The following is a 230686-nucleotide window of genomic DNA, read 5'->3' as shown; positions in this document are numbered from 1 at the left end:
AATTTTACATTTAATTAATTAAATTTCATAGACTATTAGAGTAAAATATGAATTTGAAGGCGAGAAAAGCCGATCTACCTTTCACCTAAGTAAAAAAAGCGCCCTATAAACAAGGCGCTTCACTCAAACCTAATGACTAATAGTAGCAGTTGGGTATAATGTTGTTCCTCCAATTGAAACCTTTATTTCATTTGTTAATGGAACATTTTGTTCATCAATAATGGTTCTCCACCACTCCCATGCAAGACCTGTACATTCTCTTGCTACAATTTTTATATTTTTTGAATTTGGTGGAAGAGGGATTACTGTAGAGTAATGAGCTGTTTTGTCTTTGCCACTACCTTCCCATGTTTTATGTGTTAGTACTTCTTTCCCATTTTGATCAAATGTAAATTCATCCCAAGATACATCAAATTGAGCAACGTAAGCACCGTAATGATCGAGTGTCATTTTAGCACTTGAATATTCTGTAGTTGTCGTCTCGATATAATCTGTATTGTTATGAACAGCAGCAGTTGCATTATCTTTTAAGAACGTGCTTGTATATGAAATTGGGTATGCTGGATTTTTAAAGCTTAATTCAGCATTATCTTTAATAATATTTCGGATTTCATTGAAATCTTTTGTAACAACCTTGTTATGCTCTTTCGCATCTCCGCCTAATACTACAGCAGTAAAGGTACTTTCTTCAAAAATATCTTTGTACTGTCCACTCGTTTCGACGCTGTTATTCTTAAGTAGAGCTTTAAATGCAGCTTGTACATCTTTACTCTTAGATGTTGTTTCTAATTTTACATAAACCGTTCTACCATAAGCTACATTTGAAACCATAACAGGTGGAGCCGAATTACTTACTCCTTTACGAGTTAACTCATCAAAAGTAACACTATTATCAAAGAGATCAGATGGATTATTAGGTAGTTCAGCACTTACAGTATAAAATATTTGTTTATATGCCGCCACCATCACTTTCTTTTCTCCATTTGCAACTGCATTAAAGTCAATATTTAGACTGTTATCAAGATATTTAGCATTAACATTAAGAGCACTTGCGATTTGTGATTTACTATAAACCATAGATTCTGTATACTGCATTCTTGCAGGTAACGTATGTGTTGTGGAATACTTTTCATTCCAAGTAGATACTAAATCATCTACTGCTCCAGCCACATTACCATATGTCGGATTTTGGACAGTGATTGTATTTTCTTTTCTCATGCCAGGTAAGTCTATACTAATATTCAAAGGCTTTCTCTTAGCCACTAATAAACTCGGTTGATTGTCTGCAAATGCTTTATTGGCAAGTTGTACAGCTCCTGGATACGTACGATTCACTACAGAATCAATAATCGAAATATCGACTGGTGACGTTGTAAGTGATTTTTTCTCGCGTTCCACTACTACAAATTTACCGTTTGAATTGATACTCTCTTTCGGAACAAAACTCTCTACTTTATCACCATTTACTGCTAAAATATCTCTACTATCATACTTTAGATTTGCTATACCAGTATTAATATCACTAGCATTTTTTATTGCACCAGTTGCATTACCGGCTTGTGTTTCTGCAAAAGAAATAGACGAATAATGAATGGTACATAGACTAACTAATAAACATGCAAGGAACTTTCTTCTTTTAGTGTTTTTCTTAATATCCAGAAAAATCACCCCGTTCTTTTTTAGTAAGATATAATAATGATGGATACATGATAGCTAACGAATAACCTTACATAAACGCTTTTAAAAGTTCTTGAACTAAAGGAATTACTCCACCTAAAAATTTTAAAACTGCCATTGCGATTTCCATATTACTTCCTCCTCTTTGCTGTATAAAGATGTGTTGAATATTTATGCTTTCATTATAATAAGCTTTTACATTTGCATCAATTCATTTTTATATGCAATATTTCATATTTGAGAAAAGCAACTTTTTCTGTCAAGTTGATGATGGTACTACTCTTCTTGAACATATTTCTATCCCTTTAAAAATATCAGAATTTTCTATTTTTGAAAGGTTATGAACGAAACAACCTCGAATAATTGTAATACATATACATAAGGAGGTTGATCTATTTTGTTTCGTTCTTTTACTAATGGTTGCGTCGCCTTAGTGCAACGTTTCTTGCCAGAACCGTTTATATTATCATGTTTATTAACTGTTTTTGTTATTTTCTTCGGCATGTTTGCAACGCATCAAACACCTGTGGAAATGATTAATCACTGGGGTAATGGCATTTGGGGACTTCTCGCCTTTTCTATGCAAATGGCACTTGTACTCGTGACAGGATCTGCTTTAGCAAACGCTCCTCTTATTAAAAAAGGATTAATGAAAGCGGCAAGACTACCAAAAACAAATGGACAAGGTATTATTGCCATTTCAATCGTAAGTTTACTAGGGGCATACATAAACTGGGGATTTGGTATTGTTGTATCTGTTTTATACGCAAAAGAAGTGGCAAGACAATTAGAAGGATTGGATTATAGACTAGCAATCGCTTCTTCTTACTCTGGATTTCTCATTTGGCATGCGGGGCTTTCTGCTTCTATCCCTCTTACGTTAGCAACAGGCGGAGAAACGTTAATGAAAACGACAGCTGGAAGTATTAAAGAAGCGATTCCAATCACTGAAACGTTATTCTCACCATATGCTCTCGTTCCAGTTATTATCTTTTTAGTTACGATGCCTCTCATTAATAAGGCGATGCATCCAGATGCAAAACATACAATAACAGTAGATCCTAGCGTATTCCATGAAGAAGCTGCCGCTCAAGAGGCAGGAAAAAATACGTTCGCGGAAAAAATGGAAAATAGCATTATTATTACACTTTGCGTTGGATTGTTAGGTCTCATTTATACTTTCAACTACTTTTATACGAAAGGCTTTAACCTTACACTCGATATCGTTATTTTTATGTTATTAATTGCTGGACTCATTTTCCACCGTACTCCAATTCAATATATTCGCGCTTTTTCAGATTCCACGAAAAGTGCTTCTGGTATTTTACTTCAATTTCCGTTTTACGCAGGAATTATGGGGATGATGATCGGAGCAAATAGTGAAGGCCTTTCACTTGGAGGAGCTATTTCGAATTTCTTTATTAGCATTTCAAACGAAACAACTTTCCCGCTCTTTACTTTTTTAAGTGCGGGCATCGTTAATATTTTCGTTCCATCTGGTGGCGGTCAATGGGCTGTGCAAGCACCCATTATGATTCCAGCTGGCGCTGAACTTGGTGTACCTGCTGCAAAAACAGCAATGGCCATTGCGTGGGGCGATGCTTGGACAAATTTAATTCAACCTTTCTGGGCATTACCAGCATTAGCGATAGCTGGTTTAGGTGCTCGTGATATTATGGGATTTTGCGTTGTGAACTTACTATATGCAGGATTTATCATAAGTCTATGTTTCTTATTTATTTAAACGAAAAGCTAGTTTTATACTAGCTTTTTTACATAATAAATCATTTATTTCCCACGCAATTTATCACGGTCTTCCACTCTATCTCCGTAAGATATAATGCCTCAAATGCAAAAAAATCTCCACATACTTTTTCAATTAGATGTTGATTATTTTTAAGGAAATTCCACTGCAGCGCTTTAGGAAGAAAATACGTTTCATATTCTTTACTTCCTCTTACTACCTCATCCACTTCTCTTTCACAAATCCCTCTTATTAAATAATCATTTCTTAATTGAATCTGTATTTGTTGAAACGTTTCACTACATTTCTTCAATTGAATTAAGCAATTAATATATGTACGAAAAAGTTCATTATCATACTGACAACAATTTATAATACGTTCCATTTCATTCATAACGTACGAGCCTTTTCTTCTATTTGTAATAACCACTTTTCCCGCTTCTCTCGTTTACTCGTTTTCACAGATTGAAAAACAGATCGTTTTATATCGCGAATGCCGCAAAAACGTAAAACACCTCTCTTCATTATAATCCAATCGGCTGATCGATATAGTAGTGCGACGTACCATAACGGTGAGTCTAACGTATTAATTACCCATGCCTTCTTACCTTTTAGTAACCCTTTCGGCAGGGCACCTTCATATTTATAAGCAAAACCAGCAACGAAAATGCGATCAATAAATCCTTTTAAAATAGCTGGCATCCCCCACCACCATATTGGATAAATGAAGAGAAGAGTATCCGCTTCTTCTACTAATGCTCTGTACCGAGCTGTTTCTTCTTCATTTACTAAATCACGCCTTTTCTTCTCTTCATTAAATACAAGGACGGGATTAAATTGTTCTTTATATAAATCAAGTACCGTAACCGAATGGTTTGTTTCTTGTAATCCTTTTTGTACATGCTTTAAAATCGCCGCGTTAAAACTGGAAGGACTAGGATGAGCGTATACAATTAGTACATTCAATACATAACAACTCCCTCTATAAGTTAAAGTTTCCCCTTCTTTAACATCTTCTCTACAATTTGTATGTTTTTTGAGCTTTGTAACAAGCGATGTAGTATCGTTAATAACTCTTCCTTTTCTAACTCTTTTAGTTTCTCTTTCACCGTACTCTCACCAGCACCTTGAATATCATAAACAACTGCCGCCATATGTTTACAATAATTTTCATAGGGACACTCGCAGCTACTTTTTGCAAAATCTTCAAGATCAATAATCACTTCATAGTCTCCTGCATTTCCAGTAACGAAAGCAAATATTTTCTTGTCTTGTATTTCAACATCTTCTACATGTCCTTCTTCATAATATTCATACCCTTGATCCATAATGTACTTAGGAATCCATTTTGTTATATCATGTAACAAATAGGCGTACATAACAACACCTCTTCCTTTAATTCCCTTTTGACTTCCAAACCTGTGCATGTTATTCTAATAACTGTCAAATAGCAAGTCTATATGACAAAACGACTGACACCTATTCGGCGAAGGTGTCTCTTTTCATTTGCAGCCGATATGAATTGCCTCTTTCAGGCACATTCAATCTTTGACACTACACACTCAACACCATTCCCTGTATCAGGCTGCTTAAGCAGTCTTTTACTCTACATACTTCAAAAAAAGAGAGCTTAGCTCCCTTTTCTCGCTTTATAAAATACCCCTTTTTCAGTATAGAGATATTCATCAGCTAATGTAATTTTCCCATCCAGTTTTAGTTCATCTAATAGTCTTGATAAATAAAATTGATGTAACATCTTTTTCGTGAATTTTCCTTCATGATGCGAAACGATATGTTCTTGAATATCTAACAATGATATTGGCTTATCTTGCTCTATCATATATTCATAAACTGTACTACGCAGTTTTACGTATTTTTCGAGTGTCACAGTAGCTCGCAACCCCTTTCTTCATAATAGAAATTTTCGTAATCGGTTTTTTTGCAATAAAAAAACCTCTCCGATAAGAAGAAGTTACGTATATATCTTCGTCTTATCTCCCAGAACAAATTTGTTCTGCTGGAATTAGCACCTGCATCGCGGTTGCTGGGTTTCATCGGGCCAGTCCCTCCACCTCTCTGGATAAGAAAATATTCACTTAATTCTTACTATACGTAATTTCATTTCAATTGTCAAACAAATATAACAAATTATATTTTCTTCTTTACTGTTCATACTATACATATATGAATATGCAAGGAGGATTATAAAATGCATCAAAATGCCCGCGGATATGTCCAAGACTCTTTTCAATCATTACAAGAAGCAAAACAATGTTTAGAAGCAGCATTACAGACTGTTGAAAAAGATTTTAATCGTGCTCGTATTGAACAATCTCTTTATGCAATCGAACAAGCTATTCAACGCTGCGATTACACCGTTCACATTTTAGAACAAGATTGAAAAAACTTCCCATCATAAGGTGGGAAGTTTTTTCAAATGGCATACTTCATAATTATTGCCGTTATGATTAAAAAATATACAGAATTCACAATTTCTAAAATCCCTACTTTTATAATAGAAATTTTTTTGCCATACAATATAATGGCTCGAATGACACTTGGTATAAAAATAAGGGAGCACCACGGATTAATTGCAAATACAATGATCATTAATAGAATATGATAACCCCAAGATATAAAGCGATACTTCGGATTATTTTTCTCACGTATCATCGTTTTCACATAAAACGTACTTCCTAAAAAATATAAAAATGAAATAAGCGCGATAAATAATGCTGTTTTATCTATAAGTTTCATTGAAAAATAATAACTAACTAAACCACCAATACAGAAAACAATAATCGCACTAATGTCATTTAGTAATGCTCTTTCATTTTTTTGACGAGCGTAATACATATTTACTATAAAGAATGGAATCATGACTGCTACAAATAAAAGAATGCGCCATTCATATAATAGAGAAATCATCCCAAATACAAAAGCGATGATAAAATACACAATTGCTGCATGTAAATATTCTTTTTTTCGTTTTTGCTTTATGTACATAAGGAATGGATACGTAGCTAAATAGATAAAGAACCAAGCTATAAACAATGGAATATGATATATAGTAGGTTTCCCAAGTATGACACTTAATAGAAATGGTATAACAAGCATCGCCCATGCACCATGTTGCTTCGGAATAACTAACTTCATTAACTATACACCTCCCTTTTGAAAATAATTCTCACCTACTATTATACAAATAATTTTATATAGTAACGGATATATATTGGACTATTTTTTGACAATAAAAAATGCTCCTTACAATCTGTAAGAAGCATGAAAGAGGCAAACGAATATGTAAGTCGCGACCCTACCTTATATGAGTATGCTTTTCTATACCATGTTATGCTCATCTAATATGCCATATTTCTTTTTAAATCTTGTAAGAATCGTAATCCAAGATGTACTAAATAATAGTAAGAAAACGACATTAGAAATTGCATGGCTCAAATCGAAATAAAAACTTGCGATATAATACGAAATGACTGTTTCCCACGTTGCCTCTCGTATAAAACCGAGAAGTCCCCAGAAATTCATAATCCAGCCAAATAAAAATCCAACAAACAACCCGTATAGAAGTCTTCCCCATAGCTTTGTCATTAAAAATGTATTACGTAATAATCCAGCTATAAAACCAATCATCCCCCATGAAAACATTTGCCACGGCGTCCACGGACCTTGTCCTAAAAAGATGTTAGATACGATAGCCGCTGTTGCCCCGATCATAAAGCCAGTTTCACTTCCGAACACGATTGCAGAAACGATAATAACAAAAGAAGTTGGTTGTACACTCGGTAAAATAGAAAATGGTACGCGGCTCACTGCTGCAATTGCTGCTAATACGGCAACGAGAACAATTTCACGTGAAACAAACGCCTTCCTTTCAAAACGGATATAGAACGGTAACATAATAACAACTAATAAAAACAAACTACTCAACATGTAATAACCATCCATGATAAGTGTCGTAAAGAGTAATGTGCCTATTATTACTGCAAAAATACATATTATGAATGCAACATATCGTTTTGACACGCTTCGTACACATCCTCCCACGTTAATGCATATGGCAGTTCTTTTCGAATGAATCGGTTAATAGATGTTGTATAAAAGAAGTTACCACTAAAAAATTCTTTCGGTGCGTCATTCATAATGACTGCTCCATCAAATAACATCATACATTGATCCACGTATTTCGCTGCAAATTCAATATCATGGGTTGCCATTACAATTGTTGTACCCTCTTTTTGCAGCTTCCTAAATAGCTCTCCTACTCTTTCTTTCTTCCACGGATCTAATCCTTTTGTCGGTTCATCCAGTAATAATAAAGTCGGCTTTGATAATAACGTTGTACATAATGCAAGTAGTTGCTGCTCTCCTCCGCTACAATCATGCGGATGGCGTTCTTTAAGCGAATACAACCAAAACTGTTTTAGCGTATCTTCTGCTATTTCTTTTCCTTGTTCTCCGTATAATTCACGTGCACGTTCATACACCTCATCCCACACTGTATCAAATGTAAAATGATAATATGGATGCTGCGATACATACCCAATACTTTTAAATCGTTCTTTCGAATCAATTTTATGTATCACTTTCCCATTCCACTTTACTTTCCCTCTTCTCGCTTTTTGCAATCCAGCTAAAAGCGTTAACAGTGTAGACTTCCCTGTCCCATTCTTTCCAACGAGAGCTACCCATTTTCCTTTTTCAATCGATACAGTTAAATCTCGTAAAATAAGCGGACTATTTTTTTCATATTGAAATGAAATATGCTCTGCACTTAAAATGACTTCTTGCTTTTCACCTTGTACTATTGGCTTATTTACATATGATATCGCTGAAAAATCATTCATTTTCATTTGTGCTTCTCGCACTGTAAACGGAATATCTTTCGCATTCCACTCTAAAAACAATCTTGGAATTTGCGGAATAAATGGACGGAACTTTTCTACTTCCCACATGTTCGCTACAACTGTTTTCGGACTACCGTCATACACGATTCTGCCGTTATTCATACAAATAACGCGCGTTGCAAGTGGTATTACTTCATCTAAACGATGTTCACTTAAAACGATCGTAATTCCAAGTTCTTCATTAATACGCTTTAACAATCCTAAAAACTCTTTTGCGGCAATTGGATCTAATTGTGCTGTCGGTTCATCTAATAATAATAACTTTGGCTGCATAACTAATACCGCAGCTAAATTAACAAGTTGCTTTTGTCCGCCAGATAACGTATGAACAGATTGGTGCAATAAATCTTGAAATCCTAAGAAGCTAATAAGCTCTGCTATTCGTTTTTGAATAATATGTGATGGTAACCCAATATTTTCTAAAGAAAATGCTAATTCTTGAATAACTGTATCCATTACGAGTTGATTTTCTGGATTTTGAAATACCATACCAATTTCTTGAGCAGATAACAAATCAGGTACATTTTCTAATAAAGTACCATCATAATATGTATCCCCAGTACGCTTACCAATTGGAAGTAATTCTTTTTTAAAATGTTTTAATAAAGTCGTCTTCCCGGATCCTGATCCGCCGGCAAGTGCAATAAACTCTCCTTTTTGAACAGAAAGAGAAATATGCTGTAACGCTTTTTCGTTTTCATCAGCATATACAAATGATAAATTGTTTATTTCTGCATGCGCCACCATATCCATTCCCTTCCTTCCATTATAATTGGTAAACTAATAAACATCGTAAATACGATAAACATCATCCCATCGTATTGCTGAAATAAAATAGATTCGACTTTCGGATAAATGATTAACTTTCCTCCGCCATACGTACTACATATGATAGCAATTATAAATAGAATACTTAAATAACTGAGCGTATACCAATCTCGTCTTTCCATTCTATAGCGAATATATGTCGTACGTTTCGTTACACCAAATCCACGAGCTTGCATAGAATCTGCCGTTTGCAGTGCATCTTCTAATGAACAAATTAATAATACTTGCAATAATTGCATACCATTTTTTACGCGTTCCACAATGGAACCTGCATCTACTTGTACACCTTTTGTCTTTTGGACGAGTGTTATTTTCTGTAATCGTCTCATAAACAAAGGAACAAATCTCACTGTAATCATCGTTAACAATGCTACTTTCGGTGAAATTCTAGAAAATAAATATAAAAATTTATGACTTGAAATAATATCATTATACGAAGCAAACGTAAACATAATCGCAACTAATAATAACCCCATTACTAGCCCAAACATAATTGCCTCAAGTTTAATACGGCTATCACCTACCCAAAATAATGTCGTTCGGCCTCTATGCGTGAATAACGAATTAAATAAAATGACCATAACAAAGAAAACGATTGTACTCGGTAACATCTTTCTTACCTTTTCGCTATTCCCTTGCATCACATTTAAAATAACAATTAATAGTATTGCCCCAATTAAAAAAAGAGGATGAAGACACATCATACATAGTATCATCACCCCAATATAATAGAAAAAATTCACAAAAGGATGTAAAGAAGAAAAACTTATTTTCATAGTCCTTTACCGAATGCCTTTCTTAATTTAGTATACATACACCCATTCGATTGTATCTCCTGGCTTCACTGTAACTACACCAGCACTACGGTTTGGAAACGATCCGTTTACACGATATTTCCATCCGCTTTTATCATTTACATCCATTTCATATAAATCATTAATACCTTTTACATAAATATCACCTTTAGATCCACTCGCATCCACATCTAAACCTGTACGCTGCAATACTTTATAAACTGTATCGCCTTCTTGTACATCAACCTTTTTTGCTCCTAATAAATATCCTTCATTACCTTTTACTGAGATCGTAACTTGTTTTACTTGCGGTTTAGGTACTGGATCTGATTTTGGTGGTTCAGGAGTTGGTACTGGCGGAGTCGGTATCGTTTTCTCCTCTTTATTCGGATCAAGCTTCTGTTCCTGCTTCGGTGTTTCTTTCGGCTGATTCACAACCTTCGCTTCTTCTTTTACTTCTTGTGCTTTCGGTTGCTGTTGTTTTTCTTCTTGTGCTTTTTGCTGTTCTGGTTGCTTATTTACAGCTGGTTGTTCTTTCGGTTGTTCCTGTTGTTTCTCTTCTTTCTTTACTTCTGGCTGTGCCTGCGGCTTTTCTTCTTTCGGCTTCTCTTCTACTTTTTGTTCTTGTTTCTCTTTCTGTTCGTCTTGCTTATTTTGATCTTGCTCGGCTTGTTTTTCCTCCGGCTTTTCTTCCGGTTTCGCTTCATCTTTTTTCTCTTCTTGTTTTGCTACTTCTTCTTGCTTCGGTTCTACTTTCTTCTCAGGCTTTACAGCTGCCTCTTCACATCCGGCAAGTAGCCCAAGTGAAAGCAGTAAAGAAATAAACCATTTCATCTTACTCATGTTGTCTCTCACCTTTCATAATAAAATTAGGAGCAAATGATTGCTCCTAATTTTTGTTAAGCTGCTTTACGTCTCCATAATACATATGCAGAAGCAATACATAATACACCCATACCTACTTCTGTCGCTGCACTATGAGAAGATGCTCCTGTTTTCGGTAATGTGCTACCGTTTCCGGATTTTTTATTTTTAGCCGGTTCGTTATCCACAACAACTTTTAAAGTGTCATCTTTTGTTTCTTGTTGCACTTGTTTTTGTTCTTCTGGTTGTTCAGTAACTTCTTTTTCCACTACAACATTTTCCGAATCTACATTTGGTTTTGGATTAATTTCAGTAACAGATTCAGTTGACCAGTCATAAATCGATTTTCCAAGGTCTTTAAACTGAAGTAAAGCTAATAACGCTTGCTCTGTTGCCATTCCGCTACCGTTTTGATCGCCTGGTAACCATTTAAATTCACCATTTGGAAGTTGATATGACAATAGATTTTGCATCGCCTTATGTAGACGGTTTTGATCTACATCTTTCACAAGTGATAATCCAATAATTGCTTGCGCAACACTATTAGAATTTTCTTGTCCATCAGCAGAAAAACCACCATTTTCTAGTTGTTCATTATATAAGTATGCGACAGCCTTTTGCACAGCTGGTTTCACATCTTCACGGTCTTGATAAGGAGCTAATGCTGATAAAACCATACCTGTTACATCAACGCTACTCGCACTGTCTTTACTGCTTGCACTATCATAAGTCCAGCCGCCATCCGTATGCTGCGCGTTTAAAAGCGCATCTACTAAAGCAACTCGATTCCATTTTGAATCTACTGGAACTTCATATTTCTTCGTATCAAATGCAAGTAAAGCAAATGTATAACCTGTAACAGAATTCACTTTATCTGATTCGTACAATTTTTGAACTAAATTATGTTCGCCTACCTTTGTTGGGTCTGCATTCATGGCATTCATCATAATAATCGTTCTAGCTAAATCTGTCGCTGAAAAACGATTAACGCGCTTTTCTACCTTTTCAGTTACAGCCTTAACATAATTTAATTTCGCCTCGATTGGTATATCCTTTCCAGAACTAGAAAGACCTAACGCTACCCAATCACTTTCAATTCCATCTTGTAACATCTTTTCAGATGTCTTAGAAATCGCGTCATTTACTTGTACTGCTGGAACTTGAATGTTCTCTTGCTTTGGTTGTTCTGGTGTTTTTGTTCCATCTGGATTTTCCTGTTTTGAATCATCCGTCTTTGGCTCTTCTGGTTTCTCTTGTTTTGGATCATCCGTTTTTGGTTCTTCTGGTTTCTCTTGCTTTGGATCATCCGTTTTTGGTTCTTCTGGTTTTTCTTGTTTTGGATCATCTGTCTTTGGTTCTTCTGGTTTTTCTTGTTTTGGATCATCTGTTTTTGGTTCTTCTGCCGTTTTACAAGTACCAAATTTATCTAATGTTTGTTGTAATGTTTCCTGGCTCATATTGCTCCAGTCTGCCACAAAACGAAAGACAACAACATCTCCAGCATTTAATTTATAACTATCCGCTCCAACTTCTGCAGATTTATCATTTACATCATACAGCCAGCCGCTTGTAGCTCCAGCCATTAAGCCGTCAATGCCTTTTACATACGTTCCAAACGACATCGTTTCAGCTTCTACTTTGTCCCCCATGACTTTTTGTAGCAAGCTTAAAGCTGTTTCCCCATCTTTAATTTGCTCTTCTTTTGGACATAACATAATGCCCTTTTGTGATTCACCAATAATTGCAAGTTTTGCTGTATTTCCTTCAGCAAACGTAATATGTACTGTATTCGCAAAAGAAACAAATACAAGTGTAACTGCCATTAACGACGTAAGCAGCCATTTTTTTAACATTGCCATCCCAAAATTTCCTCCCTTACTACTATTCACACAAAAAAAGGCCCTTCAAGGGCGTGCAATTGACACTCTTTTTTTGTAAGTGTCGAACAAACTGTGCAACACCTCCTACCCGCATCATTCGCGGCTATATTTGTATAGGAAAAATAATTTTGTTCATGAACGTATCATTGTGATAACATTCACTTTTCTAGGCACAACTTACTTCCATTTAAGTTATCGTAAAACGATAAACCTATACATTCTGTTAATTTTAAATTTCTGTATTATTTTACTATTGACAAAGAATTTTGTCCATGCTTTATCGGATTTATTTTCTAAGAATAGTAACTTACTAACCTTTAACGATGCAAACTCTTTTCACTAATAATGACGCCATCTTCATCCACATACACATATTCATCCGGCTTCCATTCTACTTGTCCAAATTGCAATGAAATATTTCGTTCTCCTTTTCCTTCTTTAACACTTCTATTCGGCATTGTTCCTAACGCTAAAATACCTATATTTATATTCTTTAGTTCACTAGAATCACGAACATATCCATTCACAATAATTCCTGCCAGCTTTCTTTCCTCCGCAATAGCTGCCAAATTATCACCAAGTAACGCACAATTCGTAGAGGCTCCCCCGTCAACAACTAATACCGTTCCTTCCGGCAATGTTTGTAATCCTTCCTTCACTAGTACATTATCATCCTTCACTTTCACCGTTGCAATTTTCCCGTGGAATTGTTCTTTCTTTCCAAAAGACCGAAAAGGTTGGCGACATATTTGCAATTCATTTTCAAACTCATCACATAGATCCGTAGTTTTCCACATCTTTTTCCCTCTTTTCCTTTTATTTTCTATTTAACATATTCTTGGATTATTTTCGTTTCCCTGTCTAACGTTGCAATAATTTGTATGTGCGGAAAAAGGACAGAAAAACTATTGCCTTAAGAAGCCACCTTTATTATAATCTATTTCACAGATAAATTTCAGAATATTAAAAATTAACCAAGTGAAAAAGGAGGGATTTTATGCAACTACAAACTGAAGTAAAAAAACAGCCTAGTAAACGAAAGTTTAAAATGCCTGACGCGTACGTACTACTATTTTTTATTGCTCTGCTTTGTGCAATAGCTACGTATTTCGTTCCTGCTGGAGAATTTAAAAGAGTTACAAACGGGACTGTTACAACGACAATACCAGGAAGTTACCATTCTGTTCCGCAATCACCGGTAGGGTTTGTTTCTTTTTTTACCGCTATTGAAAAAGGAATGACACTTGCTGCTCCTATCATCTTCTTAATTTTATTTACAGGCGGTGCTATTGCGATTCTTGAAAAAACCGGTGCTCTTGACGGTTTAATCTATCATGTTATTAACAAATTTCGTAACCAGCAATTACTTTTTATATGCATTGTCGCCGCACTCTTTTCTATTCTCGGAACGACTGGTATTATCGTTAACTCGGTTATCGGCTTTATCCCCATCGGCATCATCGTTGCACGCACATTAAAATGGGACGCTATCGTCGGCGTAGCAATTATTTATTTGGGCACTTATGCTGGTTTTAATGCTACTATATTATCTCCTTCACCTTTAGGCATTTCACAAAAAATCGCGGAACTCCCAATGTTTTCAGGAATTGGTTTACGCACAGCAATTTATATCTCTTTTTTACTTGCTACCATTCTATATATTAATTGGTATATAAAACGCTTAAAGAAATCGAATAAAGGAAGCATTCTCGGCGACAACTGGTTTCCAAGTAATGCTCTTTCAAGCGGAAAAGAGGCGCAAAAAACAGAAGTTCCTTGGACAATACGTCATAAATTAATTTTACTCGTTTCAGCTTTATCATTAATTGCATTTTTAATCGGCGCTTTTCGTCTACATTGGACAGACGCAGAAATGACTGCTACTTTTATTTTCATAGCAATTACAGCCGGAATAATAGGTGGAATGAAAGCAAACGATATCGCTTCTACTTTTCTAGCAGGCTGCCAAAATCTCATATACGGTGCTTTGATCGTCGGAATGGCTCGTTGTATTTCAGTCATTTTGGAGCAAGGGAAATTACTTGATACAATCGTTAACCAACTCGCACAGTCTCTCGAAGGACAAAGCCCAGTATTTGGCGTTATCGGTATGTATGTAAGTAGTGCCGCATTACATTTCCTCATTTCATCCGGGACAGGTGAATCTGTGATTTTCATTCCGATATTAGCTCCATTAGCTGATTTCATGCACATTACACGCCAAGTTACAGTACAAGCTGTTATGCTCGGCGAAGGTGTAGTGAACTGCCTCAATCCAACTTCTGGTGTTTTAATGGGAGTACTCGCGGCGAGCGGTATTTCTTACGGAAAATGGATTCGATTTATGGCTCCACTTGCATTCATTTGGTTTATTATTGGACTTATTTTTCTTATTGTTGGGGTGAATATTGAGTGGGGACCGTATTAAAACTATGAAACTTTCTCCCTATTATTTCACCGTTATCTTATAATAATGAAAAAAAGGATTGATTATAGTAATCAATCCTTTTCACTTGCATCTCTCAAAGCTAAATCTCTGCAGCTAATAAATTGTACTCATTGTCAAAAGAAGCATGGATTCTATGGCCACCAAATACATCTCCATCATTGTATTCGCAATATATATCATTTTCTCTCATTACAATGTCCATAAGAGTAATAGATTGCTCAAATGTTTCTTTCGTCATATCATATTCTCCTGCATCTACAGCATCCCAATCTAAGTGTTCATCATTCTCATCATATTCAGGCCAAAAATCATTTTTATACTCTATTAATTCCTTCGCTATAGCGATCTTAGCTTTTTTATCAAATTCTTCTAAACATACATAAAGCTTTTCTGCTCTTTTCATCATTTCATGTACATGTACAAGCCCTTTTCCAATATCCAATCCCCAATGTACTTTCCCTTCGTTTTGTTCATATGTATGAAAAGTTTCATTAAAGATAAACATTCCAATTAATTCACTTTTTATTGATTTTTCCATGATTTCATTTCCTTTCTGTGTGTAAAAAAGAAACTTTAATTGGCTCGATGAGCATGGGATCGAACCCCTAATACTTTATTTTAATACTGATTCTTTTCATGAAATAAAACTCGATTATCAGTCTAAACCATTTTTATCCTTCAGATAGTCTCTTTTATTCTAATTTCTTCATTTCTTTTAGCCGTTCTAAATCCTTTTCTGAAGCCTTTTCTATTTTATACAGTTCATAGCTACCCTTTATCTCATTTATCACTACAAATTCAATTTCATTCCGAACATAGCTTTTCGTTTTTCCTTTTTTATAACCAATAACATTATCTAATATAGTTTTCCCACTGTCTTTTTTATATAAATTATAGCTAACAGGTGGACGACCAATTACATACTTATTATCAGAAAACCCGACTATATCATCCCTTCCTAATCCTCCCGAAACACTCCAGACAAAAATAATCTGAAATATAGAATAAACAATAATACCGCATAAAAAAAAAAATAGAATTGATTTTAAAAATAACTTTACAAGTATCCTTCCCAAAAACATTTCCTCCCATTTCACCTTGGGATAGCAAGAACAATACGTGAATTTTGTATGCTAAGGCACCGAAGTTTTTATATTGTTGAACCAAGAATCGAAATATATTTTACTATGATAATTCCTCCAAAGTTGTAGAATCCTTTTTGCAAACCTAAATATAATTAGACAAAAAAGATAAAATTCCTTCTTTTATTAAATTGATTGGCATATGATGATCTCTCTGCCCGTCACCCCCAATTTTGAGGTATCCTCAAATTGGATTATAACCCTGACTTTTTAGAGACATAAATAGTCAAGATATGAACTCACTTTTGGTTTCCGATAATTTTTTTGTATTATTTTTTATGAAATGAACGAATAAAGCAATTAAAGGAAAAGCTACTCCAATGAGTAAAGTTACTTCACTATTAAATTTATAGTACGTATAACTTCCAATCCATGAACCAAAGGCTCCTCCCAAAAAGAAAATAGTCATATATAATCCATTCAGTCTATTTCTTATCTCCGGATTCAAACTAAAGATAACTTTTTGACCTAATAATAAATTTCCCGCTACACCAATATCGACGCAAATGCCTGAGATAAGTATTAATATCATACTAAATAGTGAATGATCTTGAACAAAAAATAATAGTATGACAGATAATAGTACGAGCATCATTGATACATTAGTCATTGTAAAAATATGACCTTTATCTGCTATTTTACCAATAGTAGGAGTTAATAACGCTCCAGCTATTGCAACAAATCCAAACAATGCAATTTCATTGTTTGAGAAATGTAATGGCTCTGCTCTTAATAAAATGGGCATAACTGTCCAATACAGGCTAAATGTTGCGAATAAGCATGCGTGATAAAAAGCTCTTTGTTGTAGCGGAGAAGTATGTATAAGTAGTTTTACCATAGAAGCTATTAAATATGGATATCGCATGTTACTAGTCGATATCACTTCATAGTTAGGTAAAAATTTTATAATTAACAGTAAGACAACAACTAAGACTATTAATGAAGCAAGGAATACCATTCTCCAGCCAAACCAGTCAGCTATTCCGATAGATAATGGGCGAGCAATCATAATCCCAATCAATAAACCACTCATTACTTTACCCACATATTTACCCGTCTCTTCAATAGGTACAATCCGCATTGTTAGCGGAACTAACATTTGAGCTGCACAGGCTCCAATGCCAATTATAGTTGTTAATAGTAAAAAAATATTTCCATTTGTCGAAATTAGCGTACCCATTAACGAAAGAATAGTAAGCCCGATAAGAATCCCTATTATTTTCTTACTTTTAAATAAATCTGCCATTGGTACGATAAAAAACAATCCCAGCCCATACCCAATTTGCGTCAAAGTAGTGAGCAATCCAGATAAATCAGAGGAGATATTTAAGTCCTTTGCAATGAATTGTACAATTGGTTGTGCATAATAAATATTTGCAGCAAGTGAACCACAACTAATCGCCAAAATAAATATTAGAAAATTTGTCTTGTTATTCAACTTTACCATTCCTTTCTTTTTTGGAACGTTCATTCCGAAATTATTAAAAAAAGAAAGACTATAGGTCTGCAATAGTCTTATCTACTAGACGATAGGCTAATTTTTTTTCCTTTTTATATTTGGACATTATATTCAAGCTATGGTTTAAACTTAATAAAGAATATGCAACTAATTCAGTATCAGCCTCTTGTGAAATTTCCCCTTTCCTTTTTCCTTCTTCGATAACTTGCTTAAATACTTTTTCAAGTTCATTAAAATCATTTATGAGTATTTCTTCTATGGCAGGATCAATTTTTCCAATAAGCAGTGAGGAGTTTGTTATAATACAACCTTTTGGAATTTCATCTGAATAACATTTTTCAATATGTTGATAAAAAAAGGATGTAAGTGATGCTTTCGCGTTTATACCACTAAAAAGCAAATTTCTCTTTTGAGATCCATAGTTTTTATAATGTTCCAAAACTAGTTTAAATAGTGCATCCTTATCTCCAAAACTATCGTAGAGAGTAGAGCGACTTATGCCCATCGTTTCAATAAGATCTGATATATATGTAGCATCATAACCTTTCTCCCAGAATAAATGCATCGCTTTATTTAAAGCTTGTTCTTTGTTAAAACTAATCTTTCTCCCCATTTAATAACACCCCCTATCATATACTTTAATATATTCTTTTCGGAACGATAAGTCCACAAAAACTTTTCTAAACCTAGCCTTCAGTTAAAGGGCGCTTTAATAGTGAAAACCAAAGGGCAGGAAGTTGACGTTGGTAATTTTATATACTGTTAAATAGCTCCTATTTAGATGAAACAGGCGATATTATTATTTACGGATACCATCATAGGTGCACTACTGGATAATACCTTTCCATATTTACCCATAAGCTTAGGAACAGGATACTTACTTAAAAATTTTTTGGGTAAAGAAGAGTAAATATGAAATGAATAAAACAGTCGTTAACGATAGAATCTTAATGTACAGAAAGATGGTATTATCGGTTAATACATTTTTGGTACTTTGAAACTAATAGTATAGAAAAACTTATACCTATTATTAACCCACACCAATCAGACCTTTACAGGAAGTTACTCTCCCTTCCGCACTTATCATATTCATCTAATTTTGATGCAGGATAAAATGCGTATTCATCCAATTCACAATTATTTCTTCCAGCTCTGGATGAAGTGCCTTTCCCGCCCCTTCTTCATAATTCTTTTTAAACTCTAAAGCCTTGAAATCCCCCTCAAAACTTTTCAAACTATGATCCATATCTTTTATTACATGTACTTCAGAATCCCCCTTCACATAATCACCGATTCGCTTCGCTCTTTCAGGGTCAGCCTGAATATCTTTATCACCAGCAATAGCTAATACTGGACATGTTACTTGTTGTAAATCTTTATAAATATCATGCTGAAAATGCTCTCTAAACCATTTTGCATTCATCGGTTTAAAACCAACTTTAATCGTATCTTTTTCTGTGTTCATCATTTTCTCTTTTATTTTTTCCATCTGCTTTTCTCCACGTTTCTCCACATTGAGAAGACGCATTAGTTTTCCTTTTATTCCTTTCTGCTCTTTTAATTCTTTATAAGCAATTTCTCTTTGTCTTTTCGCAGCTTCTTCTAATGATTCCGCAGCTCCTGTAAGAAGGATGAGCCCATTAACTGGTGTTCTTGCATTTACTACTGTTGCTAACATACAACCCTCACTATGACCAGCTAAAATGATATTTTCCGGATCAACAAATGGTTGTTCTTTTAAATACGTAATCGTAGACTCTATATCACTAACTAAATCCCACATTCCAGTCTTCAGAAATTCTCCGTCACTCTTTCCTACTCCGCGCTTATCAAAGCGGAGCGTCACTACCCCAAGTCTCGCCATTACATGCGCTAAATCTTTATATATGTTCGCCTCAAGCTTTAGCGGTACGATCGTTCCATCACGGTCAATTTCTCCAGATCCCGCGATAATGATAACAGCCGCATACTTCCCTTCAGCTTTGGGCCTTGTAATCGTACCTTGCAAAGTAAACTCACTCTTTATCGCTACTTCATATTCATCAAAAGTCATCATTTTGTCACCCCTATTCTTTTATATCCAATTTAAATTTCAAACTCGTTATTATATTTTTATACTCTCTTACATCTTTCATTGGAGAAAAAACTGGATTCTCTGCAATACTTTGTAACATGCTTCGCTTTATAATCTCTTCATTTCTAACTGTTTTAGCGCCGAGCGGAAACTCTGCAAACCATTCATCAATCGCATCAAAATAGGAATCCCCATGTAAATGTAGACTATTTACTGTAAAGCTCGCCGCACAAACCGCTGCATATTTCCGTAACATTTTTAAGGCGCTTTCAAAATTGCCTTGCATACAATATACTTGCGCAGCAGCATAGTATACTTTTAAAGTCATATTGGGATGTAATGTTTCTATTTCATATATATCTATTAACATAAAAGCTCTATTTAAAATTACCTCTACTTTTTCAACACTTGAGGCATTTACTACTACATAATTCGGTATTGTCGCAACGAGTTGTATTAAATGTTGATACATACTAATTTGCATTACTTCATTCGCCTTTTCAGTATTTCCAAGCATTTGATACGCCTGTGCGATTAGATCTTCCTCTGGAACGTTAGGACGTATCGTTTCGCCAAGCAATTGCAATACTTCATTCGGTTTATTGAGTATAAGATAGCAAGTTGCCTGAAACGATACCGCCTCTTTCACAAGAGAAACATCATCACTTTCTTCCTGAACCCTGCTAAAGAGATTCATTGCTTCTTCTAAAATTTCAATTCTTCTATCTGTGTCCTCCGTTAACATGTGATGATTAATAAAAAGTATTCCTATTTGAATTAATAATGGAAAACAAGAATAATATTTTTTTATGATTTTCCTACACTCCATCATTACTTCATCAAATGGTTTTTCACTAAAAGCTTCCGCTAATCTATGATATAAATTTTTAATATCTTCCTGTTCCATTTGCGGTTTATAACTGATTAGTTCATCTATACTTATGTTAAAGTACGATGCTAGCAGTGGTAAAAATGTAATGTCTGGATAACTCTGCCCCGTCTCCCATTTGGAAACAGACGCCTTCGTAATACCGATATACGCCGCTAACTCTTCCTGCGTAATTCCCTTTTCTTTTCTCTTATCCGCAATTACTTTATGAATGTTTATCTCCTTCACATCATCACCTCATACTTTTATTATATGCTTTTATTTCACACAAAATATGGATTTGAAGTCGACTTTCGTTAACAAAATCAACTGTTAGGAAACATTTCTCTAAAATCAAAGGCAGGAACATATTTGATATGTTCCTGCCTTTTTATTGTGGGGTACCGATACATAGCCATCTAGCTAAGATTTTGAAGTGCTTCAAAATCAAACATTTCATCTCACCATAGTTTTCTATGGGAATCCATTGAACAGCTTATTTACATAAAATTTGTTATTGGAAGTAAATGTTTCTGAGAATCTATAAAGTTCTAGCGCTTATTTTCAATCAGTTTTTCCAGTTCCTTTAAATACATTTCCATTCTCTGTTTTAGAACATCCTTATTACCCATTTGCTGTTCAACCTTATAACTTAAATCCTCTTGTTTTAACAGCATATAATGTTCATGAATTTCTAATAAGATCCACAACAGATATTCATCAATTAGTCTTTTATATAGAGAGTGGTCATTGCCTGTATACGCTTTAATAAAACCCTCTGCTATTCTGTTTAATACGTCTACATTGTTATCGTATTCTCTATCTATATATCTTGGAGCGTTGGAATAAGAAGGGAGAAGAAGTTTATAACAAAAGTAAAAATAACCAGCATACTTTACATCAAAATCTAATCTAGGATATGGATCAATAACGGAAACATTATCCTGGTGGAATACTATATTCTCAGGGGTAACATCTTGATTAACTAAAGATATCTTTTGTATCCTTTTTCTTCGGATAGAAATGATATTCTCTATTTTTAATTCAACCTTTTTCCGATTGAATGTTAACTCTGAGTTACTTAGCTTTTCTAACGCTTTAAGATAAAAATCATTATCTTGCTCCCATTTTTCTTGAATATCTATTGCTTCCTTACCCTCTATATTGTTTTCGTTCCATACTAAATTTCCATACCCCTTCAGCATAGGATCTTTATCGTGCATCTCTTTATAAAATTTTCCCAACAATTGTCCTAAATATAATGATTTGTTATAGTCTAAGTTATGTAACGGTAGACTACTTCCCATAAAGCTTTCTACATTAAATATTATTTCTTCATCAATAAAGTATTTAAATTCAGTGGGACATATTCTCCAAATACATTTGTTGGCTTGGTTATAATATGTTTTGGTTGATTCATATTCTGTAAGAAGGTGTTGTCGGGTGTAAGTTTGAAGCTGATTATATGCTTTCTTTTTTTTAATTCTTATAACAAAATCTTGATTTGAAAATGTTTTTATTCTATAAACTTCATGCCATGCACCTTCTCCAACATGTATCAATTCTTTCAAATCATTTATCAGTAATTGTTTTAAAATATAATCAATTTCTTTGTTAGTTAACTTTTGCATACGGTATTTTCACCTCCGGATATATTTCCAAATAATTCAATTTTATCACAACTTCAATTTTTTCGTATGTATATCTTATACACTAATAGTTAACATAACGTCCTATTATCAGTAGCATGGAAAAAGGAGAACCCTGCTCTCACAAGGGAACCTTCTTTTTTAGTTCTATGAATCTATACATATTCTATACATTCCAATTCTGGTATCGTTTTATGGTTCTTGTTTGTTACTCGATTAGCCAAAAAACTGTATAAAATCTTGCATACTCTTATGCTTGGGGTTTTTCAAAAATACTAGCATCACCAATATATGCTTTCTTATGGGTATTTCTTGAACCCTCATTAAAACACTCTCCAGTCCTTTAGCTATCTTTAAGAGTAACTCTTGTTTATTTAAGGTCCTCACACCGAGCCTTTGTCCTCCTCCTAAAGCCAAACAAATGATTCATATTACAGTCTGTTTCAAACTGAATATTCAATCTTTACTCATTTTAATATAGACATGTAAATAAAAAAGGATAATCCGCCCTCATAATGGACTAACTATCCTATAAATCTTTATCTAAATCTAATAAAACTAAAACTTCTTTCCCTATGTATATTTATTTCGTTACCTCACCAAACTGTGCTCTCGTTACTTTCGCTAAGTCATCCACTTTCAGCTCAATTTGTATACCTATTTTCCCGCCGCTTACAATCATCGTTTCAAGCGATTGAGCACTCTCATCAATACATGTAGAAAATAACTTCTTCATTCCGATTGGTGAACAGCCGCCGCGAATGTATCCTGACACTTTTGTAATATCTTTTACAGGAATCATTTCAATCTTCTTTTCACTTACTGCTTTTGCGGCAGCTTTTAAATTTAGTTCCTCATCTACCGGGATGATAAACACATGATAATTTTTACTATTCCCTTGAGCGATTAACGTTTTATATACTTCTCTCACTTCTCGTCCAATTTTCTCAGCTACTGATACGCCATCAATTTTTCCATCGTCCGGATTATATGACATCATCGAATATTCAATTTTCTCTTTATCTAATATTCGCATCGCATTTGTTTTATCTTTTTTCATAGTGATCTCCTTAAACGGTTATTTCATATTATTAAGTTTTATTATACACCCTTTTCCATTTCTCCTACATAACTTCACGTATATTTCAAAACTAAAAATATTGATAATTCAAAAATCATTTGATATAATTTGGAAAAACTTATGTTAAGGAGAGATTTGTAATGCAAAATTTTAATATTTCTTTCCAACTTCATCATCATACGTAACGCCGTGTATCCGAAGAAAAATTTTTCTTCGTGGGTACAGGGCTTTTCCTGTTGACCCACGAAGCGTTCATAAAGCTATGTGGGTATTTTTATACCTGCATAGCTTTTTTTAATTTAAAAAGGAGTGATTATGATGGAAATGAGAAATGTAAAAGGAACGAAAGACTATTTACCAGAGGAGCAAGTACTGCGAAATAAAATTAAAAGAGCGTGTGAGGATACGTTTGAACGTTATGGCTGTAAACCGTTAGAGACACCAACGTTAAATATGTATGAGCTTATGTCATACAAGTACGGCGGTGGTGATGAAATATTAAAAGAAATATATACACTTCAGGATCAAGGAAAACGTGACCTTGCCTTACGCTACGATTTAACCATTCCATTCGCAAAAGTTGTGGCAATGAATCCGAACATCCGCCTTCCTTTTAAACGGTATGAAATTGGGAAAGTATTTCGAGATGGTCCTATTAAACAAGGGAGATTTCGTGAGTTTATACAATGCGACGTTGATATAGTCGGTGTTGAGTCTGTCATGGCAGAAGCTGAACTTATGAGTATGGCGTTTGAGCTGTTCCAAACGTTAAACTTAGAAGTAACAATCCAATATAATAACCGCAAATTGTTAAATGGTATTCTTCAGGCCATTAACATCCCTACTGAATTAACAAGTGACGTCATTTTATCATTAGATAAAATCGAAAAGATTGGGATTGATGGCGTACGAAAAGATGTATTAGAGCGCGGAATTTCTGAAGAAATGGCTGATACGATATGTAATACCGTATTATCTTGTCTACAGCTTTCAATTGCTGACTTTAAAGAAGCTTTCAATAATCCACTCGTTGCAGATGGGGTAAACGAATTACAACAATTACAGCAATATTTAATCGCTCTTGGAATAAATGAGAATACGATATTTAATCCATTTTTAGCACGAGGACTGACAATGTACACAGGTACTGTATATGAAATCTTTTTAAAAGATGGCTCGATTACATCTAGCATCGGTAGCGGTGGTCGTTACGATAATATTATTGGAGCATTCCGTGGTGATGATATGAGCTATCCAACAGTCGGTATTTCATTCGGCTTAGACGTTATTTATACAGCACTATCACAGAAAGAAACGATATCATCTACAGCGGATGTATTTATCATCCCGCTCGGGACAGAATTGCAATGCTTACAAATCGCCCAGCAATTACGTTCTACCACTTCCTTAAAAATCGAACTCGAACTAGCGGGACGCAAATTAAAACGTGCCCTGAATTATGCCAATAAAGAAAATATCCCTTATGTGCTTATTATTGGGGAAGAAGAAATATGTACAGAAACCGTTATGCTACGGAATATGAAGGAAGGTAGTGAAGTGAAGGTTCCCCTTTCTTCTTTAAGTAATTATTTATAATACAAACCTCCCTCGTTTGGGTGGTTTTTCTATTTTATAGATATCCCACAATTAGTTAACATAAAAAAATTACATTCTACTAAATTCTACAAATATATAATATCCAATTACCTGTTATATTTGTTAATATATAGATGTAAATCATTTTAGGAGGAATAACTTTGAACGTTTTCATAAAAGTACTAAAGTGGACTACAGGTATCTCCCACCTTATACTAATTCCTTGTTATTATTTAACTCCAGGATTAGTTGACTTGTATGGGATACCACCGCTTACAGTGATTACTTTACATATCATTACAATACTTTTAGCTAAAAAGGAAGACATGAATACGTATCCACATTATATAGGTATTATCGTTACTCTAGTTGCCTTCTTTCCTTATATAGACATCGTTCTACATATGATAGCAGCCATTTTCCTTTTATTAGATGCAGCTTCTACGAATACAAAAAAAGTGTATGATTCATAGCTGGATAAAATGAAACTTCAATTCATAGAGTTTGGAAATAAGTCGACAAATAGGCAAATCACTCTCACACACTAACGTTATTGCTAACACCCAAAAAGGATTTACTTTTTAAGTAAATCTTTTTTAATTTCAAATTACCCTCCTTACTCCAGACCAATAAAAGAATATTCTGTTTATTTTTTATAAATTTCTAAACATTTATAAAACATTCGGATTATCATACATTTTAGTTATGTAAAAAACTAAGTTTAAAGGAGAGGAATTTATGCTTAAAAAATTAATAGTAGGTGCAGTCGTAGCCATCTCATCATTAACTGTAGGATTGGGGTCAGTATCAGCTAGTACCGAAAAGGATTATTCGATTACCTCTTTTGAATATGTAACTGTAGATGAAAAGACAGTAGATTCGTTTAACAAATTGGGTGCTCCATCTAAGGAAGACATAAAAATAACTTTAGTTCTACCGAAACAAAACCAAAATGGAGACTGGTTATCTTATGGTTTTTCGAGCAAAGAAAGTTTAGAGTCTTTTATTGAAAAAGATAAACAAAGGTTGAATCATACAATCACTCCCCTTGGGGTTGAAGGAAGCGGCCCTGGTAGTACAGACTTCTATAAACGTACAAATCAAGGTAGCGAGTATTTTTCTCTAAGTAGCGGTTATAAAAACTTGTCTCCTAGTTGGCAAAATCAAATTTCTTCCGTAAGTACAGCATCCCCTACTGCTAGCTATTCAACAACGCTATGGGAACGTACTTCAACTGAAGGATATGGAAAAGGTGTTGTTTTTAAACATGCTGATTGGTATGGTAAAACTGCAAACTTGGCTGCCATTCCAACTTCAGCAGTTGAAGTTAAAAAGTAAAAATACAGAAATAAAAGGTGTCTTCACGTATGGAAGCCACCTTTTATTTCTACAACTCTTAACTATTATTTTTCATATTCCTACTCTCCAAAACTTTCTCCATATTATGAGTCGCCCACTCCATCATTAATAGAATCATTGGACGCAGTGATTCACCAAGCTCCGTTAACGAATATTCTACTTTCGGGGGTACTTCACGGTACACTTCACGATGTATGATGCCATCTGCTTCGAGTTCCCTCAGCTGCAATGTTAACATTCTTTGTGTGATATTTGGTTTTAACCTTTTTAATTCATTAAACCGTTTTGTACCATCTAATAAATGATACAAAATAACCCCTTTCCATTTCCCTCCAATGACCTCGACCATCGCTTCCACTGGACAAGAATATTTATTTAAAAATGGGTAATTTATATTATTTTCGTTTGAACAATCCATAATAAATCCCTTCCCTTAACATTAGTATCTTTTTTGATACTATACCACATAAATGTGCGTACTTGTTTCTATGTTACTTTAAAAATATAATTTGGTTACAAAATACATTAATGAAAAGAGGCATTTTTATGACAAATACAAATCAAATTACAAAAGAAAAAATTATGGAGGCTTTTCATTTCAGACATGCATGTAAAGCGTTCGATCCTATGCAAAAAATCTCAGAAGAAGATTTTAAATTTATTTTAGAAACAGGAAGATTATCTCCTTCTTCTTTCGGATATGAACCTTGGAAATTTGTTGTCGTACAAAATAAAGAAGTAAGAGAAAAACTACGACCATATTCATGGGGCGCTGGTGGGCAACTTGCAACAGCTAGCCACTTTGTCATTGTTCTTTCAAGAAATATTAAAGATATGCATTATGATGCAGAGTATATTAAACATATGATGAACGATATTATTGAATTACCTGAAGACGCGCAAAAAATTAGATATGAATTCTTTAAAAAGTTCCAGGAAACAGATTTTAACTTATTACAATCCGACCGTGCTGTATTTGATTGGGCATCAAAGCAAACTTATATTGCTTTAGGTAATATGATGACGAGTGCAGCTCAAATTGGCATTGATTCTTGTCCAATAGAAGGATTTGATAAAGAGAAAGTAGATTCTTTACTTCGTCAAGAAGGCATTATTAAAGAAAATAATTTTGAAGTATCTGTAATGGTTGCGTTCGGTTATCGTAAAGAAGAGCCAAAGCGTGATAAAACAAGACAGACTATGGATGCAATTGTTGAATGGATTTATTAAGATAACACGCGCTCCTTATAGCTGTATACCCATACGAAAGAAGTAGAATTTCATTTTTCTTATGTATGAAATTAGTTTTTCATGGAAAGATATATTAGTATGTATGCAGTTTAAACACTCTATTTATTAGAGTTGGACAGGAGGAGAATGAATATGTCTGATATTGAAGTTGGCGAAGTGTTTACTCTTAGTGATGAGAATAACGAAGAGCAAGAAGTAGAAGTGCTCGGAGCGATGGATGTCGAAGGTGCAGAATATATTGCAGTTGCCTTTGTTGAAGATATCCAAACAGAAACCGAGGAAGACATTGATATTTTCTTTTTAAAAGTAGAAGAAGATAGTGAATTCTCATACATTGAGAATGACGAGGAATTTGAAAAAGTATCTGCTGCGTTTGAAAAGATTTTGGATGAGCAAGAGCAAGAATAGAATGAAACACACGAGGACGGATACATATCCGCCCTCTTTTTATTTTTCACTCATCCAAAGATTTATGCAGCAATTCCAGTACATCTTTCATCACAAAAGGACCGTCTTTTTTTACATGCTCAGCAAATTCAGAAACGAGACGTAGTGTACTCACACTTTCAACCGGATGCTCTCCTGAAGCACTTTCAGCAGAAAGCATAACAGCATTCGTTCCATCCAGTACAGCTTGAAACACATCAGTTACCTCAGCCCTTGTTGGAATCGAATGATCTACCATAGATTGAAGCATTTGTGTCGCTGTAATAACATATGTATTCGTTCGATTACATTCCTGAATCATCATTTTCTGCAAGAGCGGAATAAATTGATACGGCAACTCTACTCCTAAATCGCCCCTTGCAATCATAATTCCGTCTGCTTCTTTACATATATCTTGAAAATTCTCGATTGCTTCCATCGTTTCTATTTTTGCAATTAAATTAGGTGACGTTTCTTTATACTGTTGTATAAAATCTCGTATTTCTTTTATATGACTAGGTTTTCTTACGAAAGAACACGCAATAAAATCAACATCCTCTTCTAAAAGAAACTGAATATCTTTTTTATCTTTCTCTGTAATAGCTGGTAAACTAACGATTGCCCCTGGTAAGTTCACTCCTTTATGTGATGAGATATTACCACCTGTTTTGACCTTTGTTTCTATTTTATCCGTACTTACCTTCTCAACAATTAACTCAACTTCGCCATCATTCATTAAAATTCTACTTCCAACTTTCACATCATTCGCGATTCCTTCATAATCAACACTTGCTTCCGTACTACTCCCTGTAACTGGTTGCGTACGTAACATAAAAGAATTTCCCGCCTGAAGTGTAATTTGTTCTCCTTTTATTTCACCTAACCTTATTTTAGGACCTTGTACATCGCCTAAAATTTTAATAGAAGCGTCTAACGATTTGACTAAACGAATGATATCTTTATGACTTTCATGCGTACCATGTGATAAATTTAGACGAACAATTTTCATACCATTGTTTATTAACTTCGCTAACGTTTCTTTATTATTACTTGCTGGCCCAATTGTACAAACTCGATCGATTGTCATATTTCCACCATCCTTTTTCATTAGGATTCCCATAAACTTTAATTACACTCTCAACGTAAAAAAAGCCTACTCACACAAGTAGGCTTTTGAAACTACGAAAGTTTTGTTAATAATTGGTTTAAATCTTTTTTCGTTTTCGTCGTTAATGACTTCATTTTAGTAATATCTATCTTTTCTTTCTCCGCTCCTACAATTAATGGATACATACTTTGTCCAATTGTTTTATATTCAGCTGGGTGTGATGTTTCTAACTCTTTCTCAATTACATCCCACTTCGCATTAATTTGTTTTCCAAGTTTATTTACTGTTTCTAATTTCGGATTAGCAGCTAATTGCTTATCTAAGCTATCAACTAATGCAGCAACTTCTTTCACACTCGTTTTCACAGCTACACTTTTCTTAGGATCTTTCGTTGTTTTTCCGTCTGAGTTTGTACTTGTACTTTGATCTGTTGTTTTTCCGCTAGTCGTTTGATCATTTGTTTTTCCCGTCGTCTCTTTTTCTTTTGTTTTTACATTCTCGTTTTGAGTTGACGTTTTACCGTTACTTTCTGTTCCTGATGATTCTTTCGTGTTTTTTGCATCTTTATCTGTTTTTTCGTTGGAAGAAGTATTTGTTTCTTTGTCAGTATCTTTCGTTGTTTTTGACGTTTCATCTGTACTTGTCGTTTTTACTTCTCCTTCATTTTGCGCAGTTACTTGCTCCTTCTTATCTGTCTCTTTATCTGCTGACGGACTACAAGCTGCCATAGTAAGCATTGTACCAATTGTTATCGATGCGATAGCGACCTTTTTCATTTTCATATAAATCCCCCTATGTTTACTTTATTTATCCTCCCCTTTACGATTCGATTTCCCCTTAAAAAATCCTTTTCATACGAATTACCATCTTTCCGACAGTAATCTTCATAATAATACGTACAAAAACTGATAAATCAATTTGAATATTCGAGTTTCTTCTACTTCATTTTTCTTCTCTGTAGTAAAAGAAAAAGAGTATATTGTCACATGAAGAATTACGATCTTCATATGACGATATACTCTTCTATCAAATTTTTATCTTTCTTGACATTTTATTTATACAAAAAAATAAAATTTTCTTTCGTTTTTTTGTTTCTCAACAATTGTTAACATAATATATTTATGAGTAACCACCATTCGAATGAATAACTTGCCCAGTAATCCATTTCGCTTCTTCACTTACTAAAAAAGATATTAAGCGCGCAGCATCCACCGGCTCTCCTACTTTACCTTGCGGGAACTTCCATACTAAATGATGCTTCAGCTCCTCTGTAATCCATCCTGTATTCGTCGGTCCTGGATCAACAGCATTTACTGTAATCCCCTTCTCCATCGCAACTGGTGCTACTGATTTTGTAAATGCTTCAATTGCTCCTTTCGTTGCTGCGTATGCTAGTTCATCAGGCATCGGCCCTAGTGACTGTCCTGAAGTAAGGTTAATAATACTTCCACTCGCCTTGCTTGCATACTGTTTTATAAATAATGAACTTAATAACATAGTAGCCCGAACATTAACCGTATAATGTTTATCTAACTGTTCTACATTTAATTCCTCAATTCTCGTATGAGTAGCATACGCTGCATTATTAATTAAAATAGATGGATCACCTAACCGTTCTGATACCATATAAAACAAACGATTGGGCGAATACGACTGCGATAAGTTGATTTCTGCCATTTCACATCGAACACCGTAACTTTCAATCTCCTCTTTCAACAAAAAGGGCTCTTTCTCATGCATTCCCCACGGCATCGTTTTATCATACTGAGACCAATACGTGAAAAAAATGTCTATTCCTTTTTGAGCAAGTACCTTGCATACAACTGCACCAATTCCATTCAGACGAGTGGCCCCTGTTACAATTGCTATTTTCTTCACCTTTTCTCCTCCACCTATGGATAAATCCTCTGCACGAATACAGAGGATCTATCTTTTTATTCAATATTTGACAATATACGTTCTGCACCTAATTTTAAAATTTTAATAAAGATATAATTTACAATCGTAAACATTACAAATAAAACGATAAACATAACCCACAGTCCGACATGAAGGAAGAAGTATAATAGACTTACTCCCGCTACAATAACTAAAGCTATTAAAATATTAGCTAAAAAATTCCACAAAGTTGTATAGCGGCTCTTAAATAATTTCTGCTCTGTATCCCAATGTATATCTGCAGTTTGTGCATCCCAGCGTGTGCCGATTAAATTAATTAACAATAAACCATTCGCACTTAATAAGAACCAAAGAACCATAAATACTGGAGAAATTCCCGCTACAACTGCCATCGTAATACCGAACACTGCTAAAATAATTACATTAATTAACCAAGCAGTGATCGCTTTCGCAAAAAAGATATCCGAAGCTTTTACTGGTAAATAACGATTCACAAACCAAGAGCTTCCATCACGTGAGAATGAAGTTGTTGCGATGACGTTACTTCCCATTAAAAATAGAGAGGCACAAAGGCCAACACCAATTGCAAGCCCTGCTGATTTTGGGTTATCAATATATCCCGTAATCCATTTTAAATTCCCATCTTGCACGAATAAAACGAAGAACAACATAATTGGCATAACGAAAGTTTGTACGATACAATTTAAGAAAAATTGTGGTGTACGGAATAACGTTTTAAATTCTTTTTTCACATATGCTTTCAAATGTGAACTTTGTACCGTAGATTTCTGTAAGCCTTCTGCTGAAATGACTTCTTTTTTTGCTGTACTCGTTGAAAGTCCAATAACCCCTTTTAAATATGTACGCTCTGCAATGTAATAAAACAACACAAAAAATACAAATGAAATAACTGCAAAGATTATTACGTATAAAGGACCCTTCCAATTTGCATTTTCTACTAATGCTACTGCTCCAAAATATGTAGTTGGAAAATAGTTTGTCATTTGTACTAAAAGAGAAGACTGGTTGTTTGCAAGGTAATCCGCAATTGCATCTTCAGAAAACGAACTTTTATTTTTCCACTGCAAAAATACGTTAATTCCTACAATAAATAGTATACTTACGATTCCAATAAATATATTTCCTCGGTCTTTATTTTTCGCTATATTTGTATACCTCATAATAACTGTCATCAGTAACGAAGCTAGTACTAACGGCACAATTGGGAAGAGTAAGTAAATGAAAATTATATATATGTAATATGTAATAAATGCGCCACTTTTTAAACCGTACGTAATAAAGATCGGTAATAAAATAAATGAACTCATTACGTATTGTGTAATTAATACCGTTAAAAATTTGGCTGAAATAATTTGCGCTGGTTTTAATGGTAATGGTAATAACATTTCAATGTCATTGCTGTAGTAAAATACAGTTAAAATGTTCGTAATACTCATTAAAAATACCCATATACTCGCAATCGCAAGTCCCATTGCGATAATCATTCCTGGATCTTGCCCTAAATGTATCATTCCCTCATACATTGCATGCGTGATAGAACCAAACAGTAAAAAGCCGACAAATAAAATAGCTGCAAATGAAAATACATACGCCCATCGCTTCTTCTTATCTGTTATAAAATCTGCATAATTTAATTTCAATAATACTTTCGTTAACGTCCAAATTTTACTCATTGCCCGTCATCTCCAAGAACATTTTTTCAAGTGATTCATTGGATTTAAAATGATCTCTCATTTCATCTAAATTCCCTTTGAACTGCAAATTCCCCTTATTAATAATCGCGACGCGGTCACATAATTTTTCTGCCACTTCTAATACGTGTGTAGAGAAGAATACAATCTTTCCTTTATCCGCATGTTCTCTCATCATTTCTTTTAAAATATATGCAGATTTCGGATCCAGCCCCGTTAACGGTTCATCTAAAATCCATACATCTGGCTCATGCACGAGCACACCAATAATAACAATCTTTTGTCTCATACCGTGCGAGTAACTTTGTATTTGATCCGATAACGCATTGTAAAGATCAAATTTCTTCGCTAAGGACTCAATTCGTTCTTGGCGTACTTCTTTCGGCACTTCATACATATCTGCCATAAAGTTTAAATATTCAATTCCCTTTAATCGTAAAAACATATCTGGACTATCTGGGACATAACCAAACGTCCTTTTCGCTTCCATCGGATTTTTCATAATATCTATACCATTAATCGTAATCGTCCCTTTGTCCACCCCATGGATACCAGTAATCATCTTAATTGTCGTTGATTTACCGGCACCATTCGGTCCTAAAAATCCAAAGATTTCTCCGCTAGGCACAGATAAACTTAAATCTTTTACTGCATAGGTAGAACCATTATAACTTTTTGACACATTCGTAATTTCAATCATTCCATCCAATCCTTTCCTTAATTACCAAATAACTATATTAACATTATAGCATACTTATATTTTTAGATTTTTGTATTTTTCAGTTTTTAACCTTTAAAATAAATATACAGACCTAATCCAACGATTAAAACGACAGCTAGTATAATATAAATCATCGTAAGTCTTCTAATATTCCCCTTTGTCGCTTTACTATAATTTGCATCACCCTTTCGCCCAATTAACACCGTCGCGACTACAGTAATGACTACAAGTAATACAACGATCATGATCCAATTTAGCATACCTTCCTCCCCCTCCTTACAATCATTTTACAATATTATCCTCTTTATTTCGCAGCATATTTCCTCTCTTTACTATTATTATGAAGCAAACTGGAAAACTATTATTACCATTCCTATCCATATGTGATATATTTATAACATAATGTGATTTATTTCTAACATGATTAGGAGGAACTATCGTGAAAACAACTTGGATAAAATATTTAGGATTTCTTGGTTTCTTCGGTTTTCTTGGCTTTTTTTATGAAAAAGGATTGTTTACTATGTTTTGTTTCTTCTCCTTTTTCACCTCATATAGAACGGTTCAACACGATGAACTGTTTGAACAAATCGTTAATAAATCGTGCCGCAATGCCTTTATCGTTACGTTACTAACTACCGCTATCATTATGTTCATTGAAATGTTATTTCCAAACCCGGTGCTACAAGAAATTGATATCGCTCTTATTTTCGGCACACTTATTCTTACGTTCGGATTCTCTATGTTCTTTTACGACAAACCAGTTGATGAAATGGAAGATGCACCATGGCGTTCGTAACGAAAATAAAAGAATACCGCACCAAATTGAACATGACGCAAGAAGATTTAGCGAAACAAGTTAGTGTACGTCGTGAAACAATTAGCCATCTCGAAAAAGGTAAATACAATCCTTCCTTGCAGCTTGCTCACGATATTGCGAGGGCACTTCATAGTACGATTGATGAGGTTTTTATTTTTGAGGATGAATAAAAAATACCGGCATTCTTTTCACAAAGAATACCGGTATTTTTCATTTATACAACGATCACCCATACAAAACCGCATGAAATACGCCTAACAGTAAGTATTGATCCTTTATATAATTTTCATCATATACATTCATCTCAATGTAATACATATCTTCCTCAAGACGAATATTCCAGTCTGCGATTACATAGCCTTTTCGTAATAACTTTCCCATCCCAAAAGTAGTTTTATGAACAACATATTCTTCTTTCTTATATGTAAAGGTAAATAAGAAATTTGCATCCAATAACTTTCCGTCACATACAAGGATTTCATGCTCTGCATCATGATTATCTTTGTACGTTACTAAAATCCTTCTTTGACGCTGCCTACTTACATCCTTTGCAATGACGCGAATGTTGTCCTTACTATCCTTTATTTCATAAATGATATTACTACCGACTTTCGGAATGAAATCTAGCACTCTCATCAACGTATTTTTGTAGTAGCCCCGTACTACACCTACTTGTTTACTTTCATTATAAACCTCTATTGATGTCGTATCCGCTTTACTATCACACAATCGCTTGTAAGAGAGCTGCATCATTCGCTCTCCTCTTAAGTACTGATCAAATGTCACAGGATATTCTACCATGCGCAGTTCTTTATTTAACTCATATAAATAGCGTTGAACACTCTCCACTACTGCTGTAGTAGAAATACATTCCTGAACCTCAAATTGTTGCCAACTGGAAGAAACTCTCCACTGATTGTCCTCTTCATAGGAGAAACTAAGAATGATTTCTTCACGGTCAGGCGTTTCATAATTCATATGTACATTCTGCCCATGTTGCACTTGCTCCATCCACTGTCCTAAATAAATGCCAAGCTCTGCAACCTTCATGCATGACTTTTGAAAAAGTACGCTGTCACCAGCATAAATCGTTACTTCTCCTTCGATAAAGCCCTTGGAATAGGCATCATACCGTGGTTCATCCTTTTGCGGGATATTCTTGTCTAACTCAAATGAAAACTTTAACATTCTTTATTCACCTCTAGTTGTTACACAGCTCTTTCCTAAATTGACCGGAGCAATTCAAAATATATCAACGATTTTTCAAATATATCTACCGTAACTTAAAATATATCAACGATTTTTTCGATATATCAACGATTCGACAAAGAATATCGACTTATCAACAAATATCGACACGATTAAAATGATACTACCTTTTCTTCCGCCACTTCTACAAGTTCTAAAATTTGCAGCAGGCTCTCCACTTCATAAGTCGGCTTAACACTTGCCTTATTCTCTTTCAAACTCGGATTATACCAGCAAGTATCAATGCCGTAATCTTCTCCGCCTCTCATATCAGAAGTGAGCGAATCTCCAACCATTAGTACACTTGATTTATCCGTAATCCCAAACTTTTCAAACGCATAATCAAAAATCTCACGTGCTGGTTTTTGATGGCCAACCTCTTCAGAAATAATAATATGATCAAAGAAGTTACGTAAAGGCGAATTTCCGATTCTTGATTGTTGTACCTTCGTATATCCATTCGTAATAATACCTAGCTTGCAATCTTGTAGCTTCTCACATAATTGCACTGCACCTTCTATAAGATGTACTTCTTTCCCTAAGTTTTTAAGATATACATCACTAAATTGCTGCGCATCTACTTCTATATTATGCAGTGCAAACAATTGTCTAAATCGATCTACCGCTAATTCACTTAGCGTAATCATTTTATTTTCTAAATCTCTCCATAACCCATTACTAATCTCTTTATAACTTGCAAGATAATCAGTATACCCTGTAGGCATACCGAACTGTACAAACGCATTATGTAATGCGTGTTTTTCCGTTTCAGGGAAATCTAATAATGTATCGTCTACGTCGAATAATATAACTTTGTATTTCATGATGTTCTCCTTAATTCCTATTTTAAAAGCTTCGTTCTCATTGCTTATAAGTTTTTATATATTTCGTGATGAAGCGCTTTAACCCGCTCTTTATAGAATACACCTTTATCTTTTATTTTCAAATGTGCTATAAATAAGTTTGCTAGCATGACAGCTGTATCTAGTCTATAAAATAAACTAACGATATGATGAGTAACATTAAAGATACTATCATTCTTATATCCATCTTTAAATTCATCCCAACTAATCTCATTAGTTTCAGCTATTCTCATTAGCTCCAGCAATGGATGACCAATTAAAGCGTTATCCCAATCAACTATTGCTTTAACTTCTCCATTATACCCGATTAAATTAGCTGGTCGAATATCCATATGTAGTAAACACTTTTCATTATCCGTTGTACTAAGAATATGTTCAATTGTTTTTGTATCTGGAAGTTTAATTCCACAGTTTGTGATTGTATTAAACCCTTCTACCCGTTTCACAATTCTTTCTGCTATATACTTACTAATCGGCTCTTTAATATTTTGTTCGTAATGCAAACCATCAATTGGCATGCTATGAAGCTTGCTCACTAACTCTCCTATTTTGTGCGCAGAAATTGGCATATGATCAGTATACACACAATCCGAAATTAAAAAATCAAGTTCGGCAGAAAGGTGCAATCCGTGTATCTTTGGCACCGAAATACCTTTTGAATGACAATACTTAGAAAGCTCTGCTTCCTTTTTCAATGAAATTCGACTATTAAATAAATCTTCATTTATATTTTCTACTTCTCTTTCCCACGGCACTCGAAATGCCAAAGACCCCTTTTCTGAATCTCCTCGAAAAACAATATTTTGCACTCCCGTTCCAATCACCTTTAAATCCTGAACAGCTAATTCCTTATAATCTTGACTTAGTATTGTTGCTAGCTTTTCTCTTAACCCCTCTGCTTTTCCACGTGTATGAATCATTTTATCCCCCGATTCGTAAGTTCTTTTCATCCATTTTCTCCTCGGTGCACAACATCCTCATTAACAGAATTATAGCAACAATAGTAAAAGGAGGCTAATCCAATCAGCCTCCCTCCTCTTTATTTATCTTCTAACAATAAAACTTTCATTTCTTCTAACGACTCTTTCGTAAAGCCAAGTGCTTTTTCAGCATACGCTTCAACTGAACCATATTGCTTTTTCACTTCATCAATCGCAGCTTGTAAATACTCAGCACGCGCTTCGAACATCGCACCTAATATCGCTCTACTCTCATCGTTTTGTAGTTTTGCACCTAAAAAGGCCATCATTTTCTCGTTTAACTTTTCACGGAAACCGTTACTTAGTAAATAATCTTCCATTACCGTTTTCTCTGGTACACCTAGTAAAAGTAATAATAATGCTGATCCAAATCCAGTACGGTCTTTTCCAGCTGTACAATGGTTTACTAACGGTAAGTTTTCCGGGTTTTGCGCTAAGTTTAAGAAGCTCACGAATGCTTCATTACCACTTACGAAATCTTGATTCATTTTCACAAGATATTCGCCTGGTTTCCCTAACATAGAAAGGTCACCGACTTGGAAAAACTCATTTATGTTCAAGTCTTTTGCTAAGTCTTGCATAACTGGTAAGCACACTTGACGAGCTCCTGTAATCTCAGGGTTTGGCTTATGCTTCACTTCAAAGTCTGTACGGTAATCGCAAATTAACTTTAAGCCAGACTTTTGTAAATAGTCGATATCCCACTCTGTTAATCCTGCTAATTCTTCAGAACGGTACAACTTGCCCCATTTTACTTTACGGCCTTCAAGCGTTTCATATCCTCCCATATCACGGAAGTTAAACGCTCCTTGTAATGGCAATCTACGCTCAGCTACTGTCACTGCTTGTCCATTACTACCTACTAATCTAAAATATGGACGCTCATTGTCGCTCGGGTTTTCAATTGTATATGATGATTCTCCATTTACCGTTGCAAGTAATTCTCCAGTTTCTTCAATATGATCTGGTGAAGTACTCCAATAAATACGAACTTCTTCTATATTATTTTCCCATTTTATTTGTAACGTATTATCTTCATTTCTTTCTACAGTTGCTTGTAACCAATGTCTTTGCTGCCCCATTCTTTCACCAACGCTTTCTTCGTATAGTCTAATCCTTCTCTATTTTATTATAGGAATATCTACTTTGTCGTTCTCATTTTTCTTTTTATCTTACAAACAGGTAAAAAGTTCTTTTACTTGTTCATAAGTTGTACACGGATTGCCTCGAAATGAGTTCAAGAAAGTACATCATTCATCCTCCTAAAACTTCCTCACATACCGCTCAGTACAACTAAGCAGCTGACATCCGTTCTTTTCAAAAACATCCTTCATCCACTCATTTTGTACATTTGCCTCACCAATATAATAAGAAGCACCTATTTCCTTTAAGACAAACATTGCACCTGTAAAGAATGCTGCTTCATACCCTTTATTTCGTATATTCGGAGCGACTGCGAAATACATGAGTTTCCCTTCTTCTAACGTACCTCTCTCAATATGCGGAATTACAATTCCGATCGGCTCTTCATCAATACTGGCTGTTAAACAATGTTCTTTCCACTGCTCACCAATTTCTTGTAGCATCATATTTACAAATTGATCATAAGTGACTTGTTCTTCGGTCATCTCACTCCAAAGAGAATAAAAAGCATCTTCTCCTACTTCTTCAATCAACTTAAAATCAATATCACTTTCTACATCTTCTACTTCGTATATATCCTTAAATACGATCATGTTTTCCGTAACATATTCAAAAGAATACGTTTCGAAACATTTCTTATACACATCATAATTTGGGCTTTTCGAAGAAATCTCAAAATGTACGTTTTCAATTCCCTCTTTTTCAGCCTCAGCAACGCAATATTGCATGATTCCCTTTAATTGCTCTTCTGTAAAAACTTCTGCATTATTTTCTTTTATCATGATTGAAGAAGCATTTCTTCTTATTTTAAAATGTTTTTCTAACTGTTCTATCGTCGTCATATTCTTCCCTCATCTATGTCATACTCGAATTTCTACTTGTTCTCCTTGCATGAGCAGGATTGTCCTTGAATATATAGAATACTAGAAAACATCGCATCTTTAAAGTGCGGAGGAGGTTCTCCATTGGATATTACAGCATTGCAACAACAGTTAGAGCTTATACAACAAAATGACTATACGCAACTACAACATATAGATATTAATGAATTAACTTTGAACATGCTTCAGTTTATCGGAACGACTGATAGTTACGTTCGTTATCAACTTATCTATAAATGTTTTGTGCATTTTATTCATCATGAATTTCTTATGGATGATCAGCTGAAATTGCTTTTACATACTTGTTTAAGTGATGAGTATTTATATTGTGACATTTACACTCCGCATACAGATGGAGTTTTCACCCGTTCATACACTGTTTCGTTAATTGCGTTAATACTCCAATTCGCTAACTCGCACTACTTTTTTACTGAGGAGGATATCGAAGAAATAAAAAACAAACTCATTACATATACAAACTTAGAAACAGATTTTCGGGGCTATATTGAAAATAAAGGATGGGCTCATTGTCTTGCTCACGTATCTGATGCCTTTACGGAAATTGTTCATAATACGTATACAACTTTTGAATGGTACGAGGAGTTAATTCATTGCTTATTAAATAAAATCTTTATTCCATCTGACCTTTTTCATAATAACGAAGATGAACGAATTGTTACGCCATTACTAGCGATGTTGTATCATGACTTTCCGCAAGACGAGTTAATTTCTATTATTCATAAAAAAATAAAAAGGCTTCCTCAAATTAGAAAACGCCTTTCGTTAAATGAGTATTGTATTTTATGTGCCAACATTAAAACCTTTTTACGCACTTTATTTTTCAGAACGAAAGATGATCATAACTTAGCCTTTACAGCACGGAAAACAGAAAGAATGTTAAAAGAACTTCCTAATTATTACTAGATATAAGGAGAACAACTATGGGTTATATTGAAGATATGAGAAATTTAGTAGGAAACCAGCCACTGATTTTAATAGGATCACACGCTATTATATTAAATGAGAAAAATCAAATATTAATGCAGCTCCGTACAGATTTTAACCGCTGGGGTATTATTGGCGGCGCCTTAGAATATAACGAAACACTAGAAGACGCTTTAAAACGAGAAGTATATGAAGAAACGGGACTTATTATCAAAAATCCAGAACTATTCCGTACATACTCAGGACCAGATTTCTTTCAAATCTATCCAAATGGCGATCAAGTACACGGTGTACTCGTTGTTTATATTTGCCGCGAATTCCATGGTGAGCTTGTATGCGACCATACGGAATCGAAAGAACTACGCTTCTTTCCACTTGATGAGTTACCTAGTAACCTTCCTCCTGTTATTGAAAGAATTATTCAGGAGTTTCAGCAATCCAATTTATACGTGAAATAGAACGGCCCTTCCATTCATTTTATATAGTAATATAAAAACCTCATTTCTCGTCATTACAACGTGAAATGAGGTTTTTATCGTTCACTGTAACTCCCTATTTCCCCAAAATGATATTAACGTTCTCTTTCTACAACTTTATATCCCTTTATAAAAAGTATAGTTATATAAGAAACGATAAATGAAAGAATCGTATACATGCCCACCCAAAAGAAAAATACTGGATCGTGCACTGTAACATTTAACATAAGAAAAATAAGAAATGTTACCATTGGCATCACGTAAAATGTACCTACTTTATATGTCACAGCTATTGAAAAAATACAAATAAGCAATGGATATATACAGAAAATCAAAATTGACTCACTCAATGTTATGTCCCCCTTTCTGCAGAAATAATAGGTTTCTTGTAAACATTTTGGGGAACAACAAAGTTTTATATTTTCATTCGTTTTTAGTAAACAAAATGTTAGATTGTTATCTCAATCTGATTTCCTTCAGGATCACTTACTACACTTTCATAGTAACCATCCCCTGTAGTTCGTGGGCCGTTTACCACAGGGTACCCTGCTTCTCTTAATGTATTTGTTAATTCGTTCACTTTTTCTTTACTACCTACAGAAAAAGCAATATGCGCATATCCTATTGTTTGTGTTTGTGTATTATCATCTATTCCTACCTGCTTCATAAGTTCTAGACGCGCACCGCCTTCAAAAGTTATGAAATAAGATTCAAACTGCTTTTTCGGATTATGATATAAGCTATTTTCTTCGCCATTAAAGTACTGTTTATAAAAATCACGCATTCCTTCTAAATCATTCACCCAAATTGCTACATGTTCAATTTTCATAATCGACACCTTTTCTTTTATGTTATTCAACTAACAATTGAATGCTTCATTGCCAGTACATTTAATTTTCTTTATTCGTTCTCGTAATCATAAGATCAAGTCCTAGACTTTTTAATCCATATAAATAATCTTCTTTCCAATTACTCACTGTTATTTTCGGAATATGTTCCGCCGGAATGTACTGCGGACAAGTTTTTACAATTTGATCTATAACAAATTGATTCACTTCATCATCACAGAAGATAAAGGCATGAGGGTTAATAATAGCTATACATGTAGCGATTAAACGAGTAATAGCATCTATATTATATTCCTCTGGATTATTTGAATCTTCACTTCTCAAAGCTTGTAAGAAATTTTTATTATCATATTGCGGAACGAAAGATACCTCTCCTGAGAAAAATGTACTTCCTCGTACTACATCTCCATTTATCATAATACCTGCACCTGGACCATTTTGACCGGAATACAAATATACAAGAGAGGAATTATCATAGTTTCCGGTGTTTTTATAATAACCAAGCACTGCAGCATTCATATCGTTTTCTATTACTACTGGTATAGAAAAGAGATTCTCCAAATGACTTTTCAAATTAAAATTTTGGAACTTTTCATATCCAGGAATATAAAAAATGCGACCATTATCAACCGAACCAGGCACACCAATTGATATAGAGCTTATTTTCGGGAATGTAGCGATAAGACTTTCAATATGTTTAGATAATACATTTACGCCCGTATCAATTAATACACTTGAAGTACTTCCTTGTTCTTTTACTTCCCCTAAACAGTTGAAAATTGTATAGTTTGTCTCATTTTTTTCTAAAAATATTGCTAAACCTAACATATATTCTGGATTATATTCATATCGTTTCGCTCTTCTTCCACCACTTGAATCATCTAAACCAGCTAAAGTGACTTCACCATCTTGTTTCATTTTTTCTATAAATTTACTTATCGTTGGAAAACTGATTTCTAATGTATTACTAAGCTCAACTTTCGTTGCACTACCTCGCTCTAAAATAACTTTACGAATGCCGCGAAGGATTGTCTCTTTAATCGATTTTTGAGTAACAAACTGTTCACTCAAATCGCTCACCACCTTAATCAACATACTTATTAAACACTTTTAATAAGTTGCGTTGACAATATATCATACATCGTTTTCTAAAGCAATAGAGATGATATATTTCTACTAGCGGCACTCCGTATTTAACTCGATGTATTCTCTCTCGTAACAGACGATACAATTCCAGACAAGATAACAAATAATAAAACTGCTAGCAAAGCATTACGTATTCCGAATGCTTCTCCAAGTATCCCTAAAAATGGTGGTCCGACTAAAAACGCTGTAAAACCGATTATAGAAACTGTCGCAACATTAGAAGTCGCATTTTCGCCGCTATCTCCAGCAGCAGAAAGACCAATTGGGAAACCTAGTGCGGCACCAATCCCCCATAGTACTACACCAAGCGCTAGAAAATATGAGTTACTCCCAAATATGACAATTGTCATTCCTATAATAGCCATCATAATAGTAGCACGTACGACAGCGACACGACCGAATCGATCTAGAAAATAACTGCTGCACATTCGAGCCAATGTCATTGCCAATACAAAAATAGTGTACATAATAGAACCTGTCACTACACTTTGCTGATGTCCGTCTACCATCACGATAGGTAGCCAATCATTCGCACTTCCTTCTGCAAATGCCATTCCAAGCACAAAAAGACCAAGTAAAAGCACCTTTTTTTCCATACGTAAAGGAGTATGCTTCGCTCGCTTTTTGTTCCGTGATTTCTCCTTCTTTCCTGTTCCATGCGGAAGAAAGCGATACAACATACATACAAGTAATACAAACACGACCGAAATCGCAAGGAATTGATACAAAATTGGGATATGAAGAGAGATGGCGGCAGAACCACTGAGAGCGCCTACTAAAGTTCCTACACTAAAAAAGCCATGAAATTTCGGAAGAAGAGTTGTTCCTAGTTTCTGCTCAATAGAAGAACCCTCTACATTCAATGCAACTTCTGCTAATCCATATCCTACTCCAAATACTAGTAAGCTACCAAAAGCCCCCATACTAGAAACAAAATAAATAGTAATACCTAAACAAAGTAATCCAACGATCATAAAAAACATACTACCTATAATAACGTCTCTAGCTCCCTTACCGTCAATAAAGTGACTTGCACTCAGTAAACCAATTATTGAACCGACAGATAATCCGAACAAAATCCAGCCCATTTCTGCATTTGACACCGCTAAAATATCTCGCGCCGCTGCCGTTCTAGAAATCCATGTAGCAAACGCGACACCTGGCAAAGCAAATAAGAGGAATAGAGCATTTCGAGAGGCAAGTAGCGTCTTTGTATCATTCTCTGTAAAATCTTTCTTCATATGAAACACCTTTCAAATTGTCTATACGATAATTTATACTCTAATGAAAACACTTTTTATTCTTCTATCGTTTTAATAACTTTAGCTGGATTACCACCAACTACTACATTATTAGGTACATCTTTTGTCACAACTGCCCCTGAAGCAATTACAGCGTTATCTCCAATTGAAACACCAGGGTTAATAATAGCTCCCCCGCCAACCCAAACATTGTTACCAATCTTTACAGGCTTCCCATACTCTTTACCAGAATTCCGCTCTACCGGATGTAAAGGATGCGTAGCAGTATAAATGTGAACACCAGGTGCAAACATACAATGATCACCGATTCGAACTTCACAAACGTCTAAAATCACACAATTGAAATTTGCAAAAAAGCTCTTTCCAACATGGATATTGTATCCATAATCACAACGAAAATCAGGATTAATTTGGGCTTTCCCATCAGCTGAAGAACCTAAAAGCTGATTTAATAACGTAAAACGTCTCTCATCTCCTGTCTCCACCGCCTCGTTATAAAGGCGTGTTAAACGTTTTGCCTCCACCCTATCAGCTACTAATTCTTCGTCATCCGCAATATACATTTCTCCCGCTAACATCTTTTCTTTTTCCGTTTTCATACAATCATCTCCTTTGTTATCGAATGAACCGCACTTATTAAATGCCTTTAATAAGTTACTTTAATTATACTTATTAAATAAGTTTAATAAGTATCCCTATAGTAGCACACTTTTTAATATATGCAACTAATAAGTTTCAAAAAGAAATGCGAACTCCTTACTTCACCTAATGATATTACTCGGTGGCATCTAACTAAAATAATGCACTATACATTTATGAATGAGCACACCAATATGAAAATCAACTTTTAATAAAAAGAGAGATTGACCCAAAAGTAGCTGAATAGCAACTTGGGTTAACCTCTTTTATTTATTATCCTTATTTAACTCTTCTACAATGTCCCTTTTTCCTATTCTATTAGCAAAAGGTATAAAAATAATAAAGACTATTCCAAACATCCCCGCTATTACCCTTAAGATAAGTTTGAAATCAAAAAATAAAGGTGTACGATCTATTATACTTACCATATAGGTTAATAATGCTCCTATAACAGCCCCTAGTACGATTCCAATAAGTACATATAAATTAACTTGCGTCAAAATAATTTGTACAACCCCTTTTTTCTTAACTGTTATTGCTCGTAAAATAGCAAACTCTTTTCTTTTAGATTGAATATTATTTATAAGTGTATTACATACCCCTAATGTCACACTAAACAAAATCACTACAATAACAACGATGAAAATGGACCACCTTTGCTGAAACATTAAATTAGATTGTTTTAATGATTGATTATAACTACTTATTTTTAATTGTGGATATTGATCTTTCACTTTCTTTAATTGCTTCAACGTCTCTCTCTCATTATTTGAACTAATAAATGCACGCTCAAAAACTGTATAATCTTGTTTATATGTTACATTACTCCAATCCATGAGTACCGAAGGCGAATTTGGTAGTTCGTTAACAATTAATCCAACTTCTACCTTACCAATCGGTCTAACTTTTTGTTCCTGTTCTGAAAATAGACCCAATTGAATGATATCGCCTACATGAAGTTTATATCGCCCCGCTAACTCTTCTGTAACAATTATACTATTCTCGAAGTTTGCAGGTAGTTTTGGCAGTAATCCTTGCTTTTCCATTTCCTTTACATCACCTAAATTATAGTCAAAAGTAATATATTTTTCACCTTGCTTTAATTCTGCGAGTGAGTTCGTACTAATCGTACTAGCTCCTTTTACACTACTTATTTCTTTAAATATATTTTGTGTATGAGGTGAGGAAATGGTTGAATCATTATTCAAACGATTTTCCACAACAATATGTGTTGGAAATTCTCGTTGTAAATATCTTTCATTATTTTTTTGCATCGTTTTAAATATAGTGGATCCGAAGACAACTATCACCATCATTGTACTTATCATTAAGATAACAAATGTATTTTTTCTTACTTGCGGAATTACATTTTTAATAGCAACAAATGTATTCCTTCCAAATATTTTTTTCATTATAGGTAGACATGCTATTAATATCGAAGAGAGATAAGTCGGAAATAAAATATATACTCCTAAAACGAGAAATATAGCTCCTATTAATATCACTATTGCCTGCGTATCTCCCTTATTTGCTACAAACCCACCTAAAACAGTTAAAAATAAGCTACTCATTAAAAGGAATTTCCCCATAATACTGCGTATTTTTTTATTAGAAAAATCGGATTCTTCATTCTCCCGCATAAGCTTTACTGGCAATATTTTCGAACTTCTGTATGACGGATATAACATAAACAGTTCAATAAAAAAGATACTAAAAATCACTGTTACAATTGCTATTTTATAGTCAAAATTCATTGAATTAATTTGAAAAGCAAATAAATGCTCTAGGCAACTTTGTAAAAAACGGTTACTTATTACAGCTAGTAACAAACCTGATATTCCACCAAAGAAATTGATTACACTACATTGAATAAATATAACTTTAAACATTTGTTTCGTTGTTGCTCCCATTGATCGCATAATAGCAAATTGACTTTTATATTTATATAAAAACACTTCAAAATTAGACACCAACAATAACGCAGTAACAATAAGTATTAATGTAGATAAAACGATTATAAAAATATGTAATGATGCTAAATTACTTTTTAAAAACTCGTCTTCCTCCGCAATATCGATTCTTAATTCTTTGTCTATTTTATGAATTTCACTAGACAATGCTAGTACATCTGCATTCTCTTTTGCTTTTATTAACAAATAAGTAGCTTCATTGTGTTTACCCGTTTTTTCATATATGTGCTGTTTCACCGCACCTTCAGATAAAATAAGTATATCTGGAGCTGAACCTCCAGCTTCTATATCAGGCAACACTTCTTTTACTACATATGATTTATTTTCGATTTCAATCTTTTCCCCAACTTTTACTTGTAAAGTTTCTGCTAATCCATCATTTAATGTTACTTCCTCATTTGATATATTTTTAGAAAAATGATATCGACTTTTAGATAATGAATCGTTTTGAACACCTACTGTATAAATAGCTGTATTCAATTTATTTACTTGCAAATGATTTACTAATACTTTTGACATGTATTCAACATTTTCTTGTTCCTTAATATTTTGCAGTAAAGATTTATCCATCAACTTATTTTGATCAGGGTTATATCCGACAGATAAATCCATATCTCCGTATACATTTTTCACTTCATTTATAACAGACTGTTTCGCATGACTCGAAAATACAATCATCGTAACAATTAGAGAAACAGCCAACATAACGCTAACTATAGAGGAAATAGCAGTGAATTTATTCGTCTTAAAAAAGCGTAAACTTAATCCTCGTACTGATTTTATCATTTTGATTTCTCCATTAATTTTTTAAATTTATCTAAAATAATATTCATATCATTTACTCCATGAGAACACGTATAATCATCAACAACTTCTCCATTATGAAAGAAGAGAACCCGATCTGCGTACGTAGCAATGTGGGGATCATGAGTAACAAGAATCATACTTTGATTAAATTTTTGTTTCATATCGACTAGTACTCGTAAAATATCATTAGACGTATTGAAATCTAAATTCCCAGTAGGTTCATCTGCAAGAACAATTGGAGGAGATGTTATTAACGCCCTACCAATTGCAACACGTTGTTGTTGTCCCCCAGAAAGCTGAACTGGTCGATGATTTCTCCAATTTACTAAACCAAGAACATCTAATATTTTATTTGTTTTTTCTCGTATCTCCTCTTCTGAATTAGCTGATAATATGAGGGGTAACGCAATATTTTCTTCTACAGATAAATCCTTTAATAAATGAAATGACTGGAATATAAATCCTATGTTATCCCTTCTATACTCTGTCGCATACGGTTCAATGAACATATTTTCAGGCACTTCACCATTTACATAGATAACCCCCTCATCAGGCTTATCTAGAGCACCAAGAATGTTTAATAATGTACTCTTTCCAGATCCACTCGTTCCCATTATGGCAAGGAGTTCTCCTTTATTTAACTCCAAAGATACATTTTGTAACGCCCTAACATTTGTATCTACACTCTCATATGTTTTACTTAAATCTTGAACTGCTAACACAACTTCACTCATCATTATTCACCTCAACATGATTAAGTTTTATTCCCTCCACCAAATTAACCTGAATTAAAATTTTTTCTTTTAAATTACTAGGTGGTACAATTTCTGTTCCTATTTGGAATAACAATACTTTTAACTCGAGAGCTGTAATCATTTCTATCCCTCCTCACTCTATATTGGTAACAAATTGAAATTTCGTTCGGTTTTTTGTAAAAAAACAAGGGAACGCTCAGCGTCCCCTCTCAAATCCAATCCGTTTTTTAATTCCCACCAAATTTGCCTTCGCGATTTCTCTTGCCCGTTCAGCACCTTTTTCCAAGGCTTCATATAATAAATTCGGTTCATTCATATACATTGCATATTTCTCACGAGGTCCAGCTAACTCACGATCTACAACGCGAAACAACTCTTTTTTCACATCGCCCCAGCCAATGCCAGTTTCATATTTTTCACGCATTGACTGCATTTCATCTTCCGTTGCAAATTCTTTATAAATTGTAAATAACATTTCTAGTTCTTTCGGTTCATTTGGAAGTGAAGAATCGGTTTTGATTTTAAATATTAATTTCCTTAGTTTTTCTTGCTCTGCAAATAATGGGATCACATTCCCATAACTTTTACTCATCTTTCTTCCATCAAGCCCTGGTAATATTGCGCCCTCTTCTTGTATGACATACTCCGGAAGTGTAAATGTCGTGCCAAAAGTATGATTAAAATACGTCGCAATATCACGCGCAATTTCAATATGCTGAATTTGGTCTTTTCCGACTGGCACATGCGTAGCCTGAAATAGCAATATGTCAGCTGCCATTAAGATCGGATACGTATATAATCCCATATTCACTCCTGCATCGACCTCTAAACCCCCTTCTTTATTTTGCTCCACCTTCGCTTTATACGCATGAGCACGGTTCATAAGCCCTTTCGGAGTTAGGCAAGCTAATATCCAAGCTAATTCTAGAATCTCCGGCACTTCTGTTTGTCGGTAAAATATAACATCTTCTTCAAGTCCAAGCGATAACCAAGTAGCAGCTACCTCTTTCGTATAACTACTAAACTGACCCGGATCATGCACAGCATTTAACGCGTGATAATCTGCTATAAAATACAATGCTTTTCCTTCATTCCTCTTTGACATTTGCAACGCAGGTTTAATAGCGCCAATATAATTTCCTAAATGCGGATAACCTGTCGGCTTAATTCCTGTTAACATTATTTTTTCGCTCAACCTAACTCCTCCTTTCTCAAAATAAAAAGAGCCCCTCATCCTTAAAAAAGGACGAGAGGCTCCCGCGGTACCACCTTAATTAGCTATCATGAATAGCTCACTTCAACTTCTTAACGTGAAGCAACCGTCTTTACCTACTCATTTCAGTTAGAAGCTCCAGAGCCCATTCCATATTCATCCCTTACTGATTTCCACCACATATCAGCTCTCTGAAAAGTTTTGAATATGTACTCTTCTCTTTCATCGCTTTTCGTTATTTTTTACAGTTTATCACATTTCACTTCCAAACAAACCCGAATTTTCTATTTTATTTAGCAGGAATTTCCACTTCAATTGTCTAATACTATATAGATTTGCAGAAATACTCGAAACAACTTTGGAGGTTTTTTCATGGTAAAATATATATCCATTTTAGGTTCAACAGGATCCATCGGCACATCGGCATTAGATGTCGTTTCAGCTCATCCCGAACATTTTAAAATCGTCGGTTTAACCGCAAATTATAATATCGAGCTTCTTGAACAACAAATCAAAACGTTTCAACCTCGCATTGTAAGCGTCGCGACAAAAGAATTAGCAGACACGCTTCGTACGCGTATTTCAACCAACACAAAAATCACATACGGAACAGATGGCTTAATTGCAGTAGCTACTCACCCTAATTCAAATCTTGTATTAAGTTCCGTCGTTGGTGTTTCAGGATTACTCCCAACAATTGAAGCATTAAAAGCGAAGAAAGATATTGCCATCGCTAATAAAGAAACGTTAGTTGCAGCTGGTCATATTGTAACTGAACTGGCCAAACAAAACGGATGTCGTTTAATTCCAGTCGATAGCGAACATTCAGCTATTTTCCAATGTTTAAACGGAGAAAATAATAAAGAAATTGACAAATTAATCGTTACAGCTTCTGGCGGTGCATTCCGTGATAAAACACGTGAAGAAATGAAAACTCTACAAGCGAAAGATGCTTTAAAGCACCCAAACTGGTTAATGGGGGCAAAACTAACGATTGATTCTGCCACATTAATGAATAAAGGATTTGAAGTAATGGAAGCGAGATGGTTATTTGATATTCCTTATGAAAAAATTGATGTAATGATTCATAAAGAAAGCATTATTCATTCTTTAGTAGAGTTTATCGATGGATCAGTTATAGCACAGCTCGGTGCTCCTGATATGAGAATGCCAATTCAATATGCGTTTCACTACCCTACTCGACTACCTTCTTCCTATGAAAAATTAAATTTATTAAAAATAGGTAGTTTACATTTTGAAAAACCAGATTTAGAGAAGTTTCCTTGTCTACAATACGCATATGAATGTGGCAAAATTGGTGGTACTACTCCTGCTGTATTAAACGCAGCAAATGAAATTGCGAATGCACTATTCTTAAAAAATGAAATTGCCTTTTTCGATATTGAAAAAACAATTTACAAAACAGTTGAAGCCCATCATAACGTAAAAGATCCTTCACTAGATGCTATATTAGAAGCGGATCAATGGGCACGCCAATATGCAAATCAATTGTTAATAAAAAAGAGCTAAAACAGATAATACTGTTTTAGCTCTTTTTCCTACGTATTCAACTTAACAAATCGATAACCGTGCGTAACTAACACTTTTAAGATCGCATACCCTGGAATTGCTAAAATAATGCCCATAATTCCAAATAAATTTCCGGCAGTTAAAATAATAAAAATGATAGTAATCGGGTGAATATCTAGCTTTTTCCCCATGACTTGCGGAGAAATAAATTTACCTTCTGCTAATTGTACGACCATCATTACGATAATTACCTTTAAAACCATCCCTGGCGAATCAATAAACGCAATAATTAAAGCTGGTGTAATTGCAATAATTGGTCCTACGTACGGAACGATATTTACAATCATCGCTAAAATAGCGAGTAGTACCGCATATTTAATACCGATAATAAGGTAACCAATTAATAGCATAATACCGATAAATAGGCTAACGATAATTTGTCCTCTAATATACGAACTAATCGCATAATGCATATCATCTAGTATTCTCATTGCTGCTGGTTGTCTTTGTTCTGAAATAAACTTTAAGAAATGATTCGGTAATTGCTCACCATCTTTTAAAAGATAGAACAATATAAACGGAACCATTACAAACGTTAAAACGACCTCTGTCACAGTGCTTAAAAATCCAGTTACATTACCAGTTACTGATGATAACGACTTCGTAAAATCAACTGTGTAGTCTTTTACCATACTCGCTACATCAATATTTAAATTCTCCTGAATTTTCCCTAGTAAATTACTTTCTCCGAATCTACGTGCTGCTCGTTCAATTTCATGACCGAAATACGGTAAGTTATCTATTAATGCATCAATTTGATCTTTAATAATTGGAATAACCGTTAAAACTAAAAACACAAATAACCCAATTACGATTAAGTATATCGAGGCTATCGATACGATTCTTGAAACACCTTTCTTTTCTAAAAGTGAAACGAATGGATGCAAAATGTAAAATAGTACGCCCGCTAATAATACCGGGAAGAAAATTGTTTTTAAAAAGACGATAAATGGCGTAAAAACAAATGATATTTTTGTTAGTAACAAAATATTAATGAACAATAGTGCAAACCCAAGTAACACTGCTAAATAATTGTGTTCTCTAAAAAACTTTTTCAGCTTATCTCTTTTTCTTATATTTATTTTCTCCAACGAAACCACCTCTTCGAATGATGAAAAGCCCTTATTCAGGGCTTTTCATCATAATCTATATATCTATTTCTTTGCAGCTTTCACTACAAATGATACAATAAAAATTAACACGATTGCTCCTAATAATGCTGGCACGACATGAATCCCACCAAATGATGGCCCAAAGGATCCAAATAACTTACCACCTAACGAAGCACCTAATAAACCTGCAATTATATTACCGAACATACCACCTGGGAAATTTTTACCCGTTATAGAACTAGCAATTGCACCTATAATAGCACCAACTATTAATGTGATAATCCATCCCATCTTTAGTCCTCCATTTCTATTATAGTGTAATTCTTTTTCATACTAAATTATTATGTAGCTATTATAATTATTATATCCAAAAAAGAAAAATGTTGTCAAATCTATGAAAAGAAAGTCTAAAAGGAGGTTTTACCCTGTGATTCAAAAATTAGTAACAACTTCTCACAGAACCGCTACTTCTATTTTAAACATTCAAATACCCGCTTATGAAATCGAGGCAAAATATATAAATAGTACAGCTATCCCTCGACTTTATGATACTATAGCCGATATTCAATCATGTGATGAAATTTTCTACGGCTATTTTTATGAAGATACACTTGCCGGGTTTATTTCTTTTAAGATTGATAAAGAGGAAGTTGATATTCATCGTTTAGTAGTGTCCCCCGATCATTTTCATAAAGGAATTGCGACGAAGCTATTACAATATATATTTGACATGTTCTCCTCTTCCAAAACATATATTGTACAAACAGGGAAAGAAAATACACCTGCTTTGTCTTTATATAAAAAACATGGCTTTATCGAAGTACAAAATATCGTATTGCCTGATGGTGTGATTTTAACCTCACTAAAAAAGACAGAAAACAATAAATAGTTTGACTAACCTGATTATTTATGTTATCTTTTACTCTATAAAACCTTTTGCTGAGTCCAAATTTTGGAGCGGGGGAACCACTTTTGTAGCTATGCTACTTGGGGCGAATCTTTTTTAAGTAGGGAACTCTCACTTCCCGAGTCCGACAGCTAACCTCGTAAGCGTAATGGGAGAGGAAGGTGCTTTTTGCCTATGCTACACATTTTGCCTCCTTAGTTATAAATATGGGATCGATACCAAATAGTCACCTATATTTATAGAAAAGGGGATATGTATTATGTTACGTTTATCTGATCACGCAATCAAAATGATGGAGCAAAGACTCCGACTCGAGCAACATCGCACATATCAAGCAAATAAAATTGTAGATAACTTACATCACAAATACTTCTTTCAACATATTTTTCAACCGAAGAGATAAGTACTAACCTTTAATAAAATACAGCGTACGCTTTTTTCAGTGTACGCTGTATTTTTCATTTTCTTGCCTTAATAATAAAAGTAGTCGGCACCATCCTAGCTTTATGTAAAGAATAATATTTCGTAGACGGCTCAGCTAGTTCTTCATCAAACGAGCTCGATGGTTCAGGCTCTTCAATCCTCTCAATTGTAAAACCAACTCTATTTAACTCATTTATGTATGTACTCATTTTTCGTTTATATAATGTCGCTTGTACATCTTCCCCTTTAAATGTTTCAAACATAATAGGAGTTTCTTCATGATAAGACGAGCTGAAAGCAATCTCCTCTGTTCCATACATTAAGTTTGAATATACGGGATGCTCCCAGCTAAAAATAAAGCTTCCTCCTGGCTTTACATAAGAATAAATTAATTCCAACGTTTTTCTTAAATCTGAAGTCCAACCTAATGCATAGATGGAGTATACTATGTCAAAATACCCTTTCGGAATATCCCTTTCCTCTTCCATTGCTCCACATATTAACTTTGGATTCCACGACTGTAACGTTTCATGTGCCGTTTCAATTTGTGTGCTCGAAAGATCAAGTCCCCACAATTCTTCTGCACCATGTTCCGCCATATATTGCAACGAATGCCCACTTCCACATCCAATATCAAGAACCTTTTTACCTTTAATTGAATCAAACAAATGAATCTCATCTTCAGACGCTGTATACGGGCCATATTTCGGTAAACAGTCCACTTGAAAGAAATAAGGTGCAACTGTATCCCAACACTTTTTATTTAAAGCTAACATTTGTGTACCTTTCATATTCTACATTCCCCCATCCATTTTCTTCCCCTACTATTAATTACACATTATAACCCGTTCTTCCTTTTCTCTTCGCTCGGTAATTTTTCACTTTTGCAATTGTACCGCACGCTCTTCCTCCTTCTTCTCCAGCATACATACCGCACCATCTTTTGCTCCCATTTCGCGAATGGTCGTAAAATACCCAGCGACAATCTGGACATGCTTTTAACCTTCCCCACAAATTTTCTTGAATTGCCGTTAACACAATGCTTAATACTTTTGTATACATATTTTCTTCCCGCATTGGTTCATATGTAATACCTTTCATATCTTCCCTTACGTTTACTTGAAATGGATATTTCTCCAACCATTTTTGCAACGATCCTTCTCCTTCAATTGTCATCCGAATATCTTCTCGAAAACTTTTTAATTCTTCTATCGTATGAAATAGAAGCTCTTCATGAAAAGATTCTTTCATAAATTTCTTTATATCCCCTTCTGTTTGCAGCAAATCAATTGGCTCTCTCGTATCGTTTGGTATTCTCCATGTATTTAAAAACTCTCGAATATACTCTAATTCATTTGGTGCATTTTGATTCAATTTCATCCACCTTCTTCTTAAAATTTACTTTTTTCTGACTTTATGTATAATTATAATATAAAATAGTTAACCATCAAATAATTTTACTGGTTACAATATTAGGAGGATTTCTATGGAAAGTTTCTCAACACCGATACGTTTCATGCTTATTTCTTCATTTTTTATGTCTTTTGGTTATTTTGCGGTATACGCATTTTTAGCTATTTATCTATTAACCTTTCTTCATTTTTCTGCTGTCCAAGTAGGAACAGTGTTGACGGTTATGACAATTACATCACGAATTATCCCATTATTCTCAGGGTTAATTGCTGACAAAATAGGCTATATCATTATGATGATAGCCGGATTATTTTTAAGAGGAATCGGATTTATCGCTTTGGGAATATGTTCTGATTTCTATACAATTTCCATTTCTTCTGCACTTATTGGCTTCGGAACTGCATTTTACGAACCTGCTGCTCGCGCTATATTTGGCTCACAACCAGCTCATACAAGAAAAAATTTATTTACATATTTAAACCTTAGCTTTAATTGTGGTGCAATAATGGGACCAATTGCAGGAGGGTTCTTACTCTTACTCGATCCAATCTATGCCTTCTCTCTAACAGGATCACTTATGCTGTTATTCGCTTTTATCTTTTACTTACTTAAAGATCACTTCCAAGTCACTACTGAAAACACGTCTATTACATTAGGAATACAGGCCATCTTACAAAACAAGTCTTTCCTTCTGTTTTCATTTATCATGATTTTCTTCTATATTATGTTTACACAGCTTACCGTCGCACTTCCACTTCATATGAAAAACATTAGTAATAGCAATCAACTTGCTACATTAGTCATTACGATAAATGCAATAACAGGCGTCATATTTATGGTGTTATTTCGAAAACTCTTTCTCAAATACAACACCCTTTCCTTTATTAAATACGGTGTTTTATTAATGAGTATTTCCTTTTTACTCATTCCTTTATTTCAACACCCATATTGGCTATTTATTTGTGTAATTTTCTTTACAATCGGTGAAACACTCGTATTACCTAACGTTGACATCGCCACTGCAAATTACAGTAATGAATCATATACAGCTACTTACTTCGGATTTTATCAACTATCACTCGCATTTGGTTTTATCATCGGTAACTATATCGGTACATGGTTTACATCAAATTTAAACGAAATGTATACACCATGGCTTATTTTTGGCGGAATAGGGCTTACTGGTTTTATTTCACTACATATTTTGAATATAAGAAAAGTGGCCTCTAAAGAGGATAGATATATACCTATGTAATACAAGCGACCTATAACGAAAAAGATTCGACCATCATATTTGACAGTCGAATCTTTTTATTGTCCATATTCAAGATGATTATGCCTTTTACAACCAAATAAATAGCACCCCCCTATATAATCCGTTTCAAATTCTAAGTCTAGAACATATCCAGATTTAATACGTCCTATCATTGTTTTATAGTAATTATTCTCTTTTGTATATTCCTCAATTAACTCTTTCTTATCGTTCTCTGTCCAATTTTCTTCTACTTCTGCATTCTCGACATCTTCTATTTCTGCTGTTTTTGCTTCGATAGATTCCCGTATAACTTCATGTATACGCGAGGAATTATTCACTTTATATAGAGCATAAACAAATCTACCAATCCAATTGGGGCTTTTCCAGCATTCTTTGTATCCCTTTTCGAACCATTCAATTGCTTCTTTATAACAATTCAACTCAACATATAAATCTGCTACCATCATTTCTCCTAAAAAATTATCAGATTCCCTGTTAAAAGCATCTAACTTCTCTTTCGCTTCTTTCGTTCGCCCTAAATCAATTAAACATTTTACATAGCTATACATGATATAATCCGAATCCCCTGCAACTCGCAAGAAAAATTCCGAAGCTTCTTCCAGCTCTCCAAGATTATAATGAGCTACAGCTACATTGTGATATGCTTCATCGGATGGTTGAATCGAAATAGATTTTTGGAGTGCTTCTTTCGCTTCTTCCCACTTTTTTTGTTTCATGTAAATATCCCTTAAGATGTTATAAGGAAAGTATGAAGAAGGATTCAACTTAACAACTTCTCCTATTAATTCAAGAGCTTTCTCATCATTCTCTTCCTCGTAAAAGTACATCCAAGCAAGATTATTGAGAGATTGTACGTCTCTAGATTCATGTACTGCTCGGTGAAACAGTTCCATTGCTTCCTCATATTTATTTTGTTCAAACATTTCAATTGCCTTCTCATTAATGTTCAACTAACTACCTCCGAAGTGAATGAATTCATCTATTTCCCATTATTATAATAAAATGTAAAAATGGTAATTTCCATAAAAAATTCTTTCTCCTGTCTACATTTCGATTAAAAATACACGAATTTACAACAATCAGTAAATTTTTTCAGTCTCCGGTAAATTGGATATACAGCCTACTTCAATTTACATATTATGGTACAATAAAACCAGTACTAACTAAATATTTTCGCTCCACACTAGTAATCTAGCAATACCAACATCAAAAATCACATGGAATTGAGGGATGTTATGAAACAGAAATTGGCTGTTCTTCTATTCACCGGAATCATATTATCAGGATGTTCAACTATAGCAGAAAATTCTTTAGAAACTGGAAACGGTAGTATGGAATTATTAACACCAACGATTACAACAAAAGATAATGAATTAGAAATTAAGACTGAAGGTATTGATGAAAATAAAGTGACTTTTATTTATGTTGCGAATAAAAAAAGATTGGAACAAAAGCTAAAGAATGGTGAATCCTACAAGCTTAACATTAAAGATATTGAACACGCTCATAGGACGAACTACAAACCAAAAGTTCAACTTTTACAAACGAAAGATGATAATGATGATGGAGAAATAGTCACCTTCAAACAAGTTAGATATACGGTTAAAAACTAATTTTAAAGTTGTTTCATTATAAATGTAACGAACGAAAATATACTTTTAACAGTGGATAAATGTAAGGGGTGTTAACATGAAAAAACGATGGATTTCTTGGTGGATGGGTAACCTATTTTGGATTATCGTTTTTGGAATATGGGCAGCTATTATTTGGCTACGAGATGTTGATGGTGCTGGTGTCATTCAAACACCCGAAATTAAATCAATATCACTTATCGTTATATTAATCGCGTTTATCATACCGGTATTTTTTCAAGTTATATGGCTAATCATTAATTTGAGGATGAGTAAAAAAAATAACTTTACGACTTAGTTTTTTTAATTAACTAATAAACACTATTTATAAAAAAGAGAGAAATCTACTTAAAAATAGATTTCTCTCTTTTCTTTACGATACATGATGATCTTTTTTCTTCATTAACGCTCTCTTCTTCATCGCCTTCGTTAAATATCCACCTTTAAATGAGCGGATTTCATAAGACGACATAAAGGCTTTCGGTGCAATTTCATTAATAATTTCTAACAGTTCTTTTTCTCTAGAACGTTTTGCAACGATATCTAATCGATAACGTATAGAATTAATACCTTCGCCTTCAAATACGGTAACGCCAAATCCAGAGTGGCGTAATTCATCTACTAATTCATTACAACGGTCTAGTAAACTAACTTGATACGTAATATAACCAATTGCTAATTTATTCTCTATATAACCGCCTAATAACAGTCCCGCACTAAAGCCAATGACATAGGCAACGATGTTCATCCAATTTGATAAATCTTGAAACACAATACCTAAACTGACAATGTAAATAGCTCCTTCTAACAATCCAACAGCAGCAGCGGATCTTGTTTGATTCTTTACAAGCAAAATCGTACGAATTGTTAAAATGGGAACGTAAATAATTTGAAGCACAAAAATTAGTAGCGCTTGTAACATTGATATCCACCTCTTTCAAAAAGTCTTTTGTCATGATAACATACATAACCTTAAGAAATCGATGGGTTTTTAAATTTTTTTTTATTATTTTTCATGCTATTGAAAAACGTAAAAAAGAAGCGTATTATATTTGTCGTTAATTTAATTACTTGTATCATATCGCTAAACTAAAAAAGGAACCCCATTAGGTCCCTTTCATCATAGCTCTATGTTTTTCGAAGCATGTTCCCTTTTCTTCTCTTCTTCTTTCACTAACTGCATATTTGCATAAGCTAAATTTGCAATCATTAAAAAGTGTCCACCTAAAATACCTGTACCAAATGCCCACATTTCCATTTCATGCTCAATTTCATACATGATGATAGCTCCTAAAATGGCAGCTGCAAATCGGTTTAAAACTCCTAATCCTGGAGCCTTTTCCTTCATTACAATACTTTTCCCAAGTTTCTCCACTCTACGAGCTAATAACCAAAGGCAATATGCACTTACAGCTAATCCGATTCCAAACCCTGTTACTTGTTTTCCAAACGGAGTAATCGTCCACATAAGTAGTAAACCACTAAAGATCACATACAATTGTAATCGATATACACGTAAGGCTGCTTGAATCAAAATATCCGCTCCTAATTTCTCATTTTTTATACTTTAGAAGAAAAGCAGCAACTTACACAGTTGCTGCTTTTTCTTCTTCTTGTTCCTCTTCCATCTTACGAATTTCAACACGTTTAATTTGGTAAGCGTCTTTTTCTAACACTTTAAATTCATAACCTTCCGCCTCAACGTGTTGTCCTTCTTCGATTTCATGATTTTGCATCATAATCCATCCACCGATTGTATCCACATCATCTTCTTCAATGTGTAATCCAAATAAATCTTTCACTTCTGAGATAAGCACTTTTCCATCAACAATGATATGTTGCTCGTTCACATGTTGAATTGGTGGTGCTTCATCTTCATCATATTCATCACGAATTTCGCCGACGATTTCCTCCAAGATGTCCTCAAGCGTTACAATTCCAGCTGTTCCTCCGTACTCATCATATAAAACAGCCATCGGAATTCGCTTCTTCTGCATTTGAAGTAATAAATCGTGAATTGGAGTTGTTTCCATCACTTCAATAATCGGACGCATATACGAGCGAATGGATGATAAATCTTTTTGATCCTCGGTCATATATCGAATAAAGAAATCTTTTACGTTGACCATACCGATAATATCATCTTTATCTTCTCCAAAAATCGGATAACGTGTGTATCGCTCATTTTGGATTACTTTCATGTGTTCTTCTACTGAATCTTCCAGGTAGAAACCAACGATTTCTGTTCGCGGTACCATAATCTCTTTTGCAATACGATTATCAAATTCAAAAATGTTATTTACATACTTGTATTCAGCTTGATTAATTTCGCCACTTTCATAGCTATCTGAAAGAATAAGGCGTAATTCTTCCTCTGTATGAGCTACTTCATGTTCAGAAGCCGGTTTTAAACCGAATAAACCAGTTATCACACGAGCTGAACCATTTAATACCCAAATAAATGGATACATCACTTTATAGAACATCATTAGTGGAGCTGCAAATAATAATGTTACTTTTTCAGCCTTTTGAATTGCCATCGTTTTAGGAGCTAATTCCCCTACTACAACGTGTAAATACGTCATTAACATAAAAGCAAGACCAAATGTTAATACTGATGAAATAGAAGGGTTTAAGTTCCATTTCTCAAATAACGGGTGTAATAACTTTTCAATTGTCGGTTCACCTAACCAACCTAATCCCATAGCTGTAACTGTAATACCTAATTGACAAGCAGATAAATATTCATCTAAATTTGTTGTTACCTTTTTCGCTGCTAAAGCACCGCGTTTTCCTTCTGCAACAAGCTGATCAATACGACTTGAACGTACTTTTACAATCGCAAACTCAGCTGCTACGAAAAATCCAGTAAATGCGATTAAAATCGCAACCATGACTAAATTAAATATTTCCAATGAATCCCCTTAGTTAAAAAACTAAGGTGTCCACCTCCTGTATACTATAATGTTTTCTTATTTCTTTCTTAGAAAACATAGCCCGATACAAAAATTAAAGAGGTCGGATTTCACTTATTCTATAATAATAGAGCAAGTGTCTGTATTAAAGCTGTCGTTTGACCAGATAAAGATTTCGATATTTTTTCACGTTGTGAATCAGTCAATCCATCTAAAAGCGGCTTTAATTCCGTTAACTCTGCTTCTAATCGATGAATATGGTCTGTCACTTCATTCACTTGTTTCGAAACGTGTTCATTGATACCGAGCAGCTTCTTCTTCTCCTCGATTTTCTCTTTAATCTCACAAAGCGGCATATGCATTTCTTTGCACTTCTCAATAAATTGTAATGTCTCAAATGCTGTTTCGTCGTAATAGCGATAATTAGATTGAGATCGCTCCGCTTTTAAGATACCTAGATTCGTATAATAATCAATCGTTCGTTTCGACACGTGAGCCATGAGAGCCAACTGTCCGATTCGATACACCTTCCCAACGATCTTCCCCCCTTGTTTATATTACTAACATCATACAATACATAAACTGTACAGTCAAACGTGACGGTTTATTGTTCATAATTTATACAAAATTACATATGTTTTCTTTCGCTTACAAACTATTATTTTAACTAACTGAATAAATAGATTAATAATTTTATAATGCGACGTGCTAACGAAATATATTCATGAAATCACATGCTCTCCCATTTTCTAAAAATCAACTCTGCACAATAAAATTCCTACTAAACTGAAAATTGAGTTATAATATCATTATAAAATATGAAGGAGGAATGCACGCATGTACTACAACACTTCATTCGAAAATGATCAACCTGTAGGCCGTCTATAAACTAAGACGGGCAATCATATAACACGTGCACCATGCCTCGTCTTAGGGAACCCATAATACCCTAAAAATAGACGGAGGTACTTCAAATGAAACAAACAATTTTAGGAGCTATATGTTTATCACTAGCAGCAAGTATATGGGGCGGTATGTATGTTGTTAGCAAATATGTACTCGACTTTATCCCACCACTAACACTCGTTTGGCTACGCTTTATCATTGCTTTTGTTGTTTTATATGGCATTTTGAAAATAGCTGAAAAAAAACAAAAGAAAAAAGTAACCATTCACAAAAAAGATTGGCTCCTATTCGCTTGGATTGGATTTATCGGATATTTCATTTCGATCACTTGTCAATTTATCGGAACAAAATTATCTGACGCCCATACAGGCTCTTTAGTAACATCAGCTACACCTGCATTTATCGTTATATTTGCAGCGATCATTTTAAAAGAAAAACTAACCGCTCGTAGACTTTTATCTACTATCATAGCGACAATCGGTGTCATTATCGTAATCGGATGGGATATTGAAATTGGCTCCTATTTTATCGGTACAATTATATTAGTTGGGGCAGCTATTACGTGGGCTTTACTATCTATTTATGTAAAAATTGCTTCAGCCAAATTTTCATCTTTAGTGATTACAACGTACGCTATATTCTTTTCACTCTTTTTTATTACACCTTTTATGGTATGGGAATTCCAATCAATCCCAATTGAACATATGAATATGTACGTACTATTAGGCGTACTTTATTTAGGAATCGTCTCAACAGCAGGTGCCTTTTTCCTTTGGAATAAAGGATTAGAATTAATGGACGCAAGCATCGGTTCTTTATTTTTCTTCTTCCAACCTATCGTTGGGTCATTGCTTGGTTGGTTACTATTAAACGAGACATTGAGTAGTAACTTTTTTATTGGTGGTATTCTTATTATATGTAGCGTTTTAATTACTACTTTTGAAAAAAAATGAAAAACAGGCAGAGATTCTTAATCTCTGCCTGTTCGTATACACTCTTTACGCACTCCAATGCGATGGACGGGATAACATTTTCGGTAATTTCGTATGCTTATCCCCTTTCGCTGCATTAACTTGAACTTGCGTCAGAAAAATACTATTTGTAAAATCAGCCCCGCGAATATCTGCATCTCGTAAATCTGCTCCAATGAGATCCGCCCCTCGTAAGTCTGCTCCATTTAAGTTTGCCGCAATTAAATATGCTCCTCTTAAATTTGCACCTTGTAAATTTTTCTTTTTCAAATTTGCTCCCATAAGATCTGCGCCGCGGTGTATGATTCGTTTCTTACGCGCAGTATTCATTTCTTTCCATACTAGTTCGCTCGTTTCTAAAAGAAGAATGTTCACCTCTGCTCTGTGTAATGGAACATTTATTTTCATTAACTCATCTGGATTTACATTCGAAAGTCGCTCTGTCTCCTCAATTGCGGTCTTCAGCTCTTTATGAATTGGCTGTGTTGCCTTTAAAAGAATCGCCTCATTCAAATACCAAAGCATTTCATGGAGCTGATGCATAACCGGAAAAGCATCATACATTTTTCTCGCATGCTTAGCATCTTTCCGCCAATCAATCCCGTTAAACGTAACTTGAGAAATTTTCTGTCCAGCGCCAAAACATTCAAATACTGTACAGCCTTTATAACCTTTTCCTCTAAGATTTTTATGTATACTGCATTTGAAATCTGATTGTAAATTGGAACATGGTTTACCACCATCTTTATTCACTGCAAAATCTACCGATGCTGCGAACGGTAATGCAACGCAACATAGACCGAAGCATTTTTCGCAGTTTGCTTTTAAATATTCGCTATGATTAGTCAAAATGTATACCCCCTGTTGTCTTTTGACTATTTCATAATATTCTAACTGCACAAAATAATCAATTTAAAAATAAACGAGCATCTTTCATTTCAAATCACAACTTTATCATTCGATTTCCTTTCAATTGAAAAGGACTAACTCTACCCAATGAATTATAATTAAATTATAAAAATTCAAACAAAAAGGAGCGATACTATGGCACTACAAATGAAAACAAACTGTCAAATTTGCGATCAATCGCTAGAACAAGATTCTGAAGCATACATTTGCGTATATGAATGTACATTTTGTGCACCATGTACAGAAGAAAGACACAACGTTTGTCCAAACTGCGGCGGCGAGTTAGTACGTAGACCGAAAAAGAAACAGTAAAAAGCAAAGCGATATCGCTTTGCTTTTTTTTAGGCATATGAAATTATATCAACGATTTTTCAAATATATCGAACACAACTTCAATTATATCAACGATTATTTTAATATATCGACGTTTCAACAAAGGATATCGACTTACCGACAAATAACGACACTTCTATATGAAATGAAAACTTAAATTAAACGTTCAAAAACTTCACACAAACAGGCTCTGGCACAGCAACATCAGATTGTAAAAGTGTTAACTTACCTGTAGATTCATTTCTTGAAAATAGCACAAGATTATGTGATTTTTCATTTGTAGCAACAAGAAACTTTTCAGTAGGATCTAATACAAAGTCTCTTGGCCAATTTCCTTCTGTAGATGTATGTGCAACAAATGTAAGCTGACCTGAATTTTCATCCACGCTGAAAACAGTAATACTATTATGACCACGATTACCTGCATATACAAAACGGCCGTCAGAAGAAATATGAATCGCACTTCCTTGATTATTTTCATCAAACTCTTCTGGAACAGTAGAAATATACTGTAATTCTGTAAATGATCCTTCTGCCGGATTATATGTTAACACAATAACTTCTGAACTAAGCTCCGTCATCACATACGCATACTTTCCATTCGGATGAAAAGTAATATGTCTCGGACCACTCCCTGGATTTACAGATAAACGATTCACTTCTGTTAATACACTATCTTTTATTTCATACGTAATTATTTTATCTATCCCTAAATCAACACCCACTACATATTTTTCATCAGGAGTATATCCCGCATAATGTGCATGTGGTTTTTCTTGTCTTTCTTTATTTGGACCTGAACCTTCATGTGCCATAATCGATGTAGCAGGATTTATAGTTCCATCTTCATTTACTTCAAAAGATTCAATCGTTCCTTTATGGTAATTTGCTGTAACTACCGTATGATTTCCACTATCAACACTCACATGACAAGGAGAAGCCCCTTCTACTACTTGTCTGTTTTCTTCTGTTAGCTCTCCAGTTTTACTATTAATTGAATAAGCAGCTACACCACCAGATTCGCCTTCCTTAACAACAGAGTAGAGATATTCATTATTTCGATTAATCGTTACATATGTAGGGTTATCCAACTTGGCTGCAAGTGTTACATTACTAATTTTCTTTGCTTCCGTGTCTAACGTAAACTTATATATTCCTTCACTATTTTCTTTCGTGTATGTTCCAACATATCCAATAAACTCTTTATTATCCTTCATTTTCATAACCCTCTCTCCCTATATTTTTCGTTCATCATACTTCTTAACATATTTTATGTTGAAAGAGTATCCAAAAAAATTGGAGTACCTCTTTATACGTTACCATATTTCTCTGCTAAATAGCCTTTAAACCCACTTTTTTTGATATTCTGCTATACTTTCATATTCTTCTTCCAATTGACGGGACAGACGAATATAGATTGGTGTTAAATCTTTATATTTTTCCACACTTTCCATGTTTGGTTCATGGTGGAAATTCGCACCTACCATTTCAGAAACTACATGTAACGTATCTACTTCACCTAAACTATATAAGCCGAGTATGGCAGCTCCTAAGCAAGAGCTTTCGAAACTTTCGGGAACATATACGTCTTGGTGAAAAATATCCGCCATCATCTGTCTCCAAAGTTCCGATCTTGCAAAACCGCCTGTCGCTTGAATTTTTTTCGGTTCGCCAATGAGTTCTTTTAAAGCGAGAAGAACTGTATATAAGTTATAAATTACCCCTTCTAAAACTGCACGAATCAGATGTTCTTTCTTATGGTGCAATCCAAGTCCAAAGAATGATCCTCGCGCATTTGCATTCCATAAAGGAGCTCTTTCTCCTGCTAAATACGGGTGAAATAATAACCCATCAGATCCCGGATTCACTTTTGCTGCTATTTCAGTAAGCACTTCATATGGATCTTTTCCTAAGCGCTTCGCAAGCTCAATCTCTGAAGTACCTAATTGATCACGAGCCCACCTGAAAATCATACCACCGTTATTAACTGGTCCGCCAATTACCCAATGGTCTTCAGTTAGGGCGTAACAAAAAATTCTACCTTTCGGATCAGTTACAGGTCGATTTGTTACAGCACGTATCGCACCGCTTGTACCAATTGTAACAGCCACAACACCAGGATCAATTGCATTTACACCTAAATTGGATAGGACTCCGTCACTCGCTCCTACTACAAATGGAGTAGAAACAAGTACATTCATCTCATTGGCAAGCTCTTCATCTAATCCTGTTAAACTGTGCGTTGTTGGAACGAGTTTAGAAAGTTTATCATCTGTAATTCCCGCAACATGTAAAGCCTCTTCATCCCATTTTAAAGATTTCAAATTAAACATCCCTGTTGCTGATGCTATAGAATAATCAATTACATACTCCTTATATAACTTATAAAAAACATACTCTTTAATAGAAATAAATTTATAAGTTTTTGCGAACAATTCTGCCTGCTCATTTTGTAGCCAAACTAATTTCGAAAGTGGTGACATCGGATGAATTGGTGTCCCAGTCCGTAAATAAATTTCATGACCATTCATATCATTCTTTATTTTCTCTGCCCAGCTTGCACTTCTATTATCTGCCCAAGTAATACATCTCGTTAACGGCTTTCCCTTCTCATCTACAGCAATGATACTATGCATTGCCGAACTAAAAGAAACACAAAGAATATCATGCGGCTGTACACTACTTGTCTGTACAGTTTCTTTAATCGTATGTATTACTGCACGAAAAATTTCTTCTGGGTCTTGTTCTGCTGTTTCCGGCGTAGGAGAATATAAAGGATATTCAATTCCATGACTTGCAATAACAGATCCATCTGTAGAAAATAGAACTGATTTTGTACTAGTTGTCCCAATGTCTACACCAATCATATATTTTGAACTCACCATTTCTTCCTCCTAACAAAAAATTACTACAGTATCCCACCATAAAAACATCCTTATTTTAAATAAACATATCGAGTAGTAAAACTCCTCCAAAAGCGATAAATGAAAGTAATGTTTCTAATACTGTCCATGTTTTAAATGTTTCTTTCACTGTTAAACCTAGGTATTCTTTTACCATCCAGAACCCAGCATCGTTTACGTGAGAAAACATTAATGCTCCTGCACCTGTTGCAATGACGAGCAACTCTAAATTCACACCTGTCGTATTTTCAATGATTGGTGAAACGATGCCTGCTGCTGTTGTTAAAGCGACTGTCGCTGACCCTGTCGCAATTCGAATTAGTCCTGCTACTATAAATGCTAATACAATTGGAGATAGAGCTAAATGCTCAGACATTTGAGCAATAGCATTGCCTACACCACTATCGATAAGAATTTGCTTAAATCCGCCACCAGCACCAATAATCGCAACAATTGAACCGATTGGTAATAAGCTATCTTCTGTTACCTTCTTAATAGCCTTTTTATCGATACCTTGACGAAATCCAAGAAAATAAAACGCTGCAAAACATGCAATCAATAACGCAATGATAGGACTACCGATTAATGTGATAATCTTCATCAAAGTAGTAGAAAGTGGAACATAAGGAGCCGCTGCAGCTAAAACCATTAACATAACTGGTAACAATATGACTAAAAATGAAACTCCTATTCCTGGTAATTTCGTTGATTTTGTATTTACACGAATCAATTCTGGCTCATTTTCAGGAATTACACGTTTGTGAATCCATTTAGCGAATATAGGACCTGCAATAATCGCTGCAAAAAATGTAATAATGAGTGAATACAATAGTACCTTCCCAAGGTTCGCTTTATAAATACCAATTGCAACGATTGCCCCTGGATGCGGAGGAACTAGGCCATGTACGACAGATAGCCCAGCAATTGCTGGTAACGCTATCAATAAAATATTTTGTTTCGTAGTTTTATGAATTGAAATTACTAACGGCAACAATATTAAAATACCTACTTCAAAAAACACCGGAATTCCAATAATAAAACCTGCAATTAACATAGCCCACGGTAAGTTTTTTATCCCAAAGGATTTAATAAAGAACTCTGCCACTTGCATTCCAGCACCTGACTCTGCCATCATTTTCCCTAAAATTGTACCTAAAACTAAAATACCTACTAAATGCCCGAGAACACTCCCAACTCCCGTTTCATAAGCACTCACTATTTTATCCATTGGCATTCCAGACATAATTGCTAAAAACAAACTTGCAACCGTTAAACTAATAAACGCATGCCATCTCCACCACGAAACCCCTAAAATAACAATTACAATTGATAATAATGTAATCATTAAAAGGTACATATTCATACGCAATTCCACCCCTTTATGTAAACCCTTTCAAAAATGCTATATAATGAAAAGAACCTATATAGTTCTTTCTTGAGTAAGAATTTATATAAAAAGAATCTCCCTTATCAGAGATACATGTTACCTACTCTCTCTGATAAAGGGATTTCTCTTTCATAATTGTAATGTTATTGTGATAAACGCTACGCGTAAGCAAATTTTTTTTAAAAATTGAATGACGCTTTCTTTTCTTACTATTTTCACGTAGGAAGACTCCAAACTCGGGATCCCGTTTAAACGATGAAGTTACTTAGGATTTGTCCTCTCATGAAAAGCATTTTTCGGAAAGCCCCCTCACTTTTATGCCTTATAATTTAGGAGCTTTCGCCCAATCCGCAGCAAACTTCTCAATACCTTGATCTGTTAATGGGTGCATAGCAAGTTGTTCAATTACTTTATAAGGGATTGTTGCAATGTGAGCACCTGCCATCGCTACACGAGTTACATGATCTGGATGTCTAACAGAAGCCGCAATAATTTGTGTATCTAATTGATGAACATCGAATAATTCAGCAATTTTAGCAACTAATAATACGCCATCTTCAGAAATATCATCTAAACGTCCTAAAAATGGAGAAACATACGTTGCACCTGCTCGAGCTGCTAAAAGTGCTTGGTTCACAGTGAAAATAAGGGTAACGTTCGTTTTCACACCTTTTTCAGTAAGATAGCGACAAGCTTCTAATCCTGCTAGCGTCATTGGAAGTTTTATTGTAACTTTCTCATCGCCGCCGTTAATCTTAATCAATTCTTCTGCTTGAGCAATCATTTCTTCAGCCGTCACAGCATCTGGCGTTACTTCTGCCGAAACAGATTCAACTTTCGGCACTGCCTGACAAATTTCTGCAATACGGTCTTCAAATTTAATGCCCTCTTTTGCTACTAAAGAAGGATTCGTTGTAACACCAGCTAAAACTCCAAGTTTATATGCTTTTTTTATGTCCTCAAGATTTGCAGTATCAATAAAAAATTTCATGATTCATTCCCTCCAATTTTTAAATGTTAATGAGTTATAATTTTAAAATGTTTATTTCTTTTCTACTGCATGTCCGCCAAATTCATTGCGCAGAGCTGCTACTACTTTTCCTGTAAATGTATCATTGTCTAATGAGCGGTAGCGCATTAATAACGACATTGCGATAACAGGAGTTGCTGTTTGAAGGTCTAATGCTGTTTCTACTGTCCATTTTCCTTCACCAGAAGAATGCATAACACCCTTAATTTCATCCAGTTTTGCATCTTTAGAAAATGCATTTTCAGTTAATTCCATTAACCATGAGCGGATTACTGAACCGTTATTCCATACTCTTGATACTTTTTCATAATCGTAGTCAAATTCACTTTTCTCTAGGATCTCAAATCCTTCACCAATAGCAGCCATCATACCGTATTCAATTCCGTTGTGAACCATTTTTAAGAAGTGACCACTACCAGCTTTTCCAGCATATAAGTATCCATTTTCTACAGCAGTATCACGGAAGATAGGTTCAACGATATCCCAAGCTTCTTGATCTCCTCCGATCATGTAACAAGCACCATTACGAGCGCCTTCCATTCCGCCAGAAGTTCCTGCATCCATAAAGTGAATACCATCTTTCTTTAATTGCTCATATCGGCGGATAGACTCTTTATAATGTGAATTACCTGCTTCAATTAAAATATCTCCTTTTGATAAAAGTGGTGTAACCTCATCAATAACAGAATCAACAACAGCGTGTGGTACCATTACCCAAAGAATTCTTGGTGATTGTAATGACTGAACAAGTTCACTTAAACTAGATGTACCTGTAGCTCCGTACTCTTTCATTTCTTCCACTGCACTTGCATTTAAATCAAATGCTGCTACTTCATGTTTATGATCCATTAAATTTTTCCCTAAATTTAATCCCATTTTACCTAACCCAATTAATCCTACTTGCATAATATAATTCCTCCTCAAATTATCTTTTATTAAAAATTCATATCACTACAATCTGGAATACCTTTCAGCACTGAAATGTTAGTATGTACAGAAAGGTATTCACAGTCATAGCTTAAGAATTCAACACATTTTTTGTAATTTGAACAACATTTTCTGTCGTAAATCCAAATAGATTCATGACTTCAGCTCCAGTGCCTGAAGCTCCAAATGTTTCAATTGATAGTACTTTTCCTTCTTGTCCTACATAACGCTCCCACCCGAGAGATACACCCATCTCAAGAGATACTCGTTTCGTTACAGAAGACGGAAGAACGGATTCTTTATATTCATTCGATTGACGATCGAATAACTCCCAGCTTGGCATTGCAACGATACGAACAGAAACTTGATCTTCTTCTAATTTCGCTTTCGCACTAGCAGCTAAAGAAACTTCAGAACCTGTCGCAATTAAAATCACATCTGGATTTTCATTCGTTTGTGTTAATACGTAAGCTCCTTTAGAAAGATTCTCTATGTTCGCTTTCGTTTCATTAAACACCGGTAAATTTTGACGGCTCAGTACTAAAACGACTGGACCATCCGTTTGCTGTAACGCATACGCCCACGCACTTGCTGTTTCATTTGCATCTGACGGGCGGATAACTGTTAAACCAGGAATTGCCCGAAGAGCTGCTAAATGTTCAATTGGTTCATGCGTTGGACCATCTTCTCCTACAGCAATCGAATCATGTGTAAATACGTACGTAACAGGTAACTTTTGCAATGCAGCCAGTCGAATAGATGGACGAAGATAGTCATTAAATACAAAGAATGTACTCACGAACGGTTTTACTCCTCCATGAAGAGCCAGTCCATTCGCTGCCGCGCCCATTGCATGTTCACGTACACCGAAGTATATATTTCGGCCAGCATACGATTCTACTGCATACACTGCTTCACCTTTTATATCTGTCATCGTAGAATGAGAAAGATCCGCACTTCCACCGAAAATAGAAGGAATCGATTTCACATAATGGTTAATAGCTTCCCCACTTGCAACACGAGTAGAAATCGTTTTTTCAGTATCAAAGGATAGAATGTCTTTCGCTTCGATTAAAACCTCACCTGTAATCGCTTTTTCTAATTCATCTGCTAGTGCAGGGTTTGACTCTCTGTATACGTTGAACTGCTCATTCCATTCATTCTCTTTTTCAATACCTTTTTGTTTCAGTTCATTAAAATGAGCTGTTACTTCTTCAGGCACAAAGAAGTCTTCCTCATAATGCCAACCATACACTTGTTTTGTCGCTGTCGCTTCTTCTACTCCAAGTGGATTACCATGGGCTTTGTTCGTTCCAGCAACTTTTGGACTTCCATAACCTATAATGGTTCTAATTTCTATAAGAGTAGGTTGATCCGTATTGTCTTTCGCTAATTGAATCGCTTTTGTAATCGCATCAACATCGTTTCCATCCTCAACTCTTACATATTGCCAATGTGCAGATTCTACTCTTTTCTGAATATCTTCAGAAAAAGCAATGTTTAATTCACCATCAAGTGAAATTTCATTTGAATCATACAGTACAATTAACTTGCCAAGTTTCATGTGCCCTGCCATTGACATCGCTTCATAAGCGACACCCTCCATTAAGTCACCGTCTCCAACTAAAGCGTACGTATTATGATCTATAATAGAGTGACCATCCTTATTGAACTTCGCTGCTAAATGCGCTTCTGCCATTGCCATTCCGACAGCATTCGCAATCCCTTGTCCTAACGGTCCTGTAGTCGCTTCAACTCCAGAAGTGTGACCAAACTCCGGATGTCCTGGTGTTTTACTATTTAACTTTCTAAAGCTTTTCAAGTCATCAATTGAAACGTCATATCCAGCTAAATGAAGTAAGCTATACAGTAGGCTCGATCCGTGTCCCGCTGATAAAACGAATCGATCACGGTTAAACCATTTCGGATGATTAGGATTGTGATTTAAATGATTCGCCCATAATGCATAAGCCATCGGTGCTGCTCCCATCGGAAGACCTGGATGACCTGAATTTGCCGCATTAATAGCATCAATTGATAACGTACGAATTGTATTCACTGCTAATTGATTTATGTTTTGTGTCATAGTAATCGTCCCCCTACATGCTTTCATGAAAGAAAGTACTTATTTTTTCGTTTCTTGATCTAACCACCATTTAAATCCACTTTCTTGCAATAATTCATTAGATGCCTCTGGACCATATGAACCAGACTCATATTCATGAAGTGGTAATAAGTTTTCCTCGAATGCTTCAAGAATTGGTTGTACCCATTCCCATGACAATTCAACTTCTCTCCAATGTGCAAAGAATGTAGCGTCTCCGCTCACAGCATCATGAATGAGTCTTTCATACGCTTCAGGTACTCCCACATCCGCTTGCTCACAAGTAAAGTTAATACGGATCGGTTCAATTTCTCCATTTTTCAATGGATTTTTACTATTTAACTGTAATGAAACGTTCTCACCTGGGCTAATTTCAATTATTAACAAGTTAGGTGCTGCATTTGGATTACTATCTTGATATTGCTGTTTTAACGTATTTTTAAATTCGATTACAATACGAGTAGACTTTTCTTTCATTCGTTTGCCTGTTCGTATATAAAAGGGAACGCCAGTCCAAAATGGATTATCGATCCACAAGCGAGCAGCGACAAATGTGTCTATATTAGAAGAAGGACTTACTCCTGGCTCCTCTTTATATGCTACAACTTGCCCGCCATTTATCTCACCTGCACCATATTGTCCGCGAATGATATGGTTTTGAACGTCTTCTTTTTTCACTTTACGAAGCGCCTCCATTACCTTTCGCTTTTCCTCTCGAATTTCACATGCATTAACCTTTTCCGGCAAATTCATAGCAGTCATCATTAATATTTGTAACATATGATTTTGAACCATATCTCGAATGGCTCCTGCCTGATCATAATATCCTGCCCTTTCTTCAACCCCAACTGTTTCACTCGCTGTGATTTGTACATTCGCTATATGTTCTTTATTCCAAATCGATTGTAAAACAGGATTTGCAAACTCTAGTGCTTCAAGGTTTTGAATCATCGGCTTACCTAAATAATGATCAATACGGTATATCTCGTCTTCTTCAAACGTGCGACTAAGCTTATCATTCAGCTCACGAGCAGATGTAAGGTCGTGCCCGAACGGTTTCTCAATCATTAGGCGTTTCCATCCATCCGTTTTATCAAGTCCGCTTTCCTTAATATTTAAAGCGATTGTCTCAAAAAATTCAGGAGCAACGGAAAGATAGAACATTCTATTCCCTTTTATATGTAGTTCTTCTTCCCTTTCACGAACGACTTGTAATAATCTCTCATAGTCTTCCGGCTTACTCACATCTAATCGACAATAGCGAAAATTATCTAAAAAACCTTCGAGTTCTGGAGTACCTTCTTCTCTATGACGAGAAAACGTCTCTATTGATTCTTTTATTCTTTTTTGAAAATCTACATGAGATACTTCACGTCTCCCAAGCCCGATAACGGATATTTGCTTTGGAAGCTTTTGATCTCTATATAAGTTATATAGTGCGGGGTAAATTTTGCGTTTCGCTAGGTCCCCTGTCGCTCCAAATAAAACAAAGGTCATTGATTCCAATTTCAGTCCCCCTCTTGTTGTATAATCCTGGTCAATATATTAAAAATGAATTGTACAGAAGCTCATGTTTTTATAAAAAACAAAGAGTTATCAAATTCCAATTCTTTTTATACCTTTCGCTTTCTAATTGTCCCCAATATTAATAGTGGCAATTCAAAGCGTTTCTACCACGACTTACTTATTTATAACGCTTTACGAAACAATATATATTAAATTACTTTTAGTAATTAAATAATATTATGTATAGTATATTAACCACATAAATTATTATCGTCAATAAAAATGTCTTACATTACATACTATTTATTTCGTAATACTTTTCTAAGTTTATCCTTAGTTACCACTCATTTTCAAAGATAATGATCGATATAAAAAATATCAGTTTCATCAAAATCTTCAATTAATTTTTCGTTAAACTCGTGAGCAGACGTTACATGATGACCAAAAGGCTTCTCTATAATAAGACGGTTCAATCCTTTTGTAGCCCACAATCCAATTTCCTTAATATTTAAAGCAATGACATCAAATACTTCTGGTATAACAGATAGGTAAAACATGCGGTTTTCAGGAATGTTTAATTCTGTTTCACGCATCTTTACAAGACGCAACAAATCTTGATAGTCCTCTATATTCGCTGTATTTAATTGACAATAACGAAATGTGCTAATAAATTCTTCTACTCCTAATTCGTCATCAGTAGATCTTCTAGAAAATGTAGCAAGGGATTGTTCTACCTTTGTTTGAAATTCCACATCTGACATTACCCTTCTACCAATACCGATAATCGAAATAGATTGCGGTATATTCCCATTACTAAATAATTTGTATAAAGCAGGGTAAATTTTGCGTTTCGCTAAATCCCCTGTCGCTCCAAATAAAAGAAATGTCATTGAATCCATTTGTTCTCTCCCTTTTAAAACAATTGCTAGAATAGAATATATAAACTCATTCGCTACTTAGCACAATACTGTCTCTAAAACCTCATACTTTACCAATGTTTCTTCAATACTATTTTGCCACGAGCACGCTCTGACTCACTTATGTGGTGTGCTTTTTTTACGCCTTCTACATGTAAAGGCAACACATGCGTGACAACGGGTTTAATCTTCTCGTCCTCAATTAATTCTGTAATAAGAGAAAGTTCATATCCGTTAGGTTCAGTAAATATATGGTCACTCTCAATATTTTTCTCTCTTGATATCTCGGTTTGCGGAATTCCCATACCTTTCGGACCATAAATAGACGCTAACTTTCCATTTGGTGCAAGCACTTTATAACTATCCTTTAGTACATCTCCGCCTAACACATCAAATACAATATTGTAATTATGCAAAAGCGAAGAAAAGTCTTCTGTTTTGTAATCGACGACAGTATCAGCGCCTAGATCCTTTACAAACTGCATGTTTTTCGTACTAGTCGTAGTTGCAACATGTGTACCGAAGCTTTTGGCTAGCTGAATAGCAAACGCACCAATTCCTCCGGATCCAGCATGAATTAAAACCTTATTGCCTTTTTGAACATTTGCGAATTTTACTAAGCTTTGCCAACTTGTCAAACCTACAAGAGGGATTGATGCCGCCTCTTCAAAAGATAAATTCCTCGGTTTTTTCGCCACATATTTCTCATCTACAGCCACGTACTCTGCATAAGCACCGTTTCGTTCAATATCCGGACGACTATATACTTCATCCCCCACTTTACATGCTGTTACGTTTGGCCCTATAGCAGCAACTACACCTGCAACATCCCATCCTAAAACGAGCGGGAAGTCATAAGAAATTACGTCTTGCAGTAAACCTTCACGTATTTTCCAATCCACAGGATTTACACCAGCTGCATATACTTCAATCAGTACATCGTTGTCTCCCAATAGCGGTGTCTGCATTTCAATCTCTTGTAGTACGCTTTTATCTCCATATTGCATAAGTCCTATTGCTTTCATTCTTTTCACTCCTTTACAAGGCTGGGAAATGCGGTAGTACTTCTTCTCCTAGCTCATCCAATACTTCGTCAGCTGGGCGTTGACCATCAAATAGAGCAAGGAATAAATGATTCACACCAATACTTTTATATATATCAAGTAATTCAATTAGTGCCTTACGTCCTGTACGGTAACCTAAACGTATCGGTGTAGGACGTTCATTTGGATCTTCAGATAAGTCTAAATGCATCGGTTGTATAAATGGTTTGAATACATCTGGATGATAATCCTCTACTAGTTCTCTCCATTGTCCAATTGCTGCCGCTTGATGCACCGGACTACGTGGGTAGTACATCCATCCATCACCATGTTCAGCGAACCAATCCATATTTTGCTGACTAAAACCTGTAATAAAGGTTGGAACACGTTTAGACGGTTTTGGAACTAAATTCGCTCCATTCACTTCTCCTAGTGTCGACTGGATAGACGGGAAGTTTTTATACAAAATCTCTTCCAAGTAAGCAAACGCTTCTCTAAACTTTTCACCTCGTGTTTCATGACTAACACCTAACGCCTTGAAATCGGCACGTCGGTCACCTGATGAAACGCCGAGCATAATTCTTTCTGGAAACAGTTGATCCAATGTCGCAATTTCTTTTGCCACGCGTAATGGATGGCGAAGTGACAATACGGTTGCCGATGTTCCGAATGCGATTTTCTCTGTTTTACTTGCTAAATACGTTAAATAAATCATCATATCGTAAATTTGACCTGTTGCAGGATCACCAAAGTCAGGGTCTTGCAGTAAAACATCGCGAAGCCATACACCTGTAAAACCATATTGTTCCGCTTTTTGTACCAACTCTACTTGTTTTTCCATCGTTGGAGCATGAAACTGATAATTTTCAATCGGAATGTGAACTCCTAATGTAAGTTGATCTTTCGCAAACATACGATTATATCCAAAATGATTCGCAAACTTTTCCATGTATTTCACTCACTTTCCTTCATCCGTATAAATCTATACTTTTCTTTACTTTTCATATTTCTTCTCAAAATTCCTGAGCAATACTGTAACACCACATTGTTGCCGATTGTCATCGTTATAACTTTCTTTGTACTACGAGTGTTATTATAAATCGGTCATAACATGAATAACAGTACGTACTTTAAAGTGATGTAGGCACTTCAAAGTACCTATAGTAAGCGAGTAATAATAAACGTAATGACTAAATCATGCTGCAAAAATAACATCTATCCTTTCTTCAAAAAACTTTACAGTTGCTTTTGCAAGTACGTTACATGATCCCACGTACTTTCCTCTTCTTTATATAAAATGCTCCATATCCAAATTCAAAATATTATACTTAATTCTCGTACTTTGCTATGCTATAACCACGAACAGGAGGTAAGGACCAATGAAAGCACAAATTATCCATTCTTTTGGAGATTCATCTGTTTTTCAATTAGAAGAAGTTGCAAAACCGAAACTTCTACCCGGTCATGTTCTAATTCATGTAAAAGCAACAAGTGTAAATCCAATCGATACGAAAATGCGCAGTGGCGCTGTTTCATCAGTTGCTCCTGAATTTCCAGCTATATTACACGGGGATGTAGCTGGTATTGTTATAGAAGTAGGAGAAGGCGTTTCAAAATTTAAAACTGGTGATGAAGTATATGGATGTGCCGGAGGTTTTAAAGAAACTGGTGGTGCACTTGCAGAGTTTATGCTTGCTGATGCGCGATTAATTGCTCATAAACCTAAAAATGTAACAATGGAAGAAGCAGCTGCCCTACCATTAGTTGCAATTACAGCTTGGGAATCTTTATTTGATCGTGCAAATATTAAATCAGGTCAAAATGTGCTCATTCACGGAGCTACTGGTGGCGTAGGACACGTAGCCATTCAATTAGCTAAATGGGCTGGTGCGAAAGTTTTTACAACTGCTTCTCAGCAAAACAAAATGGAAATAGCCCATCGTCTGGGAGCTGACGTAGCCATTAATTATAAAGAAGAATCTGTTCAAGAATATGTTCAAAAACATACGAATGGCAACGGATTTGAAGTTATATTTGATACAGTAGGTGGCAAAAATCTTGATAACTCTTTCGAAGCTGCTGCAGTCAACGGAACTGTCGTAACAATTGCAGCTCGTTCAACCCATGACCTCTCTCCTTTACACGCAAAAGGACTCTCTCTGCACGTTACTTTTATGGCGTTAAAAATATTACATACAGATAAGCGTAATGATTGCGGAGAAATCTTAACGAAAATAACAAAAATTGTAGAAGAAGGAAAACTTCGCCCATTGCTAGATTCTAAATCTTTTACGTTTGATGAAGTCGCACAAGCACATGAATATTTGGAGTCGAATAAAGCAATAGGAAAAATAGTGTTGAAAAACGTTTGGTAACTTTCACTTCATAATACAACTATTGTTGAAAAATAATAGAGGGATCGTTTTAAACGGTCATATTTTTTCTTAAGAGATACCACAGCGCCAAAATCGCTCCATCCTTTACAACAAATAAAAAATAACAGCCGAATTTTTCTTATAACAGAAAATTCGGCTGTTTGCATGTTGCAATTTGCTTTTTCTATATTTCCGTTAATAGATAAAATACAACTCATTTACTTTACCTTCAACAGAATATAATGTTGTCTTTAATTTATTAAAATACACTACGTACTAATCCCCCGTCTATTCGCAACGCGGAACCATTAATTGCTGAAGAAAGTGGGCTACTTAAGAAAGTGACCAGATGAGCAATTTCTTCTGGTCGAATAAGTCTTTGAATAATAGAGGTTGGTCGATTCTCTTTCATAAATCGCTTCTCAGCTTCTTCTATTGTCAATTGCTCATTAGGATACAGACTATTTAACATCGTCTCCACTCCTTCTGTTAAAGTCGAACCAGGCATTATAGTATTAACAGTCACATTCGTTCCTGTCGTCAGCTCAGCTAAACTGCGAGAAAGTGAGAGTTGCATCGTTTTAGTCGCACTATAATGAGCCATTTCTTGAGAGGGCATAATAGCTGCTTCGCTAGCAATAAAGATGACTCTTCCTTCTTTTCTTTCAATCATTTTTTTCAAGTACGAACGAGTAAGTCGAACACCACTCATAATATTGACTTCAAACAATTTAAACCAATCTTCATCAGGGATATCAAAATATTCTACAGGTTCAAAAATTCCTAAGTTGTTAATAAGAATGTCTACTTTAGGGTACTTTTCAATCACATTTTGGCACCCTTGTTCTGTTCCTAAATCAGCTACTACGGGTTGAAGGATAGCATCAGGATACTGCGCTCGAATTTCTTTTATCGTTTCATTAACATTTTCTTCACGGCGTCCATTAATAAGTATATTAGCTCCTTCTGCTACTAATGAAGTGGCAATTGCTTTTCCAATCCCTGCCGTAGATCCGGTAACCAGTGCTGTTTTTCCTTTTAATTGCATATGCATATAGATCCCTCCAAATTCATGTGCTAAATGATTGACTTACGTTGGAATAAATAATTACGTTTATATTGTGGTTCACTTCTCATATCTTTAACAGAAAATAAGCAGATCCACCCTTTTTTCAAAAGAATATAAACGAAAATTATGTAGCTATTTCACTCTGTACTGAACTAAAAATCAAAATCATCAGTATTTAGATCTACTCAATAATTCTAATTCAAATCATTCTAATGTAAAAAATTACATCAACAGCAGAGTAAAGCTAAAACCAACTAGTAAATACCATTATGATCTATATTAACTAGAAAGAAAATTACGCACTTTAAAGTTCCATAGGAACAAAAAAGTGCCCTATATACTATATTTTAACTTTTTATATTTACTAACGTAGTATCTTTTCTATCATAGAAAAGAGTAATTTAAAAACAACTTTTTACTTATCTGAATTACCAATTAGTACGAGATGATAATCCTTGAAGTAACATAACATTCTAAAAAACCTTGCAGAAAAATTCTACAAGGTTTTTGTGTATACATACATATTAATCATTATATTAAAATGAAAGGGTTTATAATTCATCACAATAGTATTAAATATAAGCTGCTTTAAATGCTTGTTGAACAGCTTGTACTTCTAATGAGTCTTTACCATATAAATTCATTGCTACACGAATACAAGCTTCTTTTAATTCTTTAAAATCAGAAGTCATATTTAATTCATCGGTATTTGCATAATAGAAAATATCAAACATTTTATCTTCCCCAATGCCTTGTACATTTACTCCATTATGATTTCCACCACTAGCAATTAAATAAGCTACTTTATTTATAATGCTAGAGTTCGTGTGTACACCACCATAATCATGGTCAGCATCAATAGGTAAATTGTTATAATGTCTATAATCTTCTGGATATCTAGAAGAGATAGATGATGGGTTTTTCATATCTCTAAATATACGACCTGATTGTTCCCCCATTGTCCAATTGAACTTTCCGTTATTGGCATACTTTTCAACTGCTACCCCTAAAATATCAGATAGAGCCTCATTAATGGCACCAGCTTCTCCTGCGTACTCAAGTCCAGACTCATTTCTTGTAACCGCGTGTGTAAACTCATGTCCTGCCACATCAAATGCTCTAACAATTGGATCTCCGTATACTAGCATAGCCCCATTACTAAATGCATTAAACCACTGCTTAGGATTCCCTATATTCTTACCATTTGTATTCCAGCCATGAACAACTGAAATTACTTTTTGTCCATTATTATCAAAGCTGTTACGACTATATTTTTCTTTATAAAAATCATATACTTTCGTTGCTAAATAATGTGCACTAACTGCTTTAGGATCTGTAAAATTTGTAGAATTACTTGTTACTAAATCATCCAAATACCCCCATACATTTCTTCTATAATTATTATAATCTTTATAATTCGCAGTATACGTTTCAATTCCCTTACCACGAGAATAATCTGCAAGAGTGTACGTTCCATCACTTCGCTGTGTAATTCCAAACGTACGATTCATACCTAAATCATCTTTTCCTGTTCCTGTTAATTTTGAAGGATCTTGTGATTTATTTGCTGTTGCAGATTGAACGATACTGCTATCTACTTGTATACCCAATTTTTGAACGAGTTCTTTTAATAGATCCCCAACAAAAGCATCAATTAATACCGTACCAGATACATATTCAGGTGTAGAGGCACTAAAAGTAATTTGATATGCGTTTGTAGCTTTATTTGTATTTTCATCTACATATACCACTTGTTTAATTTCTGGTTCTTCAACAAATGTGAGATTATCCCCATAGATTTTAAAAAGCTGCTTCTTTGCATCCTCTTCTGATAGAATAATAGGTTGTTTCAAATCTTCCTGTTGTTGTAGATTTTGGGCACTATCCCCCGAAATACTCGTAAGTACACCATCATCATTAATATGTGCTGTTAGTTGATATCCGTATACATCACGTCCTTCATATGTTTGTTGAAGACGCACCAATGTAGTACCATCATAAGATTTACGACTTTGCGTCACATTATAATTAACTTTTGATTCCGTGTTAACTTGCTTTGAGGATAATGCTTGTTCTGTTTTCCCTTTCAGCGCATCCTTTACTACATTTTCTGCCGATTTTTGAGAAGGTGCTGTTAAATTACCTGTTCGGAACGTATCTTCCTTTGTTTCCAATTTTAAATCTTCTGTTGCCGCATGTACTCCTCCATAAGGAATAATCGCCGATAACACCACTCCTGTAGTTAAACCTAACTTTACGAAATTATTCATATTCTTACTCCTTTATAATCTTATTATTAAAGTAAATAAATGTACTTTAGAATTTTAAGCATAGATAAAACTTTTAACTATAGTCAATCAATTTTACATACATAGGTTAATAGATTAGTTTGCTACATTTTTAGATTCAATTCATTTCTCAAAAATCACTCATTATATAAACTATCTTTATATTTATTTATATACGTTATTTTTTGTGGTTCTGATAACATATTTATTGCCATCCACACATTCTTTTTCATTTCTAATTTTTGCATTGGTATTTCTTTTAACAAGGGATTACTTATAATCACTTCCATTTCTTCATCAATTCTTTTCATAAGATTTTCTTCTGGATTATTTTTTAAATAAGTATTTTTCAATCCCCATTTTGTCATTATAATTTCATTTGTTTTATTCATAGGATTAATAATAGTAGCTTTACTAGTTAATCGTTTTTTTACTTCATCATGATAGATTTTAATTCTATATCCTTCTTTTAGTGGGATGATATCTTTTACAACGGTTACATTTGTTCCTTCCATTTCCTTCGTATAAATTTTTTCACCTTTCTCATTAAACAACTCTATTGATGCATATTTTTCACCTGCATAATAGCTATGAGGCGTTTTAGTAGTAACCGTAAAAACAGCTCGCTCTTGCTCTAAGTCTGTATTTAATTCGGCAAACTGATTATCTCCTAATCCTAGGAATTGAATCGTTTCATTTACCAAATTGCTTACTTTCATTTCGTTAACATCAATCGTTAGACTACTATCCTTTTCCTTTACATAGGCATAATACGTACTGAAATGGTACATACTATCCGTTTTCCCACCTGAAATCTCAACCGTATAGATTCCATTTGGTACGTCTTGTAAATTGATATCTGCTGTTTCAATTGTTTTTTCTTGAATAACTGTATTCCCTTCTTTTAATTTAATCTTTCCTCCTTTCAATGTATCTATTTCATTTGTATTTAAATGGATATGCAAATTCCCTTTTAACCCAAGTGAAGCAATTTGCTGATTCCTAACTATTTCAAAGTTAGAGTTTATCGGAATATCAGGATCAACTAGAGCTCTCGCCTTAGCTAATTGTGATTCAGGCACTATATACGCTAAAGAAGTAACTGCCGGATAACCTTTCGCCCTATTCATCTCTATTTGTTTATGATTAAGCTTAAAGCCCCATCTTTCAAAAACGGGTGTAAAATCCACTTGTACATTCTCGCTATAATACTGATTCATTAAATCTGGTAAAGAATGGTCACCTTTTTTAAAAGCAGCATTGCTAGCTAGTTTTCGATAACCTTGATACATTTTTGCAAAAGCTTCATCACCAGCTTTTTGTTTCGCCATCGTTAAAAGAATAAGTTTTTGTCGTAAATCTAAGTCATCATAATTTTTATTTTCTTTCATTAAAGCATTGTATAAATTCCGTTCTACCTGTTCCTTCTTCCCAAAATTAAATAACCAACCAACTTGATCTGCTTTTTTGCCGTATTTACTATATTGATATTGAACACCAAATAGATTATTAGAAACTTCTCCTGTAAATATTCCTTGATTATCAAAACCTGCTTGGTATCCATGAGCGATTTCATGTAAAGTTCCCCAACTTAGTTTATCTAACCACATCTTTGTACTATCTGTACTATTCGCTGTCCAATTTGCACCATAATAGGCACCGCCAGCACCAGATATATCTGCTTTTAAGAAATAACGATTTTGACTTTTTTTATTTTCAACCGTTGAGCCATCTAAACCAATAATGGAATCATACATCGCAAAAATATCTTCATAATATGCAATTAACTCATCCAACGATTGAAAGTCTTTTAAAGATCTTACTAACTCTTTATCTTTTTTAGGTATAAATAATTGGAAACTCTCCCCTTGAATTAATGCATACTCTCCATCAAATTGATCCCATGTGCTAAAAAATTGAGATACGCTTCCTTGTTGTTTATAAATCGGAAGAGGTTTAGTAGCACTTTCATTCCCTACTTGGTACTCAAGTAAGGCAGGCTCTTCACCATACGGAGTATCTATGAAAGGAACTAAAGGCGTATCACCTTGAATCGTAATCCATTCATTTCCTACTTGTATGGATTTTTCATTTTTTGAGTCATTAGACAATAAACGTACTGTTAATTTGTCTTTAAAATTAGGATTCGTTTGTCTTACCTTTAATGGTGTATTTCTCTGCAAAATAAATCCCAAATCTTGTCGATCATGATACTTCCCCTTACTTATTCCTGCTTGAAATATCCACGTAGGCTCTTCTAAACTAGTAATTTCTTTTACATTTGTTCGTTCGTCAGCATGTAAGTGTATATTTCCTATGAGGAAAAACATTGTATACATGATGCCTATAACAAGTAGCCTTTTCATTTACATATCTCCTTTTCTATTTTTTATATACAAAATACAATAGAACCCTCCTTCTTCACTTATAACTGTCGTCAGTAAGTTACTTATCAGTGTAGTTATTATAGTTACATTAACTCGTGATTATCAATCATTATATGTATGTAATTTTGCATATATAGATAATTAGTATTCGCTATTCAAATATCATACAATTTCACACTTTTATTTCTTCTCCTTCAGACATGAATCAAAAAAACACGAAGACTTAAAAGTCTTCGTGTTTTTTGAAATATACATTTTGTTACACTTGTCATTGAATTCATAACTAGAATCTTTTTACTCATTCCTTACGGATAATGCTTATTACTTATGAAATTTCACACGTTCTTCAAGCGGTTGGAATTCTTTTTCTCCTGGTGCAGCCGTTGGATTACCAAATGGCATTTGCGCAATCAGTTTCCAATTAGCAGGAACGTTCCATTCTTGTTTTACCTCATCATCAATTAATGGATTATAATGTTGTAAAGACGCCCCTAATCCCTCTGCTTCTAATCCTGTCCACACAACTAATTGGTGCATACCTGATGCTTGGTGTGACCAAATTGGGAAGTTTTCAGCATATGCAGCAAATTTTTCTTGAAGCGATTTAACGATAGCTTCATCTTCAAAGAATAGTACTGTTCCATAACCAGCTTTAAAAGAATCCATTTTTTGTTGCGTTCCTGAAAAATCTCCATCTCCAACTACTTTTCTTAATGTTTCAGTTGTAATATCCCATAATTTATTATGAGCTTCACCAAATAATACAACTAATCGCGCAGTTTGAGAATTGAAAGCGGATGGAGTATATTTCACAGCAAACTCCACAATTTCTTTAATTTTTTCATCTGATACTTGTACCTCTTTATTAATCCCATAGTAAGTACGTCTTTCTTTCAATGCAGTATAGAAATCTTTTGTCATAATTCAATTCCTCCTAAGTTTTAATATTCTTCAAAATGTTACATTGCGAAGATAATATGAGTTGAAATGAGTTCATTTTTGAACCATTGAACTCCATAACACCAATTGCTAGTCATTCTGAATCTAAACCACTGCTTATTGCTTCAGTTAACCTAAAAAAAACTCTTATAGCATCATTGATACAATCTAGTGATCATTCGGTATTATTTTACCCATTCTCTATTCATGTATCCTGCTTGTTTCATATTTACACAAATATGAAAATAACCTTAAATTGATGATCAAAAAAGCCAGGTAACATGAATAACACATTACCTGGCTTTTTACATTGTAAATTCAACTAACCATGTTTAATGAATAGTAGTCAGAACTATACTTATCGCTTATTTAATAATTAACATCTCATAAGGATGTTGTTCCATAAATCTATTCTCCCAAGGAATCTCTAATGATGTCCAATTTGAACCACCATCTACTGACTGATACACTCCTTTATTGCTAAACAGATAGAACGTTCCATCACTTGTTGCCTTTAATACTGGTATGATTGTGCCTTTAGGAGTTGGTAAACCTGCATTCATTTCTGCCCAAGGCTGATCTTTTTCTTTCTTATAAATAAATGATTCACAATTTCCATTATTGTAATCATGCGCTACGTGTGGATTTGAAGATGTCGCGATAATAATATTTTCTGGATCATTTGGGTTAACTGCCATTTGATATGCATAATGATGCTTGAGTCCACTACACATATAGTTCCAAGTCTTACCTCCATCATTACTCTCCGCATACTCTTGACCTGGTTCTTTCAAGAATGAATCACCTAAAACCCCGTATAAACGATTTGGAGCATTGCGATGTGATGTAAGAATGTGAATATCTTGAGGATAGTTCCCCTCTTTTTCCTCAGTCCAGGTCTTACCTCCATCTACACTTTTAATTAATCCCCCAACCTCAATCGTTGTATATATAGTTTCTGGATTATTAGCATCAATTTCAATATGTTTTACGTGGTGCGTATATGTTCTTTGAGGAAAGAACCATGATGAATACGATGGCATTTGTCGATAATCCGTTAGCAGTTCAAAACTGTCTCCTCCATTTTTAGATACAAACATTGCGCTCGGTTCAGTTCCTACATATACGATACCGTTACCGTCATCACCCTTCACTGAAGATACAGAAACCGCTGTAATAGCTCTCATATGAATAGCATTAGCTGGGAACACTTCACCAAAAGAAGGTAAAGTTCCAATCGCTTCCCATGAACTTCCTCCATCTTTACTTCTCCATAATCCTCTATCAAAAGTACCACAATACATTCTTTCTCGGTCGTATGGATCTAAAGCTAACGCAACTGGATTCGCACCTACAAACTGTGATTGGACACTCCATGTTGAGTCTTTTTTTTCTGCAATTACAAGCTCTCTATCAAACGCTAATATGAATTTTTCCATAACTAAAATCTCCTCGTTTCATAATATATCTACTGTATTATTTAAATTTTCGCCATTACAATTTAAGAGGCGAATTTTATATGCTATAGCATATAAAGGATAAAATTTATAAGCAATATGTGATTAAAAAACTTACATTATATAATTTGTTAATTTCACATCAGTACGATGAACAAGATGTCCTGTTCACTCATATAAGTCCATATGCCACCTCCAAATAACTTACAATATAAATGCTATAGCATACATATTATAGAATGCATGATTACATGTCAAACTTTAATACTGTTTTAAAATCAGTTCTTTAAATCGCCTAAAGTAATTGAAAAGTCATAATATAAACAGCAACATTTTATTGAATAGAAAATAAAAAAGAGTGCAACTTTGCACTCTTTTTACTCATTTTTTAATCTTAGAAATCAAAGTTATCAGGATCTGGACCAACGCGGTGATTTTCATTTAACGCATCGATTTTCTCCATATCTTCTTTTGTTAACTCAAAGTTAAACACATCAGCATTTGCAATAATACGGTGTTCTTTCGTTGATTTTGGAATTGTAATAACTCCATTTTGAAGATCCCAACGTAAAATAACTTGCGCTGTCGTTTTACCATGTTTCTCAGCAATCTCTTGTAATATTTCATTATCTAATAATTGACCTTGCATTAATGGTGACCATGCTTCCATTTGAATACCTTGTTCTTTACAGAAAGCTTGTAATTCTTTTTTCTTCTGTTGACATCGTTGGCCAAGTATTTAACTCAATTATTGGCATAGTATTGCCCCCTAAAATTAATTATCTATTCACTAGCTATAACTATTGGTTCAAATGATTTTTAACTGCTCTTATTACCAATTCGTGATCTTCTTCTGGCGGCAATCCTGAAACTGTTATCATTCCAATAACCCCTACGTCTTTTATTCTGATAGGAAAGCATCCACCAAACGCAGCATATTCCGAAGTATTTAAAAGATATTTTTCATTATATGAAATTCCAGTTATTTCACTTTGTATCTGCATATAATACGAGCTACGATCATGCAGAGAAACAACTCGTTTTTTACGCTCAATCCACTTCGTATTTTCCTCATTTGTCCCTGTCATCTTGAAATGAAATAATTGCACACCGTTTTTCGTTATATCAACAGCAATTACTTTATCCTCTTGCTTTGCTGTTTCAACGATAAATAAACCTAGTTGCAGTGCATCTTCATTTGTAAAAGAGGAAAATTGAAGTGTTTCCTCTTCTTTTAAAATTTGTTTACTTATTTCATTCAAATTTGAAGCGCTCATATCTTTATCCCCCTTACCTACTTTATACCAGATTGCTATTTTTTAAATTATGCAATCCTATCGTATGGTCTTTCCATATAACTAATACCGTAAAGCGTATTCATTTCCTCTTGGTGCTATTATGAATTATATTTAACTCATTAAAAATGTATGTCCTCTAGTGCGAAACATTTCGTATAGAAGTTTTCTTCCGAATACTACTTACAAATATAAAAAAACCAGTTGATTGAGCAACCGGTTCGCTAAAAGTTTCATATGGGATATTCATTCAACCAGAGGAATGCTTGTTCATAATCATCAAAAAATTTTACAGATTTTTTTGTATTGGACTGTTGTAAATAATTCAGTATCTCCCCTTCTTCAAGGAGAAAAGCAATTGCCTTACTGTGATTCAAAATCGTTTCATTGAAAAATTTATCTTTCCATGCTTTTTGAACAGAAAAATGATCTGGCGTATATCCTTTTCTATCAACCAGCAATTTGTATTTCCTTTTCTCGGAAATGAATTGCTGACATACCTGCTCGAAGTCATTAAACCATTCATAAACATCATCTGTTTTAATCCTTCCGATAAGACGAGTAACAATTATATCTCCTGAAATTGTTGTACTTATATTCGGCCTATTCAATTTGAAATCATCTCCCTTAGTTACAATTATGCGTAAAAATCTCATAAAATCAATAAGATAAAAATATTACGCAATAAAGCAACCTTTTGTACAAAAAGAGCCTATGTGAAAGATGACCTTTTATCACTCATTTAAAAAGGGACAAACTCTCCAAACGGAGAAGCCTGTCCCAAAATCGTTCTATTTTATTTTGTACTAGAACTAACAATCGTGAATTAGAATAATGACTTAATACTTGCTAAAACAGTAAGCACACCTACAATAATAACAAATACGTTACTCATTTTCCCTTTGTATTTAGCTAATACTGGTACTTTTTGAATCGCATACATCGGTAATAGACATAAGATAGCAGCAACTAATGGACCGCTTAGAGAATCAATAAGTCCAAGAATACTTGGATTTGTATAAGCAACAAACCAACATGATAATACAACAAAAGTAAGGACGATTGTCTTAATTGTTTTTTCTTCAATTACTTTTCCACGTGATTTACCGAACTTAATAATCATGTCACGCATTACTTCAAACGCTCCGATATAATGGCCAAGGAAAGACTTTGTAATAGCCACAAAAGCAATGATTGGAGCGGCAATCGTAATTACAGGTGAATTAAGCTCATTAGCAAGATAAGAAAGAATTGATAAGTTTTGTTCTTTTGCCATTTTTATATCATCTGGAGTCAAGCTTAGCGCGCTACTCCAAACGAAGAACATAACTACAACGAATGTCATAATATAACAAACTTTTTGTATTTGCGCACATTTAGCATCAGTAGCATCGATCCCATACGTAGCTCTTTGCTTCACAACAAATGATGAAATCATAGGTGAATGATTAAATGAGAATACGATGATTGGTAAAATCATCAATATCGTTCCAAAATAGCCTGTTCCTGTTGAAGCAGTTGAAACACTTGAAAAATTAAGCATTGACGTATTCCACTGTGGAATTAAAGATATTGCGATAAACAGTAGAGAAGCTATGAAAGGATACACTAGCATACTCATTACCTTTACAGTAATATCTTGACCAAAGTTTAGTATAGCGATAAGACCAAGAACTAATACAAGTGATAAAATAGCCCTTGGAGGTTCTGGCATGTTCAATTGATGCACGATAAAACTACTTGCAGTATTGGTAAGCGCAACCGAATACATTAGTACGATTGTATAAATTGAACCGAAATATACGATGTTAAAAATGATACTCGCTTTATTTCCGAAATACTCTCTAATTGTACCTGTGATCCCCTCATCAGCAGAATTAGAAGCGTATATCATTTTCGCAAGTGCCCTATGTGAGTAATACATAACTGGATATGCAAGCAATGTAATTAGTAGTAATGATAATAAACCACCTGAACCTGCATTAATCGGTAAAAAGAGCACCCCTGCTCCAATTGCAGTTCCAAATAGACTGAGTGCCCATGTAGTATCCTGCTTATGCCACTTTTTCGGATCTGCATATTGCTCATTTTTTAGTGCGGTATTTTCAGCTTGAACTTCTATTTTCTTTGCAGTATTCCCGTTCATATAATAACTCCCCCTTGTATCCTATTCTTACGTCTCTCTTTATAGCTAACGAATATCTTTCTTTTTGGAAAATGAATTCCTTACAAGTTGCCCCACTTTGCATGTCCTTCATCATAATGAATCCAAATTGAAACATTCGCTAGTTAGCGTCCTAATATAATTGTTAGCGTTCACAAAAAAGTTTACTCGTAATATTCGCTCTTTATATAAAGACCCCTTAAGAGAACAATATAGAATAGACTTCATAAATACGTTGCAACATTTCTAATAACAGTGTATTACTTTAATGGTTTCTCTTTTTTACTTTTAACAGTAATTTTAGCTAAACCGGCCTCTCTTCATTTATGAGGCATTTCTTTCTCAATTCTATACATCACTTTCATAACTTCGGCAGCATTTATGGTATTGATTACACAAGCCACTGAAGCGCTTTACATACATTTCGCCTCTAATCACACACCTTTCTTACTAATAATCGCATTTTTTATATTTTCTCCAGAGATAATACAATTTCTCTCGACGCCCTCATTATAACGTGTATATTTATAAAATTAATATTTTTATATTTTCAGAAATATTAATCCCGCAAAATTTTATATGGATAATGTTTTACAGTTAGCACGTAACCCTTGTTCCTATCGCTTAAAACTGAATGAATTAGCATAAAATACAGTCATATATTACTTATTAAAGTTAGTCATTATAAAGATACTTATATTATTCTTTGTTTTAAAAATTTATTTTAAACAAAAAAGATATTCTAACAAACAATTAATGTGGTTAAAAATAAATATCTCATTAAATATACAAACCAATTTTCAGGATATATATTATATCAATTGTATTCATATACATTTTTAGGAAAATACATATTTTAACTTGATGGTAACGAGAAAATCGCTAACATTTTGTAAAACCTAAACTAAGCGCAAAAATATAATAAGCTGCCCATATGGACAGCTTATTTACATAATAATCGTTATTAGGGGTGTACAAACAACTCAATGCAATATCATCTTAATTCTAGTTTTTTCAACTCTTCTTCAGGAATATCTCTATGTTTATACCGAATCGTTTTTACATCGTTTCCTTTTATGCGAAAAATAATTGTGTCCTCTCCATAAGGCGGATTATGCGCACCTTCAAAAGTTTGAATTTGAACAGTTACATAAAAAATATTGTTTGTTTTATCTGTCTTTATTTCAAGTATTTTTTCAGAACCTCGATACCAAAGTTTTGGTTCCTTATAATAGTTTTCAACTTCTTTACTTATCGGCTCTAATAAGAGATTAATGACCACTTCTTTTAAAAACTGTTTTGGTACAGGTATTCTGTTAATTTCCTTCCTTTTTACATCTATAATTCTCCAAAAATCACCACTCTTTTCAACAGTATAAAGAACATTTGTACCGTCTGCTTTCCAAAGATGAAAATAACCTTTATTTCCCTTAATATATAATCTTGGTTCATCAATCCACTCACCTTCTGTTTGAATTATCCCTAAAAACAGCTGAGTAAGTGGCGTTATCTTATAACCTAATTGATTAAAATCACCAAACGAATAAAGTTCATAACCGGTTAAATTTATGTCAAAGCTTTGATTTCTATTATTTTCTATTTTTACAATTGCTTGAGCAGAAATACAGGGTAATACAAAACTTAGAAAACATATGATACTAATTATTTTTATTTTCATACCATCAATCACCTCTTTTATTAAAGTGCGACAAAAGAGATGATATTATTGCTTATTGCACGATTCAAACTATTAAAAGCAAATCATGTAATCTTTAAAAACCTTCATTAACTAGCTCTTTTATCGAGTTTAATTTTGAAGAAAGCTCAATAAACCATTCTTCGTCCCCTGTTAATAATGCAAGGTCTATCAGATAAAGGATTTGCTCCTTATTTATTACCTTTGATTCAGGGAGTTTGTTAACATGTTTACTAAAGAGTAAAATCGCTTCGTTTATTGTGTATTTGTCGTCACGTTTCACAATACTAACTGTAACTACATCTTCCACTTCATCAAGTGATACAATGTAACCAACTATGAATTCGCCCTCATTTGATATTCCACGAACCCAATCTCCTACTTTTAAAACTTGATTATTATTTGACATCATACTTTTTCACCTTCTTATAAATATTTTTTGTAGCGATAAAAAAGAAATAAAAATGAAATTAAACTGTAATATTTTCCATTACATTTAAATAGTAAGAACTTACGGCTCTATATAACAAGTAAGCCGCTTAACGTTCTTGATTGATAAGATCAACAACTTCTTTCATTGTATAGTTCTTTAAATATTCACCTAAATGTTCTTCCGCACCTAAGAAAATAGTAAACAGCACTTTTCGCATGTTTGAACCTACAATACACTGATCATTTGATTCTGGGCACTTAGGCTGCAACGCACCTTCAGAGGTTATTTGATAAATATGCCATAAATTAACTTCATCTAAATCCCGAGCGAAAATAAACCCTCCACCGGTTCCCTCTTTTGATTGTATAAATTTATGTTTTTTTAATAAACTTAGTACTTTGCGAATACGTACTGGGTGAACACCTGCACTTTCTGAAATCGCATTACTTGTTGACATCCGGTCTGGCTGTAAAGCTAAATAAGTTAAACTGTGTATGGCCAAGGTAAAGTCGCTGTTCATTGTTTTCCTCCTACGATCAAAAATATTGTTTCTCCTATATTAACATACTGTAGCCATAAACATTACAGATAGGTTAGTTGAACGTTAAAATATATAAAAACCACTCTTAACATAAAGAAATAGATTCCATAACTTCATTTAGCTTTTTAAGTTAAAAATACATTTAAAGACTCCATTGTTTCTTCACTTGTTCTTCTGCCAACTGTTTAATTTTTGTCCATATCGTATCTTTATTTACAATAACATTTGTTTGATAATTTCTATCGTTATAATTAACTGTAACGCATACTTCTATCACGTCCTGCTTCCTCCTGTCAAATAAATTTCTTATCTATATTTAGGTCCTGAAAAGTCTTGGATTTAGTTAAAACCTCTGACTTGTAACTTCACTTTTTAAATAATCCAATTTAAAAGCCCCACTGTTTTTTGACTTGCTCTTCTGCCAATTGTTTAATTTTTGTCCACACCGTATCTTTGCTTACAATAACATTTGTTTGATAGTTTCTATCTTTATAATTCACTGTAACGCATACTTCTATCACCTTCAGTTTCCTCCTTTCAAAAAATTTCTCTCTCATACCATTACTTATTAATTAGCCAACTTTTGCAGTTCAATATTTAAGAATGTTCGAACGCTACGTGGTAAAAATTTACGAATTTCTTCGTCATTAAAACCAATCTGTAATCTTTTCTCGTCCAGCATAATTGGGCGACGCAACATTAGCGGATGCTCAATTATTAATTTATAAAATTCATTTAGCGAAAGCTCTTCTATATTTATATTTAAGTCTTGAAAAGTTTTGGATCTTGTTGAAATAATTTCAGTAGCACCCTCTTCTGTTAAACGAAGAATGGACTTAAGTTCATCCACTGTCATAGAATTGGATACGATATTTTTTTCAGTATAATCAATTTGATTCTCCTCCAGCCATGCTTTCGCTTTTCGACATGAAGCACAGCTTGCTGTTGTATATAAAACCACCATATTTCACTCACTCCTTTAATGTTCTTTATAAAATGTACACTTTAAATATCGTTTATTGAAATGTATTAAAAAAAATTACAGTTTAGAATCAAATTCACGTAATGTTAGTTATTCGGCAATGTTTCGTTTATTTTTTACTACTCGTTTCTTTGCATGCTTCTTTTATATAATAGTTGAAACTTCATTTTACAGATGATGACAACTCACTTCTTAAATCTATACTGTAATTTTAAACCTTACAGTTCTATTAATCAAATGTTAAGTCTTGGATTAATTAATCATTTTTTGTGAATGTCCCCATAGTGTTATGCTGACCAATTCCAAATGCACTTCAAAGTACATTTTATTCATTTCTTACTTACATGTGTTATTATGAACGATATTTCGCATAATAAAAAGTACGTACTTTAAAGTGTTATAGGTACTAAAAAGTAACATATAAACTTTCTAGTGCAGTTCTACATCGATTATTATGAACGATATTTCGCACAATAAATAGTACGCACTTTAAAGTGTTATAGGCACTAAAAAGAAATAATTTTATTATTAAAGCGTATGTAGGTCCAAAACTGTAATCTACATTCATCAAAGGAGTTTTTTATGAAGACATACAATATTCCTGTAGAAGCGACTTTAGAAGTTATTGGCGGAAAGTGGAAGGTTGTTATCCTTTGCCATTTAAAGAAAGGCACAAAAAGAACGAGCGAATTAAAACGTTTAATGCCTGGTATTACACAAAAAATGTTAACACAACAATTACGTGAATTAGAAGAAGACGATGTCATCCAAAGAAAAGTATATGACCAAGTGCCACCGAAAGTAGAGTATTCTTTAACGGATTACGGTTCATCCCTAGGAGCCATACTCGATTCCCTCTGCACTTGGGGAGAAGTTCACCTTGAAAAAAACGGGAACACATCCATGCTTATTACAGCCGATGAATAATAGCTGTTTCTACTATATTGAAGACAAAAAATAGGTTGAGGCAATACGTGCCTCAACCTATTTTTTATGCCTCTTTATAACTTTTTGCAGTAATAACTGTTTCAAATTCAAAGGTTTCTGGCCGGTGATCAGCATAAGAGTATTCAAAAGTTCGTCCATCCGTTAAGTAGGCCACTTGTTCAACTCTCATTAAGAAATCTTGATTTGTTAAGTTCATAAACTGCCTTTCTTTATCATCTGGACGAACTCCTTTGACCCTAACAACGGATGTTCCCACTTCAAAACCAAGTTTATTTTGAATGTGCGAGTAGATCGACTCCTCTAAAACTGAAACTTCAACACCCGGTATGACCGAAATAGGCATCCATGTATGCTCCATAATCGTTGGAATACTGTGAATGATGCGGAGGCGGATGATTTTATATACAAAATCTCCTACTGAAATGCCCAATTTTTCAGCAATAATTTCATCGGCACCGACAATCGTAAACTCAATAATTTTACTTTCTACCTCGCTGCCATAAACAGCTTTTGTACCTGTTAAAGTTTGAATCATTCGTGCTTTTTCCTGCTGACGCCAATCTTGAACGACTGTTCCACTTCCGCGCCGGCGAATGATGTAACCGTCTCTAACTAACAGATCCAGCGCTTTTTTTATGGTAAGGACAGAAACACCAAATTCTTCAGCAAGGACGGGGCTACTTGGAATTTTTTCATTAATTTTATATTCGCCGTCTAAAATTTGCTGTTTCATTTTTTGATAAATGCCGAGGTATTTTACTTGTGTTGATCCGCTTGCCATTTCTATACCTCCTTTATGCTGTATTCCCTCTTCTATTCATTCAAGTTTAAAGCCTCAAGTTTGTAAACTGAAGGTGAAGGTGCAGCAAATCCGTTTTCTAAGATTTCAATATTCGTTACCACTTCTTCGTCTTTCACAAGCTTTGGTGCACCATTTACGATTGTTTCATACGCTGCATCATAGAAGCGACCGTAATCACCAAGCGGCGTTTTAATTTGTTTTTCAATCCAATCACCGTTTGCATTGCGATATTTCGCAATTCCATAGTACATCGGCGAATCTTCACCAAATCCTGCACTCTCAGGCATAATACCCGCTTTCAAATCATTTTCCTGCTGATCTTCACCGTATTTAATAAACGATCCATTTGTTCCATGAACGATAAAGCGTGGATAATCCTTTGCTACAACATGGTTCGTTTTCAGTTTAATTTTCAGCTGATTTCCGTAATGTAGACCAACATCAAAATAGTTATCAACCGCACCGTCCACTTCATTATTACGAATATCGTATGTCACCGTATCTGGACGGCCAAACAATGAAATCATACGGTCCATCGTATGAATACCTAAACTGTAAAATGAACCTTCTTCTTTTGGACCTTCGTGATTGATTGAACCAGGACGGAAATAATCAATATGTGATTCAACCTCAACGATATCACCAAGGAATCCTTGTTCTACAACTTGCTTCACAGCTAAGAAATCACCATCAAAACGGCGGTTTTGATAAGGCATAACTACTACACCTTTTTCTCGCCCTAAAGCTAACAATTCTTTCGCATGTTCTACTGTATCGCAAAATGGTTTTTCAACGATAACTGATTTTCCAGCAAGTATAACTTTTTTCGCTAATTCGTAATGCGTATGTGCTGGCGTACAGACCGTCACCACTTGAATTTCTTTATCGTTCAACAATTCATCCAAATTAGTAGTGAAACTAACACCTTTTTCCTCATATGGAGCCGCTAATTCTTCATTAATTTGGCGAGCAAAAATCGTTTTTACTTTTATATTTTTACGTGTATTTACATAAGGTAAATGATAGCGGTTAGCTGATTTTCCAAATCCAATAAAGCCCATTGTTAATGTCATATTCTTCAACTTCCTTGCTCATAAATTTTCGATTCTATATTTATTATATATTTTTATTATTAAAAGTATATAGTTTTGTTTTTAAAATTATATATAAAAAAGTCGAGATGGAAATCATTTTCTGATTCCCATCTCGACTTTAAGTTATAGACTTATGTCCTACCATCATTTTATTTACACTCGATGAGTAGTTAGAGAGCTACTTCATTACCCACTCTTATTCATACATATAAGAACGTGTCATCGGAATTGTATCGTTAATACCTTTTGTAAATACAAATTGGTGTAAATCAATATTACCTGTAAAGAACGAAGCTGCACATGCATTTAAATATAACCGCCACATACGAATGAATCGCTCATCTTTCGTTTTGCGAACTTCCCCCATTACATTTTCAAAATTCCGAGCCCAATGTTGTAATGTTGTCCCGTAATGTCTACGTAGGCTTTCCACATCAACAATGAAAAATTGTTCGTTTGTCATGTTCGTGATTAATTCGTTAACAGCAGGAACATATCCGCCAGGGAATATATATTTTTCAATCCAACCATTCGTAGCACCACCATTGGCCGGAGAAGTAATACAATGAAGTAGAGAAATCCCGCCATCGTTTAGCAGTTCATTAACTGTTTCAAAGTATTGCGTAATGTTGTCTTTTCCTACATGTTCAATCATACCTACACTAACAATTTTATCAAATTTATGATTCTTAATATCACGGTAATCAAGTAAAGATACTTCAACTAAATCCGTAAGTCCCTCTTGTTTAATTCGCTCGGAAGTCTTAGCATATTGTTCCTCACTTAACGTTACTCCCATCGCTTTCACACCGTACTGCTTAGCGGCAGCTGTAATGAGTTCACCCCAGCCGCAACCAATGTCTAATAACGTATCACCTTTTTGAAGGTTCAACTTTTTCAAAATATGATTCACTTTATTATGCTGAGCTGTCGTTAAAGAATCTTGCTCATTTTGGAAATATGCACAAGAATATGTCATTGTTTCATCAAGCCACAATTTATAGAAATCGTTCCCAATATCATAATGATGAGCAATATCATCTTTATTTTTTTGTTTTGAGAAATTCCATTTACTTTTGAAATATTGCAACTTACTATCACCTAAAAAGCTATCCTGCCTTCTATAAATAGATTGAATTGCTTTTTCAAGGTTCCCCTCTATTTCAAGGTCCCCATTCATATATGCTTCACCAAATGCAATAGAAGGATCCTTAGCAATCTCTTTTTTTGAAAGCGGCTTATGGAATGTTACGTGAAATTGAGGTTCCCCTTCTCCATATTGTATTGTTTCTCCATTCCAAAGTGTAATTTGAACTGGATCTGAAAAAAGATTTTTAAGTATTTTTTTATAAAAAAGTTCTTCAACCATATAAACATCTCCTACTAAAAAAATTGAACAAAAAACTATTCTAGTTAATAAGTCTTTTTGAACATAGCTTAAAACCGTAATGACTTCTTGCTACGAGTGTCATTATAAAACGGTTATATTATGAAGCATAGTACGTACTTTAAAGTGATGAAGGCACTTTAAAGTACCTATGATGAATGATAGATTAAACATTCACCTTAGCTAAAACAGCTGCTGATATGGTATAGCACCTTACTTTTCACCGTAGTAACTTTTTAAAGTTTTATACTGAAAAAACACCACCTCATCAATAGGTGGTGTTTCAATATTACATATATAGATTTCATTTAACTTTACTATTTTTTCTATCTATGCATCGTTCTCCCCATGCAGTTAATTGGTTTAATACATTTTGTAAAGACCAACCATAATCAGTTAAGGAGTATTCTACTCGAGGTGGAATTTCATTATAGATTTTACGTGTAATCACACCATCTTCTTCTAACTCACGTAATTGTTGCGTTAACATTCTAACAGAAATTTCAGGAATTAAACGTTGCAACTCACTCGTTCGCTTCTTCCCTTTTGTTAAGTGACATAAAATAACCACCTTCCACTTTCCCCCGATAATTTCTAAAGTTGCTTCTACCGGTATATTATATTGTTTCACGCAATCTCCCCTCCTTTTTTCTAAATTCCTTCTCTATTGTTGCGTAAAAATAAATATTTTTCTATACGGCACATTTTAGTTCCTACAGCACAAAAAAGTACCTATATTACAAAAAAGTAATTATGCCGCTTAAAAATCTCCCTCTATACAAAAAGAAAAAACGAACGTATTCTCGTTCGTTTTTTCCTTCTTTATTCAGCTGCTGTAATGAGCATAGACGTGTTGCCATTCTTTTCAAGATGATGTTCTCCCCAGTTACAAAGAGAATCAAGTATAGCATCTAATGAATGACCGTAATCAGTTAAGGAATACTCTACTTTCGGCGGCACTTGGTTATACACTTTTCTCTCGATTACACCATCTTCTTCTAATTCACGTAATTGTTGCGTTAACATCTTTTGTGTAATACCAGACATTAATTGTTTTAATTCGCACGTTCTCTTTTTGTCTTTCTTTAAATGACAAAGGATCACTACTTTCCACTTCCCACCGATAACCTGTAAAGTCGCCTCTACAGGAATATTGTATGTTTTCATATAAAAATCTCCTTTAATAATGTTATAAGGCAAGTAAGCTAAAGATTTAAATATTACTTTTAAGTATCTATAGCACCTTAAAGTACGTACTTTTTACCCTGTTAAACATGTTTCATAATAGCATATGTAAACAGCAGATGAGTAGTACGGTACCAAAAAGTACCTGTATTACTTTTTAGTATCTATATCACTTTAAAGTACGTACTTTTCATTATGTAAAATACATTTCATAATAGCATTTGTAAGAGTTGAGTGAGTCATGCAGTATTAGACATTACTTTTTAGTACCCGTACTTTAAAGTGAGTATTTTTTAGCTGTTTCAATATTTTTATCATAGATTTTTTCAGACAATGAAATGACATGTTTTCATTTTCACATCCATTCACAATGATGAATTAATTTTTAAATACATTTTAGGAGGATATTTATAATGAGTAAGTTACTAAAAGAAAAAATCGGTTTTGGTACAGCACCACTAGGAAACATGTACCGAAATATCCCAGAAGAAGAAGCAATCGCTACAGTGGATGCTGCTTGGGAGAATGGCGTTCGTTACTTTGATACAGCTCCACTTTACGGATCTGGTTTAGCGGAGATTCGTCTTGGCGAAGCACTATCAAAAAGAAATCGTGATGATTACTTTTTAAGTACAAAAGTCGGTCGAACGATTTCAGATGAACTAGAAGATCCATCTGCACGTGATTTAGGTGAAAAAGGTGGACTTTTCGAATTTGGCCGTAAAAATAAAATGATCAATGACTATAGCGCAGATGCAACACTTCGTTCTATTGAGCAAAGTTTAAAACGTTTAAAAACAGATCGTCTAGACTTTGTTTTCATTCATGACTTAGCACAAGACTTTTATGGTGATGAGTGGATTTCACAATTTGAAACAGCTCGAACAGGAGCATTCCGTGCACTAACACGTTTACGTGAAGAAGGCGTCATTAAAGGCTGGGGACTTGGAGTAAACAAAGTAGAATCAATTGAACTGATGCTTGATTTAGAAGAAGCGCAGCCAAATATATCCTTACTCGCTGGTCGTTATTCATTACTAGACCACGAGCGTGCATTGCAACGAGTAATGCCTGCAGCTGTTAAGCATAATATGGATATTGTTGTTGGTGGCCCATATAGCTCAGGTATTCTTGCTGGAGGTGCTCACTTTGAATATCAAAAAGCATCACCAGAAATTATTGCAAAAGTTGAGAAAATCAAAGCTCTTGCAGATCGTCACGAAATTAGCATCAAAGCTGCTGCATTACAATTTTCACTAGCGAATCCAGCAGTTGCTGCCGTTGTTCCTGGTGCAAGTAAACCGGAACGAATTGTAGAAGACCAAAACGCCTTAAATACAGTAATTCCAGCAGCATTCTGGGAAGAAATGCGTGAACAAAAACTAGTAGCACCTAATGCACCACTACCAATCAGCGTAAAATAAATTGAAACCTTAATCAGTGGGGCAATCCCCACTGATTATTTACCCGCAAATACCGGAATGAAAAGGAGCGTAATGAACATGGCACATACTACTACATCTATGGAAATTTTCGGTTCACCTGAACAAGTATGGCAATTAATTGGAGGTTTCAACTCCCTTCCAGACTGGTTACCTTATATACCTAGCAGTAAATTAACGGAAGGCGGTCGTGTACGTCATCTAGCTAATCCAGATGGTGACACAATTATAGAACGCTTAGAAGTATTCAATGAGAAAGAACGATATTACACGTATTCAATCATGAATGCTCCATTTCCAGTCACTAATTATCTATCTACAATCCAGGTGAAAGAAGGTACTGAAAGTAATACATCTTTAGTAGAGTGGTCTGGTACATTCACTCCTGTTGAGGTTAGTGTTGAAGAGGCAATCAATCTGTTTCATGGTATTTACAGTGATGGGCTCAAAGCATTGCAGCAAGCATTTCTAGATTGAGCTATTAAAAACAATGAAAAGCAAAGCGATATCGCTTTGCTTTTTTATAAAATCCTTTTTAACTTTTCACCAATTAACTTCGCTACATACTCATAGCCTTCTGGTCCAAAGTGTAATCCATCTTTTTCATCATTTTCTACAAACCTTTTATAATTCAGTTCTTGAATCATTTCAGCATACAAATTTAGAAAATAGCTTCCTGTTTCTTTCGCCACTTCCTCTACCACGTCTGCATACTGACCAAGCACTTCATTTGTTCTATTATGCTGTCTTTCTTCATCAACTGGGGCAGGACTAATAAGCAGTACTTTACCTGACGAAATATAGTTCACAATCTTCTCTAAATTTTCTTTGTATGCCTGTAATGACCCTTGTGAAAAAGAAACCGCATCATTCGTGCCAAGAAAAACTGTTACGAAATCTGGTTTATATGATAATACATCTTCTTCAATCCTATTTAACGCATCGAATGTAGTATCACCTGGAACACCTGCATTCACTACTTTCCAATTCGGAAACATCTCTCGCAAACGTGGTGTTAACCTCGGCGTTCCATCAAAAAATGTTTCATCAGCTGTAATACTATCCCCAAAGCATACCAACGTTTTCATAAAACTAACTCTCCTTTTACGTATGAAACAACTTTCCTTCTACCGCCTTAATATATCTTTCAGCAGAACGTTCAACTGCCTCATTTGCATTTTCTTTTACTACTCGATGAAAAGCGTTGTATAAACGATTAAACTGTAACGGCTTCACTCGATTCACCATTTCTTCCACTTTTCTCGCTGGTAATGGAATTAAGTTTGGATAGCTGTACATAAAGCTTACCCATCGTTCATCCGCTACAACTTGAATAATATCACCTGTTAACAAAATCCCTTTTCCGTCATTACCTTCTTCCCAATGCAATACAGAACCGCCACTAAAATGTCCTCCAAGACGATGTATAGTAATCCCATCCGCTAATTGTAAAGACTCACCAGACCAATAAATAATACGACTACTCGGACGCATCACCCACTCTTTATCATCTTCGTGTATATAAATTGGTACATCAAATGTCTCCGCCCATTCTACTTGCGTTGAATAATAATGCGGGTGAGATAATGCAATCGCATCTAATCCACCAAGCTCTTTTATTTTCGCAATTGTCGTTTCATCTAAATAAGTAATACAGTCCCACAGTAAACGATATGAATCTGTTTTCACTACATATGCCGTTTGACCGATCGCAAATCCTGGTTTTGTTGTAATACTAAAAAGCCCATTTTCCTCTTCGATTATTTCATTTTTATATGTATCACTTGTTTGTAAGCTTTCTAGCGTCGTCCAAGACTGCCCTTTCGGATTCACATATTGTCTCTCTTCATCACAAATATGACAACTCACTGGTTCTTCTACACTCGCTGCATACTGCACGCCACACGTTGTACAAACGAAATTTTTCATCATAATTTCCCCTATCCCTCTATTTTTATTAAGCTGATTTTTGTTGATAATGATCTGCTTTTTTATTTTCAATTAATAAACTGATAAAAGTAAGTAAATAAACAACTGTAACTGACAATGGAATTACAGTGAATCCTTTTTCTGCAAAAAGAATCCCGCAAACTGACGTTACGAATACAGTCCCTACTGACAATAAACCGTAACTTTTGCTTTCATAAATCCATACGTACGGTACAAAATGAACACCTATTAACATTGCTACTACAAAAGGTAACCATTCTGGAAATTGAAAATAGGCAAGTAATACAAGCGGAATATTCAATACATTTATCCCACCAATTAATCCTGCCAAAATCCCTAACGGATTTCCTTTCGCAAACATATCAATTTTCAATATAGCAGCTATCATTAAGCCGAAAGGAAATACACATCCCATACCGATTAAATATACCCACACCACTTGTTTTTCAGAAAGAACAAAGCCCGTTATACTCATAACTATCCAAAATAAAACACCAGCTAATATAATCGGTAATCCTCTCTTCGTTTTGATTGCTAAATCCTTTTTCGCTTCTACAACATTCATCTCACCATCTCCCCAAAAATATTTGTACTATAAAGTCACCTCAACCTCGCCCATCCAATAACGCCAAGCTGCTAAATAATCTTCTAAATCTTTCGGGTGGTGCCTTAAACACGTATCTATACGCAAATATAATCCTATGACTATTTCTTCATATAAATCACTTTCTTTTTTATGAAATACACACTGTTTCATCGCATAATGAATTGTTTCTTTTGTTACATCTTCCGTGGTTGAACAGAATGCATAAATTAAATCGTATATAGGATCTCCTAACACTGGTAAAGGATCAATTACACCATGCAACTCATTTCCTTGAAATATAAAATTATGAAATCCAAGATCACCATGCAATAAAAATGGCTGATTTATTCCAGTCCCCCTACTTGGACTATTTGCTAACTTAAGAACCGTTCTATACTCTTCTTCACTTATGTAACGTTTTACATTTTCATGAGCTTCCATTACATTTGTCGTTAAAAATTCATGCCAAGATTGAACCGGACTTTCTTTCCATCCCCAGACATCTAAATCTGAAACTATTTCATACTTATTAATAACTTCTTTTACAAGTGTACGAAGCGTACTTCGTTTATGCCCTTGTTCGCAAGAAGTACTACCTTCAAGAAAAGAATACACAATATACGTATGGAAAGGTTCCTTATACAAAAACTTCGAAAACAACTTATTCCCCTCATAAAAAGAAAGAAAATTAGCTTCTTCCCGTATTACTTCCGCTTCATTCAGCTTTACAACATATTCTTCATCCAACAAATACACAGTACTTGTCGTTCCTCCGTTTAATACTTTTATGCTATTTGGATAATATGAAATAACTTTCTCCTTAACTAGTTGTGCAGCGATTACTGAAATGTCCATTCCCTCACCCTTTAATCCCGAAGATTCCCTCAATTCAAAAGACAACTTTACTATTATTTGACAAACAAATAGTAAATACCTTCCAAAATCATAATATAACAAAAATTCATTCACTTTTACATTTCTTAAATAAGGAAATACTAACAACAACGTTACATACATATAGGAGGACAATATGAAACCTGAATTTTTAAAAGCTGTACATGATGCTATCGGAAATGTCGAACACATTCATATAGAAGAAAACGGTGCTGACAGCTTACTTATCCATCATGATGATGCACAGCAGTTACAACAAGTCGCTAAAACACTAGAAAATAACAATTTCCGCTCTGCTTTAAGAACAACTGGAGATGCTTCGTATATTGAAGTATTGAACCGATAATGAAAGTCCGGATGTATGCCGGGCTTTCTTTTTTATCCCGCTATTCGCTGGGCAGCCCGATTGGTGAGGGCTGATAATCAGTGGGGATGCCCCTCACTGATTAAAGTTTCACTTTATATTAAAACTTCAAACTCTTTCACATATACCGCTGTTCCAGCAATATCTATTTGTAACTTCTCACTTTCTACATCTTTCGTTACATATACCGTTACACGACCATCTTTATGTATTTCTTGCCCTTGTTCAACGATTAACTCCATTTCATGGTCAAAATCTTTCTCCACATACGTCGCATAATATGCTCCCATTACACCTGAAGCTGTTCCTGTCACTGGATCTTCAATCGTTCCAGCATAAGCTGATGAGAAATGACGCCCATGCATATGTACCTTTTCGTCATAAGTTTCTAGACAAATTGGGTGAATAGAAGCGTTAGGTATTTCTTTTAATACCGATGGAAACACCTCATTGTTAGGTTTCATTCTCTCACATACATCTAGATTTTTAACCGGTACAATTACGGTCCAGTTCCCCGTACTTCCATATACAATCGGTAAACTTACATCTAAATCATTTACTTCTAAACCAATACTATGAGCTAATTCTTCTTTTGAACCTGCAAAATCTTTAAACTGAGGTGCTGTCTGCCTCATTTTAATAAAGGTTTCTCCATTTTCATTTACACCTATTTGTATTGGTAAAATCCCGGCCTTCGTTTCAATCGTAAGGCTTGCTTTCTCTTCTAATAAACCTCTTTCACGCAAGGCATAAATAGTCCCAACTGTTCCGTGTCCACATAAATCCATTTCATAACCAGGTGTAAAATAACGCATTCTTATATCTGCTACTTCTGAAGAAAGTACGAACGACGTTTCGTTAAATCCAACTTTTTCAGCAATACGTTGCATTTCCTCTTCTGTTAATCCATCTGCATCTAATACAATACCTGCTGGATTCCCCATATTCGGTTTATTTGTAAATGCGTCATAATGAAATACGTTTATAGTTTTCATTTTCTTTTCTCCTAACCCTCATTAAAAATTTTATAATAAAGCTCTATCTCCGTTTTCAACGAACAATTATTTCTCAAAAATATCCCCTGCATCTTTTCATTTGATGTATGTGTGCTCCCAATATAATACGTAGCCCCCATTTCTTTTAACATATGTAAACATTGAAGATGTAGCTTGGAAGCAATTCCTTTCCCGCGATAATAAGGCATTACTCCAAAATAAAATAACCGTCCTTCACTTACTGTTCCAGGTTCTATATGCGGTATGGCCATACCAGTTGGCTCATTTTTATCATAAAAAACAATGCATAACTTCTCCCAGCCCTTACCTAACTCTGTTTGCACTGAATAAAAATGCTCATCAATCGTTAAAATTGAAGTTTGATTCCCTGAACCCGACATACATTGTTCCCAAATATATTTAAATTCTTTTTCTGATAACGTTCCTTCTGCTATTGATCGATATGTATATTGTCTTTCAAGTTCTTCTATATTGTTCAATTCTCTACATACTTCTATCTTTGCTGCGTGCAAAGAAAAACCGGCATCAAGTAACACTCTCACACTTGAGTTATAACTACTAAACCTTTTGTTTAATACAATACTCGCTCTTTTTAACTCCCAGTTAAAACAAACTTCTTCAAATCTACTTATCTTTTCTTTATATGTTTGTACGTCATACAAAACGTCTTCTTCTATTTCTTCAATGGTCACTGCATTTGGTAAGTCATTTAATACTTTTTTAGAAGGGCCAAACAAATTCTGAATGATTGCAAGATCGTATATCACCACTTTATTTCACCTACACCTGGCTCAATAAACTGCCCTGAAAGATCCTCATTTGAATCTATTACCCAATCATATATATTTTTTGCTCCTTCAGCCGGGGTCATATTCGCATCAAAAGCACCAATTTCAGTCTTTAATTTTCCAGGATGAATGGCAGTTACACTTATTCCTTTATTCTCAAACTCTTGTTGTAAGCAGAGTGTTAGCATATTTTGTGCAGCTTTAGCAATTCGATATGAATATGAGAAATGGCCTTGCGGAAACTCTTTGTTGGCCATTTTATGCAATGAACCTAACCGAGAGGACACATTTATGATTCTCGGATGATCCGATTTAGCTAAAGCCATATATGTACCTTTTACAGCTCGAATTACACCTAAGCAATGAATATTAAATAAGTCCGTTAACTCTTCTGAATTCGTATGTAAAACCTCAGTCTCCTTTCCAGTAATTCCAGCGTTATTTATAACTAGATCAATATACTCTGTATATTCCTCAAGCTGTTTCTTAATTTGCTCTGTACTCTCATCAGCCGCTAAGTCTGCTAATATAGGAAAACATCTACAACTAAACATTTGCTTCAATTGCGTTACCGCAACCTCAGTTCTAACTAACGGATAAACGATATGCCCATTTTCATGAAATACTTTTACTAACTGCAACCCTAATCCGCGATTTCCACCTGTAATTAGAACTCTCATATATTCATCTCCTTATTTTTAAAATAAATAAGAAAATCCATCCACTTACCATTCTCTAATGAAAACGCCTCTCTCTTGCATTCAAAAGAAAAACCGGCTCTTTCCGCAAGACGAACGGATGGCTCATTATCAACACGTATATGTAATTCGATTCTATGAAAATGAAGACGATTAAAAAATAACGATACTGCAGCTTTCACACTTTCCATGCCATATCCGTTTTTCCAGTATTGATTATGTATGGAATATCCCATCATCGCCCATTGATAGTCCATACGTAAAATTTTAATCAGCTCTAGCTTACCAATATTAGCTCCGTCTTCTTTACGAAAAATACCTAATACGTACATCTCATCTCGATGCGCTGCTTCATCAAAGCCCCTTATCCATTCCGTGAACCATTCTTTTGTTGATGATGCCATAACTTGATAACCATCATCATATTTATACTGCGATGGTAACCTCTTATTAAATCCATCTAACCAACTTTCATAATCATCATTTTGGAACGGACGGATCATCAGTCTCTCTGTCTCTACCTGTAATAACGGCAGCTTCATTTACATCTCTTCCCTTTATTAATATTTGAATATTCTTTATTATCTTACACAAAATACAAAATCTAGTAAATTATTATGTTTTTGATAGACAAGGTCCTGTTAAACTACAATATTAATTTTTGAGAAATACAAAAAGGAAACCCTGTTCTGAAGGGTTTCCTTTTGTCATCACACTACCAGACTTATCTGTGATTTAAAACCTTGTATTCTGTCTTTAATATTCCATACACATCAACATCTTCATATGTATTTAATAAAAGTCTATTTTGTCTCAACGTGCCTTCTTTACGTAAGCCCGACTTCTCCAACACCTTAATCGATGATCGGTTTCTAGAAATGGCAGATGCCCAAATTCTATTTAAACCTAATTCGATAAAACCAAATTGAATCATTCTGTTTACAGCCTCAGTTGCAAAACCCTTTCCCCAATAATTCTTACCAATCCAATAACCAAGTTCACCTCTATTGTTACCCTTGTCAATTCTTAGTGTAATTGTACCTACAATTTCTCTTGATTCTTTAGAGACAATTCCTAAAGGATATTCGATTCCTTTCCTTATAAGTTCTGGTTGCATATCAACCCAATCTTGCGCGAACTCTAATTTATATGGGTGTGGAAGCCCAAGAATATTAGCTAATTCCTTATCATTAGCTAACTCTTTAATTCTAAACACGTCATCATTAGTAAAAGGTTCTATACATAAATGCTCAGTTTCTAATTTTATAGCCATAGTTTCTCCCCCTAGTACTGAAATTAGTTAGCTCCCTTTATTTTCAATATTACACTAAAAAAACATAAAAGGTTTTAAATATTTACAATATCCACCAACAGAATCATAAACAAAAAATCCAGTTATGCTTTATACATAACTGGATTCCTCATCATTTAATCGTTTTTATTTTACAAGTATATTTTCTCTTAATTCCCTTTTCAGTACTTTCCCTAAAGCATTTTTCGGTAATTTGTTCATAAATACAACTTTGGGTATTTTATAGCTTGCTAGTTTTTCTTTACAATACTGTATAATTTCTTCTTCCGTTAAAAACGTTTGCATGTCTTTTACAATGTACGCTGTCGGAATCTCTCCCCAAAAGCCATCTGGAACTCCAACTACTGCAACTTCTAAAACACCATGCATTTCATGAATAACATCTTCTACTTGGTCTGGATATACATTGTCACCACCGCGTATAATAACGTCTTTATATCTTCCCATAATATGCAGGAATCCGTCGTCATCTATCATGCCAGCATCGCCCATGTTAAACCAATTATCTTTTATTACCTTCTTTGTCGCCTTTTCATTATTCCAATACCCTTTAAACATATATGGGCTTCTTACATGAATCTCTCCAACTTCATTTGTTGTTAGTTCATGTCCTGTTTCTGGATGAACAATTTTCACCTCTACATTTTTCAAGGCTTTTCCTACAGAAGACATCTTTTCTTTTCCCATCATTGGATGCCATGAAGTTACAACCCAACCTTCTGTACTACCATAACCTTGCACCATATATATTCCTTTTTCCATATATTTTTGGATGAGTGTTTCTGGCACTTTTGTTCCACCGCTTTGTGCTACTTTAAAAGTTGAAATGTTACGTTCTTTTTTATTTAGTTCATCAAGCATGTAGCTATAAACAGCCGGGAATGCAAGCATCGTAGTAATTTTCTCTTCTTCAATCTTATCCCAAATAAGAGTCGGATTCGAATCAGCTAAGAAGATCATCGTAACACCATGATAAATGCAATTTAAAATAGAAAGCACGCCGCTCATATGAAACAATGGATGGACGGATAAAAAGCGCTCACCTGCTGGAATTTCTCTTTGTCCTGCAATCTCATCAAAATAATGATGTAAATTTTTATGTCCAATTACACATGCTTTCGCCTGTCCAGTCGTTCCCGAAGTAAATAAGTAAATGGCGTCGTCTTCTTCATGAACTTCTACGTTCGGTTCTGTCATTGGCTGTTCTTGTAACGTTAATTCAAATGAACCAAAGCCTTCTTTTGTCGTTTCAATTACATAAGGAATTTCTTTAACAGCATCAACCTTTAATAACACTTCACTAAATTCTTCATCAATAACTAACACTTTTAATTTCGCTTCTTTTACAATCGTTTCTAGTTCATAAACAGTAAGCTGATGATTTAGCGGAATAAATACCGCTCCAATTTTTAAACTTGCCATCATAACGCTTGGAAACGGGTGATTATTTTTGCATAGTATTCCAATACGATCTCCTCTTTGCACACCACTATGTAACAAATAATGTGCAAGCTGATTTACTCGTTCATTATACTGCTGAAATGAATATCTTTTCTCTCCCCCTACAAGTGCTTCCAAATTTGGTGATTGCATTGCTCTTTTTTGTAATAATTGTTGCATCGTTCTCAAGTAAAACTCCCCTTTATATATGTTAGGTTTTTTATTTTACCAGATTAACTATTAATTTACTAAAGATTACACTTAGTGAATATAAAACAAATAAAAAACAGCCATTTACTTCACAAGTAAATGGCTGTTTCTTCTTATATATTAGAATACTTCTTATTCATTACATATTGCACATACTCAGGCGCACTTTTATCAATCTCTTCATCACTTAGTTTATATTCGGCACCATATAAATAAAAGGAAGGTATAAATTCCATACCTGTATATAGGCATGTAGCTTGGAATGGTTTCGTCAACTCATCCATCGTAATTCCGCTATTTTCATAATCTTTTTCTAATCCACCTATAGAAATAGCTACACCAAACTCTTTTCCCTTCACTTTATCCCCTTTTGATCCGTACGCAAATCCATATGTTAATACATCATCAAACCATTTTTTTAATAATGGCGGTGTGCTGTACCAGTATAGCGGGAATTGAAATATATATCTGTCATGTTCTACTAATAACTTTTGCTCTTCTTCAATATTAAACTCCCAGTTTGGTGCCACTTTATATAATTCATGCACCGTAATTTCATCTGAATGTTTCTCAAGTTCTTCTATCCATCTTTTATTAATTTTTGATTTTTCAATATGAGGGTGTGCTACAATTACAAGTGTTCTCATCATTTTTCATCCCCTTTATAAATGATTCAATCCTTTACGTATTAGTATGAATGCATTACATATAATTGAAAAGTACGTACTTTGAGGTGCTATAGGAACCTTGAGGTACCTTTGGAGGTGTTATATGAATCAAAATGATAGCTGTCCAATTGCAACGACGCTCGATGTAATCGGCGGAAAATGGAAAGTTTATATTTTATGTGTTTTGATGGATGGAAAAATGCGAACAAATGAAATTAAACGAGAAATTCCAAACCTTACACAAAAAGTACTTACACAACAACTTCGGCAACTTGAAGCTGATGGGATTATCCATCGTACCGTATATCAAGAAGTACCACCAAAGGTTGAGTACACACTAAGTGAGCACGGAAAATCTTTAATGAAAATTATGGATGAACTATTTGAATGGGGAAAAGGTCATCAGATCAAAAGATTACATGACTAAAAGTACATTTTGAACTTTGTTAAATCTTCCATATCAAGAATTCTTCTAAAACCTTATAATAGTGTATCGTCACATTTCATTAATCTAAGGTTGTAAAGTCCCCCAAAATGATATTTTATATTTTAGAGGTAATACCATATCACTATCAAACTAATAAAAAAGATACTCTTTAAAAGTTAAAAACGCTATTCTCTCTATAAAAACATAGGAAAGAATAGCGTTTTTTTTTGAAATAGAAGTCAGCATTTAAACTAAACATGCTAATATTGATTTTGTGCGATTGTCAGTTACTTCATAATAAATTTCTAATCCTTTCCGAGTACCTGTAACCATTTTAGCAGCTTTTAGTTTAGATAAATGTTGACTAATTGTACTTTGAGGCATTTCCAAATCCCCATACATTGTTGTTACATTAGTAGGACCTTTTGCAAGCATTATTTTTACTAATGATAAACGGACAGGATGCGCCAATACCTTTAGTACTTCAGAGATTTCTTCAAACATTTCTTTTTGTTCTTTCATCTTATTGCTCCCCTTTTATATACATATTTATGTTATCCATATATATAATTCGAAGGTATATACGATTTTATGTCCGTCATTTTAAAAAAATATAAAAAAACTTTTTCTCGAAACTAAAGGAGTATCTTCACATAATGTCTCACTATTAGAACTCTTATAGATACAGATGTATGTACTCTACACTCAGCTCACTAAATCAATAAAAAAGAGAGCAGATAACCCGCTCTCTTAAGATGCCTCCTTATGTTCCGTAGAATGTTCTACACTTCCCACTCTCTTTAGCTTATTCCAACCTACCGCTACTCCTCGAATCGATGAGAATATAGATTTAACGACAACATAAGTCATAAATTGACGATAAATAAAGCGTTGTAAAATTAACCATACTAATGGTTTCGGATTCTCTTCCTCTAATTTAAATGCAAATAGAGATGCGAGAAGATCCATTAAAAAGAATACAAAATAAAATCCTAAAACTTTTAGCGGATCACTACTAAATAACCCTATAATCATTAATATATCTGCAAAAGGAGCAATGAATTGCAGAACATATTGGAATAACCACATGTTAGGCAATGCAATAAATCCTAACGTTTTATGCTTTGAATTACATAACGCTTTTCGATGTTTCCAAAGACATTGAAGTGTACCATATGACCAACGATATCGCTGTTTAATGAGACTTTTCACATCTTCAGGTGACTCCGTAAAAGCATACGCTTTTTCTTCATATACAATTCTATGTCCTTGACGTAAAAATGTAATAGTAAGATCTGTATCTTCTGCTAATGTATCTTCGCTTAAATATCCAGATTCAACTACATTCTTCTTACGCCACGCCCCAATAGCCCCTGGAACTACTGTAATACAATTTAACTCATCGAAAGCTCTACGTTCTAAATTAAATCCTGTTATATATTCAACATGTTGCCAAGTAGTTAACAAGTTTCGTCTATTCCCCACTTTGACATTACCTGAAACTGCTGCTACATTTTGATCTTCAAAGTGTCTAACCATGAGAGAAATGGCGTCTTGCGCAATAATAGTATCCGCATCTAAAGTGACAATGATCTCTCCTCGCGATTGTTGAAACCCTAAGTTCATTGCCGATGATTTCCCGCCGTTTTCTTTCTGAATGAAACGAACTTTAGGGTGTTTATAAAATGTTTCTTGCATTACTTTTGACGTACCATCTGTCGATCCGTCATCCACAACAATAACTTCAAACTCTCCATACTTACTATCCAAAATTGAGCGAATTGTCTTAGCTATCACCTTTTCTTCATTATATGCTGCTATGACAACACTAACAAAAGGTTGGTAGGACGAATGAATAGTTCGAGATAGCGTTTTTCTTTTTTGCTTCCATGCAAAATAAATTAAGAATAAGAATCGAAAAATCCCTAATCCAATAGCGATATAAAAAATAGTTGTTAATATATGTTTAAAGTATCCCGCCCCTGAAAAGACAGCTTTATTGTAAAGTAAATATTGCTTTCCCTCAGAAGAAACCGGGGGCATAATTTCATCTCGTTCTTTATTCATCAAATCTGAAATTGTTACAAAACTATATCCATGCTTTTTAAGCTCTTTAATAATGATCGGCAACGCCTCTACCGTATGGGTACGATTCCCTCCCGCATCGTGGAGAAGAATAACATTTCCCTCTCCTTTATAAACAGGATTAAGAGCACGCTTTACTAATTCATTTGTTGATGGTGTTGCCCAGTCCTCAGGATCCACTTTTTCTGCTACCATTGTATAGTTCATATTTTGTGCCCGTAAAATAGGCAATATTTCATTTGAGGAATCCGGGTTAGCATCCGCTTCGTACGGTGGCCTAAACAAAACTGTAGAATGCCCAGTTATTTCCTGGATCAGACGTTGCGTCGTATTAAGTTCTACTTTTGTTCGTAGTAAAGACGTATCAGCTACGTTAGGATGCTTGAAAGTATGATTACCAATTTCATGCCCTTCATCGTATATTCTTTTTACAATACTAGGATTTAGTTGCGCGTTTTCACCAAGGACAAAAAAAGCAGCTTTTATTTTATTCTCTTTTAATATATCTAAGATTTCCGGCGTATATTTCGGGTCTGGTCCATCATCAAATGTTAATACTACTTGTTTCCCTTTCGGTTTTCCATATCGTTGCACTTCGTATGCAGATGGTAAGGATTGATATACTTCATCTGTAAGATAACCATCTTTACCTACTTTAAAATCTCTCAATCCATTTTGCTTTTCATTCTCAATCTGTAAAATTTCACCTTGTCCAGAATAATTCACTTCATCTAAACTAGTGATTTTATGTAATACATCAGGATTTTTTTGTGCCTCAATCGGATTTTTTAAAACTTTCCATATTGTAGGATCTTCTGCTCCTAATCTCCATAACGCAAACCCCTTTGCATTGTTGTCCATTGCAATTTTCACTTGATTATAGAGAGTAACGCCGTCTAAGAACCAAGCAGTATGTTCGTTATCTTCTGTTTTATATCTAAAATAAGGATTTCCACTCATCTTATCCCATTGAATATTTATATCTGAATTATGAGCCATTGCCATAACTTCTGAAAAAGTTAAAGATTTCGCCGGTTCCTTACTATTTACTTTCCAATCATATCCATAGTTACCGAAAGCAACTATAAGTTTATTAGACGGAATATTCAGTTCTTTCAATGTGTGTTGAAACCATTTATTTGAAGCAATTGGTCCTGGCTCTCCCGCTCCATAGTGCTCATCGTACATCATTACAATCATTCGATCTATTATTTTTGCTAACGCACTATAATCAAAAGCCTTATCATTAGCTGGAACATCTTGTGTAACGAGCAAATCATGTTTATGAAAGACCGTAGTAAGTTCTTTCATAAAATTTGTTAAGTTTTCTCTATCACTTTCAGGTACGGCCTCAAAGTCAATATTAATACCCGCAAATTGATTCTTTTCAACTTGCTTTACTAAATCATTTATAAACTTTGTCTTTACATCATTTGAGGAATTCAGCAACTTATGAATTAGCCCACTATCAGGACCAGAAGCTTCCTCAGTATAGTTAGTTAGTAAAGGCATAATTTTCACTTCATTTTTTTCTGCTAACTTTACTATCTCAGGTTTTATCTCACTTCTAATCGTTAAATCTGCTTTTAAATGATACCACTCTGGTACTAGCGTGGTTAATGAATCGATATTTTCTTTTAAAGAAGCGGTACTATTTTCATCCCAGTTTACATAAAAACCATACACTTCTTTACGTTGTTTACTATCCTTCGGCGAATTCACCAAATTTTTATTATCCTTCGCTTCGGTATTTGGTTTAAACTCTTCCTTCTTTAACTGCTGATCACTAAGTTTTTGATTAATTGGTACAAGTTTATTATCTTGTTGTACAGCGGTATTCATATTTGGAATTTCTGGTGTTGAAAAAATACTTTGAAAGAAAAAATAAAATACAATACTTACGCTAACGATTGAAATACATAGAAACGAAATAAAAGCTATGTTTCTCCTTCCTTTCGGGTCATAAAAAACAGGTTTTACTTTATCTTTCTCTTGTTGAATGTTTTTCTCCATTATATTTTTCACATACTCCTTCTTAATAGAACTATAAAATAATAAAGTGCAACTTTAAGCAGCCCAACTCCCACCTAACTTCTTTTCCCTAGCCAAATTTTGAGATGGGAGTTTTACTGCCCGCAATAGTGAGATAACTCCTTTTCACTTTAAAATGAATCTCTCACTTCTATATTTCTATTGATTCTTCTTTTCATTCCCTTGCTGGTGGCCTCTATTCTCTTGTTGAGATCCCCTACCATTGTTTCCTTGCTCGTTTCCAACATTTTCTTTTTGGGACCCTCTTCCATTGTCACCTTGTTGATTCCCATTATTTCCTTGGGATCCTCTTCCGTTGTTCTCTTGCTGGTACCCGTTATTTCCTTGGGACCCTCTTCCGTTGTTTTCTTGCTGATTCCCATTATTTCCTTGGGACCCTCTTCCGTTATTTCCTTGCTGATTCCCATTATTCCCTTGGGACTCTCTTCCGTTGTTTCCTTGCTGATTCCCATTATTTCCTTGGGACCCTCTTCCGTTGTTTCCTTGCTGATTCCCATTATTCCCTTGCGATCCTCTTCCATTGTTCTCTTGCTGGTGTCCATTATTCCCTTGTTGGGATTCCCTACCGTTATTCTCCTGCTGATTCCCTCTATTTTCTTGCTGAGATCCTCTACCATTGTTTTCTTTTATTTGCTTCGTTGGCTGTTCCTCTATTTTCTTTTGTTCTTTATACTCTGGCTTCTCATATTTTTTGTCTTTTACAGAAGACAAATCTGGCACTACATCAGGAGATGAATCCGGCTGCGATTGCCTCTCTTCTTCGTTTTCCACCGGATTAGATGGCGTGGCGGGCGGCGTAACCGATTTGTTCTTCTCATTCTCTTGCTTTATATAGACACCTGTGCCCATTCCAGCTTTTCTAGCATTCTCTCGTACTTGCATCGTGCTATTTTGATATTCGACTGTAATATGTTTTAGCTCATATTCTTTCTTTAATTCTTTCATTACCTTTTCCAACTTTGGTTCTAGCAACTTATCCTTTGCAATAGCGGTTAGCATAACTTGCTTATCATTCGTTAAATACTTATCCTCTTGACTCTGCTTTATAATTGTACGTATTACTTCTTGCAATTGTTTATTTTCCCATTGCTTCAATTCTTTTAAAATACGCCTTCCATCATCATTACAAGCTTGTAAATCTATAACGCGAAGATCCTTCGTTACGCTCACTTCTAAACTTGGATTTATATCAACTGAGACGTAAGCGAATACTTTTTCTTCCGGTTGGTTGTAGAAAAATAACAGCGCACATAGAAAACAAGCAACAAGTAATGATGCCGGCTTTAAGAAATAAGGGATTGAAAAACGCGATGCTTTTTGTTCTTGCTCATCAAATGAAATTTCCTCTCCAATCATGCAAGAATCCCCTTTTCTTTTACACGTAATAAACTCTCCATTTGGCGTTAAAACAACTACGCTATGTTTTTTTATATCCATCACAATTCCTTTATTCATCATGCTTCCCTCCCCTTATATAATCAAGAATGTATGTATAGTTGTTTGCGAAGATAATACACATTGCAATGATATATTTTCTATGCCGCTCCAACGTTTTGCGACTTACCCTAACACGCGGTTCAATATGTTTAAGCGGTAACTTTTTCTTCCGGAACAGCTCCTCCATCATTTCCTCTTCTTTTATAATCACCTTTACAATTTCTATTAAGTGCTCACGCGTATCACGATGCTTAGGAGATTCTTTAGCAAGCTCTGAAAATGTGATTTTAAAATCAGCTAACACACTTTGAAAATGGAGAATTTCTTCCTTACGGTTACCATTCTCTATTTCTTTCATATACTCCGTAAGCGATACTTGCATTTCTAACATTTCCTCTTGCTCATCTTCTTTTAAAAAGACAAGGTTATGCTTAGACTCCTTGCGTATATAGTCAATTACATCTCTTTTTATAAGAAGATCAGCAAACGCTAGAAAAGATTTCCCTTTTTTATATGAATACTGTTCAATTGCTTCGTTAAACGCAAACAATCCAATACTATATTCATCATCCTGTTCTGTAATATATCGGCGGCAGACAGACGAGATTGATTTTCTAATAAACGGCTGATACTGTACGATAAAAGCTTCTTTATCTTCTTCGTTATTTTGTATGTTACATACGATATCTTCTATTTTCGGTTTTCTTAAGATCTTCATTACTAAACTCAACACGGGTAATCTCTCTCCCTCCTTCTGCTTGAAATAGAAAAATGGTCACTAAACAAGTGACCATTCAACCACAGTTTCTTTAGGCTTGTCTTCTTGTTGTTCATATTTTTCAAAGCCAACTTTTCTATCGTTCTTACAGTTAGGCTTACATTTTACTCTACTTTCTTATTTTCTTCCGCTTGTTTTGCTTGCCCTGTTTCTATTTTATCTGCAATCCTTGAATAACTCTTCTCTATATCATTGGTAATTTCACCCTTTTATTTCGGATACCCCACTTAATCTAGTAATTTTATTAACACGTCAGTATTCTTTCATAATCAGTTTTCTTCTATTTATTTTCTTCACTATACATATTCGGAGGAATACAAAGTTTTATGGGGGTCAAAAAATATTTTTATAAAAAAATAGATATTTATTTCAAAAATAAAAACCATTGATTTGAAAAAGGACTAATCAAATTGATGGTTTTCTTATCATATCTATTAAATTAAGTTAGGCTCTCATTATGTATAAGAAAATCTGTTGTTCTCACTATTTCCTGCCGCTTTTCTCCATCGTTATCTTTCTTGATTATCATAATATGTCTTATCTGCATACTTTTGATCATTTCCTTTTAGATAAGCTAATATTACTTTTGGATTTTTAAGTAAGGCCCAGTCTCCATATGTATCAAATCTTCTGCATGAAGTTATCATTCCATTTTTAATGGTACCGAATTTCTTATTATTTCGTTTTCCCCATTCTTTTAACCGTTTCGCGAAATCTGCATCTTCTGCCATAAGCATGTTTTCATTAAATCCGTTAATTGCCATAAAATCTTTTCTATAACACCAAAAAATCCCTACAGATACAGCTCCGTACTTAAAAAGTAAGGGAATTATAATTAGCATTGCAGAAAAGAATATTCCAAAAGACATTCTTTCTAACTTCCCATTCACCCCACCACCAATATATTTACCTGAAGATAAATATTTATCTACATTAGACAATACGGACTCTGTCATTATAGTATCAGCGTCTATAGTAACGATTATTTCTCCACTAGCTATTTCTGCCCCTGCATTTCGGATTTTTGATAAGTTTTTATCGTCATTTTTTAATGTAATACAATTATAAGATTTTGCTATTTCCTCTGTTTGATCTGTGCAACGATTTAAAACAACTATAACTTCCGTTTGTTCTTTATATACCTCTGATGCTTTTGCAATTGAATCCAAACATTTTCTAATATATTTTTCTTCATTATGTGCAGGGATTATAATAGAAAACTTCACATCTTTTTGTGAATTCCTTCCTGAAAATTCGTTTATTTCAGTCATAATATTCCCCCTTATTTTAGATAAATATATGTTATACATAACATATATTTAAATTGATTAAGTTTTATTATAAAAAGAGTACTTAAAACAATATAGACATATTATTTTAATTATAATAGGGCTACTATTAAGCTAACAAAACAAGAATTGACATTGTATGAGCTTAACTTGTTTGCGAAGTGTTGGTCCCCCTATATAAAAAAACCACAGTTTACACCCAAACTGTGGTTTTTTGAAGTACAAGGAATTACATGAATTATAAGTCACTTTCTAAATTGTACTCCTCATTTATCAATATCTGTATCTAGTCTTCAACTTCGTAACAGAGCTAAGTTTAATTTCTTACAGAATGAAACCAAGGCAATTGTTTAGTATATGTATCGCCATGACATATGCAAGGGATCTTTTAGAAATAAGATAAGCCGCAGTAAGTATCACTGCACCAGGTAAATAAATAGCAATATCCGAAAGCTGGTTCGTATGGAAAAGTGTAAAAATTGTAATTGAGATAATAGATGCAATAGCAGTACCAATATAATGTGAAAAACGATTTAATATTATATAACGAAATATAATTTCTTCAAGTATTGGACCGAGAATACCAAATACAAGCAATGTAAATATAAGAGGTATCTCCGCGCCCGTTTCAAGGAGCTGTTCTTGGTTCTCTGGCTGACCAGTTGCTAGAAAACGCATAACAATCTGTTCTACAATTACAGTAAATAAAACCACCATAGGAATACTTACTATTTTCAAAATTGTCTTCTCTTTAAAATAAGTAAAACTTTCAATAATTTCTTTCCTAAAGAAAATTATTCCCACAATAGCAGGTACAGTCAAACCGATGGCACTAAGAGCAAATTCTGATTCAACTAAGTTGCTGTTAGTTAAAAGGGATATACCAAATAATATGAACAAGCCAATTTGAAGTAGTGCAAACAGTATATAAACTATTAGCATAATAAGTTCTTTTGTATTCGTTTTTATAAAGCTCACTTTATTACCCCCATAATGAAATTACTTAGAATCTTTGATTTTTCTTTCTGCATAACGTTCTCCTTCTAAATATACTTATATAAATTTTAAGACCGGACGGTTCGGTCCGGAAACTAATGATACTATAAGTTTCTAGTTTTTTAAACCCCCTTTATAAATTATTTACAAAATCAAAATGGTAAAAAGCAAATACATTTATATCTCAACTTCTTATTTACAATCAAATTCCAGTACTCATTCAATATTAACGATTTATCTTTTATAGTGTGACGTGATACGGCTTTTAACCGCAAGATCTCCTAATTAAACGAAGTGAAAATGAGAGTAGTTCAAACATTTTAGCTAAACATATTAATTAAAATTATATATAATACTCATATGTCGATACGGTAAAATTAGTTGCATGATATGACTGAATTAACCAACTCGTCATATTGTTTTTGACAGAAAATTCATTCGAATAGTATGGATAATACAATTTGAGGTTTTCATCAGATAGGAATTGATAAGATATTTTTTGCTCCAAACTTATTTCTACTTACAAAAAAATTAAGAAAATAGAGGGTAAACATTACCTGGAATATTAAGCTCGTTTTTATTAGGAGGACTACAAAGCATGACTAAAGTTGATACAGTAAAAGAAAAGATTATTGAAACATCTTTATATTTATTTAATACTAATGGGATAACTCGCACATCCATTCAGGATATAATGACAGCTACTGAACTACCGAAAGGATCTATTTATCGTAGATTCAAAAATAAAGAAGAAATTGTCCTTGCCGCCTACGACAAAAGTGGTGAGATTATGTGGAGTCATTTTCATAAAGCAATGGAAAAGAAAAAGACAGCAATCGATAAAATCCTTGCAATTTTCCTTGTATATCAAGATGCAGCTAATAACCCCCCTATTGCTGGAGGCTGTCCATTGCTTAATAGCGCAATTGAAAGTACTGGAGTATTTCCAGAATTACAAAAAGCAGCAGCAAAAGGCTATGATGATACAGTAATGTTAATGGCTTCTCTCATAAAAGAAGGAATAGAGAAACAAGAACTTAAAGAAGAGATAAACATTATATCGCTCGCTTCTTTCCTTGCCTCTTCAATGGAGGGCGCTATTATGGCAAGTCGTGTATCTAACGATAATATACATCATCATTATTTTATTGAACAAATAAAACATCATCTTTTCTCTTATTCTAAATAAGTGGGAACTTATATTGCCTTTATTCAATTTTTATAGACTTAAATTGAATAAACCCCTCTCTTAAAAAGTGGCTTCTGTTTATGAGAGGGTGAATAGTTTTTAGCAAAGGTAGCTTTTTAGATGTTGTATATTATGCATATTTTACATACCTCTTCTCTTACTGTCGACGTTCAAAAGCAAGACGTACAGCAAGCCCTGTCAAGACGCTTGCCATAAGCCACCGCTGCACTCGTAGCCATGTTGGACGTGTGCCAAACCATTTCGCAATTTTACTTGCTGTAAATACAATTAAGAGGTTGACTATAAAGCTAACAGTGATTTGCGTAAGACCTAAAACTGCACCTTGTGTAAGCAACGATCCCTTCTCAGGATCTTCAAATTGAGGTAGAAGTGATACATACAAAATAGCAATCTTGGGATTTAGAAGATTGGTCATGAGCCCCATCAAAAATAATTTCCGTGGTGGCTCATTAGAAATAGTACGCGGTTCCATAATAGATGTAGCACCCGGTTTTATCGAATTCCAGGCGAGCCAAAGCAAATAAGCGGCTCCTGTCCACTTGACTATTTCATAGACAGCAGGAACAGCAAGGAATAGAACTGTAAGTCCGAACATTGTTGCGATTATATAAATGACAAATCCGAGCATAATGCCCAAGAGGGAAATAAATCCTGCCATACGCCCTTGCGTAATGGAACGGGAGATGAGATAAATCATATTAGGACCAGGTGAACAAACCATACTAAGCGAAACAATTGCAAAGGCTAACAAAGTACTAAAGCTAACCATAAACCTTCCCCCTTTATGTTACATAAAATTTCCTATTGTACATTTTATCATGATTAAGGAGAGAAAAGATTAATATAAGCCGATACAGCTAAGTAATATGATCGGATCGAATGTATGGTAATCATATACTACACCTTCTCTTAAAGAAAGATTTAAAAATAACCTATCCATAGTGATACTAAAGCAACTACTAACAAAGCAAAACAAATTGTGATATTTCGAACCCACTTTTGTATATCATCAAAATACCGTTCTATAAATATAGCGTTGATATAAACAATAAGAAATAGAACAACGAAAGTAAAGGATCCCAATTTATCGTTAAATTTTTCATTAGTAAATGTGCTTACATGAAGGAATAGAAAAACAAATGTTACTATGAATAGCTCAAATAATCTTTTTTTATTCACTCCGTCACCAACTTACAATAATCACCTTTTATTCCGGTTTATTAGAACATAATATGTAGTAGTATATGAATAATATATTCATGTCAAAAAAGGCTAACAATTCAAGATTGTTAGCCTTTACATTCCATAATGCGGCCCTTTAAAATTTAACAAGCGAATAGATTCTTACTCCCAGACCATATACTCCTTTTCAAATAACAAAAAGACCAATAAATAAGTGACCATTCCTAAATTGATTTTCACGTCTGGATACCTAACCATTTTCGTCATTAATTTTCCTCTTCAATTTAAGATGATTTTTTCCACTCTATTAAAAATTTCCCACCATGTTCTTCTGTTTTAATTTTCACTTTATATCTATCGTCCTTAGGCACTTTAAGGCTTTTATCATCTTTACCATTATTAAATTCTAATATCGTATTATCATTTGAATCCACAATATAAGCAACTACAGTTCCTTTCTTTGTTGTTTCATCAAAAGAAAACACCCAATTCTCTCCTTTTTTAACTTCCATATCACGACTTGTGGAACCAGTAAACTCTCTATAATCTCCTAATATTCTATTTGAAGAACTTTTTACTTTTCCACCAACAACTTTTCCTTCTCTAGAAGAACATCCACTGACAATTAATAAACAACAAGCTAATAACATTATACCTTTTAATATTTTCAATATTAACTCTTCCTTTACTAAAAAAATAAATCATACTAAAATGGCTATACTTAACTGGAAATATATCGAAATCAATAAACAATTATAGTTATATTTTATCTTTTTAAATCTTCACTCAGTTTGATTTCCTCATCATTAATATATCCAGTAAAAACAATCTCTGATACATGTTCATGATTAAAAAACAAATTATATTCAGTTGAAATATTACCAATTGGATAATAACAAGCTACATAATCCCACTCTTCTTTAGTTTTAGAATTCACTTCTACCATATACCATTACAAATTTTTCCCAACTTTTAAATCTTACAACTGAGCCAACAAGACTTGCTCCTGGCCCCCAAGGAAGACTAATCTGAAAGCCACTTGATCCAGCTTTCACTGAACCACCAACTTCTGATAATTCCCTTTTATTCCATTTTATCAGAACATAATGTGTAGTAGTATATGAATATTATACTCACGTCAAAAAGGCCAACAATTCAAGATTGTTAGCCTCTACTTCCCATATTCGTACCTTTTATCACTTTACTTCCTAACAACTGGAATCCACATTTCACCAAACACTAAACCATTTCTTTGTCCCATCTCAACCGTTGTATTTGGCCCACCAACATAAGCAAAATCTGTTGCTTCTCGTAAGGCCTGACCGAAGGCGATGCCAGTAAGCTTATTACTTAGCTCTTCAGCTGTCTTGTCTTCCCCTTTTACTACTAAATATTCTCCCTTAGGAAACTGAATCACTCTAGATTCTTCTTCTATTTGTGCTTCTGTCATAACACCCGCATAATACATCATCTTGTTATTCACTGCTTCGCTGACAGAAAAAATGTAATCATTTGTAGCTAGAGCTTTTAAAGTATCCAGCCTTCCATCTTCTTTAACAGCCGACCAAAAGTCTTCCTTTTCTTTTTTTATTCCAACAAAATCTGTATATTCACTCTTAATTTCAGTTCCAATACCTAACACAATAAAGCTATCTTTTTCTTCAATCGTATAATTTTTCATATTCAAAACCTTCCTTCTTTTAAAATGAATCAAATGATTTATCTTTTCATCTGATGAGTTTATAATAACTTTAAATCATGTCAAAAAATGATACTGTTTAGGAGAACAAAATGAAAAAAGTTGAACGGATTAATACAATTATGCGGTATATCAACAACCGCTCCCACTTTACAATTTCAGAAATCATACGAGAATTTAACATATCACGATCAACAGCTATTAGAGACATTAGAGAAATAGAAGCTATGGGCATGCCACTTGTTGCTGAAGTTGGGAGGACTGGGGGATATTTTGTTATGCATAACTCTATCCTGCCCGTTGTTCGCTTTACTGATAACGAAGTGAAAGCCCTTTTTATTGCCTTTATGGCTACAAGAAATCAACAACTTCCCTATTTAAAAAGTCGTCAATCTTTAGCCGAAAAACTGTTAGGACTCATCTCAGAAACCCAGCAAGATGATATCGTTCTTTTAAATCAACTCTTGCTGTTTGAAGGGACCAACCCTCATAATCCTGATTTACTTGAGCTTTCTGATCTCCCTCACCCTATGTTAGAAAAACTCATTCAAATGCTTCTTTTAGATAGACATTTATTGATTTCCATTAAAGAAGAGAAAGAAATCAAGTCTTATTCCATTTATCTATTACACCTGTATCAAGAAAAAAGTCAATGGATCATTGAAGGGTTTGACTTAAAAGAAGAAAAGAAGAGGATGTTTCCTGTCGATCATCTCATCCATATCGAACCATACACGACGAAAAAAAAGCTAAATAAGAAAAAGATTTTAGAAAAACTAAGTAAGAAGGATGAAGTGATTAACCTTGTACTTGAACTTGGTCCAAAAGCAATTGCCCAGTTCAAAAAATACCACCCTTTCAAAATTTCAATATCTTATACAAATCCTTACCAATCCACAGCCATTTTAAAAACATTTATCAATGTTAACAATTCGGATGAAGTAACGGAAATAGCAAATTGGCTACTTTTCCTAGGTAAAGATATTACAATTAGAGAAATGCCTGAAGAAGTATTAAAAGATTTACAAGAGCGGTTATGCTTATACACTCCATAAGCAGTGGCTAGTTAAACCTCAAAATATTGAGTTTAACTAGTCACTTCTTAACGAGGCTTCTATGAATAATACAACAAAAAAGGTGTGAACTAGCTTTTAGTTCACACCTTTTTATATTAGAGTTTCCTATAAATACATTAAATTGCTTTTTTAAGATTTGAATGTGGATTTGGTCCATACTTATTATCACCTTCATCACTTTCAATGATACAAAACACAAGCAGAACCGCTCCTCCAAATGGCACCAAATTTAATAACTGCCACCATCCTGTTTTTCCACTATCATGTAATCGACGAGCTTCCACTGCCAAAGTAGGAACGATAAAAATTGCTATATATATCAAAGTAATATTAGCTCTTAAGTAAAAGGCAGACGAAGAATAAGAGGCCAAATATATTAATGACCAAAACGTAACCTTATTAACTAAAGTAAAAATCCAGTACTCTTTTCTCGTAGCTCTCCCACTAAATTTCGCATAGTTTTTGAGAGTATATAAATACCATCTCATTTGAACCGCTCCCTTTTCCATCCCCTAAACAATTAGGTTATACATTATATACCTTATAAGTATAAATATAACATCTTTAACCTCTATTTTTATATAGAATATTCCGTTTATTTTTAAGTTATTTTTATGAAGCGTTACATACTATACTTCACATATGTACTCGATTTATTATTCTCCTATTTACTTTAAAACTACTACAATTAAGGGAAGTATGAATGTATTATTAAAGCACGGAAAATCTTCCCGTGCTTTTTCAAAAAAATATATTATTCCGGATGATTTCATTCACTTACCCTATCTGGCGTTTAAATGCTTTACTAGCGAAAAAGTAAGAGATGATCATGATCCCTACGCACCAAGTGAGCGCAATCCAAATATCGTTTCCAACAGTTCCTTCATATAAAAGAGCACGAACCGCATTCACGATTGAAGTTACAGGCTGGTTTTCAGCAAATACACGAACAATTTTCGGCATCGTTTCGGTAGGTACAAAGGCTGAACTAATAAATGGAAGAAAAACGAGTGGGTACGAGTAGGCTGTCGCCCCTTCCATAGACTTTGCCGTCAGCCCTGGAATGATAGCCAACCATGTTAGTGCTAACGTAAACATCCCTAGTATCCCAGCTACTCCAAGCCAATCTAGAATATTCGCACTGGAACGGAAACCCATTAAGAGCGCAACAAGAATAACAACTAAGATAGTAAGTACATTCGCAACAAGAGAGGTTAAAACGTGAGCCCATAATATCGATGAGCGCTTAATAGGCATCGTAATGAAACGTGCCATAAGCCCACTCTTTACATCCGTAAATAATCGTACAGAAGTGTAAGCGACACCAGATGCGATAGCCATTAGCAAAATTCCCGGCAATAAATAATTGACGTAGTTATCTGTTCCTGTCTGTATAGCCCCACCAAATACGTATACAAACAATAGCATCATCATAATCGGTGTAATCGCTACCGTAATAATTGTATCTGGACTACGCATAATATTGCGCATTAAGCGCCCAAGTAATACACCTGTTTTGCTTTTCATTTACATCTCCTCCTTTTTGCCAATGATCGCAAGGAATATTTCTTCCAATGTCGGCTGCTTCTCGATATACTCTACTTTTGCTGGCGGGAACATCTCTTTCAGTTCAGTAAGAGTACCTGTCGTAATAATTTTTCCACCATGTAAAATAGCGATACGGTCAGCTAATTGTTCTGCTTCCTCTAAATACTGGGTTGTTAGTAAGATGGTTGTTCCTCCACCAGCAAGTTCTTTAACTGTATCCCACACTTCAATCCGTGCTTCAGGATCAAGCCCAGTCGTTGGTTCGTCAAGAAAAATAACTGCTGGCGCCCCTATCAAACTCATCGCGATATCAAGTCGGCGCTTCATTCCACCCGAATACTGATCTGCCCTCTGATTAGCCGCATCAGTCAAGCTAAATCTTTCAAGTAAATTGTTAGCGACTTGAGCGGGATTGGAAACACCACGTAACTTGGCGATCATTATCAAGTTTTCTTTCCCCGTCAACATGCCGTCTAAAGCTGCAAACTGTCCTGTCAAACTGATACTTTGACGAACATGATCTGGTTGGCGCTTGATATCAAATCCGCAAATCCTTACTTCACCGCTATCTTGCTTCATTAGCGTCGAGAGGATGTTGACCGCCGTTGTCTTTCCCGCTCCATTTGAGCCTAGCAGTGCGAAAATTTCGCCACGCTGCACCTCAAAATCCACTCCTATTAAAACTTCTTTATCTTTAAAAGATTTTTTTAATCCTTTTACAGAAATCGCTGTATTACTCATACTTTTCCCCCTTATAAAAATAGATTACCTACACCCTCTATTTAGTACCACTGATAATCTGTATTACTTAGTAGTAGTTTGAAAATATAACTGAATAGCGATGGAGGCAATTTCCTTTTGTAACCAGCTAATCAGTCGGTATTATTTATTGCATTTATTTTTTTCTCAATTTCTTCATAATACTTTCATTCAAATCTTCACGATATTTGGAGACATACGTTTTAGCGTTTGCCACTAGTTCGTCAGCAAAAGATGCCACATCTTCCCCAGTAATATCTAGCACTTGTCTGCCTTCCGCTGCACCAGCTTCAAACAAATCGATTAATTCGTACTGAATGTGCAGCATATCCATTCCGTTGCCGGTCGAAAAATTCCACATGTAGTTTTGAATTTTCTTAAACACAAACTGATAGTCCTCTGGCAGTGCTGCAACACGTGCCATCATCATTCTGTACTCTTTTTTATCACCAATTAATTTTTTGAATATTTCCAACATCTTATTTTCCTCCTTTTTTATAAAGCAGAACAAAAAACTCTCCAAATATGAGCCGAAACATTTTATATTATGAGACTAATTTGACTTCAAGACATTAATTTTTGACGATACAAAATCCCATTTTCTCCAAAATAATTCAAGCTCCTGACGGCCAGCTTCATTTAATGAATAAAACTTACGAGGCGGCCCCATATCTGATGGTTTCTTTTCAATATTCACAAGCTTTTTCTTCTCTAATCGTACGAGGATGGTATAGACCGTTCCTTCCACGACTTCAGTAAACCCAAGATCATTCAGGTGGCGAGTAATCTCATAACCATACGTTTCACGGCGACTAATGATTTCCAGCACACACCCTTCCAATGAACCTTTCAACATTTCAGTTAAATTTTCCATGTTCTGATCCTCCTTTACCCCCTATTCTGTCTGACTTATATTCAGTATTACAGAGTACTAAGGCGAATTTTTACTGAATAGCTTTTGAATAACCCCCACTATTCAGTATTACTTATTACAACTACATTGTATGACTAAGTAGCGATACATGTCAACTGATTTTCAAATTTCTTCTAAAATCCGCTATTACCTATTACTTAGTGAAAATTTTTTTAAGAAACAACACTACTCAGTATCACCTATTACAACTACATTGTATGACTGAGTAGCTGTAAATGTCAACTCGATTTTTATATTTTTCTAAAATCAACTATTACCCACCCCGCTAAGAAAAGAAAATACCCCAAAACAATAATTCTACATTTTTGTTTTGGGGCGCTATAAGCTAGCTCTTCTTCTAAATAAAACAATTCATCCTCTTGTTACGATAACATCATTTCCATATCTTCTGCTGCAGTTGTAATTAATTTTAAACCGAATGTTTCTTGTAATACATCGAGCACGCCAGCTGAAATAAATTCAGGCGCCTTTGGACCTATGCGAATATCTTGAATTCCAAGACTAAATAGCCCAAGCAAAATAGCAACCGCTTTTTGTTCAAACCAAGATAAGACAATGCTTACTGGCAATTCATTCACTTCGCATTGGAAAGCATCAGCTAAAGCAGCCGCTATTTTCACTGTAGAAATGGAATTATTACATTGCCCTAAATCGATGTAACGTGGAATCTCTGTACCAGGTACAACGCCGTAATCCACATCATTAAAACGGAATTTACCGCAAGAAGTCGTTAAAATCACTGTCTCCGGCGGAAGTGACGTCGCTAATTCACGATAATATTCTCCGCCTTTTCCCGGTGCATCACAACCGGCGATAACAAAGAAGCGCTTAATCTTCCCTTCTTTTACTGCCTCAATAATTTCCGGAGCTAATGATAAGACTGTATTATGATGAAACCCTGTTACTAACTGTTCATCCGACTCCATATGTACTTCTGGAAGTTCTAGCGCTTTTTGAATCAATGGTGCAAAATTATCATTTTCAATTTTTTGTACACCCTCTAAGCCGGCAATATCATATGAAAAGAATCGATCAGAGTATGATCCTTTAATTGGCATAACACAGTTCGTTGTCGCTAATATGGCACCTGTAAATTTTTCAAAAAGGCGTCTTTGATCATACCATGCCTTACCGATGTTTCCTTTTAAATGTTTATATTTTTTCAGCTGCGGATACCCGTGTGCTGGTAACATTTCAGAATGCGTATAAATATTAATTTCTTTTCCTTCTGTTTGTTTTAATAATTCTTCTAACGCAAATAAATTATGGCCTGTAACTACAATAGCTTTACCTTCTACACGGTTTTGTGTAATTTGAACAGGCTCTGGAACACCAAAGTGATTCGTATGTGCCTTATCTAGCAACTCCATTACTCGTAAAGCTGATTTCCCAACTTTCATAGCCATATCAATATGTTCTTGTTCATTAAAATTAGAATTTGTTAATGTCATATATAGCGCTTCTTGCGTTGTAGCATCTACAAAAGCATCCGTATACCCTAGCTGAGCAGCATGCGTACGATAAGCCGCAATTCCTTTTAACCCAAACACAATCGTATCTTGTAAACTCGCAATCGTTTCATTCTTGCCACAAACACCCATTACTTTACATCCGCCTGTTGGTGTTTGTTCACATTGATAACAAAACATATCATCCCACCCTCTCCCAATCATTAATTACACCCTAAGCATAATATCCATTGAAAAAAAGTGATGTGATATCAATCACAATAATATATAAAGATTTGTGACAGTTCATATTGTTGACATAATATTTTTACTGTCTTCTGATTTCGATACTTGCGCATAATATATCAGTGCGCTTTTATGAAATACAAATATCATATCGATCTAATATTTAACAAAATTTTCCTTTGTGATGGTACAATTAAAGTTATGGAGGGATAATATGGTATATATGATGTTTTATTACGGAATACTGTTTCTTATACTTGGTATTGCAGTATTTCTGTTTATTATGGCTGGGTCACGAAAAATTAGAAATAAAAATCTTTCATTCGTAATGATCGGTTTAGGGATAAATATACTTACAAGTCCAGTGGCACTTTTTATAGGGGGGATGGCAACAGATTCTCCATATAGTACTGTCTTTGATTTTTGGAAAGGATTTCTCTTTATTCAAGGAATACCTCTTTTCTTACTACTTATAGCTTTCATTTGGTGGTTTATTCGCCCGCCTAAAGTAAATATTCAAACTAGTATTGAAAAAGGCCTTGAACAAAATATGAAAAGCACTAAGAAAAAAACGACACGAGGACGTACAATTACTGCCCTACGTATTTTAATTCCAATTATTTTAGTAGTAGGCTGTTTTTCTTACATTTTGTATTTATACGACGTTACACTTAAAAAAAGTCATTCTCCGAATAATATAAATACAATTAAAGTAGTAAAAATAGATTCAGACACTTCTCATGGTTCCTCTCCCGTCAGAATTAAATACGGCTTATGGGAACATTTTGACACAAATATTGCAAATGATGGGGAACGTCTCGATTCTTCAAACGTTACAATAGATTGGAAAAACGATTATGAAGCAACAATAACTCTACGAAGCAAAGAATCCGTACCTGAAGTTGTGGAATTTAACATATCAAATAAATCCAATGGTTCTGTTTTTAAGAAGGTACAAAAAGTGGTCAGTTCCTTTACCTTTCAAAAAAGTGAATCTCCAAGTCTAATAAATATTATCGAATTAAGAGAAACAATAAAATCAAAAGGACCAAGTCCCAGTTCAACTGTAAGAATCTATTATGGGGAAAGAGGTAGCATTTTAAAAAAATATAAAGAGGTTACTCTTAAGGAAATGTATACGACAGAGAACTTCAAGATCACTTGGAGAAACGATGAACAAGTACAGGTAGAAGTATTAGAGGAAAATGTAGTAACAGCTACCATCGTGATAGATTTATCAAAATAAATCTATTTTTCATATGTTATAACTTTTTTCTACTCGGCACACGAGAGATACATAGTATTTACAAATTAAAAGATTTATACACATTATGAGCCCCTCTTTCTTTACAATACATTTACACTATCTTAACATTGTTTACATTATTTATATGATATATTTATATAGAAACTACTTAAGAAATTTTATATACATTTTATCTTTATGGTCTCTTATCTAATCAATAAAAAGATCATGTTATATTTTTATAACAGGGGTGAATTACAATGACTGAAACTTTAAAAACACTTATAATGCTTGATGCTACTTACGTTGTTATTGCAATTATGACAGTACTAGTATTTGTATACTTGGAATTAAAATCTCAGTAAAGTATGCATAGCTTCGCATTTAAATATAGTTAGAAAAAAGCGAGGAGAAATTGTTTCTCCTCGCTTTTTTATTTTAACAAATCCAATGTATGTAAAAGTAATCCTTTGTCCCCTACTTCTCCATGACCAGGTACTACAAAATTTATATTTTCATATCGCTTCAGCACATTCTCAATCGATGTAGACCATTCATTTACATAAGCATCAGTAATATTTCCTAAATCTTTCGCGGACGCAGACTTCACTAAACAGCCTCCAACTAACATGTTGTATTGTGGTAACCATACGACGATATTATCTTCTGTATGTCCTTTCCCTGGATAAAACGTTTCTACTTTCATATTTCCAAACTTCAATTTCGTAATTGCTTGTAAGTCTCCAAGTGGTTCTTCATATCCATTTTCCTTTGCTAGTTCCGCAGTTAACGTTGTACTATGCGCTTTAATGCCTCTTTCTTTCAACGTTTTTATTCCGCCAATCCGATCAGCGTGTGCATGTGTAATAATAACATCCGTTACACTCTTCTTAAATTTCTTTTCTGCCATCTCTATTAATTCCTTCGTTAACTTATCATCCCAAGAAGAATCGACAAGTACTAATCCTTTAGAAGTATTAAGGATTAAACCGTTCGAAGGAACTGCTTCTCCGTTAAAATAACCTAACTCCGTATGAACCCAAACATTTTTGTTTAACTGAGAAATTGAAATAGTTCCTGTCTCATTTTTTATTACTTTATGCTCTACCGTTCGTTCTGCTTGTACAGAAGAAATTGTACTAACAAATGGAGTTATTCCTAGTAAACTAACACATACCCCTAATTTTAATAATGTATTTTTCATTTTCTCCACCCTTTCTTTCAAAAGAAATATTTATTACCTATATTAGACAATTCATCTCAAATGTTTGTTCCATCTTCATTCGCATATTTTTATGTAATTAACAAAAAAAAAGCGTACAAAATGTTGTACACTTTAAAACTTAATCTTTCATTCCATAATTCTCAAACTCTTCCTCATTCCCATAAAATACATTCAAATCAATATACTTCTCTTTTCCATTATAACCATTTAATCTCCCACGGTTCGTGTATTGCCAAAACGTCCATTTTCTTTCATCAGATAAACTTGGTTTTGTAAGAACACTACGAATCCATATATCACATTGAGGATACGCATTACCATTCACGTTTTTTATTAATCATCATTTTTTCTTCAAACGCCTTCTCTAAATTAATTTCTAACTTATTCGCTAAATCACATACATTCCAAATTACATCAAACATTTCTAAACCAATCTCTCTTTTCGAATCTTTTATTTTATCACGCTTTAATATAACTTCCGCTAATTCACCTAATTCAGCCATTGTATACATCGTACGCTCTTCAATTGTTGTATCTTGAAATCCTTTTTCTTTACTGAAATGTAATACATACCTCTGGAATTCCACAATATTCATACTTAATCTCCCTTTTCCGCTTTTCTCTTACACTTAAAATCAAAAATGTGTTTTGTTAAATTATAACATTCATACTATAATTTATTTATAGCTCTTTCATGGAGGTGTTTTCAATGACTCTCTTCGCTTCTCCATCATTATTCATACTAGCAATCATTTCATTTGCACTAGCCTATTTCATTGGTGTAAAACAATATACTTGGCTCTTATCAGGATTCAATGAACGCCGCGTGCCAGATAAAGTGAAGTTATCCAAAATAGTTGGCCTTTATAATTTAACTGCCGGTGTTATCGCCACAATTGGTAGTGTCTTTTCTACTCCTAATGTCAAAATCTTAGTTCCTATCATTATAATTGGACACGTTATAATCGCTGCTTATGTAAACACACGTATGGTGCATTGAAAAAAGATCACCCAAATGGATGATCTTTTCTTATAATTTATCAACATATTGCTTTGCTTCTAGTAAAGAAAAGCCAAAAGCCTCTCTTACTCTCTTAACTGCTGTAACCGTTTTTCCTTCTTCCATAAGCTGACGCAGCTCTTTATTAATCTCAGGTTCTCTATCTACAATTCCCATTTCTTTCGTAATTAGCTGTAATCTATCTTCCATCCTCTTTAAACGTGCATCCGTCTTCTTTTCAATTTTATTTAACTTTTCAACGATATAAATAAACCCAAAGATCGCTATCGGTATGATCATCCAAAATTCCATGACTATTCCTCCTCACTAGCTTTCATTTGTTTTATTTCACTAACTTATGTAAATTTTACCACGAAAAACATTTAATGTATAATAGTAATATGCAACACTTTTGATAAACCTTTTATTTCAGGGGGACACTTAATGAAAAGATTTTTAAATACGCTACTACAATTTGTAGTTCTTTCAATTGCACTACATGTATTATTTGATATCGTTGGCTGGCTTGTTTTCAATGCGCCAATTCAAAACAAAGTAAGCATTATTTCCTTTATTACAGCCTCATGGCTTATGTACATGTACCGCGATAAATTTTTTAAAGCATTCACTTCGAATTAACTAAAAAACTTCATCTTTGATCGATGAAGTTTTTCTTTTTCTCTCATTCTCTCTATTTACTACTGTATAATAGAACTAACATTCTGTCTTTTTTGAAGAAAGGAGTCACTATGAAATTAAAAAGTAACAATATATACGAAAAAATGAACCAATATTCTGTTGTAGGTTTAAGTCTTGCTGTTATACGCGACGGCAAACTAGATGAAACAGCTGCTTTCGGAACGCTTGAATCCGGAACTAATAGAACTGTCACTATAGATTCCATATTCAATTCTTGTTCTATTAGTAAATTTATCACCACAATTCTCATACTAACATTATCCGATCTCAAAATCGTACATTTAGACGAAGACGTTAATGATAGACTCACATCTTGGAACATCCCTACTAATCTATTTACTTCACAGAAAAAAGTCACATTGCGAAACTTGTTAAGTCACCAATCTGGAATCATTGATCCTCCTAATAGCTTTGAACATTATCTACTTGCACAAGGGCAACCAAACATGTCTGAACTCCTTGCCGGTAAAACATTATATTGCTCCGTACCTATTGAAGTAACTTATAAACCAGAAAGCGAATTTCACTACTCGGATGCAAACTTTTGTATAATCGAAATACTACTTGAAGATATAACTGGAAAGCCATTCAACCTTTTACTAGAAGAATATATATTTCAACCACTGCAAATGAAGAATAGTACAATCTTCTCTCCTGAAGACATAGATAAAACCGATGCTTTTGCTTGCGGACATAATAAAGATGGCACCGTTACAAATGAGAAGTATCCATTTTATCCATTCGCAGCTGCTTCAGGTATTTGGACAACACCAACTGACTTATCAGCTTTAGTTATTGAAATCATTCATTCCATACAAGGAAAAGGCAAACTAAAACTTTCTCAAAAAACAGTACAAGATATGATTTCTCCTCAAGGTTGCTCAAAATGGACTGGCTTAGGTGTTTTTCTAGATGATTTGAATGAAGACTTACAAATCTATTCACTCGGATGGGGCGTTGGATTTCAATGTATAATGATATGCTATCCATACCGAGGTAATGGCGCTATTATAATGACGAACGCTGACTTAGGTGTTCATCAAATGGAAGGGATTATTGGTGACGTTTTAAAAACGTTATCGTTATAATGAAAAAGAAAGAAGCTGTTCCTTTCAGCTTCTTTCTTATATAACATTTTTCGCAACAATTTTTATATGTTCTGGTGCGATAATCTCCGTTATACTTTCTTGGAAATCTTCATGTAACATTTCTTCAATATGTTCTAGCTGCACTTCAACATGTGTGCATTCTAAAGTATGTATATTTAATAGTGCATAATGATCTTTTTTCTTAATTACTAAATATTGATTTTCCTCTGTTACAAGTACCGATCCTAATCGTACTCCTAGTAGGCGTTGATCATCAAACTTCACAATCGCTTCCCCTTTCTACTTTAAAAATGTAAAGACTATAAAAAACCCAATTTAAGGAAATAATTCCTATATAGACTATATCACACTTTAGTAAAATATAAATATCATATTTCCTTTTACTAAAAACCCTTATTCTTTTATATATTTCGATACAAAAAACTTTCTCAACATAAAATTAGAATTTTCAGTTTTTATTCTTTTGAAAATCTATTATAATAAAGTTAATAAATGTTTGACCTCTCCTAATTCATGTACATATGGATGATCAGTAGTCGCTGCTACTGATCTATTTTTTTGATTTCAGAAAGCAAATATGCTGCATCCTTTCCTACACCACAAATAAGTGCAGAACCCCTTTGAGATTGCCATGGCAAGCCGATATAATATAATCCTCTTACTGGACTTATTCCCTTTATATGATTAGGCAATCCATTCTCATTTACCACCTTTTCTATTTCAATCCAGTTATAATTCTGAATAAAACCTGTTGACCATATAATACTTTCTGCACTATATGTTTCACCGTTCTGAAACATAATATTATTTTCTGATGCACTAACCACTTTTTCCTGTAGTTGTATTGCTCCATTACGAATGAGTTCCTTACCTTCAAATCCAAAAATGGGATCCTTTCTTTTCTGAAACCATTTTCTCCTCTTTGTATTTACTTCAGCGTACAATAGACCCAATTTGTCTAACCAATTGAAAATACTTTTTCTAAAAAGATGTAACGGTAAAAACGTTAAAGGATGACTAATAGACATTGTAACTTCATGAGTCTTTGCAAATTCTACTGCAATTTGCATACCTGAATTCCCGCCACCTACTACTAGTACTTTCCCCTGTGGAATTTGCGATGGTGATTTATATTGTGATGAATGTATTTGAAAAACATGTGATGATAGATTTGCTGAAACTGAGGGAATAAATGGTTGCTGAAAACCACCTGTTGCGATAATAACTTTTTTCGTTTGTAGAATCTCTGTAGAAGTATGTAATTCAAATATTCCTTTCTCTTTTCTTATTTTTAAAACTTCAGTTTGCAATTGTACCGGTAATTGAAAATGTCTTGCATATTCTTCTAAATAAGTTGCAATTTCATCTTTATATGGAAATTCATTTTTTTCACCTATTAACGCCATACCTGGCAAGCTACTGTAAGACCTTGGGGTAAAAAGCTGTAAAGAATCATATCTATTTCTCCATGAATCACCAACTCGATTTCCTGCCTCAAGTAATAAAAAATTATACCCTTCTTGCTTCAAGTAATATCCCATTGTTAATCCAGCTTGCCCCGCTCCAATAATAATTAGGTCTTTCACTCTAATCCCTCCTTCTCTTAAACATATGAATATTTGTTCATATATTCATATGTTTCCATAATGATAACATTTTATTTTTATATAATTCAATATGTACTCAAAATAAAAAAGAGCAGTTTACCATCAAGTAAACGCCTCTTCGTTGTAACCCCCTATTTTGATAAAATATCCCTAAATCCTCTCCTCATAAAATATAATTCTATTTGAAAACGGATCAATCACAGTTAATTCAATTGTACCCCAAGGTGTTTTTTCTATATTCGGCTTCGAATAAGCATATTCTTTACTTAATAATACAGAATGATAATCCTTTACATCATCTATTTTGATCCGAATCGTACCACCTGGTGAGGCATCACCATGATGTTCTGATAAATGCATCACAGCATCATGTAACGAAATTTGCATATATAATGGCATATGTTCCTCATACCGATGTTCCCAATCCAGTTTAAATCCTAAAAAATCTATGTAAAATAGCTTTGCTTTTTCAATATCAAAAATTCTAAATATAGGTGTAATCATTTAAACTCTCCTCTTATTTATAAACATCTGCCGCCAATTCCCTCAAAACATCCACATTCACTACTTCAAAACAACCATTATTTTTCTTTATAATCTCTTTATCACAAAAAATATTTAATGTACGTAATAGGTGCCGATAACTCGTTCCTAACAATTCAGCTGTTTCCGTTAAATTTCCACTAAACACAATTCGATTTCCATGCTGAGCTGCTCTTTCTCCTGCCGCTAACATGTAGCTCGCAAGTCTATTTTCAAGCGGATATAGTAAATTAATTGTACTATTTTTGGAAAGTCGATTTAACTTATGTGCTAATGATCCGCAAATACATCTTAAAAATTTCGCATCATGAAATAGTTGATTTCTCACTTTCCCTAAAGGCAAACCAACACAATATGAATCTGCCATCACTTGTACGTTTGAAGTAATCCTTTGTGAATGAATTAACTCCACATCTCCAAGTAACTGCAAGCTATCATAAAAGCATAATAATACAGATTTCCCGTTACTTAATGTGTTAAACGCTTTCGCTTTTCCTTCTACAAAGAAATATAAATAGTCTATTTCTTCATTTTCTCTACAAATAAACTCATTCTTTTTAAAAAATATAAGTTCCATATACGGCTGCATATCATTACTAAAAAACGAATCAATATTATTTTGTTTCATATACTCTGCTAATTTAATAGAATTACATACTTTCTTCATAATCCCCCACCTTTACAACTCATCCCCATTGTAATCAAAATTTTCTTCTTCCACTATGACATATGTCATAGTAATACACAATTTCAGCATGATACAGTCATTACAAATATGAAATATAAAGGGGATATTACATTGTATAACTTTCTTTCTGTCTTTATTGGCGTGCTTATCGCCGTTATGCTTCCATTGAATGGGATTTTATCTGAGTTAATTGGCAAGTATACAGCAAGCGTTGTCATTCACCTTGTCGGTTTGATTGCAGTTATTTTCGTTTTAATCATAAACAAACATAAAATTCATTTCGATAAAGGGATTCCACTTTTTCTATATAGTGCTGGCGCGATTGGGGTATTCACTGTTCTTTTTAATAATATAAGTTTCTCCGTCCTTGGTGCCTCTATTACAATCGCATTAAGTTTACTTGGTCAGTCCATTGCTTCCATCGTTATTGATCATTTTGGCTTATTAGGAATGAAAGTTGCTAAATTTGAAAAGAAAAAACTAATTGGATTATGTTTCATCTCTTCTGGAATTATAATTATGACAATTTATTAATGGAGGCAAGAAAATGTTATATGTTACGATCGCTATTTTAGCTGGTGTTTCTATCGTCGTTGCTAGAATTATTAACGCAAATTTAGCAAAAGAAATTGGCAATTGGGAAGGTACATTTTTTAATTATATTACTGGCTTATTTTTCTCTATGTTATTTTTAATGTTCAGTTCAGATTCATTGTACATTCCAATGCATACGTTACAGTCCATTCCTATCGCTGTATATTTAGGCGGATTAGTAGGCGTTATTGTTATTTCATTATCCAACTATATTACTCCTAAAATATCAGCATTTTATTTAACGTTACTTATCTTTATCGGACAATTATTTGCAGGAACTATCATTGATTTCTTCCTGACAAATGAACTCTCTATAGGTAAAGTTATCGGTGGTATTTTCGTAATAATTGGGCTTACTTACAATTTACTCGTTGATCGCCCAATAAAAACAGTGAAACATAACCACGTTCAACTATAATACTTTATGCTTACCTATCATATATTAATAGAAAAGCTCTTCACATGAAGTAATAGAGAGGAGAATATTCTATTAAAAAAATTATTTTACTGCTTTGTGGCACATTGATTATTTGTGGAATCATATGGTTTGTAAACTCTGGAAAATCTATTCAAGATTTGTATACAGCAAATAAGCCAAAGAAAAAAGCTACTATTATTTCAACGCAAAGAGACCCAAATGAGCCTCCTGTCTTTTTAGGAAAACAGGAAATAAAAGATATACATGTCGAGTCCATTAAAACAAAAAAAGATATCTTTCTCACAAAAACAGATGAATTAAAAACGTTTATTAACAGTATGGATACCGCAAAAAAAGGAAAATTAACATTAGATGAAGAAGGTTCAGATTTAATAGATTGTGATATGTGGATTACATTTGAGGATGGGACTTATAAAAAATATTTCATATGGGTAGTTGATCATCACAATAACGAAGTGATGATTGCTCAGCAAGATACTCCTGATGATGTAAACCTCAAGTACTATCAATTAAATGAAGATAGCTCAAAAAAGGTTTATAACTTATTCAAAAAAATTATTTAACCGAAAAAGTCATGAGCACGTAAGCTCATGACTTTTTGCACTATATATATTCCGGGAACACTTTACAACCCTTTTCCTGCTCTATATCATGGCCAAAGAAAATAATTGGTTTCTCTTTCGCCACAACTTCTTTTAAACGTTTAATTGAAGATAAAGCTAATTCTGGATCAAATCCTGCGAACGGCACTTCATCTTCAAAATTTTCTTTCGTATAAGATGCATCAATCGTCAATAAAATTGAACCGGATTGCTCCGTCTCAATGAATAGCGACTGATGGCCTGGAGAATGGCCTGGCGTATACAATAATTGAACACCTGGTACCACTTCATAATCCCCTTCAATAATTTTGTAGTTCAAATGCGGTAATATACATTCTTTCATATATTCTTCTCTATGAAGTGCTGCCTCATATTCCGTTCGTTGCACAATAATCGGTGTATTTGTAAAAGCACCGTTTCCTCCTGCATGATCAAAATGTAAGTGAGAACTAATAATATATAAAAGGTCGTCCGGCTCATACCCTACACGCTTTAATATATTTACGATTCTATCTTCTTCAGTCATTTTCGGTAAAATCTGCCCTTCAACAAATGTACCGTTAAAAAGCCCTTCATTATTAACTGCACTTTCTGGCATACCTGTGTCTACTAAAATGGGACCTTCTTCCGTCTCCAAAAGATAACACCATACAGGTAAGTTCAATAAATTTCCCGGCGCGATTGTACTATTAACAGAAGAATGATCTAACATACAACGACCTGCTGGAACGAAATAAAGCTTCTTTACTGTCATTATGTATCCACCTTTACATTTAATTTAAGAGAATCTAACACATTTAAAAATTCTGCTTTTAAGAAATAAACTCCTTCAACACTTTCATACCAGCATAAATAAAAAAGAGTGTACTTTTTTACATAATGGTATTTCACCATCTATAATAATAGAGAAAGAACTCTTACTTTAATGGAGGGAATACAAATGAAAGCAATTGGTTTACATGAATATTTACCTATTGAAGAAGAAAACAGTTTAATTGATATGGAAATTGAAAGACCTGTTGCTACAGGAAGAGATATACTCGTTAAAATTAACGCTATTTCCGTTAATCCAGTTGATACAAAAGTTCGCTCTCCGAAAGATAAAAAAGAAGAAGTAGCGAAAATACTTGGCTGGGATGCGAGTGGTGTTGTTGTACAAACCGGCGAAAGTTGTACGTTATTTAAAGAAGGCGATGAAGTGTTTTACGCTGGAAGCATTACGAAACAAGGTACATATAGTGAATACCACCTAGTTGATGAAAGAATCGTTGGTAAAAAGCCAAAGACGTTAAGTGATGCTGAATCTGCAGCACTTCCGTTAACAGCTATTACAGCTTGGGAAGGTTTATTTGAACGTTTAGGTATTGATTATAATAAGAAAGATACGAACTCCTTTAAAAACATTTTAATTATAGGCGGTGCTGGTGGTGTAGGTTCAATTGCCATTCAACTTGCGAAATGGGCTGGACTAAATGTTATCACAACTGCATCCCGCAATGAAACGATACACTGGGTTGAAAAATTTGGTGCCGATTATATTATTAACCATCACCAACCTTTACAAGATCAAATATTAGAATTCGGGATAAAAGATGTAGATTATATTTTCTGCTTAAACAATACAGATCAACATTGGCAAGCAATATGTGAGCTCATTAAACCACAAGGAAAAATTTGCTCTATCGTAGAAAATGAACACCCTCTTGAAATGGGTATTTTAAAAAGTAAAAGTGCTACATTCGTTTGGGAGTTTATGTTCACAAAAGCGATGTATGAAACTGGCGATATGATTACGCAGCACGAATTATTAAATAAAGTAAGTGAACTATTAGATGAAGGTATTTTAAAGACTACATTAAATGAAACATTCACACCAATTAATGCTCAAAATGTAAAAAAAGCACATGCTCTGCTTGAAAGCGGAAGTACAATTGGGAAAATCGTTTTAGAAAAGTTTTAATAACAAAAAGTCCGATTTCTCATTTAGAAATCGGACTTTTTACTATCTTTATTTGCTTGAAATCTCTTGATCATTTGGAACATCTAACGGAGGTCGTTTCCCTATTCCGAAAGCATAGAAACTAATTGTTACGATAGCTAAGAAAACAATACCTACAACTAATGAAATACGCGTATCATCGTTAAACCACATTCCGATTAATACCATAATTAAAAAGGCAATTGTTAAATAGTTTGTAACAGGAGCAAACGGCATTTTGAACGGATGATCTTTCATCTCTGCTCCCTTTTCTTTTCTAAAATTAATTTGGCTAATTAAAATGACAAACCATGGTACCATACCAGGAAGTACACTCGCACTATATACATATACGAATAAGTTTTTTGGTGCAATATAACTTAGAACTACACCGACCGCTAAACCGATAATTACGCCAACTGTACCGAATAAAGGTACACCATTTCCAGAAAGTTTCGTGAAATATTTCGGTGCTTGTCCATTTACACCTAATGTATATAGCATACGACCAGCACTATAAATACCACTATTACAACCAGACATTGCTGCTGTGATAACAACGAAGTTAATAAGTCCCGCAGCTGCCGTAATACCAACTTTCGCAAAAGTTGCTACGAATGGACTGCCAATTGTACTTAATTGATCCCACGGATACACAGTTACAATAACGAAAATCGCACCGATGTAGAAAATTAAAATACGCCAAATTGTACTTTGAATCGCTCTTGTAAGTGTCTTCTTCGGATCCTTCGCTTCACCAGCAGTAATACCGATTAATTCCACACCTTGATACGCTCCAACTACAAGTGATAATGCAAAGAAGAATCCAGAAAAACCACCTGTAAAGAAACCGCCATTTGACCAAAGATTCGATATGCCAATCGCTTCTCCACCGTTACCAATTCCAAAGAAAATAAGTCCAAATCCCGCAATAATCATTAATAGAATCGTAACGATCTTAATCATCGCAAACCAAAATTCAAATTCACCAAATGACTTAACAGAAATTAAGTTAGCTGCGCCAAGAATAACCATTGCGATTACACCTGGTATCCAAGCTGGTAAATCAGGGAACCAATATTGCATATACGCTCCAACTGCGATAATCTCTGACATCCCAACGATAACCCACTGGAACCAGTTACTCCACGCTGTCATATAACCAGCTAGCGGATGAATATACTTATGACCGAATGTTGCAAATGAACCTGTACTTGGCTCCATATACAACATTTCTCCCATGGCACGCATGATGAAAAAGATAAAAATACCTGCAATTGCATACGCAAGCATAACTGACGGACCTGTCCATTTAATTGTGCTGGCTGACCCCATAAACAAACCAACACCAATTGTTCCGCCTAAAGCAATCATTTGAATATGACGTGCTTCTAAACCTCTTTTCAATTCTTTGTTTGCCACTTCACTTCCCCCTCTTAGATGATTCATAGCCGCATTTTAAAACAAGATGCTTTCCCCTAATTCCTTTCGGCCCTGAAAATGATGAAGCAAACGTCATTTTACACTAGCTTTAAAGCTATCCTAAAATCGTTTTTCTGCTTCTTATAAAATTCTCAAAACCCTTCATCTTCCAACATTCTATAAATCTTAAAATTACTTACCTTATATTAATTCATTAATCTGAAAAATTCAATTATTTTTTTAATAAATTATTATACATAAGTCTGATTAATTTTTAACTAAATTAACAATAAAATACATCTATTCAATATGATTCCGGTATAAATATTATTACAATATAAATAACCGAGGAAATCATATCTTCCTCGGTTATTTCACTACTTATAGTTTGTACTGTAATTACTTACACATACAATTAACGCACCAAGCATAAATTTAATATATTAATAGAACTACAAAGTCACTAGCTTCTACATCTCTTATTTATTCCATCTCCTACTTTAAGAAAAATATAACTACACTTAAATCAATCAACAATACCTTTAATTTTTGTTCGTATATCCACTAATCATTTTCATAAAATATAAAAGAGTCTCATTAAAAAATGAGACTCTTTTACCATTTCATATTTAAATTGCTTTTGAAGTTTGTTTCCCTAAAATAAACACTTTAGTAAACACCATCATGATAACTACTATAGCTAGAAAATAAAGTGGCATTACGAGTAACGAACCTGTATGCAGCTGGCTCATTCCCCAAATTGTCATCGTTACAATTACATAGTACCCTAAGCTAAATAAAGCTCCTGCTGTACCAATAACATCTTGGAAATCTACTAACGCTAAACTTAAACAGTTAGGTAGCGCTATCCCGATTCCTAATAGCAATATAAACATCGCTACTAAAAATCCAATCATATATATTATGTTTGGATTTGATCCAACTGAAGTAATAATAGATAAAGCGACTGCTCCAACTACCATTACAAGACAACCGATATATATAATTTTCTCTGGTTTATAAGTTGCAAGCAATCGTTTTGAAACTTTCGCTCCAATAATAGAAGCAGAAGCAACAACAATTCCTAAAAATCCATACATACTAGGCGATAATCGAAAGTATTCAATAAAGATAAACGGTGCTTCTGCATAATAGCTAAATAAAACACCATTTGCACCTCCAATTAATAGCCCATATGTTACTACTTTCGGATTTGTAATTAATCTTTTCAATACTGAAAAAACATTTATTTTATTTGTTACTGAGCTCGTTTTTGTTTCTGGAAGAGAAACAAACGTATACAGAAAAATTCCGACACTCATAACTACTAAACTTAAAAATACTATTTTAAATCCAAACATTTGATCAAGAAATCCACCAATTAATGGCCCTATCGCTGGTGTAAAAGCAATGACTGCCGAGATTTGAGCAAACATAACATGCCTCTTATGCCCTTCTACACTTTCACGAAGAATCGTTTGCGTCACAACTGATCCTGCACTTGCTCCAAAGGCTTGAATAAAACGACTTACTAATAAAACTTCAATGGAATTTGCAATAAAGCATAAGAAACTCCCAACGCCATATACAACAATTCCAAACAACATTGCTGGGCGACGGCCAATTATATCCGATAGCCATCCAATAAAAAATACACCTAAAGCAAATCCAGCAAAATACACACTAAGTGTTAACTGTACCTCATTATTACTTACGTGCAACGCCTTTGAAATGTCTGGTAAAGACGGTGTATAAATCGTTTCACTAATTTGCGGAAATGCGACAAGAATAATCATTAATAAAAGTGATGGTACTGAGACTTTTTTCATTTTTCATACCCTCCTATAACTTTGAAAATCTCAGAAATAAAAAGACTTTCCTTAGCTACGGAACAGGAGGGGCCATTATAGAAATTCGCTCATAAAACAACAAAGAAAACACCTCAATTACGTATGTTAATACTTATAGGAGGGTATATTAACATTGATTTTTTTAATATACTTTTTCAATTATATTACATATTGTGTTTCTTTTTCTAGTACTCGGCCTTGGCAGATTTATTAAAGAGATAACTTGAAGCAACCACCTTTTTATGGAATAATTAGAAATAGTTTGAATCAATAGAGCTAATTATTAAACGATAGACTAGCATATTTCTAATTTCGCCAAGCTTACAAATAGGAGGACTTTCGTAATGATTGAAATTTTAAGGACAATATTAAACTTCCTAATCTCTCTATTCTCAGGAGAATTACCAATTGTATATTATGTATGGATTATCGCTTTATTTGTCATTCAAATGATCCAGGCTACTCTCAGCTATAAGTTCTTTAAAAAGAAAGATAATTTCAGCACTTATATATCAACAGAATTATTCGCTTTCATCATTCTATTGTTTGGCGGTATGTTAATATCTAAGTTACTTGCCTATATCATAGATGACCCTACTATTAGTATGACAAATGTAACACATTATTTTATTTCTCTGATCATACTAACTATATTTGTCGCTACAGGTTTTATTAAAGATTTTCTACAAATATCTATAAAAAATAAAAATATATTTCTTTTCACCATTTTAGTAATTTCCTTAATAACTAGTATACTTTCATTCAAGTTTTTACCACCTTTAATTGAAGGTCCTTTCTCTCTTTCTAAATCTTTTATAACCACTTTAATTATTATAGTACTCGGGTTAATTGCTCTACTAATTTCTTTAGAGGAACAATATGCAGATGAAAAAGAAACGGAAAATTTATAGTTTCTCATTTATATAAAAGAAAGAGGGAGCTTCCCTCTTTCTTTTAAATCATCCCTTTTAATATCAATCCTAAAACTGACATTATTATCGCACTAATAATAATTCGCAAAATCCAAGTTGTATTTGTACTTATTTTTTCTAATTGCTTATTGATTGTTGCTATGTCTTTCTCATTAATAGTGGTACGCGTTTCTAAATTTCGAATGTCTCTCATCATTTCTTTTTGCTCCGCCTTGAGACTGTCAATTTTAGCGTAAACATCTTCCATATATTCACACCCTCTGTTCATCTTAATAGAAAAATCTATATATATTATGAGACAACCCTCTTACCGGTGAATACATTCCGTATATGTGCGCACCAAATTATTTGCACAATCTAATTATGTTTCCATTCTTCTATATTAAAATTAGCGTTAGGATAAATTAAATATAGAAAAGGAATCCCTTGTTTATGTAACAGCAAACAAGGTGCTCTCCAGCATACGAGAGCACCTAAGATAATTTCTATTGTTTTCATCACCATTTTCATGTTTACTAACTCAATATAGTCAGTATGATTTTATGAAGAGTCTACTTTGTTAGCTGCTTAATGTATACTAATAGTAATACGAAATAGTTCCATTGATAAACTCTCTAGAACAATAAATATACTGGCTGAAACAGACCTATACCCGATATTTTTTCCAGTAACATGAATGGTTATTTCTAATAAATGCGTTTGTATACCATTGTTTTCAAAAATTCCATCCTCAACCTTTACAATATCTGCTTCACAATCTACTTCTTTAAAAGTTTTCAGTAATTTTGTTTCTAATAAACTACAATTAAAGTTTTCATCTTTTATTACGGCAAATTTAACCTTCATATCGATTTCCCCATTTTTAACAAACTAAAATCATTAAATCGATATAAATATATATTATTTTATTAATTAATTCAAAATATATGTTTCTTACAAATTATTACTAAATATCAATTTTAGGGACTGTAAGGCCTTTTAAAGATTTTTTATCCAAAATAGAACTTAATCCACGATTAATCACGTGTTTCAAATACGATATCTTTATCTGTTGAACAACCTTATCTCTCCTTAAAAAACCTTGTTTTCACCCTATTTCTTAACAAGAGTTCTAACCTTAAGTTGTCTTTTCTTTATAAAAAATAGCCTGCCTATTTCTGTAGGCGGGCTATATCTTTATTACACCATATAAAAGGTATACTCTCTTCTCCACTTGAACTTTATGTAATGACACAGATTCTAAATAAATTATTATCTTTTCTATATTCTTATCATTAATTTTTTGTTCATAAATTCGTAACACATATATATGAGTTATCATGCTAAAATTAGTTTATTCAAAAGAAATTATTCTTAATGAACCGATAATTTTTAATACCCTGTTTTAAAGCCTCGCCCCCCTGCGAGGCTTTTTCCTATTTAACTTGAATAGTAGTTATCAACTGTTACTATGCTGCTACACATTCCTATCTTTAGTTATTCAGCATCAGCACACGTAAATTTCTTTCCTGCATCATTTGATTTACAAATTTTATTTATCGATTTTTCGGTTATCTTTTCACTTTCACTAGAAACTTGATCTAAATCCATTCGAAATACTTGTTCAGGATTCTCTTTTGAATTCCCTTCAATATGAATTGTACGATTGAACATCTCAGCCGTGAAGCTGCTAGATGTATCTATCATTTTCACTCCATTATTTTCACCTACATAGCGTTCAACTACTTTTTCAGCTTCTTTAAGTTGCTGAGATGTAGGATACGGGATCGATTCCGCTAAAGTGACTACACCTACTAAATAAGTAATATACAAACCACCTGCAATTAAGATAACTTTCTTTACTGTTTTAAGAATCATGATCTAACTCCTTTTTTCTTTTGCTATTAAAATATATAACTTTCCTAATTTCCATCAATTTCTTTTTAATACATAACATTCTTTTTATATTTCATGCAAAGCACCTCTCTTACTAATTTCCAACTTGATGATACCATGTTATTTATCGTTTTTCAATAAATAATTATTATATTTCATTATTTGTTTGCTGTTTTTGTTTAAAATAATGATAAAACCAAATAACTTTCTTATAAGATTCTTATTCTAATAAGAAAGTCGCTAAAGCTCTCCTATCTTTTACAAAGGATGATGCTAATGTTGTTAATGGCACAAAAAAAGCACCGTCACAAGTGACGGTGCTTTTTCTATGTAAGAGCTACTAGAAGTTTCCCTTCTAGTCTACTCCCATTTATAAGTCCAAAATTGTTCCAGTTGCAGCCATTTCAATGTTGCTGCATCTTTGTTTTTGATTTTCGCATGCGTTTCTTCAAGCATCGCTTCTGTTTGCGAACGGTGCGCACCTAGTGCAGCTAATTTATGCTCGAATACTTCACTAATATTATTTACAACATCCGGCTCACCGAGTACAGCTTCGCGATTTTTCGTAATCGCAACCGCATGAATAACTGGACGTTCTTCTTTTGACATACGTGATACAGCGCGAACGACAGCGCGGCCAAATGCATCATGATCTGGATGTACGCCGTGCTCTGGATAAAATGTAATAATTCGAGATGGATTTACTTCTTGGATAATTGCTTCAATTTTGTCTGCAACGAAATCAACATCTTCAAATTCTAACGTTTTATCATGGAAACCAAGCATTCTTAAATCTTTGATTCCCATCGCTTCACATGCATCTTTTAATTCTTTTTTACGGATATTCGGAATCGTTTCACGGTTAGCGAATACGTTTTTCCCCATGTTACGTCCCATTTGTCCTAAAGTACCACACGCATACGTTACAGGTACTCCTTGATCTGTTAATAAGCGAATTGTTCCTCCCGCCGCAAATGCTTCATCATCTGGATGCGGAAATACAACAAGTACATGTCTCTCCATAAGTTTCCCTCCTTCTTACTTAAATGGCGTTAAGCTTAACTCAAGCGCTACTGCTAAACGACCTTGATTATCATGCCCTGCTAGTAATAAACGCTCTTTATCGTCTACTTCCCAGTGCGTAATACCTTCAGCATATACCCAGCCGTGATCCATTTTTAAACCAACTCGGTATGGGTTTGTTCCAGTAATCTTTCCGCGCTCAAAGCGAATAATTGCATTTCGAATGAATGCTCCAACTGTCATCATCTTTTCATTAAAGTGTGACGCGTACGCTCCGTTCGTCGTTTCTAAATGAATATATACATCTTTATTTACAAAACGCTCAATTTCATTTTGAATAAGAGAACTATCTTTTACTATTTCCATCGGAATTCACCTCTTTAAACCATTTTACGCAAAAATAATGTAAATTGCTATCTCTATATTAGAGGACAACTCCCACTTTTCCTAATAATTTGCACTGTGTTTCTTTATTTTTTTATATCATATGTAAAATCATCATTTTTTCCTTCACTTTGTTAAATAGTTTTCTTTCTTTTTTGAATTTGCTACAATATATTTTATCCCGTATTCATATAACGGGATACATTTTGACAATTGAATACATACTTTAAAGAAGGTGACATGATTGGAACAATCAGCACATGAAGTAGCAAATTGGCAATATTATTTTGCAATTGCCGTATTTTTAGTCACGTACGGATTTATTATTTCTGAGAAATTGAATCGTGCTGTAATCGCACTATTCGGCGCTGCTATTATGATTATTTTTGGAGTTGTAGATTTACATACTGCTTTCACATCACATATTCAATGGGAAACGATTACCCTTTTAATTGGGATGATGATTCTCGTACATATTACGAGTCAATCAGGCGTGTTTGAGTTTGTGGCCATTAAAGCAGCAAAAGCAGCTGGCGGAAAACCAATCCGTATATTATTATTACTATCCTTATTAACTGCTGGCGGATCAGCATTTTTGGACAACGTAACAACAGTCTTATTAATCGTCCCTGTTACACTGTCCATTACACGTATTTTAAAAGTAAATCCTGTTCCTTATTTACTTTCAGAAGTACTATTTTCAAATATAGGCGGAACAGCAACATTAATCGGTGACCCACCTAATATTATGATTGGATCAGCAAATAAGCATTTAGACTTTAATGCCTTTTTACTTAACTTAGCTCCTATCGTAATTATTATTTCTATCGTGACACTTGGCATTATTTACTTTATGTATCGCAATAAACTAAAAACAACAACTGAACAAATTAATATATTAATGGGATTAAACGAAAAAGATTATATTAAAGATCACAGCCTCCTTTTAAAATCCATTTCGGTTTTAGGACTAACTATTTTAGGCTTTATACTTCATTCGATTATTCATGTAGACGCTGCCGTTATCGCGATGACAGGCGCTACACTTCTTATGCTAATTGGAGTAAAAGACCATGATATTGAAGATGTATTTGCCCACGTTGAATGGGTAACCATCTTCTTCTTCGCCGGACTATTCGTCCTCGTTGGCGGTTTAATTGATATCGGACTTATTTCTTCACTCGCAAAAGAAGTAATCGACGTAACAAACGGGGATATCGGTTTCGCTGCGATACTTATTTTATGGGTATCGGGCATCGCATCTGCGACCATTGACAATATCCCATTTGTCGCAACAATGATCCCGCTTATTCAAGATTTAGCTACAGGACTCGGACTATCTGTCGATTCCCCGCAAATCGAAGTATTATGGTGGGCTTTATCACTTGGAGCTTGCTTAGGAGGAAACGGAACATTAATCGGAGCATCCGCAAACGTAGTCGTTGCTGGTATTGCAAAACGTGAAGGGCATGAATTCTCTTATATGGACTTCTTAAAAATTGGTTTTCCGTTAACAATTATTGCATTACTATTATCACACGCTTATATATATTTACGTTATTTAATGTAAACGTTATGGTGTGTGAAATTATATCGACGGTTTTTAAAATATATCAATCGTTTCTTCGAATATATCAACGATTTTCTAAATATATCGACGGTTCGACAGAGAATATCGACTTACCGACAAATAACGACACTAAAAAAGGTATGCAGCGTTAAACTGCATACCTTTTTTATCACCAAAATATACCTATAATTGCTAACCCACCTAAAATCATACCACCAATTTGTCCAATGATTGCTGGTGATAGTTGAACACCCTTTCGCACTTCAACAACCGGTCTTTCGTGCCTTAGTTGCTGCACTTCACTTTGAAGTTGATGTACACTTCCGTGCAATTCTTTAATTAGCTCTTTTAATTCAGCGACCTCTTCATTTACTGGTTTTGCTTTTTCTAAATTCATTTTGCATAGCTCCTTATAAAGTGAAACTTTAATCAGTGGGGGTTTTGTTCATCCCCCACTGATTATTAGTTGAACCAATCAGACGTTTACGGACAGCCCGACTCCCACCTAACTTCTTTGCTCCAACTGAATTTTAAGGTGGGAGTTTTACTGCCCGTTAACGCGGGATAAATTCAATCCGTACACTGTAAATTTTCGCCAATTCTCATTGTATCTCCTGCATACTACATATATAATTTTGAATGTACTTTCTAACCTTGCAGCTCTATCCATTCATCCCGCAATATCCCCATAATGATACGATCAAAACACTTCCCATCTCTTTGAACCGCTTCTCTCATAGCTTATAATTTAATCGTTTTATTTTGAAAAAGATTCATCGTCATTTCAAATTCCACCTTTTTTAATAACGGGGACACTTATTTTAGTCTATTTATCCCCTTGTTCCATAAACTGCTTTATAAACGGGATACTTACAATAAGCGCTGACATTGGCACATCTCCTCTACATTAAATTAAATTCATTGTATAATTTTTTATTTATTCTAACAATAACAAAAAGGCCCTCCAAATTCAGAGGGCCTTTCCTAATAGCAAAACTCTATTATTTCGTAAACATTTTCTCCGCTTCATCCATTGCCATTTTGTTACCTAAAGCAGAATAGTCAAGCCATGGTTGGTCATTGATAATGTATACGTGTTTGCCTTTAACAGCTTTTAAGTCTTTCCAAATTGGTGTTTCTTGAAGTTGCTTAAATGCAGCTTTTGCTTTATCGTCTCTGTTTACAACAACGAAAATAGCATCTGCATCAAAATCAGGTAATACTTCTTGTGAAATGACTTCGAAAGGACGGTTTCCATCAATTTTCTCTACACCATTTGCAGGTTGTAACCCTAAGTCTTGGAACAAAATTGGTCCCATCGGTCTTTTCGTGCTAAATACTCGTAATTCTTTTGCAGTAACGCGAATTGCCATTACTTTTTCGTTATTACCTAGCTCTTTACCGATTAAACTTTTTACTCGTTTTGATTGCTCTTCGTAATCTTGAATATATGTATCCGCTTCTTTCTCACGGTTTACAAGTTTACCAACTTGTTTTAAATGGTCTCTCCACGTACCTTCATCTAAATTGAAAGAATGTGTTTTTGCAATTTTTTCATATTTCGCTACATCTTTTCCAGCGTATTTTTCATCCACATAAATTTCAGATGGCTTTAACTGAAGTAACGCTTCCATATTCGGATCTGTTACAACGCCCAGTTTCTTCGTATCTTTCAGTTGTTCTTTTGCGTGTGGTAAGAAATCTTTTAAATCTCCACCAATTACAGAACCTACTGGTGTAATTCCTAATGCAAGTAAATTATTCGTTAAGTGAATAGACATAGAAGCGATTTTTGGCTCATTACTTTTTTTCGTTTCCTCTTTATTAGCTTTCGTTTGACCGCATGCTGCTAGTACTAAAATACACACGATGCTAAATAAAATAGTAAGTTTCTTTTTCATATGTTCTCCTCTTTGAAGTATTTATTTTGTTTTTGTAAGTAAATAAAGAAAATACGGTGCTCCTAAAGCTGCCACTACTACACCAGCTGGAATAGAGTTTGGCTCAAATATAGAACGACCTATCGTATCTGCTAGCACTAAAATAATCATTCCGATAATGCCAGCTAAAGGAAGGAAGTGTTGATATGTAGTACCTACTAACTTCCTTGCGATATGCGGAGCAACTAAACCGATAAAACCAATCCCTCCTGCCATCGCTACACTTCCGCAAGATAATCCAACCGCTGTAGCTAAAAGTAGTAACCGTTCTTTTTGAACAGAAACACCTAGTCCTGCTGCTACACTATCACCTAGTGAAAATGCATTTAACGTTTTAGATTTTAGCCACGCATAAGGAGTTAGTATGAAAATCCAAGGTAATAATGCAAGGACATGAATCCAGTCCCTTCCCCACACGTTACCAACTAGCCATCTAGAAGCGAATGTATACGTCTCATCATTTAACTTGAGAGAGAAAAATAATGAAATTGCACTAAAGCCAGCTGAAACTGCAATACCAACGAGAATAAGTCTAATGGGAAGTAAACCTTTTGACCGATCACTCGCAAGTAAAATAATAAGAAATGCAGCTAATACTCCTCCGCCAAATGTAAATAACGGTATTAAAATGGATGCATTCTCATTAATAGAATGAAAGAAAGTAACAAATACGATAAGACCGAAAGACGCACCGGAATGTAATCCTAAAATACCAGGGTCTGCAAGTGCATTACGTGATAATCCTTGCAAAATCGCACCGGAAATCCCAAGGCCAATGCCAGCTAACATGGTGATTATAATTCTTGGCATACGATAATCATATAGCACGGTTGCGCTCTCAAAATCACCATAACCGAAAAGTGTTTGAATTACTTTAAGTGGCGCTATACTCAATGTTCCTGTATTTAAACTAATTAAAATGACAGCGATACCAATACAACCAAATATTGTAGTTACAGTAATAGCTCTCTTCTTATCTGTGTTTAAAATCTTCTTCACTTATAGTTCCCTCCCAACTTTACGTGCTATATAGAGGAAAAACGGAACTCCAATGAGAGCTACCATAATCCCTATCGCAAGTTCTTTAGGAGGGTTTACTGTTCTTGCCCCTAGGTCAGCTAAAACTAATAACATAGCTCCTAATAATGCTGACATAGGAATAATGAGTCGATAATTCACACCAACTATTTTTCTAGCAATATGCGGGATAACGAGTCCTACAAATCCAATAGAACCAACAGCTGAAACAGAAACACCTGCTAGAATAACTACTATAATCATTCCAAGTATCCTCGTTCGATTCGTTTTCACACCTAAATTCGTAGCGACATCATCCCCCATTGATATGAGTGAAATAGACCGCCCTAACACTGTCGCAAAAACAATCGTTATAAAAATAATAGGAACTAAAAATTTCAAGTGTTCCCACTTAACCCCTGCAACACCACCAGCGTACCAAAACGCTAAATCTTGACTTAAGTCATAATAAATTGCAACACCTGAACTTAATGAATGTAAAAGTGCTGCCATAACTGCCCCAGCGATCGTTAACCTCATCGGTGTTAATCCGCCTGCTGTTGCTGATCCGATAATAAAAATGAGTACTGTACTTAAAACCGCTCCAATAAAGGAAACAACCATCAAATAGGAATACGGCATATGCGGGAAAAAGGCAAAACTAAGTGCTACTACAAACATCGCACCTGCATTTATGCCAAGCACACCTGCATCAGCTAAAGGATTTCGTGTTACTCCTTGCATAACAGCCCCAGCGACCGCAAAAGCCGCTCCTACAACTGCTGCGCCAATTACCCTTGGGAGCCTTAATTCGTAAATGATTTGATGCTGCGTTAATTTCGGATTGTAATCAAAAACCGCTGTCCACACCGTTTGCAAATGAATATCCTTTGCACCAAATGCGACGGCCAAAAATATAGATCCAATTAAACATATAATTGTTAAGCTCATAAAACATATAAACTTAATGTGTATCCAGCGGTTATTGCCAGCACGTATAGTAGACTTATGTAACATGTTTCATTTCATCCTTTATATTCAGTTGTTTTTTATAATTATTTTTTATTTATAATTAATATTGATAATAATTATCATTTTCATTTAGATATTATATCCCCACTTTTTTTAAATAGCAAACTATTTTTTACTTTGTTACATATTAAAATATTTATTACAATTCCCCTCTAAAACTTACAAATACATGCAAAATAGACTACTGGTTTATTTTTTTAATTGTAGTATACTTAGTCATTATTTTTCGTTTTTAAACAAAAAATATCTAAGGAGACACAATGTTCTATATAAAACAACTACTACATTTCACTTACGAGCAAGCATTATCTTGCTTATTCCCAGTCGTCATTTTTTTAACACTAGCTCTTTCAAAAATCATAACGATTCCAGGTTTATATCGGTATGATTTCATACTCATCGTATGTCTTCTTATGCAGTGGTTTATGTATAAGACTGGACTTGAGACGAAAGACGAATTAAAAGTAATTACTGTCTTCCACCTCATCGGCCTGTTACTAGAAATATATAAAGTACATTTCGGTTCGTGGAGTTATCCTGAAGAGGCGTATTCAAAGATTTTTGGAGTTCCACTTTACAGTGGTTTTATGTACGCAAGTGTCGCGAGTTACATATGCCAAGCATGGAGAAGAATGCATTTACAAATGTACCATTGGCCGAAAGCTATTTTTGCAATACCTCTAGGAGCAATGATTTACTTTAATTTTTTTACACATCATTTTCTATATGACTTTAGATGGGTATTAACTTTACTTTTATTCATTGTATTCTTTCGCACATTTGTGGAATTTTCATTACGAGGCGTTACATATAAACTTCCACTCGTTCTCTCTTTTTTCCTTATCGGGTTCTTTATTTGGATTGCAGAGAACATCGCAACATTTTTCGGAGCATGGCAATATCCAAATCAACATGAAACGTGGAATCTCGTTCACTTAAGCAAAATTAGCTCATGGTTTCTACTCGTTGTTATTAGCATTATGATTGTTACACAACTTAAACATTTGAAGCAGTTAAAAAAATAATGCTAATTATGTAAAAACAAAAAAACACTTTCATTATCTGTCGTGCTTACTTTTAAATCACTTCCTACTTTTCTTTTTAAGGGCTTTTTCAATCATTTTTCTCTATCCTGCTCAACCTCTTCTTGTAAGCCTTTAATATAACAGAAACTTTCTTCTGTTACATCTGTGCCCTCATATTACAAAGAAAAAAGACAAAGCATCGAATAATCAGATACTTTGTCTACAGTCCGAGGTTGAGAAAGTATTTTCTCAACCTTTTTATTCGTTGTTTTTATTTTCACTCCATATTTTCTACATTTAAACACTTAGTTTCACAGTAATAGCCTTTGCCGCCAACATAAACCTTTTCTATTTCATTCTTGCTATTGGTTGCTAATGTAACTAATATTTCAGAAGGCGATTGCAAAGAATAACCTTGTTCAAATACATAGACTTCTTTTTGCAAGTTGTGCTGTTCATGAAGGTAGCAAGCTAATGCACCATTTGAAGTTCCAGTCGCTGCTTCTTCATTAATGTCGTATAGTGGTGCAAAATTCCTGCATATAATTCGATCGTCATCAAAAGTATATAGATGCATCCCGACAACATTATAATACTTGCTGATTTCTTTAATTTTTTCAAAACTAGGTTGCAGTGCATGTAATCGTGTTTCGCTTTTTATAGGAATTAAAATATCTTTTAAGCCTGTGGAGACAATTTGAATTGGATATTTATTATCTATAGCTTTCATGTCAAAACAGTCGATGAACTCGTTTGGAGATACAACATCATAGAATATCGGATTGTTTTGTTCCATGAATATGCTGTCATCTTTTATGGTAATAGTAAGAACACCGCTGTTTGTTTCAATTGTATAGCGATTCCTGAAAAGTTTATTTAAATGCATCAGTATTGCGAAAGAGCCAATTGTAGCATGACCACATAAATCAACTTCTTCTTTTGGTGTAAAATACTCAAATTTATAATCAGCAATTTCAGATTCTGATATAAATGCGGTTTCCGCATAACCCAGTTGTTTGGCTATTGCCATTTTTTGAGTAGTGGTCAATGAATTCTCAATAAATACCACTCCTGCTTTATTTCCGCCTTTATGATCCTTGCTAAATGCACTTGCAACATACACGGATAGTTTCATAAGACACCTTCCTCATCCAAGGAGTTATATAGAGTCATCATAATTTACAAAAGCATAAGCAGTTACACATTATGAACTACTACTAGCAGAGGAAGTTGCTACAGATGAAGCGGCAATCGTTGCCATCATAGCTGCCTGTTGTGCTTGGATGAGGACTTCTATCATTGTTTGTAAACCTGTGCTGGTAGCTTTACTTTCCTCACCTTTCTGACTTACGAACAGTTGAATAGCAATAAGAATACTCGTATCTGTATGCCAACGGAACAATTTCTCCCCCTGCAATTTTTCAATCAACGCTTTAACAGAATGAATCTCTTTTTCTCCATCCTCAAGTAACGCTAATAGCCCGATAGCTGGGTAATGTATCTGTTTCACTTTTACCTTCTCTTGCTTTAATAACTTCCATATGTTTGTACATGTTGCAACTAACATTTCTTCACGGACATCCTTCTTTAGTGAAAGAATATGACTTAAAAATTGAAGATCATTCCCTTTACGAAAACCAGCTTCCGCTAGTTTCTCATAAAGATATTCCACTCGGTCCATAAGCGTTTCTACATTCTCTGATTGTCCTGCTAGTAAAACTGCGAGCGGGTAATCATTTGTACCTGTAAGAAAAAGATGATCCTCTTTCATGCGTTTATATACTTGCATCGAACGCTGAATGTGCGTGCTATGTTGTTCATTATCTTCAGTTAAAAGCACAGCTGCTGCGAGATAAGTAAATATACTCCGGCTAAAACCACCAGTAACCAATTGTTCATATAAATCTAGAAACTTTCGAAAAGCTTTCTTGTAATCTGTAAAGTGGATATCTAATGTTGCAGCCACTACAAAACGATGATAAGACTTCAAGTATGAAAACATTCCTACCTGATTCTTAATATAACTACTAATTTCTAAAAAACGTCCGAGATCGAACAATTTATCACTACCTGCATACATAGCAGCAATCATCATACCTGTTCGAGAATCACTCGTTTTCCATTTTAGTTCTCCCTTTAACTGTGAATATGTATGTGTATATTGTTCCAGCTTTCGTTCTAATGTAATCATAGTATTCACCCCTATTTCTAGTTCTTCTCTTTTATTATACGTATATTCCATATTTAGGAATACTATAATTAATAATCTCACCATAAAAATGATAAAATTTCTTTATCCCTATATATTAGTTTCTTCTCCTTCTTCATCAGCATCACGATGATAACCCCTAATCCTTCAAGAAGTTATACAAAAAAAGGTAGATAATAATTTATCTACCTTTTTTGTATATATATTATTTAACAATACATCTGTCATTTTTCTCGTTATATGCAATTCAAACTAAAGAGCCTTAATAATACGTTCCATTGCTTTCATTTGACCAATATGATCTGCTTCATGATAAAGCATCATACCGTAAAGCTCACCAACTGTTTCTAGTCCTAAGAATGGCTCTGGCAGTTTATTTTCAAATGCTTCTGCTGGAATTTCGTTAATACGTTTTGCTTGTTCTTTTAATTGAGCCATTAACACGTCTAATGATGGTCCTTCTGTTTTCCATTTAGATGGTCTTGATCCATACCCAAACATACCTGGATATTCAGTTGGTAATTGCTTAAACTCTCTTCCAAACATGAAAGTCTCTGCTGCTGTTAATACATGACCAATATGCCAGCGAATTGTATTATTAAAACCATCCGGCTGTGTATCTACAGTTTTATCATCTAGCGTCTCCATAAATTTAAGCAATTCCCCACGCGTTATTTCCAATTGTTTTAAACCAACTAGTCTATTCATTTTATCGCTCTCCTTCTTGATGTGCATTTTATTACGAACTAATAATGTTCAATTCATTAAAGTTTCATCTTGTTTAATTTATCAGAAACCCTTAAGAAACACACCTAATATGCTTAATAAAAAGGTTCACCTCTTGTAAATATAGAATTACTTACTACACAAATGCTTTAGTAAATAAAAGAGGAGTGTCATGGCATGTTACATGTTTTAAAACAACAATATAATCATATTAGCTCTACAAGAGAAACTCTATTTTCGTTTTTGAAAGAAATCCCATTAGAAAAATTACATAGCACTGTTCCGAATTTCGGGAGCGGTAGCATTATAAAGACACATATTCATGTAGCCGATTGTTATCGATACTGGCTTGGATCATTCGCATTCAAGCAAAAACGAGCAGATTTTTCATTCGCTAGTAATTATGAAATTGAACATGCAGATGTAGAAAAAGTTCGTGCTAGATTTAAGTTAGTAGATGCGACCGTACAACGCTTTTTAGATGAATACACTGACCGATGGCTCGACAATATAGCAAATGAAGTAAAATGGCAAAAAGAACCTTGGAGTACAACGCCGCTATGGCTTTTAACTCATACGGAGACACATGAGTTTCATCATAAAGGACAAATTGTATCTATAGCTAGACACCTTGGATATGTTCCTCCCAATACAGACCTGATTAGTTGATATCAAAAAGCTTAGGATGAATACAAATCGAGCATGTTTTGAAAACCAATCAAAACATGCTCTTAAAATATTCTACCTTACAATCTCCATATCCTTATCAATACCAAATAGTCTCAGCATAATTATATGCATCACTATTCGGAATTGCATGTTTCCCCTGCGCTTGCGCTTTTCTTGGGTCTAAATCATATACCATCGGCGTATAGCATGATGTTTGCCCTTTATTCACAACACCATTTCCTCCCGCACTCCCGCAAGTATATGCTTTTCCATCGGTTTTTCTGACTATCCTTGCATCAGCTTCGTTATTATAAACTGCCGGGCGGGTTACAGTAACTTTTGCCCATGCTGTCTTACATGTCGTGCTAAATTTTAATTCCACATAAGAATTGGAATCAATCCACTTCTTCTCTTTCGTTACTGCTGATTGATCACAACTATTGTAATACGGACTTTTCCCATCATACGTATGGTCTTCCGCATATGCTTTATTATTATTGGTCGTACTAAACACACTAGTTACAACGAGCAACGCCAGACAAAGACATGCACTTACTTTTTTAAAAAGTTTCATAGAATTCCACTCCTTTATTAATAACGTCCAGTTTTCCCATAACCATTATTAAACGTAACCGCTTCAGCATCTGCTGTGTATCCAAAATCTGCAGTTAAATCAAATACCATTCCTGTATACGTGCTCGTTTGACCTGTTTTTATTGTGCCGTTCCCCTGATTGGAAGTGACTGATTTTTGGAATACACCATTTTTATATTTATTCACAACAGCGTACGCATACACTCCTCCAGAAACAGCTGGTGCTGGTTGATCTAATACAAACTTAGCCCATGCTGCATGACATCTATTGCTATAACGTAAATACACTGTCCCAACCTTCTTACTCCCTTCATACACCGCTGTAGACTTTGCATTAAATCCATCTGCATCACATGTTGTACTGCCTCCGTATACTTTCGTTGTTGCTGGATTTTTCCCGTCATAATAACTACTCAGATCGGTAGCTGCAAATGTGCTTTCTTGAAAAGTAAATAATACCCCTACACTCGCTACACTTAACACACATACTTTCATTAACTTTTTAAACATTTTAAATCTCCTCCCTCAAAATAAGTACATATAATAAAGACAATATCCCCCTATGTACGCCCCTCCTTTCATGCTTCCTAGAGGCATCTTACAGAAACGAAAAAATGTTGTAAATTCCCTTACGTTTATTGGAATATACAAAGAAATTTACTTATCCTTTTAAGAAAAAAAGTTGAGAAATACACATTTTATAGCATCCTTTATTTCAAACATAAAAGAACCGATACTTGTTACATGCAAGCATCGGTTCTTTATACAAAATTGCTATTTTTTCTTTTATAGAAAACAAATATTTCTCCACTTAATCCGTTGTAAAAAACTCTCTTGTTACATCAATAAATTGCTGCAGTGGCACTGTCATCCATTTGTCTTTATGCCAAGCGATTTGCGTATAAATCGGAGGAATTGTTTCTTTTAAAACTAACTCCTTTATCGTCCCTTCTCGCATATCTTTTTCTACTACTATAGCTGGTAACACAGCAACACCTAAATCTGCAATGACGCATTGTTTAATTGCCTCGACACTAACAAACTCAATTTTATTTGCTGGATATATGTCTTTCGCACGAAATAACTCCTCAAATAAAGTCCGATATGAGCACCCTAGTTCTGTTAATAAAAGTGTTTCCTTCTCTAAATCTTTTATAGAAACGGAAGTTTGCTCCAGTAAACAATGCCCTGGAGCAACTACTACTTTTAATTCTTCTTTCATAAGCGGCTCCACATGTAAAGCATCTTCTGTTTTACATTCATCCAAAATAAATGCAAGATCGACTTTTCCCTCCATTAATTGTTCCTTCGCATCTTTATTAGAATGTGCTGGTTTAAATATAAGTTTTATTTGAGGAAATTGTGCTTTAAATCTCTTTAATATAGATGGAAGCCTATATGTACACTGACTTTCTTGTGCACCAATCGTTAACGTACCAGCTATTTCTTCATCATCTTTCACAGCCATTTTCGCTTCGTTACTAAGTCCAATCATCTTATCAGCATATAATTGAAACTTCCTCCCTGCTTCAGTTAAGAAAAGACGTTTTCCTAATCTTTCAAATAACGGCGTACCTAGCTCAGCTTCTAACGTTTTAATTTGCGCCGTTACGCTCGATTGAGCAAAGTTTAATTTCTTCGCAGTTTGTGTAAAGTTCAAAGTATCCGCGGCTATTTTAAAGGTAATTAATTGTTTTATCTCCATTTATCATCCCTCTTTTCAATCGAAATTTTCGATTGATCTTATCAAAATAATCCTCTTTGTCTATTGATATTTGTATTGTATGATAAAGAGCATCGACAAACAATATAAATGGAGGTATTCCATATGAAAGCACTTTGTTTCGAAACATTTGGAAATGCTGATGTACTTCAATATAAAGAAATCCCCGATCCAATCATTAATCCAAATGAAATTCTTGTCCGTACGAAAGCAATTGGCTTAAATTTCGCTGATATTTATAGACGCCGAGGCGATTATCATCTCGCTGGTAACCCGCCTTATATATTAGGTTATGAAGGGGCTGGTATTGTTGAAGAAATAGGAACTAACGTTACTACCATCAAGCCTGGAGACCGTATTGCATTTGCTGACGTTCCATTCGCAAATGCAGAACTAGTTGCTGTTCCATCTGAAAAAACAATTCAGCTTCCAAATTCTATTTCTTTTGAAACAGCCGCTTCTGTCTTATTACAAGGCCTAACGGCACATTATTTAACGAAAGATAGCTATCAAATAAAACAAGGTGATATAGCTTTAGTACACGCTGCAGCTGGCGGCGTTGGTCAACTTCTTATTCAAATAATTAAACTACTTGGCGGAACAGCAATTGGTCTTACGTCATCAAACGAGAAAGCAAAAGTTGCCACGTTAGCTGGGGCTGATCACGTATTTTTATATAGTGAAAAATGGCATTCAAAAGTGCTTGAAATAACAAACGGCACTGGAGTAAATGTTGTATATGAATCAGTAGGTTCTACATTAGAGGAAAGTTTTAACGCTACTAAAATTGGTGGTACTGTTTTATTTTACGGAATGGCCGGCGGTAATCCTGCTCCCGTTGATCCGCGCATGCTTATGGATACTTCAAAAACTTTAACTGGCGGAGACCTTTGGAACGTGCTTACTACCTTTGAAGAACGTAAGCAGCGCTCTACTCAATTATTTGATTGGATCGCTAGTGGAAAATTAAACATTGCGAGTCCTACTACATTCTCTTTACAAGACGGTGCTCACGCCCATAAATTATTAGAGAGCAGAAAAAGTACAGGGAAGATTTTATTGATTCCATAATTCATAAAATGAAAAGGAAGCTAGATTTCTCTATCTTCCTTTTCTTATCACTATTTGAGATATTTTTATATTTCCACACTCTCTTTCCCTTTTGCAACATAGCTCATATCTCCAACTGACTCAACTGTATATATTCCATCTTGATATACAATCTTTGTCACACTAGCATTTTCCACGCCAAGTTTTGTTTTACTACTGTCTAGCATTTCTATTAAGGTAGTAATCAAAAGCCCATGAACGACAACTAAAACGTTCCCGCCGCCATCTTTAGCTGCTTCTTCACTAATTTTATCAATCTCTGCTTTTATACGAGTAGAAAATAATTCCCAATCTTCCGCCTGTTTTGTAGGGTCTGCTGCTCTAATAAGATCAATAACTTCTTGAATAGAAAACTTCAAAAGTTCTTCTGGTGATGTAACGCCCGCAGCTTTTCCAACCGCATCCCACATATTATCAAGTTTTTCACCTTCAAAAATACCAAAATTTAATTCTCGTAATTTTTTTCTTTGCTCAAGTTTCAATTTTGATTGCTCACTATATTTTAATACTAAATTAGCAGTTTCAATCGCGCGGCCACTATCACTACTATACGCATTCATAAAATGAATATCTTTTAATCCCGTTCCTAAATTTGTGGCAACTTCCACACCTTTTTCCACTAACGGAGAGTCTGCCCAACCTTGCGCGCGATGGTTCGTATTTAATATTGTTTTACCATGTCTTGTAACATATAACGTAACGACATTGCTATCTGTTTCTCGATTCTTCATTCTTTTTTCTCTCCCTTTACATTTCTATCTCAATATTAACACCTCAATTATTCATTGAGCAAAATATATGTAAGTAGCTTCGCTTAATAAAAAACGCTACCTTTCTGTATATCCATACAAAAAGATAGCATCTTTTATGATTATATTTCTTAACCGATACTCCTACTCAGCAAAAGCACTCGAATATTGTACAACTCCTTCTACACTTTCAAGAGCATTTTCTGTTAATTCTATTACCATAAACACTTCTTCAGGAACTTCAAATGGTGCTTTTATATTCCACTCACTTGCTTTTTTAAAACCAAATTTCGGATAGTACTCTGGATGTCCTAATACTACAACTGATCCGTATCCAAGTTCTTTCGCTTTTTCTAAAGCAGCTACAATAAGCTTTCCACCAATCCCTTTCTTCTGATGGCCCCTAGCAACTGAAACTGGTGCAAGTGCTAATGATTCTTCAGAAGTTCCATCCTGTTCTATCGTAATTTTCGATAACATAATGTGACCGACTATTGCCTCATCTACCGCAACAATTGATAACTCCGGAACAAACGCGTCACATTCTCTAATACGTTTTACAAGTTCATGTTCTTTTTTATCACTAAACTCTTCATGCAAAAATGCTTCTTTTACAACTTCTTCTGTTTTTCTATAATCATTTTTTTGTTCTTGTCTAATCGTTATCACTCTAGATTACCCTCTATTCTTTCTCATTTCTTTTTGAATTTTACGAAGTGCTTTTTTCGATCCGCGCTCAATATCATGTTGCATTTTTCTTTCTTTATAATCGACAAATAGCGTATTTAAATCGTATCCCTCTGGATATAATTCCTTTGCTGCTACTTCTAAAGTAATACGTTTTACATTCACTTCAATGAATTCACCGTTATAATATACAACGACATTATAGAAGTTATCTTTTTCCTTATAGATGATACCAAAATCATCATGATCCAATAAATTTACACGATCGCCAATTTTATACTCGTAATGATTTTCTCTTTTTTCTTGCAGGAATTTCGGTTTTCTAATTTTACTTTCATTCACTTTTTCTAAAGTATATTCTTTATTTCCCATGTACGCTTTCGCTCTTTTCAGTACACGTTCTCTTACGTTCATTTTATTTGCAATCCAAAGTGCATTACTTTCGCCTGATTTACCGATCACTAATTTATAAAGCGGTTCTAGCGTCTCACTATTAAATTGCATTGCTGCATTCATAAAATCATCGTGCATTTCTGAGAAGCGTTTAATTTCACCGTAATGCGTACTCGCAACTGTAATACATCCTGCAAGATAAAACTCCTCTAAAATAGAAATTGCAAGTGCTGCTCCTTCGTTCGGTTCAGTCCCGCTTCCTATTTCATCAAACAATAGCAACGTATTATTATTTGACATCCTCATAATCTCAGATAAATTTTTCATATGTGATGAAAACGTACTGAGTGCATTTTCGATACTTTGATTATCACCAATATCTACAAATAAATTTTCGAAAATAGCAATTTCTGTTTCTTTATCTCCAGCAATATGAAGACCTGACATCGTCGCTAATGTTAGTAATCCAATTGTTTTTAGCACAATTGTCTTACCGCCCGCATTTGGCCCTGTAATAATTAAACTACGATAGTTTTGACCGATTTCAAAGTTTAACGGTACTACTTTTCCACTTAAAAGCGGATGCTTACAATTTACTAAATGAATATGGCCATGATCATTTAACTTCGGCTCTATTCCATCGATTGATTTACTAAACTTCGCTTTCGCAAACACCATATCATACTGACTAATTAATTCCATATTAATTTTTATATGATATATATTTTCTACTACCATTCCTGATAAAGTCGCTAAAATTTGATATTCTTCCATCGCTTCTTCTGCTTTCAAACTTGCAAGTTCCGCATTTAACTTTGTAACCGTATGCGGTTCTATAAATACAGTAGAACCTTTAGCCGACGCTTCAACTATACTTCCCGCAACTTGATTTTTATAAGAAGATTTAATCGGAATCGTATACCTATCATCCTTCTTACTAATAAAGAATTCTTGAATATACTTCTTATTTGCACTACTATTTAAAAACTTCGTTAAACGTTCTTTTATTTTCCCGTCTACCGAATCCATGTTATTTCGAATTCGTTTTAACTCTTTACTAGCGGCAGAATCAATACTATTTCCTTTAATTGAAAAGTTAATTTCCTCTTCAATACTTTTATATTCAGTCATTGAATTTGCATAAGAAGCTAATACTGGTGCAAAAAATTCTTTATCTAACATAAATTTTTTAATCTTTCTACATCCGCGTAAAAAGTCTGAAACACTTACTAACTCTTCTGGATCTAAAATCATTCCTTTTTCTAATTTTTGAATTGTACTAGCAATATTTGAAATACCGAAAAAAGGCACATGCCCTTCTGCATCTAATATAGCTCGCGCTTCGGTTGTTTCATTTAATCGATTCCTTACCACTTTTATACTCGTACTCGGCTCTAATTTATTTATTAATTCTTTTCCTAATCCACTTACACAATAAAATTTCACTATATCCTTTAATTCGTTATATTGTAACTTTTCAAAAGTCATCGTATTCATTTTGTTTCTCCTCACTATGATTGATTTTTATCATAAATGAAGATACCTACTCATTAGATTCCAATGAGCTCTACATTATTCAATTACCATTTTTATACATTAAAAATATATACAAAAAAGCTGCGGGGATACCGCAGCTTTTACATTTACAAGGCATGAGTAATAACATATGAGGAAATAAGCCATAAAAACGGATGGCAATCCCCTGATTACACGCTTTATAAAGTATTGTAGGTATCTTCATAGGTATCGAAATAAATCCATGACAAAATTAGGGGGTATGATATACATAAAAATCCCCTGTTCTTATCTGATTTATTTCATTCAATTTTTCCTATTTAGTACCTACCGCACTCACAAAAAGCACCTCTCATTAATTTATATTATAGTCATTGAAATCTAATTTAATGAAATCATCATACTATATGTTTTATAAGAAGTAAAGGTACCATACTTAATTAATACATATCTATACACTTCAATATCACAGCATGCAGTTGAATTATATCCAACTTTCATTTCAAATTAAATAAGTGCCTCCGCTATTGTGAATGTCATTTACTCTCCCTACTACATTTAATAATTATGACAAGCAATCATAGGAGGTTACTACATGAGCGAAAAATATATTATTTTACACGGAACTGCTCTCGAACCAAATTTAATTGGCCCCACACTACCACCAATTCCACCATTTACATTTCCGAACGGACCTACTGGAATCACAGGACCTACCGGTGCGACAGGTTTTACTGGAATTGGCATTACTGGTCCTACTGGGGTTACAGGACCTACCGGAATTGGCATTACTGGTCCCACTGGAGTTACAGGACCTACCGGAATTGAAATTACTGGTCCTACTGGAGTTACAGGACCTACCGGAATTGGCATTACTGGTCCCACTGGAGTTACAGGACCTACCGGAATTGGCATTACTGGTCCTACTGGAGTTACAGGACCTACCGGAATTGGCATTACTGGTCCCACTGGAGCAACCGGTTTAGGGATTCTTCCCGTATTTGGAACAATAACTACTGACGTAGGTATTGGTTTTTCAGTAATAGTTAATACAAATATTAATTTTACCCTTCCAGGACCTGTTAGTGGAACTACTCTAAATCCAGTAGACAACTCCATTATAATTAATACTACTGGTGTATACTCAGTATCGTTTTCAATCGTATTTGTGATACAAGCTATTTCGTCTAGTATATTAAATCTTACAATAAACGATTCAATTCAATTCGCAATTGAATCACTAATTGGTGGTGGTCCTGGGGTAAGAGCTACATCCGCCAGAACTGATCTATTATCTTTAAACCAAGGAGATGTTCTTCGAGTACGAATAAGAGAAGCCACGGGTGACATTATTTATTCCAACGCATCCCTTGTTGTCTCAAAAGTCGACTAGTTCATTTATTAAAATAACGATTTAGGAATGATAACAATATAAAAAGAAGAGGAAAACTTATATTTCAGTCTACCTCTTCTTTTCTATTAACAATTCACTGCTGAACATATATGGAAACTGATCCTCCACTTACATGGAATTGCCCCCATCCATCCTTATTAATTGTTACAGTATTTGTTTGATTACCCGTCATATCATGCCATACTTCCCCTGCATTATTCTTTCCAACATCCATCCACTTTGATCCTCCCGGTCCATCAGAGATTAATGTTGCTAAACCAGAATTAGCATGTACACTATCACCTTCTCTTGTCCATCCAATCACATCTGGATGGTCTAAATAATCACGCTGCGTACCATATGCAAAGTTTTTTCGTGCTGTCAAAATCGGATCAATTTTATCTTTTAACGCTGGAATTTCATAACTACTATTTCCGCTTGTCCCATAGTAATCACCATAAAAAAGTGAAGGATATCCCTCTGCACGAGTTAAAATAAATGCATATGCCAACGGTTTAAACCACGGACTTACTACAGATTCCAATGACTGACCAGGCTGAGAATCATGATTCTCAACAAGAGTAACTGCGAGTGCAGGATGATTTTGCATTACTGTTCCATTTAAAATATTTCTCATATCATAATTCCCATTTCCTTTTGAAGCATAATGAAAATTGTAATGCAGTGGTGCATCAAATACAGATTGATTATAATTGACTTTCGCTAAATAATTATTTAAAGTTTGGATATCATTTTGCCAATATTCAGCCACCGTAAACATTTCTTTCCCCGTTTGCTGCCTAACATGATTTACCCAATCGCGTAAATATTCATGATCAATATGTTTAACAGCATCTAAACGAAAGCCATCTAAATTTAATTCATTCGCATACCACGTCCCCCAATTTTTCATCTCATTCGCAACATCTGGATGATCAAAATCAAGGTCTGCATACATCAAATAATCATAATTTCCATTCTCACTAGACACTTCCCAGTCCCATGCTTTACCTATACCCCTAAATTTATAAATTCGATTTAATTTCCTTCCTTCATCCCAATCCGTTCCGTCAAAATGATACCATTTCCATTTGAAATTAGAATAATTATCTCCACGTCCAGGAAAGTTAAACCCTGTCCATGCACTAATTTCATAATCACCTGATACCTCAACATTTCGATTGTTACGGTCTACCTCAACAGCTGTTACAGTTTCAGTATAATCTGCTCCACCTTTATGATTCATAACTACATCGCCGTATACATCGATGTTTTGCTTATGTAAAGCTTCAATTGCAGATTTCAATTGTGCTTTCGTCCCATATTTCGTCCGCACTGTTCCCTTTTGATTGAATTCACCCAAATCATATAAATCATATGCTCCATATCCTACATCATTTTGCGTAGTTCCTTTATACGCAGGAGGTATCCAAACAGATGTAATTCCTTTTTGCGCTAAATTTTCAGCATCAGTGCGCAAACGATTCCAATGATTCCCATCACCTGGAGCATACCACTCAAAATACTGCATTAACGTTCCATTGTTAATCGTATCTGCATACACTTTACTCTCCCCATATATACTAGGTAAAAACAAAACAACCGACAAGCCGACTATTGTTATTTTTTTGAACATATTTAAACCACCCCTTCTAAGAAAACGTTTGCATATTTTGTTGAAATTATTATAATATTCGTTCTACAATTAGTAAAGTAGCAATCTCTCATTCTCCCATATTATTTTTTAGTCTAACTTCAAATATTTAAACAATACTTCAACGGAGTTTTCATTTCACATCCCATTCAAGATTGTTTACAATTTATCTATAAAAGCATAACGGAGGGATTTCTATGACCGACTTTCAAAAACAATTTTTTGCAAGATTAAATATAGAAGAAAAACAAAAAGTTTCATTTGAAGATTTACCTAACATTATGTACGCAATGGCACAAACTGTCCCATTTGAAAACTTAAATGTTCTCGAAAAGAATTTTAAGGAAATATCAAAAGAAAATCTAAAAGAAAAAATTTTAGTAAACAATCGTGGTGGTCTTTGTTATGAACTCAATCCCACTATGTATTATTTCCTTAAAGATGCTGGATTCGATGTTTATCTCGTTTCAGGAACAGTATATAACGCCACAAACTCCATATGGGCCGTTGATTCCGGACATATCGCAACCATTTTAAAACATCATAATGAGCTTTATTTAATTGAAGTTGGATTCGGATCATACTTACCGCTTGCACCTGTTCCTTTCTCAGGTGAAGTCGTTCAATCCGTTACAGGAGATTATCGTATTCGTAAAGAAATGACCGAAAAAGGAAACTACATGTTAGAGATGCGTAAAAACGATGAGTTTTTGGATCAATCTTCTACTGATGATTGGACGTTAGGCTATGCATTTTATATAGAAGAAGTGGATGAAAAAAAAGCAAATGCAGCACAAAAAATTATTGTTGAACACGATGGCTCACCATTTAACAAAGTACCTCTTATTGTAAAACTAACTGAAGATGGGCATGCCTCTTTAACGAAGGATAGTCTGACAATAGCGAAAAACGGTAAAAAAACGAAAGAAAAAGTTACAGATGTGCAATATAAAAAGCTTTTACATTCAAAATTCGGAATTACATTATAATTTTTTTAGCCTTGCCTGTTAGCAAGGCTTTTTAATTTTCAGCAGGGATTTTTTGCAATTTGTTGTATTTCATAGTTATATAGAAATATAACTACATATTTAGAAAGGAAATGATTATGACAGAACTTAAAGATCGACTACAAGTAGCTGATAAAGAAAAGTGGAATTTAACGGATATTTACGATACCATTGAAGATTGGGAAAGTGATTTTCATAAAATTGAAGTATTAACGAATGAATTACACGAGTTTAATGGAAATATTCACGATGGCAATAGTTTATTAGCCTATTTAACAAAGAGTGAAGAAATTTCTAGCATAATATCTTTAATGTTCGCTTATGCACGATTACAATCTGATCTTGATACGCGCGATACTGACGCCCAATCTCTTGTTGATAAAGTGTCACAATTGCACGTGAAAGTAAGTGCGGCTAAATCTTTCTTTTCTCCATTCTTACTTAGCGTAGATGAAAACACATTACACACTTACATAGAAGAAGCAGAAGGCTTACAATATTATAAAGAAGACTTATTTGAATTATATCGTTATAAAAAACACGTATTGAATAAGGACCAAGAAGAAATTTTATCACAAATGGGCGAAGCACTTTCCTCTCCTCAGCATACATATGGCATGTTAAATAATGCAGATATACTATTTGGTGAAGTGACTAGTAATGATGGAGAAAAAGTTACTTTAACACGAGGAATGTATGCAAAGTTAATAGAAGATGAGAGCCGCGAAAAACGTAAAGAAGCCTATAAAGCTTATTACAAGCCATACGTTCAATTGAAAAATTCTATCGCTTCTACTTTATCTGCTGCTATTAAAAATAATGTTACTGTTTCTAAGCTAAGAAAATATCCATCAGCCCTAGAAAAATCATTATTTGGTGACATGGTTCCGAAAGAAGTATATGAAAATTTAATTGAAACGACGAAAAAAAACATTCAATCTTTACATACATATAATAAACTTCGAAAAGAGAAATTAAATGTCGATGAACTAAGACAATATGACTTAAGTGTCGATTTAGTACAAGGTGTAAAACAAGACATTCCATATGATAACGCGTTTGACATCATGATTGAATCACTAGCTCCTTTAGGTGAAGAATATATTGAAACATTAAAAAGCTTTAAAGATAAACGTTATATTGACGTAAGAGAAACGCCAGGAAAACGTTCCGGTGCTTATAACTTTGGTGTATACGGCGTTCATCCTTTCATTCTTTTAAATCATCATGATGATTTAAATAGCCTTTTCACTCTTACTCACGAATGTGGGCACGGTATGCATACGCACTACTCACACGGATACCAACCAAGAATTTCTGCACACTATACTATCTTTGTCGCAGAGGTCGCTTCTACAGTAAATGAAGTGCTATTAATTCATCATTTATTAAAAGAAGCAAAAGATGCTAACGTACGTAACCATTTAGTAAACCATTTCATTGAGAAATTTAAAGGCACTTTCTTTACACAAATCATGTTCGCTGAATTTGAAAAAATCACGCATGAAATGGCACAGCAAGGTAAACCATTAAATGCCCAAGTCTTTAGCGAAGTTTATGAAAACTTGTTCAGAGAGTATAATGGCGACTCTCTCGTATTTGACGAAGAAGTAAAATACGGATGGGCTAGAATACCGCATTTCTACCGTCCATTTTACGTATACAAATACGCAACTGGATTCGCTTCTGCAATCCAAATTGCTGATAAATTATTAAGCGGCGATCCAAATGCACAGAAAAACTATCTCGAATTCCTTAAAGGTGGAAGTTCAGATTATCCATTAAATCTACTGAAAAAAGCTGGCGTTGATTTAACTACGCCAGAACCGATTGAAAGTGCATTAAATCGTTTTAGTGAACTTGTTGAAGAGTTTTCAACTTTATAAAAAAGAAGAGCCTCTCGCTAGAGGCTCTTTCTCTTTCATGCTCCGTTTCCTTCTATTAAATCATTCGCCATTTTCCTAAACTCTTGATTAAATGTATCATTCATACCATTTTGAACGTTAGAGAACAATATGACGAATGTTTTTTTATCCCAGTTAAAATTATTAAAAGTATTCCAGCCTGCTAATACCCCGTGGTTATGATAATAATCTGGATACGTATAGAAACTAAATCCATATTTTCTTGCAGGTGATGCAGTAAACATATCTAATACACTTTGTTTAGATAACAGTTTTCCATTCATAATAGCCTCATCTAGCCTTTTCATATCTTCAACAGTCGTATACATTTCACCACATCCATACAACCAGTTCATTTTTAAGCGGGGTGCAGCTATTAATTCATTATCTTTTCTCGTATAACCTTCTGCTAAAAAAATATCTTCTGGGAGAGTTGCCCCCATTCCAGATTCATGCATTTCAACAGGAGTGAAAATATTTTCTTTCACGTATTCAGCGAGCGGTTTATTCGTAATTTTTTCTACAATATACGCAAGCACCATATAATTATAGTCTGTATATTTCCATCCTGTCCCTGCAGGAAATTGTAACGCTTGCGAACCAATCCAGGTTACTAACTTTAAACGTGACGCCGCATCCACCCTACCTTTTCCTTGATCTGGTAACCCTGATGTGTGCGTTAATAAATTTCGTAACGTAATATTTTTATCTGCCGGAAACGATGGAATATACTTATTTACATTGTCTTCAATATTTAATTTTCCTTTTTCTTTTAGTTGCATAATAGATATTGCAACAACTGTTTTCGTAATAGAACCAATGCGATATTTCGTTCTTGGCGTTGTGAATACTTTATCTTTCATATTTGCATACCCATAACCTTTTCGTAAAATCACATGGTCTTTACTAGCTACAAGAACACTACCATTAAATCCTTTATCTTTTAAATATTGATCTAGTTTTCCAGCTACAACTTCATAGTGCTTTTTCTCATTGGCATCAACTTCTTGCATATCGTGCTTTTGCTTATTATTCAAATTAGAAAATGCCTTTATATCATATTTCTTACCTTTACTTGCATGTATGAGTGCAACGACACTTCCAGAAAAAACAGCAAAAATAAAGAAAACGATTAACCATTTCTTTAACATAATAGGAACCCTCTTTTATCTAGTTTCACTTAACGCGCATCCATTCTATTCTATATCTATTAATTTTCATTTTTTTATAATACTACCTATTATTCACCTAAATGAACTAGATTCCTTTTTCTCATATTCAGTTTTCGGCTACTCTCTATTGTATTTCTTTCTTGCAAAATTTCCACCATACAATCGGATGCACCCTACTATAATTTCAACATCTTATGTAACATTTGTTACACATTATCAAAAAGGAGTTATAAACATGAAAAATACTGATAAACGCAATCGTTTAGATGATATGATGTTTCATTACAGGGTAACAAAAAATAACATAGTTTTAATTGAATATTACGGAAAACAAATTATGATATTAAAAGGAACTGCTGCTGAAAAATTTTTAAACAAAATAAATCATGCACATAACGATACAGAAAAACAACTCATTATGGCTAAAGTTACAGGTAATTTCAAAAGAGGCAATGAGCGTCAATGAAAACGAATCTCATTTATATTTTGATTATACAACATATAAAAAAAGAAATGTCACTCATTCGGCATTTCTTTAGACTTTCTTCATAAAAAATTTACATTGCTAACTTTCTTTTATTTTTTTGTTTCTTCTATATAAACTGACTGCCGAGATACTTAACAATACTACTATACATAACCACGCATACGCATACCCTTTCTCATCCACAATATAACCAAATAAAACAGGTGCAACAATAATAGCAATTTGATTTAATGTAAGTGCTACACTCACTGTTATTCCTACAGATTCTTCACTTGCCAATTCAGCAACTTCGGCTATAAAAAGACTAAACCATCCAATTGAAAAGAATCCTAACAATGCACTTACACTATACAAGACTCCGCTCGTTATTGTATGTATACTCATTACTAACAATAAAATCAAGCCGATAGAAGCGCAGACAGCTATAAATAAAGGTATACGCCGATTCCCCTTATAAAACACATCACTAATAGCTGCTAATGCAACACGACCAATCATTCCAGAAAAGAACATAACTGAAAATACTGTTCCGGCTACAATAGATGTAATCGATTGTTCCCCCGCTAAAAATTTCATGAAGTGTCCAACTAACACCATTTGTAATGAAATCATGCAAATACCCGTTATATAAATTGGATACAACTCTTTTTTACATATCACTACTTTTAGCTCCATCCAAAAGGAAATTTTAATATGTCCTTTCCTCGCTTCCTCCTGAACATATGGCTCTTTATAAAACACAAAAAATAATACTCCTCCAATTATACAAATGCATGCGATACTATTGATCGCGTAAGTCATATTATATTGTACTGTAAGAAACGGGATTAACACTCCCGCTAACGCGCCACCAATCGGTATACCAGCTTGCCTTATTCCCATCGCTAATCCCCGATTTTCTTTTGGGAACCATTTTAAAATCACTTTACTTCCTCCTGGCTGGGAAACACTATAAAACATTCCTATTAATAAAAGTACAAATAATAACCCATTAAATCCACTTACTATATTAGTCAGTAAAAGCGAACTCCCTAGTAAAAATGAACTGATAGAAATTAATATTTTTTCATTATATTGATCAAGTAGCCGACCGATAAAAAGCATACAAAATAACGGTCCAACATTTACAACACTTACTAACAATCCACTCTCCATATTCGTAAGCGCATATTCTTCTTTCCAAAATAAAGCGAAAACCCCGACACCATATGTTATAAGTGTCGCTGTTGTTTGAGCAATCGTCGCAACAATTAACATCACCCACTTATAAGTACTGTTCATCCTTTCTTCCATTAACACAATAATCCCTCCATCCTCTTCCATTGTATGAAAGTTCTGATATCATATAAAATAAAGATTCATCATATAATCCATCAAAAAAATTGATATCTTTTTGGAGGGATGATACGTGGACATAAAAGATTTAACTGTATTTTACGAAGTCGCGAAGGAAAATAATATTTCTCACGCAGCGAAAAATTTGAATTATGTACAATCAGGCGTAACAATGCGTATGAAACAACTAGAAAATGAATTAGGCGTGCCCTTATTTTACCGAAACGGAAAAGGTGTAACTTTAACTTCTAACGGTGAAATTTTATTAACGTACGCCAAACAAATTATCCACTTAATGGATCAATCTATAAAAGCGGTTCAAAGTAATGGAACTGAGCCAAAAGGTACTTTGAAAATTGGATGTACAGAATCTACAACTGCAGTAAGGCTCCCCTCTATATTAACGACCTACTATGAGAAGTACCCAGAAGTCGAATTGATTTTAGAAACAAATACGACCGAACAACTAATTAAGCTTGTATTAGATCGAAAACTAGACGGAGCGTTTATAGCTGGCTCTACTCAGCATAATGAACTTCATTCAAATGTATTTCATGAAGAAGAATTAGTTCTCATTAGTAAAAAAACTTTATCCTCTCTTAAAGACATAGAAGATATGAATTTACTTGCCTTTAGTCACGGTTGCTATTATAGAAGTTTATTAGAAGACTGGCTTCAAGAAGAAGACATCTCGCCTAAACGAGTATTAGAGTTCGGAACAATTGAAGCGATACTTGCATGTGTAAAATCAAGTATGGGCGTAGCGATTATGATGAAATCAATTTTAAAGGGGCATGAACATGACGTATCATTCAATCCTTTACCAAATAGCTTCAATAAAGTTCCTACTACTTTCATTACTAGAAACGATATATTTCGCTCAGCTGCATTACAAAAATTTATGGAGGTAACTCACAATGCATGAAAAGAAAATACGTGGGATGAAACGAAAAACAAACGCTATGATAAAACGAATTGAGGAACATACAAAAATGTTCCCTTCTACTTTCTATAACGATGAATATTGGTATATGCCTTTACCCGTTTCGCAAGATTTTATCGAGTCCCATAAAACACCTAGAAAAGTAAAACGATTATGTATACAAACCTTAATAGATCGAGTAAATCATTTAATAAAAATAAAACCGAGTGATACACATACATATCGAGTTGTTGCTTTAATTTCTATAGAGAATCTATGGAGATCGCAAATTATCGTATTCAAAAACGATGACTACTTTCATAACTTTTTCAATAGAAATAATGAATTTCAAAAATGGATTCTTCTTTCGAATGAAATTGATTTTTGGGAAACATGGGGAATTTCAATTTGTCCTACTCCTCAAATGTTGCGCTTTCAAGAAGTCATTTATGATGAGGATACAATCGATGAAAAAGAGATTTGGTTTATTGGAGAGTTATCTTAAAAGGGGTACTTTCAAATGAAAAGCTTCCCTTTTTCCACTTATCAAAATCGCTATATAATGAATCTGTCATTTTATTATATGGGAGGTTTTCAAATGGTAATACCTAAATATCCTGATGTCCCTACTCTTACGAAAAAACAAATCGATCAAATTACAGAAATCACTTTTCTAAAAGAAATAACACCACAAAAATGTGATGTCATTTTCGTTTTCGGCGGTTCTCACCCCGGCAATTGGCAAGCTCCTCTAGAAGCTTATCGACAAGGTTTAGGAAATCAAATTATCGTTACAGGTGGTACTAGTTTACATGGCATGAAACATCCGAGCTGGAATTACGGAGATTTGTCAGAAGCAGAAGTAATTGTAAATAAATTAATGGAACATGGCGTACCAAAAGATGCTATCATGTTCGAGACAAACTCCCTCCATTCTATCGCTAATGTAATGGAAGCGAAAAAGATTTTTGATTTCACAAAGGTTAATCGGCTACTATTTGTATGCAAAAGCTTAGGCGCTGGTCGGCAATATAGAGTCTTAAAAAAACATTTACCTAAAACTATTACTTGTATCCCATATACATTTGATACAAGTTTCGATGGTGAGTTTATAATGAATAGATATAATTGGATGGAAAATGAGAAAAGCCGCTCTATGATTTTTGGAGAATACTTGAGAAATGTTTGCTACGGTAGAAAAGGTGGTATTGAGCCACCTGAAAAAGAGGTTCATGGTCTAGAAGAATATGTTTCCTATTACTATAATCTAGCATAATAGAAAAAGGTATACCTAAAACACCGGTATACCTTTTATGCTATCTCACTTATTTTTCTTTTAACACAGTATGTAATCGATCCGGATAATTTGTAAACATTCCTGTAGCGCCCCATTTCATTAACAATCTCATATCTGGTTTCTCATTAATTGTATAAGGATGAATTAACAGACCATTTTGCCTAGCCATTTTCATATATGACTCATTGATAATTAAATCTCCGTTATCATTACGTAAGTTTGGTCCAATACCGACTGCATACTTTTTAATTTCTTGAAAATCATCATTCGTTACACGTTTCGGCTCATGTGTAATGCCAGACCATTCAACAATCTCATTGTTTTCATTTGGATAATACCAAAGCAATTGAACTAACGGAATATTTTTATTTATACTATGAATCTTTTTTAAACTATCTTTACTAAATGATTGAATCATCACACGGCTAGAAGACATGTTTTGACCTATTAAATTATATTTTTCTAATAAAGCTAATAATTTCTCTTCCATTCCTGGATACACATCTGGTGATTTTGTTTCAATGTAATACTTCATGCTTCTTCCGTACTTTTGGAAAATTTCTTCAAGAGTCGGAACTTTTTGACCAACATACTCTTGCTTAGCCTTTTCTGGATACGCTTTATTGAACCACGATCCTGCATCTAAACTCTTTATTTCGCTTAACGTTTTATCTCGTACTTCGCCTGTTCCATTTGTCGTACGATCAACTGCTGTATCATGCATTGCAATTAATTGGCCATCCTTAGTTAATTGAATATCTAACTCCAAATAATCCGCTTTCATTTTTTTCACTAAATCATAAGAAGCAAAAGTATGCTCAGGTGCATGTCCACTTGCTCCGCGATGTGCAATATTTAAAAACTTATTCTTATTCCACTCATGCTTTCCTTCTGCTTTCGCATGAACAGCTCCCCCAGCAAAAATACTTCCCGTCATAAAGAAAATAACTAATACGCTAATAATTTTTCTCATCCTTTTAACCCTTCCTACGTTGTAAATTTCAACAAGTTAATGAGATTTACACGAAATAGAAGATATACTTTCATTATTTTTATAAGCTTATATTAAAATTTCAGTCTTACAAATATACTTTCCCTATTTTATTAATATAGAAAACTATTTATTTTCTATACCCCTCCTTTCCACATGTAAATTCCCTATTGTGTACGGTTCATCCAATAAAAAAAGCCATAAATTATTTAGAGGGCACTTCTGTATCCCTAAATAAATTTATGGCTTATCTCAAATATCTCCGGCCTCGATTAACTTGTCGAAATTAATCATACCAAACCTATTAAATTTTGCAAATATTATTTTTCCGGTACAGTGAAGCTTTAATCAGTATAAGTTATATATCTATCTTATACTAATTAGTATTTGAACACATCGAATTTTTCCGAACAGCCCGATTCCTATCTAACTTCTTTAATTTCCATTCATACAAGATAAAATTCTATTGTCATTTGACATGATATTTACGTAAATCTAAGTTTTACTTAATTACAAATTCTTAATTTCGTATATCCGTTCTTGTAAGTTTAGGTTTCTTTTGAGAATGTGGTATATTTACATGCCCCGAAGTAGCCGTGGATTGTCTCCTTTCCTTCCTTGACAATTTAGGTTTCTTTTGAGAATGTAATTCTTTTAAATGTTCCGAAGTAATACCTTGTTTTCTAAAATCAAAGTAAAAATATACATGTGTACTTAGAGCTAAGAACACAACGGAAAAAAATGATAAGAGAATGATTAATAAAATAGCCATAGTCTTTTGGCTCAAAATTCCAATACTAATTTGACCAATCATATAACCTAAACTTGAAAAAAATACAATTTTAGGGATTTTCACATCTTGATCCGTTGTTCCTCTTAAGCGGGCTGTAAAATATTTAATCCAGAATAATTCAGATTTATAAACAATTAAACTATATGCAATAAGCGATAGAATAAAAAATAAAGGCGACTCTATTTTTACGAATTCGTAAGCTAACTTTTGCACAGCTATAAAACTACAAAATGAAATACTTAATGAAACAAATCCAGAATATAGTAAATGTTGCAATTGAGGCTGCCGAGGCTTATAAATGGAAACCCAAATCCCCCATAGATTACATATCACATAAAATGGTAAAGCTACGTAAGAGTATATATCGTACGGTGGAAATATGAATAAAATGATGAGTAGCATAAAATTCATGATAACCCACATAAAGGCCCCTACAATATTTCTTATATCAAATGGTATTAATATTCGTATACAATCCACTATGTTGTTGCCATTATATTTGTCCATTATGCATCCCATCCATTTCCTTCCTCTTCAAATCAACATATACCCATATATATACTCCAGATATACTAAGCACAACAGCAAATAAAGAAAAGACTAAAATTAAGACCGTCGCTAAACCGTTTTGTGATAATGTACCTATACATATTTGTCCAATAACATATCCCAACCCTGATAAATACACAATTGGAGAAATTTTTATATTGTCATTTTCTTCATTGTTTAATCGCCTTAAAAAACTTTTCATTCCAATAGAAATCAATTTATAGTTTGTAAGAATGTAAAGCAGAAAAGTAACAATAAAAAACAGAGGTGTTTCAATTTTAATAAAAGTATATGCCATCTTTTGAATCACTATAAAGCTTCCAAAAGAAAAAGTTATTCCCATAAATCCATTATATAAAATGTGTACCAACCTTAGCTCATTTGGTTTATAAAAAAATACCCATACTCCCCATATATTAGCAATCAAAAGAAAAGGTAAAATTATATATAAGCATATAGTAAAGGTTGGAGGAAATAAAAATGGGGTTAAAATCATAAAATTAATAACTACCCATACCATAACGACACTCGATCTTACACTGCCAGGCATCAATTTCTGAATAATTTGTTCCGTACTCTTTCCGTGATATTTTTCCATATTAATCTCCCAAAAACTAAAAAAATTTATCTAAAGCTGCTCCGATTCCAGTTTTAACTTTATCTTTTATCGAATCCTGTTTACCATCATGATTCCAATCACCTTTGTTAAACTTAATTCCATCTGTTACTATACTAGCTCCTATAGAAACACCAAAGCCAATACAAGCTCCAGCAACAGTTCCGATTGGACCGCCAAAAACAGTTCCAACAGCTGCACCTAGTTTGGCTCCCGCAAAGGCACTTACAGCAGTTGTACCAACCCCAATTGCTGCATAGCCTAAAGCACTTGTTTTTAATTTTAATCAATCTTTAAGAAATTCTTTTGGTGATAAAATATGTCTTTTTACATCGTCTATTTGCTTTACTTCGGCTAGAGGTAATGTAGTATGTAATCTCTAGGAAATATAATACAATAAAAAAATGATTCAATCTAGTAATTGCCAACACTTATAACTGAAAACTAAAAAAATTCTAACAACAAAAAAGAAAGAGAATTAATTTACATATATTTTTATAATAATAATGTCTCTTCACTACACAATCTTTATTTTTTAAGCTAAAAAGAAGTACCGTCCTATAAAAGACAATACTTCCTTAGTTACTTAAAAATCACATAATAAATTACCCATTACCTCTTCAAGCACTACATCTAGATTTACTACCTCTTTTTCCGAACGCCATCCTATAAAGCCATCTGGTCTAATTAATACTGCTCCTCCATCACTTAAACCATATAATTCGCTAAAAATATTTTCTTGAGCAATAAAATCTCCACTTAAACCAACGCGATATACTTTTATATTTACTCCTAATTTAGCTGAAACAGTATGTGCTGATTCAGCCCAAGAATCATTTTCTGCTCCAGTAAGCAAAACAAAATCGTTACCTAATAAATCAAGGACAGAGACTTCTTTCTCCTCATACATTCCAATAAAATGTGGTGCTCGCGTTCCAGGTCTTCCGTTCAACTGTACTATATCCATTCTATGTGGAGTGACTGCGTCATCTATTATTGCATCTGAACTATAATGATACCCAGCAGTTACAGCTAAACCATCCATCTTATTCAAACTGCCTTCCTCTCTATTCGCAGCACGAAACAGTAAACTACTTGCATAAGCTGTCGTTAATTTTGCAACAGGATATCTCTCTTCATGATATGTTTCTAACAGTTTTGGTTTTGCCTTTCCTTTTATAACAGCCGCTAATTTCCAGGCTAGATTGTGTGCATCTTGTATTCCTGTATTGGAACCAAACCCTCCTGTTGGCGGCATAATATGTGCAGAATCACCAACTAAAAAAATGCGATTATCTTGAAATTTTGTAGCAGTACTTTCAGCCGCTTTCCACGGTAAAACACTTACTATTTCCGGCTCAACATTTGTGCTTCCAATTGCGGTTTGAATAATTTGTTTACAACGTTCTATAGTGAAATCTTCTGGTCGCTCTCCTTTTAATGGATCGTAGGATACATGATAAATCCACCTTCTTGCGTTATCGACTGGAATGAGTGCACCGAGAACTTCCGGATGAAGTACCATAGAAAAACCAAATGCATCTCCTTGCATAAACTCACTTACATCCGCTTCAAAATAAATATTCATATAATAGCCACCGATTGTACCTCGTCCCTCCGCACTTATCCCTAGCTGCTCACGTATTTTACTTTTTGCCCCATCTGCTGCAATTACATAGTCACAATGTATGATACTTTCTTTTTCTGTTTCACGATTTCGAATCGTTGCGATTACTCCTTGCTCATTTTGTTCATAAGAAACTAATTCATGATAAAAAGATAATTCTCCGCCTAATATTCTCGCTTCTTGTAACATGATCTCTTCTAAAGTAATTTGATAACAAGCAGTTTGTTTTGATGGACTAATCTCTTCTATTTTCTGAAGTAACTTTTCATCATTTTCATACTGATTCGCCCTCATTTGTGCCAATTCTTCCTGATTCGCCTCAGCTATTGTATGAACAGCTATTCTTCCTCGGCAATTTTCTAATGTTTTACCCGCCGATCTAATTCTTTGTTCTAAACCTAATTCTCGAAATAACTCCATCGTACGAAAAGTGATTCCACCTGCTTTCGGATGAATGGCAGTAGACAGATGCCTTTCAATAAGTAAGTACTCAATATTATGTTTTGCAAGGAATAACGCAGACGCTAATCCTGATAATCCCCCTCCAACAATTAAAACTGGTACATCATTCGATTCCATATACTTATCCTCCACATCATTGTTCTGAGCTCAGTGACATAAATATAATCAAAAAAACAACAAAGATATAGACTTATATTTCATTTTAAATTATCATATAGATAGATTACGCCCCAAATTACTTTTACTTTTTCATACAACTATAATCTGTTTGAATTGTGCATGTATGAAAGAGTAAAACGAAACAACTCACTTTAAAATAATAAAAACATGATAAGCGGTCGTAACCCTATAAATTATATAGGGTTACGACCGCTTAATTTTTTGGCCAATAGCTTAACCTTTCTCATCTGTAAACAACGTATTATTAAAGCCTTTTTTATCCCCCTACCATTTTCAACATAAAAATTTCATTCGTCTCGATTTTCTTTCCCAATATTGCAGCTCATATAACAATCATGTAGCATTACCATATCGAAGTAATGGTCCATCATCTTAAACCTTTCGATTAATTTTTTGGAGGTATAGTGATTGAAATGAATAAACAAGAACAATTAAATGTTATAAAAAAAGATTTTATTGATTCTCAAAAAGTATTATTGGCAATTGGTGATGAAACACGTCAAGCTATTTTGTTAGTTCTCATGGAAACGGAATGTCAAACAGGATTACGTGTAGGAGAAATTACGAAACAAACACACCTTTCTCGACCAGCGGTATCACATCACCTTAGAATTTTACGAGAAGCCGGTATTATTTTAATGCGAAAAGAAGGTACAAAAAACTTTTATTATATTGATATACGTACAAAATTAAGTTTATTAAAAAATCTTGTATTAGATATTGAAAAGCTATTGCACAACTTTTATCCCACTTTAACGGGCAGTAAGACCCCCACCTCAGAATTCAGCGAAAGCAAAGAATTTAGATAGGGGATCAACTGCCCATAAAAGTCCGATTGGTTCAACTAATAATCAGTGGGGGATGAAGAACCCCCCACTGATTAAAGTTTCACTTTATTGAAATTTGGAGGTATAAGAAATGAAAGCGATGATAATTGATAAGTACGGAAAAGTTCCAATGCGCATGGCCGAGGTACCTATTCCTGAAATAAATGAGCATGAAGTGCTCGCAGAAATTCATGCAGCTAGTATTAACCCAATTGATTTTAAAATACGCGATGGAAAAGTAAAGATGTTACTGAAATATGAAATGCCCCTAATCCTTGGGAATGACTTTGCCGGTGTCATCATAAAGGTTGGATCAAAAGTAACTCGTTTTAAAATCGGTGATGAAATATATGCACGTCCAAGAAAAAATAAGATTGGTACTTTCGCGGAGTATATAGCTATTCATGAAGATGATATAGCTTTAAAACCGAAAAATTTAAGTTTTGAAGAAGCTGCTTCAATTCCACTTGTTGGCTTAACATCATATCAAGCATTACATGACATTATGCAATTACAAAAAGATCAAAAGATTTTAATTCACGCTGGATCTGGTGGTGTTGGTACTTTCGCAATTCAGCTAGCAAAAATAATGGGTGCTACCGTTACAACAACTGCTAGTGAAGCTGGTTCCGATTTAGTAAAGTCTCTTGGAGCAGATCAAATTATTAATTACAAAACAGAAAAATTTGAAGAAATACTAAAAGATTATGATGCAGTATTTGATACCATTGGTGGTACAACACTTGAAAAATCATTCGATATTATAAAAAGCGGCGGCAACATTGTTTCCGTTTCAGGAATACCAAATGCTCGTTTCGGTAAAGAATTTGGTTCTGGATTTTTTAAAACATTCTTATTTTCATTAGCAAGTAAAAAACTTACTGCACTTGAAAAAAAGCATAATGCTCAATATTCATTTTTATTTATGAAGCCAAGCGGAGATCAATTACGTACTATCGCAAACTATATTGAAGCCGGAAAAATCAAACCGGTAATCGATCGAGTTTTCCCTTTTGAAGATGCGCAAAAAGCAATGGAATATTCAGAGGCCGGAAGAGCAAAAGGAAAAATAATTGTGAAAATGAAATAATAATAAAGACTCCATTTTCTTAAGATGGGGTCTTTATATTTACTGTTAAATAGACATAGTGCAGTGAAGTCCTTACAATAGATTGCAAGGGGAAATATCATATTATACTTTTAGCTAATTTTACAAAGAATACATACGTACACATACATAATAAAAAAATAAACAAGGAGGAGATAAAATGACTAAAAATAATGAAGCTGGTTGGAATTTAGACCATAGTTATACGACTTTACCACAATCATTTTATACAGAAATCCCCCCTACTCCCGTAAGTTCACCGGAGTTAGTTAAGCTAAACCATTCACTTGCGATATCTCTTGGCTTTAATCCTGAAGAATTGAAGAAAGAAGCCGAAATCGCTATTTTCGCCGGTAATGCACTCCCAGAAGGAGCTCATCCATTAGCGCAAGCGTATGCTGGACATCAATTCGGACATTTTAATATGTTAGGCGACGGTCGTGCTCTTTTAATTGGTGAACAAATGACTCCTTCAGGTAAACGTTTTGACATTCAACTGAAAGGTTCTGGCCCTACTCCGTATTCACGCCGCGGTGATGGTCGTGCTGCACTCGGTCCAATGCTACGTGAATATATTATAAGCGAAGCAATGTATGCACTTGATATTCCAACTACCCGCAGTTTAGCAGTTGTCACAACTGGAGAACCTACATACCGTGAAACAAAGTTACCTGGAGCAATTTTAACTAGAGTAGCTAGTAGCCATATTCGCGTTGGTACATTTCAATATGCTGCGGCTCGCGGTTCAATCGAGGATCTTCAATCACTAGCTGACTATACAATAAAAAGACATTATCCAGAAATTGAAGCTCATGAAAACCGATATACTGCATTGCTACAAGAAGTCATAAAGAAACAAGCAAGCCTCATCGCTAAATGGCAACTTGTTGGATTTATCCACGGTGTAATGAACACTGACAATATAACAATTAGCGGAGAAACAATTGATTACGGTCCTTGTGCATTTATGGACAATTACGACCAAGGAACCGTATTTAGCTCCATTGATACACAAGGCCGCTACGCATATGGAAATCAGCCGTATATGGCCGCATGGGATCTCGCGCGACTAGCTGAATCTTTAATACCAATCCTGCACGAAGATGAAGAAGAAGCATTAAAGATTGCTCAAGACGAAATTTCAAAATTTAGCGTACAGTATGAAAACCAGTGGTTCCTTGGAATGAAAAAGAAATTAGGACTATTTAGTAACGAAGAACAAGATCAATCACTTATTGAGCAACTTTTAAAAATGATGGAGAAATTTAAAGCGGATTACACAAATACATTCCGTTCATTAACTCTTAATACGATCGAAAATACAGCTCTATTTGAAAGTCCTGAATTTAAAGAATGGTACAAACTGTGGCAATCTCGATTAGAAAAACAAGAAGAATCGAAAGAAAATGCCTACGAAATGATGAAAAATAATAACCCATCCATCATCCCAAGAAACCATCGCGTAGAAGAAGCACTAGAAGCCGCTGTTACAAATGGCGACTATAGCGTAATGGAGAAACTCCTTGAAGCTCTAGCAAATCCTTATGCGTATTCTACAGATCAAGAAGAATACTGCGTTCCACCTGTGCCTACGAATCGTCCTTATCGTACTTTTTGTGGGACTTGATGGTTTAATATGTAAAAAAGGTGTGTTCATACAAATTGTGTGAACACACCCTTTTTATATTCCCACCTCTCAACTAGAACTTTAAAATGCCCCTCCCCGTTTCCCTTTCTTTACTCCAAAACAAAATTAATACTATTCCAATCGGCTTACTGAAAAGTTTGTTAAACAAATATTGAGAAATAAAAATCATATTTCTAAATATTGTTATTTTTGATACTATATTTTATAAGAATATTCAAAAAGCGAGGGGATTTCATGAACGTTCAACTACAAGGTAATGAACAAATTACAAAATTATTTAATGACTGGTATTTAGCCATGCTAAAACAAGATGTGTCCCAGGCAACAAACTTAAAGCATGAAATTGAGGAAAAGGAACTAAATTTTGAAGAAGATGAAAACTTAGCATTATACTATTCTCTACTAAATTTTCGTTTCAAAGTTTTAACTGATGGTTTAAGCATTACAAAAGACAGTTTCAATAAGATAGATTCTTACGCCATTTCACCTAATCACCAACTTTCTTACTACTATCATTTATTTAAGGCGATTCATGCTACTTTAACAACAAATTATAATTTAGCAAGTGAACATTATGAAAAAGCTGAGAGACTACTGGTAAATGCCACTGATGATCTAGAAAAAGGGGAATTTAATTATCGAATGGCTATTTTCTATTATCATTTTTACCAGCCAATTGAGGCTATTGAATATGCAACCAAGGCGAAAGAATTCTTCATAAAAGCTGTAGGCTATGAAAAGAATGTGGCCTCTTGTGAAAGCGTATTAGGTGCAGCATTTGTATATTTAAAACAATACGAGCAAGCAGAGGAAAAATATAATTCAGCAATCAATATTTTACAGAAACAGGGTGAAGAATCATTACTGTTAAGAGTGCGTAATAACTTAGGTTGGCTATATGCTAATCAAAACTTATCAACATTAGCTATTCGTCATCTATCTGAAGTGACAACAAAAATGCCTACACATTTTAAAGCGATTTTCTTACAAGCAAGGGAACATTCTAAACTTGGTGAGATAAATATCGCTTCAGAATGTATAAAAAAAGGATTAAAAATTTGTACAGAACTTAACAATGAAGAATATATGCTTCACTTTAAAATTTTAGAATCCCTTAACAATAACGAGTCAACTGAAGACTTAGAAAAAATTATTCTTGAAGGAATTGCGTATTTCGACAAAGAATCTTTATATAACTACACTCAGGAATATTCAGAAAAGTTAGCCATTAAACTTTACGATGAAAATAATCATATAAAAGCAAGTGAGTATTTTCATAAGGCGTTACAAGCAAAAGAAAAAACGTTTGAGAAAGGGGCATTAAAATGATAAAAAAAATTAGTTCTATCGTTTTAGGATTATCTGTACTAGGTATTGTATCTATTGGTCTAAATAGTTCATTTACATATCAAGCAGGCCATGCGGATTTCCCTGCACCACAAAGACCTGACCTTGTTCAATCCGTTGACGTAAGTAAAGACTACAACTCAACAACAACTGAAAAAGTACTTTAAAAAACGGAAGACCTTCAATTAAGAAGGTCTTTTTAAATACGCTTATTTAGAATATTTTCCTTTCATGTAGACTTTATTTTCTCATCAACTCCGCAATCCTCTTACTCCCCTCACTCCCAACTTTCTCAAGTTCCCCCACAACTAATTTCCGCCTCTCCACAGAATGATTTTGACTTAACTTCGCTTTCCCTTCTATTTTACTAATCTTAATTTTAAAACCAACTATCCCTTTACTTAATCCTTCCATATAATTCGGGTCTACATCATTAAGTGAATAGGTACTTTGTGGATCTTCATATGTATCTACTAAATCTTGAAGAGAATCTATTAATTCCTGTTCATCCTCAACAAGCTCTAATTCACCATATACATGCACAGCAACGTAATTCCAGGTTGGTACTGCATTTTTTGTTTCATACCATGACGGAGAGATATAACTATGCGGCCCTTGAAAGATAGCTAGTACTTGCTGAGTCCCAATATCTTTCCATTGTTCATTCGGCCGTGCGAAGTGACCATGTAACGTGAGTGTTTCTCTATTTAGCAACAACGGTAAATGCGTTGCATATGGTTCCCCGTTATGTTGAGAAAATAACGTTGCAAAGCTATTTTGTTCCATTATTTCGTACTTCATCTTTTCATCTTGTATTGCAAAGTGTTTTGGTATGTACATAATCTACCTCTTTTCCGGTCTTTTATTTCTCATTATATTTAAGTCTTGTAGCATTCAACAGGGCCAGTTTGTATTTGTTTTATAATGGCAGCGTTCTATTTCAAAAGAATAGGCAGCATGTATTCCATGCCGCCTTAGTTTATCTTTTCTAATATATTTGTAATAAATGCCGTCTTACCTTCACTATAGCTCGTTCTACTTTTTGTCTCTCTTGCTAACTCTTCCTTTAAATGTCCATATTCAACAGCAACATCTTCATGTTCACGAAGATAATCCCGAAACGCTATATGTCTTCTTAGCTCTTCACTTTCTTTATCACACACATACAAATGATGTTCCATCCAATCTGTACTTTCTCCGTCCCACGGAACGAAAGCGTCCTTTCTGCCAAACGCCTCTCTCCCTTTGTAGCTCCATTCTGCCTGATGATAGTATCCTATCGCTCCTAGCTTTGTTACTACTTTAGGAAAAAAACCATAATCTTCTATTACAATATCAATATCTAATACTGGTTTTGCTGCAAGTCCTTTAATAGATGTACTCCCAACATGTTCAATGGATAAAATGCTGTCTTCCATTACATCATTAATGAGAGTTTGTAACTTATTAAATTCACTTTCCCATTTGATGTTATACTCTTCGATAGTAATTCTCTGTTTCAAAGTATCCCTCTCCTCAAAAGCAATTATAACCTCTGAATATGAGTATCCTTAAACTCCGTCTCATATTTCAATCCATATCCAAACATTCGATCCATTCCAATATGCGCTGTCCATATTAAACCAATCATTATAACGGTATCTACCTTAAAATAAACACCTATGATAACAATTAATATCGATATAATATACGTGTGAAATAGATTATAAATGTTAGCACCAATATGATTATTTATCCCATAAGCTAACATTGATAAATCCGGTGCTAATAGGAATATCAAAAATATAATCCAACTAAATTCATATAATGAATACATATAAATCGTAGCTACGAATACAACTAAGCCTTCAAAATGTACAATGCGTTTTTGCATTCTTTATCATTCCTATTTTTCTATATTTACCGATACATTTTCATCACTAAAAGTATTCTTTGCATTTTTTGACCAAATGGTTGCTAATATTGGCCCTGCAATGTTATGCCATACTGCTGCTAATACACTTGGAAATGCAGCAGCTGGTCCAAAATGTGCTGTTGCTAGCGCAACACCTAAGCCTGAATTTTGCATTCCTACTTCTATTGAAATAGCCCTTCTTGTCCCTTCGTCTAGTCTAAGTATGAATGCTGTTATATACCCTAGTAAAAAACCGAAAGCATTATGAAGCATAACGGCAATAAAGATAAGAAGACCTGAAGAAGTAATACTACTTACATTTGCTGAAACTACCGCTGAAACAATAATGATAATTGCTAAAACTGATATGAAAGGGATAACGGTCATTCCTTTCGTAACAGTTTTTGGGAAAAACTTCTTCACTACTAATCCTAAAATAATCGGTATGATAATAACTTGTACGATAGAAAGAAACATAGACATAGGATTAACCGGCATCCATTGTCCTGCAAGTAATAGTAAAATAAGAGGTGTAGCGATTGGTGCTAGTAACGTTGATAATGACGTCATCGCAATAGACAGCGCTAAGTTCCCTTTTGCTAAATAAACCATAACATTTGATGCAGTGCCACCCGGTACTGAACCGAGCAACACTAATCCAGCTGCTAATTCGGCTGGCAGATTCATAACGTAGGCTAGTACGTATGCGACAAGTGGCATAATAATAAACTGAGCACATACACCGATAATAACTGGCAATGGTTTTGTAGCAATGATTTTAAAATCAACAGCCTTTAATGTTAACCCCATCCCAAACATGACAACCCCGAGTAAAATCGTTATGTAACTATTTAACCCGAGAAATGGAGCGGGAATAAAATACGCAATAGTTGCAATACAAATAACCCAAAATGCAAAATACTTTCCAGCTATATTACTTATCGCTTCTAGTACTTTCACCCAATCAGCTCCTATCCTTTAATTGAAACACCTTATTCGGATTCAAAATATTTTGCGGATCAAGAGCTTTCTTTATTTTTTCCATTACGAATAATGCCGCCCCATGTTCTTCTTCCTGATACTTCCGTTTTCCAATACCAACGCCATGTTCCCCTGTACATGTTCCTCCTCGTTTAAGAGCATATAGAACGATACTTTCATTTATTTCATCCGCTTTTTCCACTTCTTCTTTATCGTTTGGATCAACCATTAAGAGCACGTGGAAATTCCCGTCTCCTACATGACCAAGAATACCACCAACAAGACCATTCTTTTCTAATGTCTCTTTCGCTTGTTGGATAGCTCCAGCTAATTCTGAAATAGGTACACATACGTCTGTACTCATAAGCTTTTTACCAGGATAGCTATGAACGTAAGCATATGCTAGATTATGCCGTGCATCCCATAATTTATTTCTCGCTGCAGTTTCCGTTTCAAAAGCAACTTCTTTACATTTATGATCAAAAACAATTTCCTTCGTAAATTCAACATCTTGCTTCAACCCTGCTTCATTACCGTGAAACTCTAAAAACAATGTAGGTTCTTCTCTGTAACTTGTTTCACTATAATGATTGACTTGTTTCATAGATAGTTCATCAACGAGTTCAATTCTCGCAATCGGAATACCCGCTTGCAATATGTTAATAACAGCTTCAACTGCATCATTTATAGCCGGAAACGATGCTCTTGCGGCCATAACATGCTCTGGTATGCCATATACTTTTAATGTTAACTCTGTAAAGCATCCAAGCGTACCTTCTGATCCTACGAAAACACCATTTAAATGGTAACCTGATGACGACTTCGCAGCTAAATTCCCAGTATGTATTACTTCTCCATCAGCAAGAACGACTTCTAAATCACGAACTTGATCACGCATAACACCATACTTCACCGCTGTCGTTCCACTTGCATTTGTAGCAGCCATTCCACCTAACGTTGCATCTGCCCCTGGATCTACACTAAAAAACAAACCGTATTTCTTCAATTCTTTATTGAGCTGAGAACGAGTCACTCCTGGCTGTACTTTCACCAGAAAATCTTTCTCTCTTATTTCAAGAATTTTGTTCATTAATGAAAAATCAACTGTAATTCCCTTTTCATAAGGGATTACATGTCCTTCTAAACTAGAACCTACCCCAAACGGAACGACAGGTGTTCCGTACTCACTCGCTATTTTCATTATGGTACTAACTTCTTCTGTCGTTTTCGGAAAAACTACTACATCAGGTAAACTACTAGCATGATAAGATTCATCTTTACTATGTAACTCTCTTACTGTCGTATTGATTACTACTCGATCTTCGGGAAGCACACCCTTTAATCCATTTACTAAACGCTCTACTGTTATTTCCATCGTACACTCTCCTACTCTCTATAAATTTGAATTAAAAAATATGTTAAGTGTTTTATACATAATAATCCGAAAAATCAAATAATTCAAGTTTTACATATACGAAATTCATTTCTTACTTTCGAATAAAAAAAGAACTTGCAACAATTACTGCAAGCTCTTTTCTATAAAACTATATTTTAAATGACTTCTTTATTAACAACATAAACCAAATTAAAGTAACTGCCATCAGCGAATGAGAAAACCCAACAATATAAGTTAACCCTTTAAAGTCCGCTCCATTTAGCTGAAGAAGCCCTCTTGCTGCCAATGAACCTAACATTAAAATTAATGCGATATTATGTACAACAAACCACTTATTAAAACTTTTCGCTTCATGAAACGCGAATACTTTTGCTAACCCTAAAGCAATTAAAAAGAAGAAAAAACCAAGTACAAGTGTATGTGTATGTAAAAGATTTAACAACGTAGATCCTACAATCCCCTTATACTTTCCATATTCTCTAGCGAAAATTCCTGATAATAAACCGATAATCAAATACGTAAACGATGCATTATATAATTTCTTCATTATGTACCTCCTTGAGTAGAATGTGTAGTGTGTCATATTTAGTAATAATGATAGTTATATAGTAAAAACTCCTAGTCACCTAGGAGTCATTGTATAAGCATCTCACTCTTTACAATCAAATCTAATTATAAAATATCCTTTTATACAAAACAAACGAACTTTATGTGAACAAGCATTTCTCCTATCATGAAATAACATATAAGAGTGTAAAGAAATGAAAAAACACCTCAATCACTCCCTAAAAGAAGTTGATTGAGGTTCTTAAGAATCAAGCTTATTTTGAAGCTATATCAAAGATGGTTAAATAAAACAATTTAATTATTTTAGAACAAATAAATAATAATAGATTAAAATATATGGGATAACTTAAAATTCACATTTGTTTTATAGTTAAAATATTTATCCATTTTAATTGCACCACTTTTCCCTATCTCTAGTGCTTTTTCAAAATTCATCTTAATCCAAAATAAATTACTTAATATGGAATTGCTATCTGCTTCTATCTTCAAATAGTCTTCACCAGGCTTAAGTATACGATTATCGTTTCGGTGGTTTGTTGAAACTAAAATACACCCTGTCGCCATTGCATCCGCTGCAGCAGTAGTTGGAAACCCATCAATAGCAAATTTATCTTTTGTACTACAACTAATAAATACATGTGATTGTTCATATAATTGTTTTAATTTTTCTAAATCTAACATACCCCAAAAAGTATAATTGTTGTTTGTTAATAGATGCAAACTATTTTCCCAGTTTCCTACAATATGTAAATGAAATTGATCATCAAGTTTATTAAAAGCTTGCGCTAATAAAGGAAACCCTTTTCTTTCTGCATTGTGAGCCGCAAATATCATCTGTATTGGCTTAGTACTAACCTTTTGATTATAATGATAAAATTCTGTATTAATTATCCCTGGAACATAAATACTATTTGGAATAGTATTTAATACCTCATTCGCATTCGAGAATACTGTTTTACAATGTTTAGATACTATATTTAAAAACTCAACAGAAGTATAAGGGTCTAGTCCTCCACCTGGATATACTGTAGTATGAAGGTCAATATGATTTTCCTTTAAAAAAGCAGCTATATTAAGGTTAGGGTTTGCTCCTGGCATATGTGTTCCGTCAGGAAGATAACCAGTACCTAATAAACTCAAAACGAAATTTAAAAAAACACAGTATATATCAGTAATCCCTTCTTCTTTCGCTATCTTATTGAATAATTGAAAATCATAAACTTTGGTCGGGAAATCATCTGTATATACCTCAGTAGAAAAAAAAAGTGTATCAGGTCGTTCTTTATAGATTTGGTAATTCTCCCAGTAACGAAATCCGCTTAACTTCCAAGGAAATTTAGTATCAATTACCGCGAGCCGCCTATTGGATTTACTCTTCATTTTCATCACTCACTTCCATCTTTTCTCTTGCAACTGCAAATAGGATGGTTTCTTGAGCATTGACGGTATAGTGTCCTAAATAAAATTGATATCCCAAATTCAAATCATTAATAAATCTCATAACATTAACAAAATCACTGATTTGGTGATAAATCGCAATAGCAAGCGTAGGGCGAAATGTAGTTATAGAATGAATAGCGCCTTTTAATGCATTCATTTCAGCACCTTCAATATCCATTTTAATAAAATCTAATTTATGAAGTTTATGTTCTACTACCAAGTTATCTATGGTGATGGTACTAACTTTATCTGTAACACCTGATTCTTCCGAAAACGTAACAAAACTTGCAGCGCCTTGATCTTTATAATATAGCGAAGTATTTGAAACATTCCAAAGAGGGTGTTTCACAATTGTAATATTATTTTGAATTTTTTCATTTAAATTGATGTTTTTCGACATAATTTCTAAATTACTTGGTATAAATTCAATTGTGTAAACATGACCTGTTTCTCCAACTTCATGAGCAAAATAAAGCGCAGTATCTCCAAAACACCCACCTGCGTCAATAACAACGTCCCCTTCTTTTACTTTTATTACAGGTGAAATTTTATTATATTCATATTGCTTATCTAAAAAAGTTGCACTAATTCCCATTGGAACATAAAATAGCCGTAAATTATACTTTAAAGGGGTCAAATCAAACAATTGTAGCGTCCAGTTATGATAATTTGTTTGTAGTGTTTCTGAAGAATGGATGAGGTTTGGAATAGATTTTCTTTGCTTCCAATAATCAATAGTATTTAAAGGCATCTTGACTTTATGATTCCCTAATAATCGAAATGTCAGAAGTTTAATTAATAACTCTTTAGAAAAGGAGTCGTTCAGGTTAAAATATAATTCTTCTAGTCCTTGTAAGTGCTTCACAATTTCTTCTTTTTCATTTTGAGTATTTACCACAATTGAATCAACAGAAGGTCGAACATGCATAAGTTCAAATAACTCTATATCGATATTATAGTAATAATGGTTCTTTAAACAATTGAGAAGTTCCATTATAAGTGTATCTAAAAATTCAAAATTAGAAAACATCTTATCGTTGTTGTTAATCTGAATTGCACGTTCTGCTAAAAATAATAATTGATTCGATTTTTCATATAATGCAGCATCGTTAGTCATTTTCATAACATAAGATAAATAATTAGCTGCTAAATAGTATCGCCCACTAGAATAGTAAATCTCACCTAGCTGTAATAGTGTTTTACAATCATTAATATTTGCAATCAAATTTTTTCTCAACTCTACCTCTGATAAATTTGTTTCATTTTCCATTATTAAAGTTCCCACCCTTCTTTTAACACAAATTACATTTTATTTTTTTAGATACGCATGTTTTGAATTTATTTCTTATCATTGTTATTATGTGAGACACCCTTATAAGATATTATTCTTAAAGTACAAAAATACATGTTAAAACGCTAGAAAGAACCTCTGTACAAATTTTAAATTTAGTCCTTTAGCTCTTTACATATCTAAATACATTCAACTCATATAAAGTATTTCAATTAAGAAATTCAGAAAAAAACGTTATCCTTTTTCTACTTTAGTTTAATTAGAAAGAATAACGTTTTCTTACTTTATTTAAGAAAGGGATAGTAATCTTCTTTATAACAAATAAAACTACATATAAAAACTGCTCCTTACATAATATCCCCTCATACACACGTATCTTTGTTTATTTTTTTGAGAAACTCTGTAATACAATTTTTTAAATACTCAAGAGTTCATACTTTTTAAAAATTCATTTTCTAATTCTACTATCTTTCTTTTACGGGCTTTTATTTTTCTTACAGGTACCCCAACATAAATATACCAATCATCTAAACTTTCTTTTACCATGCTCATTGCACCAACTGCCACTCCTTCTCCTATCACTACATTTGGAAAAATAATAGAATGCGCACCAATAATCACATGCTTTTTCAAAATAACTTTTCCAGTTTTCACATTTTTATATTGATTTGGAATAGTAGGCCCCATTAATGCATTTCCACTAAAATCATCAATGGCTGCATATACAATTGTTCTCGATGAAATATTTGCAAAGTCATACATTTCAATCCCAACTTCCCCTCCATATAACGCTGTATACGCTGCTATATGCGAGTAACTTCCAATCGTTACTTTGCCACTTAAAATACAAAAGTCATCAATCCTTACATTATTACCAACTGATATAACACCTGGATTATATATACTTGCTTTTTTACTAATCAATACATTTTTCCCAACAGATAAAAATCCAATTTTCTTTAGCTCTTCTTGACTATAAAAACTATTCATCTGTCGACACCACCTTCTGCATTAAACACATTATAATTTGCTCCACTATTTCTTGCGTCATTCCTTCCCATAAAGGTAGACTAATTATTTGTTTTGCTATTTTATTTGTATTTGTTAAATCTGTAGATTTATAGTGTTTAAAGAAATCTTGTTGGTGACAAGATGGTGAAAAATATAATCTAGCTTCTATATTTTGCTTTTTCAATACTTCTATTACTTGCGTATTGTGAATTTTTTCTGGGCAGAGAATAGGCATAAATTGATGAATAACTGCTTCTGTCTTTTGAACTTCCCATCCTTTTTTCATTAATCCTGTACTTTGTAATAACTGTGTATACCATTCGGAGATACGATTTCGTTCTTGCACTTTTTGATTCCATTTATTCATCGTTGCGATTCCAATAGCTGCTGCATACTCAGTCATTTTGCAGTTAAACCCCATCATCGTACATTCACGATTATGATCAAATCCAAAATTACCCATTCTTTTTATTTGATTTATCTCTTCTTCATTATTGCTATATATCATACCACCTTCACCAATTCCGAAAGGCTTTGTTGCATGAAAGCTATATACCATCATTCCACTAAAATTCTGACCGTAATGTATACCCTCATGCATTAACCCAAACCCTGGTGCCGCGTCTACAACAACTGGAATGCCTTTTCTTTCTAATTCTTCATATTCTTTTAAATCCATCCATGATCCGAATGTTGCATACGGAACCACTACCGCTACTTCATCTTTTAATTCATCAATCTTATCTAAAAGTAGCGTTTTATCCATACACCAATCATCTAATGAAACATCAATAAAATAAGGTTCTAATCCACACCAAATAGCTGCCAATGGAGTAGCTGGGAATGTAAAGCTAGGCATGAGCGCATATTTTCCTTTTTTTCTTTTTTTAAATTGAATTGCTGCCATTAACCCCAGTGTTGCGTTTGCTACTGTTGTAACAGCCCCTTTACTATCGAAAAATTCCGACATAACTTTTTCTTCAAAGTGTTGATTTAAAGGTCCATAATTCGTATATATGTGGGATATATCCATTTTCTCCAATTCACCTAAATACTCATTCACAGGTACAATTGACGCACGTAAAAAAGGAATACTATTCATATTTTTCTATTCCTTTCTATCATTTTCGGACAATATACAGCATATCCGTTTTAGATAATCCAAATTTCCTAGCAATTTTCATTCCTTGTTTCTCAGCTATGTTATACAATTCCACCTTAAATCCTGCATCTGTTAATCGTTGAATAAAACCCGATCGATTATAAATCCTCACATGATCTTCTTGACCAAAAGCTATTTTTCTCAATATTGGGGATACGATAGATTTATTCTCTATAATATAATCTACATTCATTACGATTGGCACTTGAATAATTCCCCACCCATTTGGTTTTAATACTCTATATAATTCTCGCATTGCTTTTTCATCATCTATAATGTGTTCTAACACATGACTACATAAAATCACATCAAAGGTATTATTTTCGTATGCAATTCTTGTAATATCAATTTCCTCCATTACAGAATCCTTTGGCTCTAAATCCCCACATACATAAGTAATATTTTTATACTGGTTAAGCCATTCTCTTACCTTTACTTCAGGTGCAATATGAAGCATTGTATAATTCTCACTTAACAAATCCGTTTCCGTTTCAATGTACGCACGATATAACCTTTCACGATCCATTGAATAGCAAACTGGACAGATACCTGTATATTTATTCCACATCTCAAATTGATATTTTAAAAAATCGTAATGTGCTGGCCAAGGGGAAAATCCCCCAAATCCTTGATTACAATATTGACAATAACAAATCTCTTTCTCGAATATATGAGTAACTAATTTATTTAATCCGACTTTTATATTTTTATTATAAATTTGATTAAGTCCTCCACTTCTAACTGCATCTTTAAGTATAAAACCCGCATTCTCTAAACAATAAGATAAGCTCTCTTTATAATCTTGTTCAGAATTTAAAAACCCACTATTATGTGCATCCGTAATTAATTCAATCCATTCTTCAATTGTCATTAATATAAAGTGCATTTGCTTTTGATTTTGCCCACTATGTTGTCTAAAGTAACTAAGAGGTTCTTGTATATATACTACTTTCCCTTTCCTCATCATATCTAGCCAAGTTGCAATGTCATTAATGGCTGAATACGCTTTTCCCTTAAAATAACCAAACTTGCCTCCAAAAAAATTACGATTAAACAAAACCGTTGTCGGTTCTCCAACTACATTTTTCAAATGTTTCAACATATAATTTCCTAGTGCTTCTCCTTCAAAAATTGTAGTTTCTGTGGCAATTTTCACATTTAAGGTTGAGGGAGGTAATATTTCTCCATTCTCATCAATCAGTTCGCGATATGACGTCACAAACGAGATATTTTCTAATTCCAAAAAATATTTCATCATTCTTTCAATCTTTTCATGATGAAACAAATCGTCATCTAATAAAAAATTTATATATTCACCAGTAGCAAGCTCTATGCATTGATTAAAATTTTCAGCTACTAATGGCGTTTCATTTTTCACATATGTTATATAATTATATTCTTTTAAGTATGGTTGGATCATTACTTTAACTTCATCATTTGTACTATCGTCAGATATAATAATTTCTATATTTTCATAGGTTTGGTTTAAAGCACTTTTAAGGGCTAATTCTAAGTAATGAGGTCTATTGTAGGCAGGAATAAGTATACTGACTTTTGGAAGATGCGAACTGTTATTTATATGTTGTTTTTTCTTTTCTAAATTTATTTTCTTTAACTTAATTTGTTGATAATAGTCCAATGAATATAGTATGGATGATGGAACGATTCTTCTTGCATAGTCTAGAAAATTAGTAATAGCTTTATCTAACTCCTGTTCAGAAGATAAGAAACCATATTTTTCTCCAGCTATAATGCCATGCGAAAAATCTTCTAATCCATCCATAAGCTGATTCGATTTATTCAACTGCTGATTTGAATGTAATCGAAAGTAACTGAGTGTTTCCGCTATATATACTGCTTTTCCTTTACTTAGTAAGGATAACCATGAAGCTACATCTACGTTACAAAGATACCGTCTCTGATCAAACATACCATATGGTTCTGTTAAATCACTTTTACGGAATAATACTGTCGTCGGCTCTCCTATATAATTCTTTTGATTCGTAATTACCAGATTTCCTAATTGTATCCCCTCTATAATTGTATCTGTATCAAACAACGGCATCGTTGAATAAACATCTGGCAATAGGTTGCCTTCCCCATCTATTACTTGACGATGCGATGTTACAAGCTTAATTTCATTATCTAGATCATTTAAAAAGTATTGCATCATTTTTTGAATTTTATTTACATGAAATAAGTCATCATCCATCAAGAAATTTATATATTCACCGTTCGCCTTATTCAATAACATAAGTGCATTTTCAAATTGTCCAAAAGTTGATCTATTTTTTATATAGATAATATTTGAATGCTTATATAAATACTTTTGTAACACCTTTTCTGTTTCATCATTCGTACTATCATCCCCTATAATAATTTCCACATTTGGATATGTTTGTTCTAACACGCTACATAATGCTTTTTCAAAATAATGTGGACGATTATACGTAGGAATTAATACACTTACTAACGGCATTTTATTTATGTTCTTTTCATTTGTACCATTACTCATTATACTCCTCCGCTTTTTTATTTATTTTCATTTAATGCTAATACAAATATAGTTCTTAGATGAAACAGCTCTGAAAGATATTTTAAGAATCAAATAAATAGCTTTAAAAGTAGCATCTGTGTGGGCAATTGTAAAATACACCCCAATACTTTTTATTTATTGGTGAAACGCGGTACTCTTTTTTCAATAAATGCCTTTACCCCCTCCTTCACATCTTCTGTTTGAAACACTTTCCCAAAATAACGCGCTTCGATCTGAAGCCCTTCTTGTAAAGGTACTGCCAAACCTTCACGAATTGCTAACTTCATATAGGAAAGTGCTGGAAGAGAAAATTCACTTATATCTTTAGCAATCTCTTTTGCTTTATTTAACGCCTCTCCTCGAGAGGTAATGTAGTTAACTAAATTTATTTCTTTTGCTTCTTTCGCTGTAATTGGTTTTCCTGTGAACATCATCTCTTTTGCTTTTCCTTCTCCAATTAATCTAGGTAAGCGCTGAGTTCCTCCAGCCCCAGGAAATAGACCTAACGTAATTTCTGGTAATCCAATTAAGGCTTGTTCTTCTATTACTCTTAAATCACAAGCAAGTGCTAATTCACAACCTCCGCCTAGTGCTAACCCATTAATAGCAGCTATAGTTGGTTTAGACAAATTCTCTAGTTGATTAAGAGGCCTTTGTAATTCTATTGATTTCATCTCAGCATATTTTTCACCTTTTCCTATCCAACCTGGAAATTCTTTTATATCCCCTCCAGCTACAAAGGCTTTCCCCCCAATTCCAGTTATAATTACGACTGCAATATCATCGTCCATCTCTATTTCCTCTAATACATTTATTAATTGTTGCACTACTTCTAAACTTAAAGCGTTGACTGGTGGGTTTTGAATTGTAATGACTGCACTACTCCCTTTCTTACTGCATATTACTAATCGTTCATTTTTCATAAAAAGTCCCCTTTTAAATCCCTAATTTTTCTCAAGTTCAAGTTTCTTCGATTTATTCACTATTATCCTGAATTAGTGAATATATTTCCCTTTTTAGAAATCCATCAATTTATTGTATGTACTGCAGAATCATAAAATGAGCAATCCTTTCTTAGTCTCCTTTTTTAATCTCTTCGTATCTTTAAATTATTCTACTACCATATTAATCATCTTTACATTCCTTCGGTTTCCGTTACACAGTTTCTAGGGATAAAATAAGTGGACAATACAAGAAATACCCTATCGAATTGACTTTTTAATTGTCTATTCGATAGGGTACACTTTTCCTTTTTCATTTACTACTTCACTTCTACCGTATAATTCCCAAATCCACCACCATACTGATACACATGTAAATAATACTTACCTGGATACGTGTAGTAACTTCCTACTAACTTATTCCCCTCTTGCTGGGCATACGTAATATAGTTATTTAAATCTGCTTCCGAATAAAGAACCCAGTTTACTCCGATATTATTTTCCTTCGTTACATTAATTTGCAGATTTTTCGCCGTTTCCACATTTATTTCAAAGAAATCACTCGTATCACCATTTCCTAAACTTGCGCGTAAAACTTGATTGAATTGCAGTGTATTTGCTGTCTGGAATGAATTGTTTGGTTCTTTTTCTACACTGTTATCTTCTTTCTTTTGAACTGTTACATTCGTTGTAACAGTATTCGTTAACCCTTTATCATCTGTTACTGTTAATCTCGCTGTATATGTTCCTTCTTTTGTATACACGTGAGTTGGATTTTGTTCATTGCTTACAGTACCATCACCAAACTCCCATTTATAAGCAACAATTTTTCCATCTTCATCTTTTGATCCATCGCTTTTAAACGAAATTGCTTCATTTACATTCCCACTATAGGGACCATTTATAACCGCAACTGGTGCTTTATTCACAGCGCCTTCTTCTGTATTAATACCATGGAATACAACGTCATATTCAAATTGTCCTGATGCATTCACACGGTAATTTACGAAATAAGCTGTTACTGTTTTATAGCCTGTCCATTCTTTTACACTTAAACGTTTTAACGTATCATTTACGTTTTGTGTAATTGATTTCCAGTCTTCATATTCTCCTTTTGCAGTCGTACCTGTATATGTTCCTTGCAGTGTAAATGTATGAAAGAACTGTGATTTATTTTTCTTAACTGATACATTACTTAATTTCGCTTCTGCCGTAATTTCTGCCACAATATCTGAGACTGGTTTCGGTGCGTGAGTTGCTAAATAATCATCTGATACTAATGGAACATTATATTTATCACGATTGTCGACTAACATTTGCATATAGTCTTGATACTCTTTATTTAAATTCGCATCTTTACTTAATGCAGAGCGATATGCATCATATGCTGTTACATCATTTTTTCTAATAAGATCATGAACTTTGTCAAACATATCATATCTCTTATTGTACATGTACGATTGTAAAGCGAAGGAATAATTATAAAAATCCCATGTTCCGTACTTTGCATTTAACGTTCTCTCTGCCGTATAACGTTCTGCCGGATTTGAAGATATTCCTCCTATAATGCTCTTTCTCGGTACAACATTATCTGTTCTCGTTGCACCTGCAAAAAACTCTGCATTGCCTTCTTCAAACCAAGATAATCTCTCATTCTCATAAATCTTACCTTGTCCCCAAAGTCCTGGCACTTCATATCTACCTTGTAAGTAATGTGTGAACTCGTGCCGGAACAATTCCTCTAAACTATAAATACTTTCTTCTGGCGTACGCTCATAAGTAAAGAACGTACCTGTTCCTTCTATATAAAGACCGCCGTTATTCGTTTCATACCCGTACAATTGACGGTTAAATTGATATTCAGCTGGGCTATTATAAATAACCATCGTTAATACATCATCAGCATTCCCTTTTTCTAACGGCTGGTCACTTTCAACCGTACGATGGAATTGAGCCTTCACTTCTTTTGCCGCCCAATATAGACGTTTTACTTTTTCTTCTGTCACTTTATCTCCAGCTTTTAAAACAATTGTCCCATCGTCAAATGTATATGTTTTCGGTAAATATTTCTTCTTACCATCTTCTCGTATTTGATCTAAATTCACAACGTTTCCATTTGCATCTTTCCCGCCATAATTCGTCGCAATTTGCTCAGCCGCTACGAAATATTGCTCCCCTAAATACGGATACATTTTCATGGCATCTGTTACAACTTGCAACCCTTTCGTCCCTGTACTATGGAACGTACCAAGTCTACCTGTATAATAAATACCATTATTAATAAGCCAACCATTCTTCTCTGTCACCGTTCCAATTAAAGCAAAACGACTTAATTCATTAATATAGCTATCAATTTTTTGATACCATACTGTATCTTTCGGTGCTTTTCTCGTATCGTACAAATACGATTGAATATCGTAGTCAACGCCTTGCATAATATCGTAAATCGCATTTCCAGCTGAAAGATTATCTACCCATGTAGAAAAATTATCATTATATTGTTTAAAAATCTTTGCAGCTGATGTTATCGTTTCCACATCACTCGAAGCATTTCCTATTAATTTTCCATATGATGATACAACTCTATTTTGTTCTAACGTACCTAGTTTGAAATTCGGGTTATTCGCAATCGTTTTTAGTGCAGGTAAGCATTTATCATGATAGCTTCGCTCATTTAGTTTACTTAATTCTGTATGATAAAATCCTAAATAAAAACCAGATCGTAATACCTCTACTAAAGTCTCAATCCCTTTTGAATCATCTTTCGTATACGCTTGTCCTTGCTGGTTCAATTTATCAATAATTGCCTGCATTCTACTATCATTTTGATAGAATGCAAGACTATCCTTATTAAACTGAAATAGCCCAGTAATTTGCTCCCAATCAATTGTTACAAGTAAATCTACTAACTGCTGATTGCTCAATTGATTTAATTCAGCAATTGTATAAGTTTTTGCTGTAGCTAATTGCTTACTCTCCTTTTTCAATTCAGGCGGTCTTTGCGACAAATCAGCAAATTGTAACCTCTTCTCAAAAGACTTATTTTCAAGTACTTTTGATGAATGAGCTAATTCTTGTACTGGTAATTGTACACCAACTGGTTCCATTTTGAGCACATTCCGATATGAAGCTTGCTCTCCCTTTGTACCTTCTGCCAATGCGCCCCCTTGAAAACTCCCTAACATTAAACTAGCAAAACTTACCCCTACTAACACTTTTTTTGAATAGCCTTTCATGCTCTCCCCTACCTTACATTTTTTAGTGTACCGCACCATTATTTTACTATTTTTACTTTTTATACTGTATTGAGAAAAAATAAGGTAACGTTCACACATGTATCCATACCATGCAAAATTAACACTTGACTTTATGTGCGTTTTATATCAAAAAAAGATAGATAATAGCGAAATTCCCGCTACATCTATCCTCGTTTTCAAAACTATGATTTTAACTTTATGAATGTAACTTCTGGTAATGTTTGCATATGCTGAATAAACTTATTCTTTTCTTCTGACGATATGTTTTTCAGTTGCATCCCTACCTTATAAACTATTTCTGTACCTTGCTGTGAAGTTTCCACTTCATATGAAAGTATTGGAATGCCTTTCACTTGTAGTGTTTCTAATATTTGTTGTACTGCTTCATGTTTATTTATACACATTTGCACCGTTATATTTTGCGGAAATAAAAATTGCACCTTAAAAATACGGCTTACAATCTCTAAACCAATTAAAACGAGAATCGTCGCTCCAATTCCTACTACATACATACCAGCCCCAATTGCTAATCCAATTCCTGCTGTAGCCCATAAACCAGCTGCTGTCGTTAATCCTTTCACCGCCTGCTTTTGAATAATAATTGTACCTGCACCTAAAAAACCGACTCCACTAACAACTTGCGCTGCAATACGACTTGGATCTAGTGCCATATGATCTTCATTCATAATATCTGAAAAAGCATATTTCGAAACGACCATTATTAAAGCACTTCCTACCGCTACTAGGAAATGTGTTTTTAAGCCCGCTTCTTTTGATCGAATTTCCCTTTCAATACCGATTATTGCTCCTAACAAACCAGCAACACCGATTCGTATAATGAAATCAATATTTACACTCACGAGCCCTTCCCCCTTTCATTCATTATAGATAGATAAAATAAAAATTATCACATACATCCATTTATCGATATGAAGGAATTTTACTAAAATATACTTAATACCTAGGCCGTTTTATGTTAATATTTTAAACATTAACATAAAATAAATAACTTCTAATTTTAAACATCCAATCATTTTCTTGAAAAAACAAAGGTGGATAACATGAAATGAGGTTGAGAAAATCAAGAAAACGCTTTCATTTTGTGTCGTAATTTTTTTATACATACTACATAAATAAAGGAGCTTATTAACAATGAACGTCTCTTTACTTACACCTACTACCGATTTACAAGAAGAATACTTAGATTTTTATAATGAATGGAAAGATAGCGGTGAAACGATGATTCCGTGGGTTATTACAAAGGATCCTTCTAACTTCCCCGCTATGGTGCAAGAACTACTCGATGCACATAACGGAATAAATGTTCCTGAATCTTGGGTACCAGATTCTACGTATTGGCTCGTTACAGATCATAATAGGATCATAGGAGCTGTTAATATACGTCATAGTTTAACTGAACATTTATTTAACGCTGGCGGTCATATCGGTTATGGCATTCGCCCTTCTGAAAGAAGAAAAGGTTATGCTACGAAATTACTAGCATTATCACTGGAAAAAGCGAAGGAATTAAACATCACGAAAGCACTTGTCGTTTGCGATGAAGTAAATACTGCTTCAGAAAAAACAATTTTACATAACGGCGGCCTTCGTGATGATGATTTCATTGAGGAAGATGGGAATGTAGTAAGACGTTTTTGGATTGAGCTATGATGAAGTCCTCCAATGAAAATAATCTTGTTATAGAGAAGTATAGTAAAAATAATGAGCTACAAGTAAAACAACTTATTGATTTATATAATGAAGAATCGTATCTATTTCACTTATTACGAGATAATAAAACAAAATGTGCGTATGTTGCCTACTATAAAAAAGATGTAGTAGGCATCTTTTTCACCTGGGGCAGTAACTTCCATCCATACTGCACATACTTTCGAATATATACGAATCCTTTCCTTTTAACCCTTGTCCTACTTGGATTACGTATCAAAAAGAAGCGAGAAAGTGATTATACACTTTCTCGCTTTTCTTATGCTACTTCTATTTCAAACTGTACTGTAATACCACTCGGATCGACTACAGTAAATCCATTTGTAATTTCGTGTATTTCATGCTGTTTTTCTATTAATCTTTCTTTTACTTCATCTAATGCTTCTTTATGCGGTAATACAATCGTATATACCTTAAGTCCAGTTGCATGTGTTGGTGGATGCGGATTATTTACTCCGTTCCACGTATTTGCGCCTATATGGTGATGATATCCTCCTGCAGAAATGAATAAGCAGTCATCTTCGCGTTGCTGCACTTCAAAGCCTACTGTATCTACATAAAAGTCATGTGACTCTTCTACGTTAGCTATTCGTAAATGTACATGTCCAACGACAGTATTAGCAGGCAATCCATCAAACTCATAATCAACAAGCGTTGCTAGTTCTTTTAAATCAAGCGGGGTACTTCCTCCTGGCCCATCTCCCCATTGATCACGCGGACGATCCGCATAAATTTCAATACCATTTCCCTCTAAGTCTTGTAAATAAAACGCTTCGCTATACGTATGATCGCTTGCGCTATTAAACCTTGAAATTGGTAAAATTTCATTTGAATATGTATAACGTCCCTCTTGCTCAACCGGACTATCAATTACATTCTTATTACGAATCACATCAAATAGTGCAGAAGCAAACGTCTCACGAGTCGGAACTAAAAAGGCTACATGATATATACCAGTCGTACGCGGTTCTTGCAGTACCCCGTCCTCTAATTTCTCAAGAACTAGTAACGTGTTCTTTCCACCTTTTCCAACTAAATGCGCTTTATTTCCCTCTTGTTTCATTACTTCTAACCCTACTACATTCTCATAAAAAGCAATTTGACGCTCTAAATCTTTCACTTTAAATTCCACATAACCAATACGTGTCTTCGGATGAATTTTTACCATGAATAACTTCATCTCCTTATCCCAATATATTTCTATTTCATATAACCGTTACTATGAAGGATACAACTAAAATCACCCTATGTAAATATGAAAAGTCAGAATTTATACACATTTTTATTTTCGTAATAAAAAAGCCACCTCTTCTAGTTTTTAGAAAAGATGACTTTATAATTCTTATCTCATTTTATGTACTTCAGCAACTAACTTTCCGCCCTGAATACCCATATAAAGTTTCACAGGTGCATCATTCGTATTTTCAAATACTAAGTCTAAGTATGGATATGCAATTGTAGCATCTCTTCCCTGTGGAACGTAACCTACCGTTTTAGAATGCGTCGTTCTCTCTACCATTTTCAAACCAGCTTGATCTGCTGCATTGTATAATGTTGATGATGTTTGACAAACACCACCGCCATATCCATCTACTAATTTACCATCTACAATTTCTTTTCCTAATTGATATCCTTTATCTGGCGTTGTATCACCAATTAATGCATTGAAAGAGAAACGGTCTCCTTTTGCTAATACAACCCCATTTATGCTCGCTGCTGACAAACGAATATTTTCAATACGGCCACCTGTCGAGCCACCTAAATTCGTTTCGTATCTACCAATTACCGTACCACTTCCTTGTGCATCACTTAATGTTGCAGTAGGTTTTTTCTCAACAATAGGTAATTGATAGGAAGAATCCCACATACCAACGTTTAATAATTTATCTACTAATTCTTTTTCCATTAATTCATAAGAAGGCTTTCCTTCTTGCCAACTTCCATCAGGTGCTACACGTGAAGGAACCATCTTTTTATCAACGCTTTTCCCAACCTCGCTAGCAACCTTCGTTACCGATTTTTTAAATTTTGCTTCGTCTTCAAAATAGCCTAGACTCGATAAATCTAGCTTTTTCACTTCAGTACCTGTACGACCATCTACTAAACTAATAGAATCCTGTACCTCTGCTTTAGCCTCTACTGTGTGGCCACCAATATCACTCACTAATGCGACATCACTTACTTTTGTACCACAACCACTCACTACAGCTACACATAACACCCCAACTAATATACCCTTTACTTTACGGAACAATATACTCTCCCCTTTTTCCCAATATTACTTTTATGTATTATTTCATTTTTATGTATATTTTGTTACAATCATTTTACAATATATTTATAAAATGTTACAAGTTATTTTTTACTCTATATAAATTACCCTTTTCTTTTCTAAATGTCTACACATATTTACATAAAAGTTTGAGTTTGATAGAATTGTAACCTTTATGTAACCCCACCCTTTTATCCAGTATATACCATCAGATAAACGAAATACAAATGTAAAAACTACATATTTTTATTTATAAAGAAACATCTCATGAACATAAATAGGTATTTGCCGTGCCACACTCCGCTTTTACACATACATTATGGTGAATTAACCTATTTTAAAGAAATGGAGGATGTTTTTATGTACCCCTACAATCCATACAATCCATATAACCAAAATGGTTATCAGCCTCAATATGATTTACAAGCACAATACCAACAATATATAGATCCAGCAGAGCAAGTTAATCCCTACGATCAAAATCGACAATTTCAACTTCCAATCTCTTTTCCTGGTGCTGGAAATCGTCAACTAGAAAGACGAGTAAATGAGCTGGAGCAAAGAGTACGTCAATTAGAAAACACGGTTGAGCGTCATACACGTAGATTAAACCGCTTAAACCAACGTTTACGTACAATAGAAAACAGACTAAACATTCCATTTTCAGCATTAGAAGACGGATTTTAATTCCAAAAGTAAAAAATATATGAAGGAAGGGGCTCCCCCTTCCTTATATAAATTGACGAAAGTTTTTTCCATCTCTATACTGATAAGAGTTAATGAAATGAAACAAGGTGATAAATATGGATTTTGAAATAAATTATCTTTCCTTTTATGTTGTACAAGTAGAAGGAAAAGGCGAAGCTGTTGATAAACGTTACAAACATTTTCAAACATTAGATGCTGAAGAGTATGAAGATAGCTCCTTAAAAGAATTTTTGGATGGAGAATTATTAAAAATTTCAAAGCGAAAAGTAGAACGTCATGCAAAAACAGAACAAGCTCCGACAAAGATCGGTCGCTTCATTGTAGAAGAAGGGCACGAACTTGATTCAAACCCTCATTACAACCTATTTAATCGCATTCGCTTTGCGGAAACGAAGGAAAACTTCAAAGATATGAGCGAACCTCTCGTTTATACATATCTTGACACAAGTGCTGTGCGCGGTGGTGTGTTTTTAATTGCACAAGCAAAACTACGCAAATACTTTGATGATCCATTCGTCTTCGTTATGAAATGTGACTTCGAGCCGAAAGTTGCTTCTATTTCTGATGAATCTACACTGATTCGTAACGTTGAAATGGCCATTACAACAAAAAATATGAAATCTATCCAATATCCGTACATGCCTGAAGAGGGTATGGTCGAAGTGGGCGAGCTAAAAATTCACCAAGCATCACACGCCCGTTACTTTGAAGACTTCTTAAAATTCGTCGAGTACGAACGCTCTATGCCTGAAATTATGAAAACACAAGTAATGGACATGGTATATGATCAAATTGAAGATGTATTTGAAGAAGGCACGGAAGAACGCGAACAATTCGACCAAGCAATGGAAGTATGGGCTGCCAGTCCAAAACGCGAAATTATGGAACAATTTTCAACCGAAGAAGTAATGGAAGCTACCGCTCAAATCGTCGAGCATGCTCCTGAAGTGGAATTAAAGCTAAAAGCAGATCATATCTCTGTGAAGGCCCTGCTTGCTGATTTCGGGGATCAAATACATATCGCAAAGGTAAATGACCGATACGTATTAATGATTGAGGCTGATACACTTACGTTTGAGAAAGGCTTCTCTCCGATTGAGTTCCTGAAGCCAGACGAGTTACAAGACGTGATTGAGCGAATTGAGAATAAGCAGCAGTATACTTATGATCCGAACGGGATTGAATAATTCCTTCCATTTAACTGTTTTTACTGAGCGCTGTTAACAAGCGCTCTTTTATTTGGGATATAGTTTTCATTTATATGAAAAACTGATTCTACTAAGAATCAGTTTTTCTACTTTATACAAAATATGCTTATTTTTAAATTTTTTTTGATACAAGATGACATTTGTTGCAGAATCAAGTACATCCCTTCCTTGTTATACAAGCGGATGTCCATTAGAGATATCTGCTTCAATATTTCTAGTTGACCAAGTCCTTCTATAAGTTTTTATATTTTCCCTTTTAGTCACTATGTATGTCCTCAAAATTAAAATTTCACTTCACTACCTCAAACTTATTGTACTCATAAAAAGATAATTGAAAACGATATTCCGGATGCTCTCTCACCCAATCGTAGGCTTCTTCTAAAATTTCCATTTTATTTTGTAAGTCATTAAGTTCACTACATACGTCCTTTTTCTGTTTGCACAAAGGACAGAATCCATTCACTATTTCGACACTCGTTGCCCTAATCGTTTTACTTTCTAAATCAACTACTAGACGAAGAATAAAAGAATGCTCCGCTTTTGTAGTCACCATCATTTCAGCAGTCCCATCCTCATTCCAAAAGACTCCGTTTAATTCCATCTGTACGTTGACAGTTTTAATATCCAAGTCTATCACTATTACACCTCCCATATATAAGACTCTTAACCTACTCTTCTATTTTAATCTTTAATACACCACGATTTAAAGATATATTAAGCCTTTTCCAATTCTTCTTCTTTGCTATGAAAGGAAGTGTAATAAACGCTAATAGTGCGGTAAATATTATCCCAAAAGCTAAAACGGTTAAAATGTTAAAGATTGCTTCCATTAAACTACACTCCTTTCTATGTATATTCATACTAAAAACAATAAAATACTCCATTACGAATACGGGACAAGCCGTGAATTTTCCAACTAGACTTCAGCAACTTAATCCTGAAGTCTAGTTGTACATATGAATAAAATAGACTATGTCATTAATTTTCTTCTACTACTTTCTCCATCTCAGCCAAATACCTAATCTGCCTTTCCGCCTTTCTAACCGCCGTACGAAAATGCTTTTTCAGTAGTTCTATTGTAGATTCACTTATATAATATCTTTCCGTTATACTTTCCCACGTGTCACTACTTTCAAATGTACTCCAAACGAAAGGACGCTCTGTATTTTTTCTCATTTCTTTAAATACCCATTTTCGCATCTTTTTTTTCGCTTTTTCTGTTAATTTTCCGTCCTTTACAAGCTCGAGTTCACCATGTCTTTTATACCTTTTAGTAATATCTCTCTCGCTATATGCTTTAAGAAGTATGTTCGCTGTATTCTCAGCATCCGCTAAAGCTCGGTGCTGCTTCCCTTCCCATATTAAACCGAGCTGTTCTACTGCAGATTGTAAACTTGGTGTATGCTCAAACAATTCTTCATACGCTTGAAAAACAAATTTTTGTAAATCAATTCTTCTTTCTTTTTCCATACAAGGGCATTCTACACTATGTAACGTACAATCATGAGATAGAAATCGATAATCTTCTTTTCCCCATGTAACAAATATAGAATCTTCTCCGATAAACCGAATAAATTTTTCTATAATTTGCGGGAATTTCTCGACACCAATTAAATCTTTCTTTGTAATTCCCGTTAATTTTGTCGTATGACGAGTAAGTCGTGCCCCCGGTTTTACTAACTCCGAAAATTCTCCAATTACCTTCATTGTACTTGCTTCTATTTTTACAGCTCCGATATCAACTATCTCTGACGGATCTTCTGATTTATACGGCCTAAAATTTCTCTCTATATCAAACACAATAAAATGTGTAGCGTTTTCCAATTTATTTACCTCTTTCTACATTCCTTTTCACACACATACTTTATTTTCAGTATTTATTTATTCATACACTTTATGCATGTAATACTTCGTCTAAAAAACGAAAATTCAATCTCATTATGCTATGTACATAGGAGGTTATTCAATAAAAATGCAAAAAAAAAGAAGGGCAAGCCCTTCTTTTTTCCACAATTACTTCTTGTTAACGTTTGTAGCTTGAGGTCCACGGTTACCTTGTTCTACTTCGAAAGTAACTTCTTGACCTTCTTCTAAAGTTTTGAAACCTTCGCCTTGGATAGCTGAGAAATGAACGAATACGTCTTCTCCGCCTTCAACTTCGATGAATCCGAAACCTTTTTCTGAGTTAAACCATTTTACTTTACCGTTTTGCATGTAAAAAATCCTCCTACAATGTACCTATATGTACATATTCATTTTCAACCACTTTACAAAAATAAGTCAGACATTAAAAAAACTGCAACTCTGAGGAGATTTAACATTGCTATCCTCCTCGGAAGTTACAGCTCATTTAAATCTCTATATTATTAAAAGTAAAATGGTTTAAATATAATATATCATATCAATATAATAAAAGCAAAGTTTTTTTCGCTATATGACTTTTTTCTTCCACTGCATCGCTTTTGATTCACCTGATCCCGCTACAAAATAGGCTTCTTTTTCGTTCACAATGCGCCAGCCATGCCCTTTAACTGAGTCACATACTGTTACAATTCCTTCTTCTAAAAGTACACGACAAACGGTACTAATCCCCGCCTTATTTTTCGTTGACGTTGTATATAACACATGTTGATCTACACTTAAGTCTAAATAGCTACTTGCTTTCTGCTCGCTTTGACATGTGTGCCAATATGTTTTTTCACTCTCAATACTTTCTTCTATTTTACAAAAAGAAATATTCCCGCTAATCCCTTTGCACGATCCACTGGCTGCTACTAAATAAGAGTTGTGTAAAGTCAACGCTGAGATCATTTGATTCATCACGATTTTAATCCTATTTAATTTACGTGTCTCCAAATTAAATAGCCAAACACCACCATATTTAGCATGTATTTTCGTACCGATAAATAAGTAATGTTTATATAAAAACAACGATCGAATAGATGGTGCCCCGCCACCATACTCAAGAAATGGATGAATGGTTTCCCATGTCGAGCCAAAATCATTCGAATGATACAACGTTTTATCTCCATGAGCAATGACAGTTCCTTCTATATTACTACACACATTCCAACTCGTTGCCTTTGTTGGAAAACGTTGAACTGTCCAATTCTCTCCACCATTCATACTACGAATAAAAATTCCTTCGTCACCTACACCATACACTACATTATCTTTGCTATGTAAATCCCTAATTCGTTTTTGAAAACCATTTAAAATTTGTTTCCATTCTCCGTTTTGTTCAATAAATAAACCATTATATGTAGTAGCTAACATAAGCTTCCCATCTCTTAACTTTGTAATAGCGGTCGCACTTAACATTGTCTCCACGTTGACACTCCCATTCTTAGAACTTCTCAGCAAATGCAATTGCAAAATTACTGCATTTTTCAACATCCTCTTCATCTTCTGGAGCTAGTTCGATTTTCAATCCTTCTTGTACAAGCTCTGCACCGCGTTCTACAAGCCTTTCTTCAAATATCGTTACCGCTTCACAAAACAGTTCATACGCCGTATCACCTGATCCAAATACCGCTACTTTCTTCCCTGATAAATCAATATTTTCTAAGTCCTCATGGAAATCTTCCGCTTCAAATGGCAATTCACCATCGCCCCACGTATAAGATCCTAAAATGATTCCATCATAAGCTAATAATTCTTCAGCATCCATGCCTTCCATTTCTTGCAATACTACTTCATGATCAAAAGCATCTAAATTAACTTTAATTAAATCAGCAATACTCTCTGTATTTCCTGACATACTTGCATAAGCTATTAAAATTTTCGCCACTTTGGCATCCCCCTCTAACAATAAATGATTCTCATTCTCATTATATTAATAATGAGAATCAATTTCAATTGTATTTTTTATTATTTCTGTTTACTTAATAAAAAAAGCACAGATGACTATACAATCATCTGTGCTTTTTTATTACTTTTTAAAAATACCAAACGGCTTTCCAACTGGTAAAACAACTTTTCCGAAGTGTGTATTTAACACTGCTGCTGCTGAACCATAGAAAGATAATAATGAAATAAGAAGTTCTGAATATGCTGCTAAATTATGCATCGCATGCGGCATAACACCTAAAGTACTTAATGAAAGACCGATAAATAAGAAATCAATAAGGACGAAAATCATAAATAATACTTTATGTGTTTCCATTGCACCAATTGTCATAAAAATTGTGAAAATCAAATATCCGATAAAGGCTACACCAAGCTGTTTTGAATCTGCAGCTTGTGCTAATTTTTCGCCAAATACTCCAAGTTGAATTAACCAAGTCATTCCAACACCTAACCAAAATAGGCCGTATGCACCAAATGCTGTTGTACCGAACGTATTATTATGCTTTGCATCGTGAATGCACGCAAAGATTTGTGCAAATCCTCCTAAAAAGATTGCCCACGGTAATACTAGTGAAACGCCATCTGTTAAGCCTAACTTTTGAGATGATGCTACAAGTGTTACCATCGCTAATCCAAATAGACCAATTCCTGATGGATCTGCTGTTGTCATTTTCACATGATGTGTAGTTGTTTGATTGCTCATATAAACCTCCTGATTATAAACATACTCGAATACAATACTTAAATCAGAAGACTATGTCAATGGTTTTTTTTGTATGTTGTCAGACCTTATATTTTATAATGTTCTAATATACTTTCAACCACTTCATACGGTTTTATATTCACTTTTTCCAACTCGTGTATCGGTAACCACAATGGAATATAACTCCCTCTACCTTTCAGCTCGAATTCCTCAGCTTTACCACTTCCGAAAACTCCACCTATAATATGGGCGTTAAAATAATACTCCGTCCCTTTAAACTCCAACTTCGCAATAAGATTCCCCACTTTTATATGTACCCCTAATTCTTCATAAGCTTCTCGCTTCGTTGCTTCTTCAGGTGTTTCTCCTTCTTCAATTCCTCCGCCTGGAAAAACATAATATGTTTCCCCTCCTCTAATACGTTTTATAAGAGCAATTTTCCCTTCCTGCACAATGATAGCCACGCCGCGATTTCTTATCATTTTATTACCTCAATACCAATTGCAACTGTTCCCCACTCTTTTTCTTGTTCTTTCGTATATATTTTGTATGTACTTTCTAACATTTCCTCTAAACTATCATTTTCACAATCCATTAATTTTTTATCAATTTGTTCGTACATTACTTTAAAGCTTTCGTATCGCTTTATTTCCGTTACTTTTACCGCCATCATTTCTTTTGTCGTAAGATTCGTAAATACAATTTCATCGCCTTTGTTTATTAGTTGACGTTTTTTATCATATAAACGTACTTCATATACTTTTTTTCCTGATTGAATTGACTGAAACGGTTTATTATATAAACCCATTTCATATCTCATACAGCCCACTCCTTTTTGTTCAATTCACCTATTAACACAGCTCACCTTGCTACATCTTGCATATAATATTCCATACGTATCGCTTAATTGAGAAAGGAGGCTGAAGAATCATGTTATATTTAAATCAAAAACCAGAATATAGTAAGTATGATATCGGTGATTATACTTATAGTAAAGTAGGTCCAACTATTTTTTCTTGGAATGATGAAACGAAATTAAAAATAGGTAAGTTTTGTTCATTAGGAGAAGAAGTTGTTTTCCTACTTGGTGGTGAACATCGTGCCGATTGGATAACAACTTATCCATTTAATGCTCTCTTCGGTGAAGGAGCACATATTACTGGTCACCCTTCTTCTAAAGGTGATATCGTAGTCGGCAATGATGTATGGATTGGTTATCAATCCTGCATTTTATCTGGTGTTACAATTGGTAATGGGGCCATTATCGGCGCCAGGAGCGTTATTACAAAGGACGTACCCCCGTATGCAATTGTAGCTGGTAATCCTGCAAAATTTGTTCGATATCGTTTCCCACAAGAAACGATTGACAAACTAGAGAGTCTCGCATGGTGGGACTGGGACATTTCTGTTATAAAAGGAGCCATTCCATTACTACTCTCCAACAAAATCGACGAATTTTTCACCTCGCCCGAAAAAGAATCTACATGATTAATGCAGAAAGAGCATCCTTCTCTTACAGGATGCTCTTTCTGCATTTATTTTCTCTTTATTTGCAAGTGATCACACGGAGAACATTGAAAAGGAATCTTCCCTAAACAATTAAGATTCGTTTCGCAAATTTGTTCTATCGTTGGAACAAATGGAATAACAACTATATTACTTTCTACTATTTGTGTAACAGGTGGTAACACTGTGCCTACTTGATGTTCGAAACGAATACTCGCTTGATTAATATAATTCCCCGAACCACTTGGGGCACTCTGAACCACTACTTGGAACGAAACTGTTCGTCCTTCACCTGGATTTAAATTCCCTATAAGAAACCCTGATACTGGGCTTACATTTGGTACTGGTGTATTATCAACCGTTACACTTCCAAGGACAAATCGAACACTACTATCTAACATATCTTGAAAACGAATATTTTGTATGACAGTATCACCCGTATTTGTAATAACTGTCGTAAAGATAATAACATCTCCAATCGTTGCTGCCTGTAAATCTGCCGTTTTTACGACTGTCGTTGAGACATTTTGAGGAATAAACGGGATAACAACTGTATTGCTATCACCCTCCACTACTACTGGCAGCTCATTCGGATTTACAATTGCGAGTCCATTTGCTATAGCAGTATTTGTGACTAAATTATTTATTTGCCCTCCTGTTATTACAACTTGGAAATTAATAATTGCCGCATCATTTGGCTGAAAATCACCTAATGGAATACCGGTATTTGGATTAGCAAATGGAAGAGCTACATCGTTTACCGTTACCGTGCCATTTATAAATAACGTATTTGGATCAATGATATCTGTTAACACAATGTTGGTCACAGGAACTGTACTATCATTTATAACGGCAATTCCGTAAGTGACAACATCCCCTACCATCGCTACTTCAAAGTTTGCTCCTTTTGCAACAAATAAGATTGCAGTATTTACCGTCACTATAACTGTATTGCTCGTATCCATCACTGTAACTGGAGGTTCTCCTGGCACTAAAATATACTCTGCTAACGCCCCAGCAACGTTTACTACTGTACCACCATCTGGAAAACTTGTAATCGTAGCTTCATATGTTACAATCGCTGTCTCACCGACTGGAATGTCTACAATCGTAAATCCAACCTGAGGATTTACTCCCGGACGCGCTACTCCATTTACAGTTACACTATTTGGTACAAAAACAGCTTCCGGAGATAGCACATCGATAAATTGAACATTCATCGCATCAGCAGTACCAGTATTTAATATACGAACCGTATACGTTACCGTTTCTCCTACTCCAACGATTGAATTGTCTACTTCTTTCTGCATATCTAAACTACCTCTATTTACTGGTGTAACTGTCGTATTACTTGAATTCGTAATTGTAAACGGAGGTTCTCCTGGAATCAATTCAAAATCACCCGTTACTCTCGCTGTATTCATAATGCTACTAGAAGGCGGAACTGCGATTACATTTACTGCAAATGTAATTAATACGCTATCCCCTACTGCAAGATCCGGTAATGAAAAGCCTATAAATGGATTTAAACCTACTTGCGGAATCCCATTTATTTGTACACTTCCAGGAACGAATTCTAAGCTAGGTGATGGAACATCAATAAACTGAACATTTGTCGCTGTTACTGTTCCCGTATTTGTAACTTGCACACTATACGTTAACGTATCTCCTAAACGTGTTGCTTCTTTATTTACAGATTTTATAACGCTAAAACGCCCTCTATTTATACTTGTTATCGTCGTATTACTCGGCTCTGTTACTACAATAGGTGACTCTCCTGGTACTAAAGTAAAGCTTCCTGTTATATTTGCAACGTTCGTAATTGTTCCTGATGACGGGATGTTTGTAACTGTCGCTTGAAACGTCACGATAACCGTTTCACCAACTGGTATATCTCCAACTCCAAAGCCAGTAATTGGATTTAAGTTTGGTTGCAGGACTCCATTTATCGTTACACTATTTGGTACAAATGCCGCTCCTGCTGAAATGATATCAATAAACTGAACATCATTAGCTGTTACTGTTCCTGTATTCGTTATTTGAACCGTATATGTTAATACATCTCCAACTAGGGTAGCAGCCCTATTTACCTGTTTTATAACATTAAATTGTCCTCTATTTACAGTTGTAAGTGTTGTATTGCTCGGCCCTGTTACTATAACTGGTGGTTCTCCTGGTACTAATACAAAGCTTCCAGTTACATTTGCTGTATTAACAATTGTTCCATTTGATGGTACACTAACCACTGTTACTTGGAATGTTACTTCTACACTTCCACCTGGATTTATATCTGGAAGCGGGAATCCATTATTAGGATTGAACCCAGGTTGTAACACACCTTCTATCGTTACACTGTTCGGCACGAATGCTATAGAGGACGGTAATACATCACTATATTGAACATTCGTCGCTACCACTGTCCCTGTATTTTGAACTACTGTTGTATATGTGATTGTATCGCCTACTGCAACAACCGGCTGACTTACTGATTTTAATACATTTAAACCAGGCTCATTGATTTCTGTTAATGTCGTATTACTTGTTGTTGTTTCTGTAATAGGCGGCTCTGTTTCACTTACAGCAAATGTCGCTGTAACGTCTACAAAGTTAACAATCGTTCCACCTTCTGGTATGCTCGTAACCACTTCCTGATATGTGACAACTACAAAATCATCTACAGGTATATTGGGAACTGTAAAACCAATGAAAGGATTTAACCCTGGTGCCGGTACCCCATTTACGCTCACGCTTCCTGGTACAAATGCTACTCCCGCGGAAGTCGTATCAATAAATTGAACATTCGTCGCTGGCACTGTTCCGAAATTAAAAATCAATACATCATACGTTAATATTTCCCCTACAGTCGCTACTTCTTTATCTACTAGTTTTAACGGAAAAATCGAAGCTATATTAATCGTCGTAACGACTAAATTTGTTAATATCGTTTCTGTAATCGGTGGTTCTTGCGGATTTGGTTGTGAAGTAAATGTAACGTCTGCATCATTTAATATGACTTCATTATCTGGAATTTCTGTAATCGTCACTTGGAATGTGATCTCAATACTTCCACCATTAATTAATAATGGAGTAACTGTAAATCCTATTTCCGGATTTAAACCAAGTTGCTGTACTCCACCTATCGTTACACTACCTCCAACAAACGTCGTTCCTTCTGGTATGACATCTTGGAAGAATACATCTGTAACAGGGATAATTCCTACGTTTGAAATGAGCACGGTATACGTTAATATATCTCCAACAGCCCCAGTTGCAACGTCAACTGTTTTTGTTGCTGTTACTTCACCAGGAGGAGGTAACGGTATTGTAACTACCGTTGTATTACTTGAGCTCGTTGTTGTTACAGGTGGTTGTAAAGGATTTAATAAGAAAGTGGCTGTAGCAGATGCTGTATTTAATACTGCTCCACGTGTAGATGGTGCAACCACAGTAACTTGGAACGTTACGGTCAATGATGTTCCAGCTGCAATATTAGGAAGCGGGAATCCAGCATTTGGATCAAATCCAGGTTGTGGCGTTCCATTTATCGTTACACTATTTGCTACAAATGTTGTTTCTGGAGCAATTGGATCAATGAAAGAAACGTTCGTTGCTGTTACTGTACCATTATTACGAATGACAACAGAATACGTGTAAGTTTCTCCAAGTGCTGCTTGTTGTACAGATGAAGTTTTTTGTATATTTAACTGCGCTGTGTTTACTTGCGTCACAACGAAATTACTATTCGTAACAGTCGTTATTGGAGGGTTTGCTGGGTTTATAAGAAAACTTGCAGTAATGTTCGATTGGTTTCTTATATTTCCACCGCTCGGAATACTCGTCACTGTAACTTGAAACGTAACCGTGGCCGTTTGCCCGACCGGAATATTTGGTACCGGGAATCCTGCCATAGGATCCGCGCCTTGCTGAACGACTCCGTTTATCGTCACACTATTTGCTACAAATGCAGTACCAGACGGAATTGGATCTTGGAAAATAATATTCGTTGCAGGAACAGTTCCTGTATTTTGAATAAGAATCGTATACGTTAACGTATCTCCTACTCCTGCTTGCAGTGTATTTACACTCTTCATTACATTCAGTGATCCCACATTCACTCGCGTCACAACAATATTACTAATCGTTACAATTGTAATTGGTGGCTGGAGAGGGCTTACTTGGAAATCAGCAGTGACATTCGCATTATTCGGAAGAACTCTATTTGGTGGTACACTCGTAATCGTCACTTGAAAAGCAACTGTTACCATCCCTCCGACTGGGATATTGGCAACTGGAAATCCAGTTGTTGGGTTTAAACCTGGTTGAGGCGTTCCATTTATTATTACACTATTTGCTACAAACGTTGTTCCAGATGGAATTGGATCAAGGAATGATACATTTGTAGCTGCTACCGTTCCACTATTTTGTATACGAACTGTATACGTTAACGTGTCTCCTACACCCGCTTCAGTAGCGCTTACACTTTTTATTACATTTAAACCTGAAGAATTCACAACTGTCATAACAGTATTACTTGGTTCTGTTACAGTAATTGGTGGCTCTGTTGGATTTACTAGGAAATCTCCTGTAACATTCGCACTGTTTACAACGTTGTTTCCAAGCGGAATTTCATCAATCAATACTTCAAATGTAACAATTACACTCGCACCAGTAGGCAAATCATTTAGCGGGAATCCAAGTTCTGGATCTGCCCCTTCTTGTAAGACCCCATTCACAAAGACACTGTTTTCAATAAATAATGTACCTTGCGGAATTGAATCTTGGAAAAATACATTTGTTGCTGGTACACTACCCGCGTTTATGATTTCGATTGTATATACTAAAACATCCCCTACCGTCGCAACATCTGTATTTACTGATTTCACAACTTCAAAATTCCCTGACTGTACAGTTGTATTCACAATGTTACTCGGAACATTGATTGTTACTGGTGGTTCACTCGGATTCACTTGAAAACTTGCTGTTACATTCGCCTGATTTAAAATATCTTCATTTTCTGGATCCTGTATAATTAATACATCAAATGTGACTACAACGGTTTGAGCCGCAGGAATATTCGGAAGAGAAAATCCTGTATTCGGATTCAATCCACTTTGCGGTACTCCATTAATTGTTACAGAATTTGCAACAAATGAAACAGCGGAAGAAATAGCGTCTTGGAAAAATACATTTGTTAACGGAACGTTTCCTGTATTTTGAACGGCAATTGTGTATGTTAAAGTGTCCCCTACTGCCGCTTGCGTTGTATTCACTTCTTTTATTACATTTAAACCGCCTGTATTAACTTGTGTCACAACTGTATTCGTTTGTCTATTAATCGTTATTGGTGGCTGATTTGGAATAACGACGAAATTAGCAGTTACATTTCCGCGATTCGGAATCGTGCCTCCTGATGGCGTCGATGTCACTCGTACTTGAAAAGTCACTGTCCTACTTCCGCCGGGAGATATATTTGCTACTGTAAACCCAGTCGCTGGATTTGCCCCAGGTTGAGAAACCCCATCCACAGTCACACTATTTGTGATAAAAGTCGTTCCAATTGGGATCGGATCTTGAAAAACAACATTCGTTGCAAGTACATTTCCTGTATTTTCAATTGTAACAGTGTACGTCAGAACATCATTCACTGTCGCAAAAGCTCTATCCACTATTTTTCTCGTTCTTATATCAGCTATATTAATTGTCGTAACTACAGTATTACTTGTCGCTTGCCCTGAAACTGGTTGTTGACCAGGCACTGGAGTAAAGGTAAATGTTGCACTTGCACGGTTCGGAATTGGATTGACAAGAGGGTTCGATGTTACTCGAACTTGAAAGCGCACTACGGTCGTTTGCGAAGCATTAATACTTCCTAGATTAATACTACTTGCTGGATTCGCTCCTGGACGTGCTACTCCATTTACCGTAACGCTGTTTGCTACAAATGTTGTTCCTGCAGGAATACTATCAACAAAAATAACATTGTTTGCAGTAACGTTTCCATTATTCGTCACATTAACCGTGTACGTTAATACATCATTAAGCGTTGCCGTCTGTAGATCTACAGATTTTTGCATACTTATAGTTGCTTGATTCACTGTCGTTTGTACTGTATTCGAAGAAGACATACTAGTAATAAGTGGACTACCGACGAAAGGACGAAATTGATATGACACCATTGCACGATTTGGAATAGGATTTGGGTTCGGAAACGATGTTATTCGCACTTGAAAGGTAACAATTCTTTGCGTATTATTTGGGATTGTACCTAAATTAATTCCAGTAGCAGGGTTCGCATTCGGCTGTGTTACCCCTCCTACCGTTACACTACCTGCAACAAACGTCGTTCCGTTCGGAATACTATCACGTAATACAACGTTTTCTGCACTTCCTGTTCCTGTATTTGGAACCGTAATCGTATAGGTAAGAGTATCCCCTACCCCCGCGACTGTTCTATTAACCGATTTAACAGGATTAATAATCGGACCTGTTGCATCAATTTGAACACCAAAACCAGCTGCAGCGTATCCATCCCCATTTGTCACGAAGCGAACAGTTGCTGACGTTTGGTTATTTACTAAAGATGAGGAGGCATCTACATTCGTAATATCCCACCCTTGCCTTCGGACGGCCAAAGCTACTCCTAACGGCTGATTCAAATCTCCAAATGTACCGCTCGTATCTAAATTTCCACTGTCATTACAAATTTGTGACTGAAAGAAATTATTCGCGGGATTTCTTGGTCCGAATAAAGCAACTGTAGTATTCGCATTCGGTCCAAAACGAAGTTGATCTCCAGAAATGTTAGAATCACCTTCTTGTGCAGTTACAAGTACCCTTCCTGTTACAGCTCCTGTTGCGGGAGTTGCAAATCCTGAAATAGTGGCATCAACCGGTGGTGATGAAGCATCGATAATTTCTTGCCCTGCATATACTGACAAATTCCGAAGTGGTAAACTTGCATTTTGATACACAACCTCAAGCGTCCAGCCAGCTGAACGACTAATTGTTGGATCAGCTGAAGTTCTTGTAGCTGGCACGGCACCTGTTGTATATGTGCCTGCCCCACCTGCACTAACAAGATTCGTTACATTAGCAGAGCGTGCATAATAAAACTGATTCCCTACTGAACCTTGCTGCGCGGTAGCAGGGTCTGGCGTAACAGAAAATGTTCCTGCTGGTGTTGTAAATGTAATATTATCATTTAAAAATGGTAAAACATCTTCCGTATCAGTCCGGAAAGTTCCTGCCCAAACTAACTCTGCATACAAAATACTACTCCCTGCCGGAAGATTTAAAATTGCACTTGAAGAATTCAATCGCCAGTCATCCGTTGTACCTGCTGGGAACCCTGGTACTTGCAGCGCTGTATTTACCGTTGTAAAAACAGCAAGTGTACCAAAAATATTACCTGGTGCAGGCGATGTGGGACTAAGTCCTAACGTGTTCCCAGTGAACGTGACGGCACCAGTTACCGTTGTCGTAAAGCGATTCAAAAAAGGCACGTAATCATCTCATTTCAATTATAGTAAAAAGTGCTCTATACTATAAAATGTAGACAAACTGTGCAATGTACTTTGTCCAACAAAATTCCGCACGTACGAGAGGAGCTTACTACACTATGCGCTATGTTATCATAACAGGAACTTCACAAGGTTTAGGTGAGGCTATCGCCGCTCAATTGTTAGAAGAAAACACGAGTATTATCTCTATTTCTAGAAGAGAAAATAAAGAGCTTACGAAACTCGCAGAACAATATAATAGCAATTGTGTTTTCCACTCCCTAGATCTTCAAGATGTACATAATTTAGAAACGAATTTTAACGAAATCATTTCATCTATTCAAGAAGACACTGTATCATCTATTCATTTAATTAATAACGCTGGTACACTCGCACCTATGAAGCCGATTGAAAAAGCTGAAAGCGAACAATTCATTACAAACGTTCACATTAATTTACTTGCTCCAATGATTCTTACATCTACTTTCATGAAACATACAAAAGACTGGAAAGTAGATAAACGCGTTATAAATATTTCATCTGGCGCAGGAAAAAATCCTTATTTCGGATGGGGCGCTTATTGTACGACGAAAGCTGGTGTAAATATGTTTACACAGTGCGTAGCGACTGAAGAAGTGGAAAAAGAATATCCCGTAAAAATCGTCGCTTTTGCGCCTGGTGTTGTTGACACTAATATGCAAGCACAAATTCGTGAAACAAATAAAGAAGACTTCACAAATTTAGACCGCTTCATCACATTAAAAGAAGAAGGAAAACTATTATCACCTGAATATGTAGCAAAAGCTATTCGTAACTTACTAGAAACTGAAGACTTCCCTCAAGGCGAGGTTATTAGAATTGATGAATAACAAAAAGGCGTGCTAAATTAGCACGCCTTTTTGTTCTACTTCTCTAAAAATATAAGCATAGACTCCGCAATTTGTTCATAACCAATTTCTTGGTAAATTTTATTCGATGTTGGATTTGCCAGGTCCGTATATAATGTCGTTGTTTTGTAACCTTCATCTAACATACGTTGACTAAGTGCCGCTACACAATTAGATGCATATCCCTTTTTCCTTTCTTCTTTCGGCGTATACACGAAATTAACTGTTATATTATTTTTAGTTGGACGTGTTTTTGCAGCTACAGAAACAAGTTTTCCGTCTATTTCTAGACCGAATAAACGATGATTAGTGATTAATGTATGGGCGGTTTGTTCCGCTTCTTCTTTTGTAGTAGGAAGATTCACTTCTTCGCAAAATTGGTATATCCACTGTTCTATTAATGGTATCTCATCACTATTTATTTCTCGAAAGACTCCATCTCCGTTCCACTTTTTCTTCACTTGTTTTAATTCATATATACCTTGCTCCATCGCAACAGTAGTTTTCTTATTTTCTAACACTGCAATCTCTTCCGCTAATCTCTGTACAACTTTCTTATTACCGATTAATCCAGGAACATTCGGATATACTTCCGCTAATTTTTTTGCAAGTTCCACGATGGCCTCTTCCACCATTTCAGACGTAGCAACAATAATTTGTTTCTTTTCTTCTGTTTGAAGAAATACAATTGCAATTTCTTCCTCTTGTTTTGCTACCCCCATAAATATCGGTTGTTGGACCATTTGTAATACACCTAGTATGAGATTATTTTCCTGTTCATTCTTTTCTAAAAATGATATAACCTCTTTTTTAAAATTAACAACCTCTTCATATACATGTAATTGAATCATCGACAATCTCTTCTCTCTATTTATAGTTTTATTAAGTATTGGCGATTAATTCATTAAATCCCTCTTTTACGATTCAATAATATTCGAAGCTAACATATTCAAATCATTTTCAGCTTGTAAAATCCTCTGTTTTTCCTTTTCAAATACCTCTTCTTCTTTTCGAAATAACTCTTTTCGATTGTTAATCATGCGCTCCATTTCTTTTTTACTCGGTCCACCATATACATTTCTTTTTTGTATAAAAGCTTCTGGCGATATAATTTCTTCCCACTCTTTTTCTAATAATTGTATTTTAAATTTTTCTTGTAAGTATATATTTACATCTTTGAAACATAATTCATGTAGCTCCTTTTTCTGTTCCAACGACATATTCGCAATAACACTTGCCGCATGATGAGCATGCCGAAATGGGATGCCATAGTTTTTCGTTAAAACATCTGCGAAATCTGTAATCGTAATTGCATGTTTATATGAACGTCTTTTTAAGGTATCCTCTTCTACTTTCATCGTTCGAATGACTGCATTCAAAATGCAAAATACACGAATAGCCTTTTCAATTCCTTTATATAAATACGGCTGCAAGTCATCTTCCGTATCGACAATATCACCAAATGGTGTATTATGAATCATTTGAAATACTGTAAATGCTTCCCCTAGAGCACTACTCGTAATTGCACGGGCATGTTCAATCGAAACTGGATTTCGCTTTTGTGGCATAATACTACTAATTTGTACATACGGCCTTGCAACTGCAATACCATCATATTCTTTCGTCGCTAATAGTAAAAAATCATGAATCCATCTACTCGTATTCGTCATCATTACCATAAGTAACGAGCTAACCTCTAATAAATAATCCGCTCCAGCGACAGCATCATATGAGTTCTCAATTACATTAGTAAATCCAAGTAAATCGGCAACTCGCTCTCGTTTAATTGGGAAACTTGTTGTAGAAAGCGCAGCAGCTCCCATTGGCGATTGATTTAAAAGTTTGTACGTTTTTTTCATGCGTTCTAAATCTCTCTGCATCGTATCATAAATCGCTAACGTATAATGACCAAATGTTGTTGGCTGAGCTGGTTGTGTATGTGTATAAGCTGGCATAATCGTTTCCTTATAATCAGCAGCAAGTTGCAATATACTTTCTTGCAATAACAAATGATGTTCCATTAATCGTAGCACATATCGCCTTAAACTCATGCGATACATCGTAACACCCATATCATTTCTACTTCTACCAATATGCATATTACTTACAAAATCGCTTTTCGCTTCTTGAGAAATTAAATGTTCCACTAAAAAAAAGAGATCTTCATGCTGCTCTGTATAGAGCAATTGCTCTTCTGGAATTTCCTCAACCTTTTTTAATGCGTGTAATATAAATTTAGCTTCTTCCTTTTTCATTAAATTTTCTTCCGTCAACATCACAATATGCGCTTTATGCACTTGAAACATATCTTTCAATAAGTAATTTCGTTGAAAATTAAATACATGTTGTAATACGCAATTCACGTATGTTTTCCCAGGGAAATCAGCGCCTTCACTCTTTATAAACTCTTCTTTACTTTGTTTCATCACCTTTTCCCCTTTCACCTCAGTATTACTACCCATCATACCCATAGATAGGAAAAAAGTGCTTGTACACAAAAATAAACTCGGTGCTCTCTGCACCGAGTTTATTTAATAAAAGTCGCATCATACTTATCACTTTGCAACACTTGGAAATGTAAGTTCGCTAAATGTTTCCGTATTTCCGCACTGTCGTCTTCATTTAAATTATTTGCTAAGAACACTATTTCTGTACAGTTCCCGCGTTTATCCATCGCATAAACTGCTTTTGTAACTGTCCATGGCGTATAGCCATTTTTTTGCCCTGCATGTCTAAATGTTTTACGGTATTTCTTAGCGCTCATATCTGTTTCAACGATATTGGCCCATACTTTTTCTTCTGCTTCTGTCAGGCCGCCTTTATGATTCGCCTTTTGAAGTAGTACCATATAATCGTTTGCAGAAGCAGCTGGCAATCGATCTGACCAAATTTTATCGTAACATTCCTCTAAATAAAGAGGAATTTCCTTCTGTAATAATGGTCCCTTCTTTTTTAAACGCTCATGAATAATCATCGCATATTCACGATATTGCTCTTGAGACATTTCTTTTAACCTTTTCTCTATTTTATATTTTGGAACATGTAATTCTTTATGCAAATATCCAGGGATGTATAAAGATGAAACGATTGGAAATATTGGTTGATGTGCAGGAAGCGATAAACTTTGTAAATTCCGATTAATATTATCTAATCCTAACACTTCCATTAAGTACTCAGCATTTGCATTCGAGCTAAACCTAACCATTCCTCTTGCAACTTCTTCTAAAGAAACCGCTCCTTCAGTTATCTTGCCTTTCTTCTCCAAATAGCTTTGCCATCTATCTTGCGCTCCACCATCTGTATTCGGCACATAATAACGATTCACATCATTAATTGAAACAAAACGAGACGAATCAATTTTCCCTTCTGTAACTTGTTTCGTATATTCAAGCGCTACAATTAATTTCATCGTACTAGCAACTGGCAATACAATATTCGGGTTTACAGAATAAACAACTTTATCATTTCTCTTTACTAGAAGTGCACTATTTTTTTCATCTTTATGTTCTTCAATAAAGGATGCGATATACTGCGCATCATCATTATTTGAACTCCAAACTTTTTTCACTAAAAAATTACCCGATATTAGCAAAACGAAAATACCCACAATCACTGCGCATACTATAGTTTTTTTCAAGTAAAATTCCTCTCCTATTGTGTAACTCTTTCTCTCTATCTTAAAAAAACAAAATAATGGAGATGGTTATTTGAATAACCATCTCCATTATTTTAACTTGTATACTCCCATTATGTCTACGTCATGATTTTCACAAAATCCTCAAGGAATTTTTTATAATGTAATGACCAACCAATTCGTACCCAATTTTTTAAGGCTTTTGCATCAGGTTGAGGACGGAAATCTGCAATACTTTCTCCTTTTGCAATCCCCACTGTATCTACATCTACACGACGATACACATAATCCAATATTGAAGGATTCGCCGCGACCATCATTGTAACAACGTCATGTACCGGACTTCCTGTTATTTTCGGATTTAACTTTCTATAAGCTTTATAATAATACGTAAAAATCGGTTCAATTAATTTATTAAAACTCGTTTTAGAATGTTTCGTAATGTACTTTACCATCTCTGGCGTGATTATAGCTTCAGATGTAACATTCAGCGGCACCAACGTCACATTCTTGGCATTTTGCATGACTAATTGTGATGCAATAGGGTCACCATGAAAATTCGCTTCTGCGACTGGTGTAACATTTCCAGGCATTAAAAAAGCACCGCCCATTATATAATATTCTTTCACATACTTCATCAATGGTTTTTCTAAAATAAATGCTGTTGCAAGTGTCGTTGACCTCCCAGCATCAACTATAATTAATTCTCCTTTATATTTTTCAAGAATGTCAAAAAACTCACAAAAAGGTCTTATATTTGGAGAAAGATTTTTCGGCGGTCGAATTGGTCCTAAGCCTTCCGCCCCATGAATTTCTGGATAATACGTTGTAATATCTCCAGATAAAGGGATTTTCGCACCATTAATAATAGGTATATCTTCCCGTCCTGCCAGTTGCAATAAATATGCCGCATTACTTGTCGCCTTTTCTTGCGTTACATTTCCATATCCAGTTACTACACCAACAATATCAATATCAGGATGCAACAATCCATACATAATTGCTAAAGAGTCATCAATTCCTGGGTCTCCTAAAAATAATACTTTTTTCATCGCCCTCAACTCCATCCCCTCAATTGTTATTAATTTATGAATATTCACAGGATTACAGAATAAAAAGAACAAATTTATACGAAAAAACGCAGTCCTGTAAGGACTACGTTTTTCATCTAACCTATACTGTTTTTCTTCACAGCAACCATGCTTCCTAAGATATAAGCGATAAACGCAAAACAAATCGGGAAGACAACTGTATGTATACCGAACGGATTTGGATAGAAAAGATGAATGCACATATATGAGCTTACTCCAACTAAAATGGAGGCAAGCGCTCCTGTTGCATTTCCTTTCCTCCAATATAACCCTAATACAATCGGCCAAATGAATGCTGCTTCTAATCCACCGAAAGAAAATAAATTTAACCATATTAAAAAATCTGGTGGTTTAATTGCTGCTGCATAAACGAGCAATCCTACGATAGCAGTAATCCATAAACTTCCTTTTCTAATCGTACTGTCTGCCGCATCTTTATTTATGTAATTTACGTATATATCTTTAATGATTGATGAACTTACAAGTAATAATAGCGAGTTTACTGTAGACATAATTGCCGCCATCGGTGCAGCTAAGAAAACTCCAGCTAACCAAGGAGGTAACACTTCCATTGCGAGTAGCGGCATTACTTTGTCTGGTACCGCTATACCCGGAAGTACGACTCGTGCAAATACACCCGTTAAATGCATACCAATCATAATTGTACCGACAACAATCGTCCCAATTATTAACGCTTGATGCATCGCTTTTGAATTTTTATAAGACATGGCGCGCACACTAATTTGCGGTAAACCGACAACGCCAATTCCAATTAAAATCCAAAATGATGTCACATATGATTTCGTTAAACTACCATCCGCTCCAAATGGTGTAATTAAATTCGGATTGATTTGAACAAGTTCCTGCATAATCTTTTCAATTCCACCACCGGCAATGACAGTAGCAATTAAAATGATTGTCGTTCCCACTAACATAATGATACCTAATAACGTATCTGATAAAGCAACTGCACGAAATCCACCAATTAATACGTACACAAGTACAGAAAAAGTAAATAAAAATAGTGCTGTTGTATAAGAGAGACCCGTTAGTGACTCAATTAATCGACCACCGCCGACCCACTGAGCTACTGTTGCTGAAAATAAAAAGATAATAATACATACCGCAGAAAGTATAACAACTGCTTTATTATTGTATCTTCCCTTTAAATAATCAATAAGAGTAATAGCTTCCATCTTCCTAGCGATAATTGCAAACTTTTTACCGATAACCGTTAAAACGATATATCCTGTTACAACTTGAATCGCAGACAACAATACCCATCCAAGCCCCATATTGTAAGCAATACCAGGACCACCAATAAAGCTACTAGCACTACCGTATGTAGCAATCATTGTCATCGCTAATAATAAACCACCAAGCTCACGCCCACCTAAAAAATATTCTTGTAAAAATTTATTATGTGCGGTTGCTTGTACACGTCTTGAAGCATATACACCAATTAAAAATACAACGATAAACGAAATTATCATTGGAATGATTACATACCAATTCATCTATTATTCCTCACTTTTTTCTTCCTCATCGAGTGAAATATCTTGAAATATAAAACGAACAACTAAACTAAGTAAAATAACCATAACGATAAATCCAACGATACAGCTATAAAAAAACCATGCTGGAAAACCGAATACATATGTATATTCACTTGGATTTTTACTACCAAGCCCATAAGCAAATCCGTACCATATTATAAAATTAATAATTGCAAGTCCAAGACCAATTAACGCTTCTCTATGGGCGATTCGAAAGCGTGGATCATCATGATAATTCTTCATTTTTCTCCCTCCTCTCACGATGTATTATTGTACCACTGTTCCTCTAGTTTTTCCTACTAGAAAGCAAAAACAAGCAGGATTTTTTATAATTATATAGAAGATTCTCTTACATTACATATTTTTTACAATTGTAACACAAATGAAATTTGAATTTTCAGTATTTGTTAATTATGATTTAAATTAGAGGCTTTCCATCTAGTTCCTACATCCTTGATTTCGGAATAAACGCTGTCTCGTACTGCGTTTACATTATATTTTCAAGGGGGTTATACAATGAGTCAACTAGCTGTAAATCTTCATGAAAAGGTAGAAAAGTTTCTTCAAGGTACGAAAAAGTTATATGTGAATGGATCATTCATTGAAAGCGCTTCCGGTAAGACGTTTAATACACCTAATCCAGCAACTGGCGAAACACTTGCCGTCGTTTCTGAAGCCGGTCGCGAAGATATTCATAAAGCTGTAGTTGCAGCTCGCATGGCTTTTGACGAAGGTCCTTGGTCTCGCATGAGCACTGCGGAGCGAAGCCGTCTTATGTACAAGTTAGCTGATTTAAT

232 protein-coding genes, 8 pseudogenes, 2 riboswitches and 1 other annotated feature (1 of these 243 cut by a window edge) are annotated in these 230686 nt (G+C 34.4%); of the genes and pseudogenes, 60 read left to right on the top strand and 180 right to left on the bottom strand.

Annotation, left to right across the window (positions count from 1 at the left end; translation table 11 throughout):
- Positions 1-129: 129 nt before the first annotated feature.
- Positions 130-1668 (bottom strand): anthrolysin O/cereolysin O family cholesterol-dependent cytolysin Alo, encoded by a 1539-nt coding sequence (gene alo, locus AC0L0O_RS07960; protein WP_473785711.1) that lies wholly within the window; start codon positions 1666-1668, stop codon positions 130-132.
- 406 nt (positions 1669-2074) lie between these two features.
- Here alo and AC0L0O_RS07955 point away from each other — a divergent pair, with 406 nt between their 5' ends.
- Positions 2075-3421, top strand: a complete 1347-nt coding sequence (locus AC0L0O_RS07955; protein ID WP_070171986.1) for a short-chain fatty acid transporter — start codon at positions 2075-2077, stop codon at positions 3419-3421.
- 40 nt (positions 3422-3461) lie between these two features.
- Here AC0L0O_RS07955 and AC0L0O_RS07950 read toward each other — a convergent pair whose 3' ends face one another.
- From AC0L0O_RS07950 to AC0L0O_RS07935, 4 genes are all read right to left on the bottom strand, one after another.
- Complete coding sequence (locus AC0L0O_RS07950; RefSeq protein ID WP_001004517.1) at positions 3462-3815, bottom strand: hypothetical protein; 354 nt, start codon at positions 3813-3815, stop codon at positions 3462-3464.
- Positions 3812-4387 (bottom strand): NAD(P)H-dependent oxidoreductase, encoded by a 576-nt coding sequence (locus AC0L0O_RS07945; RefSeq protein ID WP_001101667.1) that lies wholly within the window; start codon positions 4385-4387, stop codon positions 3812-3814. The genes AC0L0O_RS07950 and AC0L0O_RS07945 overlap by 4 nt, the downstream gene beginning before the upstream one ends.
- Before the next feature lie 23 nt (positions 4388-4410).
- Positions 4411-4848: an SWIM zinc finger family protein gene (locus tag AC0L0O_RS07940; RefSeq protein WP_003288834.1), complete on the bottom strand. Its 438-nt coding sequence runs from the start codon at positions 4846-4848 to the stop codon at positions 4411-4413.
- A 203-nt stretch (positions 4849-5051) separates the two neighbouring features.
- Positions 5052-5321, bottom strand: coding sequence for a hypothetical protein (locus tag AC0L0O_RS07935; RefSeq protein WP_230459574.1), 270 nt, complete (start codon positions 5319-5321; stop codon positions 5052-5054).
- 88 nt (positions 5322-5409) lie between these two features.
- Positions 5410-5508: riboswitch (SAM riboswitch) on the bottom strand.
- Positions 5509-5630: 122 nt separating this feature from the next.
- On the opposite strand from AC0L0O_RS07935, the gene AC0L0O_RS07930 reads away from it, so the two are divergent.
- A complete protein-coding gene (locus AC0L0O_RS07930) occupies positions 5631-5822 on the top strand; it encodes a hypothetical protein (RefSeq protein WP_000554033.1) in 192 nt (63 codons plus the stop codon).
- A 32-nt stretch (positions 5823-5854) separates the two neighbouring features.
- On the opposite strand, the gene AC0L0O_RS07925 is transcribed toward AC0L0O_RS07930, so the two are convergent.
- The 7 genes from AC0L0O_RS07925 to rraA all read right to left on the bottom strand — a co-directional run bounded on the left by AC0L0O_RS07925 (position 5855) and on the right by rraA (position 13506).
- A complete protein-coding gene (locus AC0L0O_RS07925; protein ID WP_000779965.1) occupies positions 5855-6577 on the bottom strand; it encodes a YwiC-like family protein in 723 nt (240 codons plus the stop codon).
- A 183-nt stretch (positions 6578-6760) separates the two neighbouring features.
- Entirely contained in the window at positions 6761-7462 is a 702-nt protein-coding gene (locus tag AC0L0O_RS07920; protein ID WP_000044899.1) for an ECF transporter S component, read from the bottom strand.
- On the bottom strand, positions 7435-9096 hold the full coding sequence (locus AC0L0O_RS07915) for an ABC transporter ATP-binding protein (protein WP_473785710.1): 1662 nt from the start codon (positions 9094-9096) through the stop codon (positions 7435-7437). Before AC0L0O_RS07915 ends, AC0L0O_RS07920 begins: the two co-directional genes overlap by 28 nt.
- A complete protein-coding gene (locus AC0L0O_RS07910; RefSeq protein ID WP_033687971.1) occupies positions 9069-9947 on the bottom strand; it encodes an energy-coupling factor transporter transmembrane component T in 879 nt (292 codons plus the stop codon). Before AC0L0O_RS07910 ends, AC0L0O_RS07915 begins: the two co-directional genes overlap by 28 nt.
- Before the next feature lie 27 nt (positions 9948-9974).
- Positions 9975-10808: a DUF4430 domain-containing protein gene (locus AC0L0O_RS07905; RefSeq protein ID WP_473785709.1), complete on the bottom strand. Its 834-nt coding sequence runs from the start codon at positions 10806-10808 to the stop codon at positions 9975-9977.
- A gap of 56 nt (positions 10809-10864) precedes the next feature.
- A complete protein-coding gene (locus AC0L0O_RS07900) occupies positions 10865-12688 on the bottom strand; it encodes a DUF4430 domain-containing protein (protein ID WP_473785708.1) in 1824 nt (607 codons plus the stop codon).
- Between the two features lie 338 nt (positions 12689-13026).
- Positions 13027-13506, bottom strand: a complete 480-nt coding sequence (rraA, locus tag AC0L0O_RS07895; RefSeq protein ID WP_000266053.1) for a ribonuclease E activity regulator RraA — start codon at positions 13504-13506, stop codon at positions 13027-13029.
- 200 nt (positions 13507-13706) lie between these two features.
- Between rraA and AC0L0O_RS07890 the strand changes: the two genes are divergently transcribed.
- Positions 13707-15137: a YfcC family protein gene (locus tag AC0L0O_RS07890; RefSeq protein ID WP_071736408.1), complete on the top strand. Its 1431-nt coding sequence runs from the start codon at positions 13707-13709 to the stop codon at positions 15135-15137.
- 100 nt (positions 15138-15237) lie between these two features.
- Here AC0L0O_RS07890 and AC0L0O_RS07885 read toward each other — a convergent pair whose 3' ends face one another.
- The 8 genes from AC0L0O_RS07885 to ybaK form a co-directional block, all read right to left on the bottom strand.
- A complete protein-coding gene (locus AC0L0O_RS07885) occupies positions 15238-15696 on the bottom strand; it encodes a DUF2262 domain-containing protein (RefSeq protein WP_000415683.1) in 459 nt (152 codons plus the stop codon).
- Between the two features lie 154 nt (positions 15697-15850).
- Entirely contained in the window at positions 15851-16234 is a 384-nt protein-coding gene (locus AC0L0O_RS07880; protein ID WP_473785707.1) for a hypothetical protein, read from the bottom strand.
- Between the two features lie 292 nt (positions 16235-16526).
- Complete coding sequence (locus tag AC0L0O_RS07875; RefSeq protein ID WP_033688554.1) at positions 16527-17747, bottom strand: MFS transporter; 1221 nt, start codon at positions 17745-17747, stop codon at positions 16527-16529.
- Positions 17748-17796: 49 nt separating this feature from the next.
- Complete coding sequence (locus AC0L0O_RS07870; protein ID WP_000532767.1) at positions 17797-18372, bottom strand: TetR/AcrR family transcriptional regulator; 576 nt, start codon at positions 18370-18372, stop codon at positions 17797-17799.
- A gap of 480 nt (positions 18373-18852) precedes the next feature.
- Positions 18853-19812 carry an alpha/beta hydrolase gene (locus tag AC0L0O_RS07865; protein ID WP_473785920.1) on the bottom strand — a complete coding sequence of 320 codons (960 nt, stop codon included), beginning with the start codon at positions 19810-19812 and terminating at the stop codon, positions 18853-18855.
- A gap of 13 nt (positions 19813-19825) precedes the next feature.
- Positions 19826-20950, bottom strand: a complete 1125-nt coding sequence (locus AC0L0O_RS07860) for a helix-turn-helix domain-containing protein (protein WP_000659039.1) — start codon at positions 20948-20950, stop codon at positions 19826-19828.
- 302 nt (positions 20951-21252) lie between these two features.
- Complete coding sequence (locus AC0L0O_RS07855; protein WP_001170973.1) at positions 21253-22332, bottom strand: hypothetical protein; 1080 nt, start codon at positions 22330-22332, stop codon at positions 21253-21255.
- A 601-nt stretch (positions 22333-22933) separates the two neighbouring features.
- Entirely contained in the window at positions 22934-23410 is a 477-nt protein-coding gene (ybaK, locus tag AC0L0O_RS07850) for a Cys-tRNA(Pro) deacylase (protein ID WP_001982239.1), read from the bottom strand.
- 339 nt (positions 23411-23749) lie between these two features.
- Here ybaK and AC0L0O_RS07845 point away from each other — a divergent pair, with 339 nt between their 5' ends.
- The 3 genes from AC0L0O_RS07845 (at position 23750) to AC0L0O_RS07835 (ending at position 26365) form a co-directional block, all read left to right on the top strand.
- A complete protein-coding gene (locus tag AC0L0O_RS07845; RefSeq protein ID WP_038357084.1) occupies positions 23750-25027 on the top strand; it encodes a histidine--tRNA ligase in 1278 nt (425 codons plus the stop codon).
- A 161-nt stretch (positions 25028-25188) separates the two neighbouring features.
- On the top strand, positions 25189-25500 hold the full coding sequence (locus AC0L0O_RS07840; protein WP_001100385.1) for a hypothetical protein: 312 nt from the start codon (positions 25189-25191) through the stop codon (positions 25498-25500).
- Between the two features lie 265 nt (positions 25501-25765).
- Positions 25766-26365: a hypothetical protein gene (locus AC0L0O_RS07835; protein ID WP_000914260.1), complete on the top strand. Its 600-nt coding sequence runs from the start codon at positions 25766-25768 to the stop codon at positions 26363-26365.
- Between the two features lie 58 nt (positions 26366-26423).
- Here the strand turns inward: AC0L0O_RS07835 and AC0L0O_RS07830 are convergent, their stop codons facing one another.
- Positions 26424-26804, bottom strand: coding sequence for a winged helix-turn-helix transcriptional regulator (locus tag AC0L0O_RS07830; protein WP_000340653.1), 381 nt, complete (start codon positions 26802-26804; stop codon positions 26424-26426).
- Between the two features lie 128 nt (positions 26805-26932).
- Between AC0L0O_RS07830 and AC0L0O_RS07825 the strand changes: the two genes are divergently transcribed.
- Together AC0L0O_RS07825 and AC0L0O_RS07820 are read left to right on the top strand one after the other, a co-directional pair.
- Complete coding sequence (locus AC0L0O_RS07825; protein WP_000185734.1) at positions 26933-27616, top strand: NAD(P)H-dependent oxidoreductase; 684 nt, start codon at positions 26933-26935, stop codon at positions 27614-27616.
- A 147-nt stretch (positions 27617-27763) separates the two neighbouring features.
- Positions 27764-28045: a DUF1292 domain-containing protein gene (locus AC0L0O_RS07820; protein ID WP_001997837.1), complete on the top strand. Its 282-nt coding sequence runs from the start codon at positions 27764-27766 to the stop codon at positions 28043-28045.
- Between the two features lie 46 nt (positions 28046-28091).
- On the opposite strand, the gene AC0L0O_RS07815 is transcribed toward AC0L0O_RS07820, so the two are convergent.
- The 6 genes from AC0L0O_RS07815 to AC0L0O_RS07790 form a co-directional block, all read right to left on the bottom strand.
- The gene (locus AC0L0O_RS07815) at positions 28092-29150 is read right to left on the bottom strand and encodes a pyruvate kinase (protein ID WP_473785706.1); all 1059 of its coding nucleotides are present in this window, start codon (positions 29148-29150) and stop codon (positions 28092-28094) included.
- Positions 29151-29242: 92 nt separating this feature from the next.
- The gene (locus AC0L0O_RS07810) at positions 29243-29953 is read right to left on the bottom strand and encodes a lipoprotein (protein WP_000782535.1); all 711 of its coding nucleotides are present in this window, start codon (positions 29951-29953) and stop codon (positions 29243-29245) included.
- A gap of 337 nt (positions 29954-30290) precedes the next feature.
- A complete protein-coding gene (locus AC0L0O_RS07805) occupies positions 30291-31049 on the bottom strand; it encodes an SDR family oxidoreductase (protein ID WP_000716992.1) in 759 nt (252 codons plus the stop codon).
- A 56-nt stretch (positions 31050-31105) separates the two neighbouring features.
- Positions 31106-32764, bottom strand: a complete 1659-nt coding sequence (locus AC0L0O_RS07800) for a putative ABC transporter permease subunit (protein ID WP_473785705.1) — start codon at positions 32762-32764, stop codon at positions 31106-31108.
- Positions 32757-33482 carry an ABC transporter ATP-binding protein gene (locus AC0L0O_RS07795; protein ID WP_000570195.1) on the bottom strand — a complete coding sequence of 242 codons (726 nt, stop codon included), beginning with the start codon at positions 33480-33482 and terminating at the stop codon, positions 32757-32759. The genes AC0L0O_RS07800 and AC0L0O_RS07795 overlap by 8 nt, the downstream gene beginning before the upstream one ends.
- A gap of 86 nt (positions 33483-33568) precedes the next feature.
- Positions 33569-33763, bottom strand: a complete 195-nt coding sequence (locus AC0L0O_RS07790; protein ID WP_000935861.1) for a hypothetical protein — start codon at positions 33761-33763, stop codon at positions 33569-33571.
- Between the two features lie 179 nt (positions 33764-33942).
- Between AC0L0O_RS07790 and AC0L0O_RS07785 the strand changes: the two genes are divergently transcribed.
- Together AC0L0O_RS07785 and AC0L0O_RS07780 are read left to right on the top strand one after the other, a co-directional pair.
- Positions 33943-34302 carry a DUF3796 domain-containing protein gene (locus AC0L0O_RS07785; RefSeq protein ID WP_000859221.1) on the top strand — a complete coding sequence of 120 codons (360 nt, stop codon included), beginning with the start codon at positions 33943-33945 and terminating at the stop codon, positions 34300-34302.
- On the top strand, positions 34290-34493 hold the full coding sequence (locus AC0L0O_RS07780; RefSeq protein ID WP_000896315.1) for a helix-turn-helix transcriptional regulator: 204 nt from the start codon (positions 34290-34292) through the stop codon (positions 34491-34493). Before AC0L0O_RS07785 ends, AC0L0O_RS07780 begins: the two co-directional genes overlap by 13 nt.
- A 55-nt stretch (positions 34494-34548) precedes the next feature.
- On the opposite strand, the gene AC0L0O_RS07775 is transcribed toward AC0L0O_RS07780, so the two are convergent.
- The 5 genes from AC0L0O_RS07775 to AC0L0O_RS07755 all read right to left on the bottom strand — a co-directional run bounded on the left by AC0L0O_RS07775 (position 34549) and on the right by AC0L0O_RS07755 (position 39399).
- Complete coding sequence (locus AC0L0O_RS07775) at positions 34549-35511, bottom strand: tubby C-terminal domain-like protein (protein WP_473785704.1); 963 nt, start codon at positions 35509-35511, stop codon at positions 34549-34551.
- A 173-nt stretch (positions 35512-35684) separates the two neighbouring features.
- The gene (locus tag AC0L0O_RS07770) at positions 35685-36395 is read right to left on the bottom strand and encodes a YjjG family noncanonical pyrimidine nucleotidase (RefSeq protein ID WP_000875895.1); all 711 of its coding nucleotides are present in this window, start codon (positions 36393-36395) and stop codon (positions 35685-35687) included.
- A 44-nt stretch (positions 36396-36439) separates the two neighbouring features.
- The gene (locus AC0L0O_RS07765; protein WP_411500888.1) at positions 36440-37384 is read right to left on the bottom strand and encodes a phosphotransferase family protein; all 945 of its coding nucleotides are present in this window, start codon (positions 37382-37384) and stop codon (positions 36440-36442) included.
- Between the two features lie 89 nt (positions 37385-37473).
- A complete protein-coding gene (locus AC0L0O_RS07760; RefSeq protein ID WP_473785703.1) occupies positions 37474-38496 on the bottom strand; it encodes a tyrosine-protein phosphatase in 1023 nt (340 codons plus the stop codon).
- Between the two features lie 180 nt (positions 38497-38676).
- The gene (locus AC0L0O_RS07755) at positions 38677-39399 is read right to left on the bottom strand and encodes a GNAT family N-acetyltransferase (RefSeq protein ID WP_000207387.1); all 723 of its coding nucleotides are present in this window, start codon (positions 39397-39399) and stop codon (positions 38677-38679) included.
- 123 nt (positions 39400-39522) lie between these two features.
- On the opposite strand from AC0L0O_RS07755, the gene AC0L0O_RS07750 reads away from it, so the two are divergent.
- Entirely contained in the window at positions 39523-40362 is an 840-nt protein-coding gene (locus AC0L0O_RS07750; protein WP_000355443.1) for a DUF2785 domain-containing protein, read from the top strand.
- A gap of 17 nt (positions 40363-40379) precedes the next feature.
- On the top strand, positions 40380-40841 hold the full coding sequence (locus AC0L0O_RS07745; protein ID WP_001984559.1) for an NUDIX hydrolase: 462 nt from the start codon (positions 40380-40382) through the stop codon (positions 40839-40841).
- 113 nt (positions 40842-40954) lie between these two features.
- On the opposite strand, the gene AC0L0O_RS07740 is transcribed toward AC0L0O_RS07745, so the two are convergent.
- The 9 genes from AC0L0O_RS07740 to AC0L0O_RS07700 all read right to left on the bottom strand — a co-directional run bounded on the left by AC0L0O_RS07740 (position 40955) and on the right by AC0L0O_RS07700 (position 49520).
- Positions 40955-41209: a YbeF family protein gene (locus tag AC0L0O_RS07740; RefSeq protein ID WP_000004309.1), complete on the bottom strand. Its 255-nt coding sequence runs from the start codon at positions 41207-41209 to the stop codon at positions 40955-40957.
- Between the two features lie 98 nt (positions 41210-41307).
- Positions 41308-41688 (bottom strand): VOC family protein, encoded by a 381-nt coding sequence (locus AC0L0O_RS07735; protein WP_000687566.1) that lies wholly within the window; start codon positions 41686-41688, stop codon positions 41308-41310.
- Between the two features lie 61 nt (positions 41689-41749).
- Positions 41750-42778 (bottom strand): ROK family transcriptional regulator, encoded by a 1029-nt coding sequence (locus AC0L0O_RS07730; RefSeq protein ID WP_473785702.1) that lies wholly within the window; start codon positions 42776-42778, stop codon positions 41750-41752.
- Positions 42779-42900: 122 nt separating this feature from the next.
- Positions 42901-44094, bottom strand: a complete 1194-nt coding sequence (locus tag AC0L0O_RS07725; RefSeq protein ID WP_000710723.1) for an MFS transporter — start codon at positions 44092-44094, stop codon at positions 42901-42903.
- A gap of 56 nt (positions 44095-44150) precedes the next feature.
- Positions 44151-44714, bottom strand: coding sequence for a maltose O-acetyltransferase (locus tag AC0L0O_RS07720; RefSeq protein ID WP_000845621.1), 564 nt, complete (start codon positions 44712-44714; stop codon positions 44151-44153).
- 306 nt (positions 44715-45020) lie between these two features.
- Positions 45021-47510, bottom strand: a complete 2490-nt coding sequence (locus tag AC0L0O_RS07715; RefSeq protein ID WP_000597772.1) for an FtsX-like permease family protein — start codon at positions 47508-47510, stop codon at positions 45021-45023.
- Entirely contained in the window at positions 47507-48265 is a 759-nt protein-coding gene (locus AC0L0O_RS07710; RefSeq protein ID WP_000005815.1) for an ABC transporter ATP-binding protein, read from the bottom strand. The genes AC0L0O_RS07715 and AC0L0O_RS07710 overlap by 4 nt, the downstream gene beginning before the upstream one ends.
- Positions 48258-48407: a hypothetical protein gene (locus tag AC0L0O_RS07705; protein ID WP_000626982.1), complete on the bottom strand. Its 150-nt coding sequence runs from the start codon at positions 48405-48407 to the stop codon at positions 48258-48260. The genes AC0L0O_RS07710 and AC0L0O_RS07705 overlap by 8 nt, the downstream gene beginning before the upstream one ends.
- A 75-nt stretch (positions 48408-48482) precedes the next feature.
- Positions 48483-49520, bottom strand: a complete 1038-nt coding sequence (locus AC0L0O_RS07700; protein ID WP_473785701.1) for a tryptophan--tRNA ligase — start codon at positions 49518-49520, stop codon at positions 48483-48485.
- Between the two features lie 5 nt (positions 49521-49525).
- Positions 49526-49734, bottom strand: a binding site (T-box leader).
- A 137-nt stretch (positions 49735-49871) separates the two neighbouring features.
- Between AC0L0O_RS07700 and AC0L0O_RS07695 the strand changes: the two genes are divergently transcribed.
- Entirely contained in the window at positions 49872-51029 is a 1158-nt protein-coding gene (locus AC0L0O_RS07695; protein ID WP_000241807.1) for a 1-deoxy-D-xylulose-5-phosphate reductoisomerase, read from the top strand.
- Positions 51030-51058: 29 nt separating this feature from the next.
- Here AC0L0O_RS07695 and AC0L0O_RS07690 read toward each other — a convergent pair whose 3' ends face one another.
- Complete coding sequence (locus tag AC0L0O_RS07690; RefSeq protein ID WP_000411472.1) at positions 51059-52180, bottom strand: AI-2E family transporter; 1122 nt, start codon at positions 52178-52180, stop codon at positions 51059-51061.
- A 63-nt stretch (positions 52181-52243) separates the two neighbouring features.
- Positions 52244-52492 carry a GlsB/YeaQ/YmgE family stress response membrane protein gene (locus tag AC0L0O_RS07685; protein WP_000539725.1) on the bottom strand — a complete coding sequence of 83 codons (249 nt, stop codon included), beginning with the start codon at positions 52490-52492 and terminating at the stop codon, positions 52244-52246.
- Between the two features lie 136 nt (positions 52493-52628).
- Here AC0L0O_RS07685 and AC0L0O_RS07680 point away from each other — a divergent pair, with 136 nt between their 5' ends.
- A complete protein-coding gene (locus AC0L0O_RS07680) occupies positions 52629-53090 on the top strand; it encodes a GNAT family N-acetyltransferase (RefSeq protein WP_000615126.1) in 462 nt (153 codons plus the stop codon).
- Between the two features lie 38 nt (positions 53091-53128).
- A riboswitch (cyclic di-AMP (ydaO/yuaA leader) is annotated at positions 53129-53270 on the top strand.
- A gap of 97 nt (positions 53271-53367) precedes the next feature.
- Positions 53368-53511 carry a hypothetical protein gene (locus AC0L0O_RS07675; RefSeq protein ID WP_000945244.1) on the top strand — a complete coding sequence of 48 codons (144 nt, stop codon included), beginning with the start codon at positions 53368-53370 and terminating at the stop codon, positions 53509-53511.
- A gap of 55 nt (positions 53512-53566) precedes the next feature.
- Here the strand turns inward: AC0L0O_RS07675 and AC0L0O_RS07670 are convergent, their stop codons facing one another.
- Together AC0L0O_RS07670 and AC0L0O_RS07665 are read right to left on the bottom strand one after the other, a co-directional pair.
- Positions 53567-54322: a class I SAM-dependent methyltransferase gene (locus AC0L0O_RS07670; protein WP_000679186.1), complete on the bottom strand. Its 756-nt coding sequence runs from the start codon at positions 54320-54322 to the stop codon at positions 53567-53569.
- A 40-nt stretch (positions 54323-54362) separates the two neighbouring features.
- Positions 54363-54905 carry a CGNR zinc finger domain-containing protein gene (locus tag AC0L0O_RS07665; RefSeq protein ID WP_149283370.1) on the bottom strand — a complete coding sequence of 181 codons (543 nt, stop codon included), beginning with the start codon at positions 54903-54905 and terminating at the stop codon, positions 54363-54365.
- A 112-nt stretch (positions 54906-55017) separates the two neighbouring features.
- Between AC0L0O_RS07665 and AC0L0O_RS07660 the strand changes: the two genes are divergently transcribed.
- Positions 55018-56199 (top strand): MDR family MFS transporter, encoded by a 1182-nt coding sequence (locus tag AC0L0O_RS07660; protein ID WP_264458098.1) that lies wholly within the window; start codon positions 55018-55020, stop codon positions 56197-56199.
- A 56-nt stretch (positions 56200-56255) separates the two neighbouring features.
- Here AC0L0O_RS07660 and AC0L0O_RS07655 read toward each other — a convergent pair whose 3' ends face one another.
- On the bottom strand, positions 56256-57170 hold the full coding sequence (locus AC0L0O_RS07655) for a tetratricopeptide repeat protein (RefSeq protein ID WP_264458100.1): 915 nt from the start codon (positions 57168-57170) through the stop codon (positions 56256-56258).
- 267 nt (positions 57171-57437) lie between these two features.
- Between AC0L0O_RS07655 and AC0L0O_RS07650 the strand changes: the two genes are divergently transcribed.
- Positions 57438-57833: a hypothetical protein gene (locus tag AC0L0O_RS07650; RefSeq protein WP_473785700.1), complete on the top strand. Its 396-nt coding sequence runs from the start codon at positions 57438-57440 to the stop codon at positions 57831-57833.
- Between the two features lie 76 nt (positions 57834-57909).
- Positions 57910-58149 (top strand): DUF3923 family protein, encoded by a 240-nt coding sequence (locus AC0L0O_RS07645; RefSeq protein WP_000747697.1) that lies wholly within the window; start codon positions 57910-57912, stop codon positions 58147-58149.
- 75 nt (positions 58150-58224) lie between these two features.
- Here the strand turns inward: AC0L0O_RS07645 and AC0L0O_RS07640 are convergent, their stop codons facing one another.
- The 4 genes from AC0L0O_RS07640 to AC0L0O_RS07625 all read right to left on the bottom strand — a co-directional run bounded on the left by AC0L0O_RS07640 (position 58225) and on the right by AC0L0O_RS07625 (position 61293).
- Positions 58225-58773 carry a DUF2179 domain-containing protein gene (locus tag AC0L0O_RS07640; protein ID WP_000938435.1) on the bottom strand — a complete coding sequence of 183 codons (549 nt, stop codon included), beginning with the start codon at positions 58771-58773 and terminating at the stop codon, positions 58225-58227.
- A 198-nt stretch (positions 58774-58971) separates the two neighbouring features.
- A complete protein-coding gene (locus AC0L0O_RS07635; RefSeq protein ID WP_000613584.1) occupies positions 58972-59385 on the bottom strand; it encodes an ATP synthase subunit I in 414 nt (137 codons plus the stop codon).
- A 52-nt stretch (positions 59386-59437) separates the two neighbouring features.
- The gene (locus AC0L0O_RS07630) at positions 59438-60766 is read right to left on the bottom strand and encodes a hemolysin family protein (RefSeq protein WP_000402274.1); all 1329 of its coding nucleotides are present in this window, start codon (positions 60764-60766) and stop codon (positions 59438-59440) included.
- Positions 60767-60885: 119 nt separating this feature from the next.
- Positions 60886-61293 (bottom strand): MerR family transcriptional regulator, encoded by a 408-nt coding sequence (locus tag AC0L0O_RS07625; protein ID WP_000285637.1) that lies wholly within the window; start codon positions 61291-61293, stop codon positions 60886-60888.
- Between the two features lie 447 nt (positions 61294-61740).
- On the opposite strand from AC0L0O_RS07625, the gene AC0L0O_RS07620 reads away from it, so the two are divergent.
- Entirely contained in the window at positions 61741-62625 is an 885-nt protein-coding gene (locus AC0L0O_RS07620) for a DMT family transporter (protein ID WP_000814715.1), read from the top strand.
- 45 nt (positions 62626-62670) lie between these two features.
- Here the strand turns inward: AC0L0O_RS07620 and AC0L0O_RS07615 are convergent, their stop codons facing one another.
- Complete coding sequence (locus AC0L0O_RS07615; RefSeq protein ID WP_000181473.1) at positions 62671-63492, bottom strand: pentapeptide repeat-containing protein; 822 nt, start codon at positions 63490-63492, stop codon at positions 62671-62673.
- A gap of 195 nt (positions 63493-63687) precedes the next feature.
- On the opposite strand from AC0L0O_RS07615, the gene AC0L0O_RS07610 reads away from it, so the two are divergent.
- Positions 63688-63864, top strand: coding sequence for a DUF1272 domain-containing protein (locus tag AC0L0O_RS07610; RefSeq protein ID WP_001207874.1), 177 nt, complete (start codon positions 63688-63690; stop codon positions 63862-63864).
- 179 nt (positions 63865-64043) lie between these two features.
- Here AC0L0O_RS07610 and AC0L0O_RS07605 read toward each other — a convergent pair whose 3' ends face one another.
- The 11 genes and pseudogenes from AC0L0O_RS07605 to AC0L0O_RS07555 all read right to left on the bottom strand — a co-directional run bounded on the left by AC0L0O_RS07605 (position 64044) and on the right by AC0L0O_RS07555 (position 76975).
- Complete coding sequence (locus tag AC0L0O_RS07605) at positions 64044-65108, bottom strand: lactonase family protein (RefSeq protein ID WP_000782246.1); 1065 nt, start codon at positions 65106-65108, stop codon at positions 64044-64046.
- A gap of 120 nt (positions 65109-65228) precedes the next feature.
- Positions 65229-66770 carry a gluconokinase gene (gene gntK, locus AC0L0O_RS07600; RefSeq protein WP_473785699.1) on the bottom strand — a complete coding sequence of 514 codons (1542 nt, stop codon included), beginning with the start codon at positions 66768-66770 and terminating at the stop codon, positions 65229-65231.
- A gap of 55 nt (positions 66771-66825) precedes the next feature.
- On the bottom strand, positions 66826-68151 hold the full coding sequence (gntP, locus tag AC0L0O_RS07595; protein ID WP_473785698.1) for a gluconate permease GntP: 1326 nt from the start codon (positions 68149-68151) through the stop codon (positions 66826-66828).
- Between the two features lie 346 nt (positions 68152-68497).
- Positions 68498-69166, bottom strand: coding sequence for a fructose-6-phosphate aldolase (fsa, locus tag AC0L0O_RS07590; protein ID WP_000667676.1), 669 nt, complete (start codon positions 69164-69166; stop codon positions 68498-68500).
- 51 nt (positions 69167-69217) lie between these two features.
- The gene (gene gnd / locus AC0L0O_RS07585) at positions 69218-70111 is read right to left on the bottom strand and encodes a phosphogluconate dehydrogenase (NAD(+)-dependent, decarboxylating) (protein WP_001195912.1); all 894 of its coding nucleotides are present in this window, start codon (positions 70109-70111) and stop codon (positions 69218-69220) included.
- Positions 70112-70223: 112 nt separating this feature from the next.
- Positions 70224-72218: a transketolase gene (gene tkt / locus AC0L0O_RS07580; RefSeq protein ID WP_473785697.1), complete on the bottom strand. Its 1995-nt coding sequence runs from the start codon at positions 72216-72218 to the stop codon at positions 70224-70226.
- Between the two features lie 39 nt (positions 72219-72257).
- The gene (gene zwf, locus AC0L0O_RS07575) at positions 72258-73742 is read right to left on the bottom strand and encodes a glucose-6-phosphate dehydrogenase (RefSeq protein WP_473785696.1); all 1485 of its coding nucleotides are present in this window, start codon (positions 73740-73742) and stop codon (positions 72258-72260) included.
- A 350-nt stretch (positions 73743-74092) separates the two neighbouring features.
- Positions 74093-74641 (bottom strand): glucose-6-phosphate dehydrogenase, encoded by a 549-nt coding sequence (locus AC0L0O_RS07570; protein ID WP_473785695.1) that lies wholly within the window; start codon positions 74639-74641, stop codon positions 74093-74095.
- Between the two features lie 89 nt (positions 74642-74730).
- Positions 74731-75684, bottom strand: coding sequence for an NADP-dependent oxidoreductase (locus AC0L0O_RS07565; RefSeq protein ID WP_473785694.1), 954 nt, complete (start codon positions 75682-75684; stop codon positions 74731-74733).
- Positions 75685-75697: 13 nt separating this feature from the next.
- Positions 75698-76651, bottom strand: a complete 954-nt coding sequence (locus AC0L0O_RS07560) for an LLM class oxidoreductase (RefSeq protein ID WP_000410338.1) — start codon at positions 76649-76651, stop codon at positions 75698-75700.
- A 144-nt stretch (positions 76652-76795) separates the two neighbouring features.
- A pseudogene (locus tag AC0L0O_RS07555) lies at positions 76796-76975 on the bottom strand (hypothetical protein).
- Between the two features lie 106 nt (positions 76976-77081).
- Between AC0L0O_RS07555 and AC0L0O_RS07550 the strand changes: the two are divergent.
- On the top strand, positions 77082-78077 hold the full coding sequence (locus AC0L0O_RS07550; RefSeq protein WP_473785693.1) for a zinc-dependent alcohol dehydrogenase family protein: 996 nt from the start codon (positions 77082-77084) through the stop codon (positions 78075-78077).
- Positions 78078-78336: 259 nt separating this feature from the next.
- Here the strand turns inward: AC0L0O_RS07550 and AC0L0O_RS07545 are convergent, their stop codons facing one another.
- The 15 genes and pseudogenes from AC0L0O_RS07545 to spxA all read right to left on the bottom strand — a co-directional run bounded on the left by AC0L0O_RS07545 (position 78337) and on the right by spxA (position 93310).
- Positions 78337-79131: an SDR family NAD(P)-dependent oxidoreductase gene (locus AC0L0O_RS07545; RefSeq protein WP_473785692.1), complete on the bottom strand. Its 795-nt coding sequence runs from the start codon at positions 79129-79131 to the stop codon at positions 78337-78339.
- 587 nt (positions 79132-79718) lie between these two features.
- Positions 79719-81416: a M4 family metallopeptidase gene (locus AC0L0O_RS07540; protein ID WP_473785691.1), complete on the bottom strand. Its 1698-nt coding sequence runs from the start codon at positions 81414-81416 to the stop codon at positions 79719-79721.
- Positions 81417-81571: 155 nt separating this feature from the next.
- On the bottom strand, positions 81572-83800 hold the full coding sequence (locus AC0L0O_RS07535) for a putative mucin/carbohydrate-binding domain-containing protein (RefSeq protein WP_473785690.1): 2229 nt from the start codon (positions 83798-83800) through the stop codon (positions 81572-81574).
- Positions 83801-84142: 342 nt separating this feature from the next.
- Positions 84143-84742, bottom strand: a complete 600-nt coding sequence (locus tag AC0L0O_RS07530; RefSeq protein WP_000158944.1) for a nitroreductase family protein — start codon at positions 84740-84742, stop codon at positions 84143-84145.
- A 383-nt stretch (positions 84743-85125) separates the two neighbouring features.
- Positions 85126-86199, bottom strand: coding sequence for a WD40/YVTN/BNR-like repeat-containing protein (locus AC0L0O_RS07525; RefSeq protein WP_072180505.1), 1074 nt, complete (start codon positions 86197-86199; stop codon positions 85126-85128).
- Between the two features lie 412 nt (positions 86200-86611).
- Positions 86612-86929: pseudogene (locus AC0L0O_RS07520) on the bottom strand (aldo/keto reductase); the annotation flags it as partial.
- A gap of 88 nt (positions 86930-87017) precedes the next feature.
- The gene (locus AC0L0O_RS07515) at positions 87018-87494 is read right to left on the bottom strand and encodes a heme-degrading domain-containing protein (protein ID WP_001276581.1); all 477 of its coding nucleotides are present in this window, start codon (positions 87492-87494) and stop codon (positions 87018-87020) included.
- A gap of 251 nt (positions 87495-87745) precedes the next feature.
- Positions 87746-88197, bottom strand: a pseudogene (locus AC0L0O_RS07510) (SpoIIAA family protein).
- Positions 88198-88338: 141 nt separating this feature from the next.
- Positions 88339-89658, bottom strand: coding sequence for an aromatic amino acid transport family protein (locus AC0L0O_RS07505; protein WP_001014173.1), 1320 nt, complete (start codon positions 89656-89658; stop codon positions 88339-88341).
- A gap of 1012 nt (positions 89659-90670) precedes the next feature.
- Complete coding sequence (locus AC0L0O_RS07500) at positions 90671-91354, bottom strand: DUF3888 domain-containing protein (RefSeq protein ID WP_000694052.1); 684 nt, start codon at positions 91352-91354, stop codon at positions 90671-90673.
- Positions 91355-91448: 94 nt separating this feature from the next.
- Entirely contained in the window at positions 91449-91784 is a 336-nt protein-coding gene (locus AC0L0O_RS07495) for an IDEAL domain-containing protein (protein WP_000987469.1), read from the bottom strand.
- A gap of 127 nt (positions 91785-91911) precedes the next feature.
- On the bottom strand, positions 91912-92325 hold the full coding sequence (saiR, locus tag AC0L0O_RS07490; protein WP_001083467.1) for an Rrf2-family transcriptional regulator SaiR: 414 nt from the start codon (positions 92323-92325) through the stop codon (positions 91912-91914).
- A gap of 163 nt (positions 92326-92488) precedes the next feature.
- The gene (locus AC0L0O_RS07485; protein ID WP_000573529.1) at positions 92489-92623 is read right to left on the bottom strand and encodes a BA3454 family stress response protein; all 135 of its coding nucleotides are present in this window, start codon (positions 92621-92623) and stop codon (positions 92489-92491) included.
- Positions 92624-92732: 109 nt separating this feature from the next.
- Positions 92733-92867 carry a BA3454 family stress response protein gene (locus AC0L0O_RS07480; RefSeq protein ID WP_000573520.1) on the bottom strand — a complete coding sequence of 45 codons (135 nt, stop codon included), beginning with the start codon at positions 92865-92867 and terminating at the stop codon, positions 92733-92735.
- 47 nt (positions 92868-92914) lie between these two features.
- The gene (gene spxA / locus AC0L0O_RS07475; RefSeq protein WP_000261178.1) at positions 92915-93310 is read right to left on the bottom strand and encodes a transcriptional regulator SpxA; all 396 of its coding nucleotides are present in this window, start codon (positions 93308-93310) and stop codon (positions 92915-92917) included.
- 600 nt (positions 93311-93910) lie between these two features.
- Between spxA and AC0L0O_RS07470 the strand changes: the two genes are divergently transcribed.
- Positions 93911-94255, top strand: coding sequence for a winged helix-turn-helix transcriptional regulator (locus AC0L0O_RS07470; protein WP_000860825.1), 345 nt, complete (start codon positions 93911-93913; stop codon positions 94253-94255).
- 64 nt (positions 94256-94319) lie between these two features.
- Here AC0L0O_RS07470 and AC0L0O_RS07465 read toward each other — a convergent pair whose 3' ends face one another.
- The 5 genes from AC0L0O_RS07465 to AC0L0O_RS07445 all read right to left on the bottom strand — a co-directional run bounded on the left by AC0L0O_RS07465 (position 94320) and on the right by AC0L0O_RS07445 (position 98726).
- On the bottom strand, positions 94320-95057 hold the full coding sequence (locus tag AC0L0O_RS07465) for a GntR family transcriptional regulator (RefSeq protein ID WP_000146309.1): 738 nt from the start codon (positions 95055-95057) through the stop codon (positions 94320-94322).
- 32 nt (positions 95058-95089) lie between these two features.
- Positions 95090-96151 (bottom strand): oxidoreductase, encoded by a 1062-nt coding sequence (locus AC0L0O_RS07460; protein WP_000176626.1) that lies wholly within the window; start codon positions 96149-96151, stop codon positions 95090-95092.
- Positions 96152-96368: 217 nt separating this feature from the next.
- Complete coding sequence (locus tag AC0L0O_RS07455) at positions 96369-97541, bottom strand: cyclopropane-fatty-acyl-phospholipid synthase (protein ID WP_000229051.1); 1173 nt, start codon at positions 97539-97541, stop codon at positions 96369-96371.
- A 322-nt stretch (positions 97542-97863) separates the two neighbouring features.
- On the bottom strand, positions 97864-98190 hold the full coding sequence (locus AC0L0O_RS07450; protein WP_000816343.1) for a winged helix-turn-helix transcriptional regulator: 327 nt from the start codon (positions 98188-98190) through the stop codon (positions 97864-97866).
- Positions 98191-98381: 191 nt separating this feature from the next.
- Complete coding sequence (locus tag AC0L0O_RS07445) at positions 98382-98726, bottom strand: winged helix-turn-helix transcriptional regulator (RefSeq protein ID WP_000860837.1); 345 nt, start codon at positions 98724-98726, stop codon at positions 98382-98384.
- Between the two features lie 431 nt (positions 98727-99157).
- Between AC0L0O_RS07445 and AC0L0O_RS07440 the strand changes: the two genes are divergently transcribed.
- Together AC0L0O_RS07440 and AC0L0O_RS07435 are read left to right on the top strand one after the other, a co-directional pair.
- Entirely contained in the window at positions 99158-100168 is a 1011-nt protein-coding gene (locus tag AC0L0O_RS07440) for an aldo/keto reductase (RefSeq protein ID WP_000040534.1), read from the top strand.
- Positions 100169-100246: 78 nt separating this feature from the next.
- Positions 100247-100663 (top strand): SRPBCC family protein, encoded by a 417-nt coding sequence (locus tag AC0L0O_RS07435; RefSeq protein ID WP_000951532.1) that lies wholly within the window; start codon positions 100247-100249, stop codon positions 100661-100663.
- A 44-nt stretch (positions 100664-100707) separates the two neighbouring features.
- Here AC0L0O_RS07435 and AC0L0O_RS07430 read toward each other — a convergent pair whose 3' ends face one another.
- From AC0L0O_RS07430 to AC0L0O_RS07415, 4 genes are read right to left on the bottom strand one after another with little or no spacing between them, the layout of a single operon-like run.
- Positions 100708-101274, bottom strand: coding sequence for an SGNH/GDSL hydrolase family protein (locus AC0L0O_RS07430; protein ID WP_000855213.1), 567 nt, complete (start codon positions 101272-101274; stop codon positions 100708-100710).
- A 16-nt stretch (positions 101275-101290) separates the two neighbouring features.
- Positions 101291-102118 (bottom strand): MBL fold metallo-hydrolase, encoded by an 828-nt coding sequence (locus tag AC0L0O_RS07425; protein WP_078437438.1) that lies wholly within the window; start codon positions 102116-102118, stop codon positions 101291-101293.
- A 25-nt stretch (positions 102119-102143) separates the two neighbouring features.
- Positions 102144-102701 carry a DUF7010 family protein gene (locus tag AC0L0O_RS07420; protein ID WP_473785689.1) on the bottom strand — a complete coding sequence of 186 codons (558 nt, stop codon included), beginning with the start codon at positions 102699-102701 and terminating at the stop codon, positions 102144-102146.
- 27 nt (positions 102702-102728) lie between these two features.
- The gene (locus tag AC0L0O_RS07415) at positions 102729-103577 is read right to left on the bottom strand and encodes an aminoglycoside phosphotransferase family protein (RefSeq protein WP_000355417.1); all 849 of its coding nucleotides are present in this window, start codon (positions 103575-103577) and stop codon (positions 102729-102731) included.
- Between the two features lie 175 nt (positions 103578-103752).
- Between AC0L0O_RS07415 and AC0L0O_RS07410 the strand changes: the two genes are divergently transcribed.
- A complete protein-coding gene (locus AC0L0O_RS07410; protein ID WP_000801644.1) occupies positions 103753-103962 on the top strand; it encodes a hypothetical protein in 210 nt (69 codons plus the stop codon).
- Between the two features lie 113 nt (positions 103963-104075).
- On the opposite strand, the gene AC0L0O_RS07405 is transcribed toward AC0L0O_RS07410, so the two are convergent.
- The 7 genes from AC0L0O_RS07405 to AC0L0O_RS07375 all read right to left on the bottom strand — a co-directional run bounded on the left by AC0L0O_RS07405 (position 104076) and on the right by AC0L0O_RS07375 (position 110091).
- Positions 104076-104975, bottom strand: a complete 900-nt coding sequence (locus AC0L0O_RS07405) for a PhzF family phenazine biosynthesis protein (protein WP_000849343.1) — start codon at positions 104973-104975, stop codon at positions 104076-104078.
- 11 nt (positions 104976-104986) lie between these two features.
- Positions 104987-105763 carry a GNAT family N-acetyltransferase gene (locus AC0L0O_RS07400; protein ID WP_042510999.1) on the bottom strand — a complete coding sequence of 259 codons (777 nt, stop codon included), beginning with the start codon at positions 105761-105763 and terminating at the stop codon, positions 104987-104989.
- Positions 105760-106464, bottom strand: a complete 705-nt coding sequence (locus tag AC0L0O_RS07395) for an SDR family NAD(P)-dependent oxidoreductase (RefSeq protein WP_473785688.1) — start codon at positions 106462-106464, stop codon at positions 105760-105762. Before AC0L0O_RS07395 ends, AC0L0O_RS07400 begins: the two co-directional genes overlap by 4 nt.
- Entirely contained in the window at positions 106461-107024 is a 564-nt protein-coding gene (locus tag AC0L0O_RS07390; protein ID WP_000775375.1) for a GNAT family N-acetyltransferase, read from the bottom strand. Before AC0L0O_RS07390 ends, AC0L0O_RS07395 begins: the two co-directional genes overlap by 4 nt.
- A 182-nt stretch (positions 107025-107206) precedes the next feature.
- The gene (locus AC0L0O_RS07385) at positions 107207-107755 is read right to left on the bottom strand and encodes a GNAT family N-acetyltransferase (protein ID WP_000985519.1); all 549 of its coding nucleotides are present in this window, start codon (positions 107753-107755) and stop codon (positions 107207-107209) included.
- Positions 107756-107920: 165 nt separating this feature from the next.
- Entirely contained in the window at positions 107921-109423 is a 1503-nt protein-coding gene (locus AC0L0O_RS07380; protein ID WP_001259969.1) for a class I adenylate-forming enzyme family protein, read from the bottom strand.
- 134 nt (positions 109424-109557) lie between these two features.
- A complete protein-coding gene (locus AC0L0O_RS07375) occupies positions 109558-110091 on the bottom strand; it encodes an NAD(P)H-dependent oxidoreductase (RefSeq protein ID WP_031302250.1) in 534 nt (177 codons plus the stop codon).
- Positions 110092-110215: 124 nt separating this feature from the next.
- Between AC0L0O_RS07375 and AC0L0O_RS07370 the strand changes: the two genes are divergently transcribed.
- Positions 110216-110539 (top strand): winged helix-turn-helix transcriptional regulator, encoded by a 324-nt coding sequence (locus AC0L0O_RS07370; RefSeq protein WP_001072992.1) that lies wholly within the window; start codon positions 110216-110218, stop codon positions 110537-110539.
- 246 nt (positions 110540-110785) lie between these two features.
- On the opposite strand, the gene AC0L0O_RS07365 is transcribed toward AC0L0O_RS07370, so the two are convergent.
- The 6 genes from AC0L0O_RS07365 to AC0L0O_RS07340 form a co-directional block, all read right to left on the bottom strand.
- Entirely contained in the window at positions 110786-111061 is a 276-nt protein-coding gene (locus AC0L0O_RS07365) for an ArsR/SmtB family transcription factor (RefSeq protein ID WP_000662957.1), read from the bottom strand.
- Positions 111062-111289: 228 nt separating this feature from the next.
- Positions 111290-114637 (bottom strand): trifunctional glycoside hydrolase family 18/polysaccharide deacetylase/glycosyltransferase family 2 protein, encoded by a 3348-nt coding sequence (locus AC0L0O_RS07360; protein WP_473785919.1) that lies wholly within the window; start codon positions 114635-114637, stop codon positions 111290-111292.
- Between the two features lie 177 nt (positions 114638-114814).
- Positions 114815-116134 (bottom strand): anti-sigma-I factor RsgI, encoded by a 1320-nt coding sequence (gene rsgI / locus AC0L0O_RS07355; RefSeq protein WP_000981247.1) that lies wholly within the window; start codon positions 116132-116134, stop codon positions 114815-114817.
- Positions 116124-116846, bottom strand: a complete 723-nt coding sequence (gene sigI, locus AC0L0O_RS07350) for an RNA polymerase sigma factor SigI (protein ID WP_003160074.1) — start codon at positions 116844-116846, stop codon at positions 116124-116126. Before sigI ends, rsgI begins: the two co-directional genes overlap by 11 nt.
- A gap of 554 nt (positions 116847-117400) precedes the next feature.
- The gene (locus AC0L0O_RS07345) at positions 117401-118162 is read right to left on the bottom strand and encodes a glycosyltransferase family 2 protein (protein WP_000136090.1); all 762 of its coding nucleotides are present in this window, start codon (positions 118160-118162) and stop codon (positions 117401-117403) included.
- 342 nt (positions 118163-118504) lie between these two features.
- Positions 118505-119158, bottom strand: a complete 654-nt coding sequence (locus tag AC0L0O_RS07340) for a CPBP family intramembrane glutamic endopeptidase (protein WP_000008255.1) — start codon at positions 119156-119158, stop codon at positions 118505-118507.
- Positions 119159-119774: 616 nt separating this feature from the next.
- Here AC0L0O_RS07340 and AC0L0O_RS07335 point away from each other — a divergent pair.
- Positions 119775-120365, top strand: a complete 591-nt coding sequence (locus AC0L0O_RS07335; protein ID WP_000169669.1) for a TetR/AcrR family transcriptional regulator — start codon at positions 119775-119777, stop codon at positions 120363-120365.
- Between the two features lie 157 nt (positions 120366-120522).
- Here the strand turns inward: AC0L0O_RS07335 and AC0L0O_RS07330 are convergent, their stop codons facing one another.
- The 5 genes and pseudogenes from AC0L0O_RS07330 to AC0L0O_RS07310 all read right to left on the bottom strand — a co-directional run bounded on the left by AC0L0O_RS07330 (position 120523) and on the right by AC0L0O_RS07310 (position 123249).
- On the bottom strand, positions 120523-121155 hold the full coding sequence (locus AC0L0O_RS07330) for a LysE family translocator (protein ID WP_332279903.1): 633 nt from the start codon (positions 121153-121155) through the stop codon (positions 120523-120525).
- A gap of 152 nt (positions 121156-121307) precedes the next feature.
- Positions 121308-121565 (bottom strand): DUF3963 domain-containing protein, encoded by a 258-nt coding sequence (locus AC0L0O_RS07325; RefSeq protein WP_332279904.1) that lies wholly within the window; start codon positions 121563-121565, stop codon positions 121308-121310.
- Between the two features lie 287 nt (positions 121566-121852).
- Positions 121853-122242, bottom strand: coding sequence for a hypothetical protein (locus AC0L0O_RS07320; protein WP_473785918.1), 390 nt, complete (start codon positions 122240-122242; stop codon positions 121853-121855).
- Between the two features lie 92 nt (positions 122243-122334).
- Positions 122335-122596, bottom strand: a pseudogene (locus AC0L0O_RS07315) (DUF4176 domain-containing protein).
- 173 nt (positions 122597-122769) lie between these two features.
- The gene (locus AC0L0O_RS07310; RefSeq protein WP_000801048.1) at positions 122770-123249 is read right to left on the bottom strand and encodes a GyrI-like domain-containing protein; all 480 of its coding nucleotides are present in this window, start codon (positions 123247-123249) and stop codon (positions 122770-122772) included.
- Positions 123250-123359: 110 nt separating this feature from the next.
- Between AC0L0O_RS07310 and AC0L0O_RS07305 the strand changes: the two genes are divergently transcribed.
- Positions 123360-124322 carry a helix-turn-helix transcriptional regulator gene (locus tag AC0L0O_RS07305; RefSeq protein WP_000755042.1) on the top strand — a complete coding sequence of 321 codons (963 nt, stop codon included), beginning with the start codon at positions 123360-123362 and terminating at the stop codon, positions 124320-124322.
- Positions 124323-124459: 137 nt separating this feature from the next.
- Here the strand turns inward: AC0L0O_RS07305 and AC0L0O_RS07300 are convergent, their stop codons facing one another.
- The 6 genes from AC0L0O_RS07300 to hcp form a co-directional block, all read right to left on the bottom strand.
- Positions 124460-124831, bottom strand: a complete 372-nt coding sequence (locus AC0L0O_RS07300) for a DUF805 domain-containing protein (protein ID WP_001267897.1) — start codon at positions 124829-124831, stop codon at positions 124460-124462.
- Between the two features lie 289 nt (positions 124832-125120).
- A complete protein-coding gene (locus tag AC0L0O_RS07295) occupies positions 125121-125870 on the bottom strand; it encodes an ABC transporter permease (protein ID WP_000837824.1) in 750 nt (249 codons plus the stop codon).
- The gene (locus AC0L0O_RS07290; RefSeq protein ID WP_071727682.1) at positions 125871-126632 is read right to left on the bottom strand and encodes an ABC transporter ATP-binding protein; all 762 of its coding nucleotides are present in this window, start codon (positions 126630-126632) and stop codon (positions 125871-125873) included.
- A gap of 154 nt (positions 126633-126786) precedes the next feature.
- On the bottom strand, positions 126787-127128 hold the full coding sequence (locus AC0L0O_RS07285) for a DUF1048 domain-containing protein (protein ID WP_000889650.1): 342 nt from the start codon (positions 127126-127128) through the stop codon (positions 126787-126789).
- 75 nt (positions 127129-127203) lie between these two features.
- Complete coding sequence (locus tag AC0L0O_RS07280; RefSeq protein ID WP_000429484.1) at positions 127204-127524, bottom strand: PadR family transcriptional regulator; 321 nt, start codon at positions 127522-127524, stop codon at positions 127204-127206.
- A 422-nt stretch (positions 127525-127946) separates the two neighbouring features.
- Positions 127947-129233 (bottom strand): hydroxylamine reductase, encoded by a 1287-nt coding sequence (gene hcp / locus AC0L0O_RS07275; protein ID WP_042332964.1) that lies wholly within the window; start codon positions 129231-129233, stop codon positions 127947-127949.
- Positions 129234-129492: 259 nt separating this feature from the next.
- Between hcp and AC0L0O_RS07270 the strand changes: the two genes are divergently transcribed.
- Positions 129493-130524 (top strand): hypothetical protein, encoded by a 1032-nt coding sequence (locus AC0L0O_RS07270; protein WP_000262852.1) that lies wholly within the window; start codon positions 129493-129495, stop codon positions 130522-130524.
- A 433-nt stretch (positions 130525-130957) separates the two neighbouring features.
- Here AC0L0O_RS07270 and bla2 read toward each other — a convergent pair whose 3' ends face one another.
- From bla2 to AC0L0O_RS07255, 3 genes and pseudogenes are all read right to left on the bottom strand, one after another.
- Complete coding sequence (gene bla2 / locus AC0L0O_RS07265; protein ID WP_000799229.1) at positions 130958-131728, bottom strand: BcII family subclass B1 metallo-beta-lactamase; 771 nt, start codon at positions 131726-131728, stop codon at positions 130958-130960.
- Positions 131729-131867: 139 nt separating this feature from the next.
- Positions 131868-132065, bottom strand: a pseudogene (locus tag AC0L0O_RS07260) (GH25 family lysozyme); the annotation flags it as partial.
- The gene (locus AC0L0O_RS07255; RefSeq protein WP_001028118.1) at positions 132064-132345 is read right to left on the bottom strand and encodes a MazG nucleotide pyrophosphohydrolase domain-containing protein; all 282 of its coding nucleotides are present in this window, start codon (positions 132343-132345) and stop codon (positions 132064-132066) included. The pseudogene AC0L0O_RS07260 and the gene AC0L0O_RS07255, both read right to left, overlap by 2 nt.
- 113 nt (positions 132346-132458) lie before the next feature.
- Here AC0L0O_RS07255 and AC0L0O_RS07250 point away from each other — a divergent pair, with 113 nt between their 5' ends.
- Positions 132459-132749, top strand: coding sequence for a DUF3784 domain-containing protein (locus AC0L0O_RS07250; protein ID WP_000171759.1), 291 nt, complete (start codon positions 132459-132461; stop codon positions 132747-132749).
- 30 nt (positions 132750-132779) lie between these two features.
- Here the strand turns inward: AC0L0O_RS07250 and AC0L0O_RS07245 are convergent, their stop codons facing one another.
- Positions 132780-133061 carry a hypothetical protein gene (locus AC0L0O_RS07245; protein ID WP_000397700.1) on the bottom strand — a complete coding sequence of 94 codons (282 nt, stop codon included), beginning with the start codon at positions 133059-133061 and terminating at the stop codon, positions 132780-132782.
- A gap of 132 nt (positions 133062-133193) precedes the next feature.
- On the opposite strand from AC0L0O_RS07245, the gene AC0L0O_RS07240 reads away from it, so the two are divergent.
- Together AC0L0O_RS07240 and AC0L0O_RS07235 are read left to right on the top strand one after the other, a co-directional pair.
- Positions 133194-133388 (top strand): hypothetical protein, encoded by a 195-nt coding sequence (locus AC0L0O_RS07240; protein WP_000819652.1) that lies wholly within the window; start codon positions 133194-133196, stop codon positions 133386-133388.
- Between the two features lie 110 nt (positions 133389-133498).
- Positions 133499-134536, top strand: a complete 1038-nt coding sequence (locus AC0L0O_RS07235; protein WP_001984501.1) for a serine hydrolase domain-containing protein — start codon at positions 133499-133501, stop codon at positions 134534-134536.
- Between the two features lie 36 nt (positions 134537-134572).
- Here AC0L0O_RS07235 and AC0L0O_RS07230 read toward each other — a convergent pair whose 3' ends face one another.
- From AC0L0O_RS07230 to yeiL, 4 genes are all read right to left on the bottom strand, one after another.
- Positions 134573-134821 carry a hypothetical protein gene (locus tag AC0L0O_RS07230; RefSeq protein ID WP_000666950.1) on the bottom strand — a complete coding sequence of 83 codons (249 nt, stop codon included), beginning with the start codon at positions 134819-134821 and terminating at the stop codon, positions 134573-134575.
- Between the two features lie 278 nt (positions 134822-135099).
- Positions 135100-136143: a flavin-containing monooxygenase gene (locus tag AC0L0O_RS07225; RefSeq protein WP_473785687.1), complete on the bottom strand. Its 1044-nt coding sequence runs from the start codon at positions 136141-136143 to the stop codon at positions 135100-135102.
- A 171-nt stretch (positions 136144-136314) separates the two neighbouring features.
- A complete protein-coding gene (locus AC0L0O_RS07220) occupies positions 136315-136668 on the bottom strand; it encodes a glyoxalase superfamily protein (protein WP_001984587.1) in 354 nt (117 codons plus the stop codon).
- Positions 136669-136681: 13 nt separating this feature from the next.
- The gene (gene yeiL, locus AC0L0O_RS07215) at positions 136682-137374 is read right to left on the bottom strand and encodes a transcriptional regulator YeiL (RefSeq protein WP_000754849.1); all 693 of its coding nucleotides are present in this window, start codon (positions 137372-137374) and stop codon (positions 136682-136684) included.
- Positions 137375-137482: 108 nt separating this feature from the next.
- Here yeiL and AC0L0O_RS07210 point away from each other — a divergent pair, with 108 nt between their 5' ends.
- The 3 genes from AC0L0O_RS07210 (at position 137483) to AC0L0O_RS07200 (ending at position 138991) form a co-directional block, all read left to right on the top strand.
- A complete protein-coding gene (locus AC0L0O_RS07210; protein ID WP_003288881.1) occupies positions 137483-137929 on the top strand; it encodes a DMT family transporter in 447 nt (148 codons plus the stop codon).
- A gap of 13 nt (positions 137930-137942) precedes the next feature.
- Positions 137943-138407, top strand: coding sequence for a DMT family transporter (locus tag AC0L0O_RS07205; RefSeq protein ID WP_000967628.1), 465 nt, complete (start codon positions 137943-137945; stop codon positions 138405-138407).
- An 89-nt stretch (positions 138408-138496) separates the two neighbouring features.
- On the top strand, positions 138497-138991 hold the full coding sequence (locus AC0L0O_RS07200) for a hypothetical protein (RefSeq protein ID WP_033641753.1): 495 nt from the start codon (positions 138497-138499) through the stop codon (positions 138989-138991).
- A gap of 40 nt (positions 138992-139031) precedes the next feature.
- On the opposite strand, the gene aiiA is transcribed toward AC0L0O_RS07200, so the two are convergent.
- Positions 139032-139784, bottom strand: coding sequence for a quorum-quenching N-acyl homoserine lactonase AiiA (gene aiiA / locus AC0L0O_RS07195; RefSeq protein WP_000216605.1), 753 nt, complete (start codon positions 139782-139784; stop codon positions 139032-139034).
- Positions 139785-139970: 186 nt separating this feature from the next.
- Here aiiA and AC0L0O_RS07190 point away from each other — a divergent pair, with 186 nt between their 5' ends.
- On the top strand, positions 139971-140990 hold the full coding sequence (locus AC0L0O_RS07190) for a zinc-binding alcohol dehydrogenase family protein (protein WP_000643765.1): 1020 nt from the start codon (positions 139971-139973) through the stop codon (positions 140988-140990).
- 48 nt (positions 140991-141038) lie between these two features.
- Here the strand turns inward: AC0L0O_RS07190 and AC0L0O_RS07185 are convergent, their stop codons facing one another.
- Together AC0L0O_RS07185 and AC0L0O_RS07180 are read right to left on the bottom strand one after the other, a co-directional pair.
- A complete protein-coding gene (locus AC0L0O_RS07185) occupies positions 141039-142430 on the bottom strand; it encodes an amino acid permease (protein ID WP_001284422.1) in 1392 nt (463 codons plus the stop codon).
- Between the two features lie 629 nt (positions 142431-143059).
- A complete protein-coding gene (locus AC0L0O_RS07180; RefSeq protein ID WP_168897865.1) occupies positions 143060-144259 on the bottom strand; it encodes a multidrug effflux MFS transporter in 1200 nt (399 codons plus the stop codon).
- Between the two features lie 365 nt (positions 144260-144624).
- On the opposite strand from AC0L0O_RS07180, the gene AC0L0O_RS07175 reads away from it, so the two are divergent.
- Positions 144625-145191 carry a DUF5823 family protein gene (locus AC0L0O_RS07175; protein ID WP_473785686.1) on the top strand — a complete coding sequence of 189 codons (567 nt, stop codon included), beginning with the start codon at positions 144625-144627 and terminating at the stop codon, positions 145189-145191.
- A gap of 43 nt (positions 145192-145234) precedes the next feature.
- Here AC0L0O_RS07175 and AC0L0O_RS07170 read toward each other — a convergent pair whose 3' ends face one another.
- The 5 genes from AC0L0O_RS07170 to AC0L0O_RS07150 all read right to left on the bottom strand — a co-directional run bounded on the left by AC0L0O_RS07170 (position 145235) and on the right by AC0L0O_RS07150 (position 148476).
- A complete protein-coding gene (locus AC0L0O_RS07170) occupies positions 145235-145459 on the bottom strand; it encodes a hemolysin XhlA family protein (protein ID WP_000390469.1) in 225 nt (74 codons plus the stop codon).
- A gap of 320 nt (positions 145460-145779) precedes the next feature.
- Positions 145780-146058 carry a hypothetical protein gene (locus AC0L0O_RS07165; RefSeq protein WP_000865013.1) on the bottom strand — a complete coding sequence of 93 codons (279 nt, stop codon included), beginning with the start codon at positions 146056-146058 and terminating at the stop codon, positions 145780-145782.
- Positions 146059-146688: 630 nt separating this feature from the next.
- Positions 146689-147069, bottom strand: a complete 381-nt coding sequence (locus AC0L0O_RS07160; RefSeq protein WP_000601650.1) for a hypothetical protein — start codon at positions 147067-147069, stop codon at positions 146689-146691.
- A 378-nt stretch (positions 147070-147447) separates the two neighbouring features.
- A complete protein-coding gene (gene bshB2 / locus AC0L0O_RS07155; protein ID WP_000439474.1) occupies positions 147448-148110 on the bottom strand; it encodes a bacillithiol biosynthesis deacetylase BshB2 in 663 nt (220 codons plus the stop codon).
- 15 nt (positions 148111-148125) lie between these two features.
- Complete coding sequence (locus AC0L0O_RS07150) at positions 148126-148476, bottom strand: YojF family protein (RefSeq protein WP_000407039.1); 351 nt, start codon at positions 148474-148476, stop codon at positions 148126-148128.
- A gap of 262 nt (positions 148477-148738) precedes the next feature.
- On the opposite strand from AC0L0O_RS07150, the gene AC0L0O_RS07145 reads away from it, so the two are divergent.
- Complete coding sequence (locus AC0L0O_RS07145; RefSeq protein ID WP_000438019.1) at positions 148739-150064, top strand: ArsB/NhaD family transporter; 1326 nt, start codon at positions 148739-148741, stop codon at positions 150062-150064.
- A gap of 169 nt (positions 150065-150233) precedes the next feature.
- Here AC0L0O_RS07145 and AC0L0O_RS07140 read toward each other — a convergent pair whose 3' ends face one another.
- The 5 genes and pseudogenes from AC0L0O_RS07140 to AC0L0O_RS07120 all read right to left on the bottom strand — a co-directional run bounded on the left by AC0L0O_RS07140 (position 150234) and on the right by AC0L0O_RS07120 (position 154038).
- On the bottom strand, positions 150234-150461 hold the full coding sequence (locus tag AC0L0O_RS07140) for a coiled-coil domain-containing protein (protein ID WP_001047301.1): 228 nt from the start codon (positions 150459-150461) through the stop codon (positions 150234-150236).
- A gap of 251 nt (positions 150462-150712) precedes the next feature.
- A pseudogene (locus AC0L0O_RS07135) lies at positions 150713-150802 on the bottom strand (GNAT family N-acetyltransferase); the annotation flags it as partial.
- 263 nt (positions 150803-151065) lie between these two features.
- Positions 151066-151965, bottom strand: a complete 900-nt coding sequence (locus AC0L0O_RS07130) for an iron-hydroxamate ABC transporter substrate-binding protein (protein ID WP_000728211.1) — start codon at positions 151963-151965, stop codon at positions 151066-151068.
- 21 nt (positions 151966-151986) lie between these two features.
- Positions 151987-153003, bottom strand: coding sequence for a FecCD family ABC transporter permease (locus AC0L0O_RS07125; protein ID WP_000722669.1), 1017 nt, complete (start codon positions 153001-153003; stop codon positions 151987-151989).
- Positions 153004-154038, bottom strand: coding sequence for a FecCD family ABC transporter permease (locus AC0L0O_RS07120; RefSeq protein WP_000902706.1), 1035 nt, complete (start codon positions 154036-154038; stop codon positions 153004-153006).
- A 275-nt stretch (positions 154039-154313) separates the two neighbouring features.
- Here AC0L0O_RS07120 and AC0L0O_RS07115 point away from each other — a divergent pair, with 275 nt between their 5' ends.
- Complete coding sequence (locus AC0L0O_RS07115; protein WP_000499385.1) at positions 154314-155078, top strand: DUF817 domain-containing protein; 765 nt, start codon at positions 154314-154316, stop codon at positions 155076-155078.
- 277 nt (positions 155079-155355) lie between these two features.
- On the opposite strand, the gene AC0L0O_RS07110 is transcribed toward AC0L0O_RS07115, so the two are convergent.
- The 3 genes from AC0L0O_RS07110 to AC0L0O_RS07100 all read right to left on the bottom strand — a co-directional run bounded on the left by AC0L0O_RS07110 (position 155356) and on the right by AC0L0O_RS07100 (position 157995).
- Positions 155356-156213, bottom strand: a complete 858-nt coding sequence (locus AC0L0O_RS07110) for a PhzF family phenazine biosynthesis protein (protein ID WP_473785685.1) — start codon at positions 156211-156213, stop codon at positions 155356-155358.
- Between the two features lie 69 nt (positions 156214-156282).
- Entirely contained in the window at positions 156283-157320 is a 1038-nt protein-coding gene (locus tag AC0L0O_RS07105; RefSeq protein ID WP_157405714.1) for a DUF4003 domain-containing protein, read from the bottom strand.
- Positions 157321-157539: 219 nt separating this feature from the next.
- On the bottom strand, positions 157540-157995 hold the full coding sequence (locus AC0L0O_RS07100; RefSeq protein WP_001081142.1) for a DinB family protein: 456 nt from the start codon (positions 157993-157995) through the stop codon (positions 157540-157542).
- 195 nt (positions 157996-158190) lie between these two features.
- Between AC0L0O_RS07100 and AC0L0O_RS07095 the strand changes: the two genes are divergently transcribed.
- The gene (locus tag AC0L0O_RS07095) at positions 158191-158682 is read left to right on the top strand and encodes a DinB family protein (protein WP_000903453.1); all 492 of its coding nucleotides are present in this window, start codon (positions 158191-158193) and stop codon (positions 158680-158682) included.
- A gap of 97 nt (positions 158683-158779) precedes the next feature.
- On the opposite strand, the gene AC0L0O_RS07090 is transcribed toward AC0L0O_RS07095, so the two are convergent.
- From AC0L0O_RS07090 to AC0L0O_RS07080, 3 genes are all read right to left on the bottom strand, one after another.
- Entirely contained in the window at positions 158780-159256 is a 477-nt protein-coding gene (locus AC0L0O_RS07090; protein ID WP_000765227.1) for a DUF2690 domain-containing protein, read from the bottom strand.
- A gap of 17 nt (positions 159257-159273) precedes the next feature.
- On the bottom strand, positions 159274-159786 hold the full coding sequence (locus AC0L0O_RS07085; RefSeq protein ID WP_000473759.1) for a YjfA family protein: 513 nt from the start codon (positions 159784-159786) through the stop codon (positions 159274-159276).
- 301 nt (positions 159787-160087) lie between these two features.
- Positions 160088-160981 carry a LysR family transcriptional regulator gene (locus tag AC0L0O_RS07080; protein ID WP_072180449.1) on the bottom strand — a complete coding sequence of 298 codons (894 nt, stop codon included), beginning with the start codon at positions 160979-160981 and terminating at the stop codon, positions 160088-160090.
- 123 nt (positions 160982-161104) lie between these two features.
- Between AC0L0O_RS07080 and AC0L0O_RS07075 the strand changes: the two genes are divergently transcribed.
- The gene (locus AC0L0O_RS07075; RefSeq protein WP_072180450.1) at positions 161105-162070 is read left to right on the top strand and encodes a quinone oxidoreductase family protein; all 966 of its coding nucleotides are present in this window, start codon (positions 161105-161107) and stop codon (positions 162068-162070) included.
- A 65-nt stretch (positions 162071-162135) separates the two neighbouring features.
- Here the strand turns inward: AC0L0O_RS07075 and AC0L0O_RS07070 are convergent, their stop codons facing one another.
- The 3 genes from AC0L0O_RS07070 to AC0L0O_RS07060 all read right to left on the bottom strand — a co-directional run bounded on the left by AC0L0O_RS07070 (position 162136) and on the right by AC0L0O_RS07060 (position 165435).
- On the bottom strand, positions 162136-162840 hold the full coding sequence (locus AC0L0O_RS07070) for a histidine phosphatase family protein (protein ID WP_000797132.1): 705 nt from the start codon (positions 162838-162840) through the stop codon (positions 162136-162138).
- Positions 162841-163002: 162 nt separating this feature from the next.
- Positions 163003-163527 (bottom strand): GNAT family N-acetyltransferase, encoded by a 525-nt coding sequence (locus AC0L0O_RS07065; RefSeq protein WP_000628695.1) that lies wholly within the window; start codon positions 163525-163527, stop codon positions 163003-163005.
- Between the two features lie 6 nt (positions 163528-163533).
- Positions 163534-165435, bottom strand: coding sequence for an endonuclease MutS2 (locus AC0L0O_RS07060; RefSeq protein WP_428889295.1), 1902 nt, complete (start codon positions 165433-165435; stop codon positions 163534-163536).
- A gap of 613 nt (positions 165436-166048) precedes the next feature.
- Here AC0L0O_RS07060 and AC0L0O_RS07055 point away from each other — a divergent pair.
- Positions 166049-166846, top strand: coding sequence for an exosporium leader peptide-containing protein (locus AC0L0O_RS07055; protein ID WP_473785684.1), 798 nt, complete (start codon positions 166049-166051; stop codon positions 166844-166846).
- Between the two features lie 94 nt (positions 166847-166940).
- Here AC0L0O_RS07055 and amyS read toward each other — a convergent pair whose 3' ends face one another.
- Positions 166941-168482 carry an alpha-amylase gene (amyS, locus tag AC0L0O_RS07050; RefSeq protein ID WP_473785683.1) on the bottom strand — a complete coding sequence of 514 codons (1542 nt, stop codon included), beginning with the start codon at positions 168480-168482 and terminating at the stop codon, positions 166941-166943.
- 215 nt (positions 168483-168697) lie between these two features.
- Here amyS and AC0L0O_RS07045 point away from each other — a divergent pair, with 215 nt between their 5' ends.
- Positions 168698-169489 (top strand): arylamine N-acetyltransferase family protein, encoded by a 792-nt coding sequence (locus tag AC0L0O_RS07045; RefSeq protein ID WP_428889294.1) that lies wholly within the window; start codon positions 168698-168700, stop codon positions 169487-169489.
- Positions 169490-169605: 116 nt separating this feature from the next.
- Complete coding sequence (gene pepF, locus AC0L0O_RS07040; RefSeq protein WP_000137568.1) at positions 169606-171393, top strand: oligoendopeptidase F; 1788 nt, start codon at positions 169606-169608, stop codon at positions 171391-171393.
- Positions 171394-171428: 35 nt separating this feature from the next.
- Here the strand turns inward: pepF and AC0L0O_RS07035 are convergent, their stop codons facing one another.
- A complete protein-coding gene (locus AC0L0O_RS07035; protein ID WP_000915211.1) occupies positions 171429-172562 on the bottom strand; it encodes a serine hydrolase domain-containing protein in 1134 nt (377 codons plus the stop codon).
- A 256-nt stretch (positions 172563-172818) separates the two neighbouring features.
- Between AC0L0O_RS07035 and AC0L0O_RS07030 the strand changes: the two genes are divergently transcribed.
- Complete coding sequence (locus AC0L0O_RS07030; protein ID WP_000798801.1) at positions 172819-173049, top strand: hypothetical protein; 231 nt, start codon at positions 172819-172821, stop codon at positions 173047-173049.
- A gap of 99 nt (positions 173050-173148) precedes the next feature.
- Here AC0L0O_RS07030 and AC0L0O_RS07025 read toward each other — a convergent pair whose 3' ends face one another.
- On the bottom strand, positions 173149-174393 hold the full coding sequence (locus AC0L0O_RS07025; RefSeq protein ID WP_003157243.1) for an MFS transporter: 1245 nt from the start codon (positions 174391-174393) through the stop codon (positions 173149-173151).
- A gap of 85 nt (positions 174394-174478) precedes the next feature.
- On the opposite strand from AC0L0O_RS07025, the gene AC0L0O_RS07020 reads away from it, so the two are divergent.
- The 3 genes from AC0L0O_RS07020 (at position 174479) to AC0L0O_RS07010 (ending at position 176603) form a co-directional block, all read left to right on the top strand.
- Positions 174479-175330, top strand: a complete 852-nt coding sequence (locus tag AC0L0O_RS07020) for a LysR family transcriptional regulator (protein WP_000351706.1) — start codon at positions 174479-174481, stop codon at positions 175328-175330.
- On the top strand, positions 175323-175832 hold the full coding sequence (locus tag AC0L0O_RS07015) for a DUF3916 domain-containing protein (protein ID WP_000544596.1): 510 nt from the start codon (positions 175323-175325) through the stop codon (positions 175830-175832). Before AC0L0O_RS07020 ends, AC0L0O_RS07015 begins: the two co-directional genes overlap by 8 nt.
- A 93-nt stretch (positions 175833-175925) precedes the next feature.
- Positions 175926-176603 (top strand): YdcF family protein, encoded by a 678-nt coding sequence (locus tag AC0L0O_RS07010; RefSeq protein WP_000236547.1) that lies wholly within the window; start codon positions 175926-175928, stop codon positions 176601-176603.
- A 49-nt stretch (positions 176604-176652) separates the two neighbouring features.
- On the opposite strand, the gene AC0L0O_RS07005 is transcribed toward AC0L0O_RS07010, so the two are convergent.
- From AC0L0O_RS07005 to AC0L0O_RS06985, 5 genes and pseudogenes are all read right to left on the bottom strand, one after another.
- A complete protein-coding gene (locus AC0L0O_RS07005) occupies positions 176653-177597 on the bottom strand; it encodes a glycerophosphodiester phosphodiesterase (protein ID WP_001226321.1) in 945 nt (314 codons plus the stop codon).
- A gap of 538 nt (positions 177598-178135) precedes the next feature.
- Entirely contained in the window at positions 178136-178927 is a 792-nt protein-coding gene (locus tag AC0L0O_RS07000; RefSeq protein ID WP_000501770.1) for a hypothetical protein, read from the bottom strand.
- Positions 178902-179555, bottom strand: a complete 654-nt coding sequence (locus tag AC0L0O_RS06995) for a hypothetical protein (RefSeq protein ID WP_134188402.1) — start codon at positions 179553-179555, stop codon at positions 178902-178904. The genes AC0L0O_RS07000 and AC0L0O_RS06995 overlap by 26 nt, the downstream gene beginning before the upstream one ends.
- Before the next feature lie 16 nt (positions 179556-179571).
- Positions 179572-179943: pseudogene (locus tag AC0L0O_RS06990) on the bottom strand (WXG100 family type VII secretion target); the annotation flags it as partial.
- Positions 179944-180159: 216 nt separating this feature from the next.
- A complete protein-coding gene (locus AC0L0O_RS06985; protein ID WP_428889438.1) occupies positions 180160-181779 on the bottom strand; it encodes an FAD-dependent oxidoreductase in 1620 nt (539 codons plus the stop codon).
- Between the two features lie 467 nt (positions 181780-182246).
- Between AC0L0O_RS06985 and AC0L0O_RS06980 the strand changes: the two genes are divergently transcribed.
- From AC0L0O_RS06980 to AC0L0O_RS06960, 5 genes are all read left to right on the top strand, one after another.
- Positions 182247-182651, top strand: coding sequence for an ArsR/SmtB family transcription factor (locus tag AC0L0O_RS06980; RefSeq protein ID WP_000571882.1), 405 nt, complete (start codon positions 182247-182249; stop codon positions 182649-182651).
- A gap of 109 nt (positions 182652-182760) precedes the next feature.
- Entirely contained in the window at positions 182761-183759 is a 999-nt protein-coding gene (locus AC0L0O_RS06975; protein ID WP_000646398.1) for an NADP-dependent oxidoreductase, read from the top strand.
- 178 nt (positions 183760-183937) lie between these two features.
- A complete protein-coding gene (locus tag AC0L0O_RS06970; protein ID WP_000164885.1) occupies positions 183938-185404 on the top strand; it encodes a protein adenylyltransferase SelO in 1467 nt (488 codons plus the stop codon).
- 255 nt (positions 185405-185659) lie between these two features.
- Positions 185660-186754 carry a Rap family tetratricopeptide repeat protein gene (locus tag AC0L0O_RS06965; RefSeq protein ID WP_001102721.1) on the top strand — a complete coding sequence of 365 codons (1095 nt, stop codon included), beginning with the start codon at positions 185660-185662 and terminating at the stop codon, positions 186752-186754.
- Positions 186751-186939 carry a Phr family secreted Rap phosphatase inhibitor gene (locus tag AC0L0O_RS06960; protein ID WP_000592009.1) on the top strand — a complete coding sequence of 63 codons (189 nt, stop codon included), beginning with the start codon at positions 186751-186753 and terminating at the stop codon, positions 186937-186939. Before AC0L0O_RS06965 ends, AC0L0O_RS06960 begins: the two co-directional genes overlap by 4 nt.
- Before the next feature lie 73 nt (positions 186940-187012).
- Here the strand turns inward: AC0L0O_RS06960 and paiB are convergent, their stop codons facing one another.
- From paiB to AC0L0O_RS06890, 14 genes are all read right to left on the bottom strand, one after another.
- Positions 187013-187612 (bottom strand): protease synthase/sporulation negative transcriptional regulator PaiB, encoded by a 600-nt coding sequence (paiB, locus tag AC0L0O_RS06955; protein WP_001984629.1) that lies wholly within the window; start codon positions 187610-187612, stop codon positions 187013-187015.
- 134 nt (positions 187613-187746) lie between these two features.
- Positions 187747-188274 carry a GrpB family protein gene (locus AC0L0O_RS06950; protein ID WP_134188404.1) on the bottom strand — a complete coding sequence of 176 codons (528 nt, stop codon included), beginning with the start codon at positions 188272-188274 and terminating at the stop codon, positions 187747-187749.
- 23 nt (positions 188275-188297) lie between these two features.
- Positions 188298-188645, bottom strand: coding sequence for a DUF4260 domain-containing protein (locus tag AC0L0O_RS06945; protein ID WP_001172052.1), 348 nt, complete (start codon positions 188643-188645; stop codon positions 188298-188300).
- A gap of 12 nt (positions 188646-188657) precedes the next feature.
- Positions 188658-189626, bottom strand: a complete 969-nt coding sequence (locus tag AC0L0O_RS06940) for a bile acid:sodium symporter family protein (protein WP_000865840.1) — start codon at positions 189624-189626, stop codon at positions 188658-188660.
- Between the two features lie 4 nt (positions 189627-189630).
- Entirely contained in the window at positions 189631-191022 is a 1392-nt protein-coding gene (locus tag AC0L0O_RS06935; RefSeq protein WP_000406966.1) for an FAD-binding oxidoreductase, read from the bottom strand.
- A 169-nt stretch (positions 191023-191191) separates the two neighbouring features.
- Positions 191192-191590, bottom strand: coding sequence for a DUF2871 family protein (locus AC0L0O_RS06930; protein WP_000737904.1), 399 nt, complete (start codon positions 191588-191590; stop codon positions 191192-191194).
- 347 nt (positions 191591-191937) lie between these two features.
- Complete coding sequence (locus AC0L0O_RS06925) at positions 191938-192750, bottom strand: glycosyltransferase (RefSeq protein ID WP_000054586.1); 813 nt, start codon at positions 192748-192750, stop codon at positions 191938-191940.
- A gap of 229 nt (positions 192751-192979) precedes the next feature.
- Complete coding sequence (locus AC0L0O_RS06920) at positions 192980-194320, bottom strand: FkbM family methyltransferase (RefSeq protein ID WP_000426884.1); 1341 nt, start codon at positions 194318-194320, stop codon at positions 192980-192982.
- 444 nt (positions 194321-194764) lie between these two features.
- Positions 194765-195331, bottom strand: coding sequence for an acyltransferase (locus AC0L0O_RS06915; RefSeq protein WP_001084180.1), 567 nt, complete (start codon positions 195329-195331; stop codon positions 194765-194767).
- A complete protein-coding gene (locus AC0L0O_RS06910) occupies positions 195324-196454 on the bottom strand; it encodes an aminotransferase class I/II-fold pyridoxal phosphate-dependent enzyme (RefSeq protein WP_001084739.1) in 1131 nt (376 codons plus the stop codon). The genes AC0L0O_RS06915 and AC0L0O_RS06910 overlap by 8 nt, the downstream gene beginning before the upstream one ends.
- 19 nt (positions 196455-196473) lie before the next feature.
- Positions 196474-199029: a glycosyltransferase gene (locus tag AC0L0O_RS06905; RefSeq protein WP_428889432.1), complete on the bottom strand. Its 2556-nt coding sequence runs from the start codon at positions 199027-199029 to the stop codon at positions 196474-196476.
- A gap of 152 nt (positions 199030-199181) precedes the next feature.
- Positions 199182-199973 carry an enoyl-CoA hydratase gene (locus AC0L0O_RS06900; protein ID WP_000787370.1) on the bottom strand — a complete coding sequence of 264 codons (792 nt, stop codon included), beginning with the start codon at positions 199971-199973 and terminating at the stop codon, positions 199182-199184.
- 338 nt (positions 199974-200311) lie between these two features.
- A complete protein-coding gene (gene colA, locus AC0L0O_RS06895) occupies positions 200312-203227 on the bottom strand; it encodes a collagenase ColA (protein WP_000679561.1) in 2916 nt (971 codons plus the stop codon).
- Positions 203228-203430: 203 nt separating this feature from the next.
- Complete coding sequence (locus AC0L0O_RS06890) at positions 203431-204108, bottom strand: MgtC/SapB family protein (RefSeq protein WP_000115700.1); 678 nt, start codon at positions 204106-204108, stop codon at positions 203431-203433.
- Between the two features lie 292 nt (positions 204109-204400).
- Here AC0L0O_RS06890 and AC0L0O_RS06885 point away from each other — a divergent pair, with 292 nt between their 5' ends.
- Together AC0L0O_RS06885 and AC0L0O_RS06880 are read left to right on the top strand one after the other, a co-directional pair.
- Positions 204401-204919, top strand: coding sequence for a GNAT family N-acetyltransferase (locus AC0L0O_RS06885; protein ID WP_428889429.1), 519 nt, complete (start codon positions 204401-204403; stop codon positions 204917-204919).
- Positions 204916-205168 (top strand): annotated as a pseudogene (locus AC0L0O_RS06880) (GNAT family acetyltransferase); the annotation flags it as partial. The gene AC0L0O_RS06885 and the pseudogene AC0L0O_RS06880, both read left to right, overlap by 4 nt.
- 67 nt (positions 205169-205235) lie before the next feature.
- Here the strand turns inward: AC0L0O_RS06880 and AC0L0O_RS06875 are convergent.
- Positions 205236-206144 (bottom strand): VOC family protein, encoded by a 909-nt coding sequence (locus tag AC0L0O_RS06875; RefSeq protein WP_000238846.1) that lies wholly within the window; start codon positions 206142-206144, stop codon positions 205236-205238.
- Positions 206145-206318: 174 nt separating this feature from the next.
- A complete protein-coding gene (locus AC0L0O_RS06870) occupies positions 206319-207230 on the bottom strand; it encodes a VanW family protein (protein WP_000488993.1) in 912 nt (303 codons plus the stop codon).
- Positions 207231-207593: 363 nt separating this feature from the next.
- Here AC0L0O_RS06870 and AC0L0O_RS06865 point away from each other — a divergent pair, with 363 nt between their 5' ends.
- Positions 207594-207935: a hypothetical protein gene (locus AC0L0O_RS06865; protein WP_014654695.1), complete on the top strand. Its 342-nt coding sequence runs from the start codon at positions 207594-207596 to the stop codon at positions 207933-207935.
- 116 nt (positions 207936-208051) lie between these two features.
- Positions 208052-209143: a DUF3900 domain-containing protein gene (locus tag AC0L0O_RS06860; RefSeq protein WP_000345032.1), complete on the top strand. Its 1092-nt coding sequence runs from the start codon at positions 208052-208054 to the stop codon at positions 209141-209143.
- Between the two features lie 310 nt (positions 209144-209453).
- Here the strand turns inward: AC0L0O_RS06860 and AC0L0O_RS06855 are convergent, their stop codons facing one another.
- The 9 genes from AC0L0O_RS06855 to AC0L0O_RS06815 all read right to left on the bottom strand — a co-directional run bounded on the left by AC0L0O_RS06855 (position 209454) and on the right by AC0L0O_RS06815 (position 214536).
- Positions 209454-209801: a hypothetical protein gene (locus tag AC0L0O_RS06855; RefSeq protein ID WP_000566115.1), complete on the bottom strand. Its 348-nt coding sequence runs from the start codon at positions 209799-209801 to the stop codon at positions 209454-209456.
- Positions 209802-209832: 31 nt separating this feature from the next.
- On the bottom strand, positions 209833-209994 hold the full coding sequence (locus AC0L0O_RS06850; RefSeq protein WP_000387285.1) for a hypothetical protein: 162 nt from the start codon (positions 209992-209994) through the stop codon (positions 209833-209835).
- Positions 209995-210142: 148 nt separating this feature from the next.
- Positions 210143-210988 (bottom strand): exonuclease, encoded by an 846-nt coding sequence (locus tag AC0L0O_RS06845; RefSeq protein WP_000426507.1) that lies wholly within the window; start codon positions 210986-210988, stop codon positions 210143-210145.
- 189 nt (positions 210989-211177) lie between these two features.
- Positions 211178-211378 carry a cold shock-like protein CspB gene (cspB, locus tag AC0L0O_RS06840; RefSeq protein ID WP_001179150.1) on the bottom strand — a complete coding sequence of 67 codons (201 nt, stop codon included), beginning with the start codon at positions 211376-211378 and terminating at the stop codon, positions 211178-211180.
- 216 nt (positions 211379-211594) lie between these two features.
- Entirely contained in the window at positions 211595-212494 is a 900-nt protein-coding gene (locus tag AC0L0O_RS06835) for a WD40/YVTN/BNR-like repeat-containing protein (protein WP_473785682.1), read from the bottom strand.
- A 16-nt stretch (positions 212495-212510) separates the two neighbouring features.
- Positions 212511-212954, bottom strand: a complete 444-nt coding sequence (locus AC0L0O_RS06830; protein ID WP_473785681.1) for a flavodoxin — start codon at positions 212952-212954, stop codon at positions 212511-212513.
- A 141-nt stretch (positions 212955-213095) separates the two neighbouring features.
- Positions 213096-213716: an acetate uptake transporter gene (locus AC0L0O_RS06825; protein WP_000070938.1), complete on the bottom strand. Its 621-nt coding sequence runs from the start codon at positions 213714-213716 to the stop codon at positions 213096-213098.
- A gap of 86 nt (positions 213717-213802) precedes the next feature.
- Entirely contained in the window at positions 213803-214198 is a 396-nt protein-coding gene (locus tag AC0L0O_RS06820; RefSeq protein ID WP_000620848.1) for an NUDIX hydrolase, read from the bottom strand.
- Positions 214195-214536: an ASCH domain-containing protein gene (locus AC0L0O_RS06815; RefSeq protein WP_001268363.1), complete on the bottom strand. Its 342-nt coding sequence runs from the start codon at positions 214534-214536 to the stop codon at positions 214195-214197. Before AC0L0O_RS06815 ends, AC0L0O_RS06820 begins: the two co-directional genes overlap by 4 nt.
- A 110-nt stretch (positions 214537-214646) precedes the next feature.
- Here AC0L0O_RS06815 and AC0L0O_RS06810 point away from each other — a divergent pair, with 110 nt between their 5' ends.
- Entirely contained in the window at positions 214647-215204 is a 558-nt protein-coding gene (locus AC0L0O_RS06810; protein WP_000966324.1) for a CatB-related O-acetyltransferase, read from the top strand.
- Between the two features lie 47 nt (positions 215205-215251).
- Here the strand turns inward: AC0L0O_RS06810 and AC0L0O_RS06805 are convergent, their stop codons facing one another.
- On the bottom strand, positions 215252-222724 hold the full coding sequence (locus AC0L0O_RS06805; protein WP_473785680.1) for a DUF7507 domain-containing protein: 7473 nt from the start codon (positions 222722-222724) through the stop codon (positions 215252-215254).
- Positions 222725-222840: 116 nt separating this feature from the next.
- Between AC0L0O_RS06805 and AC0L0O_RS06800 the strand changes: the two genes are divergently transcribed.
- Entirely contained in the window at positions 222841-223590 is a 750-nt protein-coding gene (locus AC0L0O_RS06800; protein WP_001271036.1) for a (S)-benzoin forming benzil reductase, read from the top strand.
- 35 nt (positions 223591-223625) lie between these two features.
- Here the strand turns inward: AC0L0O_RS06800 and AC0L0O_RS06795 are convergent, their stop codons facing one another.
- The 6 genes from AC0L0O_RS06795 to AC0L0O_RS06770 form a co-directional block, all read right to left on the bottom strand.
- Positions 223626-224459: a GNAT family N-acetyltransferase gene (locus AC0L0O_RS06795; RefSeq protein WP_000615406.1), complete on the bottom strand. Its 834-nt coding sequence runs from the start codon at positions 224457-224459 to the stop codon at positions 223626-223628.
- A 66-nt stretch (positions 224460-224525) separates the two neighbouring features.
- Positions 224526-226052, bottom strand: a complete 1527-nt coding sequence (gene argH, locus AC0L0O_RS06790) for an argininosuccinate lyase (protein ID WP_473785679.1) — start codon at positions 226050-226052, stop codon at positions 224526-224528.
- 83 nt (positions 226053-226135) lie between these two features.
- A complete protein-coding gene (locus AC0L0O_RS06785; protein WP_149283426.1) occupies positions 226136-227245 on the bottom strand; it encodes a serine hydrolase in 1110 nt (369 codons plus the stop codon).
- 116 nt (positions 227246-227361) lie between these two features.
- Complete coding sequence (locus tag AC0L0O_RS06780) at positions 227362-228309, bottom strand: nucleoside hydrolase (protein WP_009879443.1); 948 nt, start codon at positions 228307-228309, stop codon at positions 227362-227364.
- Between the two features lie 101 nt (positions 228310-228410).
- Entirely contained in the window at positions 228411-229850 is a 1440-nt protein-coding gene (gene panF, locus AC0L0O_RS06775) for a sodium/pantothenate symporter (RefSeq protein WP_001104834.1), read from the bottom strand.
- Between the two features lie 3 nt (positions 229851-229853).
- Positions 229854-230132, bottom strand: a complete 279-nt coding sequence (locus AC0L0O_RS06770) for a YhdT family protein (RefSeq protein ID WP_000800721.1) — start codon at positions 230130-230132, stop codon at positions 229854-229856.
- A 273-nt stretch (positions 230133-230405) separates the two neighbouring features.
- On the opposite strand from AC0L0O_RS06770, the gene dhaS reads away from it, so the two are divergent.
- A protein-coding gene (gene dhaS / locus AC0L0O_RS06765) for an aldehyde dehydrogenase DhaS (RefSeq protein WP_000080288.1) crosses the window boundary here: on the top strand, positions 230406-230686 show its start. 1204 nt of this gene lie beyond the right edge of the window; 281 of the gene's 1485 nt are visible here — the first part of the coding sequence; its start codon is at positions 230406-230408; the stop codon falls past the right edge of the window.

The organism is Bacillus sp. GS3m_15504 (assembly GCF_055825275.1).
The sequence above is the reverse complement of the archived record's forward strand: the minus strand, read 5'-3'. Positions and strand labels throughout refer to the sequence as shown.

Bases quoted from the DNA above. Each gene is read 5' to 3' on its own strand.
- AC0L0O_RS07515 (WP_001276581.1), bottom strand. From the start codon at position 87,494: ATGAGCGCTTCAAATTTGAATGAAATAAGTAAACAAATTTTAAAAGAA.
- AC0L0O_RS07295 (WP_000837824.1), bottom strand. From the start codon at position 125,870: ATGAAAAGCAAAACAGGTGTATTACTTGGGCGCTTAATGCGCAATATT.
- AC0L0O_RS06770 (WP_000800721.1), bottom strand. From the start codon at position 230,132: ATGAAGAATTATCATGATGATCCACGCTTTCGAATCGCCCATAGAGAA.
- AC0L0O_RS07660 (WP_264458098.1), top strand. From the start codon at position 55,018: ATGGAAAGTTTCTCAACACCGATACGTTTCATGCTTATTTCTTCATTT.
- AC0L0O_RS07810 (WP_000782535.1), bottom strand. From the start codon at position 29,953: ATGAAAATGAAAAAGGTCGCTATCGCATCGATAACAATTGGTACAATG.
- AC0L0O_RS07745 (WP_001984559.1), top strand. From the start codon at position 40,380: ATGGGTTATATTGAAGATATGAGAAATTTAGTAGGAAACCAGCCACTG.
- AC0L0O_RS07440 (WP_000040534.1), top strand. From the start codon at position 99,158: ATGAGTAAGTTACTAAAAGAAAAAATCGGTTTTGGTACAGCACCACTA.
- AC0L0O_RS07310 (WP_000801048.1), bottom strand. From the start codon at position 123,249: ATGAAAAATTATACGATTGAAGAAAAAGATAGCTTTATTGTGTTAGGT.
- AC0L0O_RS07240 (WP_000819652.1), top strand. From the start codon at position 133,194: ATGAAAAGATTTTTAAATACGCTACTACAATTTGTAGTTCTTTCAATT.
- AC0L0O_RS07035 (WP_000915211.1), bottom strand. From the start codon at position 172,562: ATGTTAAAGAAATGGTTAATCGTTTTCTTTATTTTTGCTGTTTTTTCT.
- AC0L0O_RS07775 (WP_473785704.1), bottom strand. From the start codon at position 35,511: ATGTTAAAGTTTTCATTTGAGTTAGACAAGAATATCCCGCAAAAGGAT.
- AC0L0O_RS07570 (WP_473785695.1), bottom strand. From the start codon at position 74,641: ATGGATTCAATGACATTTCTTTTATTTGGAGCGACAGGGGATTTAGCG.
- AC0L0O_RS07765 (WP_411500888.1), bottom strand. From the start codon at position 37,384: ATGAAAAGAACTTACGAATCGGGGGATAAAATGATTCATACACGTGGA.
- AC0L0O_RS07890 (WP_071736408.1), top strand. From the start codon at position 13,707: ATGCAACTACAAACTGAAGTAAAAAAACAGCCTAGTAAACGAAAGTTT.
- AC0L0O_RS07845 (WP_038357084.1), top strand. From the start codon at position 23,750: ATGGAAATGAGAAATGTAAAAGGAACGAAAGACTATTTACCAGAGGAG.
- AC0L0O_RS07010 (WP_000236547.1), top strand. From the start codon at position 175,926: ATGGTAATACCTAAATATCCTGATGTCCCTACTCTTACGAAAAAACAA.
- AC0L0O_RS07290 (WP_071727682.1), bottom strand. From the start codon at position 126,632: ATGAGTAATACAGCGATTTCTGTAAAAGGATTAAAAAAATCTTTTAAA.
- AC0L0O_RS07605 (WP_000782246.1), bottom strand. From the start codon at position 65,108: ATGAAAATGAAGGATAATAAAGAGTTTATTGGATATGTTGGAACATAC.
- AC0L0O_RS06800 (WP_001271036.1), top strand. From the start codon at position 222,841: ATGCGCTATGTTATCATAACAGGAACTTCACAAGGTTTAGGTGAGGCT.
- tkt (WP_473785697.1), bottom strand. From the start codon at position 72,218: ATGACACAAAACATAAATCAATTAGCAGTGAATACAATTCGTACGTTA.
- AC0L0O_RS07905 (WP_473785709.1), bottom strand. From the start codon at position 10,808: ATGAGTAAGATGAAATGGTTTATTTCTTTACTGCTTTCACTTGGGCTA.
- AC0L0O_RS06780 (WP_009879443.1), bottom strand. From the start codon at position 228,309: ATGGAGTTGAGGGCGATGAAAAAAGTATTATTTTTAGGAGACCCAGGA.
- AC0L0O_RS07300 (WP_001267897.1), bottom strand. From the start codon at position 124,831: ATGAGATGGTATTTATATACTCTCAAAAACTATGCGAAATTTAGTGGG.
- AC0L0O_RS07445 (WP_000860837.1), bottom strand. From the start codon at position 98,726: ATGAAAACATACAATATTCCTGTAGAGGCGACTTTACAGGTTATCGGT.
- AC0L0O_RS07925 (WP_000779965.1), bottom strand. From the start codon at position 6,577: ATGAAGTTAGTTATTCCGAAGCAACATGGTGCATGGGCGATGCTTGTT.
- AC0L0O_RS06850 (WP_000387285.1), bottom strand. From the start codon at position 209,994: ATGGAAGCAATCTTTAACATTTTAACCGTTTTAGCTTTTGGGATAATA.
- AC0L0O_RS07815 (WP_473785706.1), bottom strand. From the start codon at position 29,150: ATGACAATCGATCGAGTTTGTACAATTGGGCCAGCAAGTAATAATAAA.
- AC0L0O_RS07005 (WP_001226321.1), bottom strand. From the start codon at position 177,597: ATGAGAAAAATTATTAGCGTATTAGTTATTTTCTTTATGACGGGAAGT.
- AC0L0O_RS07270 (WP_000262852.1), top strand. From the start codon at position 129,493: ATGGTATATATGATGTTTTATTACGGAATACTGTTTCTTATACTTGGT.
- AC0L0O_RS07110 (WP_473785685.1), bottom strand. From the start codon at position 156,213: ATGAAACTATCCGTGTATGTTGCAAGTGCATTTAGCAAGGATCATAAA.
- AC0L0O_RS07165 (WP_000865013.1), bottom strand. From the start codon at position 146,058: ATGAAGGTTAAATTTGCCGTAATAAAAGATGAAAACTTTAATTGTAGT.
- AC0L0O_RS07000 (WP_000501770.1), bottom strand. From the start codon at position 178,927: ATGGGATGCATAATGGACAAATATAATGGCAACAACATAGTGGATTGT.
- AC0L0O_RS07170 (WP_000390469.1), bottom strand. From the start codon at position 145,459: ATGGAAGATGTTTACGCTAAAATTGACAGTCTCAAGGCGGAGCAAAAA.
- AC0L0O_RS07695 (WP_000241807.1), top strand. From the start codon at position 49,872: ATGGTAAAATATATATCCATTTTAGGTTCAACAGGATCCATCGGCACA.
- AC0L0O_RS07070 (WP_000797132.1), bottom strand. From the start codon at position 162,840: ATGAAGAATCGAGAAACAGATAGCAATGTCGTTACGTTATATGTTACA.
- AC0L0O_RS06965 (WP_001102721.1), top strand. From the start codon at position 185,660: ATGAACGTTCAACTACAAGGTAATGAACAAATTACAAAATTATTTAAT.
- AC0L0O_RS06815 (WP_001268363.1), bottom strand. From the start codon at position 214,536: ATGAGATATGAAATGGGTTTATATAATAAACCGTTTCAGTCAATTCAA.
- AC0L0O_RS07675 (WP_000945244.1), top strand. From the start codon at position 53,368: ATGTTACGTTTATCTGATCACGCAATCAAAATGATGGAGCAAAGACTC.
- AC0L0O_RS07090 (WP_000765227.1), bottom strand. From the start codon at position 159,256: ATGAAACTTTTTAAAAAAGTAAGTGCATGTCTTTGTCTGGCGTTGCTC.
- AC0L0O_RS07060 (WP_428889295.1), bottom strand. From the start codon at position 165,435: ATGAATACGATGACTTTTGAAAAGTTACAATATAACGAATTAAAGGAT.
- AC0L0O_RS07500 (WP_000694052.1), bottom strand. From the start codon at position 91,354: ATGAAAATAAAAATAATTAGTATCATATGTTTTCTAAGTTTTGTATTA.
- AC0L0O_RS07760 (WP_473785703.1), bottom strand. From the start codon at position 38,496: ATGGGGCAGCAAAGACATTGGTTACAAGCAACTGTAGAAAGAAATGAA.
- AC0L0O_RS07180 (WP_168897865.1), bottom strand. From the start codon at position 144,259: ATGAAAAAAGTCTCAGTACCATCACTTTTATTAATGATTATTCTTGTC.
- rraA (WP_000266053.1), bottom strand. From the start codon at position 13,506: ATGTGGAAAACTACGGATCTATGTGATGAGTTTGAAAATGAATTGCAA.
- AC0L0O_RS07390 (WP_000775375.1), bottom strand. From the start codon at position 107,024: ATGAAGCTGCCGTTATTACAGGTAGAGACAGAGAGACTGATGATCCGT.
- AC0L0O_RS07435 (WP_000951532.1), top strand. From the start codon at position 100,247: ATGGCACATACTACTACATCTATGGAAATTTTCGGTTCACCTGAACAA.
- AC0L0O_RS06935 (WP_000406966.1), bottom strand. From the start codon at position 191,022: ATGGAAATAACAGTAGAGCGTTTAGTAAATGGATTAAAGGGTGTGCTT.
- AC0L0O_RS06945 (WP_001172052.1), bottom strand. From the start codon at position 188,645: ATGCAAAAACGCATTGTACATTTTGAAGGCTTAGTTGTATTCGTAGCT.
- AC0L0O_RS07365 (WP_000662957.1), bottom strand. From the start codon at position 111,061: ATGAAAGAACAAAAAGAAATGTTTGAAGAAATCTCTGAAGTACTAAAG.
- hcp (WP_042332964.1), bottom strand. From the start codon at position 129,233: ATGTTTTGTTATCAATGTGAACAAACACCAACAGGCGGATGTAAAGTA.
- AC0L0O_RS07560 (WP_000410338.1), bottom strand. From the start codon at position 76,651: ATGGAAAAGTTTGCGAATCATTTTGGATATAATCGTATGTTTGCGAAA.
- bshB2 (WP_000439474.1), bottom strand. From the start codon at position 148,110: ATGGAGAGACATGTACTTGTTGTATTTCCGCATCCAGATGATGAAGCA.
- AC0L0O_RS07235 (WP_001984501.1), top strand. From the start codon at position 133,499: ATGAAATTAAAAAGTAACAATATATACGAAAAAATGAACCAATATTCT.
- AC0L0O_RS06885 (WP_428889429.1), top strand. From the start codon at position 204,401: ATGAACGTCTCTTTACTTACACCTACTACCGATTTACAAGAAGAATAC.
- AC0L0O_RS07360 (WP_473785919.1), bottom strand. From the start codon at position 114,637: ATGGAGAAAAACATTCAACAAGAGAAAGATAAAGTAAAACCTGTTTTT.
- AC0L0O_RS07705 (WP_000626982.1), bottom strand. From the start codon at position 48,407: ATGATTACAGCTCTCGAGTTAAAAGTATTGTTATTCCAAATAGGAACA.
- gnd (WP_001195912.1), bottom strand. From the start codon at position 70,111: ATGCAAGTAGGATTAATTGGGTTAGGTAAAATGGGATTAAATTTAGGG.
- AC0L0O_RS07460 (WP_000176626.1), bottom strand. From the start codon at position 96,151: ATGACATTAACAATGGGCTTTATTGGATTTGGAAAATCAGCTAACCGC.
- rsgI (WP_000981247.1), bottom strand. From the start codon at position 116,134: ATGATGAATAAAGGAATTGTGATGGATATAAAAAAACATAGCGTAGTT.
- AC0L0O_RS07190 (WP_000643765.1), top strand. From the start codon at position 139,971: ATGAAAGCAATTGGTTTACATGAATATTTACCTATTGAAGAAGAAAAC.
- AC0L0O_RS07425 (WP_078437438.1), bottom strand. From the start codon at position 102,118: ATGATGAAAAATTTCGTTTGTACAACGTGTGGCGTGCAGTATGCAGCG.
- AC0L0O_RS07080 (WP_072180449.1), bottom strand. From the start codon at position 160,981: ATGGAGATAAAACAATTAATTACCTTTAAAATAGCCGCGGATACTTTG.
- AC0L0O_RS07330 (WP_332279903.1), bottom strand. From the start codon at position 121,155: ATGGTTAGCTTTAGTACTTTGTTAGCCTTTGCAATTGTTTCGCTTAGT.
- AC0L0O_RS07395 (WP_473785688.1), bottom strand. From the start codon at position 106,464: ATGAGAGTTCTAATTACAGGTGGAAATCGCGGATTAGGGTTGCAGTTA.
- AC0L0O_RS07900 (WP_473785708.1), bottom strand. From the start codon at position 12,688: ATGGCAATGTTAAAAAAATGGCTGCTTACGTCGTTAATGGCAGTTACA.
- AC0L0O_RS07245 (WP_000397700.1), bottom strand. From the start codon at position 133,061: ATGGAATTTTGGATGATCATACCGATAGCGATCTTTGGGTTTATTTAT.
- AC0L0O_RS07550 (WP_473785693.1), top strand. From the start codon at position 77,082: ATGAAAGCACAAATTATCCATTCTTTTGGAGATTCATCTGTTTTTCAA.
- fsa (WP_000667676.1), bottom strand. From the start codon at position 69,166: ATGAAATTTTTTATTGATACTGCAAATCTTGAGGACATAAAAAAAGCA.
- AC0L0O_RS07160 (WP_000601650.1), bottom strand. From the start codon at position 147,069: ATGATTCTTAAAACAGTAAAGAAAGTTATCTTAATTGCAGGTGGTTTG.
- AC0L0O_RS07825 (WP_000185734.1), top strand. From the start codon at position 26,933: ATGACAAATACAAATCAAATTACAAAAGAAAAAATTATGGAGGCTTTT.
- AC0L0O_RS07930 (WP_000554033.1), top strand. From the start codon at position 5,631: ATGCATCAAAATGCCCGCGGATATGTCCAAGACTCTTTTCAATCATTA.
- AC0L0O_RS06900 (WP_000787370.1), bottom strand. From the start codon at position 199,973: ATGAAAAATGAACGATTAGTAATATGCAGTAAGAAAGGGAGTAGTGCA.
- bla2 (WP_000799229.1), bottom strand. From the start codon at position 131,728: ATGAAAAATACATTATTAAAATTAGGGGTATGTGTTAGTTTACTAGGA.
- AC0L0O_RS07465 (WP_000146309.1), bottom strand. From the start codon at position 95,057: ATGGCAAGCGGATCAACACAAGTAAAATACCTCGGCATTTATCAAAAA.
- AC0L0O_RS07610 (WP_001207874.1), top strand. From the start codon at position 63,688: ATGGCACTACAAATGAAAACAAACTGTCAAATTTGCGATCAATCGCTA.
- AC0L0O_RS07075 (WP_072180450.1), top strand. From the start codon at position 161,105: ATGAAAGCACTTTGTTTCGAAACATTTGGAAATGCTGATGTACTTCAA.
- AC0L0O_RS07045 (WP_428889294.1), top strand. From the start codon at position 168,698: ATGACCGACTTTCAAAAACAATTTTTTGCAAGATTAAATATAGAAGAA.
- AC0L0O_RS06930 (WP_000737904.1), bottom strand. From the start codon at position 191,590: ATGAAGAAATTATATAATGCATCGTTTACGTATTTGATTATCGGTTTA.
- AC0L0O_RS07285 (WP_000889650.1), bottom strand. From the start codon at position 127,128: ATGTTGGAAATATTCAAAAAATTAATTGGTGATAAAAAAGAGTACAGA.
- AC0L0O_RS07150 (WP_000407039.1), bottom strand. From the start codon at position 148,476: ATGGAAATAGTAAAAGATAGTTCTCTTATTCAAAATGAAATTGAGCGT.
- AC0L0O_RS06910 (WP_001084739.1), bottom strand. From the start codon at position 196,454: ATGAATAGTATTCCTTTTTTACGTGCGTCAATTGTACCTGTGAATGAG.
- AC0L0O_RS07410 (WP_000801644.1), top strand. From the start codon at position 103,753: ATGAAACCTGAATTTTTAAAAGCTGTACATGATGCTATCGGAAATGTC.
- AC0L0O_RS07565 (WP_473785694.1), bottom strand. From the start codon at position 75,684: ATGAAAGCAATAGGACTTATGCAATATGGAGATAAAAGCGTACTACAA.
- AC0L0O_RS07335 (WP_000169669.1), top strand. From the start codon at position 119,775: ATGACTAAAGTTGATACAGTAAAAGAAAAGATTATTGAAACATCTTTA.
- AC0L0O_RS07430 (WP_000855213.1), bottom strand. From the start codon at position 101,274: ATGAAAACGTTGGTATGCTTTGGGGATAGTATTACAGCTGATGAAACA.
- AC0L0O_RS07210 (WP_003288881.1), top strand. From the start codon at position 137,483: ATGAAATATAAAGGGGATATTACATTGTATAACTTTCTTTCTGTCTTT.
- AC0L0O_RS07015 (WP_000544596.1), top strand. From the start codon at position 175,323: ATGCATGAAAAGAAAATACGTGGGATGAAACGAAAAACAAACGCTATG.
- AC0L0O_RS07700 (WP_473785701.1), bottom strand. From the start codon at position 49,520: ATGAGGGGCTCTTTTTATTTTGAGAAAGGAGGAGTTAGGTTGAGCGAA.
- saiR (WP_001083467.1), bottom strand. From the start codon at position 92,325: ATGAACAGCGACTTTACCTTGGCCATACACAGTTTAACTTATTTAGCT.
- AC0L0O_RS07385 (WP_000985519.1), bottom strand. From the start codon at position 107,755: ATGGCTATAAAATTAGAAACTGAGCATTTATGTATAGAACCTTTTACT.
- AC0L0O_RS07710 (WP_000005815.1), bottom strand. From the start codon at position 48,265: ATGAGTGAAGTTGTGTTAGCAGTTCAAGATTTAAGTAAAACATATGAG.
- paiB (WP_001984629.1), bottom strand. From the start codon at position 187,612: ATGTACATACCAAAACACTTTGCAATACAAGATGAAAAGATGAAGTAC.
- AC0L0O_RS07650 (WP_473785700.1), top strand. From the start codon at position 57,438: ATGGAATTGAGGGATGTTATGAAACAGAAATTGGCTGTTCTTCTATTC.
- AC0L0O_RS07370 (WP_001072992.1), top strand. From the start codon at position 110,216: ATGAATCAAAATGATAGCTGTCCAATTGCAACGACGCTCGATGTAATC.
- AC0L0O_RS07940 (WP_003288834.1), bottom strand. From the start codon at position 4,848: ATGCACAGGTTTGGAAGTCAAAAGGGAATTAAAGGAAGAGGTGTTGTT.
- AC0L0O_RS07530 (WP_000158944.1), bottom strand. From the start codon at position 84,742: ATGACAAAAGATTTCTATACTGCATTGAAAGAAAGACGTACTTACTAT.
- AC0L0O_RS07910 (WP_033687971.1), bottom strand. From the start codon at position 9,947: ATGAAAATAAGTTTTTCTTCTTTACATCCTTTTGTGAATTTTTTCTAT.
- ybaK (WP_001982239.1), bottom strand. From the start codon at position 23,410: ATGAAAAAAGATAAAACAAATGCGATGCGAATATTAGATAAAGAGAAA.
- AC0L0O_RS07720 (WP_000845621.1), bottom strand. From the start codon at position 44,714: ATGAAAACGGAAAAAGAAAAGATGTTAGCGGGAGAAATGTATATTGCG.
- AC0L0O_RS07790 (WP_000935861.1), bottom strand. From the start codon at position 33,763: ATGCTAAATTGGATCATGATCGTTGTATTACTTGTAGTCATTACTGTA.
- AC0L0O_RS07095 (WP_000903453.1), top strand. From the start codon at position 158,191: ATGTTACATGTTTTAAAACAACAATATAATCATATTAGCTCTACAAGA.
- AC0L0O_RS07085 (WP_000473759.1), bottom strand. From the start codon at position 159,786: ATGTTTAAAAAGTTAATGAAAGTATGTGTGTTAAGTGTAGCGAGTGTA.
- AC0L0O_RS07525 (WP_072180505.1), bottom strand. From the start codon at position 86,199: ATGGAAAAATTCATATTAGCGTTTGATAGAGAGCTTGTAATTGCAGAA.
- pepF (WP_000137568.1), top strand. From the start codon at position 169,606: ATGACAGAACTTAAAGATCGACTACAAGTAGCTGATAAAGAAAAGTGG.
- AC0L0O_RS07670 (WP_000679186.1), bottom strand. From the start codon at position 54,322: ATGAAAGGTACACAAATGTTAGCTTTAAATAAAAAGTGTTGGGATACA.
- AC0L0O_RS07545 (WP_473785692.1), bottom strand. From the start codon at position 79,131: ATGCATATGCAATTAAAAGGAAAAACAGCACTGGTTACCGGATCTACG.
- AC0L0O_RS06975 (WP_000646398.1), top strand. From the start codon at position 182,761: ATGAAAGCGATGATAATTGATAAGTACGGAAAAGTTCCAATGCGCATG.
- AC0L0O_RS06915 (WP_001084180.1), bottom strand. From the start codon at position 195,331: ATGAATAGTTTTTATAGTCAAGAAGAGCTAAAGAAAATTGGATTTTTA.
- AC0L0O_RS07375 (WP_031302250.1), bottom strand. From the start codon at position 110,091: ATGAGAACACTTGTAATTGTAGCACACCCTCATATTGAAAAATCAAAA.
- AC0L0O_RS07885 (WP_000415683.1), bottom strand. From the start codon at position 15,696: ATGGAAAAATCAATAAAAAGTGAATTAATTGGAATGTTTATCTTTAAT.
- AC0L0O_RS07620 (WP_000814715.1), top strand. From the start codon at position 61,741: ATGAAACAAACAATTTTAGGAGCTATATGTTTATCACTAGCAGCAAGT.
- AC0L0O_RS06825 (WP_000070938.1), bottom strand. From the start codon at position 213,716: ATGAGCAATCAAACAACTACACATCATGTGAAAATGACAACAGCAGAT.
- AC0L0O_RS07875 (WP_033688554.1), bottom strand. From the start codon at position 17,747: ATGGTAAAGTTGAATAACAAGACAAATTTTCTAATATTTATTTTGGCG.
- AC0L0O_RS07640 (WP_000938435.1), bottom strand. From the start codon at position 58,773: ATGTTACAAGCGCTACTAATTTTTGTGCTTCAAATTATTTACGTTCCC.
- AC0L0O_RS07915 (WP_473785710.1), bottom strand. From the start codon at position 9,096: ATGGATATGGTGGCGCATGCAGAAATAAACAATTTATCATTTGTATAT.
- AC0L0O_RS07115 (WP_000499385.1), top strand. From the start codon at position 154,314: ATGTTCTATATAAAACAACTACTACATTTCACTTACGAGCAAGCATTA.
- AC0L0O_RS06820 (WP_000620848.1), bottom strand. From the start codon at position 214,198: ATGATAAGAAATCGCGGCGTGGCTATCATTGTGCAGGAAGGGAAAATT.
- AC0L0O_RS07055 (WP_473785684.1), top strand. From the start codon at position 166,049: ATGAGCGAAAAATATATTATTTTACACGGAACTGCTCTCGAACCAAAT.
- AC0L0O_RS06905 (WP_428889432.1), bottom strand. From the start codon at position 199,029: ATGAGTAATGGTACAAATGAAAAGAACATAAATAAAATGCCGTTAGTA.
- AC0L0O_RS06970 (WP_000164885.1), top strand. From the start codon at position 183,938: ATGACTAAAAATAATGAAGCTGGTTGGAATTTAGACCATAGTTATACG.
- AC0L0O_RS07105 (WP_157405714.1), bottom strand. From the start codon at position 157,320: ATGGAATATACGTATAATAAAAGAGAAGAACTAGAAATAGGGGTGAAT.
- AC0L0O_RS07470 (WP_000860825.1), top strand. From the start codon at position 93,911: ATGAAGACATACAATATTCCTGTAGAAGCGACTTTAGAAGTTATTGGC.
- AC0L0O_RS07415 (WP_000355417.1), bottom strand. From the start codon at position 103,577: ATGGACATTTCAGTAATCGCTGCACAACTAGTTAAGGAGAAAGTTATT.
- AC0L0O_RS06860 (WP_000345032.1), top strand. From the start codon at position 208,052: ATGGATTTTGAAATAAATTATCTTTCCTTTTATGTTGTACAAGTAGAA.
- AC0L0O_RS07175 (WP_473785686.1), top strand. From the start codon at position 144,625: ATGATTGAAATTTTAAGGACAATATTAAACTTCCTAATCTCTCTATTC.
- panF (WP_001104834.1), bottom strand. From the start codon at position 229,850: ATGAATTGGTATGTAATCATTCCAATGATAATTTCGTTTATCGTTGTA.
- AC0L0O_RS07865 (WP_473785920.1), bottom strand. From the start codon at position 19,812: ATGACTTTTGATGAATATGAAGTAGCGATAAAGAGTGAGTTTACTTTG.
- colA (WP_000679561.1), bottom strand. From the start codon at position 203,227: ATGAAAGGCTATTCAAAAAAAGTGTTAGTAGGGGTAAGTTTTGCTAGT.
- AC0L0O_RS07130 (WP_000728211.1), bottom strand. From the start codon at position 151,965: ATGAAAAAGAAACTTACTATTTTATTTAGCATCGTGTGTATTTTAGTA.
- AC0L0O_RS07280 (WP_000429484.1), bottom strand. From the start codon at position 127,524: ATGGAAAATTTAACTGAAATGTTGAAAGGTTCATTGGAAGGGTGTGTG.
- AC0L0O_RS07505 (WP_001014173.1), bottom strand. From the start codon at position 89,658: ATGAACGGGAATACTGCAAAGAAAATAGAAGTTCAAGCTGAAAATACC.
- AC0L0O_RS07455 (WP_000229051.1), bottom strand. From the start codon at position 97,541: ATGGTTGAAGAACTTTTTTATAAAAAAATACTTAAAAATCTTTTTTCA.
- AC0L0O_RS07820 (WP_001997837.1), top strand. From the start codon at position 27,764: ATGAATATGTCTGATATTGAAGTTGGCGAAGTGTTTACTCTTAGTGAT.
- gntP (WP_473785698.1), bottom strand. From the start codon at position 68,151: ATGAATATGTACCTTTTAATGATTACATTATTATCAATTGTAATTGTT.
- AC0L0O_RS07495 (WP_000987469.1), bottom strand. From the start codon at position 91,784: ATGATGTCAAATAATAATCAAGTTTTAAAAGTAGGAGATTGGGTTCGT.
- AC0L0O_RS07120 (WP_000902706.1), bottom strand. From the start codon at position 154,038: ATGTTACATAAGTCTACTATACGTGCTGGCAATAACCGCTGGATACAC.
- AC0L0O_RS07835 (WP_000914260.1), top strand. From the start codon at position 25,766: ATGCTTAAAAAATTAATAGTAGGTGCAGTCGTAGCCATCTCATCATTA.
- AC0L0O_RS07025 (WP_003157243.1), bottom strand. From the start codon at position 174,393: ATGGAAGAGGATGGAGGGATTATTGTGTTAATGGAAGAAAGGATGAAC.
- AC0L0O_RS07535 (WP_473785690.1), bottom strand. From the start codon at position 83,800: ATGAAAAGGCTACTTGTTATAGGCATCATGTATACAATGTTTTTCCTC.
- AC0L0O_RS07855 (WP_001170973.1), bottom strand. From the start codon at position 22,332: ATGCAAAAGTTAACTAACAAAGAAATTGATTATATTTTAAAACAATTA.
- AC0L0O_RS07540 (WP_473785691.1), bottom strand. From the start codon at position 81,416: ATGAATAATTTCGTAAAGTTAGGTTTAACTACAGGAGTGGTGTTATCG.
- AC0L0O_RS07420 (WP_473785689.1), bottom strand. From the start codon at position 102,701: ATGAATGTTGTAGAAGCGAAAAAGGATTTAGCAATCAAAACGAAGAGA.
- AC0L0O_RS06960 (WP_000592009.1), top strand. From the start codon at position 186,751: ATGATAAAAAAAATTAGTTCTATCGTTTTAGGATTATCTGTACTAGGT.
- AC0L0O_RS06920 (WP_000426884.1), bottom strand. From the start codon at position 194,320: ATGGAAAATGAAACAAATTTATCAGAGGTAGAGTTGAGAAAAAATTTG.
- yeiL (WP_000754849.1), bottom strand. From the start codon at position 137,374: ATGAAGAAAGTATGTAATTCTATTAAATTAGCAGAGTATATGAAACAA.
- AC0L0O_RS07735 (WP_000687566.1), bottom strand. From the start codon at position 41,688: ATGAAAATTGAACATGTAGCAATTTGGGTGAATGATTTAGAAGGAATG.
- amyS (WP_473785683.1), bottom strand. From the start codon at position 168,482: ATGTTCAAAAAAATAACAATAGTCGGCTTGTCGGTTGTTTTGTTTTTA.
- cspB (WP_001179150.1), bottom strand. From the start codon at position 211,378: ATGCAAAACGGTAAAGTAAAATGGTTTAACTCAGAAAAAGGTTTCGGA.
- AC0L0O_RS07205 (WP_000967628.1), top strand. From the start codon at position 137,943: ATGTTATATGTTACGATCGCTATTTTAGCTGGTGTTTCTATCGTCGTT.
- aiiA (WP_000216605.1), bottom strand. From the start codon at position 139,784: ATGACAGTAAAGAAGCTTTATTTCGTTCCAGCAGGTCGTTGTATGTTA.
- AC0L0O_RS07255 (WP_001028118.1), bottom strand. From the start codon at position 132,345: ATGAATATTGTGGAATTCCAGAGGTATGTATTACATTTCAGTAAAGAA.
- AC0L0O_RS07830 (WP_000340653.1), bottom strand. From the start codon at position 26,804: ATGGATTGTTCAAACGAAAATAATATAAATTACCCATTTTTAAATAAA.
- AC0L0O_RS07405 (WP_000849343.1), bottom strand. From the start codon at position 104,975: ATGAAAACTATAAACGTATTTCATTATGACGCATTTACAAATAAACCG.
- AC0L0O_RS07305 (WP_000755042.1), top strand. From the start codon at position 123,360: ATGAAAAAAGTTGAACGGATTAATACAATTATGCGGTATATCAACAAC.
- AC0L0O_RS07345 (WP_000136090.1), bottom strand. From the start codon at position 118,162: ATGACTGAAATAAACGAATTTTCAGGAAGGAATTCACAAAAAGATGTG.
- AC0L0O_RS06865 (WP_014654695.1), top strand. From the start codon at position 207,594: ATGGAGGATGTTTTTATGTACCCCTACAATCCATACAATCCATATAAC.
- AC0L0O_RS07645 (WP_000747697.1), top strand. From the start codon at position 57,910: ATGAAAAAACGATGGATTTCTTGGTGGATGGGTAACCTATTTTGGATT.
- AC0L0O_RS07795 (WP_000570195.1), bottom strand. From the start codon at position 33,482: ATGATTGAAATTACGAATGTGTCAAAAAGTTATAATGGTTCTACCTAT.
- AC0L0O_RS07755 (WP_000207387.1), bottom strand. From the start codon at position 39,399: ATGACGACGATAGAACAGTTAGAAAAACATTTTAAAATAAGAAGAAAT.
- AC0L0O_RS07030 (WP_000798801.1), top strand. From the start codon at position 172,819: ATGAAAAATACTGATAAACGCAATCGTTTAGATGATATGATGTTTCAT.
- AC0L0O_RS07800 (WP_473785705.1), bottom strand. From the start codon at position 32,764: ATGAGTAAAATTTGGACGTTAACGAAAGTATTATTGAAATTAAATTAT.
- AC0L0O_RS07715 (WP_000597772.1), bottom strand. From the start codon at position 47,510: ATGATAAAATCAGTACGAGGATTAAGTTTACGCTTTTTTAAGACGAAT.
- AC0L0O_RS07250 (WP_000171759.1), top strand. From the start codon at position 132,459: ATGACTCTCTTCGCTTCTCCATCATTATTCATACTAGCAATCATTTCA.
- AC0L0O_RS07685 (WP_000539725.1), bottom strand. From the start codon at position 52,492: ATGGGATGGATTATCACATTAATAGTTGGTGCTATTATAGGTGCAATT.
- gntK (WP_473785699.1), bottom strand. From the start codon at position 66,770: ATGGTGAGTTCAAAATATATGATTGGTGTAGACATTGGGACAACTAGT.
- AC0L0O_RS07725 (WP_000710723.1), bottom strand. From the start codon at position 44,094: ATGAAGAAAGATTTTACAGAGAATGATACAAAGACGCTACTTGCCTCT.
- AC0L0O_RS07100 (WP_001081142.1), bottom strand. From the start codon at position 157,995: ATGAATAGACTAGTTGGTTTAAAACAATTGGAAATAACGCGTGGGGAA.
- AC0L0O_RS07950 (WP_001004517.1), bottom strand. From the start codon at position 3,815: ATGAATGAAATGGAACGTATTATAAATTGTTGTCAGTATGATAATGAA.
- spxA (WP_000261178.1), bottom strand. From the start codon at position 93,310: ATGGTGGTTTTATATACAACAGCAAGCTGTGCTTCATGTCGAAAAGCG.
- AC0L0O_RS06985 (WP_428889438.1), bottom strand. From the start codon at position 181,779: ATGGAATCGAATGATGTACCAGTTTTAATTGTTGGAGGGGGATTATCA.
- AC0L0O_RS07140 (WP_001047301.1), bottom strand. From the start codon at position 150,461: ATGAATTTAGAAAAAGCAAAACCAGTAAATGAAGAGGTCGCTGAATTA.
- AC0L0O_RS06995 (WP_134188402.1), bottom strand. From the start codon at position 179,555: ATGGAAAAATATCACGGAAAGAGTACGGAACAAATTATTCAGAAATTG.
- AC0L0O_RS07770 (WP_000875895.1), bottom strand. From the start codon at position 36,395: ATGAAATACAAAGTTATATTATTCGACGTAGACGATACATTATTAGAT.
- AC0L0O_RS06875 (WP_000238846.1), bottom strand. From the start codon at position 206,144: ATGGTAAAAATTCATCCGAAGACACGTATTGGTTATGTGGAATTTAAA.
- AC0L0O_RS07780 (WP_000896315.1), top strand. From the start codon at position 34,290: ATGGCGTTCGTAACGAAAATAAAAGAATACCGCACCAAATTGAACATG.
- AC0L0O_RS06795 (WP_000615406.1), bottom strand. From the start codon at position 224,459: ATGATTCAATTACATGTATATGAAGAGGTTGTTAATTTTAAAAAAGAG.
- AC0L0O_RS07220 (WP_001984587.1), bottom strand. From the start codon at position 136,668: ATGATTACACCTATATTTAGAATTTTTGATATTGAAAAAGCAAAGCTA.
- AC0L0O_RS06810 (WP_000966324.1), top strand. From the start codon at position 214,647: ATGTTATATTTAAATCAAAAACCAGAATATAGTAAGTATGATATCGGT.
- AC0L0O_RS07870 (WP_000532767.1), bottom strand. From the start codon at position 18,372: ATGGGGAGAAAGATTAGTTTTAACAAAGAACAAGCTTTAAATAAAGCG.